This window comes from Tenacibaculum retecalamus (genome assembly GCF_027941755.1).
GTDB classification, from domain to species: Bacteria; Bacteroidota; Bacteroidia; order Flavobacteriales; family Flavobacteriaceae; genus Polaribacter; species Polaribacter haliotis_B.
On sequence record NZ_CP115916.1, the window covers coordinates 2,332,501 to 2,563,186 of the forward strand.

General features: G+C 31.4%; 203 protein-coding genes, 6 tRNA genes, 1 rRNA gene and 10 pseudogenes (1 of these 220 cut by a window edge). 105 read left to right on the forward strand and 115 right to left on the reverse strand.

Annotated features, from left to right (window positions below):
* Positions 1–195: 195 nt before the first annotated feature.
* The 3 genes from PG912_RS11025 to PG912_RS11035 form a co-directional block, all read right to left on the reverse strand.
* Positions 196–272, reverse strand: a tRNA-Ala gene (locus tag PG912_RS11025).
* 85 nt (positions 273–357) lie between these two features.
* Positions 358–431, reverse strand: a tRNA-Ile gene (locus PG912_RS11030).
* Between the two features lie 82 nt (positions 432–513).
* Positions 514–2,031, reverse strand: a 16S ribosomal RNA gene (locus PG912_RS11035).
* Between the two features lie 826 nt (positions 2,032–2,857).
* On the opposite strand from PG912_RS11035, the gene thrS reads away from it, so the two are divergent.
* The 5 genes and pseudogenes from thrS (at position 2,858) to PG912_RS11060 (ending at position 6,780) form a co-directional block, all read left to right on the forward strand.
* The gene (thrS, locus tag PG912_RS11040) at positions 2,858–4,804 is read left to right on the forward strand and encodes a threonine--tRNA ligase (RefSeq protein ID WP_275687568.1); all 1,947 of its coding nucleotides are present in this window, start codon (positions 2,858–2,860) and stop codon (positions 4,802–4,804) included.
* A 72-nt stretch (positions 4,805–4,876) separates the two neighbouring features.
* The gene (gene infC, locus PG912_RS11045) at positions 4,877–5,395 is read left to right on the forward strand and encodes a translation initiation factor IF-3 (RefSeq protein WP_101043545.1); all 519 of its coding nucleotides are present in this window, start codon (positions 4,877–4,879) and stop codon (positions 5,393–5,395) included.
* Between the two features lie 45 nt (positions 5,396–5,440).
* Positions 5,441–5,638 (forward strand): 50S ribosomal protein L35, encoded by a 198-nt coding sequence (gene rpmI / locus PG912_RS11050; protein ID WP_028887164.1) that lies wholly within the window; start codon positions 5,441–5,443, stop codon positions 5,636–5,638.
* A gap of 105 nt (positions 5,639–5,743) precedes the next feature.
* A pseudogene (rplT, locus tag PG912_RS11055) lies at positions 5,744–6,087 on the forward strand (50S ribosomal protein L20).
* A 93-nt stretch (positions 6,088–6,180) separates the two neighbouring features.
* Positions 6,181–6,780 (forward strand): hypothetical protein, encoded by a 600-nt coding sequence (locus tag PG912_RS11060; RefSeq protein WP_260584963.1) that lies wholly within the window; start codon positions 6,181–6,183, stop codon positions 6,778–6,780.
* Between the two features lie 75 nt (positions 6,781–6,855).
* Here PG912_RS11060 and PG912_RS11065 read toward each other — a convergent pair whose 3' ends face one another.
* Complete coding sequence (locus tag PG912_RS11065) at positions 6,856–8,532, reverse strand: formate--tetrahydrofolate ligase (RefSeq protein WP_275687569.1); 1,677 nt, start codon at positions 8,530–8,532, stop codon at positions 6,856–6,858.
* A gap of 205 nt (positions 8,533–8,737) precedes the next feature.
* On the opposite strand from PG912_RS11065, the gene secDF reads away from it, so the two are divergent.
* The 4 genes and pseudogenes from secDF to PG912_RS11085 all read left to right on the forward strand — a co-directional run bounded on the left by secDF (position 8,738) and on the right by PG912_RS11085 (position 14,680).
* Positions 8,738–11,716 (forward strand): protein translocase subunit SecDF, encoded by a 2,979-nt coding sequence (gene secDF / locus PG912_RS11070; RefSeq protein WP_275687570.1) that lies wholly within the window; start codon positions 8,738–8,740, stop codon positions 11,714–11,716.
* 87 nt (positions 11,717–11,803) lie between these two features.
* Positions 11,804–12,921 (forward strand): annotated as a pseudogene (locus tag PG912_RS11075) (adenylate kinase).
* A gap of 47 nt (positions 12,922–12,968) precedes the next feature.
* A complete protein-coding gene (gene obgE / locus PG912_RS11080; protein ID WP_260584959.1) occupies positions 12,969–13,958 on the forward strand; it encodes a GTPase ObgE in 990 nt (329 codons plus the stop codon).
* Positions 13,959–14,374: 416 nt separating this feature from the next.
* Positions 14,375–14,680: a hypothetical protein gene (locus PG912_RS11085; protein ID WP_275687571.1), complete on the forward strand. Its 306-nt coding sequence runs from the start codon at positions 14,375–14,377 to the stop codon at positions 14,678–14,680.
* An 86-nt stretch (positions 14,681–14,766) separates the two neighbouring features.
* Here PG912_RS11085 and PG912_RS11090 read toward each other — a convergent pair whose 3' ends face one another.
* The 12 genes from PG912_RS11090 to PG912_RS13845 form a co-directional block, all read right to left on the reverse strand.
* The gene (locus PG912_RS11090; protein WP_275687572.1) at positions 14,767–15,396 is read right to left on the reverse strand and encodes a M48 family metalloprotease; all 630 of its coding nucleotides are present in this window, start codon (positions 15,394–15,396) and stop codon (positions 14,767–14,769) included.
* Positions 15,397–15,466: 70 nt separating this feature from the next.
* On the reverse strand, positions 15,467–16,480 hold the full coding sequence (locus PG912_RS11095; protein WP_275687573.1) for a hypothetical protein: 1,014 nt from the start codon (positions 16,478–16,480) through the stop codon (positions 15,467–15,469).
* A gap of 74 nt (positions 16,481–16,554) precedes the next feature.
* The gene (locus tag PG912_RS11100; RefSeq protein ID WP_275687574.1) at positions 16,555–17,871 is read right to left on the reverse strand and encodes a RagB/SusD family nutrient uptake outer membrane protein; all 1,317 of its coding nucleotides are present in this window, start codon (positions 17,869–17,871) and stop codon (positions 16,555–16,557) included.
* Positions 17,872–17,886: 15 nt separating this feature from the next.
* Positions 17,887–21,183, reverse strand: coding sequence for a SusC/RagA family TonB-linked outer membrane protein (locus PG912_RS11105; protein ID WP_275687575.1), 3,297 nt, complete (start codon positions 21,181–21,183; stop codon positions 17,887–17,889).
* Between the two features lie 5 nt (positions 21,184–21,188).
* A complete protein-coding gene (locus PG912_RS11110) occupies positions 21,189–23,696 on the reverse strand; it encodes a zinc-dependent metalloprotease (protein ID WP_275687576.1) in 2,508 nt (835 codons plus the stop codon).
* A 114-nt stretch (positions 23,697–23,810) separates the two neighbouring features.
* The gene (locus tag PG912_RS11115) at positions 23,811–25,421 is read right to left on the reverse strand and encodes a sensor histidine kinase (RefSeq protein WP_275687577.1); all 1,611 of its coding nucleotides are present in this window, start codon (positions 25,419–25,421) and stop codon (positions 23,811–23,813) included.
* Between the two features lie 5 nt (positions 25,422–25,426).
* On the reverse strand, positions 25,427–26,203 hold the full coding sequence (locus tag PG912_RS11120) for a LytR/AlgR family response regulator transcription factor (protein ID WP_275687578.1): 777 nt from the start codon (positions 26,201–26,203) through the stop codon (positions 25,427–25,429).
* Between the two features lie 84 nt (positions 26,204–26,287).
* Complete coding sequence (locus PG912_RS11125; protein WP_275687579.1) at positions 26,288–26,785, reverse strand: C40 family peptidase; 498 nt, start codon at positions 26,783–26,785, stop codon at positions 26,288–26,290.
* Positions 26,786–26,788: 3 nt separating this feature from the next.
* Positions 26,789–27,304, reverse strand: a complete 516-nt coding sequence (locus PG912_RS11130; RefSeq protein WP_275687580.1) for a C40 family peptidase — start codon at positions 27,302–27,304, stop codon at positions 26,789–26,791.
* An 80-nt stretch (positions 27,305–27,384) separates the two neighbouring features.
* Positions 27,385–28,494: a lipid-A-disaccharide synthase gene (gene lpxB, locus PG912_RS11135; RefSeq protein ID WP_275687581.1), complete on the reverse strand. Its 1,110-nt coding sequence runs from the start codon at positions 28,492–28,494 to the stop codon at positions 27,385–27,387.
* Positions 28,495–28,504: 10 nt separating this feature from the next.
* A complete protein-coding gene (gene surE / locus PG912_RS13840) occupies positions 28,505–29,308 on the reverse strand; it encodes a 5'/3'-nucleotidase SurE (protein WP_408648391.1) in 804 nt (267 codons plus the stop codon).
* 2 nt (positions 29,309–29,310) lie between these two features.
* Positions 29,311–29,550: a 5'/3'-nucleotidase SurE gene (locus tag PG912_RS13845; RefSeq protein WP_408648392.1), complete on the reverse strand. Its 240-nt coding sequence runs from the start codon at positions 29,548–29,550 to the stop codon at positions 29,311–29,313.
* A 388-nt stretch (positions 29,551–29,938) separates the two neighbouring features.
* Between PG912_RS13845 and PG912_RS11145 the strand changes: the two genes are divergently transcribed.
* Positions 29,939–31,321, forward strand: a complete 1,383-nt coding sequence (locus tag PG912_RS11145) for a S41 family peptidase (protein ID WP_275687582.1) — start codon at positions 29,939–29,941, stop codon at positions 31,319–31,321.
* Positions 31,306–32,058, forward strand: coding sequence for a carboxy terminal-processing peptidase (locus PG912_RS11150; RefSeq protein WP_275687583.1), 753 nt, complete (start codon positions 31,306–31,308; stop codon positions 32,056–32,058). The genes PG912_RS11145 and PG912_RS11150 overlap by 16 nt, the downstream gene beginning before the upstream one ends.
* Before the next feature lie 120 nt (positions 32,059–32,178).
* Here PG912_RS11150 and PG912_RS11155 read toward each other — a convergent pair whose 3' ends face one another.
* Positions 32,179–32,973, reverse strand: coding sequence for a DUF2797 domain-containing protein (locus tag PG912_RS11155; RefSeq protein WP_275687584.1), 795 nt, complete (start codon positions 32,971–32,973; stop codon positions 32,179–32,181).
* Positions 32,974–33,039: 66 nt separating this feature from the next.
* Between PG912_RS11155 and PG912_RS11160 the strand changes: the two are divergent.
* From PG912_RS11160 to PG912_RS11170, 3 genes and pseudogenes are all read left to right on the forward strand, one after another.
* Positions 33,040–34,547 (forward strand): annotated as a pseudogene (locus PG912_RS11160) (GH3 auxin-responsive promoter family protein).
* A 3-nt stretch (positions 34,548–34,550) separates the two neighbouring features.
* Complete coding sequence (locus PG912_RS11165) at positions 34,551–35,111, forward strand: Crp/Fnr family transcriptional regulator (RefSeq protein WP_275687585.1); 561 nt, start codon at positions 34,551–34,553, stop codon at positions 35,109–35,111.
* A gap of 68 nt (positions 35,112–35,179) precedes the next feature.
* The gene (locus tag PG912_RS11170; protein WP_275687586.1) at positions 35,180–35,719 is read left to right on the forward strand and encodes a hypothetical protein; all 540 of its coding nucleotides are present in this window, start codon (positions 35,180–35,182) and stop codon (positions 35,717–35,719) included.
* Here the strand turns inward: PG912_RS11170 and PG912_RS11175 are convergent.
* The 6 genes from PG912_RS11175 to PG912_RS11200 all read right to left on the reverse strand — a co-directional run bounded on the left by PG912_RS11175 (position 35,688) and on the right by PG912_RS11200 (position 40,279).
* On the reverse strand, positions 35,688–36,047 hold the full coding sequence (locus PG912_RS11175) for a hypothetical protein (protein ID WP_275687587.1): 360 nt from the start codon (positions 36,045–36,047) through the stop codon (positions 35,688–35,690). The genes PG912_RS11170 and PG912_RS11175 overlap by 32 nt on opposite strands.
* Positions 36,048–36,200: 153 nt before the next feature.
* Complete coding sequence (locus PG912_RS11180) at positions 36,201–37,454, reverse strand: tetratricopeptide repeat protein (RefSeq protein ID WP_275687588.1); 1,254 nt, start codon at positions 37,452–37,454, stop codon at positions 36,201–36,203.
* Between the two features lie 6 nt (positions 37,455–37,460).
* Entirely contained in the window at positions 37,461–37,643 is a 183-nt protein-coding gene (locus tag PG912_RS11185; protein WP_275687589.1) for an energy transducer TonB, read from the reverse strand.
* Complete coding sequence (locus tag PG912_RS11190) at positions 37,628–38,995, reverse strand: M56 family metallopeptidase (RefSeq protein WP_275687590.1); 1,368 nt, start codon at positions 38,993–38,995, stop codon at positions 37,628–37,630. The genes PG912_RS11185 and PG912_RS11190 overlap by 16 nt, the downstream gene beginning before the upstream one ends.
* Complete coding sequence (locus tag PG912_RS11195; protein WP_275687591.1) at positions 38,992–39,357, reverse strand: BlaI/MecI/CopY family transcriptional regulator; 366 nt, start codon at positions 39,355–39,357, stop codon at positions 38,992–38,994. Before PG912_RS11195 ends, PG912_RS11190 begins: the two co-directional genes overlap by 4 nt.
* A 4-nt stretch (positions 39,358–39,361) precedes the next feature.
* Complete coding sequence (locus PG912_RS11200; RefSeq protein WP_275687592.1) at positions 39,362–40,279, reverse strand: hypothetical protein; 918 nt, start codon at positions 40,277–40,279, stop codon at positions 39,362–39,364.
* Between the two features lie 240 nt (positions 40,280–40,519).
* Between PG912_RS11200 and PG912_RS11205 the strand changes: the two genes are divergently transcribed.
* Together PG912_RS11205 and lysS are read left to right on the forward strand one after the other, a co-directional pair.
* The gene (locus PG912_RS11205; protein ID WP_275687593.1) at positions 40,520–41,020 is read left to right on the forward strand and encodes a DUF456 domain-containing protein; all 501 of its coding nucleotides are present in this window, start codon (positions 40,520–40,522) and stop codon (positions 41,018–41,020) included.
* 368 nt (positions 41,021–41,388) lie between these two features.
* Entirely contained in the window at positions 41,389–43,086 is a 1,698-nt protein-coding gene (gene lysS, locus PG912_RS11210) for a lysine--tRNA ligase (protein ID WP_275687594.1), read from the forward strand.
* A gap of 90 nt (positions 43,087–43,176) precedes the next feature.
* Here lysS and PG912_RS11215 read toward each other — a convergent pair whose 3' ends face one another.
* Positions 43,177–43,974, reverse strand: coding sequence for an energy transducer TonB (locus PG912_RS11215; RefSeq protein WP_275687595.1), 798 nt, complete (start codon positions 43,972–43,974; stop codon positions 43,177–43,179).
* A 120-nt stretch (positions 43,975–44,094) separates the two neighbouring features.
* On the opposite strand from PG912_RS11215, the gene PG912_RS11220 reads away from it, so the two are divergent.
* Complete coding sequence (locus tag PG912_RS11220; RefSeq protein ID WP_275687596.1) at positions 44,095–44,670, forward strand: ComEC/Rec2 family competence protein; 576 nt, start codon at positions 44,095–44,097, stop codon at positions 44,668–44,670.
* Between the two features lie 11 nt (positions 44,671–44,681).
* On the forward strand, positions 44,682–46,127 hold the full coding sequence (locus tag PG912_RS11225; protein WP_275687597.1) for a ComEC/Rec2 family competence protein: 1,446 nt from the start codon (positions 44,682–44,684) through the stop codon (positions 46,125–46,127).
* Here the strand turns inward: PG912_RS11225 and PG912_RS11230 are convergent.
* The 4 genes from PG912_RS11230 to PG912_RS11245 form a co-directional block, all read right to left on the reverse strand.
* On the reverse strand, positions 46,120–46,638 hold the full coding sequence (locus PG912_RS11230; protein WP_275687598.1) for a thioredoxin family protein: 519 nt from the start codon (positions 46,636–46,638) through the stop codon (positions 46,120–46,122). The two genes, PG912_RS11225 and PG912_RS11230, sit on opposite strands and share 8 nt — an antisense overlap.
* 106 nt (positions 46,639–46,744) lie before the next feature.
* Positions 46,745–48,514 (reverse strand): peptide MFS transporter, encoded by a 1,770-nt coding sequence (locus PG912_RS11235; RefSeq protein ID WP_275687599.1) that lies wholly within the window; start codon positions 48,512–48,514, stop codon positions 46,745–46,747.
* Between the two features lie 71 nt (positions 48,515–48,585).
* Positions 48,586–50,145, reverse strand: coding sequence for a peptide MFS transporter (locus PG912_RS11240; RefSeq protein WP_275687600.1), 1,560 nt, complete (start codon positions 50,143–50,145; stop codon positions 48,586–48,588).
* A 10-nt stretch (positions 50,146–50,155) separates the two neighbouring features.
* On the reverse strand, positions 50,156–52,300 hold the full coding sequence (locus PG912_RS11245; RefSeq protein WP_275687601.1) for a S9 family peptidase: 2,145 nt from the start codon (positions 52,298–52,300) through the stop codon (positions 50,156–50,158).
* A gap of 142 nt (positions 52,301–52,442) precedes the next feature.
* Between PG912_RS11245 and PG912_RS11250 the strand changes: the two genes are divergently transcribed.
* The 3 genes from PG912_RS11250 to PG912_RS11260 all read left to right on the forward strand — a co-directional run bounded on the left by PG912_RS11250 (position 52,443) and on the right by PG912_RS11260 (position 56,026).
* Complete coding sequence (locus tag PG912_RS11250) at positions 52,443–53,714, forward strand: hydroxymethylglutaryl-CoA reductase, degradative (protein ID WP_260584927.1); 1,272 nt, start codon at positions 52,443–52,445, stop codon at positions 53,712–53,714.
* An 85-nt stretch (positions 53,715–53,799) separates the two neighbouring features.
* Complete coding sequence (locus PG912_RS11255; protein WP_275687602.1) at positions 53,800–54,732, forward strand: GYDIA family GHMP kinase; 933 nt, start codon at positions 53,800–53,802, stop codon at positions 54,730–54,732.
* 85 nt (positions 54,733–54,817) lie between these two features.
* Positions 54,818–56,026 (forward strand): BaiN/RdsA family NAD(P)/FAD-dependent oxidoreductase, encoded by a 1,209-nt coding sequence (locus PG912_RS11260; RefSeq protein WP_275687603.1) that lies wholly within the window; start codon positions 54,818–54,820, stop codon positions 56,024–56,026.
* A gap of 77 nt (positions 56,027–56,103) precedes the next feature.
* On the opposite strand, the gene PG912_RS11265 is transcribed toward PG912_RS11260, so the two are convergent.
* The 12 genes from PG912_RS11265 to PG912_RS11320 form a co-directional block, all read right to left on the reverse strand.
* Positions 56,104–56,550, reverse strand: a complete 447-nt coding sequence (locus PG912_RS11265) for a KTSC domain-containing protein (protein ID WP_260584924.1) — start codon at positions 56,548–56,550, stop codon at positions 56,104–56,106.
* An 82-nt stretch (positions 56,551–56,632) separates the two neighbouring features.
* A complete protein-coding gene (locus PG912_RS11270; protein ID WP_275687604.1) occupies positions 56,633–57,226 on the reverse strand; it encodes a hypothetical protein in 594 nt (197 codons plus the stop codon).
* 79 nt (positions 57,227–57,305) lie between these two features.
* Positions 57,306–57,590, reverse strand: a complete 285-nt coding sequence (locus tag PG912_RS11275; protein WP_260584922.1) for a hypothetical protein — start codon at positions 57,588–57,590, stop codon at positions 57,306–57,308.
* A gap of 23 nt (positions 57,591–57,613) precedes the next feature.
* Positions 57,614–57,847: a hypothetical protein gene (locus PG912_RS11280; protein WP_275687605.1), complete on the reverse strand. Its 234-nt coding sequence runs from the start codon at positions 57,845–57,847 to the stop codon at positions 57,614–57,616.
* 24 nt (positions 57,848–57,871) lie between these two features.
* On the reverse strand, positions 57,872–58,627 hold the full coding sequence (locus PG912_RS11285) for an OmpA family protein (RefSeq protein ID WP_275687606.1): 756 nt from the start codon (positions 58,625–58,627) through the stop codon (positions 57,872–57,874).
* Between the two features lie 88 nt (positions 58,628–58,715).
* Entirely contained in the window at positions 58,716–59,630 is a 915-nt protein-coding gene (locus PG912_RS11290) for a DUF6624 domain-containing protein (RefSeq protein ID WP_275687607.1), read from the reverse strand.
* Positions 59,631–59,633: 3 nt separating this feature from the next.
* Entirely contained in the window at positions 59,634–59,987 is a 354-nt protein-coding gene (locus PG912_RS11295) for a hypothetical protein (protein ID WP_275687608.1), read from the reverse strand.
* Between the two features lie 24 nt (positions 59,988–60,011).
* The gene (locus tag PG912_RS11300) at positions 60,012–60,647 is read right to left on the reverse strand and encodes a serine hydrolase domain-containing protein (RefSeq protein WP_275687609.1); all 636 of its coding nucleotides are present in this window, start codon (positions 60,645–60,647) and stop codon (positions 60,012–60,014) included.
* Complete coding sequence (locus PG912_RS11305; protein ID WP_275687610.1) at positions 60,569–61,333, reverse strand: serine hydrolase domain-containing protein; 765 nt, start codon at positions 61,331–61,333, stop codon at positions 60,569–60,571. Before PG912_RS11305 ends, PG912_RS11300 begins: the two co-directional genes overlap by 79 nt.
* 64 nt (positions 61,334–61,397) lie before the next feature.
* Positions 61,398–61,805, reverse strand: coding sequence for a tetratricopeptide repeat protein (locus tag PG912_RS11310; RefSeq protein WP_275687611.1), 408 nt, complete (start codon positions 61,803–61,805; stop codon positions 61,398–61,400).
* Between the two features lie 57 nt (positions 61,806–61,862).
* Complete coding sequence (locus PG912_RS11315; protein ID WP_275687612.1) at positions 61,863–62,651, reverse strand: alpha/beta hydrolase; 789 nt, start codon at positions 62,649–62,651, stop codon at positions 61,863–61,865.
* A gap of 24 nt (positions 62,652–62,675) precedes the next feature.
* On the reverse strand, positions 62,676–63,032 hold the full coding sequence (locus tag PG912_RS11320; RefSeq protein ID WP_275687613.1) for a MotA/TolQ/ExbB proton channel family protein: 357 nt from the start codon (positions 63,030–63,032) through the stop codon (positions 62,676–62,678).
* A gap of 211 nt (positions 63,033–63,243) precedes the next feature.
* Between PG912_RS11320 and PG912_RS11325 the strand changes: the two genes are divergently transcribed.
* Genes PG912_RS11325 through PG912_RS11355 form a run of 7 tightly spaced genes read left to right on the forward strand, consistent with a single transcriptional unit; the run spans position 63,244 to position 69,589 of the window.
* On the forward strand, positions 63,244–64,305 hold the full coding sequence (locus tag PG912_RS11325; RefSeq protein ID WP_275687614.1) for a sensor histidine kinase: 1,062 nt from the start codon (positions 63,244–63,246) through the stop codon (positions 64,303–64,305).
* The gene (locus PG912_RS11330) at positions 64,295–65,005 is read left to right on the forward strand and encodes a LytR/AlgR family response regulator transcription factor (protein WP_275687615.1); all 711 of its coding nucleotides are present in this window, start codon (positions 64,295–64,297) and stop codon (positions 65,003–65,005) included. Before PG912_RS11325 ends, PG912_RS11330 begins: the two co-directional genes overlap by 11 nt.
* A 34-nt stretch (positions 65,006–65,039) precedes the next feature.
* The gene (locus tag PG912_RS11335) at positions 65,040–66,125 is read left to right on the forward strand and encodes a diphosphomevalonate/mevalonate 3,5-bisphosphate decarboxylase family protein (RefSeq protein ID WP_275687616.1); all 1,086 of its coding nucleotides are present in this window, start codon (positions 65,040–65,042) and stop codon (positions 66,123–66,125) included.
* A gap of 12 nt (positions 66,126–66,137) precedes the next feature.
* Positions 66,138–66,632 (forward strand): toxin-antitoxin system YwqK family antitoxin, encoded by a 495-nt coding sequence (locus PG912_RS11340; RefSeq protein WP_275687617.1) that lies wholly within the window; start codon positions 66,138–66,140, stop codon positions 66,630–66,632.
* A 52-nt stretch (positions 66,633–66,684) separates the two neighbouring features.
* Entirely contained in the window at positions 66,685–67,611 is a 927-nt protein-coding gene (locus tag PG912_RS11345; protein WP_275687618.1) for a mevalonate kinase family protein, read from the forward strand.
* 9 nt (positions 67,612–67,620) lie between these two features.
* Complete coding sequence (locus PG912_RS11350; protein ID WP_275687619.1) at positions 67,621–68,538, forward strand: geranylgeranylglycerol-phosphate geranylgeranyltransferase; 918 nt, start codon at positions 67,621–67,623, stop codon at positions 68,536–68,538.
* A 46-nt stretch (positions 68,539–68,584) separates the two neighbouring features.
* Entirely contained in the window at positions 68,585–69,589 is a 1,005-nt protein-coding gene (locus PG912_RS11355; RefSeq protein ID WP_408648393.1) for a pseudouridine synthase, read from the forward strand.
* 39 nt (positions 69,590–69,628) lie between these two features.
* Here PG912_RS11355 and PG912_RS11360 read toward each other — a convergent pair whose 3' ends face one another.
* The 3 genes from PG912_RS11360 to PG912_RS11370 form a co-directional block, all read right to left on the reverse strand.
* On the reverse strand, positions 69,629–70,000 hold the full coding sequence (locus PG912_RS11360; RefSeq protein WP_260586902.1) for a heavy-metal-associated domain-containing protein: 372 nt from the start codon (positions 69,998–70,000) through the stop codon (positions 69,629–69,631).
* Position 70,001: 1 nt separating this feature from the next.
* On the reverse strand, positions 70,002–72,173 hold the full coding sequence (locus tag PG912_RS11365; protein ID WP_275687620.1) for a TonB-dependent receptor: 2,172 nt from the start codon (positions 72,171–72,173) through the stop codon (positions 70,002–70,004).
* Positions 72,174–72,306: 133 nt separating this feature from the next.
* A complete protein-coding gene (locus tag PG912_RS11370; RefSeq protein ID WP_275687621.1) occupies positions 72,307–72,717 on the reverse strand; it encodes an HYC_CC_PP family protein in 411 nt (136 codons plus the stop codon).
* Positions 72,718–72,827: 110 nt separating this feature from the next.
* Between PG912_RS11370 and PG912_RS11375 the strand changes: the two genes are divergently transcribed.
* The 7 genes from PG912_RS11375 to rodA all read left to right on the forward strand — a co-directional run bounded on the left by PG912_RS11375 (position 72,828) and on the right by rodA (position 80,801).
* Positions 72,828–73,280, forward strand: a complete 453-nt coding sequence (locus PG912_RS11375; RefSeq protein ID WP_275687622.1) for a GAF domain-containing protein — start codon at positions 72,828–72,830, stop codon at positions 73,278–73,280.
* Positions 73,281–73,626: 346 nt separating this feature from the next.
* The gene (gene purH, locus PG912_RS11380) at positions 73,627–75,153 is read left to right on the forward strand and encodes a bifunctional phosphoribosylaminoimidazolecarboxamide formyltransferase/IMP cyclohydrolase (RefSeq protein WP_275687623.1); all 1,527 of its coding nucleotides are present in this window, start codon (positions 73,627–73,629) and stop codon (positions 75,151–75,153) included.
* An 81-nt stretch (positions 75,154–75,234) separates the two neighbouring features.
* Entirely contained in the window at positions 75,235–76,263 is a 1,029-nt protein-coding gene (locus PG912_RS11385; RefSeq protein WP_260586907.1) for a rod shape-determining protein, read from the forward strand.
* A 17-nt stretch (positions 76,264–76,280) separates the two neighbouring features.
* Positions 76,281–77,102, forward strand: a complete 822-nt coding sequence (gene mreC / locus PG912_RS11390; RefSeq protein WP_275687624.1) for a rod shape-determining protein MreC — start codon at positions 76,281–76,283, stop codon at positions 77,100–77,102.
* Complete coding sequence (gene mreD, locus PG912_RS11395; RefSeq protein WP_275687625.1) at positions 77,095–77,601, forward strand: rod shape-determining protein MreD; 507 nt, start codon at positions 77,095–77,097, stop codon at positions 77,599–77,601. The genes mreC and mreD overlap by 8 nt, the downstream gene beginning before the upstream one ends.
* A gap of 58 nt (positions 77,602–77,659) precedes the next feature.
* On the forward strand, positions 77,660–79,543 hold the full coding sequence (gene mrdA, locus PG912_RS11400) for a penicillin-binding protein 2 (RefSeq protein WP_275687626.1): 1,884 nt from the start codon (positions 77,660–77,662) through the stop codon (positions 79,541–79,543).
* On the forward strand, positions 79,524–80,801 hold the full coding sequence (gene rodA, locus PG912_RS11405; protein WP_275687627.1) for a rod shape-determining protein RodA: 1,278 nt from the start codon (positions 79,524–79,526) through the stop codon (positions 80,799–80,801). Before mrdA ends, rodA begins: the two co-directional genes overlap by 20 nt.
* A gap of 418 nt (positions 80,802–81,219) precedes the next feature.
* Here the strand turns inward: rodA and rpsT are convergent, their stop codons facing one another.
* The 4 genes from rpsT to proS all read right to left on the reverse strand — a co-directional run bounded on the left by rpsT (position 81,220) and on the right by proS (position 83,713).
* Positions 81,220–81,471, reverse strand: a complete 252-nt coding sequence (rpsT, locus tag PG912_RS11410) for a 30S ribosomal protein S20 (protein WP_260586913.1) — start codon at positions 81,469–81,471, stop codon at positions 81,220–81,222.
* 35 nt (positions 81,472–81,506) lie between these two features.
* Positions 81,507–81,578, reverse strand: a tRNA-Glu gene (locus PG912_RS11415).
* Positions 81,579–81,701: 123 nt separating this feature from the next.
* Positions 81,702–81,773: transfer RNA gene (locus tag PG912_RS11420), tRNA-Glu, on the reverse strand.
* 461 nt (positions 81,774–82,234) lie between these two features.
* Complete coding sequence (gene proS, locus PG912_RS11425; RefSeq protein WP_275687628.1) at positions 82,235–83,713, reverse strand: proline--tRNA ligase; 1,479 nt, start codon at positions 83,711–83,713, stop codon at positions 82,235–82,237.
* 146 nt (positions 83,714–83,859) lie between these two features.
* On the opposite strand from proS, the gene PG912_RS11430 reads away from it, so the two are divergent.
* The 5 genes from PG912_RS11430 to porT all read left to right on the forward strand — a co-directional run bounded on the left by PG912_RS11430 (position 83,860) and on the right by porT (position 88,827).
* Positions 83,860–84,999, forward strand: coding sequence for a hypothetical protein (locus PG912_RS11430; RefSeq protein WP_275687629.1), 1,140 nt, complete (start codon positions 83,860–83,862; stop codon positions 84,997–84,999).
* A gap of 33 nt (positions 85,000–85,032) precedes the next feature.
* On the forward strand, positions 85,033–86,385 hold the full coding sequence (locus PG912_RS11435) for an OmpP1/FadL family transporter (RefSeq protein ID WP_275687630.1): 1,353 nt from the start codon (positions 85,033–85,035) through the stop codon (positions 86,383–86,385).
* A 104-nt stretch (positions 86,386–86,489) separates the two neighbouring features.
* A complete protein-coding gene (locus tag PG912_RS11440; protein WP_275687631.1) occupies positions 86,490–87,383 on the forward strand; it encodes a NifU family protein in 894 nt (297 codons plus the stop codon).
* Positions 87,384–87,395: 12 nt separating this feature from the next.
* Positions 87,396–88,124 carry a bifunctional demethylmenaquinone methyltransferase/2-methoxy-6-polyprenyl-1,4-benzoquinol methylase UbiE gene (gene ubiE, locus PG912_RS11445; protein ID WP_275687632.1) on the forward strand — a complete coding sequence of 243 codons (729 nt, stop codon included), beginning with the start codon at positions 87,396–87,398 and terminating at the stop codon, positions 88,122–88,124.
* Between the two features lies 1 nt (position 88,125).
* Positions 88,126–88,827: a type IX secretion/gliding motility protein PorT/SprT gene (gene porT / locus PG912_RS11450; RefSeq protein ID WP_275687633.1), complete on the forward strand. Its 702-nt coding sequence runs from the start codon at positions 88,126–88,128 to the stop codon at positions 88,825–88,827.
* 314 nt (positions 88,828–89,141) lie between these two features.
* On the opposite strand, the gene PG912_RS11455 is transcribed toward porT, so the two are convergent.
* Genes PG912_RS11455 through PG912_RS11465 form a run of 3 tightly spaced genes read right to left on the reverse strand, consistent with a single transcriptional unit; the run spans position 89,142 to position 90,764 of the window.
* Positions 89,142–89,960, reverse strand: coding sequence for a mechanosensitive ion channel family protein (locus tag PG912_RS11455; RefSeq protein ID WP_260586920.1), 819 nt, complete (start codon positions 89,958–89,960; stop codon positions 89,142–89,144).
* 31 nt (positions 89,961–89,991) lie between these two features.
* On the reverse strand, positions 89,992–90,186 hold the full coding sequence (locus tag PG912_RS11460) for a hypothetical protein (protein ID WP_275687634.1): 195 nt from the start codon (positions 90,184–90,186) through the stop codon (positions 89,992–89,994).
* Positions 90,187–90,191: 5 nt separating this feature from the next.
* Entirely contained in the window at positions 90,192–90,764 is a 573-nt protein-coding gene (locus PG912_RS11465; RefSeq protein WP_408648394.1) for an RNA polymerase sigma factor, read from the reverse strand.
* Positions 90,765–90,986: 222 nt separating this feature from the next.
* Here PG912_RS11465 and PG912_RS11470 point away from each other — a divergent pair, with 222 nt between their 5' ends.
* Positions 90,987–91,850, forward strand: a complete 864-nt coding sequence (locus PG912_RS11470; RefSeq protein ID WP_028890199.1) for a sigma-70 family RNA polymerase sigma factor — start codon at positions 90,987–90,989, stop codon at positions 91,848–91,850.
* A gap of 412 nt (positions 91,851–92,262) precedes the next feature.
* Positions 92,263–92,919 (forward strand): ribulose-phosphate 3-epimerase, encoded by a 657-nt coding sequence (rpe, locus tag PG912_RS11475; protein ID WP_275687636.1) that lies wholly within the window; start codon positions 92,263–92,265, stop codon positions 92,917–92,919.
* A gap of 37 nt (positions 92,920–92,956) precedes the next feature.
* On the opposite strand, the gene PG912_RS11480 is transcribed toward rpe, so the two are convergent.
* The gene (locus tag PG912_RS11480) at positions 92,957–93,376 is read right to left on the reverse strand and encodes a CBS domain-containing protein (RefSeq protein WP_275687637.1); all 420 of its coding nucleotides are present in this window, start codon (positions 93,374–93,376) and stop codon (positions 92,957–92,959) included.
* A gap of 126 nt (positions 93,377–93,502) precedes the next feature.
* On the opposite strand from PG912_RS11480, the gene PG912_RS11485 reads away from it, so the two are divergent.
* Entirely contained in the window at positions 93,503–94,135 is a 633-nt protein-coding gene (locus PG912_RS11485) for a Crp/Fnr family transcriptional regulator (RefSeq protein WP_275687638.1), read from the forward strand.
* A gap of 69 nt (positions 94,136–94,204) precedes the next feature.
* Here the strand turns inward: PG912_RS11485 and PG912_RS11490 are convergent.
* The 15 genes from PG912_RS11490 to mraZ form a co-directional block, all read right to left on the reverse strand.
* A tRNA-Arg gene (locus PG912_RS11490) sits at positions 94,205–94,278 on the reverse strand.
* A gap of 8 nt (positions 94,279–94,286) precedes the next feature.
* Positions 94,287–94,733 carry a GatB/YqeY domain-containing protein gene (locus PG912_RS11495; protein ID WP_275687639.1) on the reverse strand — a complete coding sequence of 149 codons (447 nt, stop codon included), beginning with the start codon at positions 94,731–94,733 and terminating at the stop codon, positions 94,287–94,289.
* A gap of 71 nt (positions 94,734–94,804) precedes the next feature.
* The gene (gene ftsZ / locus PG912_RS11500) at positions 94,805–96,673 is read right to left on the reverse strand and encodes a cell division protein FtsZ (RefSeq protein WP_275687640.1); all 1,869 of its coding nucleotides are present in this window, start codon (positions 96,671–96,673) and stop codon (positions 94,805–94,807) included.
* An 83-nt stretch (positions 96,674–96,756) separates the two neighbouring features.
* Positions 96,757–98,100: a cell division protein FtsA gene (gene ftsA, locus PG912_RS11505; protein WP_275687641.1), complete on the reverse strand. Its 1,344-nt coding sequence runs from the start codon at positions 98,098–98,100 to the stop codon at positions 96,757–96,759.
* Positions 98,090–98,827, reverse strand: a complete 738-nt coding sequence (locus PG912_RS11510) for a cell division protein FtsQ/DivIB (RefSeq protein ID WP_275687642.1) — start codon at positions 98,825–98,827, stop codon at positions 98,090–98,092. The genes ftsA and PG912_RS11510 overlap by 11 nt, the downstream gene beginning before the upstream one ends.
* A 2-nt stretch (positions 98,828–98,829) precedes the next feature.
* On the reverse strand, positions 98,830–100,176 hold the full coding sequence (murC, locus tag PG912_RS11515) for a UDP-N-acetylmuramate--L-alanine ligase (protein ID WP_275687643.1): 1,347 nt from the start codon (positions 100,174–100,176) through the stop codon (positions 98,830–98,832).
* Positions 100,176–101,267: an undecaprenyldiphospho-muramoylpentapeptide beta-N-acetylglucosaminyltransferase gene (gene murG, locus PG912_RS11520; protein ID WP_275687644.1), complete on the reverse strand. Its 1,092-nt coding sequence runs from the start codon at positions 101,265–101,267 to the stop codon at positions 100,176–100,178. Before murG ends, murC begins: the two co-directional genes overlap by 1 nt.
* Positions 101,251–102,441 carry an FtsW/RodA/SpoVE family cell cycle protein gene (locus tag PG912_RS11525; RefSeq protein ID WP_275687645.1) on the reverse strand — a complete coding sequence of 397 codons (1,191 nt, stop codon included), beginning with the start codon at positions 102,439–102,441 and terminating at the stop codon, positions 101,251–101,253. The genes murG and PG912_RS11525 overlap by 17 nt, the downstream gene beginning before the upstream one ends.
* Positions 102,442–102,450: 9 nt before the next feature.
* Positions 102,451–103,785 (reverse strand): UDP-N-acetylmuramoyl-L-alanine--D-glutamate ligase, encoded by a 1,335-nt coding sequence (murD, locus tag PG912_RS11530; protein ID WP_275687646.1) that lies wholly within the window; start codon positions 103,783–103,785, stop codon positions 102,451–102,453.
* Between the two features lies 1 nt (position 103,786).
* Positions 103,787–105,013, reverse strand: coding sequence for a phospho-N-acetylmuramoyl-pentapeptide-transferase (gene mraY, locus PG912_RS11535; protein ID WP_275687647.1), 1,227 nt, complete (start codon positions 105,011–105,013; stop codon positions 103,787–103,789).
* Position 105,014: 1 nt separating this feature from the next.
* The gene (locus PG912_RS11540; protein ID WP_275687648.1) at positions 105,015–106,481 is read right to left on the reverse strand and encodes a UDP-N-acetylmuramoyl-L-alanyl-D-glutamate--2,6-diaminopimelate ligase; all 1,467 of its coding nucleotides are present in this window, start codon (positions 106,479–106,481) and stop codon (positions 105,015–105,017) included.
* A complete protein-coding gene (locus PG912_RS11545; RefSeq protein WP_275687649.1) occupies positions 106,482–108,494 on the reverse strand; it encodes a penicillin-binding protein in 2,013 nt (670 codons plus the stop codon).
* Positions 108,495–108,500: 6 nt separating this feature from the next.
* The gene (locus tag PG912_RS11550; protein ID WP_260586950.1) at positions 108,501–108,830 is read right to left on the reverse strand and encodes an FtsL-like putative cell division protein; all 330 of its coding nucleotides are present in this window, start codon (positions 108,828–108,830) and stop codon (positions 108,501–108,503) included.
* Positions 108,830–109,726: a 16S rRNA (cytosine(1402)-N(4))-methyltransferase RsmH gene (gene rsmH / locus PG912_RS11555; protein ID WP_275687650.1), complete on the reverse strand. Its 897-nt coding sequence runs from the start codon at positions 109,724–109,726 to the stop codon at positions 108,830–108,832. The genes PG912_RS11550 and rsmH overlap by 1 nt, the downstream gene beginning before the upstream one ends.
* Positions 109,713–110,180 carry a division/cell wall cluster transcriptional repressor MraZ gene (gene mraZ, locus PG912_RS11560; RefSeq protein ID WP_275687651.1) on the reverse strand — a complete coding sequence of 156 codons (468 nt, stop codon included), beginning with the start codon at positions 110,178–110,180 and terminating at the stop codon, positions 109,713–109,715. The genes rsmH and mraZ overlap by 14 nt, the downstream gene beginning before the upstream one ends.
* Positions 110,181–110,383: 203 nt before the next feature.
* On the opposite strand from mraZ, the gene PG912_RS11565 reads away from it, so the two are divergent.
* The 7 genes from PG912_RS11565 to PG912_RS11595 all read left to right on the forward strand — a co-directional run bounded on the left by PG912_RS11565 (position 110,384) and on the right by PG912_RS11595 (position 116,001).
* Positions 110,384–111,148, forward strand: coding sequence for an alpha/beta fold hydrolase (locus tag PG912_RS11565; RefSeq protein ID WP_275687652.1), 765 nt, complete (start codon positions 110,384–110,386; stop codon positions 111,146–111,148).
* Positions 111,149–111,166: 18 nt separating this feature from the next.
* Positions 111,167–111,778 (forward strand): ribosome biogenesis GTP-binding protein YihA/YsxC, encoded by a 612-nt coding sequence (gene yihA / locus PG912_RS11570; protein ID WP_260586957.1) that lies wholly within the window; start codon positions 111,167–111,169, stop codon positions 111,776–111,778.
* A gap of 33 nt (positions 111,779–111,811) precedes the next feature.
* Positions 111,812–112,498, forward strand: coding sequence for an RluA family pseudouridine synthase (locus PG912_RS11575; protein WP_275687653.1), 687 nt, complete (start codon positions 111,812–111,814; stop codon positions 112,496–112,498).
* Between the two features lie 97 nt (positions 112,499–112,595).
* Entirely contained in the window at positions 112,596–113,555 is a 960-nt protein-coding gene (locus PG912_RS11580) for an alkane 1-monooxygenase (RefSeq protein ID WP_275687654.1), read from the forward strand.
* 4 nt (positions 113,556–113,559) lie between these two features.
* The gene (locus PG912_RS11585; protein ID WP_275687655.1) at positions 113,560–114,933 is read left to right on the forward strand and encodes an aldehyde dehydrogenase; all 1,374 of its coding nucleotides are present in this window, start codon (positions 113,560–113,562) and stop codon (positions 114,931–114,933) included.
* A gap of 35 nt (positions 114,934–114,968) precedes the next feature.
* Entirely contained in the window at positions 114,969–115,706 is a 738-nt protein-coding gene (locus tag PG912_RS11590) for a nitroreductase family protein (RefSeq protein ID WP_275687656.1), read from the forward strand.
* Positions 115,681–116,001, forward strand: a complete 321-nt coding sequence (locus tag PG912_RS11595) for a hypothetical protein (protein WP_260586962.1) — start codon at positions 115,681–115,683, stop codon at positions 115,999–116,001. The genes PG912_RS11590 and PG912_RS11595 overlap by 26 nt, the downstream gene beginning before the upstream one ends.
* Positions 116,002–116,022: 21 nt before the next feature.
* Here PG912_RS11595 and PG912_RS11600 read toward each other — a convergent pair whose 3' ends face one another.
* Positions 116,023–118,404 (reverse strand): penicillin acylase family protein, encoded by a 2,382-nt coding sequence (locus PG912_RS11600; RefSeq protein WP_275687657.1) that lies wholly within the window; start codon positions 118,402–118,404, stop codon positions 116,023–116,025.
* 74 nt (positions 118,405–118,478) lie between these two features.
* Here PG912_RS11600 and PG912_RS11605 point away from each other — a divergent pair, with 74 nt between their 5' ends.
* From PG912_RS11605 to galE, 3 genes are read left to right on the forward strand one after another with little or no spacing between them, the layout of a single operon-like run.
* Positions 118,479–119,606, forward strand: coding sequence for a DegT/DnrJ/EryC1/StrS family aminotransferase (locus PG912_RS11605; RefSeq protein ID WP_275687658.1), 1,128 nt, complete (start codon positions 118,479–118,481; stop codon positions 119,604–119,606).
* Between the two features lie 9 nt (positions 119,607–119,615).
* The gene (locus PG912_RS11610; RefSeq protein WP_275687659.1) at positions 119,616–120,026 is read left to right on the forward strand and encodes an MFS transporter; all 411 of its coding nucleotides are present in this window, start codon (positions 119,616–119,618) and stop codon (positions 120,024–120,026) included.
* Between the two features lie 3 nt (positions 120,027–120,029).
* Positions 120,030–121,040 (forward strand): UDP-glucose 4-epimerase GalE, encoded by a 1,011-nt coding sequence (gene galE, locus PG912_RS11615; protein ID WP_275687660.1) that lies wholly within the window; start codon positions 120,030–120,032, stop codon positions 121,038–121,040.
* Positions 121,041–121,101: 61 nt separating this feature from the next.
* Here galE and fabD read toward each other — a convergent pair.
* Positions 121,102–121,990, reverse strand: a pseudogene (gene fabD, locus PG912_RS11620) (ACP S-malonyltransferase).
* A 381-nt stretch (positions 121,991–122,371) separates the two neighbouring features.
* Here fabD and PG912_RS11625 point away from each other — a divergent pair.
* From PG912_RS11625 to PG912_RS11670, 10 genes are all read left to right on the forward strand, one after another.
* Positions 122,372–123,172 (forward strand): mechanosensitive ion channel family protein, encoded by an 801-nt coding sequence (locus PG912_RS11625; RefSeq protein ID WP_275687661.1) that lies wholly within the window; start codon positions 122,372–122,374, stop codon positions 123,170–123,172.
* The gene (locus PG912_RS11630) at positions 123,145–123,621 is read left to right on the forward strand and encodes a mechanosensitive ion channel domain-containing protein (RefSeq protein ID WP_275687662.1); all 477 of its coding nucleotides are present in this window, start codon (positions 123,145–123,147) and stop codon (positions 123,619–123,621) included. Before PG912_RS11625 ends, PG912_RS11630 begins: the two co-directional genes overlap by 28 nt.
* 3 nt (positions 123,622–123,624) lie before the next feature.
* On the forward strand, positions 123,625–124,707 hold the full coding sequence (locus tag PG912_RS11635) for an ABC transporter permease (protein ID WP_275687663.1): 1,083 nt from the start codon (positions 123,625–123,627) through the stop codon (positions 124,705–124,707).
* A 171-nt stretch (positions 124,708–124,878) separates the two neighbouring features.
* Positions 124,879–125,322 carry an acyl-CoA thioesterase gene (locus PG912_RS11640; RefSeq protein ID WP_275687664.1) on the forward strand — a complete coding sequence of 148 codons (444 nt, stop codon included), beginning with the start codon at positions 124,879–124,881 and terminating at the stop codon, positions 125,320–125,322.
* A 145-nt stretch (positions 125,323–125,467) separates the two neighbouring features.
* Positions 125,468–126,268: a DNA/RNA non-specific endonuclease gene (locus tag PG912_RS11645; RefSeq protein WP_275687665.1), complete on the forward strand. Its 801-nt coding sequence runs from the start codon at positions 125,468–125,470 to the stop codon at positions 126,266–126,268.
* Between the two features lie 261 nt (positions 126,269–126,529).
* Positions 126,530–127,837 (forward strand): phage integrase SAM-like domain-containing protein, encoded by a 1,308-nt coding sequence (locus tag PG912_RS11650; RefSeq protein WP_275687666.1) that lies wholly within the window; start codon positions 126,530–126,532, stop codon positions 127,835–127,837.
* A gap of 11 nt (positions 127,838–127,848) precedes the next feature.
* A complete protein-coding gene (locus tag PG912_RS11655; protein WP_275687667.1) occupies positions 127,849–128,553 on the forward strand; it encodes a hypothetical protein in 705 nt (234 codons plus the stop codon).
* A gap of 334 nt (positions 128,554–128,887) precedes the next feature.
* Positions 128,888–129,193 carry a hypothetical protein gene (locus PG912_RS11660; protein ID WP_275687668.1) on the forward strand — a complete coding sequence of 102 codons (306 nt, stop codon included), beginning with the start codon at positions 128,888–128,890 and terminating at the stop codon, positions 129,191–129,193.
* Positions 129,186–130,403: a primase C-terminal domain-containing protein gene (locus tag PG912_RS11665; RefSeq protein WP_275687669.1), complete on the forward strand. Its 1,218-nt coding sequence runs from the start codon at positions 129,186–129,188 to the stop codon at positions 130,401–130,403. Before PG912_RS11660 ends, PG912_RS11665 begins: the two co-directional genes overlap by 8 nt.
* 60 nt (positions 130,404–130,463) lie before the next feature.
* Positions 130,464–130,844, forward strand: coding sequence for a hypothetical protein (locus PG912_RS11670; RefSeq protein ID WP_275687670.1), 381 nt, complete (start codon positions 130,464–130,466; stop codon positions 130,842–130,844).
* Here the strand turns inward: PG912_RS11670 and PG912_RS11675 are convergent.
* The 7 genes from PG912_RS11675 to PG912_RS11705 form a co-directional block, all read right to left on the reverse strand.
* The gene (locus tag PG912_RS11675) at positions 130,825–131,544 is read right to left on the reverse strand and encodes a recombinase family protein (RefSeq protein WP_275687671.1); all 720 of its coding nucleotides are present in this window, start codon (positions 131,542–131,544) and stop codon (positions 130,825–130,827) included. The two genes, PG912_RS11670 and PG912_RS11675, sit on opposite strands and share 20 nt — an antisense overlap.
* The gene (locus tag PG912_RS11680; protein WP_275687672.1) at positions 131,544–131,858 is read right to left on the reverse strand and encodes a hypothetical protein; all 315 of its coding nucleotides are present in this window, start codon (positions 131,856–131,858) and stop codon (positions 131,544–131,546) included. Before PG912_RS11680 ends, PG912_RS11675 begins: the two co-directional genes overlap by 1 nt.
* 88 nt (positions 131,859–131,946) lie before the next feature.
* Positions 131,947–132,456, reverse strand: coding sequence for a hypothetical protein (locus tag PG912_RS11685; protein WP_275687673.1), 510 nt, complete (start codon positions 132,454–132,456; stop codon positions 131,947–131,949).
* A 10-nt stretch (positions 132,457–132,466) separates the two neighbouring features.
* A complete protein-coding gene (locus PG912_RS11690; RefSeq protein WP_275687674.1) occupies positions 132,467–135,478 on the reverse strand; it encodes a type I restriction endonuclease subunit R in 3,012 nt (1,003 codons plus the stop codon).
* Positions 135,479–138,394 (reverse strand): NACHT domain-containing protein, encoded by a 2,916-nt coding sequence (locus tag PG912_RS11695; RefSeq protein ID WP_275687675.1) that lies wholly within the window; start codon positions 138,392–138,394, stop codon positions 135,479–135,481.
* A gap of 22 nt (positions 138,395–138,416) precedes the next feature.
* Positions 138,417–139,682, reverse strand: a complete 1,266-nt coding sequence (locus tag PG912_RS11700) for a restriction endonuclease subunit S (RefSeq protein ID WP_275687676.1) — start codon at positions 139,680–139,682, stop codon at positions 138,417–138,419.
* 1 nt (position 139,683) lies between these two features.
* Complete coding sequence (locus PG912_RS11705) at positions 139,684–141,432, reverse strand: type I restriction-modification system subunit M (protein WP_275687677.1); 1,749 nt, start codon at positions 141,430–141,432, stop codon at positions 139,684–139,686.
* Between the two features lie 151 nt (positions 141,433–141,583).
* On the opposite strand from PG912_RS11705, the gene PG912_RS11710 reads away from it, so the two are divergent.
* The 3 genes from PG912_RS11710 (at position 141,584) to PG912_RS11720 (ending at position 142,336) form a co-directional block, all read left to right on the forward strand.
* Complete coding sequence (locus PG912_RS11710) at positions 141,584–141,784, forward strand: hypothetical protein (RefSeq protein WP_275687678.1); 201 nt, start codon at positions 141,584–141,586, stop codon at positions 141,782–141,784.
* A 3-nt stretch (positions 141,785–141,787) separates the two neighbouring features.
* The gene (locus PG912_RS11715; protein WP_275687679.1) at positions 141,788–142,003 is read left to right on the forward strand and encodes a hypothetical protein; all 216 of its coding nucleotides are present in this window, start codon (positions 141,788–141,790) and stop codon (positions 142,001–142,003) included.
* A gap of 159 nt (positions 142,004–142,162) precedes the next feature.
* Positions 142,163–142,336: a hypothetical protein gene (locus PG912_RS11720; protein ID WP_275687680.1), complete on the forward strand. Its 174-nt coding sequence runs from the start codon at positions 142,163–142,165 to the stop codon at positions 142,334–142,336.
* A 124-nt stretch (positions 142,337–142,460) separates the two neighbouring features.
* Here the strand turns inward: PG912_RS11720 and PG912_RS11725 are convergent.
* Positions 142,461–142,542 (reverse strand) — tRNA-Leu (locus tag PG912_RS11725).
* A gap of 101 nt (positions 142,543–142,643) precedes the next feature.
* Between PG912_RS11725 and PG912_RS11730 the strand changes: the two genes are divergently transcribed.
* The 5 genes from PG912_RS11730 (at position 142,644) to PG912_RS11750 (ending at position 150,593) form a co-directional block, all read left to right on the forward strand.
* Positions 142,644–144,032: a dipeptidase gene (locus PG912_RS11730; protein ID WP_275687681.1), complete on the forward strand. Its 1,389-nt coding sequence runs from the start codon at positions 142,644–142,646 to the stop codon at positions 144,030–144,032.
* Positions 144,033–144,038: 6 nt separating this feature from the next.
* On the forward strand, positions 144,039–146,372 hold the full coding sequence (locus PG912_RS11735; protein WP_275687682.1) for a S9 family peptidase: 2,334 nt from the start codon (positions 144,039–144,041) through the stop codon (positions 146,370–146,372).
* 127 nt (positions 146,373–146,499) lie between these two features.
* Positions 146,500–146,868, forward strand: coding sequence for a BlaI/MecI/CopY family transcriptional regulator (locus tag PG912_RS11740; protein WP_275689049.1), 369 nt, complete (start codon positions 146,500–146,502; stop codon positions 146,866–146,868).
* Entirely contained in the window at positions 146,868–149,408 is a 2,541-nt protein-coding gene (locus PG912_RS11745; protein WP_275687683.1) for a M56 family metallopeptidase, read from the forward strand. Before PG912_RS11740 ends, PG912_RS11745 begins: the two co-directional genes overlap by 1 nt.
* 84 nt (positions 149,409–149,492) lie before the next feature.
* Positions 149,493–150,593 (forward strand): DUF4407 domain-containing protein, encoded by a 1,101-nt coding sequence (locus tag PG912_RS11750; protein ID WP_275687684.1) that lies wholly within the window; start codon positions 149,493–149,495, stop codon positions 150,591–150,593.
* Here the strand turns inward: PG912_RS11750 and PG912_RS11755 are convergent.
* Positions 150,588–151,046 (reverse strand): Lrp/AsnC family transcriptional regulator, encoded by a 459-nt coding sequence (locus PG912_RS11755; RefSeq protein WP_275687685.1) that lies wholly within the window; start codon positions 151,044–151,046, stop codon positions 150,588–150,590. The genes PG912_RS11750 and PG912_RS11755 overlap by 6 nt on opposite strands.
* Positions 151,047–151,211: 165 nt before the next feature.
* Between PG912_RS11755 and PG912_RS11760 the strand changes: the two genes are divergently transcribed.
* On the forward strand, positions 151,212–152,411 hold the full coding sequence (locus PG912_RS11760) for an aminotransferase class I/II-fold pyridoxal phosphate-dependent enzyme (protein ID WP_275687686.1): 1,200 nt from the start codon (positions 151,212–151,214) through the stop codon (positions 152,409–152,411).
* A gap of 7 nt (positions 152,412–152,418) precedes the next feature.
* Complete coding sequence (locus PG912_RS11765) at positions 152,419–153,057, forward strand: MarC family protein (protein ID WP_275687687.1); 639 nt, start codon at positions 152,419–152,421, stop codon at positions 153,055–153,057.
* Here PG912_RS11765 and PG912_RS11770 read toward each other — a convergent pair.
* Complete coding sequence (locus PG912_RS11770; protein ID WP_275687688.1) at positions 153,054–154,076, reverse strand: metal-dependent hydrolase; 1,023 nt, start codon at positions 154,074–154,076, stop codon at positions 153,054–153,056. The two genes, PG912_RS11765 and PG912_RS11770, sit on opposite strands and share 4 nt — an antisense overlap.
* A gap of 81 nt (positions 154,077–154,157) precedes the next feature.
* Between PG912_RS11770 and nhaC the strand changes: the two genes are divergently transcribed.
* Both nhaC and PG912_RS11780 read left to right on the forward strand, forming a co-directional pair.
* Positions 154,158–155,624, forward strand: coding sequence for a Na+/H+ antiporter NhaC (gene nhaC, locus PG912_RS11775; RefSeq protein ID WP_275687689.1), 1,467 nt, complete (start codon positions 154,158–154,160; stop codon positions 155,622–155,624).
* Positions 155,625–155,659: 35 nt separating this feature from the next.
* A complete protein-coding gene (locus PG912_RS11780; protein ID WP_275687690.1) occupies positions 155,660–156,112 on the forward strand; it encodes a GNAT family N-acetyltransferase in 453 nt (150 codons plus the stop codon).
* Here PG912_RS11780 and PG912_RS11785 read toward each other — a convergent pair.
* Together PG912_RS11785 and PG912_RS11790 are read right to left on the reverse strand one after the other, a co-directional pair.
* Entirely contained in the window at positions 156,063–156,317 is a 255-nt protein-coding gene (locus tag PG912_RS11785; protein ID WP_260586993.1) for a hypothetical protein, read from the reverse strand. The two genes, PG912_RS11780 and PG912_RS11785, sit on opposite strands and share 50 nt — an antisense overlap.
* A 38-nt stretch (positions 156,318–156,355) precedes the next feature.
* Positions 156,356–158,317, reverse strand: coding sequence for a putative porin (locus PG912_RS11790; RefSeq protein WP_275687691.1), 1,962 nt, complete (start codon positions 158,315–158,317; stop codon positions 156,356–156,358).
* A gap of 137 nt (positions 158,318–158,454) precedes the next feature.
* On the opposite strand from PG912_RS11790, the gene PG912_RS11795 reads away from it, so the two are divergent.
* Both PG912_RS11795 and PG912_RS11800 read left to right on the forward strand, forming a co-directional pair.
* The gene (locus tag PG912_RS11795) at positions 158,455–159,054 is read left to right on the forward strand and encodes a ribonuclease HII (protein ID WP_275687692.1); all 600 of its coding nucleotides are present in this window, start codon (positions 158,455–158,457) and stop codon (positions 159,052–159,054) included.
* A 33-nt stretch (positions 159,055–159,087) separates the two neighbouring features.
* Positions 159,088–160,137 (forward strand): nucleoid-associated protein, encoded by a 1,050-nt coding sequence (locus tag PG912_RS11800; RefSeq protein WP_275687693.1) that lies wholly within the window; start codon positions 159,088–159,090, stop codon positions 160,135–160,137.
* Between the two features lie 94 nt (positions 160,138–160,231).
* Here PG912_RS11800 and PG912_RS11805 read toward each other — a convergent pair whose 3' ends face one another.
* The 4 genes from PG912_RS11805 to PG912_RS11820 all read right to left on the reverse strand — a co-directional run bounded on the left by PG912_RS11805 (position 160,232) and on the right by PG912_RS11820 (position 162,412).
* Positions 160,232–160,822 carry a PhnA domain-containing protein gene (locus PG912_RS11805; protein WP_275687694.1) on the reverse strand — a complete coding sequence of 197 codons (591 nt, stop codon included), beginning with the start codon at positions 160,820–160,822 and terminating at the stop codon, positions 160,232–160,234.
* A gap of 158 nt (positions 160,823–160,980) precedes the next feature.
* Complete coding sequence (rimM, locus tag PG912_RS11810) at positions 160,981–161,511, reverse strand: ribosome maturation factor RimM (RefSeq protein ID WP_275689050.1); 531 nt, start codon at positions 161,509–161,511, stop codon at positions 160,981–160,983.
* A 19-nt stretch (positions 161,512–161,530) separates the two neighbouring features.
* Positions 161,531–162,040 carry a 30S ribosomal protein S16 gene (locus tag PG912_RS11815; protein WP_260587000.1) on the reverse strand — a complete coding sequence of 170 codons (510 nt, stop codon included), beginning with the start codon at positions 162,038–162,040 and terminating at the stop codon, positions 161,531–161,533.
* A gap of 180 nt (positions 162,041–162,220) precedes the next feature.
* Positions 162,221–162,412, reverse strand: coding sequence for a cold-shock protein (locus tag PG912_RS11820; protein ID WP_260587001.1), 192 nt, complete (start codon positions 162,410–162,412; stop codon positions 162,221–162,223).
* A gap of 238 nt (positions 162,413–162,650) precedes the next feature.
* Between PG912_RS11820 and dnaE the strand changes: the two genes are divergently transcribed.
* Positions 162,651–167,024, forward strand: a complete 4,374-nt coding sequence (gene dnaE, locus PG912_RS11825) for a DNA polymerase III subunit alpha (protein ID WP_275687695.1) — start codon at positions 162,651–162,653, stop codon at positions 167,022–167,024.
* A gap of 145 nt (positions 167,025–167,169) precedes the next feature.
* Here dnaE and PG912_RS11830 read toward each other — a convergent pair whose 3' ends face one another.
* From PG912_RS11830 to PG912_RS11875, 10 genes and pseudogenes are all read right to left on the reverse strand, one after another.
* Entirely contained in the window at positions 167,170–168,009 is an 840-nt protein-coding gene (locus PG912_RS11830) for an alpha/beta hydrolase family protein (RefSeq protein WP_275687696.1), read from the reverse strand.
* A 13-nt stretch (positions 168,010–168,022) separates the two neighbouring features.
* Positions 168,023–168,915 (reverse strand): annotated as a pseudogene (gene gldA, locus PG912_RS11835) (gliding motility-associated ABC transporter ATP-binding subunit GldA).
* Between the two features lie 77 nt (positions 168,916–168,992).
* A complete protein-coding gene (locus PG912_RS11840) occupies positions 168,993–169,481 on the reverse strand; it encodes a dihydrofolate reductase (protein WP_275687697.1) in 489 nt (162 codons plus the stop codon).
* Positions 169,482–169,501: 20 nt separating this feature from the next.
* Entirely contained in the window at positions 169,502–169,687 is a 186-nt protein-coding gene (locus PG912_RS11845; RefSeq protein WP_260587006.1) for a hypothetical protein, read from the reverse strand.
* A gap of 62 nt (positions 169,688–169,749) precedes the next feature.
* Positions 169,750–170,574 carry a thymidylate synthase gene (locus tag PG912_RS11850; protein ID WP_275687698.1) on the reverse strand — a complete coding sequence of 275 codons (825 nt, stop codon included), beginning with the start codon at positions 170,572–170,574 and terminating at the stop codon, positions 169,750–169,752.
* 35 nt (positions 170,575–170,609) lie between these two features.
* On the reverse strand, positions 170,610–170,969 hold the full coding sequence (locus tag PG912_RS11855; protein WP_275687699.1) for a four helix bundle protein: 360 nt from the start codon (positions 170,967–170,969) through the stop codon (positions 170,610–170,612).
* Positions 170,970–171,003: 34 nt separating this feature from the next.
* Positions 171,004–172,743, reverse strand: a complete 1,740-nt coding sequence (locus PG912_RS11860) for a NupC/NupG family nucleoside CNT transporter (protein ID WP_275687700.1) — start codon at positions 172,741–172,743, stop codon at positions 171,004–171,006.
* Positions 172,744–172,756: 13 nt separating this feature from the next.
* Positions 172,757–173,365, reverse strand: coding sequence for a bifunctional nuclease family protein (locus PG912_RS11865; RefSeq protein ID WP_275687701.1), 609 nt, complete (start codon positions 173,363–173,365; stop codon positions 172,757–172,759).
* Between the two features lie 144 nt (positions 173,366–173,509).
* The gene (locus tag PG912_RS11870) at positions 173,510–174,463 is read right to left on the reverse strand and encodes an electron transfer flavoprotein subunit alpha/FixB family protein (protein WP_275687702.1); all 954 of its coding nucleotides are present in this window, start codon (positions 174,461–174,463) and stop codon (positions 173,510–173,512) included.
* Between the two features lie 70 nt (positions 174,464–174,533).
* Positions 174,534–175,274: an electron transfer flavoprotein subunit beta/FixA family protein gene (locus tag PG912_RS11875; RefSeq protein ID WP_275687703.1), complete on the reverse strand. Its 741-nt coding sequence runs from the start codon at positions 175,272–175,274 to the stop codon at positions 174,534–174,536.
* Between the two features lie 214 nt (positions 175,275–175,488).
* On the opposite strand from PG912_RS11875, the pseudogene PG912_RS11880 reads away from it, so the two are divergent.
* The 12 genes and pseudogenes from PG912_RS11880 (at position 175,489) to PG912_RS11935 (ending at position 191,873) form a co-directional block, all read left to right on the forward strand.
* Positions 175,489–176,473, forward strand: a pseudogene (locus tag PG912_RS11880) (pyruvate dehydrogenase complex E1 component subunit beta).
* A 72-nt stretch (positions 176,474–176,545) separates the two neighbouring features.
* The gene (locus PG912_RS11885) at positions 176,546–179,074 is read left to right on the forward strand and encodes a DUF5686 and carboxypeptidase-like regulatory domain-containing protein (protein WP_275687704.1); all 2,529 of its coding nucleotides are present in this window, start codon (positions 176,546–176,548) and stop codon (positions 179,072–179,074) included.
* Positions 179,075–179,176: 102 nt separating this feature from the next.
* Positions 179,177–179,704, forward strand: a complete 528-nt coding sequence (locus PG912_RS11890) for an inorganic diphosphatase (RefSeq protein WP_275687705.1) — start codon at positions 179,177–179,179, stop codon at positions 179,702–179,704.
* Positions 179,705–179,821: 117 nt separating this feature from the next.
* Complete coding sequence (locus PG912_RS11895; protein WP_275687706.1) at positions 179,822–182,365, forward strand: sodium-translocating pyrophosphatase; 2,544 nt, start codon at positions 179,822–179,824, stop codon at positions 182,363–182,365.
* A gap of 64 nt (positions 182,366–182,429) precedes the next feature.
* Positions 182,430–183,752: an anthranilate synthase component I family protein gene (locus PG912_RS11900; RefSeq protein ID WP_275687707.1), complete on the forward strand. Its 1,323-nt coding sequence runs from the start codon at positions 182,430–182,432 to the stop codon at positions 183,750–183,752.
* A 33-nt stretch (positions 183,753–183,785) separates the two neighbouring features.
* Positions 183,786–184,705 (forward strand): annotated as a pseudogene (locus tag PG912_RS11905) (sterol desaturase family protein).
* Between the two features lie 5 nt (positions 184,706–184,710).
* Positions 184,711–184,944: a hypothetical protein gene (locus PG912_RS11910; protein ID WP_275687708.1), complete on the forward strand. Its 234-nt coding sequence runs from the start codon at positions 184,711–184,713 to the stop codon at positions 184,942–184,944.
* A gap of 4 nt (positions 184,945–184,948) precedes the next feature.
* Positions 184,949–185,770, forward strand: a complete 822-nt coding sequence (locus PG912_RS11915) for an alpha/beta hydrolase (protein ID WP_275687709.1) — start codon at positions 184,949–184,951, stop codon at positions 185,768–185,770.
* Positions 185,771–185,787: 17 nt separating this feature from the next.
* The gene (gene tilS / locus PG912_RS11920) at positions 185,788–187,101 is read left to right on the forward strand and encodes a tRNA lysidine(34) synthetase TilS (protein ID WP_275687710.1); all 1,314 of its coding nucleotides are present in this window, start codon (positions 185,788–185,790) and stop codon (positions 187,099–187,101) included.
* A 26-nt stretch (positions 187,102–187,127) separates the two neighbouring features.
* The gene (locus PG912_RS11925) at positions 187,128–189,095 is read left to right on the forward strand and encodes a protein-disulfide reductase DsbD family protein (RefSeq protein ID WP_275687711.1); all 1,968 of its coding nucleotides are present in this window, start codon (positions 187,128–187,130) and stop codon (positions 189,093–189,095) included.
* 152 nt (positions 189,096–189,247) lie between these two features.
* Positions 189,248–190,786 (forward strand): YifB family Mg chelatase-like AAA ATPase, encoded by a 1,539-nt coding sequence (locus PG912_RS11930; RefSeq protein ID WP_260587023.1) that lies wholly within the window; start codon positions 189,248–189,250, stop codon positions 190,784–190,786.
* Between the two features lie 79 nt (positions 190,787–190,865).
* Entirely contained in the window at positions 190,866–191,873 is a 1,008-nt protein-coding gene (locus tag PG912_RS11935; RefSeq protein ID WP_260587024.1) for a TlpA family protein disulfide reductase, read from the forward strand.
* A gap of 500 nt (positions 191,874–192,373) precedes the next feature.
* On the opposite strand, the gene ahcY is transcribed toward PG912_RS11935, so the two are convergent.
* Complete coding sequence (ahcY, locus tag PG912_RS11940; RefSeq protein ID WP_275687712.1) at positions 192,374–193,690, reverse strand: adenosylhomocysteinase; 1,317 nt, start codon at positions 193,688–193,690, stop codon at positions 192,374–192,376.
* Between the two features lie 63 nt (positions 193,691–193,753).
* Here ahcY and PG912_RS11945 point away from each other — a divergent pair, with 63 nt between their 5' ends.
* The 11 genes from PG912_RS11945 to PG912_RS11995 all read left to right on the forward strand — a co-directional run bounded on the left by PG912_RS11945 (position 193,754) and on the right by PG912_RS11995 (position 203,625).
* Positions 193,754–194,380 carry a 4'-phosphopantetheinyl transferase family protein gene (locus PG912_RS11945; protein WP_275687713.1) on the forward strand — a complete coding sequence of 209 codons (627 nt, stop codon included), beginning with the start codon at positions 193,754–193,756 and terminating at the stop codon, positions 194,378–194,380.
* Positions 194,381–194,463: 83 nt separating this feature from the next.
* Complete coding sequence (locus tag PG912_RS11950; protein ID WP_275687714.1) at positions 194,464–194,724, forward strand: hypothetical protein; 261 nt, start codon at positions 194,464–194,466, stop codon at positions 194,722–194,724.
* Entirely contained in the window at positions 194,708–195,340 is a 633-nt protein-coding gene (gene pnuC / locus PG912_RS11955) for a nicotinamide riboside transporter PnuC (RefSeq protein WP_275687715.1), read from the forward strand. The genes PG912_RS11950 and pnuC overlap by 17 nt, the downstream gene beginning before the upstream one ends.
* A complete protein-coding gene (locus tag PG912_RS11960; protein ID WP_275687716.1) occupies positions 195,301–195,912 on the forward strand; it encodes an ATP-binding protein in 612 nt (203 codons plus the stop codon). The genes pnuC and PG912_RS11960 overlap by 40 nt, the downstream gene beginning before the upstream one ends.
* 2 nt (positions 195,913–195,914) lie before the next feature.
* Positions 195,915–196,319, forward strand: coding sequence for an alternative ribosome rescue aminoacyl-tRNA hydrolase ArfB (arfB, locus tag PG912_RS11965; protein WP_275687717.1), 405 nt, complete (start codon positions 195,915–195,917; stop codon positions 196,317–196,319).
* Positions 196,320–196,775: 456 nt separating this feature from the next.
* Positions 196,776–199,133: a TonB-dependent receptor gene (locus PG912_RS11970; RefSeq protein WP_275687718.1), complete on the forward strand. Its 2,358-nt coding sequence runs from the start codon at positions 196,776–196,778 to the stop codon at positions 199,131–199,133.
* Positions 199,134–199,384: 251 nt separating this feature from the next.
* Entirely contained in the window at positions 199,385–199,810 is a 426-nt protein-coding gene (locus PG912_RS11975; protein ID WP_275687719.1) for an RrF2 family transcriptional regulator, read from the forward strand.
* Positions 199,811–199,859: 49 nt separating this feature from the next.
* Positions 199,860–200,282 carry a hypothetical protein gene (locus tag PG912_RS11980; RefSeq protein WP_260587032.1) on the forward strand — a complete coding sequence of 141 codons (423 nt, stop codon included), beginning with the start codon at positions 199,860–199,862 and terminating at the stop codon, positions 200,280–200,282.
* A gap of 60 nt (positions 200,283–200,342) precedes the next feature.
* Positions 200,343–201,065 (forward strand): iron-sulfur cluster repair di-iron protein, encoded by a 723-nt coding sequence (gene ric / locus PG912_RS11985; RefSeq protein WP_275687720.1) that lies wholly within the window; start codon positions 200,343–200,345, stop codon positions 201,063–201,065.
* 8 nt (positions 201,066–201,073) lie between these two features.
* Positions 201,074–203,302, forward strand: coding sequence for a nitric-oxide reductase large subunit (locus tag PG912_RS11990; protein ID WP_275687721.1), 2,229 nt, complete (start codon positions 201,074–201,076; stop codon positions 203,300–203,302).
* A 122-nt stretch (positions 203,303–203,424) separates the two neighbouring features.
* Positions 203,425–203,625, forward strand: coding sequence for a hypothetical protein (locus PG912_RS11995; protein ID WP_275687722.1), 201 nt, complete (start codon positions 203,425–203,427; stop codon positions 203,623–203,625).
* 45 nt (positions 203,626–203,670) lie between these two features.
* Here PG912_RS11995 and PG912_RS12000 read toward each other — a convergent pair whose 3' ends face one another.
* The 10 genes and pseudogenes from PG912_RS12000 to hutH all read right to left on the reverse strand — a co-directional run bounded on the left by PG912_RS12000 (position 203,671) and on the right by hutH (position 213,938).
* On the reverse strand, positions 203,671–203,937 hold the full coding sequence (locus PG912_RS12000) for a heavy-metal-associated domain-containing protein (protein WP_275687723.1): 267 nt from the start codon (positions 203,935–203,937) through the stop codon (positions 203,671–203,673).
* Between the two features lies 1 nt (position 203,938).
* Complete coding sequence (locus PG912_RS12005; protein ID WP_275687724.1) at positions 203,939–204,316, reverse strand: rhodanese-like domain-containing protein; 378 nt, start codon at positions 204,314–204,316, stop codon at positions 203,939–203,941.
* Between the two features lie 6 nt (positions 204,317–204,322).
* A complete protein-coding gene (locus PG912_RS12010) occupies positions 204,323–205,729 on the reverse strand; it encodes an MBL fold metallo-hydrolase (RefSeq protein WP_275687725.1) in 1,407 nt (468 codons plus the stop codon).
* Positions 205,730–205,946: 217 nt separating this feature from the next.
* A complete protein-coding gene (locus tag PG912_RS12015; protein ID WP_275687726.1) occupies positions 205,947–207,545 on the reverse strand; it encodes a SulP family inorganic anion transporter in 1,599 nt (532 codons plus the stop codon).
* Positions 207,542–208,572: pseudogene (ruvB, locus tag PG912_RS12020) on the reverse strand (Holliday junction branch migration DNA helicase RuvB). The gene PG912_RS12015 and the pseudogene ruvB overlap by 4 nt, the downstream one beginning before the upstream one ends.
* Before the next feature lie 165 nt (positions 208,573–208,737).
* The gene (locus tag PG912_RS12025; RefSeq protein WP_260587041.1) at positions 208,738–209,445 is read right to left on the reverse strand and encodes a DUF4197 domain-containing protein; all 708 of its coding nucleotides are present in this window, start codon (positions 209,443–209,445) and stop codon (positions 208,738–208,740) included.
* 51 nt (positions 209,446–209,496) lie between these two features.
* Positions 209,497–209,661: a DUF5522 domain-containing protein gene (locus tag PG912_RS12030; RefSeq protein WP_275689051.1), complete on the reverse strand. Its 165-nt coding sequence runs from the start codon at positions 209,659–209,661 to the stop codon at positions 209,497–209,499.
* A gap of 81 nt (positions 209,662–209,742) precedes the next feature.
* Complete coding sequence (locus tag PG912_RS12035) at positions 209,743–210,273, reverse strand: DUF4136 domain-containing protein (protein WP_275687727.1); 531 nt, start codon at positions 210,271–210,273, stop codon at positions 209,743–209,745.
* An 11-nt stretch (positions 210,274–210,284) separates the two neighbouring features.
* The gene (locus PG912_RS12040; RefSeq protein ID WP_275689052.1) at positions 210,285–212,279 is read right to left on the reverse strand and encodes a urocanate hydratase; all 1,995 of its coding nucleotides are present in this window, start codon (positions 212,277–212,279) and stop codon (positions 210,285–210,287) included.
* 169 nt (positions 212,280–212,448) lie between these two features.
* A pseudogene (hutH, locus tag PG912_RS12045) lies at positions 212,449–213,938 on the reverse strand (histidine ammonia-lyase).
* 79 nt (positions 213,939–214,017) lie between these two features.
* Between hutH and PG912_RS12050 the strand changes: the two are divergent.
* Entirely contained in the window at positions 214,018–214,908 is an 891-nt protein-coding gene (locus PG912_RS12050; RefSeq protein ID WP_275687728.1) for a LysR substrate-binding domain-containing protein, read from the forward strand.
* Positions 214,909–215,348: 440 nt separating this feature from the next.
* Positions 215,349–218,778 (forward strand): annotated as a pseudogene (locus PG912_RS12060) (methylmalonyl-CoA mutase family protein).
* A gap of 96 nt (positions 218,779–218,874) precedes the next feature.
* On the opposite strand, the gene PG912_RS12065 reads toward PG912_RS12060, so the two are convergent.
* From PG912_RS12065 to PG912_RS12075, 3 genes are all read right to left on the reverse strand, one after another.
* A complete protein-coding gene (locus PG912_RS12065; RefSeq protein ID WP_275687729.1) occupies positions 218,875–219,249 on the reverse strand; it encodes a hypothetical protein in 375 nt (124 codons plus the stop codon).
* A 2-nt stretch (positions 219,250–219,251) separates the two neighbouring features.
* Entirely contained in the window at positions 219,252–219,596 is a 345-nt protein-coding gene (locus tag PG912_RS12070) for a hypothetical protein (RefSeq protein ID WP_275687730.1), read from the reverse strand.
* 413 nt (positions 219,597–220,009) lie between these two features.
* Positions 220,010–220,516 carry a GbsR/MarR family transcriptional regulator gene (locus PG912_RS12075; protein WP_275687731.1) on the reverse strand — a complete coding sequence of 169 codons (507 nt, stop codon included), beginning with the start codon at positions 220,514–220,516 and terminating at the stop codon, positions 220,010–220,012.
* A gap of 120 nt (positions 220,517–220,636) precedes the next feature.
* Here PG912_RS12075 and PG912_RS12080 point away from each other — a divergent pair, with 120 nt between their 5' ends.
* Together PG912_RS12080 and PG912_RS12085 are read left to right on the forward strand one after the other, a co-directional pair.
* Complete coding sequence (locus PG912_RS12080) at positions 220,637–221,119, forward strand: RNA polymerase sigma factor (protein ID WP_275687732.1); 483 nt, start codon at positions 220,637–220,639, stop codon at positions 221,117–221,119.
* Positions 221,103–221,726, forward strand: coding sequence for a hypothetical protein (locus PG912_RS12085; RefSeq protein ID WP_275687733.1), 624 nt, complete (start codon positions 221,103–221,105; stop codon positions 221,724–221,726). The genes PG912_RS12080 and PG912_RS12085 overlap by 17 nt, the downstream gene beginning before the upstream one ends.
* Before the next feature lie 510 nt (positions 221,727–222,236).
* Here PG912_RS12085 and recQ read toward each other — a convergent pair.
* From recQ to nrfD, 7 genes are all read right to left on the reverse strand, one after another.
* Positions 222,237–224,351 carry a DNA helicase RecQ gene (gene recQ / locus PG912_RS12090; protein ID WP_408648395.1) on the reverse strand — a complete coding sequence of 705 codons (2,115 nt, stop codon included), beginning with the start codon at positions 224,349–224,351 and terminating at the stop codon, positions 222,237–222,239.
* Positions 224,352–224,585: 234 nt separating this feature from the next.
* A complete protein-coding gene (locus tag PG912_RS12095) occupies positions 224,586–226,355 on the reverse strand; it encodes a cytochrome c oxidase subunit I (protein WP_275687734.1) in 1,770 nt (589 codons plus the stop codon).
* Positions 226,356–226,384: 29 nt separating this feature from the next.
* A complete protein-coding gene (locus PG912_RS12100; protein WP_275687735.1) occupies positions 226,385–227,392 on the reverse strand; it encodes a cytochrome c oxidase subunit II in 1,008 nt (335 codons plus the stop codon).
* 34 nt (positions 227,393–227,426) lie between these two features.
* Positions 227,427–228,980 carry a quinol:cytochrome C oxidoreductase gene (locus PG912_RS12105; protein ID WP_275687736.1) on the reverse strand — a complete coding sequence of 518 codons (1,554 nt, stop codon included), beginning with the start codon at positions 228,978–228,980 and terminating at the stop codon, positions 227,427–227,429.
* 22 nt (positions 228,981–229,002) lie between these two features.
* Positions 229,003–229,551 (reverse strand): c-type cytochrome, encoded by a 549-nt coding sequence (locus PG912_RS12110; protein ID WP_260587063.1) that lies wholly within the window; start codon positions 229,549–229,551, stop codon positions 229,003–229,005.
* A gap of 9 nt (positions 229,552–229,560) precedes the next feature.
* The gene (locus tag PG912_RS12115; protein ID WP_260587064.1) at positions 229,561–230,091 is read right to left on the reverse strand and encodes a DUF3341 domain-containing protein; all 531 of its coding nucleotides are present in this window, start codon (positions 230,089–230,091) and stop codon (positions 229,561–229,563) included.
* Positions 230,081–230,686, reverse strand: partial view of an NrfD/PsrC family molybdoenzyme membrane anchor subunit gene (gene nrfD / locus PG912_RS12120; protein WP_260587065.1) — the final stretch only. Its footprint extends 795 nt past the window's final position; the window shows 606 of its 1,401 coding nt (coding positions 796–1,401); its start codon lies beyond the right edge, outside the window; the stop codon is at positions 230,081–230,083. The genes PG912_RS12115 and nrfD overlap by 11 nt, the downstream gene beginning before the upstream one ends.

Consider the following 230,686-nt stretch of genomic DNA (forward strand, 5'->3'; position numbering starts at 1 on the left):
AGCTCTTTATAATTATTTATTTTTATAAAAATATTGTTGTTAATCCGAAGATTAACTTCTCTATCTTGATTTCTTTACGATATCATTTTACCAATATGTCAATGAACATTGCGAATCGCAATTGATATGTATTTTATCAAATTGATTCTTATAGCACTCTGAAACAATTTTAATAAATTGCCTCCAGGTGCTACCTGGTGGAGAATATCGGAGTCGAACCGATGACCTCTTGCGTGCAAGGCAAGCGCTCTAGCCAACTGAGCTAATCCCCCATTATAAAACTCTAGATTACTATCCAGATTTGAATGTCGAATCCTCTTGTTTCCAGAATTTCCTTTCTAATAACTTGCCTTTTTGTAGTCTCAGGCAGACTCGAACTGCCGACCTCTACATTATCAGTGTAGCGCTCTAACCAGCTGAGCTATGAGACTATAATAGCTTGTTATTAGTGTTTTTTTAAAATTAACAGCAAAGAGTAAAATTTCCCTTTTGTAACTCACCATCTTTCTCTAGAAAGGAGGTGTTCCAGCCGCACCTTCCGGTACGGCTACCTTGTTACGACTTAGCCCTAGTTACCAGTTTTACCCTAGGTCGCTCCTTGCGGTAACGAACTTCAGGCACCCCCAGCTTCCATGGCTTGACGGGCGGTGTGTACAAGGCTCGGGAACGTATTCACCGGATCATGGCTGATATCCGATTACTAGCGATTCCAGCTTCACGGAGTCGAGTTGCAGACTCCGATCCGAACTGTGATATGGTTTATAGATTCGCTCCTATTCGCATAGTGGCTGCTCATTGTCCATACCATTGTAGCACGTGTGTAGCCCAGGACGTAAGGGCCGTGATGATTTGACGTCATCCCCACCTTCCTCACGGTTTGCACCGGCAGTCTCGCTAGAGTCCTCAGCATGACCTGTTAGCAACTAACAATAGGGGTTGCGCTCGTTATAGGACTTAACCTGACACCTCACGGCACGAGCTGACGACAACCATGCAGCACCTTGTAAAGTGTCCGAAGAAAAAGCTATCTCTAGCCCTGTCACTCTACATTTAAGCCCTGGTAAGGTTCCTCGCGTATCATCGAATTAAACCACATGCTCCACCGCTTGTGCGGGCCCCCGTCAATTCCTTTGAGTTTCAGTCTTGCGACCGTACTCCCCAGGTGGGATACTTATCACTTTCGCTTAGTCACTGAGAATAAACCCAACAACTAGTATCCATCGTTTACGGCGTGGACTACCAGGGTATCTAATCCTGTTCGCTCCCCACGCTTTCGTCCATGAGCGTCAGTATATACGTAGTAGACTGCCTTCGCAATCGGTATTCTAAGTAATATCTATGCATTTCACCGCTACACTACTTATTCTATCTACTTCCGTATAACTCAAGTCAACCAGTATCAAAGGCAGTTCCGTCGTTGAGCGACGGGATTTCACCTCTGACTTAATTGACCGCCTGCGGATCCTTTAAACCCAATGATTCCGGATAACGCTTGAATCCTCCGTATTACCGCGGCTGCTGGCACGGAGTTAGCCGGTCCTTATTCTTACAGTACCGTCAAGTTCCCTCACGAGGGAATGTTTCTTCCTGTATAAAAGCAGTTTACAACCCATAGGGCAGTCATCCTGCACGCGGCATGGCTGGTTCAGAGTTGCCTCCATTGACCAATATTCCTCACTGCTGCCTCCCGTAGGAGTCTGGTCCGTGTCTCAGTACCAGTGTGGGGGATAATCCTCTCAGACCCCCTACCTATCGTTGCCATGGTAAGCCGTTACCTTACCATCTAGCTAATAGGACGCATAGTCATCTTGTACCTATAAATATTTAATATAAAAGAGATGCCTCTTCTATACATTATGGAGTGTTAATCTTCATTTCTAAAGGCTATCCTCCTGTACAAGGCAGATTCTATACGCGTTACGCACCCGTTCGCCGGTCGTCATCTGTGCAAGCACAATGTTACCCCTCGACTTGCATGTGTTAAGCCTGCCGCTAGCGTTCATCCTGAGCCAGGATCAAACTCTTCATTGTATATTTTAAATAATATTAATGAATAAGTTTCAAAAGAATTTGTTCTAACGAATTAGAACGTGGTTATTCTACTCTTTGTTTACGCTGTCAATTTCAATATTTTCAATGAACTTGGCAAGTCGCCAATGACAAGTATTATCTCATCTCTTTAACTCAACCTTCTTGTAGAAATGCTAGATTCGAACTAACTGATTCTTATTACAAAATCATTCCAAAATTTCTCTGATCGCTTCACTCTCTTAAAGCGGTTGCAAATCTATAAACTTTTCTAAAACTGACAAAAATTTTTTGAAGTTTTTTTTAGTTTAATTTTTTGCTGGATTTTAATGAACTCCCGTATTTAAAACGGACTGCAAAGATACTCTCTTTCTTTCGATTTAAACAAGTGAAAATTAACTTATTTTTTACCTTTTTTTGATGATATCTTAACCCTTATCTTAATGAACTTTACTAAATTCTAAACACTCGTTTTTCCCTTAGCGGGTGCAAATATAGGTTCCTTTTTTAACATAACAACTACCTTTTTTTTAAAGTATTTTATTATCGCTGTTATACAACTACTTAACAACTGTTTTAATCTTGTCTTTTATTGTTTTGTCCTTATATTGTTAATGAATTGTGCTCTTCGCGTGAGGGATTGAACCGCTTGTTTGAGCTCTTTTTACCATTTTCTGTAAAAAAGCGAGTAGTGAAAGCCTGACAATTTTAAAGAAATTGACACGCCATGAAAATAGCTCTCATATATATTGTATTAAAAACGCTTTTGCAATATCTTTGTGTTTTGAAAATTCCCACTTGTAAGGGAATTAAACATAACATATATATAATGATTAAAATTACATTACCAGACGGAAGCGTTAAAGAATTTGAAACTGGTGCAACATCAATGGATGTTGCTAAAAGTATAAGTGAAGGTTTTGCTAGAAATGTTATTTCAGCAAGTTTTAACGGCACCACCATTGAAACCAATACCCAGCTTACTACAGACGGCTCTTTAATACTATACACTTTTAATGATGAGGGAGGGAAAAAGGCTTTTTGGCACTCTTCTGCACACGTATTAGCACAAGCTATTTTAGAATTTCACCCAAATGCGAAGTTAACGATAGGACCAGCAATTGATAATGGTTTTTATTATGACATTGATTTGGGAGAAGGAACAATTTCTGATAAGGATTTCTCTGCTATAGAAAAGAAGTTTTTAGAGTTAGCTCGGGGTAAACATGAATTTAAACTCCGTTCGATTTCTAAGGCTGATGCTTTAGCTTATTATAAAGAAGAAGGAAATGAATATAAAGTTGAATTAATTGAAAATTTAACTGATGGGGATATTACTTTTTGCGACCATAGTGATTTCACCGATTTATGTAGAGGTGGACATGTTCCTAATACTGGAATACTAAAAGCTATTAAAGTAATGAGTGTTGCTGGTGCTTATTGGAGAGGTGACGAAAAAAATAAGCAATTAACACGTATATATGGTATCACTTTTCCGAAGCAAAAAATGCTTACTGAGTATTTAGAGTTATTGGAAGAGGCTAAAAAACGTGACCACAGAAAATTAGGTAAAGAGTTAGAGCTTTTTACGTTTTCACAAAAAGTTGGAGCAGGATTACCTTTATGGTTACCTAAAGGAGCTGCCTTAAGAGGAAGACTTGAAGATTTTTTAAAGAAAGCACAAAAGAAAGCTGGCTACGAAATGGTGATGACGCCTCATATCGGACAAAAGGAACTATATGTTACTTCTGGTCATTATGCTAAATATGGTGAAGACAGTTTTCAACCAATAAAAACTCCTAAAATGGATGAAGAGTTTTTATTAAAGCCTATGAACTGTCCGCATCACTGTGAGGTTTATAATTTTAAACCACATTCATATAAAGATTTACCAAAGCGTTTTGCTGAATTTGGAACTGTATATAGATACGAACAAAGCGGTGAATTACATGGATTAACTCGTGTAAGAGGTTTTACGCAAGATGATGCACATATTTTTTGTACACCTGAACAACTAGATCAAGAATTTAAAGAAGTTATCGATTTAGTACTTTATGTATTTAAATCTTTAGGTTTTGAAGACTTTACTGCGCAGGTTTCTATTAGAGATATGGAAAATCCAGACAAATATATAGGTGACGTTAAAACTTGGGAAATTGCTGAACAAGCAATTATAAATGCTGCAACAGATAAAGGTTTAGATTTTGTTATAGAAGAAGGTGAAGCTGCTTTTTATGGCTCTAAATTAGACTTTATGGTTAAGGATGCTTTAGGCAGAAGTTGGCAATTAGGAACCATACAAGTAGACTATAATTTACCTAAAAGATTCGAATTAACCTATAAAGGAGCCGATAATCAGTTGCATCAACCGGTAATGATTCACAGAGCACCCTTTGGTTCTATGGAACGTTTTATCGCTGTGTTATTGGAGCATACAGGCGGAAATTTTCCACTTTGGTTAACTCCAGAGCAAGTTATCTTATTGCCTATCAGTGATAAATATCAAAAATATACTAAAAAAGTTTTAACTTTGTTAGAAAATTCCGAAATTCGCGCCCTGGTAGATAGCCGAAGTGAGAAAACAGGAAGAAAGATTCGTGATGCAGAAGTAAGCAAAATACCATTTATGGTTATTGTAGGTGAAAAGGAAGAACAAGACGGCACGGTATCTGTAAGAAAACACGGTGAAGGAGATATTGGAACATTCACTATAGAAGAGTTCATCTCTTTGATACAAAAAGAAGTTAATAAAACATTGGTTCCTTTTGGAAACTAAAAAAAGAATACTAATTTAAAATCATGAGTCATAGCAATTAGAAGAAGAGGCGGACGTAGACCGCTAAGGGTAATTAAAGAAGATCAACATAGAATTAATGATAAAATTAGATATGTTGATGAAGTTCGTCTTGTAGGCGAAAACATCGAAGTAGGTGTTTATCCTTTAGAAAAAGCCAAAGAAATGGCCATCGAACAAGAGTTAGACTTAGTTGAAATTTCACCGAAAGCTGTACCTCCTGTTTGTAAAATTATTGATTATAAGAAGTTTTTATACGAACAAAAAAAACGTGATAAAGCTTTAAAATCAAAGGCAACAAAAGTTATCGTTAAAGAGATTCGTTTTGGACCTCAAACTGATGAGCATGATTATGAATTTAAAAAGAAACATGCCATTAAGTTTTTACAAGACGGAGCTAAATTAAAAGCTTTTGTATTCTTCAAAGGACGTTCGATTGTATTTAAAGAACAAGGGCAAATTTTATTATTAAAATTAGCGCAAGAATTAGAAGAACACGGTAAGGTAGAACAAATGCCTAAGTTAGAAGGAAAACGTATGATTATGTTTATTGCGCCTAAAAAGGCTAAATAAGTAAATCATTCACAATATATAAGCAAGATAAACTAAAAAACAAAGATGCCTAAAATTAAAACAAAGTCTAGTGCCAAGAAACGTTTCAAGATAACTGGTTCTGGTAAGATCAAAAGAAAGCACGCGTTTAAAAGCCATATCTTAACAAAGAAGTCTAAAAAACGTAAGCTTGCTTTAAGACACGCAACATTAGTACACAAGTCTGATGTAGCAAACATTAAGCAACAATTAGTTTTAAAATAATATTTTAAACTAATCTGTTAGCCAGGGAATTTAATTATTAACCATGGAGTTAGGCTCAATTAAGTATCAATATTCGATCGCCTACTACAAAAAACCATTTGAATTATGCCAAGATCAGTAAATTCAGTAGCCTCAAGAAGAAGAAGAAAAAAATCTTGAAGGCAGCAAAAGGTTACTTTGGAAGACGTAAAAACGTTTACACAGTAGCAAAAAATGCGGTAGAAAAAGCGATGACATATGCTTATCGTGACCGTAAAAACAATAAGAGAAACTTCCGTTCATTATGGATTCAGCGTATTAACGCAGGAGCTCGTCAGTACGGAATGTCTTACTCTCAGTTTATGGGGAAAGTTAAAGCTAATAGTATCGAATTAAACCGTAAGGTTTTAGCCGATTTAGCTATGAACAACCCAGAAGCTTTTAAGGCCATTGTAGAAAAAGTAAAATAAGTTTCATATACTTGCTTATACTAAAAACCCAAACTTAAACGTTTGGGTTTTTTTAAACCCATTAGACTCAATATTTACATAAAATTCTCATCTATGAAAACTTTAAGAATTCTATTCCTAATAATATTAACGCAAAATATTACAGCACAAAATCGTTTATCTAAAGCTCAGGTAGAAGCATTACCTAATACGATAGAGAATCAGTTTACAAAAATTTATCGAATGTCAAATAACTGGCAAGAGTATAAAATGATTAAACGTACTCAGTTTGTAAGCTTTCAGAAAAACATATTAGATAGCATTTCTGTTATCAAAAAAGATGTTGTTACGAAACAACTGAAAATAAATGAACAGTTAAAAAAATCAGAGGCTTTAAAAGAAGAAATTACTACTTTAAAAAGTAATCTATCTGTATCTGTAGAAAAAGAAGATGCTTTTTCTTTCTTTGGGGTATTATTAAACAAAGGCACTTACAATACTATCCTTTGGAGTATTATTGGGGGATTACTAATTGGACTAGCTTTTTTTATTTTTAAATTTAACGGTAGCTACTCTATCACGAAAGAAACAAGAAATTTATTGGCTGATGTTGAAAATGAGTTTGAACAACACAAAAGAAATGCTATTGACAAAGAACAAAAGTTAAGACGCCAACTACAAGACGAAATTAACAAACAACGTGGTGTAAATTAGTTTACATATTTATTATAAAATAACAAGCCCCGAGTTTTTAACTCGGGGCTTGTTATTTTCACGATCTAAATCATTTTAAGACAATCCAGAAATAACACCATTATTATCAATACTCATATGTTCTGAAGCTGGTGTTGCTGGTAAACCAGGCATTCGCATCATTTTACCTAAAATAGGAATTACAAATTGTGCGCCTGCTGCAATCTCTATTTCGCGTACATTTATAGTAAAACCTTCTGGCCTTCCTATCAATTTATCGTCGTCAGAAAAAGATTTTTGTGTTTTTGCCATACAAACGGCAAAATCATTAAACCCTAACCTATCAATCCTTCTTAAATTCAATGCTGCTTTTTTCTCATAAGTAACAGCATCGGCACCATAAATTTCTTTTGCAATCTTTTCTATTTTATCTTTTACAGGACTTTTCCAATCATACAAAGGTTTGAATTGTGTTGCTTTATTTTCAACTACATTAACCACTGCTTTTGCTAAGTTTTTTGTTCCTTCTCCTCCTTTTGCCCAACCTTCTGAAACAACTGCTTCAACACCTAGTTTTTTACAAGCATCAATTACAAAACTTACTTCTTCTTCAGAGTCAGAAATAAATGAGTTGATTGCAACTACTGGTTCTATATTAAATTTTCGAATATTCTCGATATGCTTTTCTAGATTTCTGAATCCGTCTTTAACTTTTTCTAAACTAGGTGTATTGTATTCTTGTTTCTCTGCTCCACCATGGTGACGCAAAGCTCTAATAGTTGCAACCAACACTACACACTTGGGATTTAATCCTGCGTATGCAGATTTAATATTTAAAAACTTCTCTGCTCCTAAATCTGCTCCAAAACCTGCTTCTGTAACCACATAATTAGATAATGACAAGCCCATTTTAGTAGCAATAATCGTATTGGTTCCTTGTGCGATGTTTGCAAAAGGACCTCCATGAATAATTGCAGGGTTTTCTTCTAGCGTTTGTACTAAATTTGGCTTAATGGCATCTTTTAGTAAAATTGCCATCGCATCTTGCGCATTTAAATCAGCCGCAAAAACAGGCTTTTTATCAAAAGTGAATCCGATAAATATGCTTCCTAATCGTTTTTTTAAATCATCAAAATTCATTGCCATACAAAGTATTGCCATTACTTCGGATGCTGGCGTAATATTAAAACCATCTTCACGAGGAATACCGTTTCCTATACCACCTAAACCTATCGTAATTTGACGCAATGCACGATCGTTCATATCGATAACACGTTTCCATAAAATAGTACGCGGATCTATATTTAGATTGTTCGTTTGACTTTGCAAGTTATTATCTATCAAAGCTGCTAATAAATTATTTGCTTTTTCAATAGCGTTGAAATCACCTGTAAAATGCAAATTGATATCCTCCATTGGTACTACCTGAGAGTATCCCCCTCCAGCAGCACCTCCTTTAATTCCGAATACCGATCCCAAAGAAGGCTCCCTTAAAACCACGGTAGCTTGCTTACCTACTTTATTTAAACCTTCGGTTAAACCAATAGAAACGGTTGTTTTACCTTCTCCGGCAGGAGTTGGAGTTAAGGCGGTTACTAAAACTAAATTATTTTCTTTTACTTTATCTTCATCAATTAAGTGCAAAGGTAATTTAGCTTTGTATTTTCCATACATTTCCAAGTCGTCTTCTTGTACATTTAGTTTATTTGCTATATGCTTAATATGTTGTAAATCTTTTGCTTGTGCTATCTCTATATCTGTTAAATGCGCCATCGCGAATTGTATAATTTTAAGTGAATAATTGTGTTAAAAAAACAAGTAAATATACATAATATAATTCCTATAAAAACTGATAATTGTTAGCATAATTTAACTAAACATAGCGTAAACAGATAAATATGGTAAAAGAATTGGCAAATCTTTTTTGAAATACTATATTTGCACGTTTTAAAAAAGAACTCGAATTAAACTATTATAGATGCAGAACAAAGGTCTTATTAAATTATTTGCTGTCCTTTTCGGATTAGTAAGCTTGTACCAACTGTCGTTTACATTTTTTGCTAATAAAGTAGAAGATAGCGCTAAGGTATATGCAAAGGAAAACGTTAAAGATAACAACGGTAGAGAGTTAGCTAGATTTGAAAGAAAATATCTTGATAGTGTTGCTAATGATAAAGTAGTAAATTTAGGCGTTGCTGAGTACACTTATAACGACATCAAGGAGCGTGAAATGAACCTTGGTTTAGACTTAAAAGGTGGTATAAATGCAATTTTACAAGTATCTGTAAAAGATATTTTAGTTGCTTTAGCTAATAACTCAAACAATACTGTTTTTAGAGAAGCTTTAGCAAAAGCTAGCGAAGCTCAAAAAGCAAGTCAAGATAATTACTTAGATTTATTTTTTAGCGAATTCGAAACTTTAAGTAACGGAACCGTTAAATTAAGTGATCCTGCAATATTCGGAACAAAATCTTTACGTGAAAAAATAGACTTTAATAAAACGAATACTGAAGTAAAAGAAGTTCTTCAAGAAGAAATCAATACTTCTATTAATACTTCTTTTGAAGTATTACGTAGCCGTATTGATAAATTTGGTGTAACTCAACCAAGTATTCAACGTATTGGTAACTCTGGTAGAATTCAAATTGAATTAGCAGGAGCTAAAGATATTGAGCGTGTTACTAAATTAATTACAAGTACTGCTGAATTACAGTTTTGGGAAGTATATACAAATGCTGAAGTTCAAAACTTTTTCTTTGCTGCAAATGCAAAGGTTGCTGAATTGTTAAAAGACGATTCTACTACTGAAAAAGTTAAAGATTCTACAAAAACTGATGACATCGATGATCTATTAGGTGCATCTGCTGATTCAACTAAGGTTGAAAATCAAAAAAACTTATTTACTTATTTATATCCTCGTGTAGCTCAAAATCAACAACAAATGAGCTCTTTAGTTGCAGAAGCTAGAGTACAAGATACAGCTAAAGTAAACAGTTTACTTGCTAATAAGAGTGTAAGAGCTTTATTACCTACTAATTTAAAGTACGTTAAATTCTTATGGGATTATAAAGCAAAACCAAGTGCTGATGGAACTTCTGAAATTATTGGTTTATATGCCATAAAATCTAACAGAAACGACAAGCCAACAATTGATGGTGATGTAATTGCTGATGCAAATCAGGATTTCGATCAATTAAGCAAGCCAGTTGTTTCAATGTTAATGAATGCTAGTGGTACCAAAAAATGGGCGAAAATGACTGGCGAAAATGTTGGTAAATTTGTAGCTGTTGTTTTAGATGATTATGTATATACTGCTCCTGTTGTAAACGGAGCAATTACTGGAGGAAGCACTCAGATTTCTGGAGGAACGATGACTGTTGAAGAGGCACAAGATATTGCTACAGTATTAAAAGCTGGTAAATTACCTGCTCCTGCAAGAATTATTCAAATGGAAGTTGTAGAGCCGTCATTAGGTCAAGAATCTATTGATGCAAGTATCTGGTCATTCGGATTAGCAATTTTATTAATCTTAATATGGATGGTTTTATACTACGGTAAAGCGGGTATTTATGCAAATATTGCTTTATTAGTAAATATCTTATTTATCTTCGGATGGTTAGTATCGTTTAATGCAGTATTAACATTACCTGGTATTGCTGGTATTATCTTAACCATAGGTATGTCGGTAGATGCGAACGTAATTATTTTCGAAAGAATTAAAGAAGCCTTAAGAGGTGGTAAAGATTTAAATACAGCCGTTAGTGAAGGATTTAGTTTTAAAGGAGCTTTATCTGCAATTATCGATGCAAACATTACAACGTTCTTAACAGGTCTTATCTTATTTGTTTTTGGTACTGGACCAATTAAAGGTTTTGCTTATACCTTAATGCTAGGTATTGCAACTTCTTTATTTACTGCTATCTTTATTACTCGTTTATTTATAGACGGATCTGTTAATAAAGGTGCAAACTTAACTTTTAACACAAATATTTCTAAAAACTGGTTTAACAGTATTAGCATCGAATTTTTAAAGAAACGTAAGTTAGCTTACATCGTTTCAGGATTCTTTATTCTTACTGGTTTAGTTTCTATCTTTACTTTAGGATTAAAGCAAGGAGTTGACTTTAAAGGAGGTCGTTCTTATGTTGTTCGTTTCGATCAACCAATGAACGCTACTGAAGTTGCTTCCTCTTTACAAGGTGCTTTTGAAGCTGCTCCTGAGGTTAAAACTTACGGTTCAGATAATCAATTAAAAATAACTACAGCTTTTAAAATTGATGAAGAAGGTACTGAAGTTGATGAACAAGTTCAGAATGCTTTATATACCGGATTAAAATCTCATTTAGGTACAACTTCTTACGAAGACTTTAAACCTGGATTTGAAAAAGCTGGTAGCGGAATTATGAGCTACATGAAAGTAGAGCCAACCATTGCTGATGATATTAAAAAATCTGCATTATGGGCGGTAATCGGTTCATTACTTGTAGTATTCTTATACATCTTATTACGTTTTAGAAAAATGTCTTATTCTATTGGTGCAGTAGCAGCAGTATTCCACGATGTATTAGTGGTATTAGGAGTATTTTCTATCTGTTACAAATTTATGCCTTTTGATATGGAAATCGGACAATCATTTATCGCAGCTATCTTAACAGTAGTAGGATACTCATTAAATGATACCGTGGTAATTTTCGATAGAATTAGAGAATATGCAGGCGAAAGCAAAACATTTACTGCTGGTTTAGTAGACAAAGCATTAAGTAGCACTTTAGGAAGAACAATAAATACCTCTTTAACTACATTATTAGTAATGTTAGCTATCTTCTTCTTTGGAGGAGATTCTATTAAAGGATTTATGTTCGCATTAATCGTAGGTGTAGTTGTAGGTACGTATTCATCATTATTCGTAGCAACACCAATTATGTTTGATGCTTCTAAAAAAGAAGACAAAGAATAACATTCTTATATAGATTACAAAAACCGTTTTGAATAATATTCAAAACGGTTTTTTCATTTACAATCAAGCAACTATCTTTGCAGTCTGATGAAAATTACAAAACTCCACGATTTATACTTTAAAGAATTCATTTCTTCAAATGAAATAGCTACTGTTGTTAAAAAATTAGCACAGCAAGTAAAAGCCGATTTACCTAAAAATGAAGTTCCTTTATTTATCGGTATTTTAAACGGATGTTTTGTTTTTACAGCCGATTTTTTACGCGCGTATAAAGGAGATTGTGAAATAAGTTTTGTAAAATTAGCATCTTATGAAGGTACAGCTTCAACAGAAAATGTAAAAAAACTAATTGGTATCAACGAAGATCTAACCAACCGAACGGTAATTATCTTAGAAGACGTTATTGACACAGGTACCACTTTACAGGAAATTTACGAAATTTTCGAAACCAAAAACATAAAAGAACTAAAAATAGTCACTCTTTTTTACAAGCCTGATGTATATCGAAAAGAACTGCCAATAAACTATATCGGAAAGAATATTGAAGATAAATTTATTGTAGGATACGGTTTAGATTACAAAGGCTATGGTAGAAATTTACCTGCTATTTATCAATTAACAACACAACCTAAAATGAAAAACATCGTATTATTTGGCCTCCAGGTGCCGGAAAAGGAACACAAGCCGATTTATTAAAAGAGAAGTATAATTTAGTTCATATTTCTACCGGAGATGTTTTCCGTTTCAATATCAAAAATAAAACGGAATTAGGCTTACTTGCTAAAACGTATATGGATGACGGAAATTTAGTGCCGGATGAAGTAACCATTAATATGTTAAAAGCAGAAGTAGAAAGGAATGCAGATGCAAACGGATTTATTTTTGATGGTTTTCCAAGAACAGAATCGCAAGCAAAAGCTTTAGATGCTTTTTTAGGTGAAAAAAACGAACGTATTAACGGAATGGTTGCTTTAGAAGTATCTGAAGACTTATTAGTTGATCGTTTGTTGGAAAGAGGAAAAACGAGTGGAAGAACTGATGATACTGACGAAAGTAAAATCAGAAATCGTTTTAACGAATACAATACCAAAACAGCAATTTTAAAAGACTTTTACCTAGAACAAGGTAATTATTACGGCGTAAACGGTGTAGGATCTATAGCGGATATTACAAAACGTTTATCAGACGTATTTGATACATTATAATTTACATAAAGAAAAAGAAATTTCTTTTTCTTTAAATATTTGAAACAATGACTGAAGGAAATTTTGTTGACTATATAAAAATCTACGCATCTTCTGGTAAAGGAGGTCGAGGATCAGTACACTTACATCGTGAAAAATTTATTACCAAAGGAGGTCCTGATGGAGGAGATGGTGGTCGAGGTGGTCATATTATTTTACGTGGTGATAAAAGTATGTGGACACTTTTTCATTTAAAATTTAAACGTCATTTTAGAGCAGAACCAGGTGGTGATGGTAGTGCAAGTCGTAGTACTGGCCACGATGCTAAAGATATTATTGTTCCTGTACCATTAGGAACTATTATCCGTAATGCAGATACTGACGAAATTTTACACGAAGTTACGCACCACGAACAAGACATTGTTTTGTTACCAGGTGGTAAAGGTGGCCTTGGAAACTGGCACTTTAAATCGTCAACAAATCAAGCGCCACGTTATGCACAACCAGGTATTGATGGTACTGATGGCTGGTTTCGTATTGAACTTAAATTGTTAGCCGATGTTGGTTTAGTTGGTTTTCCTAATGCAGGTAAATCTACTTTACTCTCTGTATTAACAGCTGCAAAACCAAAGATTGCTGATTATGCATTTACTACTCTAAAACCAAATTTAGGTATTGTAGAACACCGTAATCACAAAAGTTTTGTAATGGCAGATATTCCTGGTATTATAGAAGGTGCTGCTGAAGGAAAAGGATTAGGGCATTATTTTTTACGTCATATTGAGCGTAACTCAACCCTATTATTTTTAATTCCTGCGGATAGTGATGATATTAAAAAAGAGTACGAAATTTTATTAAACGAATTACGTAAGCACAATCCTGAATTGTTAGATAAAGATCGTTTATTAGCTATTTCTAAATCAGATATGTTAGACGACGAATTAAAAGAAGAAATTAAACAAGACTTACCAGAAGGTATCGATGCCTTATTTATCTCGTCTGTAGCCCAATTAGGTTTACAAGAATTGAAAGATAAATTATGGGATGTATTAAATTAATATTCTTTCTACAATAAACTTTATGAAAAGCAACCTCAAATGAGGTTGCTTTTTATTCTTATTTTTTTATTATTAAATAATAAACGTATATCTTTAAGTACTTTACACAAAAGTAGGTTATTTTACTAATTTAAACACTCAAGTAAATGATCGAAAAAATCAGAAAGAATTCGGATTATATTTTGCTTTGTCTATCTCTAATAATTATTACATCAGTAATATTTTACTTATTTTTTAATTGTAAAATTATTGACGGAACAGATAAAATACTTGCTGCTCTGATTCTATTACTTCCCTTAATAGTAGGTATTTTTCAAATCTTATTAAATCAAATTAATTAAAAAAGAAATAAACTTTTTGAGCTTAGATACCAAGAACTTCAAAACCAAATAACATTATTACAAAAAATCACTAATTTGATTAGCGAGAATATAATAAATTATTCAATTACCAATATTGATGAATTAGTAAGTCAACTAATGAATCTTCTTAATGAGTTTATAAATTTCAATCGATTTCAAAAGGAGTTCTTATTCAAAGGGATTACTGAGAAAGAATCCGCAAAAAAACTAAAAGACATTTTACAGAAAATTCTAGAAAGAACTGATGAATTCAAAAAACAAATTGACGATAATAACAAAAACGAGTCTCCAAATATTGAATTTCATCAAATTAAATGGCATATTGATATTAAAGGCTATTTAAAAGAACATCACTTATAGATTACCTCAATGAATTAAAAAGTTTTCTAGAAGTACCATAATAATCTCTTATAAAGCAAAAAACGCCCGATGGGGCGTTTTCTGTTTCAATCCATATTCCATACTTTTTCAAAAATTTCTTTAAAAGCTATGTTTGAATCTTCATTGAAGCTTTTTTCAATATACAAATTCATTACTTCTACTCTATCTACAGCACTTGGGTGTGTAAATATTTCTGGTCCTAATAAAGATTGAACTACTTCTAAATTCTGTTTTAATTCTTCTCCATAAACTCTCTCTTTAGTTAGCATTAAATGTATGGCAATTAAATCTGCCAAATACTCTGCTTTTTTATAATCATTTGTTTCAATCCCAGAAGGTATTTGCGAACCTAATTCAAACTTTCCTGCTTGATTAAGTGTTACAATATGACCTATCTCATGAGATAAAACATAGACCTTTATATACTCTTTATCATAATCTACTAATCCTTGACTTGCTTCAATATAACCGTCTGCTGCTCCAGCATTAATAGAATTATCTTCTTTGTCTATCCTAAAATCATTAGGTATCCTTATATCTCTATACGAACTAAATAGAGGCTTTATTCTTTCTTGATACAATTTATTTAGTTGCTCTTCATTTGTCAACTCTATAATTATATCTTCGTTTTTTGTAGCACTTGTTTTACAGCCAATTAGTAAAATAGTTATTAATAATATGGTTAATTTTTTCATAATAATAAATTTGCATAAAAAAACACCCCTAAAATAAATTTTAAGAGTGCTTAACTAGGGGAAACATCAATTAATTCAAATATGTATATGTTACATTAGTGTTAATGAACCCAAATACTACATATGAAGCAGTTAAAGGATATCCGTCTGTATTATATGTATAAACTACAGGTGTATCAGTTGAAAAACTACCTTGTACAGGGTTATTTATATTAACCTCTGATAGGCCAACTCCTACATTAATTTTAGCATAAGATGAAGGATATAAACCTTTAAATGGATTATTTTTGTTGTCGTAGTTATTCTCTAATGTTTCTGCTCCAATTGTTGTTGTTTTAACATTACCTGAAGCATCATAAGTATAACTTGTATTTGTTACTCTATCATTCTCTTTGTTTATTCTTTCTTTTTTTTCTAATCTTTTATCATCATTATAAGTGTAAGAAAATGTGTAAGACTCGGTTCCTTCATCGGTCTGTTTAGCACTTATTATTAAGCCTTCATCATTATATGTATATATAACGCTTTGTGTATCTGACTCTCTTTTTATTATTTGATTTTTATCATTGTAAACATAGGTATAAGTTGTGGTAGTCCCTCCTGCTTCTTCTGAATAAGATTTCATAAAATTAGAAACATCATCATAAGTATAAGTCGTTTTGCTTTCGCTAAAATCGTCTTTAAAATGATAAGTTGCTATCTGTGAGCCACTACCCACTTCTCCACGAATGTTTATGGTTACGTTATATACTTTATCTGTACCGTTTTCGGCAGTAACAATAAAAGGCATTTCTTGTCCATCTACAAAACTTACAGCTTGCCCTGACGCAGGAACAATTGTAGCATTTTCAGATATCGTGATATTCGTAACCAAATCTGAAATGTTCGTTTTATAAGGAACACTAATAGTAATATTATTTCCTAAGTTATAAATAACATCATCTTCATTTAAGCCTTCAAAATTAATTTTGAAACTTGTAATACTATTTAACGATGATTGAGATACGTTATCTTTATCATCACTAGAACAACCTATTATTATAAGTGCTATAATTAAAGATAAAAAAGGGAAAACTTTTTTCATAATGTATATATTTAATTTGTTAATTTTTGAGTATCAATTATTTTAATCCGTTTGACACTTACCGGAGTTATATTTTAAAAATTGGGATTATTTATTTTAGCATCATTAGGAAATTGTATTACATACCGATCATCATTTTGTTGTAATGTATAATTTGTACCTTCATACCATTTAATTATTTCAGGCTGCAACGTTCTTTTTAAATCATTCCAACGATGTCCTTCAATTGCCAACTCACGCGCTCTTTCTTCTAATAATTCTTTGTAAAAATCTTCTTTATTTAAAGAGTTTATGAATGTTATATATGTAGCCATCTTAGATGGGGTATATCTATTTTCAGCTACTTTTAACAACTCTAATTTTGCTAAAGCTAATTCATTGTTTTGTAGATAGGCTTCTGATAAATTAAAATATAATTCAGCAACTCTAAAAGTTGACTTATACTTTAAATTTGCTGTTTTGGCTGGTCTATAAACGCTTCCGTCTTTCTTAAAGTACAAATTAAACCTTAAGTCATTTGTTCGATCATATTTATTTAATAGTTGATCTGAAACTGCAGCATTACTTGCTATATCAAACGATGATACTTGATCTAATGCTAAAATAGATTCTACAGAACTAAACTCTGATGGCATGATTGAGTCATCTATTTTTAAATCTTGTATTGTATTTTTTATAGCAAGTGCCTCTTTACTTGCGATGACAGCTTTTTGCCATTCTTTTTTATATAAATACACTTTTGATTCTAAGCTTTTTAATGCAATCTTTGAAAATCTATAGTTTAAACCAGTAGCTTGTTGTTCAATATTTAAACGTACTTCAGCATTAGAAAGATCATTTAAAATCTGTACATAAACTTCCTCAATTGATTGAATATCATATTTTTGATCTAAGTTATATTCAGTCACTATAGGAATACCGTTATCACTGTTAGCTGAAGTAGCGCTATATGCTTTTGCATATAAATTAACTAACTGAAAATATTGTAGTGCTCGTAATGCATAAGCCTCTCCTACCAACTGGTTAACAGCTGTTACGTCACCAGTAATTTCAGTTTCTTTTTCAATTACATGATTTGCATGAAAAATTATTTTATAGAAACTAGCATATGAAAAAGGAGTTGTTAATGGTGAAGTATTTGTATCATTCCATAAGTAAATATCTTCATATTGCGATGATCCTGGAGAGCTTTTACTCAACTGTAATTCATCAGCTCTATATGTTGTTAAAATATGATTATTTTTTTTCGTTCCGTAAGCTGTAGTTAAAAAACTTCTATAATCTTCTACTGATTTAGGTATTACTTGACCAACTGGCTCAATATCTAAATAATCATCGCATGAAACTAGCGTAATTATTGTTGCAAATAATATGTATATGTATTTTTTCATCTTTATATGTATTTTTTAAAAAGAAAGATTAAATCCGAAAGAAATAATTTTTGGTATTGGTTGTGAATATGAACTACCAAAAGTTTCTGGGTCAAAATATCCGTCATAATCTGTTCCGAAAACAAATAGATTTCTCCCTTCAAGGTTAAAACTTAACCTTGAAACATTCATACTTTCTAGATATTTACTTGGCACACTATATCCAAACTTTATACTATTAACTCTTATGTATGAAATTTTATCTATCCATATATCTAAGTCTCTGAATGTATTACCTGTATCATATGTGTGATACCAATTATACACTAAATCTGTTTCAAACCCAGGAGTTGTACTACCAATCAATGCAGGGTAATTTCCTGTACCTGCTCTTAAAATTTCTTTATTATAATTATAAGTAGGACTTACTTGTGTAGGATGGTATGTTGGTGTTCTTTTTACAGTTTGATTTATATTAAAATTAGTTGCTATACTTAGACTGAAATCTTTGTATTGAAACTTATTAATAAAACCTCCACTAAATTCAGGATCTGCATTACCTACATAAGTATATAAATTTCTATGCTCTTCTCTTGTTAACTGATTTCCATCAACCCCTTCTGATAAGTTATAAAAATCTACCGCTGTTACTTTATTACCATCTTTCCAAAATAATGGCAACCCATTGCTATCTAAACCTGCTGTTTTTATAGCGAAAACTCCGTTAACTCCATATCCTAATAAAGAAGGTTTAAAATCGTTGTCTTTTATTTGAATTTTCTCTACTCTATTCTTATTGTGTGATATATTAAAACTTGTACTCCACTTAAAATCGTCTTTTACTATATTTTTGGTATTAATAGCCAACTCAACACCTTTATTACTTAATGTTGCCCAATTTGTGTTAATAAAATTGAAACCAGATTCTAGAGGTATTGCTTGTAATCCAATTAAATCAGAACTTTTACGATAATAATAATCTGCTGATACGTATACTCTATTATTAAACAAACCTAAGTCAAACCCTACATTTGATGAGATTGTTTTTTCCCAACGTAAATCTTTGTTAGGAGCAGATATTACATTAATTCCTTGTTCAGAATTTCCTGGTAAAATAGTCTCATCTTTATACTCTCCAACCACAAAAGGAGATGTTGATTTATCTATATTTCCTTGCACTCCATATGAACCTCTTATTTTAAACTCTTTTATTGCCTCTATATCAAAAAAGCTTTCTTTAGCAACATTCCAAGAACCTGCAACTGACCATAAAGGTAAGTATCTAAACTCTGGGTTTACTCCAAATAAGTTTGAACCATCATATCGCAAGCTTCCAAAGATTGTATATTTTCTATCGTAAGTATACGAAGCTGTTCCAAAGAAAGATGCATATGCATTTTCGTTAATTGTTTTTTTGTAAGGGTTAAACAATTCATTTTCTAAAGCTCTTTCATCTGTTACTGGTATGGTTCTTAAAGTATTACTATTAAAACCAAACCCTTTTGTATGAATTTCTGTACGCTTGTCTTCTCTAAACTCGGTACCTAGCATCACATCAACTTCATGAATATTATTTATAGAAGTGTTGTAATTTAAAGTTGTTTTCCAATTGTATTGAAAAGCATCACTATTCCAATTTTGATTTATACCTCCTTGTGGCATAAAAAAAGCATCGTTCCCATCTTCATCTTGATATCTAGACCCAAATCTGTATTTTCTAGTATAGTAACTGTTTTTACCTCCAAACTTTTCAGTTTGATCAAAATCGAACTGCATACCTAACTGCGTGTACAATCTTAAAGTTTTATCAAATTTATATGTAAGGTCAATTATTGGTTTAATAGAATACGATGTAAGCTCTTGATTTGTATTCTGTCTTTCTTCTAAAGGATTGTAATTTAAATTTAAATCTGACCTTTCAATTAAATCTGGATCATAATTATAACTACCATCAGTATTATATGGTGCAAAATAAGGGTTTACTCTTCTTGAATAATTTGCGGGGTTTGTGTATGCATCAATCCCTGTAATGTATGATGTGCTTTTATTTCTACTTGCAAAAACTGATACTCCAATATTTAGCTTATCATTTACATCATAGTCATTTTTAAAAGTAAGGTTATACCTATTTAATCCAGTTCCTTTTGTTGTTCCTTGTTCATCAAAATACCCTAAAGAAAAATAATACCTTGATTTTTCACTTCCTCCTGAAAGTGTTAATCCGTACTGTTGATTTATTGCTGCTTGATACAACTCATTACCCCAATTAGTATTTTTATTTCTTAAATTATTAATAGCATTTTGTGCTAATGGGTTTATACTTAAAAAACCATTGTTTTGAAAGTTATCATATTCTCCGAAAGTTTGTAAAATACGAGACACTCCACCTCTTTCGCTTTGATATACTAAATCTGACCTACTTGCTAAACCTAATTCAAAGTCTACTTTTTCAGAAGCATTCATTAAGTTTAATTTATCAAAATTAGGTCTTAAAGTTAAAAAAGAACTTGCTTTAAAATTAATTCTCATTTCACCTTTTTTACCTTTTTTTGTAGTAATTACAATTACTCCGTTAGCTGCTCTTGCTCCATAAATAGATGTTGCTGAGGCATCTTTTAAGACTGTAATCTCCTCTATATCATCAGGATTTATACCTGCTATAGGGTACGATCTTAAATTATCAATATTATCTTTATCTGTAAAATCTTTAGGTATATCATTTCCCTGTAAAGGAATTCCATCTAAAACCCACAAAGGATCTGAAGAACCATTTAAGGTTGAAGTACCTCTAATTTGAATTTTTGCAGGAGCTCCAGGTGCGCCACTAGTTGGTTGAACAAGTACTCCTGAAATTTCCCCAGAAAGCATTTGATCAATATTAGCTGTACCAGCACGTTTAACATCATCTGTTTTTATTTTAACATAAGAGGAAGTCACTTTTCTTTCTTCAATCTTTTGATATCCTGTTACAATTACTTCTCCTAAAATTTCTTCCTTTTCTTCTAAAGAAATTATGAGATTTTTACTCTTATTCTCAACATTAATTTTTTGAGTTTCAAATCCCATATATGATATTATAATGTATTTTATATCTTTTGATCCTTTAAAGGAAAAATCCCCATCAAAATCAGTTGTCGAACCTATCATTGAAGCTCGAATAATACCATCTATATTGGTTTTACTACCAATCATTTTTGTTGATGCATAAACCGAAACACCTGGTAAAGGTTCCATTCTTGACGCATCTATAATTGTACCACTAATTGTTTTCGTTTTTTGTGCAAAAACAGAAAGTGAGATAAAAAATAGTATGTAAAATATTTTTTTGTTCATAATTATTAGTTATTCAGGTTATATTCAATTCTAGCTATCATATCATTATAATGGTTTTTTGTAGCTACATTTCCTTTCTTTCTTTTCTTTTTTAATAATTTTAAGATTTTTTCTAATTCTGCTCTTTTATTTGAACCTGCATCTGACACTCTGGGGATGTAAGTAAAGTGTACATTTTTAAAGTTCTTATGCTCATTTGTTAATGTTGTTTGTTTTGTTTTCTTCAATAATATGTTTCTATCAACAGTTAATACGTCAACATAATTTTTTTGAGTCATACGATCAAACATATCTAGAATTTCATTCTTAATTGTTTTTTTAAAAACAGCTTTAAAAAGTTTATTAAATAAATATTCTTCTGTAAAAACTTTTTTATTGTCAGGCGTTAACACTTTGTTTTCAGCAATTCTCATTAATCTATCTGTTTCAATAAGACGATAAATCATGTTTGTTTGATAGGCTCGATGCATTGAGACTGGAGAGTAAAATCGTTCACCATCTGGTGCATCTCTTACAGGGTATACTTTATGAATTAAATCTGGGGTAAACAGCCATTTTTGTGGCAAAATTGCTTTAGTTATTATATACTCTAATGATTTTTTTTGGACTTGTACAGGAACTGGCACAAAAGTATTTTTATTATCACCATAAATAGTATTGTTGATATAAATCCCTCCGATATTTGCCATAACGTGATTATTGTATAGTACCCACTGATCTATTACTGCTTTATATAACTTAGATGCTCTATAATAATCTTCTCCTTCCTCCTTTGTCCATGTTAAAATATTAGGAACAATTCTTTGTAAGTTTTTTAATCCGTACTCACTTGCTTTTACTGCATCATCACCTAAATCTTCACTTTGCGACCTTGGGTCTATAACCTTTCTTTGCTGTAGCTCATAAAAATATAATGGATCATTTTCATGTTTTCTTATCCATTGGTTTAGTATTGGTAATTCTTCATGAGGTGTTTTTCCTTCTAACCAACGGTACCCCCAATTAATAGCATACCTGTCATATACTCCTATTTTCGGACTAATTTCGGTTACATTATCACCTGGTTGAGCTACATAATTATAACGAGCGTAATCCATTATAGATGGTGCAGTCCCTCCCATTTTCTTAGTAAAACTGGCTGATCTTAATGAATCTACGGGGTAACTAAATGATGCTCCCATGTTATGTTTTAATCCAAAAGTGTGCCCTACTTCATGAGATGATACAAATTTAATAGACTGCCCCATTATTTCATCTGAAAAAACATTAGCTCTTGCTTTAGGATTTATAGGCTCTGTTTGAACACGAATCCATTGGTGCAGACCTTTCATTAAATTATGCCACCAAATGATATCTGACTCTAAAATTTCTCCACTTCTAGGATCTACTATTGAAGGTCCCATTGCATTTTGTCTTTCTGATGCCACGTAAGTAATTACAGAATAACGAACATCGTCAATGTCAAAATCTTTATCCTGTTTCATAACTTGCTTAACAACTACTGCATTTTTAAAACCAGCCTGTTCAAAAGCTTTATTCCAATCATAAACTCCATTTTCAATATATGATATCCATTTTTTTGGGGTTGCAGGATCTATATAATATACTATTTGTTTTTTAGGAATTACTAATTCTCCTTTTTTATATCTTTCGATATCTTCTTTTTTGGGTTCAAGCCTCCAGCGTGTAATTAATTCACGATGTTCTACTTCATGCTGATTATCAGAATAATAATCCATTGGTTTACTAAAGTAACCTATTCGTTTATCACCAAAACGCGGCTTCATTATATTAGTTGGCAACAAAACTATATTGGTAGTTACACCTACTGATAAAGATAATGCTGCACTTTTCCCTTCAGATACAGAAGTTGTTAAAAGAGATTTTACTACTATATTTTTAGAAAAAGTTTTTACGTTCTCAATCTTTGATAGTTTTGTTTTAACACTACCACCTAAACCTATATTTGACAATAAATCATTAAAACTTTTGTCGTTCCCGTCAAAAACTCTGTTTACTTTAATTAAAGCCGATGTTTTCTTTTCGTTTTCTGACTCAATTTTAAACCCCTCTATAATAGATTCTCCAAAATTATCATGTACTGAAAGTGTAATTGTATTATTTTTTGGAGAAGTTACTCTTGGGTTAATTGTTTTTACCCAAACCTTATTTAATACTGTATCTTTATAAAACCTAATTAATTTAGTTTCATAAGCCATCCCTTTATTTAATCCGTGTCCGTTTAGTGCATAAGGAACTTGAGAAACTTTATTGACAATTAAAAAGTCTTTTGATAATAACGAATCTGGAATCTCAAAATAGATATCTTCTTTTAATCTATAAACGTTAAACAATCCTTCTTTCTTACTTCCTTCTTTTTGTAATTTCTTGTACGAAACCTTGCTAGTACTTTTAATAGTATCTTTTTTCTCTTCTTTATTTTGTGCTGTTACTACTGTAGTAAAAAACACAAAGAATAAACCAAGTACTTTTAAATTATTAATGTTCTTCATTTGAGAATACCTCTTCATAAATTATTTTGATTAACCAGAAACCAAATGTAGAACTGAAGATGCTTTTTAAAAACTAAATGAGAGTGAAATAACTTTTTTAAGGAGTGAGTTTTATTATTTTGACAATAAAGGAAGATAACAATTAAATTTACCCCAAACAATCTCTGTTTTAAATGAATTTACATTATAAAATGCATAAAAATTATTCAAATAACTTAAACCGACACTGTAGCTTGCTTCTTTCTCGCCTTTTCTTGGATTATAATTGTTACTCACTATAATTATATCGTTTTCTATTAAAACTTCAACAAAAAGAGGGTTCTTTTTTGTTATCTCATTATGTTTAATAGCATTTTCTACTAATGTTTCTAATGCTAGAAATGGAATTTTATTGAATAATGCTTTATCTTCTTCGCTATTATCTACAATACTTAAGTTTATACTATTATTAAATCTGATTTTTTGCAAAAAGAAATACTGTTTTAAAAAATCTAGCTCTTCTTTAACAGTAGTAAAATTAGCCTCTCTTTCTTTTAATAAGTACCTATAAACTTCAGATAATTTTAGTACAAACTGCTGAGAGGTTGTTTTATCTAAACCTATTAGAGCATGTAAAGAATTTAACGTGTTGAATAAAAAATGGGGATTTAACTTTTTTCGCAACTGACTTAACTGTAATCGAGCATTTTTTTGTTGATACTGTTCATTACTGATAGCCAATCGTTTTCTTTCTTGCTCGTACTGAAGCGTTTTTAAATACTGACTTCTTAGTTGACTTCGGGAAAAAGCGAGTATTAACAAAAAGGTTAGTAATGCTAATAAACTCATCCATAGTAAATATTGCTTTATATTGTTTACAGACTCTTTAATAAAAATATTTAAAGGAAAACTTGTTATTAAAATCAATTCCGAGTTACCCACCTGTATAACATCATAATAACGCATTACTTCTAAATTCAAATATTCAGAAGTTACAGCTACTTTAACTTGATTTTTCTTTTTAAAATCCTGCTGTTCAAAGTTCTTGACAATCTGGCTCAACGAAACTTTATCAAAAAAAGAAGTTTCATATTTTCCTATATATCCTATTTCAGGATGTAGCATACAAACACCCTCTTTATTCGTTAAAGTAACATACCCTCCTTTACCACTATATTTTTGTGAAAAATAATTCCAGTACTTCAACAGGTTAATATCATAACCAAAAACAACGAAAGTGCCATCTTGCAATTTATGTTTGATAACCTTTCTGTAATATGTTTTACCTCTTAAATTTAAAATTGTATCAAAAACTTGGTTTTTATCTTCAAGAGATTTCGCCTTTTCTAATACACTTTTATTAGCATCCATACTACCAAAAAAGTAAGAATCTAAAACTTCATTATCGTCTAAAAAGTAAACAAAACTAATATCTATATTTTCTTCAGAGAAAGCTAATTCACTATTAAAAAGTAATCTATTTTTTAGCTCACTTCTATCTAAGTCATCACTACTTTCTATAATTTTTTGAGTATCGATAATGAATTTATTAAATTCATTAAAGTCAAATTGCAAAATACTTTCCTTTTCTTTTGCATATTGTTTTATAACAACCTCTATCAAGCTCTCAGCTTCTAAAGCTATTTTATTAGTTATTAATCTATATCCAATAAAAAACAATACGATTAACGATACACTTACTAAGAGATAATACTGATGCTTTCTTTTTTTTAACGGAAACTTCATAAAAACTAGTTATCCAACCACTTTTTAAATTCTTTGATTCTTTGAGCGCTCACTAAAAGCATTTCCTCTACATTTAAGCTTGGTTGTAATTCGATTTTTATACGATTATTACTGTATTTTGATATGTTATTAATCGCTGAATGCTGTAAAATATATTTCCTATTAATCTTAAAAAAGTATTTTTCAGATAGCTCTTCTTCTAAGCTAGAAATTGTCCCGTCATAAAGATAACTTTCATTATCAAAAGTAAATAAGAATAAATACTTTCCTTGTGCCATAAAATAAGCAACGTCTTCTCTTTTTATAGAAATAGATAAACTTCCTTTGGATACTAAAAAACGTTCTTTTTCTTTTTGATGCTGTATTTTGCTATTCATTTGCAATAGTAATTGCTCTAGCTTATCAGTATACCCTTTATTTTCATTAAGGTTTATGTATTTTTCTATCGCTTTGTTAAGTAATTCTTCACTATATGGTTTTAATAAGTAGTCTATAGCAAAAAACTGAAAAGACTTAATTGCGTACTCATCAAAAGCTGTTGTAAAAATAATAGGTGTTGAGATTTTTAAATTCTCAAAAATTTCAAAACTATAGCCATCGCCAAGGTGAATGTCGCTTAAAATTAAATCACAGGTATTTTCTTTAAGCCAAAGAATTGAATCTTCAACACTTTCCAATCGCTTTTTTACAGAAATTGAATGTGGACTTTTAAGCAATAAACTTTCTAAAGAAGAGGCAGCTAAATCTTCATCTTCAATAATAACTACATTCAATGTGTTCATTTCTAAATAAGGTTTTAAGGGATATGTTCAAAAGTATTAAATTATTTTAATACTATTAACGTCACTAATTATTTTATAAATAGATTAAAATATTCGCTTCGCTAGTACAAATTCATTTTTCCAATACGATTCATTCATTGAAGATATAATAACCCCTTTTGAAGTTGTTGAATGAATAAAAAATATTTCACCACTCTCTATTGAAGTTATTAAACCAACATGGTTTATTCCTCCTTTTAAACGAGCAATATCAAAAAAAAGCAAATCTCCTAATCTCACATCAACTAGCGAAATTTCTTTTCCTTTAGCACTCATAGCTTTTGATGAACGCGGTAATTGAATGCCTATTTTTTTAAAAGAAGTATTTACAAGTCCCGAACAATCCATTCCGTTTTTGGTTGTTCCTCCAGCCATATACGAAACACCATTATAAAAATTGGCAATTTCTAATAACTTGCTAATTTTAGTGCCTTCTATTTTTAGTTGATCGTTTGTTTTTTTCGATTCTTCACTCTCTTGATTCACAAATCGAAAAACGATAAAACCAATAATAATTAAAAATAAAATTTTATTCTTATACATTTATTATAAAACTCTTTTCGCTTTTATAAATGCTTTACGCCAATAATTTTCGTGCAACGAAGTAACGATAACTCCGCGAGAACTTGTAGAATGTATAAAACGTATATCTCCTTTTTTTATAGAAGTAACCAAACCAACATGGTTTACTCCGCCACCTTTTCTTGAAGTACTAAAAAACAACAAATCGCCTCTTTGTACTTCTCGTAAAGAAATTCCATACCCCTTAGCATACATTGCACGCGATGTTCTAGGAATTTGAACTTCGCGTTGTTTAAAAGAAGTATGAATTAAACCAGAGCAATCCATGCCTCTTTTACTCATTCCACCATATTTATAAGGCACGCCTTTATAAGTTACCGCTGTCCAAACAATTTTATCTGCTTTGGTAGGTTTTCCTGTTGAGGGAGTTTGCTTATTTTTTATTTTTTTATTTTTTTTATATACGCTTACATTTTTTGATGATCCGCAGGAAACCATTAAAAAAGAAAGAAGTACAATGAAAAGTGATTTTTTTATCATGTTATTGTTAAATCGAACGTAGTCGATATTTAATTCTACTCATTTTTGATGTCTCCCAACTACGCACGAGAAGATATCTATTATTGCAATCCGTTTACAATTAATTTAGCTGTTTTTTCTGATGCTCCTTTGCCTCCTAATTTTTGTTCTAAATCGAAATACGATAAAAACAATTCTTCTCGGTGTACAGGTTTTAAAATACGGTTTAGCTCGTTCGTAAGATTTACTTTCGTAAAATCATTCTGAATCAATTCAGTCACCACCTCTTTATCCATAATTAAATTCACCAACGAAATATACTTTAAAGTAATAATTCGTTTTGCTATTTGATATGAAATATTGCTTCCTTTATAACAAACAACTTGCGGCACTTTAAACAATGCTGTTTCTAAAGTTGCGGTTCCTGATGCTACCAAAGCTACATGTGAAATACTTAATAAATCGTATGTTTTATTATTGATAAATTTCACATTCTTATCGCCAATAAATTCTTGATAAAATTCATAAGGCTGACTCGGAGCTCCTGCAATAACAAATTGATAATTAGAAAAATCGGCCACTAAAGAAAGCATTACTGATAACATTTTTGTTATTTCTTGCTTTCTACTCCCAGGTAACAAAACAATAATTTCTTTACCTCCTAAATCATGCTGTTTCCTAAACGCTATTTCATCTACTTGTTTCCTACCCGCAATTCCGTCTATCAACGGATGCCCTACAAAATGCACATCGTAGTTATATTTTTGATAAAAATCTTTTTCAAACGGAAGGATTACAAACATTGCATCAACATCACGTTTTATATCTTTTACCCTACCTGCTCTACTTGCCCAAACCTGTGGCGATATATAATAATTGGTTTTAAAATTATGTTCTTTAGCCCATTTAGCTATCCGAAGATTAAAACCAGAATTATCAATTAAAATTAACACATCTGGCTTAAATTTAGCGATGTCTTTTTTACAAAAAGATAGCATTCCAACTATCTTTCGCAAATTCATTAACACCTCTATAAAGCCCATAAAAGCACGTTCTTTATAATGCTTTACAAGCGTACCTCCTACTTCTTGCATTAAATCACCACCCCAAAAACGAATTTCTGCGGATGGATCTTCTTTTAATAAAGCTTTCATCAAATTAGCGCCATGCAAATCACCTGAAGCCTCTCCTACAAGAATATAATATTTCATTATAATTTACTTAAATAAATTTTAAAATTAGTGTTACCAGCGCTACAGTTACCGTAGTTATTAAAACACCTCTTGCTCTATAATCTTGATTCTTTTTTAAAAATACCCAAAAAACAAATAAATTAGGAATCGCTGCCAATGCTAAAACCGATCCTAAAACACCACCTTCTATTACTTTTTTAAATGTTTCTGAAATGGTATCCGCAGATATAAATTCTAAATAAATAAAAAGTCCACATGATGTTGCTACTATAGATGCTAAAATGCCTATTACAACTTCTTTATTTATATGTCCCATGAGTTTAATTTTTTGAATTGCATGATGTGCTGTCATATCAAAATGAACAGGAACCATTGAAATGAATCCATTTTCTAACGCCCAAATATCGGTATCTTGTCCTTTATCTTTATTTACAAACTCACCTGATAACCAATAATATTCTTTACCGTACGGACTCTTACGTTTGTCGAAATTCTCTTTCCAATAACCATTTGCTTGACGGCAAACACGTACGCCTTTTATTTCATCTTCTTTTAACTTCGGAATATTTACATTTAACACTACCCCATCTGGTAAACCGTTTAATAAAACATTCAATACTATTTTTTCAATGTATTTTTTAGCTGCTCTAAAATCGGCATGCCAATCAAAATCTAATAACGAAAAACCAATAGCAGGAATCCCTTCAATACCTGCTTCAACAGCAGCACTCATCGTTCCTGAATATAGAACATTTATTGATGAATTTGCACCATGATTAATTCCTGAAACACATAAATCTGGAATTCTATTTAAGATTTCATTTTTTGCCATCTTCACACAATCGGCAGGTGTACCAGAACAACTATACTCAATTTGCGGCCTTCATCAATTGTAATTGGATTACAACGCAACACATTGTCTACCGTAATTGCATGTCCCATTCCGCTTTGCGGACTATCAGGAGCAACAACAACAACGTCACCTATTTTATTCATTATTTCAATAAGCATACGAATACCTGGCGCGGTAATTCCGTCATCATTCGTTACCAAGATTAAGGGTCTTTCTTGCATAGTGTATTAGTTTTACAACAAATATAACATAAAAAAAGCATTATTATTTTAACATTTTGTAAAGACATACTCCTTTATTTTATACGTAAAATTGTAGTAATCAAACACAAACAACATGTTACGATTTATTGTTTATTTATCTATTTTTATTGTGAGTACTTTTTTATCAGTAGTAACTACTTAAGAAAACGTAAATACCTCCTATAACTCTTAGTGAATGTTCTTTTTTAACTTTTAAATTAAGGTTAAAAACTCATTAAATTTAAAAAATAAATTTACGACTTGTAACTACTTACTTATTTAAACGACAAAAAAAACACTACTATTAAAAATTGGCATTATTTTAGTAGCTTAGCAATGTTAGAACACAATTAAAGACAGAAGATACATGAAGACGAAATTTATCATTCCTTTTTTAGCTATAACGCTATTATTTTCAAACACAACTTATTCGAATACTATTTCAAAAGCAGATCCTGAGAAAGATAGGGTTATTATATATGTTTTAAAAAATATTTTAAGTAGATATCATTATGTTCAGAAAGATTTAAATGATGATTTCTCTGAACATGTATATACAACATTTATTAACGACTTAGATCCTAGTAAAAGATATTTTACGCAAGAAGATTTAAAAGAATTTTCTCAATTTAAATATCAAATTGATGATCAATTAAAAAATAGTAAACTTGATTTTTATAAATTAGTTTACAATCGATTTTTAACAAAATTAGGAGTTGCCAAAAATAACTACCGTAGCCTATTAACCGAATCTTTTAATTACAAAAAAGAGGAAGTTATTGATATGGATTATGACAAAGTACCTTTTGCTAAAAACGAAAGTGAATTGGTAGATTATTGGAGAAAACAATTAAAATTATCTATTTTAAGTAGAGTTGAAGACTCGGAAGATTTACAAAAAGAAAAAGTTAAAAAGGATAAAAATTTTAAAAAGAAAACATTTTCTGAATTTGAAGCAGAAGCTAGAAAAGAAGTCTTAAAAAGTATGAACGAATTATACCAACGTATTGATGAACTTGAAAATTCTGATTGGTATTCTACTTTCTTAAATAGTGTCGTTGGTGGTTTCGACCCACATACAACTTATATGTCTCCTCGTTTAAAATCTCGTTTCGATCAAGAAATGTCAGGTAAATTAGAAGGAATTGGCGCTCGTTTACAAAAAAAAGGGATGTACACCCATATTATTGAGCTTATTTCTGGAGGTCCAGCTTGGAAACAAGGTGATTTAGAGCCAGAGGATATTATTTTAAAAGTAGCACAAGGTGATGCAAAACCTTTGGATATTGTTGGAATGCGTTTAGACGATGCTATTAAATTTATCAAAGGAAAAAAAGGAACAGAAGTTCGATTAACTGTTAAGAAAAAATTTGATGGTTCAACTAAAGTTATTTCTATTATTAGAGATGTTGTTGAACTAGAGGAAACGTTTGTGAAATCGAGTATTGTTGAAAAAAATGGTGAAAAATACGGAATTATAGATTTACCAAGATTCTATATCGATTTTAATGACTTAAGTCGTAGAGATGCTGCTAAGGATATGGAAAAAGAAATTGAGCGTTTAAAAAAAGAAAACGTAAAAGGATTAATTGTTGATTTACGTGATAATGGTGGTGGTTCTTTAAAAACAGCTATTGAAATTGGTGGCTTATTTATTGAAAAAGGACCGATTGTACAAGTAAAATACAGAGATGAAGAACCGTTAGTAAAAAATGATACTGATGCTAAAATTCAATGGAAGGGCCTTTAGTAGTAATGGTAAATGAATTTTCTGCCTCTGCTTCTGAAATTTTTGCTGCTGCTATGCAAGATTATAAACGTGGGGTAATTATAGGCGGTAAACAAACCTACGGAAAAGGAACCGTGCAAAATGTGTTACCTATCAATCGTTTTTACGAAAAGTATCCGAGTGATTTAGGAGCTTTAAAAATGACTATCCAAAAATTCTACAGAATAAACGGAGGCTCTACTCAAATTGAAGGTGTATATTCTGATATATCATTACCAAGTAGGTATAGTTATATGAAATTTGGTGAACGCGATTTAGATGGTGCATTACCTTGGGATAAGGTGCAACAAGCTAAATATAATGCTACAAATTCATACAGTAACTTTGGCGATGCTGTTTACAATAGTCAGCAACGTATTTTAAACAATCAAAAATTTAAGAAGATTAATGAATACGCTAAATGGTTAAAGAAAAGCCAAGAAGAAAGAGTCTATTCTTTAAACTATACTACTTTTAAAAAAGAAAGTCATACTAAAATAGAAGAAGCCAAACAATTTAAAGACATTTATAAGTTTGACTCTAACTTAACTTTCAATTCACCAAAATACGAGCTAAACCTATTTACAAAAGATACTGTTTTAAAAGAAAAACGTGTGGTATGGCACAAGAACTTAAAAAAAGACATTTATTTAAACGAAGCGCTAAATGTACTAAGCGAGCTTAAAATGAATAAAAACTATACGATTGTAAAACAATAAAAAAAGCAGCCAGTTGGCTGCTTTTTTTATATCTCTTTAAATTATATTTTTACGCCATTCTAAACTTGATTCAGAATGACGGAAATTTCGCTTTTTAAACGACTTTTTATATAATACCACCTATCCCACTTCTATTTTCACCACCAAACCTTCGTTAGCTCTAATATTAAAAACAGTTTCGTCTTCAAAAATTAAATACTGTCCTTTTACCCCAACTAAAGCACCCGTATAAGTTTGCTCTTTTACAAGATTTAAACTTTTAGGTTTTAATGGATATTTTTCAACCGGAAAATTAATAACAGTCTCTTTATTATTTTCTATAATATACTCTTGCGCTTCTGCAGGTATAAATTCGCGTAATTTTTCTTGCCAAGACACTAAGCTTTCATCTACAACATCATTCTTAAGCATTTTTCGCCAATTAGTTTTATCAGCTACATGCTCTTTTAAAGCAACTTCAGTAATTCCTGCTAAATAACGATTCGGAACCTCAACAATTTCAATTGCCTCATGCGCTCCTTGATCTATCCAACGTGTTGGCACTTGCTGTTTTCTGGTAACACCAACTTTTACATTACTAGAGTTTGCTAAATACACAATATGCGGTTTTAATTGTACTTTTTTCTCATACTCTAAATCGCGATCTTCAATTCCTAAATGCGCTTTACTTAATTCAGGTCGCATAATCCAATCTCCAGCATTTGGTGTATCAAAAAAACAACTTTTACAAAATCCTTGACGGTATACCTCTTTTTCTAAATGACAGTTTAAACATTCATATTTAACGAAACTTAATGTTATATTCTTATTTAGCAACTGATTCATATTTATAAAATCGGTTTTCATATCTAAATAATATTGAACCGTCTCTAAGTTTTCAGTTATCATTTTTTTTAAAACTCCTTGGTATTGCATGTCTTAAATTTTATTACTTTTAGCTTCACAAACTTACAGTAAAAAAATTAAATTAAGAGGTAATATATGTCGTTTCCATTTATAAATTCTATCATTTCTTGGTTTTTAAAAAAGCGTAAACATCAAGTAGAATTGTTTTTAAAATATCCTGTTGATGTGCAAAATGAGCTGTTACAAAAATTACTAAATACCGCTAAGAATACCGAGTTCGGAAAACAACATTCTTTTGCATCAATACATAATTACACTGATTTCTCATCTAGTGTTCCTATTCAAAAATACGAAAGCATAGAACCTCTTATTGAACGCTGTAGAAAAGGGGAACAAAATTTATTTTGGCCACACCAATTCATTGGTTTGCAAAAAGTAGCGGAACCACCAATGCTAAAAGTAAGTTTATACCTGTTAGTGATGAAGCTTTAGAAGACTGTCATTTAAAAGCAGGAAAAGACATGCTGTGTTTATACATTAATAATAATGAAGACACGCAGATGTTTAAAGGTAAAGGACTAAAACTAGGTGGTAGTACGGCTATTTACGAAGATAATAATTCTTATTTTGGGGATTTATCCGCAATTATAACGGAAAACTTGCCTTTTTGGGCAGACTTTAGCTCTGCTCCTAGCCAGGAAGTTTCTTTAATGGCTGAATGGGAAACTAAAATGGAAGCTATTATTGATGAAACTATCAACGAAGATATTACGAGTTTAGTTGGTGTTCCTAGCTGGATGTTGGTTTTATTAAATCGTGTTTTAGAAAAAACAGGAAAAGATAATATTTTAGAAGTGTGGCCTAACTTAGAAGTGTATTTTCATGGTGGCGTAAACTTTAATCCATACCGTGAACAATACAAAAAACTGATTCCGAAAAAGGATTTTAAATACTACGAAACCTACAACGCTTCAGAAGGTTTTTTTGGAATTCAAGACAGAAATAATTCTGATGAAATGCTGCTAATGTTAGATTATGGTATTTTTTATGAGTTTATTCCGATGGATACTTATAACGGAGAAAATTCTGTTACAATTCCTTTATTCGAAGTTAAAAAAGGCGTGAATTATGCCATTGTAATTACTACAAATGGTGGTTTATGGCGTTATTTAATTGGCGACACTGTTAAAATTACTTCAACAGATCCGTATCGTATTAAAATTACCGGTCGAACCAAACATCATATTAACGTTTTTGGCGAGGAACTAATTATAGAAAATGCTGAAAAAGCATTAAAAGCAGCAAGCGAAAAAACCGATGCAAATATTAAAGATTACACTGTTGGACCTATTTTTATGGATGGTAAAAAAAGTGGCGGTCACGAGTGGATTATCGAGTTTAGTAAAGCGCCTAAAAATCTTAAATACTTTACCGAATTATTAGATAATTCTTTAAAAACCATCAATTCAGATTACGAGGCTAAACGCTACAACAATTTAACATTGGCAATGCCGATTATACATGAAGCTCGTGAAAATTTATTTTACGATTGGCTACGAGAAAAAGGAAAACTGGGTGGCCAACATAAAGTACCTCGCTTATCGAATAAACGTGATTTTGTTGACGAATTATTAAAACTGTAAATTATGAATTCGTTCTTAGAGCAAAATGCTTCTTTATTATTAGAAAATCCTGAGTTAGCAGAAGCTTTCCAAAATATAATGGAGTTTGAAAAATACCCGAAGCATCATATTTTACATGAAGCAGGAAGAATTTGTAACCATATGTATATAATTACATCTGGTGCAGCTCGTGTGTTTTATTACAAGGAAGAAAAAGATATTACGGTTCATATTTCTGTAGAACAAGAAAGTATTACCACCATTGATAGTTTTATTCAACGTAAGAAAAGTAAATATAATATTGAAGCCTTAGAAGATTTAGAGGTTTTGAAAATATCACATTCAGATTTAGAAAATTTATTTGAATCGAATCCTAAATTTGAACGTTTTGGACGCTTATTTTTGCAACAAATTTATATAGATCTCGTTGAACGCATTGATAACTTGCAACTACATACTGCACAAGAACGTTATGAAATCTTGTTAAACAAAAAACCATACCTTTTTAACAGAATTTCAGCAAAACATATTGCTTCTTTTTTAGGAATGACTCCTGAAACGTTTTGTAGAATAAGAGCAAAGTAATTTTATTGATAATTATCAAGAATAATTAAGAAAGCATAAAATATCTTTGTCTTATCAATCTACAAACTATGACAATAGCAGATGCTTTACAGCAATTTTATAAAGAAAACAACTTCGCTAAAGATGGTGGTGAAAGTGAAGATACTTTTGAATTAAAATTCAGGTTTTTCTCATTAAAATTTCCCAATTCTCAGTTAAGAAAAGATGTTATTCACATTCATGACATTCAACATGTTTTGTATAGTTGCGATACAACATGGAAAGGTGAAGCTTTTATTGCTGGTTGGGAAATATCAACAGGATTTTGGAAACATCTTCCTATTGGCTTTATGAGCTTATGGGCAATGGGGTTTTCTCTCTTTAATTACCCCAAAGATGTTTTTAAAGGATATAAAGCAGGAATAAAAGTAAATGGAATTATAGACCTAAAACTTAACAAACAAGAATTACTTGCTTTATCAATTAAAGAGTTAAAAACAGTCATTAAAAAGAAAAAGAACATTAAAATGGATATTACTCAATATCTAATTTTCTCTTTTTGGGTATTAATGAGTCTTATCATTTTTTTGTTCCCCTTTAGTCTATTACCTCTTTTGCTACTATTTTAATAGGCAATTGATATTGTGTAATTACCGGAACACCTCTTTTAAAAGCAGGCGTAATTCTTGGTAATTTTTTAATCGCATTTCTTATAGCACTATCTAATTTAGGAAATTGATTTTTAATAGCTATCGATGCTGTAATTTTTTTAAGCCTAAAATTACCTTTGTTATCAATTAATAAATCAATTAAAATAACTTCACTAATATCTTCCTCCGCTACAAAGTTATAAGTTATTAAAGTGGCTTGTATTCTTTTATTTATCTCCTCACTAAAACAAACGCTATTTTTTTTTAATCGATAAATTTTTACAGTTTTTAAAAGTCGGAGAAACATCTACTTTTGTATAATCAATAACAGTATTTAAGTTGTGATTTTTATCATCTTCTGATAAAAAACCACAACTTAAACTCGTGAAAATTACTATAAAAAAAATCACATAAAAAAACCGCATCTCACTGACTTTGAGATGAAAATACAAAAAATGATTTACTCTAGCAGTTCTCCTTTTAAGAAATAATACTTTTTTATTTCTTTAAGCCGCACTTTTACCTGACTCGTCAGTAAAGAATCCTTAGTCTCAAACCTCTTCAGGTAATTTTTATAATGCTTATATCCTATTTTCTTATCCTTATAAAAATTTTCAGAAGTATTAGCTAATTGAAATAACGCTCTGTAATTCTTATAGTTTTCTGTATAAGCATTTCGGTAAGCATTCATTTCTTCTTTTGGCTTGCCTAATTCTTTATAAGTTCTTGCTAACTGATAATATTCGTTATCTCTCCTTTCTTTACCTAAGTACGTTGCAATTCGATAGTGAAGCTGAGCTTTTTTATAGTCTTTTTCAGCAAAATCAATATCCCCTAAATACGTGTATGATTTAAAATCAGCTCTATCTATTCTTAGAGCTTTATTAAAATTGTTTCTTGCTTTTTCGTAGTCTTTCAACTTAAAAAAACTGCGTCCTAACATCTTTTTCGTATAATGTTCGTTCGGTTCTAATGAATCAATCTTAACCAACAAGGCAATTGCATTTTCATACTTTTTGCTTATATATAATTTATTAATCTTTAATTTATTTAAGGCAATATGTTTCGTGTTAACTTTTAAACCTCTATCTATAAAAATATTTGCCGAATCTTTATCTCTTAAAAGCGTGTAAGCAACCGCTAATTGATGAATTGCTTTTATATGTTCGTTGTCGTTTTTATAAGTTGCTAAAAAACTATTAATTTTTAAATCTCTCTTTTTTAATAATGCATATACAATTGCCATTTGGTAATGATAATTAGCATTACTCTCATCCTTTTTTAGAAGTTCCTCAAAAATAAGCTTTGCTTTCTTAGGTTGTTTCGTTTGCAAATACAGTTTACCTAATTGATATTTTATTAATAAATTATCAGAATCTGTATTTGTAATTTCTTCAAAAACTGTAATTGCTTTTTGCAACCTTTTTTCTTTCTGATAACTTTTCCCTAAAGCTACTTTAACCGAATACCCATTATTTAGTGATAATGCTTTTTCGTAATATTTCGACACTTGTTTATAGTTATCAATCGAACTATAAATACTTGCAATTTTTTTGTTTGATTGATAACTCTCTGGCATTTTTTTAAGTTGTACTAATGCTTTTTGATAACGCCCGATATGTACTAAACTATCTACAGAAATAAAAGTCGAGGTTTGCGCCCCGACTTTTAAAAATGAAATAATAAGAACAATAATTAAAATTTTCTTTTTCATATAACTTTATTTAACCTCAAAAGTAATTGGAAGTGTATATCCTACTCTTACCTTTTTACCTCTTTGTTCACCTGGCTTCATTTTGGGTAGCTTCTTAATCATTTCCATTGCAGCTTCTTTTAACTTCGGATGAGGTGCACGTGCATTTACATCTGTAATGCTACCATCTTTATCTATTTTAAACTGCACATAGATTCTTTTTTTCCTGGTTTCATTCCTAAAGTATTTGCTAATTTGGTATCGAAATTATCTACAACAAAACGCTGAAGACTTTTATTCAAACAACTTTTATCTCCTTCTTCACAACCAGGAAACGTTGGTGCTTTTTCTATGATTGCAAACGGAACGTCTTCGCCGTATTCTTTAGTTTCTGTTATTTTCTTAACTTTATATATATCTGTTATATTAACAATTGTTTTTCTTCCTTTTTCGTTGATGAATATTTTCGTTGTTGTTACATCAGAAAATTTACTATCCATATTTTCAATCTTAGATAAATATGCATCGTATTCTTCTTTTTCGTACGATTTTAAATTTTTATATTTCACTTCTTCCCAATTAGGAGTTTCAAAAGCCATCATCATATCAAAATAAGATTCTTTTTCTAAGGTTTTAAACTCTTTTACCCCATCCTTAGACTGTAAATATAAAGTTGATTTTCCTTTGACTATAACTTCCTCTTCAGTAGTCTCATTATCACTGCACGCCGCATACAACAGCATACTTGCCAATAACGGAATTAATAATAAATACTTTACTTGTTTAATTTGTTTTGATTTTCCTTTTGTCATCATAATAACTCTTTTTTTAATTAATGAATGCTTATAAAATTGATTTACGAATGAGATGTTTTCTACCTGAAAAATATCTGATAATAAATTATTAATGTAATTTTCTTTTTCGGTTGATTTCGTTACTACATCGTCTGAAATATATTCGTGTACCAACGATATGCGGTTTTGATACACATACACCATCGGATTAAACCACATGAATATTCTTAAAAACTCGAAAAATAATAAATCGAAGGTGTGTTTTTGTGTACTATGTACTAACTCGTGTTCAATTATTTTTTCTTGTTTCTCTGCCGGAATTCCTTTTCCTAAAAATATATAGTTGAAAAACGAAAATGCTTTGGCATTTTTAGGTAGCAATACCAATTTGTAGTTTTGTTTATTCTCACTTCCGTATTTAAAAACCAAACGGACAATTCGCTGTAGTTTTATAATAAAAATGGTTAAAAACAGTAAACTCCCAACTACAAACAATACATCTAAATAATTTATAGATTGATACCAAGCTGCTTTTTCCAATACACTTTGTGGAGACAAAACTACTTCGGGTAATAAAATGGTGTATTCTAACGGAACTACTTTTTGTATGGTTGGTATTTTAAAAAGCGGTAATAAGAATGAAATAACCGATGTGCTTAATAAATACCACCTGTTTTTAGTAAAAAAGGTTTCTTTACTTAAAAAAAAATCATAAACGGCAACAAACAATGCCTGAAATAAGATGACTTGAATTATATAGTTTATCATGACTTTTTATTTTTATTAGCTTCTTTTAAAATACTCTCAAGCTCGTTAATATTCATCTCATTTTCTTTCATAAAAAACGACACCATACTTTTAAATGAACCTCCAAAATAACCATCCATTAACTTATGTAAACTTTGGTTGCTGTATGACGATTTTTCTATTAACGGATAATACACATAACCTCGTCCTTTTGTTTTATGCCCCACAAATTCTTTAGTTTCTAAAATTCTGATAATTGTTGAAACAGTATTGTATGCCGGTTTCGGAATCGGTAATTCTTCTATCACACTTTTCACGGATGCTTCTTGCAATTGCCATAAAACTTGCATTATCTGTTCTTCTGCTTTTGTTAATTGTTTCATATTTTTAGTTTTTACTGAACCAGAATAATAAATTTCTGATAAATGCTACATTATTGGGTGCGCTTTTAGCATGAAATCCAAACTTATAGATCCCCGAATTATTTGTTATTGTTTGTGCGGTAAACATTGCTGCTTCTCCAAAAACTGCTATTTTTCCTTTTCCATATTTTAAAATTGCTCCTTGATATTTATCTTTTAAATCATGCCTAGGAGTCTCATCATTAAATTGCCAAGCAACTTCAGGTGCTAAACAGTAATCATTTTTTTTGAATTTTAAAATTTCTTTTGCTGCTTTCGGAATTGTAAAAGACGAGCCTGTAAACGTTGTTACCGCATTTATTTTTTTACCTAAATTTCCATTGGTAATTTCTGAGCTGACCAATCGCTCGTTATCTTCCGAAAAAACATCAGGCAAGTTTCTTTTTTCTTTTTGTAGATAAGCAAAACCATCGCAAAAATTAAAACCAAAAGCATTTGCTAAATTATTTGCTGCTCCGGCAAAAGGCATGTGATCTGCAATTAATAATAATTTACCTCCTTTTTTTACCCAATTTTGTATAAAGGCAATTTCCGTTTTAGTAAATGCGCTGTGGATTGGCTGTCTCCAATTCCTAACATTTTTTTGATGTATCGGATTGGAAATTATTAGAATATCATCGATTTTTAAATTTTTTAAATTGATGATGCTATCTACTTTATAACCATCTGCAGCCAATAAATCAGCAAAAGGTTTAAATCGGCCTTCTTTTTGATGAAAATTTTGATGCGATTGATCTATATATATTGTTGGCTCTGTTGATTTTAAAAACCTCGGATTTTTAATTTTTGGTACATCAATGTTAGCAGCTCTTTGTTGTGAAAAACAAAAACTTGTTAAAAAAATTACTACAAAAACGATGTTTCGTTTTTTTATTATGGTCATATTATAAAGTTTAACTCTTCAAATATAACTAAAAAATTAGTTTAAACTAATTTTTTAGTTATAAAAAATGTAACGAAACATGTGTATATTCGTCTAACAGTAGACAATCATTAAGCTTGTAGATGTTTTTATATGAACATTTTTGCGTTATTCTGAATTTATTTCAGAATCTCATACTTATAAGTTTGATATTATAATGTGGAGTATAGTTATTATTTTTAATAAAAATCAATTATTTAAATGGATATATTTTTAGCAGTATTGGGGTTTTGTTTTGTTTGTTTAGGAATTATCGGTTCTTTTTTACCGGTTTTACCTGGTCCAATAACAAGTTGGATTGGCTTGTTGTTATTACATTTAACAAATGCTGTTCCGCAAAACTGGACTTTTCTTGGAATTACCTTAGTAATTGCTATCATTATTTTTATTCTCGATTATTTTATTCCTGCTATGGGAACAAAACGTTTTGGCGGTACTAAATATGGAGTGTACGGTACTACGATCGGGCTTATTATAGGTTTACTCTCTCCTATTCCGTTTGGAATATTAATTGGTGCTTTTTTGGGTGCGCTTATTGGTGAATTAATCTATGATAGTAAAGATACCAACAGAGCTATTAAAGCTTCCTTTGGTGCTTTATTGGGTTTTCTTACCTCTGCCACCATTAAATTTTCGATCGCTATTGTTTATTTTGTATTGTTTTTTACGACACTTTGGGAATACAAAAGTTCATTTATATAATGCGGTATCCTTAATAAATAAGTTTAGCCCCGATTGTAGCAATTGTTTGAGCTCCTCGCAGAGAGCGAGTGCGGAAAGCGGGAAATAGCTTCAAAAAAAAAGTAAAAACTTAAATTTAAGGCAAAAAAAAAGCAACCCATCTCAGGGAAGCTTTCCATTGGTTAACAAAACCATGACACTATTTAAAGTGCCTAACAACACAACTAAATGCTACCTTTAAAAAAAAGCAGCCTGCAAATATACAACCTTTTTTAACTCCACCAAGATTTTATTGTTTTTTTTTTGAAAATTCCAATTTCTTAAGCATTGTTTAATTCTGCAATTGATTGTATCTTTGCGGCTTTATTAAAAATTATAAAAAACAACCCATGCAATTATCAGAACAAGAAGTTGTACGTAGAGAAAAGTTAGGAAAACTACGTGAATTAGGTATTAATCCGTACCCTGCTGATTTATTTCCACTAGATTCAAATTCGAAAGTTATTAAACAGGAATTTGAAGAAGGGAAAAAGGTGGTAATTGCTGGTAGATTAATGAGTCGTCGTATTCAAGGAAAAGCATCGTTTGCTGAATTACAAGATAGCGAAGGTCGTATTCAGGTTTACTTTAATCGAGACGAAATTTGTGCTGGAGAAGACAAAACTTTATACAACGAAGTATATAAAAAATTATTAGATATTGGTGATTTCATTGGTATTGAGGGTGAATTATTTACAACTCAAGTTGGTGAAAAAACAGTAATGGTAAAAGGGTTTAAATTATTAAGTAAATCTTTAAAACCATTGCCTTTACCAAAGGTTGATGCCGAAGGAAATACGTTTGACGGGTTTACAGATCCTGAGATGCGTTACCGTCAGCGTTATGCCGATTTAGTGGTAAACCCACACGTAAAAGAAGTTTTCGTAAAGCGTACCAAGTTATTTACTGCGATGCGTAACTTTTTTAACGATGCTGGTTATTTTGAAGTTGAAACTCCAATTTTACAACCAATTGCTGGTGGTGCTTCTGCAAGACCATTTGTTTCGCATCACAACGCATTAGACATTCCGTTATATATGCGAATTGCTAACGAATTATATCTTAAAAGGTTAATTGTTGGTGGTTTTGATGGTGTGTATGAGTTTTCTAAAAACTTTAGAAATGAAGGAATGGACAGAACTCATAATCCTGAATTTACAGCAATGGAAATTTATGTAGCCTACAAAGACTACAACTGGATGATGGATTTTACTGAAAAATTATTAGAACATTGTGCTATTGCCGTTAACGGAACAACTGAAACAACTTTTGGTGAACATAAAGTTGATTTTAAAGCACCGTATGCTAGAGTTACGATGGCAGATTCTATAAAACATTTTACTGGTTTTGATATTATCGGAAAGTCTGAAAGCGAGCTTTTTGAAGCTGCTAAAGGAATGGGAATTGAGGTGGATGCAACCATGGGTAAAGGAAAATTAATTGATGAAATGTTTGGTGAAAAATGTGAAGGAAATTACATTCAGCCTACTTTTATTACTGATTACCCGAAGGAAATGTCTCCTTTATGTAAAGAACATAGAGACAACCCTGAATTAACAGAACGTTTTGAGTTAATGGTTTGTGGTAAAGAAATTGCCAATGCATATTCTGAATTAAACGACCCAATTGATCAGCGAGAGCGTTTTGAAGCGCAACTTAAATTAGCTGAACGTGGTGATGATGAAGCGAGTGAGTTTATTGATCATGATTTTTTACGTGCTTTAGAATACGGAATGCCTCCAACGTCTGGTTTAGGAATTGGTATGGACCGTTTAATTATGTATTTAACCAACAATGCATCGATACAAGAAGTGTTATTTTTCCCTCAAATGAGACCTGAGAAAAAAGCACCTGCTGTTGAATTAAACGACGATGAAAAAGCAGTTTTAGCTTTGATTGAAAAAGCTGAAAAGATTGCTTTAAATGATTTAAAAACACAATCGGGTTTATCTAATAAAAAATGGGACAAAACGATTAAAGGTTTAACCAAAAATAAATTAGCTAAAGTTGAAAAAAATGACGAAGGTTTATTTGTTGAAATAGCATAATATCCTTTTAAATATATTAAAAAAAGCAACCTAAATAAGGTTGCTTTTTTAGTTTTTGACACTCCTAAATAAGTTAAAATTATATCTCAATTAACAACCTGAATCGCCAATCGTTAATTCAAATTTTTGCTTTACCGGTTTTCCTGCGCTATTTTTTGCTGGTATCCATTTAGGCATTTGCTCTAGTAATTGTTCTATTGATTTATCAATTGATATGATACCTGAAGATTCTACAATATTTATATTAATTGCTGCTCCTTTTTCATCAATCATAAAACTAGCAGTAGCACTTTGTGTTGGATTAAATTTCCAATTCTTAATTTCTGTAGAACTATTGTTTTTTAAATAAGATTCTAGAGCGTTTTCTGCTCCTTCAAAACGAGCCGAAACATCTGGAACAACAGTTAGAATCTTTTTTATTTCACTTGTATTTAAAGAGTTTTGAGCTGCATTTTTAGTTTTATAAACAATTTTAACTCGTAAATCATCTCCAACTTTAGCGTTTCTAAAAAGTGCTTGTTGCTTTGCATTTAAAGCAATACTCTTGCATATTTCTTTAATCTCTTTGTTGTTTGAGACTCGAGTAATTTCTATGGATACGTATTCTTCAATCCAACTCGTTGGGTAATATTCAAATACTTCTTTTAAATTTTTTACGTTACTTAATTCACCTTCTGTAATTGTTTTGTTATTCGCTCCTCTTACATAGTAAGTCAGTTTTCTTACAGGTGTTGATTTTAAAATAGAATTCTCAAAATCTGTAGAAACAACATTAACAGATGTTACTGATGTAATTTCTTTTTTTGTTTCCTTTTTATTTACAAAGCCAAAAACAACAAAACTTACTATCATTACTAAAATTGCGGCAACAGTTATTCTTCCTTTCATTTTTTGTTTTTTTATATTCTGTACTACAAATATACTCTTCAACTGCTAAGTAATTGAAAATGAAATGTAAAAAAAGTGTCAAAAATCTAACTAATTATTTTTTATTAACTTTAATGGGTTATGAAAAAGTTGTTACAGTACTCCCCATTCCATTTTTTATGCTGTTTAATAATCGGAATTATTTTACAGTTTTACACGAATATATGGCGCTATGATTTCAACTTCTTAATCGTTTTTGCTTTCTCTTTTTTGCTTCTGCTATATTTATTAAAGAGAAATAACAAACGTAAATTATTTTCTATTATAACACTTTTGTTTTTTGTAGTTATTGGAGTTTCAACTTCATTTATACACAACCCTAAAAATAATGCAAACTACTATCAACATTGTATTAAAAACAACTCAGGAGTAATTGTAAAAATTCATAAAGTTCTAAAATCAGGAAATTACAATCATAAATTTGTTGCTAATGTAATTCAGGTTGATACTAAAACAACAAGCGGAACTATTCTATTGAATCTAAAAAAAGACAGCACATTAAGAGCTTTAAATGTTGATGATCGTATTTTTTTGAAATCAGAATTTAAAAACTTAACAGATCCTTTAAATCCGCATCAATTTAATTACAAAGATTATTTAGCAAAGCAGTACATCTATCAACAAATTTTTATCAAAAAAAAGAATACAAAAAATTAGAAAAAGGAACTGTGTCTTTTTACGGATTATCAGCTCAGTTTAGAAATAAAATTCAAACTTCTTTAAAAAAATACTCTTTTAATAAAGAGGAACTTTCGGTAATTAATGCTTTGTTATTAGGGCAACGGCAAGATATTTCTAAAAACCTTTTGGAAAGCTATATCAATGCTGGTGCTGTTCATATTTTGGCAATTTCAGGTTTGCATATCGGTATTATCTTACTTGTATTGTCTTCGTTATTTAAACCTTTAGAACGATTAAAACATGGCTTAACTATAAAAACTGTTCTAATCGTTATTTTACTATGGATGTTTGCTTTTATCGCGGGATTATCGGCTTCTGTTGTAAGAGCGGTTACTATGTTTACTTTTATTGCTGTTGGCGCATCATTTAAAAAGAAACGAATCGTAGAATACTCGTTAATCAGTTCGATGTTTTTCTTATTATTAATCAAACCTTTATTTTTATTTGATGTAGGGTTTCAGTTAAGTTACCTCGCTGTTTTCGGAATTATTTGGGTACAACCCTTACTCTACAAATTATGGAAACCCAAACTTTGGTTACTCGATAAAATATGGAGTTTACTTACAGTTTCTGTTGCTGCCCAAGTAGGAATATTACCTATTAGCTTATATTATTTTCATCAGTTTCCTGGACTTTTTATCATATCAAACATATTGATTATTCCGTTTTTAGGTGGAATCTTAATTGGCGGAATCTTAGTAATACTACTTGCGTTGTTAAACTTACTACCACAGTTTTTTGTTGATATTTACGGATTCGTTATTTCTTTAATGAATAAAATAGTCGATTGGGTTTCGAATCAAGAAGGGTTTCTATGGCAAGAAATATCGATGTCTTTTTACGAAATGATTGGTTGGTATTTTTTAATCGCATTTGCTTATCAGTTCATCATTATCAAAAAAACAACACAATTATTATTTTTACTTGCGTCCATAGTGATACTGCAAACTGTTTTCATTTTCGAAAAAAGGAATCGACATCAGAAACAAGAAATTATAGTTTTTAATAAAAGCAGGAAAAATCTAGTAGGCATAAGAAACGGAAAACAATTGCATGTTTTTCACAACATGGATAGTCTTAAAATAATTACTGATAAGGCAATTAAAGATTATCGAATAAATGAAACTGTAAAAAGTTATTCTACTAATAAAACACCTAATTACTTTAAGTTTAATACTGATAAAATTTTAATAGTTGATAGTTTAGGAACTTACAATATTGCTGTTAAAAACCCGATTGTAATATTACAACATTCTCCTAAAATTAATTTAACTCGATTGATAAAAACCTTAAAACCAAAGAAAATAATTGCTGATGGAAGTAATTACAGAAGTTATATAAACAGATGGGAATTGACTTGTAAAAAACAAAAAACTCCGTTTCACCATACTGGGCAAAACGGAGCTTATATTATTAATAAAAAAATTAGATAGACCCTTTAAAGTTTTTTGAAAATTTTGACCATTTGGTGTTCTTATAATTTTCTTTTGTAAAATAGGCTAAAACCATTTCGAATTTCTTTTCATCTAAATATCCAGGAACTGTTTGAATTAATTGTTCTTTAGGATCAAAAAAGGCTGTAGAAGGATAACTCATTTTCCCTTTCATAATTGTTGCTGCCAATTCATGGTACTTACTTCTTCCTTCTTGTACAAACTTATATGTTTTTCCTTTAAAACTAATATCTTCTTTTCCTTCTCCATCCATTTTTACGGCATAATAATGCTCATTAATATACTTAACAATAATGTCATTTGCATAAGTAGTCTTATCCATTTTTTTACACCATCCACACCAATCCGTATATAAATCGACTAAAATAGGTTTCGGGTTTTCTTTGTTTTTTTCTATCGCTTCTTCAAAAGTTAACCAATTAACTTTTTCTTGTGCTTTTACTCCAACTGAAATAAATACAAATACGGCTACTAAAATTAATTTCTTCATATCTCTTAGGTCTCAATAAGTATTCCAAATTTACAAAAAAACCTGTCAATTATTAATAATTGACAGGCTGTAAAGTTTTTTTTAACTTTTTTATAAGATTTTAATGCTACTTAACTCCGTGCATTAATTTTTTAATTACTGGATGTAATACTGCTGATAATACTGCTAATCCGAAAGAAATAATAGTTAACATCCAAAAGAAACTACTTAAACCTTGTTCTTGGGCTATTGCTTCTGATGATTCAGCAAATACACCTGCTAACTTCATTCCTATTGCTACTGCTAAATACCAAACACCAAACATAAAAGCAATCATACGACCCGGTACTAATTTAGACACGTATGATAATGCTACTGGAGAGACGCATAACTCTCCCATTGTATGAAACAAGTACACTAAAACCAACCAAATAACACTTACTGATGCTGTTTTTGCCCCAGGTTCAATACCACCTGCACCAATAGCTATTACTGCCATTCCTAAACCTAAAAGTCCCATTCCAATTGCCCACTTCATATTTGCATTCGGATTGTATTTACTTTCCCACCATTTAGAGAATAATGGCGCTAATGCAATAATATATAATGAGTTTAAAACAGAGAACCAAGAAGCTGGAATTTCAGCGGTATCCTTTTGAAATTCAGCATACAACATTCCAATTGCAATTACCCAAATAATCAAGAAACTCATCCCTAAAAATATATTTGACCACTTATATTTCGCAAATGTTTTTTGGAATAATAAGTATAATACCCATGTAATTATTCCTAACGGAATCAAAGTCATTAATGAGTTTACAATTTTAAAAATTATACCCGCACTTCCTTCTAAAACTCTATCTGTATAATCTCTAGCAAAAATTGTTAGCGAACTAGGAGATTGCTCAAAAATTGCCCAAAAGAATATCGTTACAAAAGCAAAAAACATAACTGCTAACATTCTATCTCTTAAAACAGGAGTATATTTTGGAATTCTAATTATCAACAGTACAACAAATAAGATAAATGCTGCAATTATTGCAATAGTAGAACCCGACAACCCAGCCACTTCAAATGGGAAAAAATTATATTTCCCTTCTGATATTTTTGAAATTGGATCATTAAATATCCATAACAAACCTAATAAAGAAGATACTGCAATTAGCCCTTTTTGAATACCTGTAAACGGGTTTCTTTGTCCATCATCAGTTGAAGTTTTTTCGTCATTAATTAAAGTATCAATAACATCTTCGTCTTTATCTTTAGGAGCTAAACCAATATCCCCAAAAATACCTTGCGCGTACCAAAATTGTAATAATCCGAATAACATAAAAATACCTGCTACACCGAATCCCCAAGACCATCCTATTTTTTCACCTAAATAACCACATAATAAAATTCCTAAGAAAGCTCCTGCATTTACTCCCATATAAAAGATCGTATAAGCACCATCTTTCTTCTCTGGTTTCTCTGCATACATTTCAGAGATTATTGAAGTCATGTTTGGTTTAAAAAAACCACTTCCTATAACTAACAAACCTAATCCTAAATATATAAAAAATGGAGTTTCTACCGCCATACAACCATGACCTAAAGTCATAAATAAAGCACCAATAACCACAGCCTTTCTAATTCCAATCACATTGTCTGCAAAATAACCACCAACCATGGTTGATAGATATACTAAAGAAACATAAGTTCCAAAAATTGCATAAGCCCATTCAATTGGCCAACCCCAACCTTCATCTAAAATAGAAGCTGTAAAGAATAATACTAACAATGCACGCATTCCGTAATACGAAAAACGCTCCCACATTTCTGTAAAAAACAACACAAACAACCCTGCTGGATGTCCTAATACTTTGTCTTTAAAAAGACTTTCAAGATTTGTACTCATATTTTTGTTATATAATTTATGAATGAAAAAAACCTTGTAATAGTAAATATTACAAGGTTTTGTTTTTATTTTTAGTTGTTATCCGCTAATTCAAATCCTTCAGCTTCTTCATTTTTTAAATCTCTTTCTTTCTCTTCTGCTCCGTGAGTTAAACGCTTTAATGGTTTTAACATTAAAATGAATACTCCACCAATTAATACCGTAAAGATTAAAATTCCAGAGAAAATAGTTAATTCTCCAAAATCAGATGCAGATTCACCAATAATACCAGCTACTTTGTTTCCTAAACCTGTAGCCGCAAAATAAACTCCCATCATTAAGGCTGCGTATTTTACTGGCGCTAATTTTGTAATGAATGATAATGCTACTGGTGAAATACATAATTCACCAATTGTATGAAATAAATAAGCTAATACTAACCAAATCATACTTGAAGTTCCTGATTCTTCAAACTGCATTGCTGCAAATACCATGAATAGAAAACCAAACCCCATTATAATAATACCTAAAGCCATTTTCAATAAAGAAGAAGCTTCTTTTCCTTTCAACTTTCTTTTTGCCCAAAAACCTGCAACACCTGTTGCAAACAAAATAATAAATCCTGCATTTAAACTTTGAAACATTACTGTTGGAATTAACCATCCAAATAAGTTTCTATCAGTATTAGTTTCTGTGTATAAGTTCATTAAACCTCCAGCTTGCTCAAATGCTCCCCAAAAGATAATAACCATTATAAAAGATAATAGAAGCACTAAAAAACGATCTTTAAAAACTTGCGTATCTAATTCTTTGTAAATCATCATTAATAAAGCTGTTATTGCAGTTAAAAATAGAAATAACAATCCAAATCCCCATCCTAATTTATACCATCCTAAAAAGGATGCAGCTAATAATAATCCTGTAAAAAGTAATTGTTTAGGTGAACTAAATAATTTAAAATATAATTGTCCGTACGAAATTGAGTTTTCATCATTTTCACTTGGCACGAAATTACCAACTTCTGTTAAGTATTTTTGCCCGTATATATAGTTTATTAATCCTAAAACCATCACGATACCTGCTAAACCAAAACCAGCATGCCATCCCCATTTAGCTACTACTAAACCGATTACCATAGTTGCTAAAAGCGACCCTAAATTTATCCCTATATAAAAGATAGAAAACCCTTTATCTCTTCTAATATCTCCTTCTTTGTATAATCCTCCTACCATTGTAGAAATATTCGGTTTTAATAAACCTACCCCTAAAATAACTAAACCTAAACCTGTATAAAAAGCCCAAGTATCAGTTAATATCAATACTCCATGTCCTAAACATAGAATAATGGCTCCAAGCAACACAGATTTTTTTTGCCCTAACAATTTATCTGCTATCATTCCTCCAGGAATAGACATTACATAAACAAGCATTGTATACCATCCATAAAGAGCAAGAGCTTCCTTACTAGTCCATCCTAAACCAGCACCTCTTGGATCGTCTCCCATAGCTGATGTTGTCATATACAAAACTAATAAAGCTCGCATACCGTAATATGAAAATCGCTCCCACATCTCTGTTAAAAATAAAATATACAAACCTACTGGTTGTCCAAAAAGTTCTTTTTGATGTGCTTGTTTAACTGCTGTGTTCATATTTATTATTTTATAAGTTATTTTTAATAAAATTCGTCATTTTTGTATACAAATGCATACGCGTATTACCACCGTAAATTCCATGATTTCTGTCAGGATACATTCCCCACTCAAATTGCTTATTTGCCTGAATTAAAGCCTCTGCCATTCTGTAAGCATTCTGTACATGTACATTATCATCACCTGTTCCGTGAATTAATAAATACTTACCTTTTAACAATTCTGGATAGTTTAATGGAGAATTATCGTCATATCCTGTCGGATTTTCTTCTGGAGTTCTTAAAAAACGTTCGGTATAAATACTGTCGTAAAAACGCCAAGTGGTAACTGGTGCTACAGCAATTGCTGCAGAAAAAATATCGTTTCCTTTTAACAAACAATTGGTACTCATATGACCACCAAATGACCATCCCCAAATACCGATTCTTTTTGCATCTACATATGGTAATTCTGCTAATTTCTTAGCTACAGAAATCTGATCTTCAGTTTCATGTTTTACCAAATTCATGTAAGTAACTTTCTTAAAGTCTCTTCCTTTAAAACCAGTTCCTCTTCCATCAACACAAACAACCATATATCCGTTTTGTGCTAACATTTGATGCCAATAATCGTTAGAACCGTTCCAGCTATTCTTAACATTTTGTGATCCTGGTCCAGAATATTGATACATTAATACCGGGTATTTTTTATTTACATCAAAATTAGCCGGTTTAATTGTGTACATGTTTAAGTCGTTTCCGTTTACATTAATTGTAGAAAACTCTTTTTTACTTAAATTATATCCTGCAACAACCTCTTTTAAAGCAGCATTGTCTTTTACTGTTTTTAACACATTACCAGCAGCATCTCTTAAAGAGTATACATTTGGAGTATTAGCATCAGAAAAAGTACTGATAAAATAATGCCTGTTTTTACTAAAAGACGCACTATTTGTTCCTGAAGGATTACTAATTATTTTTTTATTTTCGCCTGTTAAAGAGATACTATAAACACCTCTATTGATTGATCCATTTTCTACCGATTGATAATACACCGTGTTTTTATCAGCATCAAAACCATAATAAGAAGTTACCTCCCAGTTACCTTTTGTTACTTGATTAATTAACTCACCTTTATTGTTGTAGTGATAAATATGATTAAAGCCATCTTTTTCACTCGTCCAGATAAAACTATTATCATTTAAAAATGTTAAGTCATCCGTTACATCAACATAAGCAGCATCAGTTTCATTTAAAATTAAGGTAGTATCGTATGTTTTTGCATTAATAAAATACATTTTCAAATCATTTTGATGACGATTTAAAGTACGCACAGCTAAAACATTATCATCTTTTGTCCAATTAATTCTTGGAATGTACTCATAATCTCCAAAAATTATTTTAGCAGTTCCATTAGTTGCTAAAGAGTACACATGCAAAGTAACTTTTGCATTATCCTCTCCTGCTTTCGGATATTTAAACACTTCTTGTGTTGGGTATTTTCCTTTCCCATATACATCCATCGAAAAAGTTTTTACAGCACTTTCATCAAAACGTAAAAAAGCAAGATTACCTCCATTTGCACTCCACTCAAAAGCGCGTACAAATCCAAATTCTTCTTCGTAAACCCAATCGGTAATACCATTTATTATTTTATTTTTTTCTCCGTCACTTGTAACCTGAACAATCGTATTACTAGAAAAATCTCTTATAAATAAGTTATTATCTTTTGCATAAGCTACTCTTTTGCTATCTGGTGAAAAAGTTGGTCGTTGAATATCTTCTCCAATCAATTTTAATGTTTTTGAAGCAATATCATATACATAAAATGTACCTAAGAAAGAACGACGAAATATAGGCTTAAAATTTGTTCCTAAAATTAACTTTGTTTCATCGCTATTAAAACTATATGAGCTAAAGGTTTTTAATCCGTTTAAATCTTTACTATCTACAATTGTAGCTACTTTTTCTAAAGTTTTATAGTCGTATTTATCTACTGATGAACTTCCGTTATTATAATTTAATAATGAATAAAAATCACCATTCATTGAGTTTAATGAATTCATGTAATCGGCTCTAAACGTGCCTTTTTTCCAAATATCTTCTAAAGAAATATCTTTTTTTTGTGCCTGTAACAGTGAAGATATTCCAATAAAAAGTAATAGTATTTTTTTCATCTTAAGTTGTTGTTTATCTAAAAAGTTTGCCAAGTTTACGGAAAAATCATCAAAAAACACATCTAAAAAGTTAGAAATCCTAAATAAGAAGGCTATTTTAACAGGATTCATTTATCTTTGAGCCACCTAAATTTTATAGAGAATGTCTAAAATTATTGCTGGATTTTCTAAACTTACCAAAGAAGAAAAAATAGATTGGTTATCTAAAGCATATTTTAATGACCAACCTGAAATTATACAAACACTAAAACAATATTGGAATGTAGATGATAAATTACAACAACTACATGACGATTTTATAGAAAATACGATTTCTAATTTTTACATGCCATATGGTATTGCTCCTAATTTTATTATAAACGGATGCGATTATGTAATACCAATGGTTGTTGAAGAAAGCTCTGTTGTAGCAGCTGCATCTTTAGTAGCAAAATACTGGAGTACTCGTGGTGGTTTTAAAACCAAAGTTATTGCTACCACCAAAATTGGTCAGGTACATTTTATGTACGAAGGTGATAAAAAGGAATTAGAAAACTATTTTGATAAACAAAAATCTAAATTATACGACGCAACAGCTTCCATTACTAAAAACATGGAAAAACGCGGTGGTGGTATTTTAGATATTCAACTAGTTGATAAAACAGACAAACTTGCCAATTATTACCAACTACATGTTACTTTCGAAACGAAGGATAGTATGGGCGCGAATTTTATTAATTCGTGTTTAGAAGCAATGGCAAATCAGTTTAGACGTGATGATATTGAAATTGTAATGAGCATCCTTTCTAACTACGTTACAGATTGTGTGGTTAAAGCAGAAGTGAGTTGTAAAATTGAAGATTTAGGAGGTAAAGACCCTCATAAATTTGCTCAAAAATTCGAGCAAGCGGTAAAAATAGCCGAAATAGAACCTTACCGAGCCGTTACTCACAATAAAGGAATTATGAATGGTATAGACGCTGTTGTTTTGGCTACAGGTAACGATTTTAGAGCTATTGAAGCTGGTGCACATGCTTACGCATCTAAAGACGGACAATACAAAAGTTTAACACATTGTGAGATTAAAGAAGGTGTTTTTAAATTTTGGATTGAAATTCCTTTAGCACTCGGAACCGTTGGTGGCTTAACAGCCTTACATCCGATGGCAAAATTATCGTTAGATATGATGCAAAAACCATCTGCAAGAGAACTAATGCAAATTATTGCTGCTGCAGGTTTAGCACAAAACTTTGCCGCATTACGTGCTTTAACAACTAAAGGAATTCAGCATGGGCACATGAAAATGCACTTGCAAAATATTTTAAATCAATTAGAAGCAACCGCAGAAGAAAGAAATGCTATAACGGCTTATTTTAATGAAAGAACCGTTTCTCATAGCGCTGTAATTGATAAATTTAAAGAGTTAAGAAAATAATATTAATTATCTCCTCGAGCGCAGTCGAGAGGTCAGATTACAAACATTAAAAGAGGTTTAGACTGCGCTCGACCTGACAATTGTATTGGAAAAATATTATTCTAACGGAAAATTATTATTAACAGGTGAATATGTTGTTCTTGACGGAGCAACCTCATTAGCTGTACCTACTAAGTTTGGACAGGATTTAATTATCGAACCGATAAAAGAATCACAACTTATTTGGGCTAGTTTTACCAATACTGGCGAATGCTGGTTTGAAGCTACTTTCGATTTACCAAAATTGCGTTTAACCTCAGCTACTTTTAATGCTGATAAAGAAGGAAATACAGAAACTATTGCTGAAACTTTATCTGATATTTTACACGAAGCTAAAAAGTTAAACCCTAATTTTTTAAATTCTGATGATGGTTTTATCGTAAAAACAAACTTAACTTTTCCTCAAAATTGGGGATTAGGAAGCTCATCTACCTTAATAAACAACATTGCTAATTGGGCAAATGCGAATCCGTTTACTTTATTATGGAATGCCTTTTCTGGTAGTGGTTATGATATTGCTTGTGCTAGTAACAATTCCCCAATTTTATATCAATTAAAAGAACAACAACAACCTATTGTTAGCGAGGTAAAATTCAACCCTAGTTTTAAAGATGATTTGTTTTTTGTGTATTTAAATCAAAAACAAAATAGTAGAGAGGGAATCGCACAGTATAAAGAACATCGAGAAGAAGCTAAAAAGCTAATTCCGGAAATAAATGAGCTAACTCAAGAGTTTTTAAAGGCTAATTCCTCTATGAATTTAGCGAACATAATAATTGAGCATGAGCAAATAATTAGCTCGATTATCAAACAGATTCCAGTTAAAAAACGCCTTTTTCCTGATTATTTTGGTGAAATAAAAAGCTTAGGTGCTTGGGGTGGCGATTTTGTTTTAGCAACAGGTAATGAAAATACCTCAACATATTTTAAAGAAAAAGGCTACACTACAATCGTTCCTTATAAAGAAATGATTTTATAAATCAAAACAGGTCTCGACTGCGCTCGACCTGACAAGTTAATTTTAAAATGTCTCCTCGAGCGCAGTCGAGAGGTTTTTCTACACAATGAAAAAAGTAATTATAATTGGTGGTGGTGCAGCAGGTTTTTTTACAGCTATAAACGCTAAAGAAAATAATCCTGAATTAGACATTACCATTCTCGAAAAAGGAAAGGAAGTTTTACAAAAAGTAAAAATTTCTGGTGGTGGTCGTTGTAACGTTACTCATGCTTGTTTTGAACCGAAAGAATTGGTGAAGTTTTATCCGAGAGGAGAAAAAGAACTTTTAGGACCTTTTCATCAGTTTATGACTGGTGATACTTTTGAATGGTTTGATGACCGAGGAATTCCTTTAAAAATTGAAAGTGATAATCGTGTGTTTCCTGAAGCAAATACCTCACAAGCCATTATAGATTGTTTTCAAAATGCTGTTGATAACCTTGGCATTAAAGTGTTAAAAAACCATGGTGTAAATTCAGTTTATCAACAAGAAAACAAATGGGTTATCAACACAAAAGAACAACAATTTGAAGCGGATTCTTTAGTTATCGCTGCTGGTAGTTCTAAGAAAGTTTGGGATTTATGTAAAACCTTAGATCATGCTATTATAGAGCCTGTACCTTCTTTGTTTACTTTTAATATAAAAGATAAACGAATTATAGATTTAGGCGGAATATCAGTACCAAATGCCGCAGTAAAATTAGTTGGAACAAATTTAGAAAACTCTGATCCTTTATTAATTACACATTGGGGATTAAGCGGATCCGCAATTTTAAAACTCTCTGCTTTTGGAGCACGAATATTAGCTGATAAAAACTATCAATACAATGTTGAAGTAAATTGGTTAGGACAAGATTTTGATAGTGTTTTAGATGAATTATCTGATCTTAAAAACGCACAAGCTAGAAAACAGGTAAATTTAAAATCACCTTTTACAGACATCCCTCGTCGTTTATGGGAACGTTTTGTTGCCGCTGCAGAAATTAAAACCACTCAGAATTGGGGTGATTTAAGTAATAAACAGTTACATAATTTAGCTACTCAATTAACAAAAGGCTTATTTAACGCAAACGGTCGTACAACTTTTAAAGATGAATTTGTAACAGCTGGCGGTGTAGATTTAAAAGGAATAAACTTTAAACGTTTTGAAAGTAGGCTACATAAAAACCTCTTTTTTGTAGGTGAAGTTTTAAATATTGATGCAGTTACTGGCGGATTTAATTTTCAAAACGCGTGGACAGGCGGATTTATTTGTGCGAAAAGCATTGCCGAATAAAATTATTTTACACATAAAAAAGACCATTTACTATCTTTAGCAAATGGTCTTTTTTAATAATATCGTTTAATTTTATATTAAACTGTAGCTGACGCTTTCATTGATTTTCTATAGGTAAAAGAATTAAAAATGTTTCTTTTCCCGAAATTATTTATCGACTTGGCATTTAAAAACTTCAAGAACATTTTTTTAGTAACTCCAAAATACTCGTAGGTATTTCCGTCAGTAAAAGTAACCTCTAACAACATGCTTTTATGGTGATAATCAGCCACTTTAAACTCAGTAATAGTTGTATGATATGCTGCTGCATGTGCCTCTTTAGTTTCAGGAGCAATACTTACTAAAAAATGATAACCATCAATAATTTTAGTACTTACATCTTCTGCCTCTAATCTCTTTTCTTCTTCCTGAAATTTATCTGGGTGCCATTCTTTTACCAATCCTCGGTACGTTTTTTTCAAGTCCTTTAAATCGATAGCTCCTTCAACACTAAAAAGCTTTTTATATTCTTTAATACGTTTCATTTGTATGAAATAATTTAGCCCGCGAAATTACTTAAAATATCTGAATATGAGACAGAAAGCTATTTAAATTTTAAAAAAACATTTAATAACTCATAACTGTACCAAAATACAATAACTGAAATGTTTTTACATCTAAAAGCAAACAGTTCATTGCCATCATAATTCCGTAATTAGATCTATCATAAAAACGATATGCAAAATAATCTAATTCATTTTCATCAAAATCATAAAAAACATCACTCGTTTTAAAATGTTCGTTCGAAAAATTAGATATTTGAGACAGTTTATGTACATTTATTTTAATAACATAATTATACAAACTATCTATTTTAATTTTTAATTTCTCTCCTTTAAAACTTAAACCGTCACTTTTTTCAAAAAGGATATTTTTATAAAAATCATCGTTTAACATTTCATATAAAACCTGTTCGGTATTTGCTTCATTTTGGAGTGTTTCAATATATTTTGATAAGTTATTTGACAACCTATTAAATTCCGCTATTTTAATTTTAGTTTTTTGAAACATTAATGGTTTTTTCGACGCTTGTTTTTCAAAAAAAGAAGTACGCCCTGCTATCAACTCGTTATTTATCCGAATAGCCTCAGTAATTGATTTATGCGCAGTGTAAGTAGAAAATTTATGCTGTGCAATTGCAGTAAAGCATATTAAAAACACTGTAAAAAAAGAAACCTATCTTTCATTAAAATAATTTTAGTGAAAGATAGGTTATTTTCATGAATCTTATTTACAAAGATTATTCCTCTTCGTAACAATTAAAAACAATGGTGTAACCGTATTCTATTGCTTCATTGTAAAACTCTTTTTGATCTTCATCAACATCATCTGCAGAATCTAACGTAAAATATTCTTCTTCAATTTCAGATACTTTCCAACCTTCATCTTTTATATAATGTTTGGCAAGTTTAAGCGCTCCTTCGATATCTTTATAATCAATATACAAACTTACATAAGCTCCTACAACTTCATCATAATGTTCTGATGATTTTTTTGGTTTTGCTAAGGCATTTATTAAAAACATAATTCTATTTTTTTTAAGTTTAATTAAGCTAATTCTCCTCTGTGAGGTTTTAAAGCATCTCTAAAAATTTTCATAATACTTTCATCAACTATTATAAAGGCAATGGCATGCATTGGATTAAGCGCTGTATGATTTACCTCATCATAAGCCAAACCATCTATTTGGGCAAACTCTTTTAAATGAATGCAATGATGCTTTGCCGTTGCTAATCCATCAGAGCCTTTAAAATCCCATATTAATTTTATTTTTCTATTCATTATGATCATTTGTAAATTGCAAAATTAGCGTATAATTTGCACTTCAACCCTTCTATTATATTTATCTTCCTTTCCTAAAGGTTTTCTATACGCCATCCCTTTATAATAAAGTCTACTTTTACGAATACCTTTATCTATTAAATAGTTAAAAACTTTCTTTGCTCTGGCTTCTGAAAGATTTCTTTTCCCTGTTAATGAATTATAAGCATCTTCTTTAGGATTATCTGTTTTAGGGCAACAAATATGACCTGTTATTTTTATTTTTATTTTAGACTTTTCTATTAAAAACAAATATAGTTCGGCTAATGATTTAGTGCTGCTTTTTTCAAAAGAATCTGTACCAGGTAAAAATAATACGTTTTTTAAAACCAACTCATCTCCTAACCTTAATTTCGTAAAGTTATTTATTCTTTTTTCATCAATCCCCTGAATTACTTCAATTAAAACTTTTCTGTTATTATAAGTAACTCCTTTCAACTCACCTCCTGCTTTACTTTTTAAAATTCGATAACCCTTAAATAGTTTTTTAACAGCATTAACTCTTTTTTTTGAAAGAATTAAATTATAGTTATTACTACCTAATTCATCTGTATATCCAACTAAATTTAGCACTACTTTTTTTGAACTGTATTTATCTTTTATGCTATCTATTCTTTTTATTTGCACTGAATCAATATCAGATTCATTAGAGTCAAAAAATATTTTATAAGTGTTGTTTTTTTGAGAATAAACTGTTGCATTTATAAATACAATTAACAGCAAGATTATTTTTATTTTCATAAGATTATTTCTCTTTAGCAATTTTCATAACAAAAATACCTATTTCAAATGAATGAAATAGGTGTTTTAAAAAACAACGAGTTAAATTTTAATTACTCTTCTTTTGCTTGACCTTAAAATCGTAATTTATTTTCCTTTTTAAGTATTGTTTTAGAGGAACTAAACCTATTATAGCTCTTCGCTCATCTACATATTCAGGCTCGTTAATAGGAAAAGGAACTAAGTTTCTATTTTCATCATATGTAAATTGCATTCCGTAGAGTTGTAATTTATCTGTGTTTACTAAAATTCTATCTTGAATTTTTGCATACTCAAAACAACTTCCCTCTCCTTTTAAACAAGCTCCTTTAATCTTAGATAAATACTTAATTCTTATCTCTTCTTTTTCATGATGATTAATTACCAATAACGGACCATCGGCAGCAAGCTTACCAACTGTACTATAAGTTGGCCAACCATTTTTAGAAATTAATTTTTCCATTTTAACAAAATTATCCTCAATAATTTCTTTTTTCATCTGAGCTATAGGGTAATACCAATGCGGAGCTTTAGAGTTTTTCATAAAATAACGCTTCGCCATATCTAATTGATAATCTAAAGATTGATCTTTCATAATCAACCTCAACAATTGCTTTGTATATATTGGTTTTTGCAAATTCATTTTCTCTTTTTGATATTTTGCCAATTGCTGCTCTTCAATAGTTCTCCATCTTACATCATCAGTTAATGATAATAAATCATTATCAGCCAAAGCCCATAAAGAATTGTTACTTTTTAACGCTTTATTTAAATAATGAAAAGCACTATCTTTTTTATACATTAAAGCATACGCACAAGCTAAATTATATGCATTATTATAATCATCAGGACTCTCTTTTAAATCTAACTTATATGCTACAACTGCTTTCTCTAAATCTCCTTCTTTTCTATAATCATCGCCTTTATTCTGAGAGAATATTGACAATGAGAGTGCGGTAATAACTACAAATAAAAGTTTTTTCATAAATTATTTTTTAGATAATATTGGTGTTGATAATAATTTAATAATCATGGCTATTACAACTCCCAATGTAGGTGTAATTAACATATTTGCTAAACCTCCAAAAAGCAAGTTATTAGCAATTCCTCCTGCTTTAGACACGAAGTAAAAACTATGTAAAAGACCTAATAAAAGTGAAAAAAAACTAATTAACAAACTCCAAGTAACCAATTTTTTGATTTTTAAATTATAGAAGTCTTGATTTTCTTTTTCTTTCATTTTTTTAAAGAAAAAAACAAAAGAGGCTATTAAAAAAATATATAAAACAATCACAAACTTTAAATCTCCGTTTGCTAAAAAATCTAATAAAGGCATTCTCATAAGTATAAATATTTAAGTTATTAATTATTCTTTAGATAAAAGGTGGTTTTTTCCACCGAATTTAACAGATACATTTTCTCCGCCTGAATCGAAAGAAAATACAATTCCCATGGCATCATATTTAAAAACATTTTCTTTAACAGCAATCAATTTAAAAATTGGTTGCCCAGTAGCTTGAGCAAATAAAATATTGCCTTTTTTTGTAAAAGTTACTTTTGCTGGAAATGTTTTTCCGCTGTAAACCCCTAAATACTTATCTAAACTCGATGATGTAAGGTTTATTAAAGATTTACTTTGAAGATTTTTATCATTTTTAAAATAAGTTTCTAAAAGCTGTATTATAGTTCCCGTAGAAGAAACTCTAGATGCATTAAACGTAAAAGCCATTGCTAATTTCTTTGTAGGAATGTAAACCGCCATAGAACGAAATCCATCTATTCCTCCATCGTGCCCGTAAACAAGTAATCCTTTATAATTAATTACAGAAATTCCCATTCCCATTTCATCTTTAGGAGAGGTCATTTTTTGAAGAGATGCTTTTGAAAGTAATTTACCTGTAAATAAATTATTATAGAAAACTGTCAGTTCTTTTGATGTTGATACAATTGCTCCTGCTCCCATTGGCCTTTCAAATTCGTTTCTATAGTTATAGGTATCCATTTTGAATCTGTCCAATAATAAGAAGTTGCTTCATTTTTATTAAGGTTTATTTCTTTTCCAAAATGAGTATTAACAAGACCTAAAGGCTGCAATATTCTTTTCTGCAATATTTCAGCGAAAGCTTTTTTATCTATATTCTCTGCTATATAAGACAATAAAATATAGTTTGTATTTGAATATTCTTTCTTTGCATTTGGATCAAAAACAACTCCATTCTGAATCATTTTTTCTAACATTTCACTCCTACTTCTAGCTTTATTTATCCAAAGATGAAATCCCTCTTCTTTTGTAATATTATACAAACCACTTCTGTGATATAAAAGATGTTCAATTGTTATTTTATTTGCATTTGGAATTTCAGGAAAATACTCTTTTAACAACGTGTTTAATTTAATTTTACCTTCATCGACTAATTGTAAAATAACAGTTGCTGTAAATGTTTTTGTTATAGAACCAATTCTATACTTTGTATATTCATTTGCTTTCTTGTTCAAAGTAAGGCTAGAAAACCCAATAGAATTCTGATATGTTGTAATTCCTTTCTCGGCAATAGAAACCGTCCCCATTGCCTTATATTCAGACTCAAAAGAGTTTAATAAATTATCTAAATTTTCTTTCTGCGGAATTTGAGCTTCAATAAAAATTGAGCATAAGAATACTATTAAAAAAATGGTGTACTTTTTCATCTGTTTATTTTTAATAATTAATAAATGTAGTTCTTTGAGTTTTTAAAAACTTAATTACCTGGCATCAAGGCTTAAGACCCTTTAATTTATCTTTAAACTCCTTCATTCTTTTTAAATGAAATTCACTTTTACTGATTTGATAAGCTTTGGTTACATTTTCTAAAGCCTTTTTGTAATCCTTTTGTCTAATATAATAATCAGCAAGAGAATCAAAAGTATTTGCACTATCTGGATAATACTCTGTTGCAAGTTTAAAAAAGGTTAAGGACTTATCAACCTGTTTCATATCTAAAAACATATATCCAGACATTATCAACAACTCTTCATCAAATGGCGGTGTAAAATATCCGAAGTGTTTTAAATATCTTTCTTCTTGATTTTTAATAATTTTTAGCAAGTCTTCAGTTGAAGTTTCAGGGTTATTAAACTTATGAGTATCTTTTATTTCATACCATTTAAAAAATGAAATCAACCCCTCTTTTATTGAAGGAAACGATATTGTACCATGAAAATCATTTTCATAAAATTTTCATATTGTTTTTAAACCGTTTTTTTTATGCTCTTTTGCAATTTTTGTAAACTCTAAATTAGATCTCCCAAATAACGTGTAATCACTTTTATCATTTACAATATTATCTATCGTAATGTCACTGCGCTGCATGTGCAAAGGACCTCCTAAAGAAATAAATAAAGATTTATTTTTGTAGCTGTTTTTTTTCAATAAAACAGCTGCTTCTTTTACTAATTTTTGATGATCCCAATCTAAACTAGGGTCAATTGCTAAATAGTTCGTAAATAATTCTTGATGATGAATTAACGTATTTATAGCAAAAAGTCCCCCAAAAGAATGCCCAATTAAGGTTCGATAATTTGTAACAGGATATTTTTTTTCGATATATGGAATTAGTTCTTTTTTTATAAATTTAATGAAATTACCAGCTCCTCCGTTTTCTTGAGTATAAGTACTCCCTTGCCTTGTTTTAATTTTTGAAATAGTTAAGTCTCTTGTTCTATACTGTTGATTTGAAATACCAACAAGTATCATTTCTGGAATAAAACCTCCTGAATAGTAATTCTGCACCAAAGAAACTATAGGTAAATGTGTTTCTCCGTCTAAGACATATACAACAGGGTATTTTCTGTTTTCATTAAAATTATCAGGTAACTGAACCCAAAACTTTCGTTTATCTTTTAATGCTTTCGAATAAATACTATCTGTTTTTCCTATTTGGGTTAGATATTGAGCTTGAGAAAAAGCTATAATTGGAAATAATATTAGGTATATGAAAATACCAACAATTAAAATTCTCGTTTTCATTAAATTGCTTTTAAAATTATTTTTCTACTTTTTCTTTAATGTTAAACCGATAAGACCGAGCCTAGAAATTAAGAATACGAACATTCCAAAAACAGGATTTAATAACGCTATTTTTATTCCGTCTGCCAATATACCTGGAGACACATTTCCAAAAGACTCAACACTATCAAAAGTACTTATTATGCCAACCATTTGCCCCAAAAAACCCCAAACTAAAGCAAACAAACTAATGTGTTTAACTAATGATATTAGTTTTTCGTTTTCGTTACTCTTTAAAAATGCTTTAACAAGTAATACAATACAGATAATAAGCATTAGTAAAGTTGGATACATAAATGTTGATCCGCCATCATTTAATAAATTAAAAAATAAGAAGTTCATATCTTTTGTTTTTAAGGTTATTATATCTCAAAAGTACTTTTAAAGGTCATTGCTTTAACTTAATTTCGATGATTGTAAAGAAAAAACCTTAAAACAACTACTTTAAAACTGTTTTCTGTAAAATAGTAAAATTGGTATTCTACCTACAAACATTTGAATTTCAACTCAAAAAAACGTTTTTATTTTTCTAAAAAGCAGATATTGCAGGTAAATGAAAAAAAAACAACAATTATTTAAACTAACTATTAAAATAGCCATCCATTTTCTTTTTTGGGTAGCTGTATACTTTTTTTACAATTATTTTTTAGGCTACGGAAGTCAAAATACAATATATGTAAATCGGTTTTCGCTATTTTTAATGCCTATTACAATAAGTATTAGCTACTTTTTTTTATTTTTCTTAATTCCAAAATACCTATTAGATAACAAACAAAAACTGTTTATTTTATATACTTTTTACACACTTATTGTTTCTTCCTTTTTTATTGTTTTATCAATACTATATGGTCTAGTTTTTTCCAATACTTTTAAAACTGAAGGAACATCTCCTATCACTAAGGGGTTTCTCTTTATAGTTTTAGGCGTATATTTTATTGTTTTTATTGTGATTAGTGTAGGGTTAATTATCAATAACTATAAATCAACTTTAAAAAACGAAGATCTTAAAAATAAATTTCTAAAAACTCAATTACAACTAAAAGAACAAGAATTAAAGTTCTTAAAAATGCAAATACATCCACACTTTCTGTTTAACACATTAAACACTTTGTATGGTTTTGCTTTAAAAAAATCTGATGATGCTCCGGATATGATTTTAAAATTATCTAATTTATTAGACTATATTTTATATCAAGTAGATAAACCTTTGGTATTGCTAAATGATGAAATTAAACATATTGAAGATTATATTTCATTAGAAAAATTGAGGTTTCAAGATAGTTTAAATGTGATTTTTGAAAAAAAAATTCATCAAGAAAATATAGAAATTTCGCCAATGTTATTATTACCTTTTGTTGAAAATGCTTTTAAACACGGAAGCCAAATTAACGGAATTTTAAAAGTAACCATAATATTAAAAACAACTAAAAATAATTTATCTTTTGAGATAACAAACTCAACTAAAAATAATTTAAATAACAAAAAAGGGATAGGGTTAGAAAACATAAAAAAAAGACTAGAAATGCTATATAAAACAATGTTTTATATAAATATTTCTAAAACAGAAAACACCTTTAAAATTGAATTAAAAACGCCTTTAAAAAATGTCGAATAAACTACGTTGTGTAATTGTTGACGATGAACCTATGGCTAGAGAAATAATAGCTTCTTTTGTTGAAAAAACACCAGATTTAGAATTGATAAAAATGTGTAAGAATGCTTCTGAAGTAATTAACTTTATGCAAACTGAAGAAATCGATTTATTCTTTTTAGACATTAATATGCCAGAAATTTCAGGTTTGAGTTTGGCAAAAATAATTGATAAAAAATCAAAAATAATTTTCACAACTGCCTATAGAGATTATGCTGTTGACGGATTCAATTTAAATATAGTTGACTATTTATTAAAACCAATTTCATTTGATCGTTTTTTTCAAGCAGTTCAAAAAGTATTCGATTTACAAATTACTAAAACTACCAAAAAAGTAATAAAACAAGTTTCTAATGATTTTATGTTTGTTAGAGCTGATAGAAAAATGGTAAAAATAAACTTCAACAACATCCTATACATTGAAAGCTTAGGTGACTACGTTAAAATTTTTACTTCTAACCAAACTATTATCACAAGAGAAACCATGAATAATATTGAAAGTAAATTACCTTCAATAAATTTTATTAGAATACATAGATCATTTACGGTTTCTTTAAATGAAATAACGTCATATACAAACGAATTTATTGAAATTGGTAAAAAAGCATTGCCAATAAGTAGAAGCTATAAAGAATCCGTTTTACAAAAATTAGCAAAAGTGTAGTCTAAATTTTATCTTTACACCAAATTTTAAACCTTTGAATACATCAGAATTCGCATTTCAACCTTCAAGTAAAACAATAGTTAATTTATCCGCAACTTGGCAAACACCAAGCAATATTGCATTGGTAAAATATTGGGGAAAAAGCAATCCGCAAATCCCTAAAAATGCATCTATCAGTTTTACACTTAACAATTGTCACACAATTACAACAATCGATTTTGAGAAAAAAACCAATTCTAATAAGGTTGATTTTGAGTTGTTTTTTGAAGGGAAAAAGAAAGATGATTTTAAACCAAAGATCACCAACTTTTTTGAAAGAATTAAACAATACTGTCCTTATATTTTAGAATATAAAATGGTAATTTCTTCTAAAAATTCTTTTCCTCATAGTAGCGGAATTGCTTCTTCAGCAAGTGGAATGAGCGCAATAGCAATGTGTTTATTAAATTTAGAAAAAGAATTAAACCCTGATTTAACAGATGAATTTATTAATAAAAAAGCCTCTTTTTTAGCTCGTTTAGGTTCTGGTAGCGCTAGTAGAAGTGTAGAAGGCTCGTTGGTAGTTTGGGGAGAACACCCTGAAATAAAAGGTAGTTCAGACTTATTTGGAGTGAAATTTCCTAATGAAATTCACCCTATTTTCGAAAACTATTGCGATACTATTCTTTTAGTTGACAAGGGAGAAAAGCAAGTTTCATCCACCGTAGGGCATAATTTAATGCACAATCATCCGTATGCCGAACAACGTTTTAAACAAGCAAATGAAAACTTAGCAAAGCTATCTAAGATTCTTGAAAATGGGGAAATTAAAGAATTCATCAATTTAGTTGAAAGTGAAGCGTTAACACTACATGCAATGATGCTTACAAGCAATCCGTATTTTATTTTAATGAAACCAAATACGCTAGAAGTTATTAATAAAATTTGGGAATACAGAGCGCAAAATAACAGTAATATTTGTTTTACTCTTGATGCTGGAGCAAACGTACATGTACTTTACCCAAACGCTGAAAAGACTGAAATTGAGCTATTTATTAAGAACACGTTAGCAACTTACTGCCAAAAAAATCAGTATATTTGTGATAGTGTGGGTTTTGGAGCAAAATTCTTACAGCCTTAAATTTCTAATCTTATGAAAACTTCAACATTATTAATAGTTATGTTTATTGGGTTTTTATCAACTACAATAAACGCTCAAGATACTATTTGGTTCGACAAAAATTGGCAAGAGACTTCTAAAGAGAATCATGAATACTACAGGCCATCGCCTAAAAAAATAAAAACAGGTTTTTGGATTGTAGATTACTATAAAAACGGGCAAATTCAAATGGAAGGATACAGCACTAATAAAGTTCCCAACAAAGAAGTATTTGATGGTTTAGTAATGTATTATCACGCAAACGGAAAGAACTTTCATAAAGCAAACTACATCAACGGAAAACTAGATGGTGTACGCAAAGTATTTTATGAAACAGGAGAACTTAAAGAACAAGGAAAATACACAGAAGGTGAAAGAAATGGTGTTTGGAAAACCTTTTATAAAAACGGAAAAATAGAAACAAAAGGAAAGTATCGAGACAATGAAAAAGTTGGTGTTTGGAAGACTTTCTACAAAAACGTATACTAGTTTGTAAACTAGCTCTTTTACTTGTACTTTTGCTAAGTAATTAAAAACAACTATGAAAGGACCTTTATTTTACGCTAAAATTTTACTTTTTGGAGAATATGGAATCATAAAAGACTCCAAAGGATTAGCGATTCCTTTTAACTCATATAAAGGAGTGTTAAAATCTGCTAGTAATTTAACTGGCGAAGCTAAAAAATCAAATGATAATTTAATTAAGTTTTATCAATACTTAAGTATTTTAAATACTGATTTAGTTTCTTTTGATTTACTTTCATTTAAAAATGATATTAATAACGGCATGTACTTCGAATCATCTATACCACAAGGGTATGGTGTAGGTAGTTCAGGAGCTTTAGTTGCTGCTATCTATGATCAATATGCAAACAATAAAATTACTGTTTTAGAAAACTTAACACGTGATAAACTGTTAATTTTAAAACAAGTTTTTTCTTTAATGGAATCTTTTTTTCATGGAAAAAGCTCTGGACTAGACCCTTTAAACTCTTATTTAAGCTTACCTATTTTAATCAACTCGAAAGAACATATTGAGCCTGCAGGTATTCCATCTCAAAAAGAAGGAAAAGGTGCTGTTTTCTTATTAGATTCTGAACAAGTTGGTGAAACAGAACCAATGGTAAACATCTTTATGAATAAGATGAAAAACGAAGGATTCCGAAGAATGTTAAGTGAAGAATTTTCTTTACATACCGATGCTTGTATTGATGATTTCTTACAAGGCGATATAAAATCATTATTTGGTAACGTAAAAAAATTATCGAAAGTTGTTTTAACAAATTTTAAACCAATGATTCCTTCTGCTTTTCATAAAGTTTGGGAAAAAGGAATTCAAACCAACGAATACTACTTAAAACTTTGTGGTTCTGGTGGTGGTGGTTATATTTTAGGTTTCACTGAAGATTATGAAAAAGCACAAACAAGCTTAAAAGATTATAAATTAGAATTGGTGTATCGATTTTAAAGTGCGACCATGAATGCATTAAAAATAAATACATTTTTTAAAAAAATATTTAGCCTACTATCAGTCGTTAGGGGTTATAACATTTTAGTACTAATAGCAGCCCAATACTTGGCTGCTATTTTTATTTTCTCTGATCAAAAATCTGTAAAACCAGTACTTTTCGATTGGCATTTACTTTACTTAGTAATTGCTACGGTAGCTACTGTAGCCGCAGGATATATCATTAATAATTTTTACGACAAAAAATCTGATCAAATAAATAGGCCTATAAAGTCGAACTTAGACTCTTACATAAAACAAGAAACTAAACTATCTTTATACTTTGCCTTAAACTTTATAGGTTTTGGTTTTGGCTGGCTAGTATCTTGGAGAGCTGCTTTCTTTTTTGCTATATATATATTCGGAATTTGGTTTTATTCACACAAACTAAAAAAACATCCTTTTATAGGCTTACTAAGTGTTACTGTTTTAACAATACTTCCTTTTTTTGTAGTTTTTGTACATTTTAAAAATTTTTCGAAAGTAATTTTTGTGCATGCAATCTTTCTTTTTCTAATTATAATGATTCGTGAATTAATCAAAAATTTAGAAAACATTAAAGGTGCCATAATAAATAACTACACTACTTTCCCTGTTAAATACGGAGAAAAAAACACCAAAAAGTTAATCATCTTATTAATGATTTTAACCTTAATTCCGATAGGTGTTTTATTTTACTACCCTGCAATCGAGTACATGAAATATTATTTTTACTTAGCAGCTTTTGTTTTGTTATTTATAGGTTTTTACACTTGGAAAGCAACAAAAACGAATCAATATCGCCTATTGCACAACATTTTAAAGATACTATTGTTAATAGGAGTATTTAGTTTACTTTTTATTGATAAGTCTTTAATTCTAGACAAAGTAGTTATCGTTTTAGATTAGAAATCAAATAATTACCGTACATTTGCACCCTTTTTAAAATTTAATTATGAATTCAAAAAACTCGTCGAGAGGACGACAGGCTGACAAGAACAGCAATCCTCGTGAAAAAAAATCATCTGACAGAAATAGAACATCTTCTAGATCTGACAGAAGTTCTTCAGATAGATCTAACAGAAATAGATCAGACAGAACTGAAAAACCTGAGAGAACTGAAAGAACAGATAGACCCGTTAGAAAATCATCGGAAAAACCAAGGTTTGCAACTAGTTCTTCGGATAATAAAAAACAGTTTAGAAGTGATGCTAGAAAACCAGCTGTTAAGCAAGTAAGCAATGATGATACTGCAGGAATTCGTTTAAACAAGTACATTTCTAATTCAGGAATTTGTTCTCGTAGAGAAGCCGATACTTATATTGAACACGGAAGTGTTTTTGTAAACGGAAAATTAATGACACAAATGGGCTACAAGGTACAACCTACCGATGAAGTTCGTTTCGACGGAACATTAATTTCTATCGAACAAAAACGTTACATCTTATTAAACAAGCCAAAAAACTATATTACTACCATGGAGGATGATCGTGGTCGTAAAACAGTTATGGAACTTGTAGATAACGCTACCAAAGAACGTATTTATCCTGTTGGAAGATTAGATAGAAACACTACTGGTTTGTTATTGTTTACAAACGATGGTGAGTTAGCTAAGAAATTAACACACCCAAAACATGATGTACGTAAACTTTATCATGCTTCATTAGATAAGAAATTATCAATATCTGATTTAGATAAATTACGTGGTGATGTTATTATTGAAGGCAAAAAAGTTTTTATTGATGCCGTTTCTTATGTAGAAGGTGAAAGAAAAACAGAAGTTGGTATTGAAATACACTCTGGAAGAAACAGAATTGTTCGTAAAATATTTGAAAACTTCGGATATGCAGTAACAAAACTAGATCGTGTTGTTTTTGCAGGCATGACTAAACGTAATTTACCTCGTGGTAGATGGCGTGAGTTAACCGAATTAGAAGTTAATTCATTAAAAATGTTATAAATAAAAAAATCCCGAGTTTAAAACTCGGGATTTTTTTATTTACTTCTTTTCTTTTTTATGATCATCTTGTATTTCTTCACTTCGATACTTACAACAAGGATGCAAACCATCGTAAGCTTCTTTTGTTGCTTTTATTGCTTTTGTATCATGACCAACATTTGCTACATTTTGCTGAATCGTTTTAACATCCGTTTTACGTTCATCAATAATCAATTTTAACTCATGCGTTTGCACATTCCATTGCGCGTATTTTACACCTTTACTATTTAAAGCTGCCTTTTCAATACGTCCTTTACACATCATACAAACACCATCAACATCCATAGATATTTTGGCATTTTTCTTCTTTTTTTGTGCTGATAAAGAGATACTCATCAACAAAACCGCTATTACTAATACTATTTTTTTCATCTTAATCTATTTTAAATCTTAAACCTGCGTAATAATTACTTCCAAATACGGGCGCATATATAATTGTGGTATCAAAATTTGAACCAAAAGGATTATCGCTTCCTAATATCGGATTTTTTTGTTTATAGTTTGTTATATTTTCTGCTCCCGCATATAATTCAAACTTTTTAGAAAACACTTTTGTTATTTGAGTGTTTAATAAATTATAAATTTTTGAAAATTCTGGTAATCTATATTGAGCTGGATTTGACTGCGTGTTTGGCAAACGTTGTTTTCCTATCCAATTATAAGTAACATCAAATTTCCAATGTGAATCGTTTTCTTTCTTCTCTGTCTCATAAGAAACATTTGCAAAAAATCGATGTTTTGCCTGTAATGCTTTATCTAAATTCCCTGATTTAAAATCCGTGTTTACATCGTAGTATTTATATGAAAAACGGGTATTAAAATACGGCACTATATTTTGATTTACCTCTAACTGAAAACTGTTAGCAACACTTTTTCCGTCTAAATTATAAAAAGATATTTCCTGCGGATTTTCCCAATCTACCACAACTTGATTTTCGAAATCAGTACGATAAAAATCAAAAGTAATATCTCCCTTTTTGCCAAACAATTTATAACCTTGCAAAAACGATATTCCATAATTCCAAGCTGTTTCCGGATTTAAGCCATAAACTTTCCCTCCTACATCATCAATATTAACTTGTCTTGAAGATGCAAAAAATTGTTGGTTTTCAGCAAAAATATTAGCACTTCTTCTTCCTTTTCCTATTGAGGCTCTAAACACTCCTTGCTCCCAAGGCGCATAGCGAATATGTAAACGAGGCGTTACAAAAGTTCCTAATATATTATGTGTATCAATTCTTAATCCCGCAGTTATACTTATATCATCAGCATTATCATAAGCATATTCAAAAAAAGCACCAACAGAATTTTCTTTACGGTCATAATTATTTGCCGTAGTAACGTTTACAAACTCGTCATATTTATCATAAGTAAAACTAAGTCCTGTTTTGAATTTATTTCTAGTATCACCGATAATTGAATTAAAAATAAAGCTACTAAAAAAACTTTGATGCTGAATATTATAATTACTTAATCCAAAATAAGAATCTTGTTTATGATTACTATACGCAGCCTGTATTCCCATACTCTGAAAAGGTAAATCAGGAAAAACATACCCTAATTTAGCAGAAGTATCAAAACGTTTTGTTTTAATTTCGCTTCCCCAAACAGTAGTAGCCCCTTTATCTGTATCAGGGTTAAAATCAACTTCACCTACTTGCTTCTGATCATCTAAATATCTAAAATTAATAAAACTCACCCATCCTTTTTGCGCATCTACATACTGCCAACGATTCATGATATTAATTTGTTTTGCTAGCGGATTATCTAAAAAATTATCTTCATTTTTATCAAACTTTTCACCTCTATAATTACCGTGAACATATAAGCCAGTTTGCCACTTGTCACTTACTTTTTGGTTTAAATGCGTGTTAAATTCCATTCTACCTCCAGCTGAACCGTAGGCGTTTACAAAAAATCGGTGATTCGTATATGGCTTAACTAATTCGGCATTTATTTGTCCAGAAATACTTTCGTAACCATTTACAACACTACCTGCTCCTTTTGTTATTTGAATACTTTCTACCCAAGTACCCGGGGTAAAAGAGAGCCCGAATGCTTGTGATGCACCCCTTATAGATGGAATGTTTTCTTGCGTAATTAACAAATACGGACTCGTTAAACCCAACATTTGAATTTGCTTTGTACCTGTTAATGCATCAGAATAATTAACGTCTATTGACGGATTGGTTTCAAAACTCTCTGCTAAATTACAACAAGCTGCCTTTAACAATTCGGCACTATTAATCATCATTACATTTTGAGCTTGTAAATACGATTTTTGCGTAGCACTTTTTTTAGATTTAACAGTTATCTCTTTTAAAGTATTGCTTTCTGTTAAAAAATGATGGATTGGTTTTAACGAATTAATCATGATTGTATCCGTTTTAAAACCTACAAAACTAATAACTAATTTCTTATTATTTTGCTGATATGGTATTGTAAACCATCCTTTTTCGTTTGTTGTTACGCCTACATTTGTATTCAACCAATGAACACTTGCGCCGTAAACACCTAAATTATCTTTAGGCTCGTTTTTATCCATAATCATCCCTTTAAACTTTTCTTGTGAAAAGGTGACACTAGATATCAGTATTAAAATACTGAATATATTTATTTTCATTATTTTATATCATATTAAGTTTTACAATTCGTTTTTATTAAAAAGAATTATAAAATCATATGATAAACACTTCGTGAAGCACCTGAATATCTAAAACTAAATCAGGCGGAGAATAATATTGGTGAGTTAAAGATTGTTTCTCTAAACTTTGAAACAATAATTTAGAAGAAGCGCAAAAAGATAAAATAAATTTAGCTTCCTTGAAGCTTATTTTTTCTGAAGTAACTTTCTGTAAATCATCCTGCCCATCAATTTGAGAGACTTCATCTTTACAACACTTCTTTTTCTTTATTACAGTTCCGCAATCGTCTTTCTTATCTTTATTACAACTACCTGCTTCTCCAACATACGAAACATCCACTAAAAAGTCGCCACAATAATGCTTAGCCACCGTAAAAGAAAAGGTAGAAAACAACACCAAAAAGGCTAATGTTATGGTTACTATTTTAGTAAATACTTGTTTCATTGAATGCAAAGATACGAAAAATTAAAAATTTGTTTTTTAAAACAATTGTTAAAACTATTTTTGTAAACTCTTAATTCAAATTACGAATAAGATTATAAAACTCATTTACAATGAATTTACAAGAATTAAAAAACAATATAGATAAGATAACTGAAAGTAATGCTGTTAAAGGAGCTAAATTACAGCAAATTTGCGATTACTTAGCTGCTGAAGTTTCATATTACGATTGGGTAGGTTTTTACTTTAAAAATGGCGATAAAGAAGAACTTAAATTAGCAGAGTTTAATGGAGAACCTACTGAGCACACAATTATTCCTTTCGGAAAAGGTATTTGCGGGCAAGTTGCGGTTAGTAATGAAAATTTCGTAGTACAAGATACTAAAGAACAAGATAATTATATTTCTTGTGGTTGGAAGGTGAAATCTGAAATTGTAATACCGATTTTTGTTAACAACGAGAACATTGGTCAAATAGATATTGACTCTCATACTGTTAACCCTTTTACAGCAAATGACGAAGAATTATTAGAGTATGTTTGTAAAAAAGTCGCTTCTTTTATATAAATTTCACGTAAACGTTTGATTATTAGGTTTTTTATCCTTAGGTTTGTATTCTTATTTAACCCCACATAATCCCCTAAATTATGAGCACCAAAGAATATCCCTCTTACGCTGTGTTAGGCAATCCTAACTCTCGTACAAAAAATCAAAAATCTTTATTAGAAAAATTTACATTATGGTTTCATGATTTCTTAGAAAACGCGGAATAATATTGTTACATTTTTCATGAAAAAAACACCACCAAACCTCTTAGGGATTTGGTGGTGTTTTTGTTTAGTAATAAGCCAAAATAATTATTGTGTAACCCTTACTGTTTTAGTAGCTTTGCTTGCTTAACAACACAACAACAATGAGCAATACAAAAACTATTAAATCGGCTCTTATTTCGGTATTTCATAAAGACGGATTAGCCCCTATTGTAAAAAAACTTAACGAGCTAGGTGTTACTATTTATTCTACCGGAGGAACAGAAAAATTCATTCAAGAATTAGGAATTAACGTAGTACCTGTTGAGGAAGTAACTTCATACCCTTCAATTTTAGGAGGACGCGTAAAAACATTACACCCAAAAATATTTGGTGGTATTTTAAATCGTCAAGATCATGAAGGTGATGTTGCAGAAATGCAAGAATATAATATTCCTCAATTAGATTTAGTAATTGTAGATTTATATCCTTTTGAAAAAACAGTAGCTTCTGGAGCTCCTGAACAAGATATTATTGAAAAAATTGATATCGGAGGAATTTCATTAATCCGCGCAGCTGCAAAAAACTTTAAAGATACAGTACTTGTTTCTTCAATGGAGCAGTACAGTGATTTTTTAAGCCTTATTACAAAGAGTAACGGAAATACATCAATTAATGATAGAAAAAAATTAGCAGCGAAAGCTTTTAATATTTCTTCTCATTACGATACGGCTATCTTTAATTATTTTAATGAAGATGAAGTTGTATACAAAGCAAGTGAAACCAATTCTAAAACTTTAAGATATGGTGAAAACCCACATCAAAAAGGGTATTTCTTTGGTGATTTAGAGGCGATGTTTGATAAACTACACGGTAAAGAATTAAGTTACAACAATCTTTTAGATGTTGATGCCGCAGTTAACTTAATAAACGAATTTTCGGGTGAAGCACCAACATTTGCTATTTTAAAGCACAATAACGCTTGTGGATTTGCACAGCGAAAAACAATTCACCAAGCCTATGTAGATGCCTTAGCAGGTGATCCTACTTCTGCTTTTGGAGGCGTTTTAATATCAAATACTAAAATTGATAAAGCTACTGCCGAAGAAATTCATAAATTATTTTGTGAGGTAGTTATTGCACCCTCTTACGATGCAGATGCTTTAGCCATTTTAAAAGGAAAGAAAAACAGGGTTTTATTAATTCAGAAAGAAGTAGCATTACCAACACAAACTGTTAGAACTGCTTTAAACGGAGTTTTAATACAAGATAAAGATAATATTACTGATAAATTAGAAGATTTATCTTACCCAACAAATACAAAACCATCTGAAAGTGAGTTAGATGATTTATTATTTGCTTCAAAACTGTGTAAAAACACAAAATCGAATACGATTATTTTGGTAAAAAACAAACAACTACTTGCTGGTGGAACTGGTCAAACAAGCAGAGTTGATGCGTTAACACAAGCAATCGCAAAGGCAACTAGTTTTAATTTCGATTTAAAAGGCGCGGTTATGGCAAGTGATGCTTTCTTCCCTTTCCCAGACTGTGTAGAAATTGCAAATAACGCAGGAATACAAAGTGTAATTCAGCCAGGAGGTTCTATCAAAGATCAATTAAGTATTGATTATTGTAACAACAACAATGTTTCTATGGTTTTTACAGGAACAAGACATTTTAAACATTAATTAAATTCAATGTAAAATACCACATATTTTTTCATAGATTTGTGAGAATACATTAAAATAAGTAAAAACAACGGCGTTTATATGGGATTTTTCGATTTTATGACAGAAGATATTGCAGTAGATTTAGGAACTGCAAACACACTGATCATCCACAATGGTAAAGTTGTCATCGACAACCCTTCTATTGTTGCTCGTAACCGATTGACTGGTAAAATTATTGCTACTGGTCATGAAGCAAATAGAATGCAAGGAAAAACTCACGAAAACATAAAAACTATTCGTCCGTTAAAAGATGGAGTAATTGCAGATTTTCAGGCATCCGAAGAAATGATTAAAGAATTTGTAAAGCAAATTCCGGCTATCAAAAAGCGTTTTTTCCCACCTTCATTACGAATGGTTATTTGTATCCCTTCTGGAATTACAGAGGTAGAAAAACGTGCGGTTATTGATTCGGGTCGTCATATGAATGCCAAAGAAATTTACTTAATTTTTGAACCAATGGCAGCTGCAATTGGTGTTGGTGTTGATATTATGGAGCCTAAAGGAAACATGATTATTGATATAGGTGGTGGTACTACAGAAATTGCTGTAATTGCACTTGCTGGTATTGTTTGTGATCAATCTGTAAAAGTTGCAGGTGATTTATTTACAAGCGATATTATGTATTACATGCGTACACAACATAATTTACATGTAGGAGAAACTACTGCTGAAAAAATAAAAATACAAATAGGTTCTGCAACTGAAGATTTAGACAATCCACCTGAAGATATGATGGTGCAAGGACGTGATTTATTAAGCGGAAAACCAAAACAAGTGCAAGTATCTTATAGAGAAATTGCAAAAGCATTAGACAAATCGATATTACGTATTGAAGATGCTGTTATGGAAACACTATCTAAAACACCTCCTGAATTAGCGGCAGATATTTATAACACAGGTATATACTTAGCTGGTGGAGGTTCTATGCTTAGAGGTTTAGACAAACGTTTATCTAGAAAAACAGATTTACCTGTTTATATTGCTGAAGATCCTTTACGTGCAGTTGTACGTGGAACAGGTATTGCTTTAAAAAACCTTGAAAAATACAAATCTGTATTGATCAAATAAATTTTGAATGATTTTTTATGCAACAGCTTATTTATTTCTTTCGGAGGTATAAAACCTTTTTGTTTTTTCTCTTTCTCGAAATTATTGCTGTTGCATTAATCTTTAACAATCATGCTTTTCACAAAAGCAAGCTCATCAGTTCTACTAATTTTATTACAGGTGGTTTCTATCAAAAATCTTCTGACCTTTCAGAATACTTTAAATTAAAAGAAAGAAACATAGCCCTTTTTGAAGAAAATACTGCTTTAAAAAATAAATTAGAACAACTTTACACAGCTATTGATACCATAAATACGAGTGCTAATATCACAAGTACTAATCAAAAATTTTTATATATTAATGGTCAAATAATAAACAACTCTTACAATAAGCCTAATAATTTCATCACTATAAATAGAGGCAAAAAACATGGAATTACAACAGAAATGGCTGTTGCTAACAGTAAAGGACTTATTGGAATAACGGATAATGTTGACCAGGAATTTGCAAGAGTCCAGTCTATTTTAAATACAAAAAGCAATATTAATGCTGGATTTAAAAACAGTAATTATTATGGAACGTTAAAATGGAATGGGGAAAATTATAACACTGTTCAATTAACAGACATACCACGTCAAGCAGTTTTAAAAATTGGAGATACTATTATTACTGGAGGTAAATCAACTATTTTTCCTAAAGGAATTTTAATAGGAACCATTAGTGAGATTCCAGAAAAACTATCAGCCTCTAATACAATTGAAGTTAAATTATTTAACGACATGTCTAACCTAAGGAACACTTATATAATCACAAACCTTAATAAAGAGGAAATAAAAAGAGTAGAGAAACAAAATGAATAAGACCGTTTATATCATATTTCTATTTATTTTCTTGTTACTACTACAAGTTCTTGTGCTAAATAACATTTTATTTTTAGGCTATATAAACCCATACTTATACATTGCTTTTATCTTTTTATATCCTTTAAAAACAAATAGAATCCCTTTTTTAAGTGTTGCTTTTTTACTTGGATTATGTGTTGATGCATTTTCAAACTCAGGCGGAATACATGCGTTTTCAATACTATTTATTGCCTATATAAGATTCTTTTTTATTAAAGCTATATTTAAAAAAAACGAAACCGATTTTTTATTATTCAATTTAAGACTCGAATCATTTGGTAAAGTTTTTAATTATGTTGTAATTTTAACACTCATTCACCACTTCATCTTATTTAGTTTGATTAATTTTAGTTTTTACAATTTATCAAAAGTGTTGATAACCACAATTTATTCAAGTGCATTTACATTAATCTTGTATTTTCTAGGAAGTTTTATTTTTAGAAAAAAACTAACCTAAAGTACTCGTTTGGTGATAATTGTTGCTTTTCGACCTTAAAAACGACAAAGAATAATAAATGAAACGAAGTTTCTTACTTATATTTTTAATTACACTTGTTGGATTAATTTACATTGTTAGATTATTTCAGCTACAAATTGTTCGCGGAGGAAACCTAAATCCGATACAAAGTTCTGCTATTAAAATTGAATATGATTATCCTGAACGTGGGTATGTATACGATAGAAACGGAAAGTTACTAGTAGCAAATCAATTATCATACGACGTAATGGTAGTTCCTAAAGACGTAATGCCTTTGGATACTACAGAGTTTTGCTCACTTTTAAAAATAACTAAAGAAGATTTTAAAAAACGTTTTAAAAAAGCTGAAAAATTTGCACGTTGGCTTCCTTCAAAATTCCTTAAGCAATTAGCAAAAGAAGACTTTGCGTATTTGCAAGAAAAGTTACCAAAATACAAGGGGTTTTATATTCAGAAACGTATTATTAGAGATTACCCAATTAAAACTGGTGCTAATATTTTAGGTTTTATTGCTGAAGTAAATGAACGAAAAGCAAGAACAAATAATTACTACGAACAAGGAGAATTAATTGGAAAACTTGGCGTAGAAAAACAATATGAAACAATTCTTAGAGGCGTTAAAGGTAAAAAACGTTTTAAAAGAAATAATTTAAATAAAATTACCGGCTCTTACAAAGAAGGAAAATACGATACACTTGCGGTAACAGGTAAAGATTTAACACTAACTATTGATAGTGAATTACAACAATATGGAGAATTATTAATGAAAGGAAAAAGAGGTGGTATTGTCGCAATCGAACCCAAAACCGGTGAAATTCTTGCACTTATTACCGCGCCCTCTTATGACCCTAACTTATTAGTGGGACGAAAAAGATCACCCAATTCAAGAAAACTTTTTAATGACACCATTAACATGCCAACTTTTGATCGTGGCTTACAAGCAATGTACCCTCCTGGCTCTCCTTTTAAAATCCTCAATGGTTTAATTGGTTTACAGGAAGAAGTTATTGATAAAAATTTTGGAGTGTATTGTCATCATGGATATCGTTACGGAAAACGTAAAAATGAATTCATGAAATGTCATTGTAGAATTACAGGAAGGCGAATCCGTTTAAAAACAGCAATTGCCAAATCGTGTAATAGTTATTTTGCTACCACTTATAAAAAAATTATAGATAAAACAGGTAATCCAAAAGAAGGCATGGATAACTGGAACAAGCACATCGAAAGCTTTGGTTTAGGTAATTATTTAGGCTATGATTTACCTGCAGGAAGAAAAGGAAAAATTCCTGATGCCGAATTTTACAACAAATGGTATAAAAACAGATGGCATTCTACCTATACCATTTCAAACTCAATAGGACAAGGTGAAATATTAACCACCCCAATGCAATTAGCAAATATGACAGCTGCAATTGCAAACAGAGGTTATTTTTACACACCACATATTGTAAAGAAAATTGATAATAAAACAGTTATAGATTCAGTTTATTTAACCCGTAGAAATACAACTATCGATCCGAAGCATTTTCCTATTGCAATTGATGCAATGCACGAGGTTTTTACATACGGAACTGCAAAATGGTATCAAATAAAAGGAATTGACATCTGTGGAAAAACAGGAACTGCCGAAAATAAAATTAAAATTATTGATGGTAAAAAAGTACAAGCACAAGATCACTCCATCTTAATCGCTTTTGCACCAAAAGAAAACCCACAAATAGCCATGGCTGTTTATATTGAAAACGGTGGTTATGGCTCAACAATAGCTGCTCCGATAACAAGCCTAATGATAGAAAAATATATTAAAGGTTCAGTTACTAAAAAATATCTTGAAGAACGCATGATTAATATGAGTCTTCAGAAAGAGTATGACAAATTAATTAAAAAGAAAGATACCCTTGCGCCAGGAACGAAATAACATTTTTGAAGGCATCGACTGGATGCTTGTTTTTATATACATCATACTTGTTGGTTTTGGATGGATGAATATTTACGCATCCTCATCTACAGATGACACTAGAGAAATATTCGATTTTTCTACCAAATACGGAAAGCAATTAATATTTATATGCTTAACAGTACCCGTTATTATTTTAATTTTATTTTTCAATTCTAAGTTTTACGAACAATTTGCAAGTGTTTTATACATATTTTCTTTACTCCTATTAGCAGGAGTTTTTGTTTTCGGAAAAAAAATTAACGGCGCAACATCTTGGTACAACTTTGGAGGCATCGGCTTACAGCCATCAGAATTTGCGAAAGCTTTTACCGCATTAGCACTCGCTAAATTGATGAGTGATCGTAAATACAACTTAAAACTAATTAAAAATCAAGCAAAAACATTTATCGTAATATTTTTACCTGCTTTTTTCATTGCCTTACAGCCAGATATGGGGTCTGTTTTAATTTATTTTGCTTTCTTTTTTGTTTTAAACAGAGAGGGATTAAGTTTAGTATATTTAGTATTTGGGGCAACATCTATAATTCTGTTTATAGCAACCATCTATTTTGGAGCAAATTCGGTTCTTATAATTTGCTTCGCAATTATTACACTAGCAATCATTTACGGATTCTATAAAGACAAACGTTTTATTCGTTTTAATGCCTTTAAAATAATAAGTACATATTTATTAACCAGTTTGTTTATTTTCGCAATTGGATATACTTACGATAACATATTAGAACCTCATCAAAAAGACAGATTTGATATTCTATTAGGAAAAACAACAGATCTTAAGAATAAAGGTTACAACACCTACCAATCAGAATTAACAATTAGCTCAGGAGGTTTATTAGGTAAAGGTTTTTTACAAGGAGACAGAACTCAAGGTAAGTTTGTTCCTGAGCAGGAAACCGATTATATTTATAGTACCGTTGGGGAAGAATGGGGATTTTTAGGAAGTTCTTCTGTAATAATTCTCTTTATGTTTTTACTATACCGAATTATTTATTTATCCGAAAGGCAAACTAATAAGTTTGGAAGAATATATGGCTATGGTATCGCTTCTATTATCTTTTTCCATTTAATAGTAAACATTGGTATGGTTATAGGCTTATTACCTACTATTGGTATTCCTTTGCCTTTTTTTAGTTACGGAGGTTCATCTTTATGGGGATTTACCCTGCTACTATTTATTTTTATTCGCCTAGATGCTCACAGAAAATACGATTGGTAAAGCTGAAATAATAGTTCTTTTTAAGAATCAAAAATGGGGCTTAAAATAGATAATTATTAAATCCTACAACTTTTGGCACTGATCGTATAAATACTTCATCAGCATCATTCAATGTTAAAAGAAAAACCTTTAGAGCACAGTTTAGAGGTGTGAAAAACATAGAATTTTCCCTCTTATATATTAACCCCAGCAATTAGTCTTAATTCTTTTTAAATACAAAAATCGTACTCTTAATTTCAATTCACACACAACTTTTGAGAATGATCCCTTTTTGGAACTGATTCCAAATCTGAGTATAAATAATCATTCATATTACAAACAAAAAAACCTGAACAATAAGTATATTGTTCAGGTCTTAAATTTTAATCCTTTTATAATATATTTCAATTATTTGGGATAATGCAATAGTTTAAAGGTCTTATAAAGCTGCAACGTGTTTAGCTAATTTAGACTTTAAGTTTGCTGCTTTATTCTTATGAATAATGTTGTTCTTTGCTAATTTATCTAACATAGATACAACAGTAGAAAACATACCTTCTGCTTCCTTCTTGTCTTCAGACGCTTTTAATCTCCTAACAGCATTACGAGTTGTTTTATGCTGATATTTGTTTCTTAAACGTTTTGCGTCGTTACTTCTAATTCTTTTTATTGCTGACTTGTGATTTGCCATTATACTAGATTCTTAATTGTTTATAAAAAACTTTGTAGTCCGTACGGGAATCGAACCCGTGTTACATGGATGAAAACCATGCGTCCTAACCCCTAGACGAACGGACCAAAACAATCATTCTGATTGCGGGTGCAAATATACAATACTTTTTGATATTTGCAATAATTTTATTTTTTAATTAGTAGTTTATTAAAACATTTAAACTCTTTAAAAACACTAATTAAAACTTGTAGTCCGTACGGGAATCGAACCCGTGTTACATGGATGAAAACCATGCGTCCTAACCCCTAGACGAACGGACCAGAACAATCAGTTTTTCTGATTGCGGGTGCAAATATAACAACAGTTTTTTATTTGCACAAAGCTTTTTTGTTTTTTTATTTATTTTTTATTTCACATGTTTCATAGCATCCTCTAAACATGAAAATTAACCCTCATATATTTCGGATTAAATTTCATCAGAAACAAAACAATCATAGCAAACAAAAGGTAAATTTACAATAAAAACAATATTCATTGATGCTGTTTTTACCGTAAAAATCTATTATTAAAAAACATCAAAATATAAAAGCACTTCATTTAATCTTAAAAATCTTGTTTAATACAAACTTTCTAATTTAAAATTAATAGCGAATATATTATTCAGAGTTACGCTATAAGTAATAAACTATTATTAAAACCACCGAGAATAACATACTGCTTTTCTTACCTTTTATAAATAAATAAATAAATAACCCTGCAAGAGCAGGGTTATTTATTTATATTAATATGCTTTCGCAAAAAGAACTCTCTTAGAGGATGGATTCCCTGTAAATATACACTTCCCTACTTCCTCCTTAGCGTCATTAGGAATACACCTAATGGTTGCTTTTGTTAATTCCTGAATCTTATCTTCTGTCTCAGTCGTTCCGTCCCAGTGAGCAGACACGAAACCTCCTTTATTCTCTATTACATCTTTAAACTCATCAAAAGTGGTAACTTCAGTAGTATGAGCTGCTCTATAATCTAAAGCTTTTTTAAATAAGCTTTCTTGAATCTCTTCTAATAGATTAGCAACAACATTCACCACTTCATCAATAGCAATCGTTTGTTTCTCGAAAGTATCACGACGTGCAACCTCAACGGTACCGTTTTCTAAATCGCGGTTACCCATTGCAATTCTTACCGGAACACCTTTTAATTCGTATTCTGCAAATTTTGCTCCTGGTCTATAAGTATCTCTATTGTCAAACTTAACAGAAACCCCTTTTTTACGCAACTCTTTAACGATTACATCTACTTTTTCGGTAATAGCATTCAATTGCTCTTCTCCTTTATATATAGGAACAATAACAACTTGAACTGGCGCTAATTTCGGAGGCAATACCAACCCTGCATCATCAGAATGCGTCATAATTAATCCACCGATCAAACGCGTTGAAACTCCCCAAGAAGTTGCCCAAACATGTTCTTTCTTCCCTTCTTTAGAGGTGTATTTAACATCAAAAGCTTTTGCAAAATTCTGACCTAAAAAGTGAGATGTTCCTGCCTGTAAAGCTTTTCCATCTTGCATTAATGCTTCAATAGTTAAGGTATCATCAGCACCTGCAAAACGCTCACTTTCAGATTTAGCTCCTTTTACAACCGGCATCGCCATAAAGTCTTCAGCAAATGTTGCATACACTTCTTGCATTTGTTTTGCTTCAGAAATAGCTTCTGCTTTTGTTGCATGCGCGGTATGCCCTTCTTGCCATAAAAATTCAGCTGTACGTAAAAATAAACGTGTACGCATTTCCCAACGCACAACGTTTGCCCATTGATTTATTAATAAAGGCAAATCGCGGTATGACTGTATCCAACCTTTATAGGTATTCCATATAATTGCTTCAGAAGTAGGACGAACCACTAACTCTTCTTCTAACTTAGCTTCAGGATCTACTCTTAATTTCCCTGGTTTATCAGGATCACCTTGCAAACGATAATGTGTTACAACAGCACATTCTTTCGCAAAACCTTCTGCATTTTTTTCTTCAGCTTCAAATAAACTCTTTGGTACAAAAAGTGGAAAATAGGCGTTTTCATGTCCTGTTTCCTTAAACATCCTATCTAATTCTGCTTGCATTTTTTCCCAAATAGCAAATCCGTAGGGCTTAATTACCATACACCCTCTTACTGCTGAGTTCTCAGCTAAATCGGCTTTTACCACCAATTCGTTATACCATTTCGAGTAATCTTCGTCTCTTTTTGTTAAGTGTTTGCCCATAATCAAAAGTTTGGCATAAATATTGTTATTTTTTATGCGTAAATTGTCTCTGCAAAACTACATTAAAAAGGCTACAAGCCCAACAAAGAAATAGTATTTTGCATTTCAATTTTGGAATTAGTTTTTATAACCCAAAAATTTAAGCGATGAAAACACATTACACTAACATCAAGCTACCTTTTTATATTCTATCATTATTTATGGTAGCAACATTTGTTTCTTGCGGAACAATGCAAACCGTTGCTGGTAGTGATGATGGTATTTATGCTGATGACCAAGAACAGCCTCAACGTAGAGTTATAATAGTTGATGAAGATAAACATCAAGAATATGAAGAAAACTACTTTATAAAAGAAGTTGAACGTTTAGGGAGTTTAAATGGTACAGACATCTTTACAGATATTGAAAATTATGCATCAAATGATGATGATTATAATACTGAAGAGGACGACGTTGTTTATGACGACTACCCTGAAAACAATACAAATTACAATGAACCTTGGGGATACAATAGCAATAATAGTGATGTTGTTATTAATATAAATACCTCACCTCGATGGGGCTATTACAATGAGTGGGATTCTTATTATGGATACAATTACAACAGACCATGGTGGCGTTCTCGTTACAATAATTATCACTGGGGATACAACAACTATTGGCATCCATATAATTACGGACATTATTACAATAATGGATTTCACATAGGTTTTGGTGGTTTTTATAATGCTTATCCTCGTTACTATCGTAACAACTATTACAACAATCGTTATTACCGACCTTATAGAGGAGCAAACTCTTATCGAAAATACAGAACAGCTTCAACTTCTAGAAGAAACGGAACTAATTACAGAAGAGGAACTACTACTAATAACCGAAAATATTCTTCATCAAGAAGATCTTCAAAAACCTATAGAAAAAGCACCAATACAAGAAACAGTACGCGCTCTACTAGAGGCATTAGAACTACAAGAGACTCAAATAGTAGATACACAAGAGGATACAACTCTAACGGAAATAGATCTGTAAAAAATACGAGAGGTAATCGAAGTACTCGTAGTAGCACTTCAAGAAACTACGAACCATCAAGAGGGAGTAGTAAATCAAGAAAATCTACAAGAAGAAGTTCTTCTAGCTATAGTAGCAGAGATAATAAACCCTCTAAAAGCAATAAAAGTTACTCTTCGAATAAAAGCAGTACTAGAAAATCAAAAAGTTATTCAACACCTTCTTCTTCAAGAAGCTCACGCAGTAATGCTAGATCTTCTAGAAGCAGCAGACGTTAAGTCAAATAGATTTTCAACTTAATTAAAGAAAAAATGAAAAAAATTTTAACACTTGCGATATTTATCGCTAGTACGCATACAGCCTTTTCTCAATCACTAAATTATAATGATTTAGGAATTTTATTCTCTAAAGACGACAATTACGGAACAGCCAGATATGAAAGTATGAGTGGAGCGTTTGGTGCTTTAGGAGGCGATATTTCTGCCTTCGGGATTAATCCTGCTGGTGCAGCTGTTAACAAAAAAAGTGTATTTTCTGCGACTTTAAGTAACCGAAACACTGAATACTCTTCTATGTATTACGGAAACACAACAAATTCACAAGATAATTACTTCGACATTAGCCAAGCAGGAGGTATTCTTTCTTTTGATACGGCATATGATTCTGATTGGAACCGTTTTGCTTTGAGTTTTAATTACAGAATTAAAAAAGATTTTAACGGTTTTTATTCCGCTGAAGGAAATAGCAATCGCTTAATTCATAATGAGCATCTTGCCGATAACAAAGTTACAAGAACTCAATTTGATGCCAGTATAGATCAATATGTTTCTAGCAAAACTAAAGGACAATCAAGTGTTTTTAATATGGGGTTCTCTGCCGTACATCAAAACAAATTATTTGTAGGAGCTTCTTTAAATTTTCATGATATAGAATTTTACAGAGAAGGTTATTTTAATGAAGTTAATGATGATGTTGACGGAAACATTTTAGACGTAGAAAGTTATACCGAAACTTATATTCAAGGAAACGGATTTTCACTTGGCTTAGGTTTTATTTACAAGTTCAATCAAAACATACGAGTAGGTTTGGCTTATGAAACACCAACTTGGTATCAAGAAGTTATTGAAGATTACTATGATGAATTAATAATGAATGAAATTCAGGATTTAAGTATTAACGAATATATTAATGTTATTGGCTCAGAAGCTTATGCTTATAAATTTAAATCTCCTAGCAGAATTACAGCAAGTGGTGCTTATGTGTTAGGTAAGCAAGGTTTAATTAGTGTAGATTACACTTACAAAGATTATAAAAACACAAAATTTAGCGATGGTGATTTTAATCAAGAAAACACAAACTTTGCAAATGACTATCGAAATACACAAGCCTTAAATATTGGTACAGAGTGGCGCTTCGACAAAATGAGTGTTCGTGGTGGTTATCATTATGAAAAAGATCCCAACTTACTTTTAGGAGGCAACACTAATAAAGATAACATTAAAGGATACTCTGCTGGTTTAGGTTACAATTTTGGAAATATGAAATTTGATTTAGCATACAGTAACTATGAAAACAAACAGTTTTATCGTATTTACAATACTGATGATTTAAACATAAATAACAATACTTCTAGAATTTCTGCAACCCTTACTTTTAGCTTATAATTCTACTAGTAACAAAATACATAAAAAATCCTGCTTTTGCAGGATTTTTTATATACACATTTCTCAGTTTTTTACCGTAATTTTGCACTTCATTTTCACGACCTATGAGTACACTAAAAATAACATTACAAGAAACCAATAACGAAACCATTCTTAAATTTGTAAGTAACACAATTTTAGTAAACGGTGGTAGTTACGAGTTTAACAATATAGACGACGCTAAAAACTCACCTTTAGCGCAACAACTTTTTTACCTTCCTTTTGTAAAGAAAATACTAATTACTGCAAATTTCATCGCTATTCAGCGTTTTGATATTGTTCAGTGGGAAGATGTTGAAGAAGAAGTTCTCGAACAAATAGAAAACTATTTACAAGAAGGTAATACCCTTGTACAAGAAGAAACAACGAAGAAAGATGCTGTTGAAGTATATGCTGAAGTTACTCCGAATCCGGCAGTAATGAAATTCGGTTCAAACAAAGCACTTACACAAACTGATGTTGAATTTAAAAACATTGAAGAGGCTAGTAAATCTTCACCTTTAGCAAAAGAATTATTCGGTTTCTCATTTGTAAAAGAAATCTTTATTTCTGAAAACTACGTATCTATTACAAAATACGATATGATAGAATGGAATGAAGTTCATCAAGAAATTCGTTCATTTATTAGAACCTACATTCAAGACGGAAAAACAATTATACAAGAACTTCCGAAACAACAAACAAAGCAAAATGTTGAAATTCCGAAGGAAGATTTAACAGAAACTGAAGCTAAAATAGTTGATATTTTAGACGAATACATAAAACCTGCTGTAGCTTCAGATGGAGGAAACATTGCCTTTCAATCTTACGATAAAGAAACAAAAAGAGTTAGCGTAATTTTACAAGGTGCATGTAGCGGATGCCCATCATCAACTGTAACTTTAAAAAACGGTATCGAAACCATGCTAAAGGATATGCTACCAAATCAGATTAACGAAGTAGTTGCTATTAACGGATAATTTTAAAATTACATGTCAAAAACAATCAAGCCCTACAAGGATTCTGAATTAGGAAAAAAAGAACAAGTAGCCAAAATGTTCGATAATATTTCTGAAGATTATGACGGATTAAACCGCGTTATCTCATTAGGAATTGATGTTAGTTGGCGAAAAAAAGTAGTAAAATTAGTTGGTAAGAATAACCCACAACAAATTTTAGACATTGCTACCGGAACAGGTGATTTGGCTTTAATGATGGCAAAATTAAATCCTAAAAAAATTACTGGTTTAGATATTTCTGCAGGAATGCTAGAAGTTGGTAAGCAAAAAATAGCAAAGGCTAACTTAAGTGATAAAATTGAAATGATTGTTGGAGATAGTGAAAACATGCCTTTTGAAGACAATACTTTTGATGCTATTACGGTTTCTTTTGGGGTTCGTAATTTTGAAAACCTTGACAAAGGATTAACTGAAATATTACGTGTTTTAAAACCTGGAGGTAAATTTGTAGTCTTAGAAACTTCTAACCCTACTAAATTTCCTTTTAAACAAGGTTATAAATTTTACACCAATTATATTTTACCAATCATTGGTAAAATATTCTCAAAAGACAAGGTCGCTTATTCTTATTTATCAGAAAGTGCTAATTCTTTTCCGTTTGGAGAAGCCTTTAACAATATTTTACAAAAAAATGGGTTTAAGAGTGCAGAGAATTTACCTGTAACTTTTGGAGTTGCATCAATTTATATCGCTTTAAAATAATATGTTAAAAAAACTGTTGCTTTTCGGATTTTTTGGATTTTTCACAATCACCTTTCAGGCGCAAAGGGAAAAAATTTTAAACTTACCTAGTTTTGATAAACCAATATTTCATTACGGGTTTTATTTAGGACTAAATAATAATGGCTACAAAGTAGCGTATAAACCGAGTACATTTAGCAACGCCGAAATAGAAGTTTCGTCATCTATTGGATTTAATGTTGGGCTAATTGCAGATTTAAAATTACACAACAATGTTAATTTACGTTTTGAGCCAGGTTTAATTTCAAACACCAAAACGTTACGATTTAAGCATATTGCAGGAGCAGAAAATGTAAAAACAAGAGAGGTAGGTGCAACCTATTTACATTTACCTTTAATATTTAAATTAAGTACTAATAGAATCAATAATCTAAGACCTTATGTATTAGGGGGTGTATCTTACGATTATAATTTTTCTAGCAATGAAGATAATAGCAATGATAATTTTGCAGGACAGTTTAGAACTAGCTCTAGCAACTTTATGTATGAGCTTGGTATTGGTGTAGACTTTTATCTTAGTTACTTTAAGTTCTCACCATCTATTAGAGGAATCTTCGCAATTAACAACGAAGCTATAAACGATAACAAACCTTTAAGTCAATGGACAGATCCTATTGACTTTTTAGGAACAAGAGGTGTATTTCTTCACTTATCTTTCGAATAATAAAAAAGCTACTGTTACAGTAGCTTTTTTTATGCCTTACTTTTTGCTTCACTTTTAAAAACAAAAATGGCTTCCGTTTCCGAAAGCCATTTAAAATAACTGATAAATAGATCCCCCCGAATCTATCTTCTTTATTATAGACACTAATAGTTTATATAAGTCACTAATTATTTAAAATAAAAATGACCATCTTTCGATGGTCATAGCAGTAAAGAAATAAATCTTTACCTATAAGATAGAAGTCCCCCGAAATCTATCATTTATTGTTATTTTTATTCATTCTTCACAAATATAAAATAAAAACCCGAAATCTATTAGTTTTTAACAACTATTTTACTGTCTACCACGTCTTTAATAGGAAAAACTACCTTTTCATCAGCTGTTGCAACCGTTAAACAGATATTATCTATTGCAATGACAACTCCCTCAACATCACCTATGATAACTTTTTTTCCTATACTAACGTTTTTTCTTGAATAATACCCATAAAGTAGTCTTGCAACAACTTCTTTAGCTCCTAAACCAAATGCCAATGTAAATGCTAAAAGAACAGAACCTATTAAAAGAGTTAAATTACTTTTTATTACTGATGTATCTACTCCTGCTTGATCTAATGCTGTTATTGATAAAAAGACTACGATTAAATAAAAAGCAATATTTCCTACTAAGTTTCCTCCTGAAATTTCGAGAGATTTAAACATTGTTTGAACCGCTTTTTTAACCATGGTTCCTAAATAAGCACCAGCAACAAAAATTCCTAAGGCAGTTAATAATTTAGGTAAATAAGCAAAGAAACTTTTTATCCCGTCAGAAACAACTTCTAATCCGAATATATTCGAACCAGCCATTACAAACGTTAGTATTAAAAACCATTTTAATACTGCCAGTATTGCATTTGTTAAAACAATATTAATAGTCGAATTTCCAAAAATTTCTGTTTTACTTAATTTTTTAGACCATTCGTCAATCTTCGTTTTACTTAAAGCTTTTCTTACTATAAATAAGAAAAACTTAATAATTAGCCAAGCGAAAACCACAAACCCAATAAACCCAAGGGCAGTTGGTAACGAATCAACAATATCTTGAAAAATATCTTTAAAAGGTTTTAAAATATCAATTTGTAATGCAATCATAACTATTGTGTTGTGTTAGTTTTATATTTGGTTATTCGGTATCTTTAGAATCTTTTTTAGACGCACCGCCTCCTAATAAATCAGCGATTGTACTTGGGTATTTCACCACAAATAAATCAGCCATATCTATCGATAGCTTTATCATTGCCACATCATTTAGTACTTTTCCTTTTAGTACCTCTGGCAACTCTTCATTATGTAATATTTTCTTAAATGGATTCTCCATAATTATTACAGTGCGTTATATGCTTTTATAACTTTTTCTTTTGCTCTTTTTAAACGCATTTTTACTGCGCTATCCCCTATTTCTAATGCTTCTGATATTTCTTTAATGCTCATATCATCTTGATATTTCATTAAAAGAATCATTTTTTCAGAAACAGCAATTACTTCTAAAGCTTTTGCTAATTTATCGGCTTTTAATTCAAATAATGCAGCATCATCAATTTCATCTTCATTACTTTCTTCTTTAATCGTATCAGTTACAACGGTTACTTTTTCTTTTTTCTTCTCTTTATTTCTTTGCACATAATTTACGCAGAAATTATAGGTAAAAGAATACAACCAGGTCGAAAACTTAGACTTTCCTTTAAAAGTTCTCAGCTTTACAAATAAGCGAATAAACACATCATGTGTTAAATCTTGTGCTTCTTCTTTGTTTTTAGAAAAACCATAACACTTATTATATACAATACTAGCGTAACGGTCATATAAAACAGCGAATAAATGAGTATCATTTTTTTCTACTATTTTACTAACCAGCGCTTCATCACTTAGTTTTGTATCCTCAGTACTTTTCAACAACTAATTATAGTTCTTATGTTATAGTTTTGGCTTGCAATTAATTAAGACACCTTTATATAAAAAAGGTCACTTTTTCTTCTTTTACAGGAAACAAATTTAACGTTTCTTTAACAATTATAGAATTTAAATAAAAAAGATTTATTTTTTTTGTAACATAAACAACCTTTCTTACGTATAAGTTAATGTAGACCGATTGATGAATTAAAAATATTACTTAATTAGATGAGACAACTAAAGATTACCAAGCAGGTTACTAATAGAGAAACCGCATCATTAGATAAATATTTACAAGAAATAGGAAAGGTAGATTTAATTACTGCTGATGAAGAAGTTGAATTGGCACAAAGAATTAAAGCTGGTGACCAAAGAGCCTTAGAAAAATTAACGAAGGCCAACTTACGTTTCGTTGTTTCGGTAGCAAAGCAATACCAAAACCAAGGATTAACATTACCCGATTTAATTAACGAAGGTAATTTAGGTTTAATTAAAGCGGCAAAACGTTTTGATGAAACTCGTGGTTTTAAATTTATCTCATACGCTGTATGGTGGATTCGTCAATCTATATTACAAGCATTAGCAGAACAATCTCGTATTGTACGTTTACCGTTAAACAAGATTGGTTCTATCAATAAAATTAACAAAATGTATGCTTTCTTAGAGCAAGAAAACGAAAGACCTCCAAGTCCGGAAGAAATTGCTAAAAAGTTAGACATGACAGTGAACGACGTAAAAGAGTCTATGAAAAACTCTGGTCGTCACGTATCAATGGATGCTCCTTTAATTGAAGGTGAAGATTCTAACCTATATGATGTATTAAATTCAGGAGAATCTCCAAATCCAGACAAAACATTATTACACGAATCTTTACGCATTGAAATTAACCGTGCCTTAGAAACATTAACTCCTCGTGAAGCAGATGTTGTTAAACTTTACTTCGGTTTAGGTGAACACCAACCAATGACTTTAGAAGAAATTGGAGAAACGTTCGATTTAACTCGTGAGCGTGTGCGTCAGATTAAAGAAAAAGCAATCCGTAGATTAAAGCATACATCTCGTAGTAAAATATTAATGACTTACTTAGGCTAGGGATCATAAACCTCTTCTGGTATCTCACTTATAAAAATCTGTTTAAATTTTAAACAAAGTTTTTTTTAGGCTTAAACGTCATGCTGAATTTATTTCAGCATCGCATAAAACTAAGAACTACGGTAAATAAGAATGCAAAACTAAAATAAGTTTAGTTTGATGGATTCGGTTTTTTAACGAAAAAAGATTTTTAAATAAAATTACAAAACTCTCGAATTAATTTTCGGGAGTTTTTTTATCTGAAGCCTTTTCCTGCTTTCACTACTCGCTTTTTTCTCATCCTTCAAAAAAGAGCTCACACAAACCGTTCAATCAGGGCTAAACATATTTATAAATTTTATTACTTTACCATAGTTTCTTGCAAAGTCGAATTAAGTATCTTTGCATAAAATAACAACACAACAACAAACTAATGAGTAATTTAATTGCACCTTCAGTGTTAGCAGCAGATTTTGCTAACCTACAAAGAGACATCGAAATGGTAAACAATAGTGATGCCGATTGGTTTCATATTGATATTATGGATGGTGTATTTGTACCAAATATATCTTTCGGAATGCCAGTTTTAAAAGCGATTACAAAACACGCTAAAAAAACAATCGATGTACATTTAATGATTGTAAATCCAGACCAATACATTGAAACCTTTGCAAATTTAGGAGCAGATATTTTAACAGTACACTACGAAGCTTGTACGCACGTACACAGAACAGTTCAGGCTATAAAAGCAGCAGGAATGAAACCAGGAATAGCTTTAAACCCTCATACACCAATTGCTGTTTTAGAAGATATTATTCAAGATTTAGATTTGGTATGTATTATGAGTGTAAATCCTGGTTTTGGCGGACAATCATTTATTGAAAATACCTACAAGAAAATAAGTCAACTTAAACACCTTATTGAGTTTTCAAAATCTGATTGTCAAATAGAAATTGACGGTGGAGTTACCAATAAAAACGCAAATCAACTTATCGAAGCAGGGGCTGATGTTTTAGTAGCTGGTAGTTATGTTTTTAAAAGTGACAACCCTACAGAAGCGATTAAAAACTTAAAAGAATTAATCAATTAAAAAAAGGAGGAAAACTTAAAAATTTTCCTCCTTTTTTTTAGAATTGAGCTATTAAATAGTTAATCAAATCTGTTGTGGTAACAATACCAACCAACTCGTTATTATCAACCACTGGTAATGCATGAAATTCTTTTTTTGCTAAAATTTCAGCAACTTCTTTTATGGTTGATAAAGAAGTAACGGTTACTAAATTTTTAGCCATTACCTGATCTATGGTAAACATATTATAAACAACAGTATCTACATTAATTTCATCAATATCTACTGCATCAGCAAAACTTATTCTTAACAAATCAGTATAGCTTAACATTCCTTTTATTTCAGAACCACTTACTACAGGAATGTGTCTTATTTTTTCTTTTTTAAATAACTTTTCAGCAAACATTAAATCGTCTGAACTACTTAATGTAATTACGTTTTTACTCATAATAGCTGATACTGGCGTTCTTTTTTTCATCTTACTTTCAATTTATAGTTAATTACTACAACAAATTTCAGGAATAAAAACAATCAAAAATCTGATTAAAATCACACTCTTATCATTATTTTTTTTGTAAATTATCAATTGAAAACGCTTATTAAATTGATACAAAAATTACAAGACCATTACGGATATTTATTTGAAGCTGAACTACTTGATGAAATAGCCTCAATAGCCACTTATAAAGAATTTAAAGAAGACGCTATTATTATTGATGTTGATAGTTATATGGTTGCTATCCCCTTAATAATTAGTGGCGCAATTAAAATTTTAAGAGAAGATAAAGATGGTGACGAATTAGTGTTGTATTATATCGAAAAAGGAGACACTTGCGCCATGACATTGTCTTGTTGTATGGGCAACACTAAAAGTAAGATAAAAGCTGTTGCTGAAACTGATGTTGCTTTATTTATGATTCCGAAAAATAAAATGTCGGAATGGTTAAGTAAGTATAAAAGTTGGCAAGAATATATTTTATTAAGCTATCATTCTAGACTTAACGAATTCATCGAAGCAGTAGATTCTATTGCCTTTTTAAATATGGATGAACGCTTGTATAAATATTTAAAAGATAAAGCTATGGTTATTGGAAACGATGTTTTAAATGTTACGCATTTACAAATAGCCAATGATTTGCACACCTCTAGAGTTGTTATTTCTAGATTACTAAAAGCTTTAGAAAAGAAATCAAAAATAAAATTGAGCAGAAATCAAATAAAAATATTAGAACTATAATTGTATTCAAATTTATACAAAACCTTTCTTAAAACAAAAAAACGATGCTTTAAAAGCATCGTTTTTTTGTGACCGCGAAGGGATTCGAACCCCCAACCCTCAGAGCCGAAATCTGATATTCTATCCAGTTGAACTACGCAGCCTTAATATATTAAGCTAAGTTTTTTTTAACAATCATTGAAATGGTTTTACCATCAGCTTTTCCTGCTAATTGTTTTGAAACCATCCCCATCACTTTTCCCATATCTTTCATTCCTTCTGCTCCAACTTTAACAATAGTTTCCTTTACCACTTTTTCAATTTCATCTTCTGATAAAGCTTCAGGTAAAAACTGTTCTAAAACGGCTGCTTCTGCCAATTCAGGGTCTGCCAAATCTGCCCTACCTTGTTCAGAAAAAACTACAGCACTATCTTTACGTTGTTTTACTTGTTTCTGAATAATTTTCAATTCATCTGCTTCAGAAATTTCACCTGATCCTGTTTCAGTATTTGCCAACATAAAAGCCGATTTTAATGCTCTAAGTGCTGTTAAAGCAACTGTATCTTTCGATTTCATTGCTTCTTTCATCTTATCCATCACTTGTTTTTGTAAACTCATCTTTCTTGTTTTTTTATGATTAAAAAATTCCCGGCAAGGCGGGAATTTTAAAAAAGTATATTCTTATTTTATTAATCTACATTGTCATGTAAAAAAGAATTATTTGAACGTGACAATCCATTATTATCAGCATTTAAGGCAGTATCTGACCTACTAATATCTGCTCCTGCATTTATATCAACTCCCATTCGTTTATACGCTGGCTGACGCTCTATATCATCAATGTTACGATTTACCTGATCGTTAAATTTATGATTAAAGCCCTTCATTTTTTCACGTCTTTCTTGCGTTCTTTTTCTTAATTCAGAAATTGTAATCTCTAATGGAGAAACCTCTTCACTTGTTGTTTCAATATTATTAATTTCTTCTTGAGTTTTAGTTCTTACTTGAAACTGCAACTCTTCTTCAACCTCTTCCTTTATAATCGGTGTAGAACTTTTACCAATAGTCGGCTGCACATTAAAATCATCTAAAACATAACGTTTTTCTATTTGATGGCCTTTCGGCATCACTTCTTCAGCAACTACGTTAATGTTTTTAATTTCATTTGTTGTGGTTACTATCGGTGATTTTGGCTTTATTTCTTCATAAGAATTCACTGGTAAATCAAACAATAAATCTTGTTGAACCGGTTGTTGTCTTACTTCTTTCTCAACATTACCTCCTGTTGCAATATTTGTTATTATAAAATCATCTTCAGAGATTGTTTCAATCGCAATCTCATCACAAACTACATTTATATTTCTTATTGCTTCAGTTGTTGGAATTAAATTAAACTTAGGTGCTACAACTTCTTCTTTTAAAACATGTACAACTTTTGCAGGCGTACTTACTGTAAGAGGTTCGTTAATCGCTGGCACAACCTGAACTTTTTGTTCACCAAAATTATAAGTTGCCTTTTGTTCATCCTCTAAAGTATGAACAATTTTTTTCACTTCTGTATTTGTGATTGTTCCTTGCTGATCAGCAGTAAAACCTGTTGCTACTATTGTTACTACAATACCATCTTCTAACGACTCATCTTCTCCAACTCCCATAATGATATTAGCATCATAACCTGCTTCATCTTGAATGTAGTCATTAATCTCACCTATTTCATCTAAAGTAACTTCGTTAGCACCTGAAACGATTAACAACAATACGTTTTTAGCTCCCGTAATTTTGTTGTCATTTAACAACGGAGAATCTAATGCTTTTACAATAGCATTTTTAGCACGATTATCTCCTGTTTCTTTAGCAGATCCCATAATTGCAGTTCCGCTATTAGAAAGTACTGTTTTAGCATCGTGTAAATCAATATTTTGCTTATAATGATGCGTTATTACTTCTGCAATACCTTTCGCTGCTGTTGCTAAAACTTCATCTGCTTTAGAGAAACCAGCTTTAAAACCTAAGTTTCCATAAACTTCTCGCAGCTTATTATTATTTATGACAATAAGTGAATCTACGTTTTTACGTAACTCATCTATTCCTTTTTGAGCTTGCTTGCTACGCATTCTTCCTTCAAACTGAAATGGCATTGTAACGATACCTACCGTTAAAATATCCATATCTTTTGCTATTTTAGCGATAATAGGTGCTGCACCAGTACCTGTACCACCTCCCATACCTGCGGTAATAAATACCATTTTAGTATGCGTGCTTAACATTTGTTGAATCTCTTGAATACTTTCTGCAGCCGCTTGTGCACCAACATCAGGATTTGCTCCTGCCCCTAAACCAGAAGTTAAATGGGCTCCTAATTGAATTTTATTAGGAATTGGGCTACTTTCAAGCGCTTGTGCATCTGTGTTACAAATCACGAAATCTACTCCGTGAATTTGCTTACTAAACATATGATCTACTGCATTACTTCCTCCCCCACCAACTCCAATCACTTTAATAGCATTTGATTGTGTTTTTGGCATGTCGAATGAAATGTTATTGAATTCTGTGCTCATAATAACTTTTCTTTTTTAATTTTTATTCACTTTTACACTCCTCTCTCAGGGGACAAAAAAGGGGTGACTTATTTAATATTCGTTTATTCTGCGTTGTCTAAAAACTCCGTAAATCTTTCTCTAAACTTATCTAAAAAAGATTTAGACTTACCTTTTTTTATCGTTTCTTTTTCAACAATTTCTGCCACAGGAGTTTCTTCCACAGCAGTATCTTTCGTTTCAGTTATGATTTCTTTTTCATAATTCTCTACGACCACTTCGCATGATTCTTTCTGTAAACCTTCCATTAACAAACCAACTGCGGTTGCGTATGAAGGGCTAGACAAAACATCGTCAGAATCGCCTGCTAAATGTTCATTCGGATATCCAATACGAACGTCCATTCCTGTTATATATTCTACTAACTGACGTAAATGTTTTAACTCAGATCCTCCTCCGGTTAATACAATTCCAGCAATTAATTTTCCTTTCTGAGTTTCGTGCCCATAATTTTTAATTTCTAAATACACATGCTCTATAATTTCTTGTACTCTGGCATGAATTATTTTTGATAAATTCTTAAGCGTAATCTCTTTAGGCTCTCTTCCTCTTAATCCAGGAATAGAAACTATTTCTGTTTCTTTATTTTCTCCTGGCCATGCAGAACCAAACTTTACTTTTAGTAATTCTGCTTGTTTTTCGATTATCGAACAACCTTCTTTTATATCTTCAGTAATTACATTTCCTCCGAAAGGAATTACTGCAGTATGACGAATAATACCATCTTTAAATATTGCTAAATCGGTAGTACCTCCACCAATATCTATCAAAGCAACTCCTGCTTCTTTTTCTTCTTGACTTAAAACTGCGGATGCCGATGCTAACGGTTCTAATGTAATATCAGACAAACCTAAACCTGCACTTTTTACGCATCTTCCAATATTTCTTATTGAAGAAACCTGACCAACAACTACATGAAAATTAGCTTCTAGTCGTCCGCCATACATACCAATTGGCTCTTTTATTTCTGACTGACTGTCTACTTTAAAATCTTGTGGTAAAACATGAATAATTTCTTCACCAGGAAGCATTACTAATTTATGCACCTGACTAACTAAACTTTCAATATCAATCTCATTAATTACCTCGTCAGATTTTTCGCGCGTAATATAATCGCTATGATGCAAACTTCTTATATGTTGCCCCGCAATACCTACAACAACACTTTCAATTTTCTGCCCCGAAACACTTTGTGCCTCATCAACAGCTTCCTGAATAGATTGAATTGTTTGGGTTATGTTATTTACCACTCCACGTTTTACACCTAAACTTTTAGCTTTACCAATACCTAAAATTTCTAATTTGTCGTATTCATTCTTACGACCAATCATCGCAACAATTTTGGTAGTACCAATATCTAAACCAACGGCAATTTTATTATTCTCCATCTTGCTTTTGTTTTGTGCACACAACTTGGTTGTGGTATTTTACATTTATTGTCTTATAATTTTTAATTGTTTTATCAATCAATGCTTTATTATAAAATGCAATTAGCTTTTTAAACTTCACATTTACATTTACTAGCTTCCCAAAAACTATTTTATATTCACCGCTACGAACTGTAAATTCATATTCTTCACGAACATTTTTTTGGATTGCAATAATTTCTTTATTCAAAAAATCATGTGCTCCAATTGTTTTTATTAAACTAATTAACTCCTTTATATCTTTAGCATTATTTATGCCTGAAACTAATGGTACTCTTGCTGAGAAATTTGCTGACAAAGGAATTTCAACACCAAACTTATCAATATAATATGAATCACTTTTATTAACAATACGCGCTATTGGTTTGCGCTGTTTTATAAGTGTTTTTAGCACGCCATTAATTGTTAAAAAAACAGCTGCTTTTTCAACATAAGGATTCTTTGAAACATTTGTTTCTAAAAGGTGTAAATCTACCACTCTTTTTGGTTGATTTTTAACAAAAATTTTATTTTGTATTAACAATTTATCAACCATACTGTGTGTCAAAAAGTTATTATCACCTGCTTCAAATTCAACTACGGTGTTTTCAACCTTTTTTACACCATTTTTACCCGCCGCAAAGCCGTACAAAAAGCCTAAAAACACTAGTAACACGAAAAAAGAAAGATATGTTGTTACTTTTCTCATATTTAAATATTATATTTTTTCTCTAAACTATTCTTTACTTCACCGACCAACAAACCGATATCGCCTGCGCCTAACATTGTTATAATTTTCGCCTCAGATTTCAAGATTTCAGCGCCTAAATTTTCTTTAGAAACCAATGCTTTATTTTCTGAATTTATTTTAGCTAGTAACCACGAAGAAGTAACTCCTTTTATAGGCAACTCTCTTGCTGGATAAATATCTAATAACAATACTTCATCAAACTTAGAAAGTGCTATTGCAAAATCTTCCACAAAATCTTTTGTTCTCGTATATAAATGTGGTTGAAAAACGGCCAACACTTTTTCCTTCGGATACATTTCTCGTATCGAATGCTCCACAGCATCTATTTCTGTTGGATGATGTGCATAATCATCAATCAATACTACATCTTCTGTTTTAATTTTATATGAAAACCTACGCTGAACTCCTTTAAACGTTTTTAATTGTTCTTTAATTTTCGCTAAAGAAACACCATACACATCTGCCATTGCTAAAGCAGCCAAGGCATTCATCATGTTATGTTTTCCTGGTAAATGGAATTCTATATTTTTTATTTCTGATGTTGGTGTTTGCACATCAAAAACATACTTTCCTGTTTCAACTTTTACATTGTACGCCTTATAATCTGCCGATTCATTTACAGCATATGTTAACCCTTTTAAAGGCAAACCTTTTGCTACAATTAACGTATCTGAAACTTTATTTGCAAATTCTCTAAACGACTGTTGTAACATTTCATTTTCTCCGTAAATATCCAAATGATCTGCATCCATAGAAGTAACGCATGCAATATTTGGCGACAATTTTAAAAATGACCGATCAAATTCATCTGCTTCTACAACTGATATTTTATCTTCTCCTAAAATTAAATTTGAATTATAATTTTCTGCAATTCCTCCTAAAAAAGACGTTGCTTTTTCAGGCTGCATTATGTGTCCTAAAATAGAAGAAGTTGTGGTTTTACCATGTGTACCTGCAACCCCTAAACAAAAAGTATTTTTAGTGATTTCTCCTAAAATTTCCGCCCTTTTTAAAATTTCAAATCCGTTGTTTATAAAATAATTTAATTCTTGGTGCGCATTCGGAATCGCAGGCGTATAAACCACCAACGTTTGCTCTTTATCTAAACAAGAAATATCGATGTTTTTAACAGCATCTTCAAAATGAATTTTTACACCAATCTCCTCCAATTTTTTAGTAATCGGACTTGGCGTTTTATCATAGCCAAATACCTTTTTTCCGTTCACAGCAAAATAACGAGCAATAGCGCTCATACCGATTCCTCCGATACCAATAAAATAAACGTTATGTATTGTTTTTAAATTCACTAATTAATTAGTTTTTCTATTTCGTTAACGATATCACTCGTTGCATTGGGTAATGCTAATTCATTAATGTTTTCACTTAAACTCTGCTGCTTGCCTTTATCTTTTAATAATGTTTCGATTACTATCGGAAAAGTATCTAACTCATTTTCTTTCACTAAAATTGCTCCATGTTTATCTACAATCGATTTTGCATTTTTAGTTTGATGATCTTCTGCTACATTTGGCGACGGAATAAAAACAGTTGGTTTACCCACAATACACAATTCTGAAACTGAACTTGCACCCGCTCTTGAAACTATAAAATCAGCTGCCGCATACGCCAAATCCATTCTATTTAAAAACTGATGTACCTGTACGTTTTCTACTTCATTATATTTCTTATATTCTTCAAAATACAACTTACCACATTGCCAAATTAATTGAATATTCTGATTTTTAAAAAAGTCAAGATTTTCTTCTATTAATTGATTTATCTTTCTTGCCCCTAAACTTCCACCTAAAACTAGTATTGTTTTTTTTGAACTATCTAACTCAAAAAATTCTTTTCCTACGTTAACTTTTGTATGAATCTTTAACAAATCTTGACGAACAGGATTTCCTGTTTTTATAATTTTATCCTTCGGAAAAAAACGTTCTAAATTATCATAAGCAACACATATTTTACCTGCTTTTTTACTCAGTAATTTATTTGTAATTCCCGGATATGAATTTTGTTCTTGTACAACTGTAGGAATTCCTTTTTTATTAGCAACCATTAATGTTGGTCCACTTGCAAAACCACCAGTACCGATTACCACATTTGGTTTAAATTTTCTGATAATTTTATGCGCATTCCATAAACTACTTAACAACTTAACAGGAAATAATAAGTTCTTGGCAGTTATTTTTCTTTGAATGCCTGAAATCCACAATCCTTTAATATCATAACCTGCTTGTGGAACTTTTTCCATTTCCATTTTATCTTTTGCACCAACAAATAAAATATTTGCATCCGGATACCGGACTTTTATTTCATTTGCAATGGCAATAGCCGGATATATATGCCCTCCAGTTCCACCGCCGCTTATAATAACATTAATCGATTGTTTCATGTAAAATATCTAAAGGGTTATCATCTAAAATTGTTTCCTCTGTTTCATTTTTATGAGCACTAACACTTAATATCATTCCTAAAGCAAAACACGTCATCCAAATAGAGGTACCACCGCTACTAATTAACGGCAATGTTTGCCCTGTTACAGGTAATATATTTACGGCTACTGCCATATTAATCATCGCCTGAAAAACAATTGGAATCCCTACTCCCAACACCATTAAAGTCGCAAAAATTGTCGTTGCCTTTTTAGCGGTAATTAAAATTCTAAACAGCAATAAAAAATAAATAAATACAACTATTACTGCTCCTACAAGACCATATTCCTCTATAATAATAGCATATATAAAATCGGAAGATGATTGTGGTAAAAAATTTTTCTGCACACTCTTTCCTGGTCCTTTTCCTAGTATTCCGCCTGTGGCGATTGCTATTTTTGCTTTTTCTACTTGATAATTTTCTTTTCTATCTGAATTAGAAAAACCATCTAATCTACTTTGCCAAGTGTTTACCCTGTTTGGCATTGCATCAGGAAAAGCCTTTGCTACTAGAATAAAAAAGAGTAAAGAAAAAAGCCCTATTCCTAAAATATAACCAATGTATTTTAACGGATATCCGCCGATAAACGTTAACACCAAAATCATAAAAAACACAATTGCTGTGGTAGATAAATTTGCAGGAAGTACTAATGCTAATACAAGCCCTATAGGCAGCCACAACTGTAATAAACTATCTCTAAAACTTATTACGTTCTCTTTGTTTTTTGCTAGATACCTCGATACATATACCATTAACACCAAACCTGCTAGTGTAGAGGTTTGAAAACCGATACCCACAAAGGGTATTCGAATCCACCTACTTGCATTGGCTCCTCCGATTGTTGTTCCTTGTGCCAACGTGACTATTAATAGTAATACAACTATTGGTAACATTAAAACAGAGCCTCCACTAAAATAACGATACGGAATTTTATGTACTCCATAAATTACAGCAAAACCTGTAATTAACAACATTACATGCTTTATTAAATGCCCAAAGGTAGAACCATTACCAACTACATATACTAAATTTGTACTAGCACTATAAATTGGCATAAATGAAAATATTGCCAACACAGCAACAATAGCCCAAATAGCCCTGTCTCCTTTTATATGCTGAAAAATAGTTTTCATTAATTTATTTTATAAATTTTTAATAGCTTCCTTAAATTTTCGCCCTCTATCTTCATAGTTTTCGAACAAATCGAAACTAGCACATGCTGGAGATAACAAAACAACATCTCCTGCTTTCGCTACTTTATTTGCAACTTTAACAGCTTCTTCCGCTCCTGCAGTTTCTACTAAAACATCTACAACGTTACCAAAGGTTTCAATGATTTTTTGATTATCTAAACCTAAACAAATAATTGCTTTTACCTTTTCTCTTACTAACGGTAATAAATCAGCATAATCATTTCCTTTATCAACACCACCAACTATCCAAACCGTAGGACTATCCATACACTCCAATGCATAAAAAACAGCATTTATATTGGTAGCTTTACTATCGTTAATAAACTGTACGCCATTAATTTTCTGCACATATTCTAAACGATGCTCTACACCTTCAAAGTCTAACAAACTTTCAGCTATTGTTTCTTTTCTAGCCTGTAACAATTTTGCTGCCATAGCTGATGCCATAGCATTTTTAGTATTGTGTTTTCCTTTTAATGCTAATTCAGAAACGTTCATTAATACCTCTTCTGTTGTTAATTTCATTATTATTTTATTTTGTCTTAAAAAAACTCCGTATTCTAATTCTCTTTCGATAGAAAACGGAATCTTTTTTGCGTTAATTTTATTTTTACTTAACCAATTTTCTATTGCCGTATCATCGGCATCATAAATTAAAAAATCATCGGCTGTTTGATTTTTCGTAATTCGGAATTTTGAAGCTATGTATTTATCAAAATTGCACTCATACCTATCTAAATGATCTGGCGATATATTTGTTATAATTGCAATATGTGGTTTAAAATCTATAATTCCATCTAACTGAAAACTACTTAATTCTAATACATATTCACTGTGTTCACCCTTCGCTACTTGCTCTGCAAAACTATCACCAATATTACCTCCTATTCCAACGTTAAATCCAGCTTTATTAAGCACATGACCAGTTAATAAAGTGGTCGTTGTTTTTCCGTTTGAACCTGTAATACCGATTATTTTTGCATTTGTAAATTCAGCTGCAAATTCTATTTCAGAAATTACTTTTATTCCTTTTGAAATCAATTCTTGAACTAACTTCACGCCATCAGGAATACCTGGACTTTTCATTATAACATCAGCATTAAAAATTTCACTTTCTGTGTGCTGATTTTCTTCAAAATCAATTGAGTTATGTAAAAGAACTTTTTTGTATTTCTCTGCAATACTCCCTTTATCAGAAACAAAAACTTCAAATCCTTTTTGTTTTCCTAATAACGCTGTACCAACACCACTTTCTCCTCCACCAAGAATTACCAACCTTTTCATTTTATCTTAATTTCAAGGTTACAATTGTTAATACCGCCAATAGGATTCCTACAATCCAAAAACGGGTAACTATTTTACTTTCGTGATAGTTTAATTTTTGATAATGATGATGTAATGGTGCCATTTTAAAAATTCTCTTTCCTACGCCAAATCGTTTTTTGGTGTACTTAAAGTAGAATACCTGAAGTATTACTGACAAATTTTCAATCACAAAAATTCCTGCTAAAATTGGCAACAATAATTCTTTACGAATAGCAATAGCAATAACCGCAATGATTCCTCCGATTGTTAAACTACCCGTATCACCCATAAATACCTGAGCAGGAAATGTATTATACCACAAAAACCCAATTAAAGCTCCTGCAAAAGCGAATATAAATACTGTCATTTCTCCCGAATTTGGGATATACATTACGTTGAGATAATCTGCAAAAATGATATTTCCTGATACCCATGCAAATATTGCCAATGCGATTACCATAATTGCGGACGTACCGGCTGCTAAGCCGTCAATACCATCCGTTAAATTTGCACCATTTGATATTCCGGTTACAATAAAAACAACTACAAAAATGAAAACAATCCATCCGTATTTTTCGTAACCATCCCCTAAAAAGTTAAATGCTTTTGCATAATCTAATTCATTGTCCTTTAAAAACGGAACGGTTGTTTTTGTTGATTTATGTGCCTCGCCAAAAACCTTCACTTTTCCGTTTACCTGAACTACTTGCTCAGCTTTTGGCAACTGTTCTTTTATAGTTACATCTGGATGAAAATACAACATCGACCCAACAATAATACCCAAACCAACCTGACCTAAAACTTTGAATTTCCCTTTTAAACCTGCTTTATCTTTTTTAAATACTTTTATGTAATCATCTGTAAAACCAATCAACCCCATCCAAACAGTTGTTATCAACAAGATAACAATGTAAATGTTTTCTAATTTCGCTAATAAAAGCACAGGAACTAAGGTGGCAAGGATTATAATAAGTCCTCCCATTGTAGGCGTACCTGCTTTTTGCACTTGTCCTACTAAACCTAAATCTCTTACCGTTTCTCCTATTTGCTGTTTTCTTAAAAAATTAATTATTTTCTTTCCGAAGATTGTTGATATCAACAAAGACATAATAAACGCGATGGCTGCACGGAACGTAATAAACTGAAACACACTTGCTCCTGTTAAATTAAATTCACTTTCTAAATATTGAAATATATAATACAGCATGCTATGATTTTTTTAATTGATTAAAACAGTTTTCTACCTCTTCCAAATCATCAAAATGATGTTTTACACCATTTATTTCTTGATAATCTTCATGTCCTTTTCCTGCAATTAATATTATATCTCCAGTTGTCGCTATTTTACAGGCCGTTTTAATTGCTTGTTTTCTATTTAAAATCGACAATGTTTTTTTATAATTTTCTACCGATACACCTGCTTCCATCTCATCGATAATCACCTGAGCATCTTCCGTTCTTGGGTTATCTGAAGTGAAAATCACCTGACCACTTAATTGAGAAGCAATCATTGCCATTTTTGGACGCTTGGTTTTATCTCTATCGCCACCACAACCAACAACTGTAATTACATTTTCATTACCGTTTCGGATATCATTTATGGTTTGCAATACGTTTTTAAGTGCATCTGGTGTGTGCGCATAATCAACAACAGCAGTTACTCCGCTATCTGAAACAGTATATTGAAAACGCCCATCTACACTTTCTAACTCACTTATAAGCCTTAATATTTCTAATTTTTCTAAACCTAATAGATCTGCAACTCCGAAAATAGCCAACAAGTTAGATGCATTAAATTCACCGATTAACTTAGTCCAAACCTCAATATTATTGATCGCTAGTAAACTGCCTGAAAAACTTTTCTCTAACACTTTAGCCTTAAAATCGCCAAGTGTTTTTAAGGCATATGTTTGCTTGTTTGCTTTGGTATTCTGTAGCATTATCTGCCCGTTCTTATCATCAATATTTACCAATGCAAATGCTGATTTTGGCAACGAGTCAAAAAATGATTTTTTTACATCTCTATACTCAGCAAAGGTTTCATGATAATCCAAATGATCGTGAGATAAATTGGTAAAAACACCGCCCGTAAAAACCAATCCTTCAGTTCTTTTTTGATGAATCCCGTGAGAACTAACTTCCATAAAACAGTAGTCTACACCTGCATCAATCATTAACGATAAGTACTTATTTATAGCTAAAGAATCTGGCGTTGTATGCGTTGCTTTATGCGTTTCATCAGCAACCATTACTTTAACTGTTGATAACAAACCTACTTTATACCCTGCTTTTTTAAACAATTGATACAATAATGTAGCAATCGTTGTTTTACCGTTTGTACCTGTAACACCTACTAGCTGCAATTTACTTGACGGATTATCATAAAAATTAGCCGCCATAATTGCCAACGCAACATTAGAGTCCTCTACCTCAACATAGGTTACTCCTTCTTTTTTATCCGCAGGAATACTTTTACAAACAATAACAATAACACCTAAATTCAATACCTTTTCTATAAACTGATGTCCATCTACAGTACCACCCTTTTGCGCCACAAACAGGTCGTTTTTTTGCACTAATCGACTATCAAACTGAATATTGTTAATTACAACATCAGTGCTTCCGTAAATTTCATTTACAGCTACTTTATATAATATGTCTTTTAATTTTTTCAATTATGATAACTTTAAATAAACTGTTGCTCCTTTTGCTACTTTTAGTCCTTTATTTATAGATTGTTCTGTTACTTTTCCCATTCCAGAAAACTCAACTTTTAAACCCATATTTTCTAACAAAGCAACTGCATCCATTCCACTCATACCTAAAACCTTAGGCATAATCGTTTTATATTTTCTTAATTTTTTATAATAATCTTGATATTCTTTATCAATACTTACTGATGAAATTTCATCAGACACTAATTGATTATTTATTGGTGTTGTTGTGTAAATTTTCTGAGCAATATCTTTAAATACTGGCGCTGCGGCAATAGCTCCGTAATATCCTTTTTCTTTCTTAGGACTATGAATAACTACAATGCATGAATATTTAGGATTATCTGCAGGAAAAAAACCAGCAAAAGAAGCCACATATTTTTTACTTGAATAATGACCGTAAACTGTTTTACCATCTTTATCTTTATGCTTCGGAATCCATTTTTTAGCAGTTCCTGTTTTTCCAGCCATAGAAAAATTAGAGGAATATATGTTTTTTGCAGTTCCTTTTTCTACCGTATTCTCCATAACTTTCCTTACTTTATTTAAGGTGTTTTGAGAAGCTATTTTTTCTTTTAAAACCTCTGTATCGAAACGTTTTTCTACTTTTCCTCCAATACGCAACTCCTTAACAAAATATGGTTTTACTAATCGCCCATTATTTGCTACCGCATTATAAAAAGCCAATGTTTGTAATGGCGTAAGAGAAACTCCGTATCCCCAAGCCATCCATTCTAATGAAATCGGACTCCAACTTTTTTCTGAAGGATTTGGAATATAAGGCTTTCCTTCTCCCTTTATTTTAACTCCCGTTAACTGATCTAAGCCAAAAGATTTAATTCTTTTTATAAATTTCTTCGGCTTTTTATCGTAATGTTTTCGAATCGTTTTTACAATTCCAACATTAGAGGAAACTTCAAAAACCCGTGCTAAAGAGATTTTACCATGTCCGCCAGCTTTACTATCTTCTACTTTTCTGTTATTTATAAAAATCTTTCCTTTTTCACAATCAACAACATCAGACGTGTCTGCCACTTTATCTTCTAAAGCAGCCATTAAACTAGCCAACTTAAAAGTAGACCCAGGCTCATGACTTTCCCAAACCGCGTAGTTTCTTTTTTCGTAATACTTTCCTTTAGATGTTCTTCCTAAATTAGCGATCGCTTTTACCTCTCCAGTCTCTACCTCCATAACAACGGCACAACCATGATCTGCCTCAAGATCTTCTAGCTGCCTTAACAAGGCATGATGCGTTATATCCTGAATATTCACATCAATAGTCGTTATTACATCACTACCATCTATCGGCTCTTTTTCATTTACATCATTAATAGGTCTCCACTGCCCTTTTGCTATTTTCTGTTTTAAGCGCCAACCATTTTCTCCTTGCATATAATCAGCAAATGCACCTTCAATACCAGCACCACCTCTTATATTATCATACCCAATTGTTCTTGCCGCTATCTTACCTATCGGGTGCACTCTAACCGTACTTTGCTCTGCAATGAAACCACCGCGATACATACCCTCTCTAAAAATAGGAAACGTTCTCATTTTCATACAGTCATTATAACCTATGTTACGAGCAATTAATAAATAACGGTTTTTTTGTTTTTTTGCCTGCCTTATTCTCTTTTGATAATAACTTGCTGGCTTACCCAACATCGCAGACAACGCCTCTGAAAGAGCACGGATATTTTTTTCAAACACTGACGATTTCACCACATCTACATCCATTCGAATGGTGTATTTAGACATTGAAGTCGCTAATAAATTTCCATCCGCAGCATACACATTACCTCGGTTTGCAAATATTGTGTCGTTTTTTTCGGTTTTCTCAAGAGAAAGTTTTCTGTATTTATCTCCATCTATATACTGAAGATTAAAAACTCTAAAAACAATAACCACAAAGAAAAGCGTCATTAAAACCACCACTATATAGAGCTTATTTAATATACTTTTCTTTATTACCATTTTTATTTATTCTTTTTTAGTTGTTACTTTTATTTTTTGAGGAGGTTTTTTTGCTGGAAACAACCCTTTATCTTTAACTTTTTTCCTGACACTACTTTCTAGCCTCATTTTTGTTAATGTTGTACTCGTATCAAAATCTTCAGCTCGCAACTCTCTTTTCTTACCGTTCAACTCCGCCAACTTTACAACTTTTGCATCTAAGCTATGTGAACTTGAAATCATTATTAGAAGCAGCACAACCACAAAAATCAATATCCGCCAATTATTAAAAGAGCTATCATCTGTTAAAAAACGCCCTCGCAAAACACCGTAAATACCTTCTTTTACCTTAGACATTATTTTAGTGTTGCTGCACGTAACTTCGCACTTCGCGCTCTATTATTAACCTTAATTTCTTCTCTTGTTGGTATAATCATCTTCCCAACTTTTTTCAAAGGAACACTAATGTTTCCGTAAAAATCTTTTTCCGGCTCACCGCTAAACAAACCGGTTCTTATAAATCTTTTCACCAATCGATCCTCTAACGAATGATAAGAAATTACACTCAACCTTCCTTCTTCACTCAACAAACCAGGCATTTGCTCTAAAAACTCTTTCAACACCTCTAACTCCTGATTAACCTCTATCCTAACCGCTTGAAATATTTGCGCTAATATTTTATGTTCTTTTGCTTGTGGAAGAAACTCCTTCAACACTTCTTTTAACTGAAAACTTGTTTCAATCTCCTCTTCCTGCCTAGCTTCAACTATTTTTTTAGACAGTGCTCGAGCATTTCGCAATTCACCGTACAAAAACAACACATCCGCTAATCTTTCCTCACTATATTTATTAATAATTTTTTTTGCTGATAAATCTGATTTTTGATCCATTCTCATATCCAAATCAGCATCAAACCGCGTTGAAAATCCTCTTTCCGCTTCATCAAATTGATGAGAAGAAACCCCTAAATCGGCTAAAACACCATCCACTTTTCTAACTCCGTAAAAACGAAGAAACCTAGAAATAAACCTAAAATTCTCTCCAATCAAAACAAAACGCTCATCTTCAATTGTATTTTGTTGCGCATCAGGATCCTGATCAAAAGCAAACAACTTTCCGTTCGCACCCAACCTACTTAAGATCTCTCTAGAATGACCTCCGCCACCAAAAGTTACATCTACATACACTCCATCCTCTTTTATATTAAGAGCATCTATACTTTCCTTTAATAAAACCGGATTATGATAGTTCATCTACATCTGTATTACCCATTACCTCTTCTGCTAATTCAGCAAAGTCAACAACAGCATCATCAATTACTTTTTCGTACTCTTCTTTATCCCAAATTTCAATAATATTCACAACCGAAGAAAGCACCACTTGCTTCCCTATACCTGCAAATTGACATAAATCTTTAGGTATTAATATTCTACCTGAAGCATCTATTTCTACTGTTTTCACACCAGCCGTAAACCTTCTAATAAAATCATTATTCTTCTTTACAAATCGATTTAATTTATTAATCTTTTGCATCATTAAATTCCACTCCGCAATTGGATACAACTCCAAACAAGACTGAAAAACAGACCGCTTAACTACAAAACCATCTTGTAATACAGCAGACAATTGCTTCTTAAAAGCTGATGAAATCATCAACCTCCCCTTAGCATCTGCCTTACATTCGTATGTTCCTGTTAAATTTATCACGTTAAGCACTCGTAGTTTGCATCAAAAATAAAGAATATTTACCACTTTTTACCACTTTTAACCACTTTGTTGATAAATTTTGATTTTTACGTTAAAAAACTGAGCCTAAGTGCATTTAACAGCGCGAATGGTCACTAAATAATAAAAATGAAGATTTAACAAAAAAGGACTACATTTGTGGTTGAGTCAAATCCGATACATTAATGACTGATTTTTTAAAAAAAGAAGGCGATTTTACATATGCAGAAGCAGGAGAAGGAAGAACGTTAATCGTACTACATGGCTTAATGGGAGCTCTTAGTAATTTTGATGAAACTTTTAAACATTTTTCAAAAAAAGGCTATCACGTTTTAATTCCCGAATTGCCCTTATACACGTTACCACTACTAAAAACAAATGTAAAAAGCTTAGCTAGTTTTTTACATGACTTCATTGAATACAAAAATCTTAAAGACGTTGTTCTTTTAGGAAATTCTCTAGGTGGCCATATTGCTTTATATTACACAAAACACTATCCTAAAGATGTTGGTGCCTTAGTTTTAACAGGAAGCTCTGGTTTGTACGAAAAATCAATGGGAGATAGCTATCCTAAAAGAGGTAATTACGAGTACATTGAAACAAAAGCACAAGAAGTTTTTTACGACCCAAAAGTTGCTACAAAAGAACTAGTAGATGATATTTACGAAATTGTAAATGACAGAGTTAAAGCTTTAAAAACACTCTCTATCGCTAAAAGTGCCATTCGTCATAATATGGCAAATGACTTGCCCAACATGCACCAACCTACGTGTCTTATTTGGGGAAAACAAGATGGTGTAACTCCGCCAGAAGTAGCTGATGATTTTCATAAGTTACTACCAGATTCTGATTTATTTTGGATTGATAAATGTGGACACGCAGCAATGATGGAGACTCCTAAAGAATTTAATGAAATATTAGAGAGCTGGCTTTCTAAACGAAATATATAATAGCACAACTTAGTATTTATGAAAATAAGATCTGCCGATTTTGTGATGAGTAACAGTAATGTTATGAAAGCACCTAAGGATAGAATACCTGAATATGCTTTTATAGGTCGTTCTAATGTTGGAAAATCTTCGTTAATCAACATGTTGATGGAGCGTAAAGACTTAGCAAAAACATCAGGAAAACCTGGGAAAACACAATTGATTAATCATTTTAAAATAAATCAAGAATGGTTTTTAGTTGATTTACCTGGTTATGGTTACGCTCGAATTTCAAAGAAGAAAAGAACTATTTTTCAGTACTTTATTGAAAACTATTTTAAGGAAAGAGAACAACTTGTTTTTACTTTCGTTTTAATAGATTCTCGCCATGATCCACAAAAAATAGATTTAGAATTCATGCAGTTTTTAGGCGAAAATCAAATTCCTTTTGGAATTGTTTTCACAAAAGCCGATAAACTAGGAAGCTCTAAAATAAATCAACAAATAGCTTCTTATAAAAAGAAATTATTACAACACTGGGAAACACTTCCAACATCGTTTCTTACCTCTTCTGAAACCGGATTAGGTCGTGATGAATTTTTAAAATTCATTGAAGAAACCAATGAAACTATAGTTAAAGATTTTAAATAATTTCTCGATTATCCTCGAAGTGACACTTTAAAAATGCATTCTAACAAAGACAATTTACAGGTTTTACACGAAGACAACCATTTGGTAGTTATCAACAAAAGAGCTGGCGATATTGTTCAGGGTGATAAAACAGGTGACAAACCACTTTCTGACGTTGTTAAAGAATATATTAAAGACAAATACAATAAGCCTGGTGCTGTTTATTTAGGAACAGTTCATCGACTAGACAGACCAACTTCTGGCGTTGTAATTTACGCACGTACTTCAAAAGCTTTAGAGCGTCTAAACAAAATGCTACGTGAAAAAACGATCAAAAAAACATATTGGGCTGTTGTAAAAAACGAACCTAAGAAAAGTGAAGATACCCTTATTAATTTCTTAAAGAAAAACCCAAGAAATAATAAATCTACTGCATATTCGAAAGAAATTGACGGTAGTAAAAAGGCTATTCTTCATTATAAAACTCTTAAAAAATTAGACAATTATTCTTTACTTGAAATTGATTTAGAAACGGGTCGTCATCACCAAATTCGTGTACAGCTATCAAATATTGGTGCTACCATAAAAGGTGATTTAAAATACGGTGCTAAAAGAAGCAATAAAGACGGTAGTATTCATTTACATGCTCGTAAAATTGAATTCATTCACCCAGTAAGCAAAGAGTTAGTTAAAATTACCGCCCCAACCCCAAAAGAAGCTATTTGGGATGTTTGTTTGTAAGTTGTATCTTTAGGGAAATTTCAAATATGAAACCCCTTAAATATTTATCAATATTAATTTTACCAATTACGGTATTTTTAGCTTTTACCAATAAAGGGTGGATTACTTTCTTACCTATACTCACTTTTTTTGTTGCAGTTCCTTTTGCCGAACTTTTTTTAAAACAGATAAAAAAAACCTAAACAAAGAAGAAGCGCTAATTGAAAAAGAGAATAAATTATATACACTAATTTTATACGCAATAATACCTATTCAATTACTATTTGTTGGGTGGTTTTTTTATGTAATTCAAGAAATAAATTTAACAACTACAGAAATTACAGGTCGTATTCTTGCCTTAGGAGTTATGTGCGGAGTTATAGGCATAAATGTTGGTCATGAATTAGGCCATCGCAATAATCGCTTGGATGAATTTTTAGGAGAACTCTTACTATTAACGTCTTTAAACACACATTTTTTACCTTACCATAATGCTGGGCATCACTTAAATGTAGCCACACCTAAAGATGCTGCAACTGCTAGAAAAAATGAAGTTTTGTATTTATTTTGGATGCGCTCACACATTACAAGTTATTACCAAGCTTGGCAAAGCGAAAACCAACGTTTAAAAGCTAGTGATAGGAATTGGTTTCATTACCAAAACAGAATGGTTATCTATACTATTTGCAACCTATTATTTCTCGGATTGATATACTTACTCTTTAATCCGTTTGTATTTTTTTCTTTCATAGGGGCTGCCGTTTTCGGAATAATATTACTAGAAACAATAAATTATATTGAACATTATGGTTTATTAAGGAAACAACTTGAAAACGGAAGATACGAGCGTGTAAAAAGAATACACTCTTGGAACTCTGATCATGTAATCGGGCAAGTATTATTATTTAATTTATCGCGTCATTCAGACCATCATTACAACGGATCTAAACATTATCAATTACTAAAAACAGTTCCTGAAAGTCCGCAAATGCCAACTGGTTATCCTGGTATGATGCTACTTTCTTTGATTCCGCCTTTATGGTTTTTAGTAATGAATAAAAAACTACAAGAAATTTAATTTTATGGATATATCACAATTGGTTAAATCCCAAAAAAACTTTTTTAAAACGCAACAAACTAAAGACATTTCCTTTAGAAAGAAAGCCTTAGTAAAGCTTCAGAAAGAACTCATCAAAAGAGAAAAAGACATCGTTTCGGCACTTTATAATGATTTTAAAAAATCAGAATACGAGGCGTTAATGACAGAAACATCTATTGTTTTAGCCGAGCTAAAAATGACTATAAAAAACATTCATTCTTGGAGCAAACCAAAACGTGTTTTACCCTCTTTATTAAACTTTCCTTCTTCTGCAAAAATTTATAGCGAACCTTACGGAACAGTATTAATTATTGCACCATGGAATTATCCATATCAATTAGCTTTCGCACCTCTTTTAGGAGCAATTGCAGCAGGAAACAATGTTGTTTTAAAACCATCTGAATTAACACCTAATGTAAGTAAAATAACCAAAGAAATTATTGAAGCTGTTTTTGATAACAATCATGTTGCAATAGTAGAAGGCGGCGTTGCTGTTTCTCAAAAATTATTAGCACAACGTTGGGATTATATATTTTTTACAGGAAGTGTACCTGTAGGTAAAATTGTAGCTAAAGCTGCCGCAGAATACCTTACGCCTGTTACATTAGAATTAGGAGGAAAAAGCCCCTGTATTATAGATGAAACCGCTAATGTAAAATTGGCCGCTAAACGTTTAGTTTGGGGTAAATTTATTAACGGAGGGCAAACTTGTATTGCTCCTGATTATTTATTGATTCATACATCTGTAAAAGAAAAATTTATAAATTATTTTAAACAGGAAATCATAAATGCTTATGGTGAAAATCCAGAAGCTTCGACAGATTATCCTAGAATTGTAAACACCAAAAATTTCGACAGGCTAGCTTTAATGCTTCAAAACGAAAATTGTGTTATCGGTGGACAAACTAACAGAACCGAAAATTATATTGCTCCTACTTTAATTGATGAACCTAGCTTAGATAGTGAAGTAATGAAGGGTGAAATTTTTGGCTCTATACTTCCTTTAATTTCTTACGAAACAGAAGAAGAATTCGATGCTATTATCGCAAAATACGACAAACCGTTAGCTTTATATGTTTTTACCACTCGAAATAATTTCGCTAAAAAAATGATTGCTAAATATTCTTTTGGTGGCGGAACAATTAACGACACCACTGTTCACTTTGCAAACCATCGTTTACCGTTTGGAGGTGTTGGTGAAAGCGGAATTGGAGGTTATCATGGTAAAAAAACATTTGATACGTTTTCTCATAAAAAAGGGGTAGTTACAAGAGGTAACTGGCTAGATGTTCCTACCCGTTATGCACCTTACAAAGGAAAATTAAAACAACTAAAATTCTTGATGAAGATAAGTTAACTACCCGCTATTTAAAATAAGAAACAACATAAAAAATGACAGAAAAAACAGTTTCAGAAGCGATAAATTATCGTCGTTCTGTAAGAATATTTGATGCAGAAAAAGCGATTGATACCAATATCGTAAAAAAATGTATTGAACAAGCAAGTTTAGCTCCAACCAGTAGTAATATGCAGCTGTGGGAGTTTTATCATATCACCTCTAAAGAAACAATTGCTAAAATTAGCCCAATGTGTTTTAATCAAAATGCCGCAAAAACAGCGCAACAATTAGTTGTTTTTGTGACCAGAAAAGATTTATGGCGCAAACGTGCAAAAGCAAATTTATCTTATATGGATACAACTTTTGGCAAAGACAATCCAAATTCCAAGCAAACTAGCAGAGAAAAATTTGCCCGTAATTATTATCAAAAAATCATCCCTTTTGCTTATTTCGATTTTTTAGGTATTGTTGGTTTTTTTAAATATCTAATAACTTTAATAACAGGATTATTTAGACCTATTTACAGAGAAGTTCGTAGTAGTGATATGCGAATCGTAGCGCAAAAAACTACAGGATTAGCAGCACAAACATTTATGTTATCAATGGCGGCAGAAGGTTATGATACTTGCCCAATGGAAGGTTCTGATACTTGGCGCGTAAAACGCTTATTAAACATTCCGAGAAGTGCAGAAATAAACATGATTGTTAGTTGCGGAATTAGAGACGAAAAAGGAGTTTATGGTGACCGTTTTAGAATTCCTTTTGATGAAGTTTATAAAGAAGTTAACTAAAATGAACCGTAATAAAACAAAACTTATACTTAGCATAATTACAGTTGCCATAATTGTATTCTCGGTGGTTTCTTATAAAGTTTTATCTAGCTTTAAAGAAGTTACATTTAACAAAACCGAAAATATTATAGAGCAACAAAAAAAGTGGGTAAATGGAGTTATTCAATTATCAGATACCATTGCTATTAAAACCCGTAAACGAAGAGATTCTCTTATTAAAATAGAATTACAACTTTTAAAAAAACAAGATAGTTTACTTCAATTAACACAAAATAAAGATAAGAAGCTGAATTAAATTCAGCTTCTTATCTTTATTTTACTTCGGCAAAAACACTAATTTATTTTTACTCTTTTTAATTTCTGACGGATTCAGTTTCATTTTCACAAACTTACCGTCTATATATTTCTGAGCTTGATCTTTATAATGCTCACTAAACACATTTCCTGATTGCCCCGTTGGTAAAATTGCAATACTATTTTCTACATCCGAAAAATCAACAATTCTACGTGTAGAAGGCCCAGCGGTAATTTTGTACACCCCAGTACTATCAAGACTATAAATTTGATTGTTAATTACCTGATCTCCACCTCGGGTTTTAAATGGTCCAACATTAAATAATTTACGTAATAATCCTCCTGCTTTTCCTATCGGATGCTCATATTCTACCGAAGCAACTCTATACCACTTCCAATCATCAACATTTTCTCCTAACTGATTTTGTAAAAAAGAAAAAGTGCTTTTAAACGATTTAGTAATAATATCTTCTCTAGTTTCAACTTTCTCTTTTGTTGAAATATCATCCCACCAAACTGATTTTTCTCTTTTAGCCTGAACTGGTAACACTTTTTCTATGAATGGTGTATTTTCAAATTGAGCATAGACTTTTCCCATTTCATCCTCGAAAGTATTTTTTTGAAATTCATAAATCACTCGATTATAAATTACAGGCTCAACTTTATTTTCTCCATAAAACCCATTCCAATCTTCAAGAATTTTAATTGCTTTTTTTTCGCTTGCCGAAAAATCAGAAATCGTTAATGATTTAATTAAGTCTTTAGCAATTTCTGGAGCTGTTGGTGAAGTTACATCATAAATCATTGCTGCTACATCTTCTTTTGTCCAATCATTTTTAGGTGCTATTAAATCAACAATTCTACGCCCTCTATCTTCTGATAAATAATATCCAGGATATAAAATTCCTGCAATAGAATCTGGTTGATTATTTGCTGAATACACATAATTCCAACTCGGATTTATCGCTTGCGGATTCTCTTTAAAATCGATCCATTCTTTAATTTCATCATTACCAGAAGCTCCGTCTAAAATCAATTTTGTATTTAAACTATCTCGGTACTTATACAACTTTCCAGAAGCAAACCAAGCAATATTATCTTTTGCATCACCATACATAATATTTAATCCTGGTGCGTGTAATTTACTAGCACCTTTTTTAAATTCTGATAATGATTTTGCGTGCGACATTTCGTAACCAACTTCTAATAACTGATTGTTTAATTTGGTATAAATCCACTGCATTGCAATTGGTCGCTCATCATCAATAAAATCAATTAAACCATTCATTACAGGCTCGTGCTTAGAAACTTTTACTTGAAAAATAGTATCAACATCACCTTTAATTTTTATTTTTTTATCGATTAACTTATACTTCTGATATCCAGTTGGAGTTTTATATTCCATCGGATTATTCGGGTTATTTTTTTCGTGATAAAAATCAATATCATCATTCTCAAACATTGTTAATCCGTAGGCATACTCTTTATTATGACCTAATAAAGGAAATGGTGTTAATGCTAAATTGAACCCGTAAATTTCATAATCTGGCGTTTTAATATACGATTGATACCAAACTGAAGGTTGTGAAAACCCAATATGTGGATCGTTTGCAAAAATTACTTTTCCGTTTTTCGTTTTTTCTGATCCTAAAACCCATGCGTTACTTCCTATAAATGGAGAAATCGGTAATTTTTCTAGCAACGTACTCATTGCTTGCGCAAACTCCCCTTTAATTTCAGCGTTTTTCTCATTCTTAATCAAAGTAAGATTTTTAAAATTAGCTCCGTTTAATTCCTCAAAATAAGTGTCTCCTAATTTTTCTTTTATCTCTGTTAATAATGGATCTGTTTTATGTGCAACCGCAAAACTAAAAGCCATATATCCGAATACATTATATACATCTTTTACGGTATATTTTTCTTTATCAAGTCCCACCAAATAAAATTCTAACGGAGTTGCTCCCTCATCAATAAATTGATTGATTCCGTTTAAATACGCTTCGGTTAGTTTATAAGCTTCCGAATTCTTATCTAAATTTTGTATCGTTTTCTCAGCAGCTTCCTCAATTCCTAAGCCCGAGAAAAACTTATCTGTTCTTACCAAATCTTTCCCAAAAACCTCCGCTAACCTTCCTGCCGAAATTCGCCGAATCAATTCCATTTGCCATAATCTATCTTGCGCGTGCACATACCCCAAAGCAGTATAGGCATCCTGTTGATTTTGTGCGTTAATATGCGGCACACCAACCTCATCATAATACACCGTTACTTTACCTGATATAGCCGTTAATTCTAGTTCTCCGTTATATGTTGGATGTAATGTTTTCGTAAACATCCAAATACCAATAACTGATAATAAAAGGACAACAAAAATTATTTTTAACAGCTTTTTAAATAGTTTCATTTGGGATTGATTTTGCTCAAAGATAACAGAAATATAATTCGTATTTTTGGAGTTCAAAAAAATTCATTTATCTGATGAAAAAAATTCAAATGGTTGACTTGCAAGGTCAATATGCAAAAATAAAACCTCAAGTAAATAAAGCTTTCGAAAGCGTTTTAGACACCGCTTATTACATCGGAGGTCCGGAAGTTAAAGGCTTCGGAAGTGATTTAGAAAATTATTTAGATGTAAAACACGTAATACCCTGCGCTAACGGAACCGACGCGTTGCAAATTGCAATGATGGGCTTAGGTTTAGAGCAAGGTGATGAAGTTATTACTGCTGATTTTACTTTTGCAGCAACTGTAGAAGTAATTGCTTTACTAAAATTAACGCCTGTTTTAGTTGATGTTGAACCAGATACATTTAATATTGATATTGAAGCTTTAAAAGAAGCTATTACACCAAAAACCAAAGCGATTGTTCCCGTTCATTTATTTGGTCAATGTGCCAATATGGAAGCAATTATGAAAGTTGCTAAAGAACATAACTTATTTGTTATTGAAGACAATGCACAAGCAATTGGTGCAGACTACACCTTTTCTGACGGAACAAAAAAGAAATCAGGAACGATTGGAAATATAGGAACAACTTCATTTTTTCCGTCTAAAAACTTAGGTTGTTATGGTGATGGTGGCGCAATTTTTACCAATGATGATGATTTAGCACATACCATTAGAGGAATTGTAAATCACGGAATGTACAAACGTTACTACCACGATGTTGTAGGTGTAAATTCTCGTTTAGATAGTTTGCAAGCTGCGGTTTTACAAATAAAACTACCTTTATTAGATGGTTTTTGTGATGCTCGTAGAGAAGCTGCCATGAATTATACAGAAGCTTTTTCAAGTAATCCTAATATTATTACTCCTGCAATTAGTGTTTTTTCTACACATGTTTTTCATCAATATACTTTAAGAATTACGAATGGAAAACGAGATGAGTTACATCAACATTTATTAGACAACAATATTCCGAATGCAATTTATTATCCCGTTCCTTTGCATGCCCAAAAAGCATATAAAGATGAGCGTTACAACGAAGGTGATTTTAAAATTACCAATCAGTTAATTGACGAAGTAATTTCATTACCAATGCATACCGAGTTAGACGAAGATCAATTAGCTTTTATTACCAAAACAATTTTAGAATTTGTGCAATAATAAATAGTTATGAATCAAAAAATTAAAACACTTAAAATAATTCACCTAGCATTAGTAGCAGGGGTAACTCTTGCTTATTTTTTAATCGGTGATTTTAAAAACATCTTGAATTTAGAAATAGACAATGCATCCCTTGTTTATTCTTTTATTCCTGCGGTAGCGTATGTCTTGAGTAATTTTGTTTTCAAAAACACTTTAAACAAAATAAAAGAAGGTGATAGCGACGATGAAAAATTTGCTATTTATCAAACCGCTTCAATTATTAAGTGGGCAATATTAGAAGGCGCTTGTTTTTTAATTCTCTTTTTAAAACCAGACTTTCTTCTTTTTGGTGTTATTCTTTTATTCTATATGATTCTTTTAGCCCCTAAAGACGATAAAATAATGCAACTTTTAGGAATAAGGAATTCGAATTTATAAACTATGAAAAAAATAGTAGTTACCGGTGGCTTAGGTTTTATAGGTTCACACACCGTAGTTGAGTTACAAAACAAAGGTTTTGAAGTGCTTATTATTGATGATTTATCAAATTCTAAAATAGAAGTTTTAGATAAGATAACTTCTATCACAGGAATAAAACCAGCTTTTCATCAACTAGATTTACGTATAAAATCTAATGTTATAAATTTCTTTAAAAACAATACAGTTGACGGAATTATACATTTCGCAGCCTTTAAAGCTGTTGGAGAAAGTGTTACAAATCCGCTAGATTATTACGAAAATAACATTGGAAGCTTAGTATATTTATTACAAGAAATACGAAACAGAAAAATTGATAATTTTATCTTTAGCTCATCATGTACAGTATATGGCCAAGCAGATGAATTACCAATTACAGAAAATGCACCAACAAAACCAGCAGAGTCTCCTTACGGAAACACCAAACAAATTGGCGAAGAAATTATAAAAGAAAGTTGTAACGCTCATAATTTAAACGCAATAGCATTACGCTATTTTAACCCTGTAGGAGCTCACGATAGTATTAAAATTGGCGAATTACCACTAGGAGTTCCACAAAATTTAATTCCGTTTGTAACTCAAACAGCAGCAGGAATAAGAGAACAACTTTCTGTTTTTGGTAACGATTATAATACTCACGACGGAACTGCTATTCGTGATTATATTCACGTTGTTGATTTAGCAAAAGCACATATTGCAGCCTTAAATCGTTTATTAGAAAAAAAGAACACTACTAATTTTGAGTTTTACAATGTAGGTACAGGAACAGGGAGTTCTGTTTTAGATGTCGTTAATTCTTTTGAAAAAGTAACAGGCAAAAAATTAAATTATAAAATTGTAGATCGTCGCGCTGGTGACATTACTGCCGCTTACGCTGACACTACGATAGCTAACAAAGAGTTAAACTGGAAAACAGAAAGAAGTTTAGAAGACGCTTTGCTTTCTGCTTGGAAATGGCAAGAAAGTCAGAAATAAACTTTACAAAAAAAATCCCGCTAAAATTTAGCGGGATTTTAATTTTATACTAAAAATACTTCTAAGCCTCAATACTAGCACCACTCGCTGCTACACTTCTATCAATCTTACGCATTAACCCTTGTAAAACTTTACCTGGCTACAACCTCAATAAATTCAGCTCCACCATCAGCAATCATTGCTTGAATACACTGCGTCCATTTTACAGGAGCTGTTAATTGTGCTATTAAATTTTCTTTAATTTCATCGGGACTTGTAACAGCTTTTGCAACTACATTTTGGTATACTGGGCATGTTGGCTCACTAAACGTAGTTTCTGCTATTGCTTTTGCTAACTCCTCACGAGCCGGCTCCATCATTGGTGAATGAAACGCGCCTCCAACTGGTAAAACCAATGCTCTACGTGCTCCTTTTTCAGTTAATACTTCACAAGCCTTTTCAATAGCCTCAATTTCTCCTGAAATTACTAATTGCCCTGGGCAGTTATAATTTGCAGCAACTACTACGCCGTTTATTTCAGCGCAAGTATCTTCCACTATTTTATCTTCTAAACCTAAAACCGCTGCCATTGTAGACGGCTTAATTTCACAAGCCTTTTGCATTGCCAAAGCTCTCTTTGAAACCAATGTTAATCCGTCTTCAAAAGACAAAACTCCGTTTGCAACCAAAGCCGACAATTCTCCTAATGAATGTCCCGCAACCATTTCAGGTTTAAAATCATCACCCAATACTTTTGCTAAAATTACTGAATGTAAAAATATTGCTGGCTGCGTTACTTTTGTTTCTTTTAATGCTTCTGACGTACCTTCAAACATTATATCTGTAATACTAAAACCTAATATTTCATTTGCTTTTTCAAAAAGTTCTTGAGCTAAAGGTGATTTTTCATATAAATCTAATCCCATTCCTGTAAACTGCGCTCCCTGACCTGGAAAAATATATGCTTTCATGCTAAATTATTTAATTGTTAATTTGTTTAACGATGTAATATGTTGCGAAAATAATCATTTTTATTAGAAGCTCTTTCCTGCTTTTCGCTATATCTTTTTTGCTAGTGCCTTTACAATCTTTATGTCGTAACTAATTATCGTAGTAGCATATTCCTTTGTTAAAAAGCTTATTTATAACAAAAAAGGATGCCGCTACAATCAGGGCTAAGTCTATCTTCCAAAATCAGGTAAAACCTAAAAATATAGTACAATCCTTTATATGTAGCACAAACTACATTGTTTATAGGCAACTCTATTTTACAGATTGGCTGCTGGAATTTAGAAAAATTCGACTTAAAAGTTGACGATAAAACACCTATTTTTACCTTTTAAACAAAATTTATGGCTACTAAGTTTTTTTATCACATCTTCAAAAACCAATTTTCTTTATCAGATCAAACAGCAATCTATCTTAATTTGATAGTAAACCTACTTGTAATTGCTATTTTAGGATATATTTTTTTTAAAACATTTCGTTATTTTGGTAGTAACTTTATAAAGAAAGTAGCTGCAAAAACAAAAACCGACTTTGATGATTTACTAATTAAGAACCGCGTATTTTTAAATATCTCGAGAATTGTAATCTTTGTAATTCTTTACGCGCTCTTATCTTTAATTTTAATAGATTTTCCTGAGTTTTTAAAATACGCAGATCGAATTATTAATATTGCTATTTTATTTTCAATCATCTGGTTTATTAAAAGTATTCTATTAACCATAAAAGATTTCTTAAAGAACTTCACTGCTTTTAAAGACAAGCCTTTAGACAGTTATGTGCAAACTTTTATGATGATTTTGTGGATTATTAGCTTTATAATTTCATTCTCAATACTTACCGGTAAGCCACTTATCCGATTTCTTACAGCTTTGGGAGCTTTTTCTGCCGTGTTACTACTTATTTTTAAAGACACCATATTAGGTTTTGTTGCTAGTATTCAAATATCTGTAAACGATACAGTACGTTTAAATGATTGGATTACGATGGATAAATACAATGCCGATGGAAACATAACTGCAATTAATTTAGCCTCGGTAATTGTAAAAAACTTCGACAATACAGTAACTAGCATTCCTACTTATTCATTGATTTCTGATTCGTTTAAAAATTGGAGGCCATGGATAATTCTGGCGGACGTAGAATAAAACGATCAATCTTAATTAAAATAAATAGTATTGACTTTTTAACAGATAAAGATATTGAGCATTATAAAAAAATAGCGTTACTTACCAATTATGTTACAAATGCTTACAACGATGTAAAACAGCATAATTCAGAACACAATATTGATAAATCGCTTTTAATTAACGGAAGAAATTTGACTAATTTTGGATTGTTTAGAAAATATTTAGATGAATATTTAAAACAACATCCTAAAATAAATCAAGAATTATTGTTTATGTCTCGCCAATTACAACCAACTGCAAACGGAATTCCATTAGAAGTGTATGCTTTTTGCAAAAACAAATCTTGGTTGGCATACGAAAAAGACATGGCTGATATTTTTGATCATATTTTAGCGAGCATAAAATATTTTAACTTAGAGGTTTTCGAAAACCCTACTGGAACAGATATTTTAACCATTAAAAAATAAGCATTGACAACGATAAAATCAACTTCTTTATGGCAATTAGCTATCCAAAAATTTAAGCAAAGTAAAATTGGTGTTTTTAGCTTTTTGTTTATTGTTTTTTGCGGATTAACCGCTATTTTTTGTTATACCATTGCTCCAGATAATACCAATTCTGCTAATCAAATGCATTTAGAAATTCATTCTAAATCACCAGGATTTTCTGTGATGATGCTTAGTATTCCGTCAAAATCCACAGCACATCAATCTTGGTTTTCTGTTTTTATGGATGGAAAACAAAATTCGCCTACCGAAATACCTATAAAATCATATAAAATAATCGATAACCAATTAGAGGTTTTAAAATATTCAGATGGGCTGGCAAAGACCTATTCACTATCATTATTTAAAAATCAACCTAAAGCATATATTCAACAAAAAACTTTTTGGTTTGGAACCGATAAATATGGACGCGATTTATTAAGTAGGTTATTAATCGGAGCAAGAATTTCATTTTTTATCGGATTTATAGCTGTGTTTATTTCACTTTTAATCGGAATTCCGATTGGAGCAATCGCGGGTTATTTTGGTGGAAAGGTTGATATTATCATTATGTGGATTATTAATATCACCTGGTCTATACCTACGTTATTATTAGTAATCGCCATTACTTTAGCATTAGGAAAAGGCTTTTGGCAAGTGTTTATAGCTGTTGGTTTAACCATGTGGGTAGAAGTTGCACGTGTGGTACGCGGGCAGGTAATTACCACCAAACAGCAACAATATGTTGAAGCAGCAAAAGCGTTAGGTTTTTCTGATTTCAGAATTATTTTTAAACATATTTTACCGAATATTTTGGCACCTATAATTGTAATATCTGCAGCTAATTTTGCTGCAGCAATTTTAATAGAAAGTGGCTTGAGCTTTTTAGGAATCGGCGCGCAACCTCCTACTCCGTCTTGGGGCGCAATGATTAAAAATCATTATAACTATATTATTTTAGGCAAACCGTTTTTAGCATTAATTCCGGGATTGGCAATTATGAGTTTAGTTATGGCTTTTATGTTGATTGGAAATACGCTGCGTGATGCTTTAGATGTGAAATCATAATTTTATACACTTCACTAAAGGTTAATAACGGTACCCGCGTTAGGGATTGTAGCATTTGTTTGAGCTCTTTTGTGAGGCACGAACGAAAAGCGAGTGCGAAAAGCCCGACCCTTGTGGTAACGCTAAAAAAAGGAAAATTTGTACCTTCGCTTTTCAAAAAAAAATACAAAAATGAGTTTTAGTGTAGATTTTAAAACAAGATGGTCAGATTTTGATGCCAATATACATATGCGACACACAGCATACAACGATTATGCTGCAGAGGTAAGATTGCGTTTTTTTAAAGAACATAATATTACGATTCAGGATTTTACAAAAGAAAAAACAGATCCGATTTTATTTGAGGAAAACACCAAGTTTTTACGTGAGGTTCATATGGGAACCGATATTTCGGTAAACCTAAAGGTAATTGGATTATCAAACAAAGGGGAACGTTGGAAAATTCAACATGAAGTTTTTAATGAAGCAGGGAAATTATCAGCAGTAATTACCGTGTACGGAGCTTGGTTAGATTTGGTAAAGAGAAAACTATCGGTGCCTCCAACCAAATTTCAAACAATTTTTGATCAAGTTGAAAAAACGGATGATTTTAAGGAGATTCTGCTAAAAAATTAATTACGCTATCTGTAATAAATTGATTTCGTCAATCTGAACTTGTTTCAGATTCTCATAACAAATGACTAGCTTTCTCTTAAAATGAGATTCCGAAATAAATTCGGAATGACGTAATAGAAGACTCAAACAAAAAAGTATTTAATTAATGAGTAACGCTAAAAAAATACAATTAGTTATTGCAATTATTGTTTTAATTGTTGGCTATTATTTAAAACCTCAAGAAAATACTATTGATTTTCCTGCGGATATTGTAATTGAAGATGCAAATGGTTTTAATTATTTACCAAGCTCAACAACGGGTGTTATTATAAAACACGATGGGTATCAATTATCTTATAATGAACAACACGAACAAGCGGAATGGGTTGCTTACTCACTAAGTAAAAGTGATATTGTTTATAATAATTTTAAGCGTCCTTATTTTATTAACGATCCAAAAGTAAAAACAAAGTCTGCCAATTGGAGAAGTTACAAAAAATCTGGTTATGATAGAGGTCATTTATGTCCTGCTGGAGATAAGAGATATTCTAAAGAAGCACATGATGAAACTTTTTACACGTCTAACATTACACCACAAAAGCATGATTTTAATGCTGGTGTTTGGAATAAATTAGAGCAAAAAACTCGTTATTGGGCTAAAAAACACAATCAATTATATATTGTTACTGGGGGAGTTTTAAAACCAAACTTAAAAACCATTGGAAAAGACAAGGTTAGTGTACCTAATCAGTTTTATAAAATAATATTAGACTATACACAACCTGAAATAAAGGCTATTGCTTTTTTATTTCCTCATGAAGAGAGTAAAAAACCTTTATATGAGTTTGTAGTTTCTATTGATGCTTTAGAAGAAAAAACAGGAATCGATTTTTTTCCTGAATTACCAGATGCTATCGAAACAAAACTAGAAGCTTCTAGTAATTATAAAAATTGGAGTTTTAGGTAATTACAACAAACTTTTAAAACAACAAAAAAGCTTCTCGTAAATGAGAAGCTTTTTTTAATCTGTACGGGCAAAGAGACTCGAACTACTGTTTTCTATTGAACTTTAAAAAACGAATAAAAAGACTTCAAACACTTATAAAACCTAACAAAAAACTAATTTTAATTTATTTATAGTTTTTTGAATTCATTAAAATTCATAAAAACACACTAAATTCAGGGGTAAAAACAGGGGTAAAATTTATATATTTACAAAAAAACAAGTATGCCATCTGCTAGCTATCGATTAAAAACTAATAGTAACTCCAATTCTATATATTTTAGATTCAAACAAGGACAGCTCTTTGATGTTGAAACCTCAACAGGAATAAAAGTTCCTAAAGGAAAATGGAGTGCTAAACTTCAAAAAATTAATCTCACAGATGAAATAGATTATAAAGTAATTAATCTAAAACTCAAAAATTTAAAAGTACATATAGAAAATCAATATAGTACAGATTCTCTTGAAGGCGTCCTCATAAATAATAAATGGCTCAAAAATAATATTAATAACTTTTTAAATAAAGCTAGTAATAACGGTAAGTTAGATGAAAAGTTATTTTTTAATACTTTTTTTCAATCATTCATAGACCATGCAATGAAACGAATCAATAACCCAAATAATCCTATCAAGTATAAGACAATTCAACATTACAACACCACTAAAAATAAGGTATTAGCTTTTGAAAGCCACTATGGAAAACACTTGAAACTAAAAGACATTAATTTAAAATTTCATATTAGTTTTATTGAGTACTTAGAAGTAGAACAACAACTAAACCCTAATACAATTGGTGGCTATATTGATGTCATAAAGCAAGTTTGTGGTAAAGCTCTACTTAAAGGATACGATATTAATAATGACTTTAAAAGCTCTGAGTTTTATACTCCTTCAAATAAAACTCTAGACACTTACCTAACCTTAGAAGAAATCCACCTAATTAACAAACATAAATACTCCCAAGACTACCTAAATAACGCTAGGGATTGGTTAATAATATCTGTATGGACTGGACTTAGAGTTTCTGATTTATTAACTCTTACAGAGGTTAATTTGGAAGATGACTTCATTAAGAAGGATACACTTAAAACTAAATTCCCAGTAATTATTCCGCTTCATAAACAAGTAAAAAATATCCTAAACAAAAGAAATGGCAAATTTCCAAGAAAAATAAGTGACCAAAAATACAATGACTACATAAAGGAAGTTTGCAAAGAAGCTGGTTTAACTGATATTATCAAAGGTGGTAAAATGAGTCCAATTACAACAAGTAAGAATGGTATTAAAGAAACGATACACAGAAAAAAAATTGGTAAATTCCCAAAACATGAATTAATTACAAGTCATATCGGAAGAAGAAGTTTCGCTACAAATCACTATGGTAAACTAGATACATTGACATTAATGAAAATCACTGGGCATAAAACCGAAAAACAGTTCCTAGACTACATTAAGATAACTCCTAAAGAATATGCAGTGAAATTAAGAACATACTGGGATAATATTAATTTTGACGAATTTGTAAATAGTTAGTAATATATATAATGGAAGAAAATAAACCACAAGACAAGTTTAGCAAACTATTTAAAAAGTATGATGATTCAAATTATGTTAGATATTTGTATGCTAATCGTAGAGATAATGTTGATGAAGATTTACTAATACATCCCTTTTCTTTTATCAAAAAAAAATTCATTGAAAACATTAACTGTAGTGAATTAAATTCATTTGACTCCTTATTACACTTTAAAAAAGAAATTGATTCTAAGTTTAGAAATGCTTATAACTGTTTTGAACTAGAGTACAGTATTTTAACTACAGGCAAAAGTACATATTTAAACAAGATTATAAATTATTTATTTGAATACATTCAAGCAATACCTAATAACCAAAATAAGGAAACTGAACATCATAGCTCAATAATTACCTATGCAATTATGGAAGTTTTAAAAAATATTTCCATTTCTCACATTCATCTTCATATCAATAGAACTAATCGTAAAAGACTATCTAAATGGTATAACGTTAATGAACCTATTATTTCTTTTGAATCAGTAATTATGCAAAGTGACAAAAGGTTTCAATCACTATATTATAAACACATGAATTCTTTTATTAACCAATCTCATTCTGATTGGCATACTTTTAAAGCTCTGTTTTTAGGAAAGCCTTTAGAAAAAAAATTGACTGGAAAGATGGCAAAGCTTCTCTATATTATTTCATTAAACTACTTATTAGCTCTAATGTAATTGTTAATCCAAAAAACAAACATTGGCAAATCACAGCTGAATTCTTCCTTGTCAAAAACGAAACTATCGTTGCAAGTGATATGCTTAATCAAAAAGCAACTACCGACAAGAGAAAAAGAGCAAAACTTGAAAAATTTGTCGATTTACTAAAATGGTAAACTCATAGTTTCAAACCATAAGTTGTTTTTGTTTAATATCTTCTAATAAACTTACTTAATAACAACACTTTAACTTTTCGAAAGCAACTAAATACTCTTAGGCATAACTAAAAGTATCGACAAAACATGCACTTAAATCTATCTTTGTCAGAGTATTAACGACAAAAATTTAACGCATGGAAAAAATAATCTTATCAACTTTAAGTATTGAAGAGCTAACAGAAAAGCTCACTCAGAAAATTTACGCATTAATTAGAAGCGAATCGAAATCTAATCTCATTCCTATTAAAAAAGAGGAAAAAGAAATTCTAACCAGAGAAGAAACAGCAAAACTCTGCAACATTAAATCCCTAACCACGCTATGGAATTGGGAACAAGATGGCAGACTAATCCCAACTATGAGAGCTGGTAAAAAGCCATTATACCTTAGACAGGATATAATGAATTTCTTAAATAAAAAAGAAGATAGCTCTCATGATTAACTACTACAAAAGCATTACTAAGTCTAGCAAGGTTTTGGGCTCAGTTGGAATAGATAAGTTTCTTTATACTATTAAGAATGGTGATGAACATTTAGAGCAAATAAAAAAAGCAAGAATAGCTTATACTATAGATAAGAATGAATACAAATTCATTAAGTTAAATAATTTACCATGTTATACATTAAATTTTAAATTTAATAAAACAAGGAAGAATGCTAATATATTAGACAGTACAGGTTTTATTTATTTAGATGTAGATGGTTATACTGATATTAATTTATCAAATCCATTAATATTTGCATCATGGTTTTCACTTTCTGGTAATGGTAGAGGTATTCTTGTTAAAGTTGAAAATTTAGATAGTACGAACTTTAAAGTTCAATATAATAAAATAGCTAAAGCTTTAAATATCAATGCAGATGAAGGAGCCAGAAAAACAACTCAACCCAATGTTTTATCCTATGACCCTAATTTGTATGTTAATTATGACTCTGAAAAATGGGAAATAGACTTTAAAGAGCTTACTGAATCTAAAAAAGACCAGTACAGTGGTACTAATAAAGCAACAGATATTATAAGTACTGTAGTGGGCTATAATGATAAACCTTTGAGGTTTGATAATCTCCAAGACCTAATAGAAAACGTTGAATTTAACGGTGATGTTATTCATGATTTTAAGATTAAAATAGAATATTCGTGCACAACAATTCCATTTAAAGGAATCCAAAAAGGTAGGCGAAATACTATTATTACAGCAATAGCTTATCAGATTAAAGCTCTTAACGAGCATATGAATCATGAACGTCTATTAAGGCTTATGCTAGCGATAAACAAAGATAGGTGTCATGAACCTCTACCAATGAATGAGGTTAAAGCTATAATAGATTATGTCATGAGGCTAGAAGAAATTACCCCTAACCTTAATGCGGATAGACGATTCATTTTCAATTCTGACTATGATTTAACTACAAAACAGAAAAGGCAAGAAGTGATAAAAGTTATAAACGGAGATAGAGTTAAGAAAAGTAAATTAAAAGTTGAAGCTGCTATTCATGATTGGGACTTTATAGCAGATGGAATAATTACTCAAAAAGGTTTAGCAAGAAAAGCCAAGATGAATATAAAAACGATAAAAAAGTATTATCCATTATATAAATCTGAAATACAAAGCTTAAACAAAGAGTACAGAACCAGTAACAAGAGTCCATGATAATTTAAAACGAACTCCAATTAAAAATTTTTAAAAATATTATTAATTTAAACTAAATTTATGTTAGAATCTGTAAAACAAGAAATTGAAAGAATTGAAAGCTATAAAAAAGAAGAAGGAGATAATCTGTTTAACTCTAAATACACCAAAAATAGAGAAGCCATCGAAGTGAAACTAAAAATATTTTTTTTTGATAAATCTGGACGAATTCCTTTAAAGTCTATTAAAATTAAACCCAATAAGTACACTATAACTTACAAAGTATCACCAAAATTCCACTTTGAAGAAGACACAATAACACATTACTTATATAGTAATTATACAATTGAAGAGGACTATGTGGATTTAGGTTGGTGTGAAAAAAAGGAAATAAAGAGGAAATTAATATTGGAGGCAATAAATAAAAAGAATCAAATTTATTCTAATCCTCACACTTCTTAAAAAGTCGTTGGACTTGAATAGGATTGAACTGTTTACCTCTCCTAGTAGTGTATTGTAGTTTGTTTAGTTTGTCTGCTATAGCTTGGAAGGTCATTCCTTCTTTACGAGCTGAACAAATTACATCCATTGCTTGAATGTTAGATTTATCATTACGAGCGTTCTCCTTTATTTTTTCAACTCCTAATTTTTGATATTGACCAAATCCGTTTGGATTACCTAAACGTACTTTCCCGTCTACAGGAGTCATAGAAGAACCATCTTTATTAATAAAAATACCTTTATCAATTTTAGCTTTCTTAACAGCAAGAGCATCTTTAATACGTCTAGAAATCACCTCAGCTTCATGCTCTGCAATTACTGAAAGCAATTGGATGGTTAACTTGTTTGCATTTGGATTATCACAGCAAATGAATTCAACTCCACCATTAAAAAGTGCTGAGGTAAATTCTACGTCACGAGCTAAACGGTCTAATTTCGCAACTATTAATATTGCTTTATTAGCTTTAGCCAACTCAATAGCTTTGTAAATTTCAACACGTTTCTTTTTTCGTGTTCCTGTTTCTACTTCTGTAAACTCACCAAGAAGATTCCCTTTGTCACTAATATGGTTAGCTACAGCATTTTTCTGAGCTTGTAAACCAAGCCCAGAATTACCTTGTTTTTGAGTTGACACTCTGTAATATGATACATACTTTTTCATTATGCAGCGTGTTTTCCTTCTATATAATCAATAATATTTACTAACATATCACAGTAAACATCTTCACAAGTTTTTACAATATCACGATTTTCATTTGTGAATATCACTCTGTAAGTATCTAACCAATCTAATTCAATTGTTACCCAACCTTGATGCGTTAAGCCATTTACTTTGAAGCTTAATCCTCCAACTCTATTTTTGTTTTTAGATAAAGAACAAAAAGAATTTGCTCCCCATGCCATTAAGGCACTTCCATCTAAATTTTTAATTTGATTTAAAATTGTTCTTGCGATTTGTACAGACGTATTTTCCATGACTAAGTTTTTAAGTTAATCAAAGATAATATATTTATAACAAATAGCAAACTAATGTCAGCGATTTGTTATAAAATAATTATAGATATTAATTACCCCATTTATTTTGTAAAACAGCCCAACCATCATTCCAATCATCAATAAAAGAAACCGATGGTTTTCCAGCTTTTATTTGTTCCAATATTCTTGATGTTTCAAATTTCACTCCTATATATTCTTTATCCTTTCCAAAATCACCAAGAATATGTTTTTTATTAATCTTATGAGTTACGTCAATGATTTTTCCATTGATAACATTGAATCCATGTAGTATGGGTAATGTTGGAATTGATGAGGTTGTGTAGCCTTCCCAGTATTCAATTTTTTTTGTTGAATCTGATAATGCAAGTAATTGAGCGTTATAGAAACACTCGCCTCCTTTAGAGCTTTTGCTTATACCTAGAGCATCTTTAACAATTTTTGTTTCTTCTTCTGTTAGCTCATTACACGTAAATTCTATCCCTTCTTTAAAAACAAAATCTTCAAAACTTTTATAATAAAAGTCATCATGAATCACATGTCTAGCTCTTGTCTCTAGCACTAATTTTAATTCCTTCATATAGATAGTTTTACTTATTTAATCGTTCATAAACTTTTTTCAACATATAATCTTTCACTAATCCACCAAAGTTTTTATCATCCATCATCTTGGTAAAAATATCTTGATTCTGCTCCATTCGTGCAATAAGCTTATCCATAAAAGCATCTTCAAATCCAAATTTAAAATTAGATAACGTATTATTTTTCGCTTGTTCTGATAATTTATCATCTAAAACTAACTCAGCTTCTATCTGGTCGAAAAACAACTTATCAGCATCGTTAAACTCAGTTCCGAATCTATTATTCAATACGTTTATAATTTCAGATAAAGCTTCTTGCTCTTCTTTACTCATACGAATTCCAGCACCATCAATACCTTCTAATCCGTATTCGCCTTGACTTTCCATCGCTATATTTTGTTCTGCTACTCGCTGTAATCGGTAATACTCTAGAGATACTTCATCGCCAAGTTGAAATCTGTCATTTCCGTTTTTACGTGGCAACTTCTTTAGTAAAAATCTAGCATACGTAAACAACTTTTCTAATTCAACATCGCTAAACGGCATAATTTGCGTTAAAAACGAATACAATCTTGTAAATGTTTGTAGTGCATGCTTAAAATTATCTTGTGTAATTTCAGTACCAATTACATCGTCTTTAGTATTTTCTTCTGGTAGTTGTTTAAAACGGTCAACTGCTGGGTCTATAAACGCATTTAGTTTTCCTTGCTGTTTTACAGATAACGTTTTTGCCGACTTGAAAAACACATTACAAAAATTATCAACTTCTGATTCCCAGATAACTTGTCCTTTTTCTATTTCTGATTTTAAATCATATAACTGGTTTGGGTCTGTAGTATCTTGAATCGTTGTTAGCTCGTAATACGGTTGAAAAGAATTTAGTATCTCTTCGGTATCGTTCGTGAAATCTAAAATAAAAGTATCTTCTTTACCAGCGTGCATTCTGTTTAATCTGGATAAAGTTTGTACGCATTTTACACCCGATAATTTTTTATCTACATACATGGTATGCAATAACGGCTGGTCGAACCCTGTCTGGTATTTATCGGCTACCAATAACAATTGGTATTCAGCTGAACCAAACTTTTTCGGTAATTCTTTTTCTTTAAATCCGTTTAGCTCTACTTCGGTTACTCCTTCTGGATAAGCATCATAAATTACTTTACCCGAAAATGCTACTACCGTTTTAATATCGTTGTAGCCTTTATCTTTTATGTATTTATCAAATTCTTCTTTATAACGAACCGCATGTAATCGAGAACCTGTTACTAGCATAGCTTTAGCTTTACCACCAATTTTTTTAGACACTACTTGTCTAAAATGCTCTATAATTACTTCTGTTTTTTGCGCCAAGTTATGCGGATGCAATGACATAAAACGCCCTATTGCTCTGGCTGCTTGTTTTTTATTAACCTTTGGGTCTTCTTCAATTTCTTTAGATAGCTTGAAATATGTTTTATACGTTGTATAATTCTTTAGTACATCCAGAATAAAACCTTCTTCAATCGCTTGCTTCATACTATATAAATGAAACGGTTTCGGAATACCTTGTGCATCTGGTGTACCGAAAACCTCAACTGTTTTAGATTTTGGTGTTGCTGTAAATGCGAAAAAGCTGAGGTTATCTTGTTTTCCTCTGGCTTCCATCGATTTTCGTATCTGGTCTTCGGCATCTTCATCTAATCCAGAATGTACTTCTTCTAAAATAGCATCTTCTAATGTTTTAGCCGATAGTACTTCTTTTAATTTCTTTGTTCCTTCACCTCCTTGGCTAGAATGCGCTTCATCTATAATAACCGCATATTTTTTAGCTTCTAGCTCACCAATTTTTTCTATGATAAACGGAAACTTCTGTAATGTGGTAATGATAATATTAGAACCAGCAGTAATGGCATCGGCTAACTGTTGTGAGTTCTTATCTATTTTTTGAACCACGCCTTGCTTATGCTCAAACTGATAAATAGTATTTTGTAACTGACTATCTAATACTTTTCTATCAGTAATAACAATTACAGAATCGAAAACACGTTCGTTTTTAACATTGTGTAAACTAGATAATCGGTAAGATAACCACGCTATAGAATTAGATTTACCAGAACCAGCCGAATGCTGTATTAAGTAATTTTGACCAGCACCTTTTGCCTTAGCATCTTTCGTTAATTTACGAACCACATCCATTTGGTGAAATCTAGGAAATATCATGGTTTCCTTTTTCTTCTTTATGCCATTTAACTCGTAAACCTCAACATCTAAATGCAGAAACTTACCAATAATGTCCATAAAGCTATCTTTAGCCCAAACATATTCCCATAAATAAGCGGTACGATAACCGTTTTTATTCAACGGATTTCCAGCACCGTTATTATGACCTAAATTAAATGGTAAGTATCGTGTTTTCTTACCAGCCAACCTCGTAGTCATATAGCATTCATCTGCATCTACAGCAAAATGAACCAACGAACGTTTTTTAAAGTGAAATATCGGTTCACTCGGTTCTCTATCGAAAACATATTGCTTTTTAGCATTGCTAACATCTTGACCCGAAAACTGATTCTTTAGCTCAATTGTTGAAACTGGCAAACCATTTATACTTAGCACCATATCTAGCGAATTATTACCATTACGCTCGTAATATAATTGCCTTGTAACCGCTAAATGATTGCTACGATACAATACCTCAGCTTCTGGGTTTAAGCTGCTCTCTGGACGAAAATACGTCATATTGAACTTAACACCATAATCGGTAAAACCATTACGTAAAACCTCTAGCGTACCTTTTGAATCTAGTTCTTTTAGTAAACGCTGCATTACTTTTATTTCTACCTCATCTTTATGAATATTAGATAGTTTTTCCCATTGCCTTGGTTGTGAGTTTTTAAGAAACTCGATAACGTATTTTGGGAAAACACCTAAATCAGCATCAAAATCTATAGAATGCCCTTTTATGTAACCACCATCTTCTAGCAATGATAATTCAATAGCTAGTTCAAAAGTTAATTCTGTATGTATTCCTTTTGCCATTTAATTAATATAATTAATAACTTTATTACATATTTTATCTAATTCTTCAAAAAGAGTTATAAATCCACAATACAAATCTGGATTAACCTCATTAAGAATATGCTTATTAAATTTTGTTTTACCACCTGTTACTTCATATACACCTCCAATTGCTGTTTCAGTTATCATATTTTGTTCTTCAAGAAAAGTTTTAGAAAAATAATGTTCAATTTCAAAAAACTTAAATGCTTGTTTTTCCTGATTAAATACAATTAGGTCTTCTGGTATTGGTAATAGAATAGCGTATATATTAAATGCTTTGTGCTTTTTGATTATACCATTAATTAAAACGAAGTTTTTATCTAATCCCCCATTAAACTCTTGAAAACCTTTTGCGTCATTATCAAAAATCCCTATTACTGTTTTACTTTTGTCTGCTTCTGTTTGAATTTCTTTAGAAAGCATTACTAAATGTTTTGCTAGTTGTTGAGCTCCACCTGCTTTTGTAGAGCTAATATCTTCTGTAGATGTTATATTCCAATAAGGCTCTTCATTCATTGTGCATACACGAAATGCATGACTTATAATTGAAGCATCTGTTTTGCCCTCTGTAAAAAGTTCTACGTTTTTTATTGGTTGCAGTTTTTCAAAAGTTGTGTGCCTAAGGTCAGATGCTTTATTATCTAATAAGAATCGTATTCCGTTGTAATGTTTTCGTTTTTTGTTTTCAAGTTTATAATCCTTTCTTATTTGTGATTGATTACTGTATTCAAGAAGTTCAATTGCTTCATTAAATAAGAAAACAAAAAGGGGTATTGACAAAATTTTATCTTCATTAAATAATACATCTAATCTTGTGTTATCGGCTACTCTTCCTGTATTTAACGTTGATGCAATACAAAATAATTTATAGTATTCTGTGGATAAATCACTTCCAAAGATAGAACCTCTTAATAACTTAGTTTTATTATGAAGTTCATCAAATGCTAGAGTTAAAGGGTCTCTTAGTGTAATTGAGTTATAATGGAGAAAGAACCATCCAAGGTTAGATAATGCAATATCTGTATCTCTTATGCCGCTGAAAAAAGGGAAGCCTTGTTCAGCCATTTGCTTGACGCCTGTATCAACTTTTATTAAAATATCAAGAGCTTTAAGTACTCCTTTTTTTCTATCTTTAGAATCAGTCATCCATAAAGATTGAAGCACATAGCCTAAGCCTGATATTGAAAGTAACTGGTCTGGGAGTTTTTTATACTCATCTATTCTTTCAACTAACTTGTCTAAGAATTTTGACATGTTTTTTGTCCTACCTGTATAAAATACAGCAGTATTTTGCCAATTATACTCTGTGAATTTTTTGATTACCTCATCTTCTAATTCCGCTCTATCTTCACTGTTAAAAATTTCACGAGAGGCGTAATACTCTAAGAAATGGTCGTGTTGATAGGTTACAAACCCTTGCTCATCAACATTAAGGATTCCAGTACCATCTGTCATTCCTTTAATTAGCTCGGGAATTACTCCTTCTTCTATAGTAATGGATTGAGCTTTAAAGTAATCAATAAGATAATTAATGAAATCTTTCTTTTTCTTACGACTTCTATTAGGTGTTTGTATAATATCTAAAGCATACATTTCAAGAATCTTCTCTTTTAAACTAATTTTTAAAAAACCAAGATTAGAATTAACGTTTAACCTTCCAAGAAGAAATGTATTAAAATTATCATAAACATCTGTTATGGTTGCTGGAACTTCATAACCATTTTCTTCATAAAGGATAGATAATAATGAAATAGTTAAAGGAGTAGCTGGTATTTTGTCTAGTATTTTATTTTCTAATAAACTATCCCAAAGCTCATCAGATTTTTTTAAATCTTGCTTAAAAAATGTAGTCAAGTATTGTTTAACCTGCCTTAAATCAAAATTTGAAATATAAGTAAGTATATGATTAGGAACATTACACTCTTTAGATAAAGATTCGTGATTTCTAGTAGCTAATATAAAGTTTGTATTTTCATTTATAGTCAGATTCGTTAGTTCTTTCAAAATACTGTTCTGCTTTTCAACTTCGAACTCGTCTATAGAATCTAAAAGAATGAGTACCCTGTAATCATCAAAAACTTTGTTATAATTCTCTTTTCCTACAAAATCTGTAATTTCACTAACAATGGCATCTCCAATACTGTAATTAGAAGAAACAATTAAGTTTGTTTTTAATCTAATAGGTAGAATCTTTTCCTCTTTTATATCATTTAATTTGACAGCTAATCGACCTATTTCTTTTAATAATGTGGTCTTTCCTGTTCCTGCATCGCCAGTAATTATATAATTACCTCTTGTTAAATAATTTTCTACCTTAAATTTAACTCTAATCTGTCTCTGAGTTTCTTTACTTTCTTTAAGATAGTAAATTTTAGGTTCAATAAAAAAGTTAAGTAGTTTCTCAAATTTTCCATCTAATTTTAGAACTTGATTTAATTCTGAATTCCCATTGGTTGAAATAATAAAGGCATCCTCAAAAGCTTTTAAGAATACATCATTATGTCCCCAATATTCTGGCAAATACTTATCTATTGCTTCTGACGCTGCATTTGCACTCCAAAAATCAACTTTATCTGTGGCTAGGCTTTTCTTAAGCCAGTTTATAAAATATTGAGCTATTTTTTTTCTATTACTAGATATAATGATAACGTTATCATCTTCTTTATAGTTTTTTTGAATTGTTTCTAGCACGAAAGGAACTTTACCGTTTAACTCACTTAAAAAACAAAAAATTTTGAAAGGTCTATTGTCAACTATCCCTTCTTCAATAGCAGAAATACTATACTGGTCAACAATTTTGACATCTTTAAATCCTATTTTTTCTAAAAGCTTAGCTATTAGCGTTATTAAGCTTTCCGTGTTTTCTATATGTTCTAATCTGTATTTTTCTCCCATCCTATTTTACTGTAATTATACTCTAATTTAACACTTCTTCTCTTATATCTACTTTACCAGTAACAACTTCGCTAATTAATGCGGTTTTATATTCTTTTAAAAGATTGATTTCTTCAAAATACTTATTTATTAGCTTATCAGTATTTATTTCATAATCATTTATAAAATCAACAATTTTCAATTGCTCTTCAAAATTAAGACTTGGAATCTTTAAATTTTTAATCAAGCCAATAGCCAACCCTGGTTGTGCAGCAGATTGATTATACTGGTTTAAATCCATCGCTTCTAAAAGCTTCCCAAACCAAATCCAGTTATAATTATTATGCAGATAACATACTATAGCATGTTCAGATGCCCAAAACTTTCCAGAAGCATATTTTATATTTCCACATAAAGCACCTTGCCTCCCTATCAAAATATAATTTCCTTCATTCGTATATTCCGAATAGTAACCACGTATTCCATTACCACCATACACAGCAAAACACCCTTTCGTTTTTATTTTTTCAGAAGTGATATTTTCTCCACTTTTTAAAACGGTTACATATTTCATACTTTTCGCCTCCCAATGCGCTGGAATCTCACCCAACCACTCAATACCAGAATATTTCATAGGTACATTTGGGTCAAGACCTTTGGTAACTGCTTTGTTAATCATTGCAGTACGTTCTTCTTGTAATAAACTAATTAACTGCTCTTTTTTAGCAATTAATGTATCTAATTGTGCTGTTTTGTGGTTTAGGTAATTGGCTATTTGGGTTTGTTCTTTTAGTGAAGGAATACTAAGGTAATAGTTATTTATAACTGATTGCGAAAGGGTTGGTATTACTCCACCTACTAAATCTCTTTTAATTTGAAAATTCATCAACTCAGAAACTAGCACGAAATAAAGAAACTTATTATTACATTTAATCTCTTTAAAAACAATCAATTGCGGATTAAGGGTTGCTTCTTCTAATAGATTTTCAACAAAACAAACTTTCCCTACTGATGCTGTTTTTACGAAAATCACATCTTCATTAAATATTTTTATCTCTGGTGACTCTTCGTATTTTTCTAAAGAAATATATGTCCCTTTTTCCACATCTAGTTTTTGATTTTTAATATTTGAAGGACTTAAAGAAATCACACCTTTATCTTTCTCTACAATATCTTGTACCGTATAACCTCGAAAACCTATTCTACCATATATTTTAGAAATGTTTTTAATCTTTGTCAGTGTCCAATGTTCTGGTATTTCCCCAATCCATTCCTCTCCAGAATCTTTGTATGTTTCGTATTGCTTCATACTAATTTAGTACCGTTTTAATTAAACCATCGGTTTCTTCTTCTAAAGCTAAAATATCTACTTTAATATCAGATAACGACCTTAGTGGCTTGTATTTGTAGAAGTATTTAGTAAAGTTAATCTCGTAACCAATTTTAGTCTTCTTATCATCTACCCAAGCATCTGGCACGTGTGGTAATACTTCACGCTTCATATAACTTGCAACATCTTCTTTTAACGGTATGTTTTCAGTATCACGTAATTTAGCATCTGGTTTCGGGTTTCCTTTGCTGTCTTTAACAACTTTACCGTTTTTTAAAACTGGACGTTCTACAGTTACTTTAGCATAGCCAAAATCGGTATTGTCAAATAACTTACAATGTTCATTTTCTTCAAAATCACCATATAATTTGGTAATATCTTGTATATGCTGGTCAGATAATTCATTACGTTTATCACCAAGCGATTTACTCATTTTTTTAAAGTAATCTACAGCATTTATCAATTGCACTTTTCCTTTGCGTTCTGCAGCTTTGTGGTTGCTAATTATCCATACGTAGGTACTAATACCTGTATTGTAAAACAATTGGTTTGGTAAGGCTATAACCGATTCTAATAAATCATTTTCAATTATCCATTGACGAATACTACTCTCATTTTTCTTACTACTTGGTGAACCAGAAAACAACGGTGAACCATTGAATACAATGGCTAAACGTGAGCCACCTTCTTCTTTTGGTTTCATTTTAGACATCAAATTCATCAAGAATAAAAACGAGCCATCACTTACCGAAGGCAATCCAGCTCCATAACGACCACCATGCCCAAGTAACTCGTGTTCTTCGGCTACTTCTTTTTGAACTTTTTTCCATTTCACCCCAAATGGCGGATTCGTAATCAGATAATCGAACTTATGATTTATAAACTGGTCACCTTTTAACTTTGCTCCATCTTTACTATTTAAACTGTTTCCTCTTGCAATATTGTCGGGCTTTTGTCCTTTTATCAACATATCTGATTTACAGATAGCATACGACTCTGGATTCAACTCTTGTCCGAATACTTCTAATCTAGCATCTGGATTTAGCTCGTTGAGGTATTCCTCAGCTACAGATAACATTCCGCCAGTTCCCGCACAGCAATCGAAAATAGTTTTTACGATTCCTTTTTGCGTTAAAATTTCTCTATCGTTCATAAACAATAGATTTACCATTAAACGAATTACCTCACGAGGAGTAAAGTGTTCCCCAGCAGTTTCGTTCGATATTTCGGCAAATTTTCTAATAAGTTCTTCAAACATATAGCCCATTTCCATACTAGAAATTTGCGCTGGATGTAAATCTATTTCTTGAAAACGTTTTAAAACCATAAACAGTAAGTTCGATTCTTCGAGCTTTGTAATCTGGTTTTCGAATTCAAATTGTTCTATAATTTCTCTGGCTTCTTCTGAAAAACCGTTTATATAGTTACGTAAATTGGAAGCTATGTTATTTGGGTCGGCAATTAATTTATCGAAATCGAATAAACTCGCATTATGAAAATTATAACCAGCTACTTTATTTAGAATCGGGTCTAGATTCTGAATATTCATACTCTTAACTTGCTCATGTTTCTTTAAAACCTCAGCTTTAGTAGCTTGTAACACGCAGTCTAATCGCCTTAAAACTGTAAATGGTAATATTACTTTTCCGTAGTCACTTTGTCTGTAATCACCACGTAATAAGTCTGCTATCGACCAAATAAAATTGGCAGATTCTTTAACGTTTGTCATAGGAAGTTTTTCTAGTATTTTTTTATAAAAAAGTGAAGATACTTAAATCTGTTGAATTATCAATATTGCTTTTTAGCACTCTTTCTATAATAAAAAAAAATAAAATTTAGTCGTTTTACTTGCAGCTGCATATTTATAATAAACGAATACAATGAAACAGAAAACACATTTAAAATTTGGTGAGATAATAGAAATCACTGGCATTAGCGAACGCACTTTTCGCTACCGAATTGCCGAACTTAAAGAAAAGTACAAAGATTCTCCAGAGTTACTATATAAGAAAAGACATAGCTGGAGGATTCACGTTTCACTAATAAATGAATTTAATAACAAATACACTAGCAAAAATTAAACTATGGAAATGACTATCGAAAACATCGAACTATTATACACGCCACTAACAAAAAAATTATTAATTAATTACGTAAAAGCACAATATGAAGAAAATGCTGATATAAGTGAAGAATCATTAAGAACAGAACTTATCTGGTTACATGAAAATAATGAATTAGACCAATTGTTTTTAGGGGAGTACCTCCTTAGCAAAGCTAAATTAACACAAGGATTATGAGAACCCTCTTACATGATTGGTCACAATTCTTAAATAGTACCCATATTATGTCTTTCATATACCTAGGTAATTCATTCAAGCACCTATATACTAACATGCAAATCTTAATAATACCTATCTATCACTTTATTTAGGCGGTTTTTGATTAAAACAAACAATATGGTTAACAAACAGGATATCCAAGACCAGATAAAACTTAAAAAACATGCAATTACTTTAGAAAACGATTCTAATAAATTAGCTAGTTTACAAAATGATTTAAAAATTTTAGAATTGAGATTACAAATTGAATCTTATAAAGAACGTATTGAATTATTGAAAACCAAAAATTGAATTCAATAAGTTTCAATATGAATTATTGAGGAACATCATACGTTTTTAGGGGTAAAAACAGGGACATAAAACAAATAAAAAAGCCTTAATTCGTTATGAATCAAGGCTTTTTAATAAAAATCTGTACGGGCAAAGAGACTCGAACTCTCACACCTTGCGGCACCAGATCCTAAGTCTGGCGTGTCTACCAATTCCACCACACCCGCATACATATTGAATTGTGGCTGCAAATATAAACAATACTTGTAAACTACAAAGGAGAAGCATATATTTTTTATTATTTTTGATGCTCATTAATATACAACACATGAAAAACGTACAAGAATATATTGCCCAACATAAAGATAGATTTATAAACGAGCTTATCGAATTATTAAAAATACCTTCAGTAAGTGCAGATCCTGCCTTTAGCAAAGATGTTTTAAATACTGCCGATGCTGTTAAAAATAGTTTAGAAAAAGCGGGATGCGACAAAGTAGAAATCTGTGAAACTCCTGGCTATCCTATTATTTATGGTGAAAAAATAATTGACCCAAATTTACCAACTGTTTTGGTATATGGTCATTACGATGTACAACCTGCCGACCCTATTGAGTTATGGATCTCGCCTCCTTTTGAGCCTGTAATTAAAAAAACAGACATTCATCCTGAAGGTGCCATTTTTGCACGTGGTGCTTGTGATGATAAAGGGCAAATGTATATGCATGTAAAAGCTATGGAGTATATGACATCTACAGGAAACTTACCTTGTAATGTTAAATTTATGATTGAAGGTGAAGAAGAAGTTGGATCTGAAAGTTTAAGTTGGTTTGTTCCTCGAAACAGAGAAAAATTAGCCAATGATGTTATTTTAATTTCTGATACAGGAATGATTGCAAACGACATTCCGTCTATTACAACAGGCTTACGTGGTTTAAGTTATGTTGAAGTTGAAGTTACTGGACCAAACAGAGATTTACATTCTGGTTTATACGGAGGTGCAGTTGCAAACCCTATTAACGTATTAACAAAAATGATTGCTTCATTACATGATGAGAATAATCATATTACCATTCCTGGTTTTTACGACAACGTTGAAGAATTATCGTTAGAAGAAAGAGCTGAAATGGCAAAAGCACCATTTTCTTTAGAAAACTATGAAAAAGCATTAGCTATTAACTCAGTTTATGGTGAAGAAGGCTATACCACTAACGAACGTAATTCTATCAGACCAACGTTAGATGTAAACGGAATTTGGGGCGGTTATACTGGCGAAGGCGCTAAAACTGTAATTGCCTCTAAAGCAAATGCAAAAATTTCTATGCGTTTGGTGCCTAATCAAGATTGGAATGATATTACTGAGCTATTTAAAAACCACTTCGAAAGCATTGCTCCAAAAGGTGTTACCGTAAAAGTAACTCCACACCACGGTGGCCAAGGCTATGTAACACCAATAGATAACATAGGATACAAAGCGGCAAGTAAAGCATACCAAGATACTTTTGGTAAAACACCAATTCCACAAAGAAGTGGAGGAAGTATTCCTATTGTTGCCTTATTTGAAAAAGAATTAGAAAGTAAAATTATTTTAATGGGCTTTGGGTTAGATTCTGACGCTATTCACTCACCAAACGAACATTTTGGAGTTTGGAATTACTTGAAAGGAATTGAAACAATTCCTCATTTTTATAAATATTTTACTGAAATGTCTAAATAAGAAAAAATGAAAGCATTTATTAACAAAATAGTACTTAACCTATTCTTAGCAACACTTTTTATTGGATGCTCTAAAACTGAAAGCAAAAAACAACTTACTGCCGATCAGTACAAAACAGCCGCTAGCCATATGAACAGAAGTTTATATGGTTTAGTGTACAATAAAGTTTCTGGAAGTACATTTAGTGCGCAAAACTACCTAGTGTATTCTACTAAAGATAAAAGTGGAAAAAAATTTATTTTAGTTGATGTTAACGCTAAAACTAAAATAGCCGCTTTTGATCACAGTAAACTTGCTGAAAGTTTATCAAAAGAATTAAATGAAGAGGTCGACAAAAATAAGTTACCTATTTATAACGTTTCTTTATCTGAAGATGTAAAAACACTAAACTTTACTTTAAAGAGACAAAAGTATTCTTGTAATTTAGACGACTATTCTATTTCAAAAATCACTTCTGAAAGAAAAAAAGCTAAAAGAACAGAACATGTTTCACCAAATGGAAAATTAGCAGCATATATAGATAATTACAATCTTTGGATTAAAGATTTAGACACTGGCAAAAAAACACAACTTACTTTTGATGGTGAAAAAGATTATGGATATGCAACTAACAATGCAGGATGGATTAAAAGTGATGGAGCCGTTTTAAAATGGTCTCCAAACTCTGATAAAATAGCTACTTTTCAACAAGATTCAAGAGAAGTTGGAATGATGTACTTAACCTCTACAAATGTTGGGCATCCTAAACTTGAAGCATGGAAACATCCACTACCTGGCGATAAAACTATTTTTACAATAGAACGTGTAATTATTCATTTAGGAGCAAAACCTAAAACTGTACGTTTAAAAATGAATAAAGATTTTCAAAGAGGAACTACTACAGATCATATTGCCGGATGGGATAATGAATTGTTAGATGCTCAGTGGAAAAAAGACGGCTCGCAGTTTGCTTTTGTTTCTGGTTCTAGAGATCATAAAATAGCACATTTACAAATAGCTAATTCAAACACAGGTGAAGTTACATCTATACATAAAGAAGAAGTAGCAACCTTTTACGAATCTGGTGTAAATGCTGAAAACTGGAAAGTTTTATTTGATTCAAATGAATTTATTTGGTACTCAGAAAAAAGTAATTGGGGACATCTTTATTTATACGATATAGCTACAAAACAATTAAAAAACCAAATTACTACTGGAAATTGGATTGTAAAACAAGTTAAAAATATAGATTCAAAAAGCAAGAAAATCTATTTCTTAGCAGCAGGAAAAGAAGAAGGAAATCCGTATCATAATTATTATTACAGTGTTAATTTTGATGGTTCTGAGCTGACAAACATAACGCCAGAAAAAGGAACACATACTGCTAAATTCTCTGATGATTATTCTTATTTTGTTGATACATATTCATCAACAACCAATCCTCCTATTTCAGTTTTAAGAAATAATAAAGGAGAAAAAGTTCTAGATCTAGAAACTGCGGATATCACTGCTTTAAAAGAAAAAAATTGGCAACAACCAATAGAGTTCTCAGTAAAAGCCCGTGATAATAAAACAGACATTTATGGTATAATGTGTATTCCTAGTCATTATGATGAACGCAAAAAATATCCGATCCTAAATTATATTTATCCTGATCCACAATCTGGTAGTGTTGGTAATTATAAGTTTAAACCTGTTTGGAGAGATTTTCAAGCAATGGCAGAATTAGGTTTTGTAGTTGTAGCTGTTGATGCAATGGGAACTCCAATGCGATCTAAATCATTTCATGATGCGTATTATGGTAACATGGGAGATAATGGTTTACCTGATAATATTACAGCAATAAAACAGTTAGCTCAAAAATACAAAGGAATGGATATTGAACGTGTAGGTATTTGGGGACACTCTGGTGGAGGATTCGCTTCAACACGTGCTGTTTTTGCATATCCTGATTTTTATGATGTAGCAGTTTCTGGTGCAGGTAATCATGATAATAGAAATTACGAAGCTGATTGGGGTGAAAAGTGGCAAGGACTCTTAGAAAACGGAAAAATGGAAGAGAAAGGAGACGGAACCACAAATTACGACAATCAAGCAAATCAATTAATAGCTCAAGATTTAAAAGGGAAACTACTAATAACACACGGAAGTATGGATAACAATGTTCCACCTTCTAACACGATGTTGGTTGTTGAAGCTTTAATTAAAGCTAATAAAGATTTTGATATGATTTTACTTCCTAACAAAAGACATGGTTATGGAAATATGACAAAATACATGACCCGAAAAAAATGGGATTATTTTGTAACTCATTTACGAAATGAAATACCGCCTAAAGAATTTAACCTTTCAGATCTTTAATAAAAAAAACGCTCATTTTGAGCGTTTTTTTTATTTCTAAGAAATGCTTTCTTAATGAAAAGCATCTCTACATTTGTAGAATTAAAATATTTACTCTATGTTTGTAGAGCAACAAAATTCAATTACCATGCAATTATCAAAAACCGAAGAACAAGTAATGCAATTATTATGGAAGCTAGAAAAAGCTTTTATGAAAGATTTATTAGCGGAGTTCCCAGAACCTAAGCCAGCAACAACAACAGTAGCTACTTTATTAAAAAGGATGAACGATAAAGGTTTTATTGCTTATAATTTATTCGGAAAGTCAAGAGAATATTTTCCATTAGTAAAGAAGTCTGATTATTTCTCGAAACATGTAAACGGGTTGATAAAAAATTTCTTTAATGATTCCGCAAGTCAGTTTGCTTCTTTCTTTACCAAAGAAACTGATTTATCAGTTTCTGAATTAGAAAATTTAAAAAAAATTATTGATAATCAAATTAAAAAGCAACGATAATGATTAGTTATTTCATAAAATCTGGAATTTGCTTAACGCTACTGCTACTTTTTTATCATTTAGTGTTAGAGCGTGAAAAAATGCACAAATTCAATCGTTTTTATTTGTTAGGTAGTGTGTTATTTTCATTTTTAGCGCCATTATTTATAATTTACACTAACGTTGCTCCTTTTCAAATTATAGAAACTACGCAACTAACAACACAAGAACCTATTGTTTATGAAACTGCTCTCGTTACTGAAACATCTGTTAATTATTTTAATCACTTCATATATTTCTCCATTTTTATATCGACTATTTTATTAATTCGGTTTATAAAAAATGTAGTTGCTATTTATCAGAAAACAAGAAAAAACACAACGACAAAGCATCAAAAAGCAACGTTGGTTTTAGTTGATGACAAAATAAGTCCGCATACATTTTGGAATTATATCTTTATTAATAAAGATGAGTATTATTCTCAGAAAATTGAAGAAGAATTATTTACGCACGAACTTACACACGCTACACAAAAACACACTTTTGATGTGTTGCTTATTGAGATTTTAAAAATCGTGTTTTGGTTTAATCCTATTTTTTACTTCTTAAAAAAGACAATACAATTAAATCACGAGTTTTTAGCAGACTCAAAAGTGATTTCTAATCATAAAAATATTTCTGAGTATCAACATTTATTATTGAATAAAACTGCTTGGAACAACGAATATTACTTGGCCAGTAATTTGAATTATTTATTAACTAAAAAAAGATTACTAATGATGACAAAACAAAGTTCACCAACCAAAATCTTGCTTAAAAAACTGGCAGTAATACCGGTTATGGTAGGATTCGTATTCTTGTTTGCTGAAAGAGTGGAAGCAGAAACAAAAACCAATGATTATTTAGATTCTGAAATAATAACAAAACGAACAACTAAGATAAATTTTCTTCCTCCAACCCCTTCTTTATCCGAAGACATAAATAAAAAATTTAAAGATATTAATTCTTTAAAATTAAGTATTATAAATCAAGACACATTAACTAAAAAGCTTCCAAATGGAGAAGAAATAAAAATTTGGGAAGATAAAGTTGGAGATTACCTTGAACTGTATAAAACATATGAAATATTAAGAAATCTAAACCCTCATTTTATAAAAAGCTCAGAAAAAAGGCAAAGTGAAATAAAAAATTTATTTTCTGAACTAGGTAGTATATATTTTAAACTTTCAAGTCTAGATAAAAAGAAAGTTAAAAAACCTATTTTTCCTCAACACCCTTATATTAGGTTAAAGAAAAACAATAAAGTTTTTTATAAATTAAAAAATGAATTAACAACAGAAGATAAATTATTACTACCACCTCCGCCACCTATTCCTAACGCGAGTAAAGAAGAAATTTTAAAAGCAAAAAAAGCCTATAATGCATGGAAAGTAAGAACCGGAAATATTCCACCACCGCCGCAAAAACCTTCAACCGCAAAAATCGTCAAAAAGGGTGAAAAATCTAATATTCCTCCTCCATCTTCTTCAAGTAACCAAAAAAATGATAGAAAAACTGGTTGGGTTTATATAAATAATGGAACTTTATATTACGTAAAAAAAGACGGTAAAACACAATATTATAATCGTTGGGGAAAGCAAGTTGATAAGAACGGAAAAGAAAAAGAAATTAAAGAAGGTGATACAAAAATTATCGGAACTAGTACGAGTAAAAACGGTGTTGAAAAAGGTTGGAAACAGGTAGGTGATAAAACCTTATACTATGTAAAAGAAAATGGAAAAACACTATACTTTAACCGTTATGGAAAATCTGTCGATAGCAAAGGAAAAGAGATAAAACAAACAATTACCATTGATAAAATAAAAAACTTAAGTAATAGAGAAATCTCTGAATTAAAATACGAAACAAATAATAAAAACGTAACTTATTACTTAAATAAAAAAATAATAAGTAAAAAAGAGATATATAAACTTGATCCAAAAAAAATTGATAAAATGAGTATCAAAAAAAATAAAGATGGTTCAGGATCAATTTATATAACTACTAAAAATAATTCTAAAAAAGAAACATTTAAGACTGAAAGCTCTAGTACTCAGAAACCCTCTCAATCAAAAACAAAAAATAAATGGGTTGTAGAAAACGAAGTACATGTTATAGAAGATGTAAATATGGAAACATTGTCGACTAATAAGAAAGGTGGGAATTCAAATACAGATGTACCTTCTAATGAGAAAGCAAAAAACAAATGGGTTGTAGGAAATGAAGTACATATTATAGAAGATGTAAATATGGAAACTGGCACCATTTACAAAAGAAAAGATGCAAAAGAAAAACCAACATCTAACGAGTCAATTGAATTTATAAAACTAGATGAAACGCTTAAAAAAAACTATTTCATAGAGGATAAAAAAACATCTAAAAAAGAATTCTACAATCATCTTAAAAACAATAAAGACTATCATTTTACCTCAGCCTACACTGATAAAGAAAAAAGTGCTATGAATATGTATATTTCGAAAAGTGAAGATAAAATTAAAAAACTAATGTTAAACCAAAATTAAAAAAATCTGTTAAAAGCCTCTTAATTGAGGCTTTTTTTGTAACATTTTTAAAATAATATCGTTCTTATGGTATAAGCTTATTTTATGTTAAAACAATTTTTTCTTATTTGTTCGGGAGTAGATTTAAAATTAATTAAAGACTGCTCTAATGGAGAACAAAATAAATATGCAGGTATTGGTGCTACTGTTTTTTTTACAGCATTGATGGCAACCATTGCTTGTAGCTATGCTTTATTTACAGTTTTTGACAACTTATACTCAGCTATCTTTTTTGGCTTTGTTTGGGGATTGTTAATATTTAATCTCGATAGATTTATTGTTTCAACTATCAAAAAAAGAGAGTCAAAACGTCAAGAAATAGCACAGGTAATTCCGCGTTTACTTTTAGCTTTTATTATTGCCGTTGTAATTTCTAAACCTTTAGAATTAAAGATTTTTGAAAAAGAAATCAATCAAGTTTTGCTAACTGAGAAGAATCAAATGACGTTAGATAATAAAACACAAATTGCACAACAATTTACACCTGAAATAAACAATATCAGTTCAGAAATTGAAGTTTTAAAAAACGAAATTCTTGTAAAAGAGAACGAAACAAATACTTTGTACGAAACTTATATTGCAGAAGCTGAAGGTACAAAAGGGACCAAACGCTTAGGAAAAGGCTCAGTTTATAAAGAAAAAAGAGCCAAACACGATGCAGCTTTAAAAGAGTTAAGTGAATTAAAAAACAACAATACAGATAAAATTAAAGTGAAAGAGGATGCTATTGTCAGCTTAATAAAGCTACAAAAAAAATCAGAATCTGAAACACACCCCATAATTTCTAATTTCGATGGATTAATGGCTCGCATAGAAGCCTTGAACAAACTTCCTTGGCTACCATCTTTTTTTATTTTCTTATTATTTTTAGCTATTGAAACTGCTCCTATTTTCTCTAAACTTATCAGTTCGAAAGGAGAGTATGACTTTAAATTAGAAAATGAAGAGTCTAAAATTAAAACATGGATTCAACAACAAGTGCATCAACGAGAGGCTATTTTAAAAACAGATATTGAAATCAATAACAAAATATATTCCAATTTAAAAACTGAAGAAGAATTGTATAATTACAAACAAAAAATGGCTCGAAATCTGATGAAACTACAAGCCGATACTTTTTATAAAAACCAACAAGATATTTTATAAAACTATTGTACTCGAATTCTTAACTTTTCCGATAGCAAAAGTACTGTGAGTACTTGTTATGTGTTTTAATGTAGTTAATTTATTTACCATAAAATCACGATACTCATCCATATCTTTTACATAAATTTTTAAAATATAATCATAATCTCCACTTACGTGAAAACACTCGGTTACTTCCGCTAATTTTGTAATTTCTTTCTCAAAAACTACAATATGTTCTTTAGTGTGTTTTTCTAATTTTAGATGACAAAATACTAAAAACGATTTTTCAATCTTATTTTTATCTAACAACGCCACATAATTGGTAATTACGCCTGTTTTTTCTAGCTTTTTAACGCGTTCGTAAACAGCAGTTACAGATAGGTTTAAATGTAACGAAAGTTGCTTACTAGTTTGTTTGCTGTCTTTTTGTAGTAATCCTAAAAGTTTTTTATCAATTGCATCTAATTTCATCTGAAAAATTTACATCAATTTAACCGAAAAACCGATTAAATAATTATTTTAAAACTAAAATAATCAAAATATAAAGAATAATAATCTGTTTTTCATTTTAAATATTGATTTATAATCTTAATTAGTAGTGATTTGCAGCCATACAAACTGTTAAAAACTTATGCTATGGATTTTAAACCTGCTGATAACATTCAAGACCTACAATATTTTGGAGAATTTGGGGGAATAAACCCTTCTATTTCTGATTCTTCTACTTATACATTTCTAGAAGCAAAAACTATGCTCGATACTTTTGAAGGCAATACTGATGGATGCTACTTATATTCCCGTCATACTTCACCTTCAAATTTATACCTAAGTGAAGCTTTGGCTGCTATGGAAGGAACGGAAACTGCCAATGTAGCTGGTTCGGGAATGGGAGCGATTACTCCTACCATTTTACAAATTTGCGGCGCTGGAGATCATATTGTTTCAAGCCGGACTATTTACGGCGGAACGTACGCATTTTTAAAGAATTTTACACCACGGATGAATATTAAAACTTCATTTATCGATATTACAGATTTAGCAATGGTAGAAGCCGCCATTACCGAAAAAACAAAAATGATTTATTGTGAATCTGTAAGCAATCCTTTATTAGAGGTTGCTGATATTAAAGGCTTATCCGCTTTAGCAAAAAAACACCATTTAAAATTAATTATCGATAATACTTTTTCGCCTTTATCACTTTCACCTGCGCAATTAGGAGCCGATGTGGTAATACATAGTTTAACAAAATTCATTAACGGATCTTCCGATACCATGGGTGGCGTTGTTTGTGCTTCAGCAGATTTTATCAACGCTCAAAAAAGTGTGATTGATGGCGCAAGTATGCTACTTGGTTCTTCGATGGATTCGTTACGCTCCTCATCAATTTTAAAAAATATGAGAACCTTACATATTCGTATGAAACAACACAGTAAGAATGCTTTATTTTTAGCTGAAAAATTTGAGGCTGATGGGTTAAAAACTGTGTATCCGGGTTTAAAATCACATCCGTCACACGAAATTTTTAAATCGATGATGAATGCCGAATACGGCTTTGGTGGAATGCTAACTATTGACACTGGATCATTAGAAAAAGCAAATAATTTAATGGAATTAATGCAAGAAAAAAATGTTGGTTACTTAGCAGTTAGTTTAGGGTTTTATAAAACACTTTTTTCTGCTCCCGGAACCTCAACATCATCTGAAATACCTGAAAACGAACAAAAAGAAATGGGTTTATCTGATGGTTTAATTCGGTTTTCTATCGGATTGGATAATGATATTGAACGCACGTATCAAATCATTAAAAATTGTATGTTAAAAACAGCTATTTTATAACTAAATTATGAATGAAGTAATCGCTTTTGGAATTTTATCTTTTACGTCTTTTTTTACGTTGATAAATCCTTTTGGAACCATGCCTATTTTTATGACGATGACTGCTGATTTAGATCAAAGTCACAGAACAAAAACGGCACAAAAAGCATCGATAGTTAGTTTTATTACTATTTTAATTTTTGCTTTTTCTGGTCAATTGTTATTTAACTTTTTTGGAATATCCGTTAATAGTTTTAGAATTGTAGGTGGTGTGATTTTCTTTTTAATGGGGATGGATATGCTACATGCAAGATTAGGTAAAGTAAAATTGAAAGATCCTGAAGTAAAAAATTATGTAAATGACATTTCCGTAACACCTTTAGCAATCCCTATGATTTGTGGCACAGGGGCTTTAACAAATGCAATTGTGATGATGGAGGATGCAGATTCAATAGAGAAAAAAGCAGTTTTAATTTTTACGGCTTTCTTAGTAATTTTACTCACCTATATAATACTATATAGCTCATCAAAAATTATAAAAATTATTGGTCAAACTGGTATTAATGTTATGATGCGTTTAATGGGATTAATTGTAATGGTTATTGCTGTAGAATTTTTCTTTAGCGGATTAAAACCAATACTTATTGATATTTTTAACGCTCTTTAAATTCCCCAGAAACGTTTTGCAAACTCTTTTAAATCTTTTTTAGAAGGTGGTTTCCCTGAAAACGGAACCATATCCCAACGATTTCCTTCTTCTTTTAATTCAAAACGAAAGACAGATGTGCTAACATCGTTTGGATTTAATAAAGGATATCGCAAATCTAAATATTGCACATTCTTGGTAGAATCAATCGGAACTAGATTGTAATAATTATTACTAAACCAAGTTAGCGTTTTTATATCAGGATGATTTACATTTAATAAATCACGCGTTTTAGGTATTGTTAAAATAGTATCTATTGCTGCTTTAGAATCGAGTAAAGAGTAGAATCCTACTTTATAATCGGTATCTGTTTCTGCAATTCCATACCATAAAACATTATTAAAAATTGTTGGCTGTACAGAGTATCTACTATAAGATGTTTCCATCTTATCAAAAGATTCTTTAAAAACAGAATCTACATAAATCTTATTACCAAGAGTAAATAACATATAAGCAGAACTAATATAAATTCCTGCTTTCACCCAAGATTTTCTTCTTGTTCGTTCTCTATTGTAAAACATCGCTACAATTAAACACACTAAAAACGGAAGTGTATATATAGGATCAACAACCGAGATATTATTAAACGCAACTCGATAATCAGAAAATGGTAAAAATAATTGTGTCCCGTAAGGCGTAAAACTATCTAAAATAGGATGCGTAAAAATCGATAAAAAGTATAACCAAATCCAGTTTTTAAATGTTGTAGTTCCTACCCTTTTTTTGGTGTCATATAATTTATAGGTAATCCATCCGAAGAGAAAAGATCCTAAAATAGCGAATAAAATAGAATGCATAAATCCACGGTGAAAAGCCATTGCATCAATTTCATTTCCGTATAGCCAACCACCAATAAACACGTCTAAATCTGGTATTGTACCACCAATAGCACCGAACAATAATGCTTTGTTTCCAATCTTTTTTCCGAGTACTAATTCACCGCAAGCAGCACCTAAAACAATTTGAGTTAATGAATCCATAGTTGGCAAAAGTACTAAACGAATTCTACTTGTATAATTCTATACAAAATCGTAACATTACAAACCGAAAAACACTACAGAATGCAAGACGATAAAAACTTATCTGAAATTAATATTGAAGATCAAAAAATCATCGAGAATAAAGAATTAAATATATGGGAAGCACTGATTCCTGTAATTATTTTAATGGGGATGCTTTATTATAATATCAGATATGAAGATGGGGCTTGGTTAGGAGATTACTCTAATCAATATATTTTATTGATGGGTGGTTTAGCTGCTGCCGGAGTTGGCTTTTTTAACAAGGTTTCTATCCAAAGAATGATTGCCGAAGTTTTAGAAAACTGGAAAAGTGTTTTTGTACCTATTATGATTTTATTTTTAGTCGGTGCTTTAGCAGGAACTTGGTTGGTAAGTGGTATAATACCTGCCATGGTGTATTACGGATTACAAGTGTTAAGCCCTGCTATATTTTTGCCAGCATCTGTAATAATTGCAGCCATTATATCAATTGCCACTGGTAGTTCTTGGACCACTTCAGCAACTGTTGGTATTGCATTGGTAGGAATTGGTAGTGCATTAGGAATTCCGACAGGAATGATTGCTGGTGCTGTAATTTCTGGAGCCTATTTCGGAGATAAAATGTCGCCACTTTCTGACACTACAAATTTAGCCCCTGCCATGGCTGGTACCGATTTATTTACACATATAAAATATATGGCGTATACCACAGTACCAACAATTGTAATTACACTTATTGTTTTTAGCATTTTAAGTGCTACAATTAATACTACTGGTAGTGCAGATATCAGTAACTTATTAACTAGTATTCAAAACACTTTTCATATTTCACCTATATTATTTATAGTTCCTGCAGTTGTTATTGCAATGATTTTATTAAAAACAAAACCTTTAATAGCTCTAGGTACTGGTGTGATACTTGCTGCAATCTTTGCCTTTCTTTTTCAAGGAAACATATTAGATACACTTACAGAATCTAGATTTCAATCTGTTTTAAATGCAATTTTAACTGATACGCAAGTACAAACTGATAATGAAAAATTAACAGAATTGTTTAGCTCTGGCGGAATTATAGGAATGCTATGGACAATCTTATTAATTATATGCGCTATGGTTTTTGGAGGTATTATGGATGCTATTGGTGCTTTAGCAAAACTTACAAAAGCTTTATTAACCGTTGCCTCTTCTGTATTCGGATTATTTGCAAGTACTGTTATTAGCTGCTTAGGATTAAATATTATTGCTTCTGACCAATATCTAGCCTTAGTAATTCCCGGAAAAATGTTTAAACAAGCTTACGAAGATAAAGGCTTAGCACCAGAAAATTTAAGTAGAACGCTAGAAGATTCAGGAACTGTAACCTCGGTATTAATTCCGTGGAATACTTGTGGAGCCTATCAATCTGGTGTGTTAGGCGTAGGTGTTGGCGAATACGCTTTATATGCAATTTTTAATTACTTAAGTCCGTTTATGACTTTGTTATTTGCTGCTTTCAGAATTAAAATTAGAGAAATTTCAAAAAAATAATAGCAAGCCTCACTTTAATAGTGAGGCTTTTTTATATGATACAAATAGCCTCCACAAAAGATATTGAATTACTAACCAACATTGCTTTGCTTTCTAAAGCATATTGGGGCTATCCTAACGAGTTAATAGAAAGTTGGCGAAGTGATTTAACTGTTACTCCTAAAATGATTGAAGATGCATTTGTTTATAAATTCGTTCAAAACAATAAAATTGCAGGATTTTACATTCTAAATCAACCAATAAAAAATAATATTGAACTAGAGATGTTATTTATTCTTCCTGAATTTATAGGAAAAGGGATTGGTAAAAGATTATTATTACATGCTTTTGAAAAGGCTCGTAAACTAAACATTAACAAACTAACTTTGTTAGCGGATCCGAATGCGGTAGATTTCTATAAAAGTCAAGGGTTTATAATCATTGATAAAAAAGAAAGTACTATTCCGAATCGGTTTTTACCAATAATGCAGGCAGATTTAACAGTGTAGATAGTACTAAAAGCAACCAAGGTAATCCGTGTAATAAAACATCAAACCAATCTTTAAATTGCATTGCTTGTTCACCTGAAAAAGCATTTCCACCTAAAATCCATTTTAGTTTACCAACAATATGTGGCGGATTAAAAGGAGCCAACCCTAAGGTTAAACTTGCTATTAAAAATAGTTTCCAATTACTTTTTAATTGACTTTTCATACTCATATATCAATTATAACTTATCTGCCATATTATGGCTAAATAAACCAGTTCCAAACAACTCCAAAACGAATAACAAAATCACGATACGGATTACCTGAAGTCGATAAGTAATTCTTTTTTAAGAAAAAAGAACTCACATTATCTGCTTTAAAATAAATACGCGTTCTACGCACTCTGGCGTTAAAAAACACATCAACCGTAGGATAACCTATTTCAGTATCATTTTGTAACCTGAATTCAGCTAATAACGGATTATAAGCATTGGCTTTGTATTCTGAAAAATAATTTAACGTGGTTCCTATTTGCACGTATAAAGGATCTCCTTTAAACCAACTATCAGAATAATACAAAGTGTTTCTTGTTACCATTTCTGGCACTCTAAATACATCGCTACCGTTTGCTACTTTCTGGTACATTACCGTATTATCTAACGCAAATTTCCCGAAAGTAAATTCTTTTGATACTTTTGCTTTTAAATAATTAACACTTCCCGAAAATTGTTTTGGAGAACTCGTTTCATCAAAATAAGTGTAATTATTAATATTGGTAATATCTACGGATGCATTTCCCCATTTAGACTCAAATACCCCACCTAATGTTCTGGTTCCTACGGACGCAAAATCATTTTCCCAATTGTAATCGTTATAACTACTTTGGTGCAGTAAAAAATTAAAGTTTGGTAATTTGTTACTTATTTCTAAATGCGCTTTTACCGTAAATAAACTATCTTTTTTATAAAAAGCTTCAGCTTTTATATTGTTTCCTGAAAGACGCCCGCTACCTGGTGTTAAATTACCAGATGCATTTATATAGAAGTTTTTTATTTTTCCGTTCCAATTTGCTCCGAAGGAAACGGCATCTCCCTTTAATTTATTCTTAGTGATTCCTACTAAATTGTTTTGCAAGTTTTCATATCCGTAATTATATGTACTATATCCTGTTTTCACTCTAAAATTCCCTAATACATATTTAGAATTAAAATCTAAAAATACCTCGTTATTATACACTAAAAAATTAGCCTTATCACTTACTTTTCCTGTTGTGTTTGCAACTCCAAAAACATCTGGAGTTGCCGCCGATTGATTGAAACGATAATATTTAGAATTTCTAGTAAAAGAATGTCCTATTTTTAAATTTGAAAAATCATTTTCATGCAAACTATCTTTTGCTGATAACAGCTTAAATGTCTGTTCAAAATGTAATCGTTTTCCTTCTAGTGTGTTTTCTGCATCATTTAAATTGATGTCTAACCTACCTCTATTACCACTAAAATTAGGGTCATCTCGAAGAAAAGCAGCTAATGACTCCGCTGTTAAACCGCCGTTTTCTTGATTGAAAAAATCTTGATTAACTGCTTGCCCTTTTATAGCATATTGCCCTTTTGAACTTTCATACTTAAAACTCATTCTAAAATTACCAGAACTAGCCAATGATTGCCTATAAGCGCCCAATGATCGGAGCCCCTTATACGAGATTCCTACATTAAATCGTTTCGAAAAATTGGTCGTAAATAAGAAATCTAAAACCTGTCCTTGCTCTAACCCTGTTCTATATAAAACTTCGGTTGTTGGCGTTGGCACATGGTAATAATCAACATCTTCAATTTCGAAAAAACCAAATTGCTTGGCACGAAAACCAATATCAGGAAACTGAGAAATATCTTTAAAATTATATCCTAAGTTATTAAATGTTTGCCCTTGATTATGAAATGGCAATAACTCGAAATTGTCCTTTCTTAAGAAATTAAACTTATAATGTTTTTTTAACGTAAGTGTAGTATCTACAATGGTAGTATCGTTTTTAAAAGAGATTATTTTATAATCTGTATACTTCGTTTTTCCACTAAGTTTTACATTAATTTCATTATTAGATATTGAATCTGAATTTTGATTTAACCCTCCGTTAAAACCTCCTAATCCACCATCTAATTGCCTAATTTGAGAAAAAAGCAACTGTACACTTATCAAACAAAAAAACACTAAAAAACTTTTCTTCATAGCTACAAAAGTAAAATAATTAAACGAAACCGATACGACCAAAACGGTATAAACCTATGTTAAAGTATATTACTTCATGTATTCTCTTTTTTTATAAAATATTATTTTAATTTCTTTGAAAACTGTTAATTTGCAATATGTTAGAATTAAATTATAGTGGTCATGTTTTAGAGGCAGGTACTGATGAAGCTGGTAGAGGCTGTTTATCTGGACCAGTAGTTGCGGCGGCAGTTATTTTACCTGAAAATTTTCATCATGATTTACTGAATGATTCTAAGCAAATTTCAGAAAAAAAACGTCAAGAACTACGTCCGTATATAGAAGAACACGCATTGGCCTTTGGCGTTGCTTTTATTGATCATAAAGAAGTAGACGAAATAAATGTTTTACAAGCATCTATAACTGGTATGCAACGCTCTATAGAACAACTTTCTCCGCAACCTGCATTTATTATTGTTGATGGCAATAAGTTTAAACCTTACAAGGAAATTCCGCATGAAACTATTATAAAAGGAGATGCTAAATTCATGAGTATTGCAGCAGCATCTGTATTAGCAAAAACATATAGAGATGAGTATATGGAAAAAATTCATCAAGAATACCCGCAATATAATTGGAAAAAAAACAAAGGCTACCCTACAAAAGAACATCGAAACGCTATTCGTGAATTTGAGCCAACTCCTTATCACCGAATGACTTTTAAATTACTTCCCGAACAATTTAAATTAAAACTTTAGTTTCTCTATTTTTGTCTTCCAATATTTTAGAAGATGATTAAAAGAACGCGTGCAGAAATTAGCAAATGTATTATTCATAAAGTTGCTAATAAATACAATAGTGGTCAAAATTCTTTCTCAGAAAGCTTAGTTCGTTTCGATGAAGAAAGCTACGAATTACTGATGCCTTTTTTATTAAAAAACTTTGGTACAGTAACACAAAGTTATCGTTTTAACCATCATGCAGATGTTCGTTTGAACGAGATTAACAAATACACTTCTGATATTTTTGAAGATGAAAACACCTTTATCGAGCATTCTAAAAACATTGTAAATCACTTATACGAACAATCAAATTCTGCCAATATAAAAACTGGTGATGTTTTGGTGGTTTATTTTGAAGGCATTGAATATAAAGACATATTGACCGAAGCTGTTGGGGTTTTTAAAATTGAAAGTAAAGTAGATTTTTTACAAACCTATTTAGATGATGATAGTTTTGATGTAGTTGTTCAGAAAGGAATTTCAACAAAAAAACTAGACAAAGGATGTTTAATCATAAATTCTTCAGATACTGAAGGAACCGTAATCTTATCAGTAGATAACAATAACTATGATGCGCAATATTGGATTAAAAATTTCTTAAACGCGAAATTTGCGGATGATCGTAATTTACATACTCAGAATTATTTAGAGATGTGTAAAGATTTTTCTGAAGAAATCATTAAACCTGAATTTGGTAAGCAAGAACAAAGTAATTTCTTGGCAAGTACAGTTGATTATTTTAAAGAACATGAAAATGTAGATTACCACGGTTTTAAAGAAGAAATTTTTGAGGATGAAAAACATAAAGGTATGTTTGAAGACTACAAAAAACACTTTGAAGGCTTAAATGATGTTTTAATCCGTAATAACTTTGAAGTTTCAGATGCAGTATTAAAAAAAGAAAAAAGTAAGTTTAAAACTGAATTTAAACTCGACACTAACATTCTAATTAAAATTGATGTAGACGCACCTGATGCTTCTTCAGAATATCTAGAACAAGGTTATGATGAAGAGAAAAAAATGAAATATTATAAAGTATTTTACAATACAGAAAAATAAGAATTAAAAAAGGGAACGTTTAAAACGTTCCCTTTTTTAATTCTTATTTTTTAATGTCATTCTGAACTTGTTTCAGAATCTCATCGTTAGATTCTTACTCCTTCTCAGCCATTTTCTTAACGTAATCGGTAATAATAACAATTTGAGTAGGCTCTACTTTACCTTCAATATAATTTGCATTTTCATGATCTAAAGAAATTCTACGAACAGCCGTACCTTGCTTAGCCACCATGCTAGAACCTTTTACTTTTAAATCTTTAATCAATACTACAGAATCTCCAGCTTGTAAAATAGCTCCGTTTGCATCTCTATGAATTATTTTTTCGCTTTCATCTAAGTGATCTCCACTTTCTTTAGCATAACGTAAATCATCATCTTCTAAATACAACATATCTAACAAATCTTGAGGCCATCCTTCTTTACGAAGTCTAGATAACATTCTCCAAGCAACAACCTTTACAGCTCTATGCTCACTCCACATACTATCATTTAAACAACGCCAGTGATTTGCTTCTGTTTTTTCAGCATCTTCAATTTGTTCAGTACAAGTATCACAAGCTAACAAGCTTCCATCAACTCCTCCAATAGACATTGGCTTAACTTCATAAATTGATAAATTATCTTTTGAAGCACATAACTCACATTGATTTCCACTTCTATCTTGTAATTCTTTTAATAAACTCATTTTTTTAATCTATAAATTAAGATCTGTAAAAATACATTTTTATTTTTCTTCAAGCTTTTATAATAGTTAAAAAGTGATTTTACCCTTCAGTAAAACAAAAAAAGCTTGGAAGATTAAATCTTCCAAGCTTTTTTTAATATATTTCTTAAAATAAAAGGTTAATCTTCTAAATACAATTCGATTAATCCTTTTGGCGTTTCTACTTCAATTGTTTTATGCTCTCGATCTACTTTTTTAATAAAGTCATCAATCATAGGAATAAAAATTTCGGTATCTCCGTTTTCAATTTCAAAAAGAGGTTGCGCTGCTTTATCATTTATATATGCTAAAGTACCTACCTCCCCGTAGTTTTTATCAATAATCGTAAAACCTATAACTTCGTGGTAATAAAATTTATTTCCAGTAAGTTTTGGCAGTAAATTTAAAGGCAAATAGATTCCTGCTCGCATAATAGCATCAGCATCTTGTTCGGTATCTACATCTTCAAATTTTACACGAAACATAGTGCTTTTACTTAACGAAGATTTTTCAATAAAAAAAGGAACCAGATTATTGCCTAAATCGACAAAAACTGATTCCAAATTTTCGTAAAGATCGGGTTCATCAGTGTCTAACTTAATAACCACTTCACCCTTAAAACTATGTTTTTTAACGATTTTGCCAAGATAAAAACAATCTTCTTTTTGCATCATCATTATAGTACAGTTTTTATTCTTCGCTATCTGCTCCGTTATCTGCAGCTACTTCTTCACTATCTGCAACAGGTGCAGCAGGAGTATTAGCAGCAATACGTGCAGCGTTTACAGCTTTTTCAGCTTCTAAAGCTTTTGCTTTTGCATCAGCATCTGCCTTTGCTAAACCATCAACTTTACCAGCTACTAAACCAGTTTTTTCCTCTAACCAAGCTGCAAATTTAGCATCTGCTTGTTCTTGTGTTAAAGCTCCTTTTTTAACTCCACCAGCTAAATGATTCTTTAATAAAACACCTTTATAAGATAAAATGTTTCTTGCAGTATCAGTTGGTTGAGCACCTTTTTGTAACCACTCTACAGCTGTATCAACATCTAAGTCGATTATTGCAGGGTTAGTGTTAGGATTGTACGTTCCGATTTTTTCTAAATAACGACCATCTCTTTTTGATCTTGAATCAGCAGCTACTACCCAGTAAAAAGGTTTTCCTTTTTTACCGTGTCTTTGTAATCTAATTTTTACAGGCATAATTTTTAATTTTTAATTTTTAAGGTACGCGACCTTGATTATTAACAAATCTTATCATCTCGTGATAAGTGGGCGCAAATGTATAGTTTTTTTTTCACTAAAAACTAAAAACGTAACATTATTACAATAAAAAAGAGCCTGAAAAACAAGCTCTTAAGAAAATTTAGGTGAGTTTATATATTATAATACTCTAACATCAACTGCGTTTAAACCTTTTTTTCCTTCTTTAAGATCAAATTCTACTGTATCACCTTCTCTAATCTCATCGATTAAACCTGATACATGTACAAAATACTCTGTGTTTGATCCTGACTCAGTAACAAATCCAAAACCTTTAGATTCGTTAAAGAACTTTACTGTTCCTTCTTTCATTGTAAAAAATATTATATTTAATAAAGTGCAAAGATACTTCTATAATTCGACTCTTAAATAATTTAATTTCAATAATGCTAAAACTTAACATCTACGTAACAATAGATTATGTGTTTTTATTGACTATAAAACTCAATATCACGTTACAAACTCGTTAATAACTTCTACTAAAAACAACACAAATTCTTCGTATTTTTACACTTTACTTATACCTAAACGCTTCAATAAAACACTCTAGATGTATTTAATTTTTGATACTGAAACTACCGGACTACCTAAAAGTTGGAATGCGCCTATTACTGACACTAATAATTGGCCTAGAGCAACACAAATTGCTTGGCAATTACATGATGAATTAGGTAATTTAATTGAGCATAATGATTTCCTTATCAAACCTAACGGATTTAATATTCCGTATGATGCAGAAAGAATTCATGGTATTTCTACCGACTTAGCACAAGAACAAGGGATTGAGCTTTCTGAAGGTTTAGCTTTATTTAATGAAGCTTTAAGTAAAACAAAATTTATTGTTGGTCAAAACCTTGCTTTCGACATCAATATTATGGGATGTGAATTCCATCGTTTAGGTGTTGATAATAATTTAACAGAACTACCAATATTAGATACTTGTACCGAGCATACAGCAAAAATGTGTCAGATTCCTGGTGGTCGTGGTGGTAAATTTAAATTACCAACATTAACCGAATTACACCAACATTTATTTGGAGATGGTTTTGGAGATGCTCACAACGCAACTGCCGATGTAGAAGCGACAACTAGATGTTTTTTAGAGTTAATTCGTTTACGTCAGTTTACCAAAGAGCAACTTCAGGTTACAGACGACTTTTTTGATCGTTATACCCAAAACAATCCTAGCGTTACTCAAATCATAGGCTTAAATCACTTAAATCTTAAAAGAGAAAGTGAAAAAATTCGCGCTAGAAAAGAAAAAGCAAAAGGGGAAACAACAACAATAAGCACTAATGAAGGTTTAGCTGAATTAAAAAATAGTCAGTTTGCACACCTTCATAACCATACACAATACTCGGTTTTACAATCTACCATACAAATTGGCAACATTGTAAAAGCTGCTGCAAAAGACAACATGTCGGCAGTTGCAATGACCGACACCGGTAATATGATGGCTGCTTTTCATTTTGTGCAAGCAGTTTTAAACCACAACAAAGCTGTTGATTCGGCTAATATTGAAGCAATAGAAAAAGGGGAAGAACCTACACAAAAACCTTTAAAACCAATTGTTGGCTGTGAGTTTAATATATGTACCGATCATACTAATAAAAGTCAAAAAGACAACGGTTACCAAGTTGTTTTATTAGCTAAAAATAAAAAAGGATATCACAACTTAGCAAAAATGTCGTCTATTGCTTTTGTTGATGGTTTTTATTACATCCCAAGAATTGATAAAAAAGTAGTTGAACAATACAAAGAAGACATTATTGTACTTACAGGTAGTTTGTACGGTGAAGTACCTAGTAAAATATTAAATGTTGGTGAAGCCCAAGCTGAAGAAGCATTGCTTTGGTGGAAAGAACAATTTGGCGATGATTTATATATTGAATTAATGCGCCACAATCAAGAAGATGAAAAAGTTGTTAATGAAACACTTTTAAAATTTTCAAAAAAACACAACGTAAAAACAGTTGCATCAAACAACACTTTTTATTTAAGTAAAGAAGATGCAAATGCACACGATATTTTATTGTGTGTAAAAGATGGAGAAAAACAGGCAACTCCAAAAGGAAGAGGTCGTGGCTATCGTTATGGTTTACCAAACGACGAATATTACTTTAAATCATCCGATGAGATGAAAACTTTATTTGCCGATCTTCCTGAAGCAATCATTAATATTCAAGAAATCGTTGATAAAATTGAGCCATACACGTTAGCTCGTGATGTACTATTACCTGCTTTTGATATTGCTGATGAGTTTAAAGATGAAAAAGATAATGAAGATGGTGGTAAAAGAGGTGAAAACAATTTTCTAAGACATTTAACCTATGTAGGTGCCAAAAAACGATACGGCGAAATAACCGATAGTATTCGCGAACGTTTAGATTTTGAGCTAGAAGTAATTGAAAAAACTGGATATCCTGGATACTTCTTAATCGTTGAAGATTTTATCCGCGAAGCGAGAAACATGGATGTTTCTGTAGGATCTGGGCGTGGTTCTGCAGCTGGATCGGTAGTTGCTTATTGTTTATGGATTACCAATATAGACCCGATTAAATACGATTTACTTTTTGAGCGTTTCTTAAATCCCGAACGTGTATCAATGCCCGATATTGATATTGATTTTGATGATGAAGGGCGTGGTCGTGTAATGGATTATGTAATTAATAAATACGGTGCCAATCAAGTAGCACAAATTATTACTTACGGAACCATGGCGGCAAAATCTTCTATTAGAGACACTGCTCGTGTATTAGATTTACCACTTTTTGAAGCTGATAGAATTGCCAAGTTGATTCCTGGAATGAAGCTAAAGAAAATATTTTCTTTGGATGAAAAAACCTTAAAGGAAAAACTTCGTGCTGAAGAAATAGAATTAGTAAACGAACTAAAAAGACTTTCTAACGGAAATGATTTAATGGCTGAAACCATTAATAAGGCTAGAATTTTAGAAGGTTCTGTTCGTAACACTGGTATTCATGCCTGTGGTGTAATTATTACTCCCGACGATATTACCAAATTCGTACCTGTTGCGCTTGCCAAAGATTCCGACATGTATGTAACTCAGTTCGACAACTCAGTCGTTGAAGATGCTGGTTTACTAAAAATGGATTTCTTAGGATTAAAAACGCTAACCTTAATTAAGGATACCGTTAAAATTGTAAAAGCACGACACGATGTACTTTTAGATCCTGAAACTTTTCCGTTAGATGATGTAAAAACCTATGAGCTTTTCCAAAGAGGAGAAACTGTTGGTATTTTTCAATATGAATCTCCCGGAATGCAAAAACACATGAGATCTTTAAAACCTACCGTTTTTGAAGATTTAATTGCCATGAATGCCTTGTATCGTCCGGGACCGATGGAATATATCCCTTCTTTTATCCGAAGAAAACACGGAGATGAAGAAATAGAGTACGATTTACCTGCAATGGAAGAATATCTTGCTGAAACCTACGGAATTACCGTATACCAAGAGCAGGTAATGTTATTGTCGCAAAAATTAGCTGATTTTACCAAAGGTGAAGCCGATGTACTTCGTAAAGCCATGGGTAAAAAACAAATTGCGGTTCTTGATAAAATGAAACCAAAGTTTGTAAAACAAGCAATTGCAAATGGTCATGATGAAAAAAAGCTAGAAAAAATTTGGACGGATTGGGAAGCCTTTGCTTCTTATGCTTTTAACAAATCGCACTCTACTTGCTATGCTTGGATTGCTTATCAAACTGCGTATTTAAAAGCTCATTATCCTGCTGAATATATGGCGGCAGTTCTTTCTAATAATATGAACGACATTAAATCGGTTTCATTTTTTATGGAAGAATGTAAACGTGCCGGAATTACCGTTTTAGATCCTGATGTAAATGAATCTTTTTCTAAATTTTCTGTAAATAAAGAAGGAGCAATTCGTTTTGGAATGGCAGCAATTAAAGGTGTTGGTGGTCTTGCCGTAAAAGCAATTATTAATGAACGTGAAGAGAATGGTCACTTTTCTTCTGTTTTTGATCTTGCTAAACGAGTTGATTTACGGGTAGCTAATAAAAAAGCATTTGAAGGCTTAATTTTAGCCGGTGGTTTCGATTCTTTTACAAATACACACAGAGCACAATATTTTGTAGAGGATGAAAAGAATCAAAAATTTATAGAAAAAGCATTGCGTTTTGGTAACAAATACCAAGAAAATCAGAATTCTTCTCAGGTTTCTTTATTTGGTGGTGGTTCTGAAGAAGAAATGCCTGAACCAATTATTCCTACTTGTGATACTTGGGGAACCATGGAGCTATTAGGAAGAGAAAAAGAAGTGGTGGGAATTTATATTTCTGCGCATCCGTTAGATGATTTTAAAAACGAACTGAAGTTTTGTAACGCTGCACTATCTCATTATAACGACCTTCCTAAATACGAAGGCATGGCATTGTCTTTTGGTGGTATTGTAACCGATGTACAACATCGTATATCTAAAGCAGGAAAAGGATGGGCTACTTTTTTTATTGAAGATTATAGTGAGAATTTTGAGTTTAGAATTTTCGGAGAGGAATACCTTAGGTTTAAACACTTTTTGGTACCTAACTCTTTCTTGTTTGTAAAAACAATGGTAAAACCAGGATGGACAAATAAAGAAGGTCTAAAAGGTGAACCTAGAGTAAGCTTTAATGAGTTCTTATTACTTCATGATATTATGGATAAAATGTGTAAAAAAATAACCATAAAGATGCCTTTACAAGAAGTAAAAGAAAACAGGATTAAAGATTTACAGCATTTATTTGCAACTAATAGAGGTACTCAAAACTTACATTTTACCATTTGGGATACCGAAGAAAAAATAGAACTGAATTTACCCAGTAGAAATACTAAAATTAAAATTTCTAACGAGTTTTTAAAATTATTAGACGAGCAACATATTAATTATAAATTGAATTAATTTTTTTGATTATTCGTAACCATCGACCTGAATTCATTTCAGGTTTACATCGCAAATCATTACTTAATCGTATAATGAGATTCCGAAATAAATTCGGAATGACGTTAAAATTATAATTATGGCTTGAAATGGATATTCAAAATTCTTATTTCAAAAAAATCAAAATAATCTTAACTGCTTTTTCTAATTCAGCAGATAACTGAGTTTCATCCCAAGGATGTTTTACATTAAAAACATGATCTGCTCCTTCAATAACTTGTAGTTTACTATTAATATTCCATTTATTGAGTTCTTTTGCTTCATTAATAGAGATTGAAGTGTCATTATCTCCATGGATGATTAAATGTGGAATCTTTAATTTCTCTTCAGCAGATTTAATATTTAAACGAGTTTCATTAGCTTTAAAATCTTTATAAAACTGATAATAATGAGGCATTTGTTGCTTCGTTCTTCCGTTTACAACATACTTAACACCAGATTCTTTCCATTCTTTTAAATCTCCAACAGTAGCAGTACGTTTAGCTAAATCACTTACACTTGCTAATGTAACCAGTTTTGTAATTCTAGCATCTTCTGATGCTTTTATTATTGAAATACCTCCTCCTCTGCTATGACCAATTACACTGATAGTACTTGTGTTAACATTTTCACTCTCTTTAAAATAAGAAGATACCCAATCTAACACATCGTTTAAATCATCCAATTCTTTGGTGTAGTTATTATTCCCGAAAGCTTCTAAATCTGGAAAATCAATGGGGTTTTCTATAGTTCCTCCGTTATGAGAAAAGTTAAATTTAACGAAACAAAATCCTGCATTAGCAAAATATTCAGCCATTAAATTCCAAGCTCCCCAATCTTTAAAACCTTTATAACCATGACAAAAAATAACAATCGTTTGATTACTCTTTTCTTTTGAAGAAAATACATCAATTAAAATAGGTTTTTTATCAACTCTATCTAGAATTATATTCTTTTTGATTTCCATAATGAGAATTATTTTAACTAGTCAACTCTCTAAACAGACTTTCTAAGTTTTTATTCTCGGTGTTTAAACCAAGTATTTTCAATCCGTTTTCTTGGGCGAAGTCGAAAATTACTGGGCGCATATCTTCTGATGTTTCAAAAGTAAGTATCCAGTTATTTTCTACCGTATTTTTATAATAAACAATATTTGGTAAACGCTGTATAAATTGTTCTTCTAACTTATAATCAAACGTAACTTTTATTGTTTGTTCTTTGCTTGTTTTAAGTTCAGAAATTGGTTTATCAACAACCAACTCTCCTTTATTTATAATAATTACGCGATCGCAAACCGCCTCTACCTCTTGCATAATATGTGTAGATAATAAAACTGTTTTATTCTTCCCAAGCTCTTTTATCAACTCACGAATTTCAACCAATTGATTCGGATCTAAACCTGTAGTTGGCTCATCTAAAATTAATACTTCTGGGTCGTGTAAAATAGCAGCTGCTAATCCCACTCTTTGACGATATCCTTTTGATAATTGATTGATTTTCTTATGTGCTTCTACTGATAATCCAACTTGTTGAATAATAGTTTCTAGTTTTTCTTTTTTAACTTGATGTAAAGATGCTTGAAACTGTAAATACTCTCGCACATACATATCTAAATATAACGGATTGTGTTCAGGTAAGTATCCTATTTTTTTCTGTGCTTCAATAGGGTTTTTAACAACATCTATTTCGCTTACAAAAACAGCTCCTTCACTTGGCTGAATAAATCCGGTTAAGATTTTCATCGTGGTAGATTTCCCTGCTCCGTTTGGCCTAAAAAACCAACAATCTCTCCTTTTTTTGCTTCAAAAGAAATATCATTCACTGCTTTTTGCGTTCCGTAAATTTTAGATATAGAAGTAAGTTGTATCGACATATTTTTATCAAGTGAGGTTCTGAAATAAAATCAGAATAAGGTAAATTATCGTACTTCTTCGAGCGCAGTCGAGAAGTTTATTTTCTTTTATAAGAAACGAAACTGTAATCGTATTTATTTTTTTCATCAGCTTTACAATCTTCTCTAGATATTTCTTTCCAAACATCTAAATCAATTGTTGGAAAAAAAACATCTGCTTCAAAATCGTGATGAACAATAGTAACATCTAACTGATCAACCAATCCCTTTTCGATCGCTTGTTTATAAATTTGGGCACCTCCAATTATAAAAACATCTGAGTCTTTTTTCGACAATTCTATCGCTTCTTCAATTGAGTTTGCTACCAAACATCCATCTTTAAAATAATCATTATTCCTGGTTATAATAATCGATGTTCTATTAGGTAATGGCTTTCCAATACTTTCGAAAGTATTACGCCCCATTAAAATATGATGCCCCGAAGTAACTTTCTTAAACCGTTTTAAATCCGCAGGCAAATGCCAAATTAAATCGTTATCTTTTCCTAAAGCATTATTTTTTGCTATTGCAGCAATTATTGTAATCATAAATTGTATTTAATGAACGGCTATATGCTTTTTGCCCATTCTTTAATATAACTTGTTAAATCTCTTTTTCTTGTAATAGCTTCATCCAAAACATCCGTTTTTATATTATCAACTAAGGTTTTAATTGCTTCTAAAACTTTTTCGTCATTAATATCAGCTATTTTATCGTAAAGGGAATCTTTTAAAACATCAACATTTGTAGTCATCTTATATATTTTTTAGTTCCTCTTACAAAGTTAGTAAAGAAATTATAAAAAATAAAGTTAAATTACACTGCCACAGCTCCTTTAATATGGGCGTGTGGATTGTAATCTATTAATTCGAAATCTTCAAAAGTAAAGTCTTCAATGTTTTTGATTTCAGGATTCATTTTCATTCTTGGTAATGCTCTCGTTTCTCGAGACAATTGCAATTCTAATTGTTCGATATGATTGCTATAAATATGTGCATCACCGAAAGTATGAATAAACTCACCTGCTTCATAACCACAAACCTGAGCAATCATCATTGTAAACAATGCATATGAAGCAATGTTAAACGGAACTCCTAAAAAGATATCGGCACTTCGTTGGTATAATTGACAAGATAATTTTCCGTCTGCCACATAAAACTGAAAAAATGCATGACATGGTGGTAACGCAGCTTTATCGTTAGCAACATTTTCTGAAAACGATTTTGAAGTATCAGGCATTACAGAAGGATTCCACGCTGAAACTAACATTCTACGACTATTCGGGTTCGTTTTTAGCGTTTCAATAACATCTTTTAATTGATCAATCTCATCACTATTCCAATTACGCCATTGATGCCCATAAACAGGTCCTAAATCTCCATTCTTATCAGCCCAAGAATTCCAAATTTTAACGCCGTTTTCTTGTAAGTATTTAATATTCGTATCGCCTTTTATAAACCAAAGCAACTCATATATAATCGATTTTAAGTGCAACTTCTTAGTGGTTACCATCGGAAAACCTTCGCTTAAATCAAATCTCATTTGATGACCAAAAACACTTTTTGTTCCTGTTCCTGTTCTATCACCTTTCTCGTTTCCGTTTTCTAAAACGTGCTTTACTAAATCTAAATATTGCTTCATTATAAGGTAAAAGGTTTTAGGTTAATGGTTAATGGTTAAAGTTTAGATTGGTTATATTTTTTTAATGCTGATATTCTTCTTTGTAAAACCTGGAGTTTTTTAATCGTTATATTTAATTCTTTTTCACTTAAAAAATTCAAGTCACCACAAAGAATTAAATGAGATTCTAATTCATATGCCGAGCCTAAACTAATTTGCAAAAAACGAATAAAATCTTTTTGTGAATCTTTTGCCGATCCTTCAGCTATATTTGCTGCTATAGATATTGAACATCTGTTAATTTGGGAAGTTAATCCGAATTTTTCTTCTAAGGGTAATTTTGAAGTAATTAGGTAAATTTCTTTAACTAGCAATCTGGCTTCATTCCAAACTTCTAATTTTCTAAAATTTCTCATCGTTTACCTTTTTACTTTTACCTTTTACCAAGAACTATCCGATAATCATACCTGCAATTGTTGCCGACATTAAAGAAGCTATTGTACCTCCAATTAATGCTTTCATTCCAAATTCTGATAATGTTTTACGTTGCCCTGGTGCTAATGAACCAATACCACCAATTTGAATACCTATTGAAGCAAAATTTGCAAAACCACACAACATATAAGTTGCCATAATAATAGATTTATTATATGTTAAATGCGTTGCGCTTGCTACATTTTTAAGTTCAGCTAATTGAATATACCCAACAAATTCACTTGCCGCTAATTTAATACCTAACAACTGTCCCATTAAAGCCATATCTTCTTTTGCTACACCAATTAACCACATTAATGGCGCAAAAATGTATCCTAAAATAAACTCTAACTTCAATCCATTATAAGATGTATTTACAGAAATCACTTCATTTAACGAAGTGAAATTCCAACCAAAATACTCAACCCCATTAAAACTCCCAAGCCCTCCTAAAATACCGTTAATCATCGCTATAAAAGCAACAAAAACTAATAACATTGCTCCTACATTCATTGCCAAGTTCAACCCTTCTGTTGTTCCATTTGCAATAGCATCTAAAATATTAGATCCTATTTTATCAGATGAAACTTTTACATCTGTATTTACCTTTTCTGTTTGTGGGTATAACATTTTAGAAATCACTATAGCACCAGGCGCCGCCATAACTGAAGCCGCTAATAAATGCTTTGCATAAAACAACTTCATAATTTCATCATCTCCTCCTAAGAAACCTATGTAAGCTGCTAAAACTGCTCCTGCAACAGTAGCCATTCCACCAATCATTACTAATAACATTTCTGATCGGTTCATTTTTTCTAAATATGCCTTAATCAGTAATGGTGCTTCTGTTTGTCCTAAGAAAATATTTCCTGCAACCGATAAACTTTCCGCCCCTGAAATTTTCAAGATTTTACTTAATGATAATGCCATTACTTTCACTAATTTCTGTATCCACCCTAAATAAAACAACACAGAGGTTAAAGCTGAAAAGAAAATAATGGTTGGTAGTATTTGAAAAGCAAATATAAATCCAAAAGTACTCATATCCGAAATTAACCCTTTAAACAAGAATTCACTTCCGGCTTTTGTAAATTCTAAAATCTGTACAAACCCTTTTCCAATAAATTCAAATATAGCCTGTACAAAAGGGACTTTTAAAACTCCTATTGCAATCACTAATTGAAACGCTAATCCAATACCTACGGTTTTCCAGTCAATTCCTTTTCTGTTTGCGCTAAATAAAAAAGCGATAACTAATAAAGAAAGCATTCCTAAAATACCACGCCATAGACTCTGCATAGAGAATCCTTGACTTGGCACAATTGCATTTGTATCTAATACAACTTCTTCAGCCACAGCAATTACATTTGCTGGTTTTGAAGTAAAATTATACACTACATTTTTTTCAGATAAGGTTAATGTATTATCTGTTAATTCAACCACATTATAATAACGAACCGTGTCTTTTGGTTGTTTGTGGTTAAAAATTAATAAGTTATTTTGATGTATGTAATTTCCTACTGCTTGTAAACTATCTTTCGCTAGTAAAGAATAATTAAAATTGCCTTTAGCTAGTTTTAAAACATCTGATGGATTTATAGAAACTACCGAGCTACCATCGGTGGTAATCGATGAAAAATTCCACTTTTTCTCTATACTTTGACCAAAAGTTAATATGGATGCACAAAGCATTATGAAAGTAAATAATTTCTTCATTTTATCTAATATATTAAGAACGTTTGCTTATTTCGTCGCGAATTTCTGCTGCTAATTCGTAATCTTCATTCGCAACAGCTTCGTTTAATTTTTCGTGTAATTCCTCTAATTGTAAATGCGCATAACCTTTAGCTTCTTCAAACTCTTCCTCTAAAGAAAATTCTATATCATCCGATTCTAAATCTTCTTCTATAATTAATTCTTCATCCATTTTAAGATAAACACCTGCTTTGTCTAAAATATTTTCATATGTAAAAATAGGTGCTTGAAAACGAACAGCTAAAGCAATTGCATCCGAAGTACGTGTATCTATAATTTCTTCAACGCCGTCTCGCTCGCAAATTAAACTCGAATGAAAAACACCATCAACCAATTTATGAATAATAACTTGACTTACTTTGATAGAAAATCTATCAGAAAATGTTTTAAATAAATCGTGTGTAAGAGGTCTTGGTGGGCGAATTTCTTTCTCTAAAGCGATTGCAATAGATTGTGCCTCAAAAGCTCCAATAATAATAGGAAGCGTTCTTGTACCTTCCATTTCACTTAACACCAATGCATAAGCTCCACTTTGAGTTTGGCTATATGAAATCCCCTTAATAGTCAGTTTAATTAAACTCATGTACAATTATCATAAATAACAAAAAAGCTGTCTAATTTTAGGCACTACGCTTCAAATTTAGACAGCCTTCTTAAGTGGGCACAATTTACTAAAAATTATGAGTTCACCTCTAATTTCTATAAAAAGAAAATTTACCCAATTAAATTATGCTTGTTTAAACGCTTTTAGTTTTTCTACTAATTGAGGTACAACCTCAAAAGCATCACCAACAATACCATAATCTGCAGCCTTAAAGAAAGGTGCTTCAGGATCTGTATTGATAACTACTTTTACTTTTGATGCATTAATACCTGCTAAATGCTGAATTGCACCAGAAATACCAATGGCAATATATAAGTTTGAAGCTACTGGCTTACCAGTTTGCCCTACGTGTTCACTATGAGGACGCCATCCTAAATCAGATACTGGTTTAGAACATGCAGTTGCTGCTCCTAAAACAGTCGCCAATTCTTCGATCATCCCCCAGTTTTCTGGCCCCTTCATACCACGACCAGCAGAAACAACGATATCAGCATCAGCAATAGTTACTGTACCACTAGCTTTGTTAATACTTTCTGATTTCACTCCTAACTCCGGTAAAGCCGCATCAAAACTCTCTGTCGATCCGCTTACTGCGTTTTCATGAGCTCCGTACGAATTCTTTGCTACTCCAACTACTTTTTTCTCTGTTGAAATCTCCGTATTGTTAAATCCTTTATTTGAAAAAGCTTTTCTTTTTACAACAAACGGACTCACACTAGTTGGCAAAGCAACAACGTTAGATGCATATCCTGCCTCTAAAGCTACCGCTACTAAAGGCGCTACTGTAAAACCATCAATACTAGAATCTATAATTACTGTATTTGCTGATTTTAATTCAGCTACTTGTTTTATTATTGAAGCATAAGCTTTTGCGTTAAACGACATTAAATCATTTTTAACCTCAACTACTTTTTCTGCTCCGTAAGCATACAATTCAGAAGCATCTCCTCCGTTGATAGTTAATACTACCATATCGCTACCTGATTGTTCAGCTACTTTTTTTCCGTACGAAACTACTTCAAAAGCAGTTTTTTTAAATTTTCCTTCCGATGCATCGGCAAAAACTAATACAGACATATTTTTATATTTTTTTAATGTTATTAGCAAAAAAACTCTTTTTGTAACAACGTGATTTTAAATCTTACTCTTAAATTGCTTTTGCTTCGTTGTGTAACAAGTCGATTAATTCATCAACAGTATCAACTAACTTCACAGCTCCTTTTTCGGCAGGCTTCTCGAAATTTTGAGTCGCAGTACTTGCAACAACACCTGTAGGCTCTACTAAAGCTAAAGGTTTTTTACGTGCCATCATAATTCCACGCATATTTGGTATACGTAAATCTTTTTCTTCTACCAGTCCTTTTTGACCCGCAATTACCATTGGTAAAGTTGAAAATACTTTTTCTTCTCCTCCATCAATCTCTCTACTTAATGTTACATTTGTACCATCTACTTCAGCACCTACACAAGCATTTACAAAGTTAAAATCTACCAAAGAAGCTAACATCCCAGGTACCATTTGACCGTTATAATCTGCAGACTCTTTTCCTGCTAAAACTAAATCATACCCTCCGTTTTTAACAACTTCAGCTAATTCTTTAGCAACCATAAAACCATCAGTAGGTTCTGCATTTATACGAATTGCATCATCTGCTCCAATAGCTAAAGCTTTACGTAAAGTTGGCTCTGTTGAAGCCCCTCCAACATTTACAACTGTTACACTAGCACCTTGTTTTTCTTTAAACCACATTGCGCGAGTTAAACTAAACTCATCATAAGGATTTATAACATACTGAACTCCATTAGTATCAAACTTTGTATCGTTTTCAGTAAAGTTAATCTTTGAAGTAGTATCAGGTACATGGCTAATACAAACTAATATTTTCATATATTGTTATTTTTAAGAAACTTAATTTTGAGCGACGAAGTTACGTCTTTTTTTTAAAATTTACTATGCATGCATAGTAAATTTTTTACCCTTCTTATATTTTAGTAGCTATACGTAGTAATTCTGACTACCGATTTGTTTAAGTTAAAAACCTATTTGTTATTTGTATTTTTATTATTTTTGCTGTCTTGATAAACAACTACTAATATAACGTATGAAAACAATACAATTTAGAGAGGCTATTTGCGAAGCTATGAGTGAAGAAATGCGAAGAGATGAAAGCATATACTTAATGGGTGAAGAAGTAGCTGAATATAACGGAGCTTATAAGGCTTCAAAAGGAATGTTAGACGAGTTCGGTGAAAAAAGAGTTATTGATACTCCTATTGCTGAATTAGGTTTTGGTGGTATTGCAGTTGGATCTGCAATGAACGGAAATCGCCCTATTGTTGAATACATGACCTTTAATTTCTCTTTAGTTGGTATTGATCAAATTATCAATAACGCTGCTAAAATTCGCCAAATGAGTGGTGGTCAATTTAATTGTCCTATTGTTTTTCGTGGCTTCAACAGGTTCTGCTGGTCAATTAGGAGCAACTCACTCGCAAGCTTTTGAAAACTGGTTTGCAAACACTCCTGGTTTAAAAGTAATTGTACCTTCAAATCCATACGATGCAAAAGGTTTATTAAAAGCAGCTATTCGTGATGATGATCCAGTAATTTTTATGGAATCAGAACAAATGTATGGTGATAAAATGGAGGTTCCTGAAGGTGAATATATTATACCTATTGGTGTTGCCGATATTAAAAGAGAAGGAACAGATGTAACCGTTGTTTCTTTTGGTAAGATTATTAAAGAAGCTTACAAAGCTGCTGATGAATTAGCTAAAGAAGGAATTTCTATTGAAGTTATTGATTTACGTACAGTTCGCCCGATGGATCATAAAACAATCCTAGAATCAGTAAAGAAAACAAATAGATTGGTGATTTTAGAAGAAGCATGGCCTTTTGGAAGTGTCTCTTCAGAAATTACTTTTAGAATACAAGATGAAGCTTTTGATTATTTAGATGCCCCTATTAAAAGAATTACCACTGCAGATACACCAGCACCATATTCTCCTGTGTTATTAGAAGAATGGTTACCAAATGCAAGTGATGTTGTTAAAGCTGTAAAAGATGTTTTATACATTAATAAGTAATAGAAAATAGAAATTGAATAGAAATTAAAATCCTTTTGACACATGTCAAAGGGATTTTCTAGTAATAAAAAAATGAAAAATACGCTATCAATATTACTAATACTCATTACCAGTTCTTTATGTGCTCAGCTCACTTTAAAAGGTAAAGTTGTTGACGAATTTAACAACCCAATGCCTTTTGTTAATGTTTTTTTAAAAAACACCACACACGGAACAACAACCAATGATGATGGTTCTTTTTTTTTAAAAACAAAAAAATATAGAGGTACACTAGAAGTCTCTTTTATCGGTTTTCAAACACAAACTGTAAAAGTAAATCAGAAAACTAAATACCTAAACATTTCTCTTAAAGAAGGCACTAACGAACTAGAAGAAGTAATAATTGTTTCGAAACCTAAAAAAAGGTTGAAGAAAAAAGAAAATCCAGCGTATCGAATTTTAAAAGAAATTTGGAAGAGAAAGAGGAAAAACGGACTTGACTTAGTTAATCATTATCAATATAAAAAGCATACAACCATTGAAATTGGTCTTAATAATTTAGATACCCTTTTCTTAAAAAGAATTTTCAAAGATGATTACCAGAAGACTATTGAAAAAGTAAAATATGATAGTGATGGAATTAATTACTACATCCCTATTTTTTTAAACGAACAAATTGCAAGCATATACGGAGATAACAAAAACAACAATATTAGGGAAGATATAGAAGCAGAAAAGGCAGACGGGCTAGGTGCTCAAGGCTTTGTTTTTGACCGCATGTCAAATACTTTTCAAAATATAGATGTCTTTAAAAACAACATCACTTTATTAAGAAAATCTTTCGTTAGTCCATTATCTACAGATGGTTTTGCAACTTATGATTACGTACTTTATGATAGCATTGTTAAAAACGACAAAAAGCTATACAATATTTATTTTTTCCCTATTAGAGATGGTGATTTAGCCTTTCAAGGAAATTTTTGGGTAGCAGACAAAACGTTTTCTATTAAGAAATTAAAAATGAAGGTTCATAAAAGCATCAACTTAAACTTTGTTAGAGGCTTATCTTTTGAAAAAGAATTTGATGTAAGAAATGACAGTATATATCTTCCTATTAAAAATGCATATGAAGGAGATTTTACATTTCTTGACAAGAACGAAAGTAATAAAGGACTAACAATTAAGAAAACGATTCTTTTTGACAAATATATATTAGACAAACCTCTCCCTTCTGATTTTTACACTCAAAAAGTTGTAAAAATAAGACCAGACCAATATAAAAAGGAAGCTGCCTACTGGGAATCAAAAGAAAATAACGATATTAATTCAACATATAAACTTATAGAAGAGGTAAAGGAGAAAAAACAAATAAAGAACATTACTGGTTTAATAAACACCCTTGCAAGCGGATATGTAAATACTAAATGGGGAGTTCAATTTGGATCTTTATGGACCATTTTTGCAAACAATCAAGTAGAAGGCTTTAGAACTAAAGCTGGTTTTAAAACCTTTAAATCAAAAGATGATCGTTTTCGTTTAGGCGGACATTTAGCTTATGGATTTAAAGACAAAAAATTAAAATACGGTATTGAAGGGCGTTATCTTTTATCTTATCAACCAAGAATAGCTATTGGATTGGCATATCAAAAAGACATAGAACAACTTGGAAGTTCTTTACTAAACACCACACAACTTTTAGGAACTACTTTTGGTACCGATGCTTTATTTTCTAGAGGAGATAATTTTTTCTTATCCAAGGTAGAAAAAGTGGCTACAAATTTTGATTATCAAATCAAAAACAATTTACATGCCGGAATAAATTTTTCGCATGCAAAAATACAATCTGCTTCTCCCAAGAATTTCTCTATGGACTATCTTGACAAAGCTAGAAATGTCCAATCACAAGTAACTGATGTCGCTTCTGATATTTATGTTTCTTATACTCCAGGTAGATTTGTATACGGATTAGGGGTTGAAAGACGTTTTGGTCGTAACATATTCCCTACGATAGTACTAAATTATCGCAGAGGTTACAAAGGACTTTTTAACGGAACTCATACCTACGACAAATTACAATTCAAATATAACCAGCCTATTCTTTTAAGTAAGTTCGGAATTTTAGACGCGACTTTAGAAGCAGGAAAAACTTTTGGAACAGTACCTGTTTCTTTATTAGATGTAATACCTGCCAACCAAACATTGTCTTTAACGAAAAATACATTTGCTTTATTAAATTATTATGATTTTGTAACTGATGCTTATTTAGCAACACATTTCGAGCAGCATTTTAACGGATTCATCTTAAACCGAATCCCTTTATTAAAGAAATTAAAACTACGTAGCTTAGTTACTTTTAGAGCTGCATACGGAACAATATCAAAAGAAAATAGAGCTATTAATGATGGCTTAATAAATAGTAGTGGTGCTGCAAATATTAACTACAACACACCTAACAAGGTGTATTATGAATATAGTGTTGGTCTTGAAAATATAGGTTATGGTAACTTACGTTTTTTACGTATTGATGCTATTTGGAGAAGTAATTATAAACCACCTGCAGGCTCAATAGTTCCGCCCTCTCCAAAATTTGCAATACGTATCGGAATTAAACCAGGCTTATAATCATTGATTTAACAATAAAATAATAATTCTTTTTAAGGATAAAACACTAATAAATTACTATTTTTGCAATCCGAATTTTAGAAACGAAGAAAAGAAAGATATATGACTTCAAAAGAAAGAAAAACAGTAGATGTTTTAATTGAAATACCTAAAGGGAGTAGAAATAAATACGAATACGATTTTGACTTAGGAAAAATTCGTTTCGACAGAATGTTATTCTCATCAATGATGTACCCTGGAGATTACGGTTTCATTCCAGAAACTTTAGCTTTAGATGACGATCCATTAGATGTATTAGTTTTAGGTGCTGAACCAACTTTTCCTATGTGTGTTATGGAAGTAAAACCTATCGGTGTTTTCCATATGGCAGATGAAAAAGGGCAAGATGAAAAAATCATCTGTGTTCCTGTTTCTGATCCTATCTGGAGTCAATTAAACGACTTAAAAGATATGAACCCTCACCAAGTAAAAGAAATTACTCACTTTTTTCAAGTTTATAAAGATTTAGAAAAGAAAAAAGTAGATGTTGGTGGCTGGGGAGACGCAAACGAAGCTTATGAAATCTTAGATAAGTGTATCGAACGTTACGAAAACAGCGAGCATAAAACAAACGGAGATTTTACTATTTAATCAGTAAAATTCTATATAAATTACCAAAACCTCTCAGAACATTCTGAGAGGTTTTTTGTTTAGTCGCTGATTTCGTTATATTTACGAACATCAATTAACTAATAAAACATAAAATATATGGAATCAATAATGATTTGGATGCCAATTGTAGCTGCTGTAACAGGACTACTTTACATGCTTGTTAAGAAAAAATGGGTAATGACACAGGATGCTGGTGATGGGAAAATGAAAGAAATTTCTGACCATATTTACGAAGGTGCCTTAGCTTTCTTAAATGCAGAATATAAACTATTAACAATTTTTGTAATTATCGTTAGTGTTTTACTCACAATTGTAGCCTACTTTGTTCCAACAACAAGTTATTTAATTGTAATCGCATTTATCTGTGGTGCTATTTTTTCTGCTTTCGCAGGAAACATGGGAATGAAAATAGCAACCAAAACAAATGTAAGAACTACACAAGCTGCAAAAACAAGCCTACCTAATGCCCTTAAAATTTCTTTTGGAGGCGGAACTGTAATGGGACTCGGCGTTGCCGGATTAGCCGTTTTGGGATTAACCACATTCTTTATTGCTTTCTTCTACTTCTTTATGGGAGGTGTTTGGACAAACACTATGGATATGACGATTGTTCTTGAAACTTTAGCTGGTTTCTCTTTAGGTGCAGAAAGCATTGCGCTATTTGCTCGTGTCGGTGGAGGGATTTATACAAAAGCTGCCGATGTTGGTGCCGATTTAGTAGGTAAAGTTGAGGCTGGTATTCCAGAAGATGACCCACGTAACCCTGCTACTATTGCCGATAATGTAGGTGATAATGTAGGTGACGTTGCGGGTATGGGAGCCGATTTATTCGGCTCGTATGTTGCAACGGTTTTAGCTGCAATGGTTTTAGGTAATTATGTTATCAAAGATATGGGCGGAAGTATTTCTGATGCCTTTGGCGGAATTGGCTATATATTATTACCAATGGCAATTGCGGGTATCGGAATTATAATTTCGATGATAGGAACCATGTTGGTGAAAATTAAAAGTAATGATGCTAAAGAATCTCAAGTAATGAGCGCCTTAAACTTAGGTAACTGGGTTTCTATTGGTTTAGTAGCAATCGCTTGTTTTGTTTTATGTAAATGGATGCTTCCAGAAAACATGCAAATGGAATTCTTTGGTGAAGGTTTACAAGAGATCTCATCAATGAGAGTATTTTACGCAACATTGGTTGGTTTAGTTGTTGGTGCTGTTATTTCTTCAGTAACCGAATATTATACAGGTTTAGGAAAATCACCTATTTTAAAAATAGTACAACAATCATCTACAGGAGCCGGAACAAATATTATTGCTGGTTTAGCAACAGGTATGATTTCTACATTCCCTTCTGTTATATTATTTGCTGCCGCAATTTGGTCATCTTATGCTTTCGCAGGATTTTACGGAGTAGCATTAGCTGCTTCTGCAATGATGGCAACTACTGCGATGCAGTTAGCAATTGATGCTTTCGGACCAATTGCAGACAATGCTGGTGGAATTGCAGAAATGAGCGAACAAGAACCAATTGTACGTGAACGTACAGATATTTTAGATGCCGTAGGTAATACAACTGCCGCAACAGGTAAAGGTTTCGCAATTGCTTCTGCCGCATTAACATCGTTAGCTTTATTTGCTGCTTATGTAACCTTTACAGGAATAGACGGAATTAATATTTTTAAAGCACCTGTTTTAGCAATGTTATTTGTTGGTGGGATGGTTCCCGTTGTTTTTTCCGCTTTAGCGATGAATGCCGTTGGTAAAGCTGCCATGGAAATGGTACAAGAAGTAAGACGTCAGTTTAAAGATATTCCAGGAATAATGGAAGGTACAGGGAAACCAGAATACGATAAATGTGTCGCAATTTCTACGGAAGCTTCTTTAAGAGAAATGATGTTACCAGGATTATTAACAATCGGATTCCCTTTAATTATTGCCTTTGTTCCAATGCTATTCGGAATGAATAATTTAGCGATTGCCGAAATGTTAGGTGGTTACATGGCTGGTGTTACAGTTTCGGGGGTGCTTTGGGCAATATTTCAGAACAATGCTGGTGGCGCCTGGGATAATGCTAAAAAATCTTTTGAAGCTGGAGTAGAAATCAATGGAAAAATGACTTATAAAGGTTCGGATGCTCACAAGGCAGCCGTTACTGGTGACACGGTGGGTGACCCTTTTAAAGACACTTCTGGTCCGTCAATGAATATTTTAATTAAACTTACCTGCTTAATTGGTTTGGTAATTGCTCCTATTTTAGGTGGACACAATATTGATACAAATTCTCATTCCGAAGATATTACTATCACAAAAGATGGTAAAACGGTTAAAGTTGAACTCAAAAATGTTACCTATACTGATGATGACGGTAAAACAACCGTAATTAAAAATGAAATCAGTAAAATTATAAAAGTGGATATTAGCAAAAATGATGACGGAACCGCAAAGGCTATAATCACAACAGCTACAAACGAGAACGGAGAAGAAATTACAAAAGAAGAAGTTATAGAAGGAACTTTAGAGGAAGTGAAAAAGAAAATAAAAACTTTTGAAAACAGCGGAGAGAAAATTAATATTAATGTTACGAAGGAAGCTAATAAAATCGTTAAAGAAATAACGGTAGATGCTGAAGAAGTAAAATAATTTAACAACTATATTTTATAGAAACCCGATAGTTATATTCTATCGGGTTTCTTATTTTTGTAAGATGTCTAAAAGAACCCAATCTGATTTTAAAATAGATAACCCAAAAGAATTTAAGCAAAAACTATTTGCTTGGTCTAAACAGTTTGAAACTGCTATTTGGTTGGATTCTAATAATTACGAGCAAAAATATTCTTCGTTTGATTGTTGTTTGGCTGCAGATGAGTTTACATCAATAAAAACGGATGCTCATAATGCTTTTGACAAACTAAAAGAATATCAATCATATACTAAAGATTATCTTTTTGGCTATATTTCTTATGATGTAAAAAATGACGTTGAAAAACTACGATCCACTAATTTTGATGGACTTCACTTTCCTGATTTATATTTTTTTCAACCTCAAAAATTAATTTTCATTAAAGGAAATACAGTGGAATTTCATTATTTACAAATGATAGATGATGAGTTAGAAGAGGATTTTAATGACATCTTAGAAACGAACCTTTATATTAATTCTGCTGAAATCGAAAAACCATCAGAAGAAGAAAAAATCAAAATAAAACTTCGTATTCACAAAGATGAGTACCATCAAAAAGTATCAAAAGTTTTAAACCATATTCATAGAGGCGATATTTATGAAGCTAATTTCTGTCAAGAATTTTATGCTGAAAATACCAATATCAATCCTTATAAAATATACACGCATTTAAACGACATATCTGAACCACCTTTTGCTACTTTTTTCAGACACGAAAACTTGTATTTATTATCTGCAACACCCGAAAGGTATTTAAAAAAAGAAGGAACAAAAATTATATCACAACCTATTAAAGGTACCGCAAAACGATTAATCGATGTTATTGAAGATGATAAAATAGCTTTCGATTTGTCGCGCGACGAAAAAGAACGAGCAGAAAATGTGATGATTGTAGATTTGGTTCGCAATGATTTATCAAAAACTGCAAAAAAAGGAAGTGTTATTGTTGAAGAGCTTTGCAAAGTGCATTCTTTTAAACAAGTGCATCAAATGATATCTACCATAGTATCAGAAATAGCAACAACCACACATCCTGTTGATGTTATTAAAGATACGTTTCCGATGGGTAGCATGACGGGAGCTCCGAAAGTATCAGCCATGAAAATCATTGAAGAATTAGAAGAAACAAAACGCGGATTATATTCGGGAACCATCGGTTATTTTACGCCAAACAATGATTTCGATTTTAATGTTATCATCCGAAGTATTTTATATAATGCTGACGAAAAATACGTTTCATATTCAGTTGGTGGCGCAATTACAGCCAAGTCAACTCCCGAAAAAGAATATGAAGAATGCTTATTAAAGGCGAAAGCAATGAAATATGTGCTATTAAACTCAAAGTAGTTCACTATATTGAGCCCTAATATCAAAAAATAAATGAATTTTACAAATCCATTAGTTTATGGTGTTCCTTGTTTTTTAGGGCTTATTTTACTAGAACTTACCTATAGCAAAACACATAATAAAAAAGACCTTTATAATTGGAAAGATTTTGCTGCTAGCTTAACAATGGGAATTGGCTCTGCTATTATTGCACCTTTAATCAAAACAATTTCAGCAATTATTATCTTTAATTATGTATTTGAAGTTTTTAATCCTTTAGTAAACGGAGTTCGCACCAATATTATGGGCTGGGAATCATTTGACTACGCTTGGTATGTTTGGATTATTTGCCAACTATTAGATGATTTTAGTTACTACTGGTTTCACAGACAAAATCATATGGTTCGTTTTTTATGGGCAGCACATATTGTACATCACTCTTCGGATAACTTTAACTTAGGAACCGCTGTTCGTAACGGTTGGTTTACCATTTTATACAAACCTTTTTTTTATATGTGGCTTCCTGCAATTGGTTTTCCGCCAGAGATGGTTGTTGTTTGTTTAGGTATTGAAGCTTTATGGCAATTTCAATTACATTCGGTTTATATATCAAAAATTAAATATATTGATGTAATTTTTAACACGCATACAATGCACCAAGTACACCACGCAAAGAATATTGAATACATGGATAAAAATCATGGTGGGTTTTTAAACATTTTTGATAGAATATTTGGTACGTGGAAAGAATTAGATGAAGAAATTGATATTGAATATGGTGTAACACATGCGCCTAACTCATATAACCCTTGGGTAATTTTAACCCATGAATACAAAGATATTTTTAACGACACCAAAAAATCTAGTAATTGGATTCATAAATTTATGTATATTTTTGGCCTCCGGGATGGAGTCATGACGGAAGTACGATTAGTGTTAAAGAGATGCGAAAACTTATCGCTCAAAAAAAATAGGAGTAATGATAATAGATCAAGAAGAAAAATTTAAAGAAGTACTTCCTAAAATAGAAGGAAACTTAAACGAACAAAGTTTTTTCAATAAATTTTTAGAATTGTATCCTGAAGCTTGGAAACAACATAAAATTACATTTTCTAAATTTAAGAGAGGTAAGCAATTTGGAAAAACAATTCCGTTACCAAAACCCGAAGTTTCTTTGCGAAAAGAAATAAGAATATGGTTACAAAAACAATAAAACTATGACACATCAAGAATTTAATTTCGATTACCATAAAACTACTTTTTTTGGTCAGTTTTGGCAACCCGAAACCGTAAAAGCTGTGGTGGTTATTATTCACGGAATGGGAGAACACTCTGGTCGTTACCAACATGTTGCTAAAAAACTAACAGATAATAACTTTGGTGTTATTGCTTTTGATCATTTTGGTCACGGAAAAACTACCGGCAAAAGAGGTCATAATCCTGGTTTTGATACTGTTTTAGAAAGTATATCAAAATTAATTATAAAAGCAAAAGAAGTCTTCGGAGATAAACCAATCTTTTTATACGGACATTCTATGGGCGGAAACGCAGTTATAAACTATACCCTTCGTAAAGAAAATGACTTAACAGGAATCATTGCCACTAGCCCAATGCTTAAATTAGCTTTTGATCCGCCAGCATGGAAACTTTCTTTAGGTAAAATGATGCAAAAAATTGCTCCTTCAATTACTTTAGGAAACGAATTAGATGCAAATGATGTTTCGAGAGATAAAACTGAAGTAGCAAAATACATTAACGATCCGTTAGTGCATGATAAAATTAGTCCAAATTTTTCTTTATCATTTATTGATTCAGGTGAATGGGCTATTGAAAACGCATCAACTTTAAAAAAGCCAATGTTATTATTACATGGTACTGGCGATAAAATTATCGACTATAAAGGAACCGAAGCTTTTGCCAATGCAACAAAAAAAGCAAGCTTAAAACTTTATGAAGGCGGTTACCACGAGCTACAACATGATTTGTGTAAAGAAGAAATGATGCAAGACATTGTTAACTGGTTAAATAATCAACTATAAAAAATATAGGTTCTAAAATGCTGCAACAATTAGCGGAACATATTGATACTCATTTTTCGTTTTTAAAAGAAAAAAAACTCTTAATTGCAATCTCTGGAGGAATTGACAGCGTTGTTTTAACACATTTATTACATCAATTAAACTTTACTATTTCTTTAGCACATTGTAATTTTCAGCTAAGAGATGAAGATAGTAATTTAGATGAACTGTCTGTTAAAGAACTAGCAAATAAACTAAACATTCCTTTTTTCTCAGTACTATTTGAAACATCTAAATACGCTAAAGAAAATAAATTATCGACCCAAATAGCTGCTAGAAAACTTCGATATAACTGGTTTGATGAATTGATTAAAGAAAATAATTTCGATTATATTTTAACAGGCCATCATGCTGATGACAATCTAGAAACTTTTTTAATCAATTTAACCCGAGGAACAGGTTTAGATGGTTTGACAGGTATCCCAGCTGTAAACGGAAAAATCGTGCGACCTTTATTAAATTTTTCACGAGAACAAATAGAAATATACGCCACAGACAATAACATTCAATGGAGAGAAGACGCTAGTAATTCTGAAGTAAAATACATCAGAAATAAGATAAGACATCAAATTGTGCCGCTTTTAAAAGAATTAAACCCTAGCTTATTAAAAACACATCATAAAACAACTGAATTTCTTAAGCAATCTCAGCAAATTGTTACTGACCGAATAGCAGAAGTATCTTCTAAAATACTTAGTAAAAAAGGTGATCTATTAAAGGTAAATATTCTAGAACTTCTCAAATTATCCGATCCTAAACCTTATTTATTTCAACTTTTAAAAGCGTATAAATTTACAGAATGGAACGATGTTTACAATTTAATTTATGCCCAGTCAGGTAAGAAAATAACAACAAATTCATATACTTTATTAAAAGATAGAGATTTTTTACTACTTTTACCAACGAATAAAGAAGATACCACTGAAAATGAAAGAGTTATCATCTGTAATGATGAAAAAAGGATAACAAAACCGATTCATTTATTATTCGAAAATGCCCTCAAAAACACAATTATTGACATAAATTGTATTTTTGTTGATAAAAATTTGTTAAATTACCCCCTCGTCATTAGAAAACGAAAAGCAGGCGATTACTTTTATCCCACAGGAATGTTAGGAAAAAAGAAAGTCAGCAAGTATTTTAAAGACGAAAAATTATCACTTTTTGATAAAAACAACACGTGGTTGCTTTGCTCAAAAGATGATGAAATTATTTGGATTATAGGAAAACGTCAAGACAAACGCTTTTTACCTTCAAATAAAACAACACAATTATTAAGAATAACTAATTAAAAACAACCCCTTATAAACTAACTCGAATGAAAAAACTCTATACTCTTTTTTTGTTATTCATCGGTTTAACGGTTTTCTCTCAATCGGATGATAATCCTATTGTAGTAACACCTACCGTTGAAAAAATTTCGGATACAGAATACGATTTAATTTTCGATATAGAAATCGCAGAAGACTGGCATCTATACTCACAGTACAATCCTGAAGACGCCTCTTTACCAATGACAATTTCTCCTGCAGAAGGACAAACTGGCTATACACTTAACGGAAAAGCTAAAGAAGCTGAAACAGAAACTGAATATAGTGAGATATGGGGAAAAGACGAGATTTTTTTCGTAGATGAAGGAAGATTAGTACAACGAATTACAATTTCAGACACTAGTTTAACTCAAATAACACTTAATTTAGACGCACAAGCTTGTAAAGAATATTGTCAACCTTTTGACGAAGATTTTACTTTCTCATTAACTGGTGGAGAAGTTGTACAAACTGTTGTTGAAGTTGATGACAAGAGTCAATCATTATCACAGTCGTTAAATTTAAACTTAAAAAACACAGCTTTACTAAAGAGCACTACAGAGAAATCTTCTGAAGAAGGAGAAGGAGATACTTTATTAAACATTTTCTTATTAGGATTTGTAGGTGGTTTATTAGCTTTCTTAACTCCTTGTGTTTTTCCAATGGTACCTTTAACTGTATCTTTCTTTACAAAACACAGTGAAAAAAGAGGTAAAGGAATTGGAAGCGCTTTATTATATGGTTTCTTTATCGTGTTAATTTACGGATTATTGAGCTTACCTTTTCATTATTTAGACACTTTAGATCCTGAAATTTTAAATAGTATTTCTACAAACATGTGGTTAAACTTATTTTTCTTTACAGTATTAATTTTCTTTGCTGGGTCTTTCTTCGGATTTTATGAATTAACTTTACCTAGTTCATGGAGTAACAAAGCGGATAGCGCTTCAAACATCGGTGGTATCATAGGGGTATTCTTTATGGCATTAACGTTAGCTATTGTTTCTTTCTCTTGTACTGGTCCTATTTTAGGTTCGCTACTAGCAGGTTCGTTAGGTAGCGATGGAGGCGCAATGCAATTATCAGCAGGTATGATTGGTTTTGGTTTGGCATTAGCATTACCTTTTGCTTTATTTGCAATGTTCCCAAGATGGTTAAACTCTTTACCTAAATCTGGTGGATGGTTAAACACTGTAAAAGTATTTTTAGGATTCTTAGAATTAGCATTTGCTTTTAAATTCTTATCTAATGCAGATTTAGTAGGTCATTGGGACTTATTAAAAAGAGAGATTTTTATTGGTATTTGGGTGTTAATATCATTTTTAACAGCTTTATACTTATTCGGATTTATCGGAAAGAAATATGGTAAACTTACTTTCTTTAGAGTATTACTTGGTATTGGTTCTTTAGCTTTAGCTATATATTTAGCTCCAGGAGTTATGCAAAAACCAACATGGGATCAAAATGCTTTATTAAGTGGATTTGCACCACCTCAATTTCATAGTATTTATAAAAAAGACAACAAATGTCCGTTAGGATTAAATTGTTTTAAGGATTTTGAAGAAGGAATTGCTTATGCAAAGTCTGTTAACAAACCAGTTTTATTAGACTTTACAGGATGGGCATGTGTTAACTGTCGTAAAATGGAAGAAACCATTTGGGTTAAACCAGACATCTATTCTATAATTAACGATGATTATGTATTAATATCATTATATGTAGATGATCATGAAAGACAATTACCTGAAGAAGAGCAATTCGATTTTATTAAGCCAAATGGTAAAGTAAAAAGAATTAGAACTTATGGTGATAAATGGGCTACGTTACAAGTTGCTAATTTTAAAACAGCATCGCAACCATTTTATATTTTAATGAGTCCAGATTTAGAACTTCTAAATTCGCCTCAACAGTATTCTGGTCATGCAGCCTATTATGATTGGTTGAAAACTGGATTAGACACCTTTAATAAAAAATAAACAATCACACATATTTAAAAAACCTCTTTTAGTAAGAGGTTTTTTTTTGCGTTAATTTCAAAAAAATGGCAGGAGCTTAAAACAATAAGTTTCAATATATCAGTTAATAGAAAGACATTAATTTTAGCTATCTTTAACATAAAGAGAAAGTTATGCTAATAAAAACTTATGGATCTGCTGTTTTTGGCATTGAAGCCACAACAATTACGGTAGAAGTAAATATAGACAAAGGCATCGGTTACCATTTAGTAGGACTACCTGATAATGCAGTTCGTGAAAGTTCTTATCGCATTTCTGCTGCATTAAATAATAATGGATTTAAACTTCCCGGAAAAAAGATAATTATAAATATGGCTCCCGCAGATATTCGTAAAGAAGGAGCTTCGTACGATTTAACGATAGCTTTAGGCATTCTTGCTGCATCAAAACAAATTAAGTCTGCAAATATTAATGAGTATATAATTATGGGAGAACTTTCTTTAGACGGAAGTTTACAACCTATTAAAGGAGCGCTACCAATTGCTATAAAAGCCAGAGAAGAAGGTTATAAAAACTTTATACTCCCAAAAGAAAATGCCAAAGAAGCTGCTATTGTTAATGATTTAAATATATTGGCAGTAGATAATATTATGGAGGTTATTAATCATTTTGAAAACAAGAAATTGATAGCACCAACTATTATTGATACCCGTGCTGAATTTTACAAACACGTAGATTTTCCAGAATTTGACTTTAGTGATGTAAAAGGACAGGAAAGCATAAAACGTTGTATGGAAATAGCCGCTGCTGGCGGACATAACATTATTTTAATTGGCCCACCAGGTGCAGGTAAAACAATGTTAGCCAAACGGCTTCCATCAATACTACCACCAATGACTTTACAAGAAGCCTTGGAAACTACCAAAATACACTCCGTTGTAGGTAAAGTAAAAAACTCAGGATTGCAGTACAGCCGTCCATTTAGATCGCCACATCACACATGCTCGGACATTTCGCTCATTGGCGGGGGAAATAACCTACCACAACCAGGAGAAATATCTCTAGCCCACAATGGCGTTCTGTTTTTAGATGAATTGCCAGAATTTAAACGCGGAGTTTTAGAAGTAATGCGACAGCCGCTTGAAGATAGAGAAGTAACAATATCGAGAGCAAAATTCACGGTAAATTACCCCAGTAGTTTTATGTTAGTTGCTAGCATGAACCCGAGTCCTTCAGGTTTTTTTAACGACCCAAACTCTCCAATGACCTCTTCTCCTGCTGAAATGCAACGTTATTTAAGCAAAATATCGGGTCCCTTGTTAGATCGAATTGACATACACATAGAAGTAACTCCGGTTCCGTTTGATAAACTTTCGGAAGAAAGAAAAGGAGAATCAAGTGTAGCAATAAGAAAGCGAGTAACAAAGGCACGTGAAATACAAACAACTAGGTTTAATGATTCTGATACTGTTCATTACAATGCACAAATGAATGTAAAGCAAATTCGTGAATTTTGTAAATTATCTAACGAAAGTAAAGCTTTACTAAAAATGGCGATGGAAAAACTCAACCTATCGGCACGGGCTTACGACAGAATACTAAAAGTATCACGAACAATTGCCGATTTATCTTCTACAGAAGATATACAATCAGCACATTTAACAGAAGCCATTCAATACCGAAGTTTAGACAGAGAAGGTTGGCTAGGATAAAAAGTTAAAATTATTATATTTCATAGAAAAATCATTAATTTAGTACATTCTAAAACACTAATTAAACGATATCAACCCAATGAAAAAAATAGTTTATTTAATAGCAATAGCCATTACTGTGGTTTCTTGTAAAACAGCACCAAATAACTTTGTTACTTTATCAGGAAAAATTACAAACCAAAGCTCAGATTCTATCGTTATCTCTAATCCTCAATTAAAATTCAGTAGAGTTATTAAGCTTGATGAAAACGGTATGTTTAAAGATACTATGAATCTTAAAGATGGATTTTATCGTGTTTTTGACGGAAAAGAATCTACTTCTTTATATTTAAAAAACGGTGCAAATGTTAACATGACACTTGACACTAAAGAGTTTGACGAAACAGTTACTTTTACAGGTGAAGGATCTGGTGAAAGTAGTTTCTTAGCAAAATCGTCATTATTACAAGAAAATCTTCTTGATGATAAAGACCTATTTACATTGCCAAAAGAAAAATTTGACACCAAAGTAAATGAATATGTTGCCGATTTTAATAAAAGAATGACCGCAACTAAATTAGACTCTGCCTTTGTTTCTTTTCAAAAACAAAACATAAAAGGCTTAACAAATTATTTAAATAAAACGCATGCCGACAAATTATATTTAGCTACCAAATTAGCTACAGGAAGTGAATCTCCTAAATTTGTTGACTACGAAAACTTTAAAGGTGGAACAACATCTTTAGATGATTTAAAAGGAAAATATGTGTACATAGATATGTGGGCAACTTGGTGTAACCCTTGTAAACAAGAAATTCCTTTTTTACAAAAAGTTGAAAAACAATACCACGGTAAAAACATCGAATTTGTAAGTATTTCTGTTGATAGTGAAAGAGATTATGGTACTTGGAAAACAATGGTAGCTGACAAAAACTTAACCGGAATTCAATTATATTCTAAAAGAGATAAAAATTTCGCAGGTGCATATAGAGTAAATAGTATCCCTCGTTTTATCTTAATCGATCCACAAGGAAATATTGTAGATGCAAACGCACCTAGACCTTCTAGTCCAAAATTAATTGAATTATTTACCTCTTTAAATATCTAATTCAAGTTTAAAACTTATATAAAAAATCCTGCAACTTAGTTGCGGGATTTTTTTTTGAAGCTATTTCCCGCTTTCCGCACTCGCTCTCTGCGAGGAGCTCAAACAAATGCTTCAATCGGGGCTAAGTATTTTAATGTGTTTAGTTTTAAAACAATTAATTACTGTAGTTTATTAATAATGAGTTAACTTATTAGATGTGATTCTGAAATAAATTCAGAATGACGCAAAAAATAGAGTTAGAACAAATTATTGTTATGAATCGAAGATCGCGTTAAGGATAGCAGCGGCATCCTTTTTTAATGTATGTTCGAGTGATTTTTTGAAGAATGAAAAAAATTGTAGCGAGAACAACATTAAAAAAGATATAGCGGATAGCCTGTTAAAACGCCCAAATAAAAAAACTCCTTCAAATTAATGAAAGAGTTTTAGGTTTATGTATGATAAAATTCTGAAACAACCTTTCGTCTGCGCTCAAGGTGACAATTTCAGAATGATAAAATTTAGTATCTGTAGTGTTCTGGCTTATAAGGTCCATCAACAGTTACACCAATATAGCTAGCTTGCTCTTCGCGTAATTCTGTTAATTCAACACCAATCTTAGCCAAGTGTAATTTTGCTACTTTTTCATCTAAATGTTTTGGTAACATGTACACATCGTTTCCGTAAGCATCTTTGTTTTTCCAAAGTTCGATTTGTGCTAAAGTTTGGTTTGTAAATGAGTTACTCATTACAAAACTTGGGTGACCTGTTGCACATCCTAAGTTTACTAAACGACCTTCAGCTAAAATGATAATATCGTTTCCTGCGATGTTATATTTATCTACTTGCGGCTTAATAGTATCCTTTGTGTTTCCGTGGTTTTTGTTTAACCAAGCCATGTCAATTTCATTATCGAAGTGACCAATGTTACATACGATAACTTTGTCTTTCATTGCTTCGAAATGACGTCCTTGAATAATATCTTTGTTACCAGTTGTTGTAATAATAATATCAGAATTACCAACAACAGTTTCTAATTTCTTTACTTCAAAACCGTCCATTGCAGCTTGTAAAGCACAAATAGGATCAATTTCAGTAACCGTAACGATAGAACCTGCACCTTTAAAAGAAGCAGCTGTACCTTTACCTACATCACCATAACCACAAACTGTAACACGTTTACCAGCTAACATAATATCAGTTGCACGACGAATTGCATCAACTGCAGATTCTTTACATCCGTATTTATTATCAAATTTAGATTTAGTTACCGAATCGTTTACGTTAATTGCTGGCATTGGTAAAGTTCCTGCCTTTACTCTGTCATACAATCTGTGAACTCCTGTTGTAGTTTCTTCAGATAATCCGTTAATTCCTGCAGCTAATTCAGGATAACGATCTAATACCATATTTGTTAAATCTCCACCATCATCTAAAATTAAGTTCAATGGTTTTTTATCCTCTCCAAAGAATAAAGTTTGTTCGATACACCAGTCAAATTCTTCTTCTGTCATATCTTTCCAAGCATATACAGGTGTTCCTGTAGCAGCAATTGCAGCAGCAGCCTGATCTTGTGTAGAAAAAATATTACAAGAACTCCAAGTTACCTCAGCACCTAAAGCTTGTAAAGTTTCTATTAAAACAGCCGTTTGAATTGTCATGTGTAAACACCCTGCAATTCTAGCGCCTTTTAATGGTTGTTCATCTTTATATTCTTCACGTAAACTCATTAATCCTGGCATTTCAGCTTCTGCCAATAAAATTTCTTTCCTTCCCCAATCAGCTAAAGAGATATCTTTAACTTTAAAAGGAACGTATGTAGCGTTTTTTGTGCTCATATTTATGTATATTTATATATCTAAATTTCTAAGTCGCAAAATTACGAAATAACTTTCTAAAATATGCCTGTTCACAAAACATTAACGGTAAACGAAACCACTAAAGTATTGATTTGGAAGATTGAAGAATCTTTTGAAAATTTATCTGAAGGCATTGAACTTACTCAAAGTAGTAAAGACCGAGTTAACAACATGAAATCGGATTTACACCGTAGGGGTTTTTTAAGCGTTCGTCACTTACTAAATAAGTTTGGCTATACTGATGCAGACTTAATATATGATGAATACGGAAAACCGCATTTAAAAGACGGTAAATTTATTTCGATAACACATTCTTTTACTTTTTCGGGTATTATAATTTCTGATGACAAACCCGTAGGTATCGATATTGAAAAACAACGAGATAAAATCTTAAAAATAGCCCATAAATTTACGCCGATTGAAGAATATAAATCGATTGCAAACCACGAAGCTTTAGTAAGTAAACTAACCATTGTTTGGGGAGCCAAAGAGAGTTTGTATAAAATTTACGGAAAGAAAAAATTACTCTTTTTAGATAATATTTACATTGAAGATTTCTCTTTTGAAACAAACGAAACTTCTGGTAAAATTTTATACGAAGGTGTTACCGATGAATACAAAATTTACTTTTTAGAAACGGAAGGTTTTACTTGTGTGTATGCTAGTTAGAAAAGACAAATCCTAAAAGTTTACACTCTTCATAAAGATGCCAGTTACAAACTTTGTAACTTTGCCACTTTGAAACATATTGTATGAAAATATCTGTAGAACTTACCTTAACACCGCTTCAAAATGAATTTGAAGCACCAATTATTAATTTCATAAAAAAACTGAGGGCTTCTGGCTTAACAGTTCTTGAAAATCCGTTAAGCACACAAGTGTATGGAGATTACGATATCGTAATGCAAGTCGTTACTGCAGAACTAAAAAATTCCTTCGAATTAATCGATAAAGGAATATTATTTATGAAAATTGTAAAATCTGATCGTAGTAATTATGAGCCAAGTTTTTGATTTTCTTTTTAATCAGTACGCAACCTACTCGACTTTAGATATTTGGTTAGAAATTATTGCCGTAATTTTTGGTTTTTTATCGGTTTGGTTTTCTAAACAAAATAAAATTTGGGTGTTCCCTACTGGAATGATTAGCACCGCTATTTTTGTGTATCTTTTATTAAAATGGCAACTATTAGGCGATATGATGATAAATGGTTACTATTTTATCATGAGTATTTACGGTTGGTATATTTGGACTAGAAATGTAGATGCAACTCATGTTACCCCTATTTCAAGCACAACTTTAAAAGAAAAGAAAACAAGTGCTTTTATCTTTTTTGCAACTCTAATTTTTGTATTTGCTGTATATACTTATTTTGATAAATGGAACAATTGGACAGCTTATGTAGATACTTTTACTACCGCTATTTTCTTTGTAGGAATGTGGTTGATGGCGAAACGTAAAATTGAAAATTGGATTTATTGGATTATTGGAGATATTATTTCTGTGCCTCTTTATTTTTACAAAGGCTTTACGTTTACAAGTTTTCAATATTTAATTTTTACCTTTATTGCCGTTAGCGGTTATTTAGCATGGAAAAAAAGCTTAAACAAAAAAACAGCAACCTTGTAAAGGTTGTTTTATTCGGACCCGAAAGCACTGGTAAAACTACACTTTCTGGACAATTAGCACGTTATTACAATACTGTTTGGGCTCCAGAATTTGCCCGTGAATATTTACAAGACAAATGGAATAACGAACGTAAAATTTGTGAACAAAAAGACATAATACCTATTGCCGAAGGACAAATAAAACTAGAAAATGATTTATCGCTAAAAGCGGATAAAGTTTTAATTTGCGATACCGATTTACTAGAAACAAAAGTATATTCAGAAGAATATTATGGCGGTTTTGTAGATCCTATACTCGATGAAGCAGCTATTGAAAACTCGTACGATATTTATTTTTTAACGTATATTGATACTCCGTGGGAAGCTGACGATTTACGTGATAAGCCAGGCGAACGTTTAGAAATGTTTACTGCTTTTGAAAACACCTTAAAAAAACACAATCGCCCATACGTTTTATTAAAAGGAGATAAAGAAACGCGATTGAAAAAAGCAATTGAAATTATTGATGGATTACTTTCTAAAAAAGAAAATCTGTATTCTTTTTCTACTACTTTAAACAAACCTTCTTTATAATTATGAATCCGCACGAACTTGTTAAAGAATTAAAATTTAAAGCCATAAGAAGTTCTGGTGCTGGCGGGCAACATGTAAATAAAGTATCGTCTAAAATAGAATTAACTTTTGACCTTGCTAATTCTAATCAATTATCTGAAAGACAAAAAGAAATACTCTTTAAAAAACTAGCTTCTCGACTTACCAAAGAATATGTTTTAATATTATTTTCTGATGAAACTCGTTCTCAACACAGAAATAAAGACCTTGCTATAAAACGGTTTTTAGAGTTAATTACTCAAGGTTTAAAAAGACCTAAAATAAGAAGAGCCACCAAACCTAGTAGAGGATCTGTTTTAAGAAAAGCTGAAAACAAAAAAAGAACTTCCATTAAAAAAACATTGAGAAAGAAACCAAAACTCGATTAAACAGCTAAATACTTCGCAAAAATCTTAGCCCTGATTGAACGGTTTGTTTGAGCTCTTTTGAGGTACGAAAAAAGCGAGTAGTGAAAGCAGGAAATGGCTTCAAAATAAAATTCTTACATTTTTTATGTTAACAACTTTTCGCTAGCCTAACATTACACTTAAAATTATCTATTCTTTTGTTTTCAATTATAAAATTCGCTTTACCTTTGTCGCGTTCTCGTAAAGGGGTGCCTATATCGGCTGAGATCATACCCAATGAACCTAGAACAGGTAATGCTGTTTAGGGAGGCGATAATCGCCATTTTGTAAAACAAACTTTTGTGAACAAGGTAACGTATCTTTATGTAAAAGATATTTTCGCTACCCTCACAATAACGTAAGCAATCAATTATTCAACAATAACAAGGAATAATTACCTCTTTTTATTCGATTTTATTTTATAAAAAAATGAGACCGATGTCTTTTAATAAACAACTAAAAGCTGTAGCTTTTTTAATCGTATTATTTACTGCTATAACAGTAAATGCACAAAACTTTATTATAACGGGTAAAGTAGTTAACAATAATCAAGAAGCACTTGTAGGTGCTACCATTGCTGTAAAAGAATTAAAAAAAGGAACCGCTACTGATTTTGACGGAAACTTTAAATTAAAACTAGAAAAAGGAATATACGATATTGAAATTTCTTTTGTAGGTTTTAAAACTTTAGTTAAAAACATAGCTGTTTTAAAAGATCAAAATATTACCATTCAATTAACTTCTGACGCTACTGTTTTAGAAGAAGTATTAGTTGCTGCAGTGCGTGTACAAGCTGACGCACCTGTAACACACTCTAACTTATCTAAAAAAGAAATTGCGAAACGTAATTTAGGTCAAGATATTCCAATGTTACTAAATTACTTACCTTCAGTTGTTACGACGTCTGATGCTGGTGCTGGTGTTGGATATACTGGTATTCGTGTTCGTGGTTCAGATGCTACACGTGTAAACATTACCATTAACGGTATTCCTTATAACGATAGCGAAAGTCAAGGAACTTACTGGGTAAATATGCCTGATTTTTCTTCTTCAACTCAAAGTATTCAATTGCAACGAGGTGTAGGAACATCTACAAATGGTGCTGGTGCTTTTGGTGCTAGTTTAAATGTATTAACCGATAGTGGTTCTGATGAAGCCTTTGGTGAAATTGCTACTTCTTTTGGTTCTTTTAACACCCAAAAATATACTGCAAAAGCAGGAACAGGAAAGTTAAATGATCATGTTAAATTTTCTGGTCGTATTTCAAGAATTACTTCTGATGGATACATAGACAGAGCTTCATCAAACTTAAAATCGTACTTCTTACAAGGTAGTTATGTTGATGATAATACACTAATTAAAGGACTTGTTTTTGGTGGTCATGAAATTACATATCAATCATGGAATGGAGTTGATGCTGCTACTTTAAAAACTGATAGAACTTTTAATTCTGCTGGTGCTTTGTATGATGTTAATGGAAATGTAAAAGGTTTTTATGGTAATGAAGTAGATAACTACAAACAAGACCATGCACAATTACATTGGAATCAAAAGTATTCTGATAATTTATCATCTAACATTGCTTTACATTATACTTTCGGAAGAGGTTTTTACGAACAATATAAGCAAGCTTTAAACTATGATGTAAATTGGAATGTAATAGGAGCTTTACCAATCGCTAATCAAGATGAAAATAATACGGATTATATTAGAAGAAAGTGGTTGCGTAATAATTTTTATGGTGTTACTTATAATGTAAACTACAAAAAAGACAACTTAAATCTTCTTATAGGTGGTGCTTGGAACAAATATGAAGGTGATCATTTTGGAGAAGCTATATGGTCTCGTTTTTCTGGCAATGGAGAAATAAGAAATAACCTTTATGATAATTATGGAAACAAAGAAGACTTTAATCTTTTTGTAAAAGCAACTTATAAAGTAAACGAACAACTTTCTTTATTTGCTGATTTACAAAACAGAAATGTTAATTATACAGCAAACGGAGTTCAAACAAATTTAGTGGACGATACTTTTAACTTTTTTAATCCAAAAGCTGGTTTAAACTACAAGTTCAACACCAACAACAGTGTTTATTTCTCATATGCGCGTGCACAAAGAGAGCCTAATAGAACTGATTACGAAAACGGAAATCCGAAACCAGAAAAATTAAATGATTTTGAATTAGGTTGGCGTTTGAATACTGGTAATATTAAAATTAACACCAACGTATATTATATGGCGTACCAGGATCAGTTAGCTTTAACTGGTGAGATTGACAATGTAGGATCGCCTATAAGAGCTAATATTGGCGAAAGCTATCGCTTAGGTTTAGAAATTGACGCCTCTATAAACATTACCGATTATTTAAATGTAACTCCTAACCTTACTATTAGTAAGAACAAAAACATTTCTTTTAAAGAAACTAACGGAAACACAGTTACTGTATTAGGTGATACTGATATTTCTTATTCTCCTAATTTTATTGCCGCTAATACAATTAACATTCGTCCTACTGACAATTTTAATATTGCATTATTATCAAAATATGTTAGCTCACAGTTTATGAGTAATAACGAATTGAGTGCATCAAAATTAGATGGTTATTTTGTTAATGACCTAAATCTTAATTATACAATTAAAACAAAGTCGATATTTAAAAGTATTATTTTTTCTGGATTGATAAATAATATTTTTAATAAAGAATATAGCTCTAACGGATATATGTGGGGTACAACTCCTTATTATTTCCCACAAGCAGGAACAAACTTTTTACTTGGAGCTACTTTAAAGTTTTAAATTAATTATCGACTCTGTTCGAATGAATATCTCTAAAATCCTAAGCTTTTGCTTGGGATTTTTTTGTGTAAAAACACATCATTTTATCTTTAATTTCTGATAAACAAACTTCATTAGCCTTCTTTTAAATAAATTAAAATTACAAACCAATTTCCTTGTTAATTTTAAAAATAAAAACAATTAAAATTTAAAGCGGACATTTTTATCTTCTGTAAAATAATAACTATATTTGTACTATTAAAATAATATTTATGTTTTCAAAATCATGTGAATACGGTCTTCGAGCAATCATATATATTGCACAACAAAGTGCGCAAGATGTTAAAGTGAGTCTAGCTACCATATCTGAAGCCATAAATTCACCACAAGCTTTTACCGCAAAAGTATTACAACAGCTCACACGTAATAATATTATAAAATCTATAAAAGGACCTTACGGAGGTTTTGTTATAGAAGATAATAAAATGGAACTTATTAAACTTAGTGATGTTGTAAAAATACTAGATGGTGATGCTATTTATACAGGCTGTGGTTTAGGTTTAAGTAAATGTAATGAAAAATCACCTTGTCCGCTACATTTTCAATTTGTTGAAGTTCGTGACAAACTTAAAGCAATGTTAAATAACACTACTTTATTAATGCTTGTTAACGATATGAATTCAGATACTTTTTTTTAAAAAGATAAAATTTAATTTTATAACGGACAAAAAGATCCATATATATCTTATGAAGAAAATAATTATAATAACATTTATTTGGATTGGTTTTATAGGCGCTATTAGTTTTATGGAATCTTGGCTTAAATTTCAAGCACCTAACATAACAACCAAGCTTGGTTTAGGTATTGGCAAACTCGTTTTTGGAGCTTTAAACATATTGGAAGTAGCTTTTACTTTAATAATTACCAGTATTATACTACTCTCTAAAAAACAACAAATATCTTATGTGTTTCTCATTGTAGTATTTGTTGTAGCACTCCAAACATTTTGGATGTTACCTACTCTAAACGAACGAGCAGAATTAATTATTAAAGACATACAAGTCCCTAAAAGCAAACTACACTTTTTATATGTTTTAGCAGAAGTAATAAAAGTGAGTTGCCTTTTCTTTTTCGGAATTAATCAATTTAAAAAGTTAACAATAAAATGAAAACACAAACATTAAAGTCAATTAAAAATTACACCTCTTTTAAAATGATAATTAAACACAATGGATATAAATAACCAAACTCTAGTAAGCAATATTGTTGCGAAAAATTACAAAGCAGCCAACATTTTTAAATCTTATGGAATAGATTTTTGCTGTAATGGAAACAGAAGTATAGAAACGGTATGTGACGTAAATAATGTTAACAAAAACACCTTAATTAAGCAAATAGTAAATTGTTTTAAAACGGAGACCGATACCAATGATTATAAATCTTGGGACATCGATTTTCTTTCTGATTATATTTATAACAAACATCATAAATACATCGAAAATAAAACACCTGAGATTAAACAATACCTAGATAAACTGTGTAGCGTACATGGAAAAAAACATCCTGAATTGTTTGAAATAAATACGTTGTTTTCTGAAAGTGCAAACGATTTAACAATCCACATGAAAAAAGAAGAATTAATATTATTTCCGTATTTCAAAAAACTTGCAATGGCTAATAGAAATAACAGCACTATTTCCAATCCACAATTCGATAGCGTAAAAAGCCCCATCAAAATGATGCATAAAGAGCATGATAATGAAGGGCTACGATTTAGAAAAATAGCCGCTTTAAGCACTAATTACACTCCGCCAAAAGATGGCTGTAGTACATACAAAGTAACTTTTTCTTTATTACAAGAATTTGAAGAAGACTTACATAAACATATTCATTTAGAGAATAATATTTTATTTAAAAAAGGAATTGATTTAGAACAAACTTTACAAAACTAGAAGGAAACATGAAAAAAACTTGGATAGCATTTATTAGCGTTGTAGCACTTTCATTTATAGCACTAATTTGGGTAGGTACCGAAGTGTATCAAACACAACCTCCCATACCAGAAAAAGTGATTGTAAAAAACTCTGGAGAGGTTGTTTACACCAAAGAAGACATTCAAATAGGTCAAAATGTATGGGAGTCTATTGGAGGAATGGAGGTTGGCTCTATTTGGGGACATGGTAGCTATGTTGCACCAGATTGGACGGCTGACTGGATACATAAAGAAGCTGTATATTTACTAGAAAACTGGTCAGAAACTGATTTTCAAAAACCATATAACAACTTAGATCTAGAAAATAAGGCTGCTATTAAAGCTCGTTTGATTAACGATATTAAAACCAATACGTATAATAGTAATACAAAAACTGTTACAATATCAAAAGAACGATTGGCTGCAATTAAAGCAAATGTAAAGCATTATACTTCTATTTTTTCTGAAGGAAAAGAGCAATACGCAATCCCTAAAGGAGCATTAACAGACCCTATTAAATTAGAGCAATTAAATGCTTTTCTATTTTGGACTTCTTGGGCCGCAAGTACCAACAGACCAAATAAAGATTATACCTATACTTCAAACTGGCCACACGAACCTTTAATTGATAATGTTATTACCAAAGACTCAATTATATGGTCAGGATTATCAATTGTATTATTACTGTTGTTTATTGGAGTTTTAACATTTTATTATTTAAGAAATCACGAAAAAGGAGATTTGATAACAAAACCTGATAGCGACCCCTTAACGGGAATGACGCTAGTTCGTTCACAAAAATCTGTCTTAAAATATTTCATTGTCATATCTCTTTTAATAGGACTACAAGTCGTACTAGGTATTATAACAGTGCATTATACCGTAGAAGGGCAAGCATTTTTTGGCTTTGATTTAGCAAATATTTTGCCATATTCTATCACCAGAACCTGGCATACGCAATTAGCCGTATTTTGGATTGCTGCTACATGGCTAGCTACTGGTTTATTTTTAGCTCCAATGATTTCGGGAAAAGAATTTAAATATCAAGTTTTTGGTATAAATTTTTTATTCGTAGCATTAATTATCATTGTCTTAGGTTCAATGTTAGGAGAATGGTTAGGTGTACATCAATTTCTAGACTTAACAACTAATTTCTTCTTTGGTCATCAGGGTTATGAGTATATGGATCTAGGAAGGTTCTGGCAAATATTCCTTGGTATTGGTTTAATTCTATGGGTTTTTATGGTTGGAAGACATATTTTACATGCCATACGTAAAAACGATGCTTCAAAAAATTTACTGATTATTTTGTTAGTATCTGTTGTTGCTATTGGTATGTTCTTTTTCTCTGGATTAATGTATGGTGAAAATAGTAGTTTACCTGTAATCAATTATTGGAGATGGTGGTTAGTGCATTTATGGGTTGAAGGCTTCTTTGAAGTTTTTGCAACAGTAGTTATTGCCTTTATTTTCTCTAAAATGGAAGTAATTTCGACAAGAACTGCAGGTAGAGTTTCTGTCGCTTCTGCAACCATATTTTTAGCAGGTGGTATTATCGGAACCTTACATCATTTATACTATTCAGGCACTCCAATTCAAGCCATTGCTTTAGGAGCCACTTTTAGTGCTTTAGAGGTCGTACCACTAACCCTAATGGGGTTTGAAATTAAAGAAAGCTGGAGTCTTTTAAAAAGTAAACCTTGGATGCTAAAATACAAATGGCCTATCTTTTTCTTTATAGCGGTTTCTTTTTGGAATTTTATAGGTGCTGGTGTATTCGGTTTCCTTATAAATCCACCAATTGCCTTATATTACATACAAGGATTAAATACTACTGCTGTGCATGCACATACCGCTTTATTTGGTGTATATGGAATGCTAGGAATGGGGTTCATTCTAATATGCCTACGATTTTATTCTGATAGAATTTGGGAAAGTAAAAAATTAAAAAGAGCCTTTTGGTTATTAAATATAGGATTAATAGCCATGGTATTATTTAGTTTACTTCCTATTGGTATAATTCAAGCATACACCTCTATTACAAAAGGATACTCTTTTGCTAGAGATGCTGAATTACTATACTCACCAGTAGTACAAACCTTAAAATGGCTTCGAATGATTGGAGATATTATTTTCTCTGTTGGAATATATTACTTCTGTTGGTTTACTATTTCTGAAACTATTTATAATTACAAAAGGAAAAACAGTACGAATTAATTTTTTAGCTCTTGTTATTTTAAACTTTTGAGAATATCTTTTTTCTAAAAATAAAAAACCTAAACAAAATGTTTAGGTTTTTTATTTCGCTTATATTAGATTTCTTTTTAATTTTAAAAACAATGAAATCAATAAAAAAAATTATAAAAATTTTATCTTTAATAATTACGCTAACTTTACTGTTTAGCTGTGAAGACGATTGCACAAAAACGGTTAACATACCAAAATACGATCATAACCAAATGGAGTTTATTGATAATTATGAGGAAGTTCCGTGTGATTTTGAAGAACCAGTAGTTGACCCTGTAAATGATCCTATTTAATATTATCAAAGTATAAAAAAACCGAGTTTAAAACTCGGTTTTTTATTATGAATCTATTCTACCAACAGCACAACTAACAAATGATTTTGCTTTGTGTACTATGGTATTTTTGTTACCTACTTCTGGATAGCCTAGTTTTGATAACTTTTCTTTTACTTGCTCTATATTATCCTTTTCTGAGTTAACGGTAACAATAGATTTTTCTACATCGATTTCAACATTTGAAATTGCATCTATAGCTAACAACCCTTTTTTAATGGTAGCTGCACAACCTCCACATTTTAAATTCTCAATATATATTTCTTGTTTCATTTTACTCATTTTTTTGTTTCCATTCGTTATAACCTCCTAAAACATTATAGGTTTCAAAACCTTTTTTTAATAGTAATTCTGATGCAATTTTAGATCGACCTCCAGATCGACAATAAATATATACCGGTTTTGTTTTATCTAACTTCTCTAAAGCAATATTTTCAAAGTTATTAGCTGTTACATTTATCTCAATGGCTTTTTTAATAACGCCTTCTGCCCATTCGCTAGGAGTACGAACGTCTAGTAATTGAATATTTTCATTCGTTTTTAGTACAAGTTGCAAATCATCGACAGAAATATCTTTTACCCCATTTACTTTTGATGTACAAGACAATAGTACTGTAAAAATCATCCCTATAAAAAGAATCTTTGTCTTCATGCTAGTTTATTTTAATGTTGACGGACAAACGGTTACTGTTCTGGCAATATTCGTTGCTTTTATCGCTGCATAACCACCTGCTACATCAATTACATTGTGGTACCCTCTTGCTTTTAAAATTGAAGCTGCTATTACCGAACGATATCCGCCGGCACAATGGATATAAAAATCTTCGTTTTTAGGAAATTCTTCAATATGATCATTTAAAAAATCTAACGGAGTACTTGGTACATCAACAATGTGTTCGTTTGAGTATTCTCCTGGTTTACGAGCATCAAAAACTTTTGCATTATTGTTTATAGCTTCCTCTAAATCATCCGCAGAAACAGATCGTAAAGTATCAATTTCTTTACCTGATGCTTTCCAAGTTTCGAAGCTTCCGTCTAAATAACCTAAAACGTTATCAAAACCGACACGTGATAAACGCTTAATCGTTGTTTCTTCTTCTCCAACAGGGGTTATTAATAAAATTGGTTGCGTTACATCTTTTATTAAAGCGCCTACCCACGGAGCAAACGTTCCGCCTAAACCAATAAATATTGATTGCGGTATAAATCCTTTTATGAAGTCAAATTGATGACGAACATCTAAAATTATTGCATCTGTATTATTTGCTACATTCTCAAAATCAGTTACCGATAACGATATTGCACCTTTTTTTATAACCTCATCAATAGATTCGTATCCTTCCTTGTTCATTTTTACATTTAAAGGAAAATAAGCTGGTGGCGGCAATAATCCATCAGTTACTTCTTTTACAAATTCTTCTTTGGTCATATCAGCTCTCAAAGCATAATTGGTTTTCTTTTGATCACCAATTGTTCCAATAGTTTCTTTGCTTAAATTTTTTCCGCAAGCAGAACCTGCTCCATGTGCTGGATACACAATAACCTCATCTTCTAAAGTCATTATTTTAGTACGTAAACTATCGTATAAAAAACCTGCTAAATCATCTTGAGTGAGCGCTCCTTTTTGAGCTAAATCTGGGCGACCTACATCTCCTAAGAATAAGGTATCTCCACTAAAAATAGCATGATTTCTTCCGTTTTCATCTTTTAACAAATAAGAAGTACTCTCCATTGTATGCCCAGGAGTATGTAATACTGTAATTGTAATATTACCTATTTTAAAAACCTCACCGTCTGTTGCTACATGAGATTTATAACTTGTTTGAGCGGTTGATCCATACACTATTGTTGCTCCTGTTTTTTCTGCTAACGTTACATGTCCGCTCACAAAATCGGCATGAAAGTGCGTTTCAAAAATATATTTAATTTTTGCATTGGCCTTACTCGCTTTATCGATATAATTTTCGACTTCACGTAGTGGATCTATAATGGCAACTTCTCCGTTACTTTCAATATAATAAGCTCCCTGAGCCAAACAACCTGTATAAATTTGTTCTATTATCATTACTCTTAGTATCTCTATATTTAAATATTAAAATAACAGTTTATATGCTGTATATAAAATGATATTTATCATTTTGATTATTAATTAATCGTACGCCTGATGTATATATTGTGCGTATTTTTTTTGATTTTGATTATCGCCTGTTTTAAAAAAATTAACTGCGCCATTGGCACGCATAAAAAAGTGGTTTAAACTTACCTCTTCTAATACGCCTCCTCTAAAAAAAGCATCTCTTACAGGTGCCTTTTACTCCTGCAAAATAAAATGCTATGTTTCTTTTGTTGTAATATCTAATACGTTCCTTTAGCATTTCTATACCAGTACTATCAACACGGTTGATACTTTCTGCATCTAGTACAATTAGCTTCAATGATTTTCCTTTTTCTGCCGTCATTTCATCTAACTTCTCACGAAAGTAATTTGAATTTGCATAAAATAATTGCGCATCAAAACGAAAAACTAATATTTCCTTATCTGTAATTACTTCTTTAAATCTGTTTTTATTTCGATAAAAATCAGAGCTAGGTACTTTTCCTAATTCGACTACATAAGGCCTAGATGTTCTAAAAATCAATACAATTAAAGACAAACCAACACCGATTAATATTCCGGGTTCAATTCCGAAGAATATAGTCGATAAAAACGTTGCAACTAACAACCAGAAATCTAAATTATTTGCTGTCCATAATCTTTTAGCTTCTTTTACATTTATTAAATTAAATACCGCTACTATAATTATTGCTGCTAAAACTGTTTTAGGTAAATGATAAAATACTGGTGTTAAAAACAGCAATGTTAGTACCACCATAATTACAGCTACAATTGCTGAAACACCTGTTTTACCACCTGCTTCTTCATTAATCGCTGAGCGAGAAAAACTAGAAGTTGACGGGTATGATTGAAATAAAGAACCTACAATATTACTTAAACCTAAGGCTACTAATTCTTGATTAGGTCTTATTCTGTATTCATCTTGTTTTGCTTCTAATGTTTTTCCTATGGATATAATTTCCAAATATCCTACCATTACCAATGTTGCTGCTATTGGTGTCAACTCTCTAATTAAAGCAATATCAATAACTGGAATCGTGAATTTTGGTAAACCCGACGGAATTTCTTTTACAATTGCGACATCTGTTAAATAGCTTCCAAAAAAACGAAGCGTCACTATTCCTAAAACCACAACAATTAAAGCATTTGGTATTTTCTTGTTTATTTTTCTACAAATCATAATCACAACACATGCTGTAATTCCGATAATAGTTGCATTTGTGTTGAAATGTCCTATTCTATTAATAATATCTTCTATAAGAATATGTACTTGATCACTTTGTAAAAAATCTACTCCAAGTAAATTTCGAAACTGATTTAATCCAATAATAAGTGCTACAGCAGATGTAAACCCTATAATTACAGGTCTTGATAAAAAATTTACAATAAATCCTAAACGAAACAACCCCATTAAAAGCTGAATACTCCCTACCATTAATGCTAATAAAATGGCAATAGCAATATAACTTTCAGATCCTATTAATGCCAATGTCGAAACTCCTGTTGCTACAATTAAAGAATCCATTGCCACAGGATCAATTGCTACTTGACGAGATGATCCAAAAACTGCATACATTAATTGCGGTACCAAAGCTGCATACAAACCATAAATAGGTGGTAATCCTGCAATTAATGCATACGCAATTCCTTGTGGAATTAAAACAGTTGCTACAGTTATACCCGCTACAACATCACCTCTAAACTGTGATTTCTTGTAGTTTGGTAACCATTCTAATATAGGGATGAGTTTTTTTAGTAATTTCATTTTAAAAAAAGACCTCCTTGAGTTGATTCCTTTATTCTTCCTAAGTGTTTATATGCCAAGTCGGTTACTTCTCTACCTCTTGGAGTACGCATTATAAAGCCTTGTTGAATTAAAAACGGTTCATATACTTCTTCAATCGTTTCAGTATTTTCACTAACTGCAGTTGCAATGGTACTAATTCCTACTGGTAGCCTCCTTTAAATTTATCAATAATAGTTACTAAAATTTTATTATCCATTTCATCTAAACCATGCGCATCAACATTCAATGCTTTTAATGCATAAACAGCTATTTCAATTGTAATACTTCCATTCCCTTTTATCTGAGCGAAATCTCGTACTCTTCTCAATAATGCATTAGCAATACGAGGTGTTCCTCTACTCCTACCTGCAATTTCTATTGCTGCTTCCATAGAAATTGGTACTCCTAAAATATGTGAACTACGTTGAATAATAGTAGTCAGTAATTCTGTTGAATAATAATGCAAACGACTACTGATTCCGAAACGAGCTCGCATGGGTGCTGTTAACAACCCCGATCGTGTTGTGGCTCCTACTAAAGTAAAAGGTTCTAAATTTATTTGAACTGTACGTGCATTGGATCCTGACTCAATCATAATATCGATTTTATAGTCTTCCATTGCTGAATATAAATACTCTTCTACAATGGGACTTAGTCGATGAATCTCATCAATAAACAACACATCTCGTTCATCAAGGTTTGTTAATAACCCTGCTAAATCTCCGGGTTTATCTAAAACTGGTCCTGAGGTTACTTTAATTCCAACTCCTAACTCATTTGCTAGAATATGAGCCAAGGTAGTTTTTCCTAACCCTGGAGAGCCATGAAACAACGTATGATCTAATGCTTCATCACGTTGATTAGCGGCTTCTACAAATATTTTTAAGTTATCAATTGCTTGATCTTGTCCTGAAAAATCATCAAAAGAAAGCGGACGTAGTTTTTTTTCTACATCTAAATCTTCGTTTGATAAATTGGTGTTTTCAGGGTTTAAGTTTTCGTTCATATGGGCACAAATATACTTGAAATAGACTGTTTGGTTTGTAATAATTGTTACGTAACAATGTTAGCAATGCTAAGATACATATAACTAGATAAAGTTATAAAGTAAAAAACCTGAAACAATATTTATTGTTTCAGGTTTAATTTACTTAAGGTTAAAACCTCACACTTATTTTCTATCCTGTAATGCGAATACTTGACGTAATAAAGCAGTATCTCGTAAACCAACTTTTTCACGAATTCCTTTTTCTTCAACTTCAATCATCGTAAAAACTCCTTTTAAAGCTTCCCCCGTAACATAATCCGTTAAATCAGCATTCACTTTCTTTACAAATGGAATTTTATTATATTTATTAATTAAGTTTGCCCAAATTTTATCTGCTCCTACTTTACTAAAAGATTTTTTTATTACGGGGTTAAACTGACTGTACAATGCCGTATTTGTTTTTCCTTTTAAATAAGATGTTGCTGCGTTTTTATCTCCTAATAGAATATTTTTTGCATCATTAAAACTTATTTCTTTTACCGCGTTTACAAAAATTGGTGTTGCTGTTTTTACAGCGTCTTCTGCAGTTCTATTAATAGCCTTTAAGCCTTCATCAGCTAAACTACTTAACCCTATTTTTCGTAAACCTTTATCTACTGCTTGTAATTCTTTTGGCAAAATAATTTTCACTAACTCATTTCGGTAAAATCCATCTTTTGCTGTTAATTTAGATACCTGATGTTGAATCCCTTTATCTAATGCTTGGCGTAAACCATTTCCGATTTGTTCTTGTGACAAAACACCTCCTGTTGGCAATTGATTTACTACTTTTTGTAATTCTGCACATCCTGTAAGTAAAACTACAAATGCTACTGCTATAACTTTTTTCATCTTTGTTTGTTTATCTATTTTATTAGAAACAATTATTTTATAATTGTCACATTATTTAAAGCTATCTGTTTTTTTATCATAACCATACGGACAGTGCTTACAACCACTTTTACAGCAATACCCTCTTTTTAAATGAAATTTTTCGGTAAATACTTTATAACCATCTTCATTTAAATAGTAATCCTCTTCGGTTAACTCTATTCGTTTATTATACATTTTAACAAAAGTATTCATTTTAAACACAAAAAAAGCATCAAATAAGTACTTATTTGATGCTTTTTATTTTATGAAATTACACTATTTTTTATGTTTCTCAGGCGGATATTTAGCCATTATCTCATTCACAAACTCTTTAACACGAGCTTCTTTTCTTTCAACATCATTCATTCTTAACGCTCCTGTACCTATACCTTGCCAAACTAATTCTTTCTTTTTTGCATCTAACAAATCTATAAACAAGGTTCCTTCTGTATGCTGAGAAACACTCATTCGATTCATACCGTAATAATATGGGTAATAAAATCCGCCGTACATATTATCGTTTATGTTGATTTTTTCACGCGATTTTGTAAACAGACTTACTAAAATATCTGGTGTCGCAGATTTTGTCATTCCTTTAGCCATCAATTCTAATTCAACAGCACGCATAATTCGTTTTTTATCTAAATCTGAAATAGCTGCTTTATCAATTCCTTTTTTATAAAAAGCAAAGGTTTTATATTGATTAAAATCTACTTTCGTATCATAATCTGTTGTTACTTTAACAGCACTACATGAAGTAATAATTAAAGCGATAATTGGCAAAAAAAGTAATTTTGATATCTTCATTTTCTTAGGATTTATAAATTATCTAACAATGCATCATCAACTAAATTAGGTACTGTAACCTGCAAATCTTTTTCGGCTTTCATTGCTCGTTTTATCGCAAATACTGCTTCCTCATTTCTAGCCCAACTTCTTCTTGCTATTCCGTTATTAACATCCCAGAAAAGCATTGATTTTAAGCGTCTTGATGCACTCTTAGAACCATCAAGAAGCATGCCAAATCCACCATTAATAACTTCACCCCAGCCAACACCACCTCCATTGTGGATAGAAACCCAAGTAGCACCTCTAAAGCTATCGCCAATTACGTTTTGTATGGCCATATCGGCCGTATAACGAGAACCATCATAAATGTTAGAAGTTTCTCTGTAAGGTGAATCGGTACCTGAAACATCATGATGATCACGCCCCAACACTACATTACCTATTTCACCTTTCTTAATTGCCTTGTTAAAAGCTTCGGCAATTTTTGTACGTCCTTCAGCATCCGCATATAAAATACGTGCTTGTGAACCCACCACTAATTTATTTTCTTGTGCTCCTTTAATCCACTGAATATTATCCGTCATTTGTTGTTGGATTTCAATAGGCGAATTCTTTTTTATTTTTTCTAAAACTTTACAAGCAATCGCATCTGTTTTTGCCAAATCTTCTGGATTCCCGCTTGCACATACCCAACGGAATGGTCCAAAACCATAATCAAAACACATTGGCCCCATAATATCTTGCACATAACTCGGATATTTAAACTCACGGCCTAAAGTCGGATTCGGGTTCATAACATCGGCTCCTGCTCTACTAGCTTCTAATAAAAAAGCATTTCCATAATCGAAAAAATAGGTTCCTTTTTCGGTGTGTTTATTGATTGCTTTTGCGTGTCTTCTTAATGTTTTCTGAACTTCTTCTTTAAATTTCTTCGGATGCTCAGCCATCATCACATTAGCGTCTTCAAAAGAAATATCAACTGGATAATATCCACCTGCCCAAGGATTGTGTAATGATGTTTGATCTGACCCTAAATCGATATGAATATTGGCTTCATCAAATTTTTCCCAAACGGCAACTATATTCCCTAAATAAGCGATAGAAACTGTTTCTTTATTTTCTTTTGCCGATTTTACTCGTGCTACTAATTCATCTAAATCAGTAATTTTTTCATCAATCCAGCCTTGTTCTAACCGTACTTGTGTAATCTTCGGATTCACCTCAGCACACACCGTAATACAACCTGCAATATTACCTGCTTTTGGTTGCGCTCCGCTCATTCCTCCTAAACCAGCAGTAACAAACAAACCTCCTTTTGGCGTTTTTTTAATTTTTCTGAATCCGTTTAAAACAGTAATTGTTGTTCCGTGAACAATTCCCTGAGAATCGATATACATATAACTTCCTGCCGTCATTTGCCCATATTGCGAAACTCCCAACGCATTCATTTTTTCCCAATCGTCAGGCTGTGAATAGTTCGGAATTACCATTCCGTTCGTTACCACAACTCTTGGTGCGTTTTTGTTTGATGGAAATAATCCCATTGGATGCCCCGAATACATCGTTAAAGTTTGCTTATCTGTCATTTTAGACAAATACTGCATGGTTAATAAATACTGTGCCCAGTTTTGAAAAACCGCTCCGTTTCCTCCATAAGTTATCAATTCATGAGGATGTTGTGCCACGGCATAATCTAAATTATTCTGAATCATTAACATGATTGCTTTTGCCTGTGTACTTTTACCCGGATATTCTTTAATATCTCTAGCTTTCATCTTATAGGTAGGACGAAAACGATACATATATATACGTCCGTATTTTTCTAATTCTTCTGAAAATTCAGGTAATAAAACTTCGTGATGTTTTTTATCAAAATATCGCAAAGCATTTTTTAATGCTAACTTTTTTTCTTCAGCCGTTAAAATATCTTTACGTTTCGGAGCTCTGTTTATTGACGAATCATAAACTGGCATTTCTGGTAATTCATTCGGAATACCTTGTTTGATTTGTTTTTTAAATGACATCATAATTTATTTTTTTATTGTCCGTAATTTATAATAACTCCTTTTACGTCAACCTGAACTCGTTTCAGGTTCACATCATAACATACTCTTTATTATAAAGGTGTGATTCTGAAATAAATTCAGAATGACGCTCCTATATTTGGTTATGAATTAAAACGAATATTATTTTTTAACGAACTGTGAATTCCTGATTTTTAACCATATTTACCAATGTTTTAATATCATCTTTTAACACACGATCTTCTTCTAATTTGTCAACTTTATTTCTGATAATTTTAAAATTTTCTTCAATGATATCAGAAAATGTATTTGGTCTTCTAAACTCCATTGCTTGTGCTGCGTACATAAATTCTATAGCCAAAATTTTATCGATATTTCCTAAAATTTGATTGAATTTTCGTCCAGAAATACTTCCCATAGAAACATGATCTTCTTGCCCTAATGAAGTTGGAACACTATCTGCCGAAGGCGGAAAACACAACGATTTATTTTCAGTTACCAAAGCTGCGGTAGTATATTGCGGAATCATAAACCCCGAATTTAAGCCTCCTGCCTCGGTTAATAATCTTGGTAAACCGTATTTTCCTTCCAGTAACAAATAACAACGTCTGTCTGCTATATTTCCTAATTCTGATGCTGCTATAGATGCGTAATCTAAAGCCATTGCTAAAGGTTGTCCGTGAAAATTACCACCCGAAATTGCTTCAGTTTCACTCAATACAATTGGGTTATCGGTAACAGCATTCATTTCTATTTCTGCCAGCTCATTTAAATGCTCAAAAGCATTTCTTGATGCCCCGTGAACTTGTGGCATACAGCGAATTGAATACGGATCTTGCACACGATCGCATTCCAAATGATTTTCTACATTTTGAGAACCTTGTAATAACATTCGTATACGTTCGGCTACTTTTATATTGCCTTTAAACGGGCGAATTGCATGTAATTCTTTTCTAAAAGGAGAAGCACTTCCTTGAAAACCTTCTAAAGTCATCGCGCCAGCAACATCAGCAACATCTAAAATATATTCCATTTTTTGAAGTCCTAAAATAGCATGTGCTAAAATAAATTGCGTTCCGTTAATTAATCCTAAACCTTCTTTAGCCATTAAAGTTAACGGTGCTAAATTGTGCTTTTTTAATATTTCTTTTGAACTGACAATCTCATTTTCAATCCAAAATTCTCCCTCACCTAATAACGGTAAAAACAAATGTGAAAGTGGCGCTAAATCTCCCGATGCTCCTACCGATCCTTGCTCAGGAACAATTGGTAACAAATCGTTTTCAATAAAATAGATAATGCGTTCTATTAATTTTAATCGCACGCCCGAAAAACCTTGACAAAGCGCATGCACTTTACAAATCATCATGATTTTAGATAATTTTTTATCAATCGGGTTTCCAACACCAACTGCATGTGTAATCAATAAATTCTCTTGCAACTTACTGGTTTCTTCAGGTGTAATTTGCACATCACATAAAGGCCAAAACCCGTATTGATTCCGTAAACAGCGGCTTTTGAATTTGCCATTACCTCCACCTTTCTTCTACATTCAATTATACTGTTTTCAGCTTCTTTTGTAATGGTTGCTTTTAAAGCTCCTTCAGCAATTGCAATTACCTTATTTACAGTTAATTTATCTATTCCGTACTTAAACATTCTGTTCTATTTTATTTTTATCAAAGTTATTTCTATTTTTGATACTTAACAATATCAATAAAATCAATATTTAATAACTATGGGTTATCAAATTGAGTTTCGTCATTTTAGATATTTTTTAGCGGTTGCCGAAGATTTACACTTCAGAAAAGCAGCCGAACGCTTGTTTATTTCACAACCAGGATTAAGTAGGCAGATAAAACAAATGGAAGAGGATTTAGGAATTCAACTTTTTATAAGACATAACAGAAAAGTACAATTAACAACGGCTGGCTTGCATTTAAAAACCGAATTATCACGTACCTTAAAAGATATTGATAACATTTTAGATTCCGCTAAATTGTTGCAAGAAGGGAAACAAGGAAAATTAAATTTTGGATATGTAGGTTCAGCAATGCTAGAAATTATTCCTGATGTATTGCTACGTTTTAAAAAAAAATACCCGAATGTACAGTTTGGATTGAAAGAGATGGATAATCAAAAACAGATAGCTCATTTACTTTCTCAAAAAATAGATATTGGTTTTGTGCGCTTAAACCGTGCGCCAAGAGGATTAATCATCAAACCAATTTTAGAAGAAACTTTTTGTTTGGTATTGCCTAAAAATCATCCTATAAACAGTACTAATTTTAAAGATTTATCACAACTTAAAAACGAGTCATTTATTTTATTTGACCCGTCTTACAGTCCGTCATATTACGAAAAAGTGATGCAAATTTTTGATGATAGTCATTTCTCGCCCATCGTGTCTCATAATACTATTCATGCTGCTTCTATCTATAAATTAGTAGAAAACAATTTTGGTTTATCTATCGTACCGAAATCACTTTTACAAGGCTATACCATGAATATCAAGTTTATTGAACTTAATAACATTCCGCAACGAACTACCTTATCAGTAATTTGGAACACCAATAACCGAAATCCGATTTTAAAAGCATTGCTTGAAAAGATAAACCCACAAAATTAAAACTACATTTAATTAAAAAATCTTATTTTTATCAAAAGAAAAAGCTGTGATATTCATCTCAAAACATATGGTGCCTAAAGGATTTGTTGGTGTAACACTGTATCCTTTTATCTTTTTAAAAAGAGAAGATTTAAAACATAATGCAGAACTTGTAAATCACGAAAAAATACATTTAAAGCAACAGCGAGAGCTTTTTATCATCTTCTTTTTTCTATTCTATTTTATAGAATGGTTTATTAAATTTTTAAAATATAAAGACAAATTAAAAGCCTACAAAAATTTAAGCTTTGAACGCGAAGCTTATCTAAACGAAAATAATTTGTACTACATCGAAAAAAGAAAACATTGGGCTTTTCTTAACTATTTATAATCCTTAAACAATTCTTATATCTTTTAAGAAATTCGTAAATTGCCCCATCAATTTTTTATAAAATTTACGAATGGAACAAATAGCACCCTATAAACCTATACATAAAGTACGAATTGTAACTGCTGCTGCATTATTTGATGGTCATGATGCTGCCATAAATATTATGCGTCGAATTATTCAATCTACAGGAGTAGAAGTAATTCATCTTGGACATGATAGAAGTGTTGAAGAAGTAGTTAATTGTGCAATTCAGGAAGATGCAAATGCCATTGCGATTACATCTTACCAAGGAGGACACAATGAGTATTTTAAATACATGTATGATTTATTAAAAGAAAAAGGAGCTAGCCATATCAGAATTTTTGGTGGTGGTGGTGGTGTAATTCTTCCTGAAGAAATCAAAGAATTGATGGATTATGGAATTACTCGTATTTATTCTCCTGATGATGGTCGTGAACTTGGTTTGCAAGGAATGATTAACGATTTAGTTAAAACTTCTGATTTTGCAATTGGTGATGTTTTAAACGATGAAATTGATCATTTAGCGAATAAAGAAATCGGAAGCATTGCGCGTATTATTTCTTCGGCAGAAAACTTCCCTGAAGTAGCCAAAGAAACTTTAGCAGCAATTCATGAAAAAAATAAAAATTCTAAAACGCCGGTTTTAGGAATTACCGGAACTGGTGGAGCAGGAAAATCATCTTTAGTTGACGAGCTAGTTCGTCGATTTTTAATTGATTTCCCTGAAAAAACAATTGGATTAATTTCTGTTGATCCATCAAAAAGAAAAACAGGAGGTGCTTTATTAGGAGACCGTATTCGTATGAATGCGATTAATAACGAACGTGTTTATATGCGTTCTTTAGCTACGCGTCAATCTAATTTAGCATTATCTAAATATGTAAACGAAGCTGTGCAAGTTTTAAAAGCTGCTGAGTTTGATTTAATCATTTTAGAAACTTCAGGTATCGGACAATCAGATACTGAAATTATAGAACATTCTGATACATCATTATATGTAATGACTCCTGAATTTGGAGCAGCAACGCAGTTAGAAAAAATCGACATGCTTGATTTTGCTGATTTGGTTGCTCTTAACAAATTTGATAAGCGTGGTGCTTTAGATGCCATCCGTGATGTGAAGAAACAATACATGCGTAACAACAACCTTTGGGATGTTCATATGGATGATATGCCGGTTTTCGGAACCATTGCTTCTCAATTTAATGATCCAGGAATGAATACGTTGTACAAACGTATTATGGATAAATTAATTGAAAAAACTGGAGTTGATTTAAAATCGAAGATGGAAATTACCAAAGAAATGTCTGAAAAGATATTTGTAATTCCGCCAAGTAGAGTTCGTTATTTATCTGAAATATCAGAAAGCAATAGAGCTTATGATAAAAAAGTGGATAGCCAAGTTATCGTTGCTCAAAAATTATATGGTATTTATAAAACTATCGAATCTATTACAAATTCGAATGTTGCCATTTCTAAAATTGGATTAGATTCTGATGCGATTCTGAAACAAGTTCAGAATGACGAGCAAGATTTCATTAAATTATTAATAGCTCAATTCGACAAAGTAAAATTAAATCTCGATCCTCATAACTGGGAGATTATTTTAAATTGGGCTGATAAAGTAAAAAAATATAAAGACCCTGTTTATAGCTTTAAAGTAAGAGATAAGGTTATAAATATAGATACTCACAGTGAAACTTTATCACATACACAAGTTCCGAAAGTAGCCTTGCCAAAATACCAAGCCTGGGGAGATTTATTACGTTGGAATTTACAAGAAAATGTTCCGGGAGAGTTTCCTTATACCGCAGGATTGTATCCATTTAAAAGAACCGGTGAAGATCCAACAAGAATGTTTGCTGGTGAAGGAGGACCAGAACGTACGAACAGACGTTTTCATTACGTAAGTTTAGGAATGCCTGCAAAGCGTTTATCGACTGCTTTCGATTCGGTTACTTTATATGGTAATGACCCAGGAGTAAGACCTGATATTTATGGTAAAATAGGTAATGCAGGAGTTTCTATATGTTGTTTAGATGATGCCAAGAAATTATTTTCTGGTTTCGAATTAACGCATGCTTTAACATCTGTAAGTTTAACAATTAATGGTCTGCACCAATGTTGTTAGGTTTTTTCATGAATGCTGCTATCGATCAGAATTGTGAGAAATACATCAAAGAAAACAAGTTAGAAAAACAAGTTGAAGCGAAGTTCAAAGAAATTTACGATTCAAAAGATTTAGAAAGACCTGTTTATCAAGGTAAATTACCTGAAGGAAATGATGGTTTAGGATTGATGCTTTTAGGTTTAACAGGTGATATGATTTTACCTGCGGATGTATATGCTGAAATTAAAAAAACAACCTTAGCACAAGTTCGTGGTACGGTACAAGCTGATATTTTAAAAGAAGATCAGGCACAAAATACGTGTATTTTTTCTACAGAATTCGCCTTGCGTTTAATGGGAGATGTACAAGAATATTTTATTAAAGAACAAGTTCGTAATTTTTATTCAGTATCAATTTCTGGGTATCATATTGCTGAAGCTGGTGCCAACCCAATTACACAATTAGCGTTGACATTATCTAACGGGTTTACCTATGTTGAATACTACTTATCTCGTGGTATGGACATCAACAAATTCGGCCAAATTTATCGTTCTTTTTCTCTAACGGAATCGATGCGGAATATTCAGTAATTGGTCGTGTAGCTCGTAAAATTTGGGCTAAAGCATTAAAGCATAAATATGGTGCTAACTCAAGAGCACAAATGTTAAAATATCATATTCAAACTTCTGGTCGTTCTTTACATGCACAGGAAATTGATTTTAACGATATCCGTACAACATTACAAGCTTTATATGCTATTAACGACAACTGTAATTCATTACACACCAATGCGTATGATGAAGCGATTACAACACCTACAGAAGAATCGGTACGTAGAGCAATGGCAATTCAGTTAATTATCAATAAAGAATTAGGTTTAACTAAAAATGAAAATCCAATTCAAGGTGCTTTTATTATTGAAGAGTTAACCGATTTAGTTGAAGAAGCAGTATTGTTAGAGTTTGATAGAATTACCGAACGTGGTGGTGTTTTAGGAGCGATGGAAACCATGTATCAGCGTAGTAAAATACAAGAAGAAAGTTTGTATTATGAAACTTTAAAACATACAGGAGAATTCCCAATTATTGGAGTAAATACCTTCTTAAGTTCTAAAGGTTCTCCAACAGTACAACCTGCGGAAGTTATCCGTGCAACGGAAGAAGAAAAGCAATATCAAATAAAAACTAAAAGCATTTTAAACAAAGCTAACGACGGAAAAGTACAAGAACAACTAGCAATTTTACAGGAAGCTGCTGTGCAGAATGAAAACTTATTTGATAAGTTAATGGAAGCTACAAAATTTTGTTCTTTAGGTCAAATTACCGAAGCTTTATTTAAAGTTGGTGGACAGTATAGACGTAATATGTAAAAGGCAATGCCTTCTGATAAATATTAAAAACCTCACATTAATTTGTGAGGTTTTTTTATGCTCTTTTCTTCCTGTAATTTGTAATGTTTTCAGTTGTTATTTATTTTCAACTTCTAAAGTAGTTTGTTTACTTGCTTTCCTTCCTTTTAAAAAGAAGAGGATAAAAAATATCATTACAACTCCCAAGTAAATAGAGAACCCTCCTATTTTAGCACTTAAAGTTTCTACCAAATCTTTATAACTAGATAAACTATATATTTCTAAAATACGTAGCGCAAAACCAACGTTTAATAAATAAAAACCGATTTTAAAAAGTTTATTTGTAGCCATTGCAATTTCTACCTTTTGATGAAAAATATCTAACATAAATATTTTACTGTTTTTAAAAAGGTGATATGATACAAACGTTGTTAATCCTATTGCTATTGGTAAATAAATAATGTAGGCGATTAATTCTAATGAAGTGTTCATAGTTATTGATTTTTAAAATGTTTGTGAATTAAATAAACTGTATAAATATTGATAAAATGTAGTGAGGCAATTATAAGAATCATATAACTCAACCTCTTTGTTATTTCTAGTATTACTTCTTCTAAACTATTTATAGGATTCATTGTATTTAAACTCCAAACGATTAAACCAATGTTTAATAAATAATAAGCTATTCTTAAAAGATTATTTATGCCGTTTCCAAAATTGATTCTATCAGGAAAATAATTTATAATATATATTTGTCCGTTTTTATAACAAGCCTCTCCTACCCAAAGAACAATTGTACTTGATAATAGTAGGTATATTATGTATGTAAACTGACTCATATTTCTTTTTTTATCATTTCTAAAATATAAGTCCAAAACAATGATAGAGATATAGGTGTTGAAACATAAAGAATAATAAGAAAATTATTTTGAGCATCATTACTATAAGTCTTGGCTATTAAATAAAAAAACAGGAAAAATAGAGTAACAAAAAAGATATAAATAATTAACCCCTTCCTTTTTGTATTATTTAGCTTATTCCAAGAAAAAAGTAAAATAAAAAATGACAAAAATTGATAAAACCCCAACAAGAAAGCTATACACATTGAGTAGATAAAAAAATCAGTTTTCAAAATTGAAATGCATAATGTAATCAGAAACGGAACCATTAAAACTCTATTAATCCATGTCATTATTGAGATATTTATTTTCATAGTTTCAGAAATATTTGAAAATTTTATTTTAAATTTTTTTTACTTTTTTATCATTTTGGTAAAACTTGATAGTAACCAATGCTCATCAGCTTTAATTGTATTATCAAGAATAGTATTAACTGTATTTGTTACGGTAGCTAAATCTTTCATTACTTTTTTAAACTGCATCGCTTCTTCAGAATTATCATTTACATCGTTTTGTAATTCATCTAAAACTTTTAAAACTGGTTCAATCTCTCTTTTCTTTCGTTCTTTGGTAACTTGCTTAAACAACTCCCAAATATCTTTATCAGCAACAAAAAACTCCTTACGCTCTCCTATTACAAACTCTTTACTTACAATTCCCCAATCAATTAATGCTCTTACATTCATATTTACGTTTCCTCTAGATATTTTTAGAGTTTCCATAATAGCATCTGCAGACATTGGTTTGGTTGACACCAACAACAACGCGTGTACTTGCGCCATTGTTTTATTAATTCCCCAACTTGTAGCTAAACTTCCCCAAGTATGAATGTATTTTAATTTTGCGTCATCTAAGTTCATACGGCAAATATACAACTAATTATTAAACTTTCAATAATTATTGAAAATAAAATATTTAAATTTTATCGATTATCTTGTAATACTTTTAATCAAGCGAATACTAATTAATAAAACACAATTTTGAGTAACGATTTTTACACAATATCTATTGTACCTCATAAAGGTATTATAATTAAAATATGTAGAGCTTACACGGATTCTCAAGAGGATTTTGAAGATTTTTATCAAGAAGCCTGTTTACAAATCTGGAAAAGCAGAGATGCTTTTCAAGAAAAATCTAAATGGAGTACTTGGATTTATCGAATTACCTTAAATATTTGCTTAACGCTTTCTAAAAGGAATAAACGCAAGCACAATACTATTGAAATTCTTCATGAAGAATCTGAGAAAAATACTGCTTTTAAAAACGAAAGTTTAAACTTGTTGTACGATGCTATTAAAAAATTATCTGAGGTTGACAGAGCGGTAATTTTATTGCATTTAGAGGAAAACCCGCACAAAGAAATTGCTAAAATTATTGGAACGAGCCCAAATAACATTGCCGTTCGTATTAACAGAATTAAAAAACAATTAAAAGTAATATTAGATGGAAAAATCAATTGAAAAAATATGGAATGAAGCCTTCATTAAAGAAGAAGCTTTAATTGCACCAAAAATAAATAATTTATACAATCAGAAATCAAAATCAATAATTGCAAAAATTAAAAGAACTTACGAAATTGATAACAAAGGATTAATTCCTATGGCTATAATAGTTGCTATTGGTATGACACTATTTTCTGAAGCAATTATTGGGTTTTACGGTGCTTTCTTAATTGTATGTCTCTATTTTTTCAACAATAATTTATTGAAAAAATTTAAAGCTATTGATGTTACATCTGACAACTTAACTTATTTAAAAAAATACAAAAACATTATAAATATTATAATGAAAGCCACTAAAAAACTATTTGTATTTGCAATACCGCTAGCTGTTTTGTCAATTTTCGCACTTTCTTTTAGTATTAAAGAGAATAGTTTTTTATCTAAATTTATTTCTTCGGATACTTCATTCTTAAAAATTATAGCCGTCGGGTTGCTAGTTGCTGTTGTCGTTTCAATTATTGGAAGAGTCGTTTATACTATTTCAACTAAAATCTTATATGCCGGATTAATTTCAAAATTAGATGCAGTTATTATAGAAATGGAGACCTTAAAAAAAGAAGAATAGCTAAAGTGTTTTGTGTAAACAGTTATTAGAATATAAAACAATATTGTATCGAGAAGTTATTCATTAGTTCTCGATACATTTCAATTCCGTTTCACTACATTAAAATTACTCGAACTGACATAAAATAATCTAACTATTTTATAGTAAAAAACAACTGATAAACACCCGTCACTTCGAGTGAAATTGTTGGAATGCAAATGGAAGATAATCTTGTATCGAGAAGTTATTCATTAGTTCTCGATACAATTTTCATTCCGTTTCACTACATTAAAATTACTCGAACTGACATAAAATAATCTAACTATTTTATAGCAAAAAACAACTGATAAACACCCGTCACTTCGAGTAAAATTATTGGAATGCAAATGGAAAATAATTTTGTATCGAGAAGCTATTCATTAGTTCTCGATACATTTCAATTCCGTTTCACTACATTAAAATTACTCGAACTGACATTTTAATTGCAGGATATATTCACAATTACTTTACACAAAACACAACTAAAAAGACTTATCGCTTCTTCTGTAAAATCGTCAAACCAATACGTATTTGTTCATACGGAATTTTCTCTCCTAAAAACTCGAAATAAGGTTTTAAAGTTGGTTCGTTTTTTAATATTTTTTTTGCGTTCGCTATTAACTTAATAGTTGCCGCATCAATAAACTCATCTAAACTCACATCTTTTCCTTCTAAATATAGTTTAGATAAGTGCGAAAATATTGTTTGTGCTTTTAAATTTCTTTTATCTGCTATTTCATCAATCGAAAAACCTTCTTTGTATAAATTATAGGTTTCGAGCGTTGTATCTTTTTTACCTTTCTTTTTCTCTTTTACAAAAGTTTTAATCTCTTCCATAAATTCTCCACCATACACTTCTAATTTACGTTGCCCTACTCCGCTAATCGCTAAAAAAGCATTATCTGTTTGCGGACGCTCGTTTTCTAACTCACGTAAAGTAGCATCACTAAAAACTAAATACGCTGCAATATTTTCTTCTTTTCCAATTCTGTATCGTAATTTACGTAAACGTTCAAATAAAGTATCTTTTACGGCTGATTTCGATGTTTTTTTACCTTTTGCTTTGATAGCTTTTTCCGTAGATTTAATTTCAACTGGAGTTGTTAATTGAATTTTTTCTTTATCAAAAAGTACTTTTTTAGAAAAATCTGTTAAATGTAACGTATTGTTTAAGTGAAACGCTATCTGGCAATATCCTTGATTTATCAATTGAATAATATAATGTTGCCAATGTTGCCAAGAAATATCATTTCCTATTCCGTAAGTTTTTAAATTTTGATAATTTTTATCTAAAACTGCCGCATTTTTTGCGCCACGTAAAACATCAATCACCGTACCCATGGCTTCTTTTTCTTGCAGTCGATAAATTGCAGAAAGTGCTTTTTGCGCTATAATTGTTCCGTCGAAAAACTGCACAGGATTTTTACAAGCATCACAATTACCACAATTTTTCTCAATAAGTTCTCCAAAATAACTCAACAATATTTTCCGTCTACACACAGTTGCTTCTGCAAACTGCTTCATTCTATCTAACTTTGCTTCCTGAACTTCTTTGTTACTTGTATTTGCTATAAACTGACGTAGCTGAATTACATCAGCATAACTATGAAAAAGTAATGCTTGTGCTGGCAATCCGTCACGCCCAGAACGACCAATTTCCTGATAATATCCTTCGATATTTTTAGGCATATTATAATGAATTACCCAACGCACGTTAGATTTATCGATTCCCATTCCAAATGCAACGGTAGCACAAATAATTTGAACTTCGTCTTTAATAAAGTCTTCTTGATTCTTGGCGCGTTCTTCAAAATTTAATCCTGCATGATATGCCTTCGCATTTATATTTTGCTGCTTTAATTTACTTGCTAATTGTTCCGTAGCTTTTCTACTTAAACAATATACAATACCAGCTTCATTCGGTTTTTTATTGATAAATTTAATAATCTGCTGAACTCTATCGTTTGCAGGTCGAACTTCTAAACTGATGTTTTCTCTATTAAAAGAACTTACATATTTAGTAGCATTCGGAACCGCTAATTGCTCTAAGATATCTTCTTGTGTAGCTTTATCTGCCGTTGCTGTTAACGCCACAATAGGAACATTTGGTAATGTTCTTTTTAAGAATGATAATTGTTTATACGACGGTCTAAAATCATGACCCCAAGCAGAAATACAGTGTGCTTCATCAATCGCAATACAACTAACGTAATTAGGATTTAAAATATTTTGAAGTAACGATAAACTTTCTGGAGCCACATACAACAGCTTTACTGTTTTATTTATAACCGAATCAAAAACTTGTTGTTGTTCTTCGGATGATTGACTACTGTTATAATAAGTGGCTGCAATACCATTTGCTTTTAAACTATCTACCTGATCTTTCATTAAGGCTATTAACGGAGAAACAACTACGGTGATACCTTCAAAAAATAATGCTGGTAATTGAAAACATATCGATTTCCCTCCACCAGTTGGCATTATTACCAAGGTATCTTTATTATTTAAAACATTTTCGATAATTGCTTGTTGCTGTAACCGAAAGCTATCGTAACCAAAATTTGCTTTTAATTTTACAAGTAAGTCTTTTTCTGTAAGCTGCATCATATTGCAAAAATAATGATAAAATATACGCTATAAATTATATATAATGGCTTTCAGCAAAATAATAGGTTAGGCTTATAATCGATTCTAATAACACATACCTGTTCTAATGCACCTTTTATCAATCTTAAACCAAACAAATATGTATTATTAATATTTAGATATAAAAAAAGCTGAACAATAATTATTGTTCAGCTTTTTTAAAACGTAATCTATCTTGATTACTTATTCTTTATCTTAAGATGGCTCTTCTCCGTCTAATAATGGGGTGGTTTGTAATACGAAATCTTTTCCGTGTACATACTCATCATTTTCATCAGTTTTACTATAATCATATGCCCATCTGTGAACTTCAGGAATTGCTCCTGGCCAGTTTCCGTGAATATGTTCTACTGGAGTAGTCCATTCTAAAGTATTCGACTTCCAAGGGTTTTGTGTCGCTTTCTGACCTCTGTACATAGAGATAAAGAAGTTTGCTAAGAAAATTAACTGAGCAGCTCCTCCAACAAATGCCATCAATGTCATGAATACGTTGATTTCTACTAAATCGTCAAACATTGGAAAGTTAGAGTTGGTATAATAACGACGTGGTAAACCAGCTAAACCAACAAAGTGCATCGGGAAGAATACTCCGTAAGCTGCAATAATGGTTAACCAAAAGTGCCAATAACCTAATGCCTTATTCATCATTCTACCATACATTTTAGGGAACCAGTGATATACACCAGCAAACATTCCTAATAAAGCAGATACCCCCATTACTAAGTGGAAATGCGCTACTACGAAATACGTATCATGTACGTTAATATCTAAAGCTGAATCTCCTAAAACTAATCCTGTTAAACCTCCTGTTACGAATGTAGAAACTAATCCGATAGAGAATAACATGGCAGGGTTTAATTGTAAGTTACCTTTCCATAAAGTTGTTACATAATTAAATGCTTTTACAGCAGATGGAATTGCAATTAATACCGTTGTAAATGTAAATACAGATCCTAAGAAAGGATTCATTCCCGTAATAAACATATGGTGACCCCATACAATTGTTGATAAGAAAGCAATCGCGATGATTGATCCGATCATTGCACGGTATCCAAAAATTGGTTTGCGAGCATTTGTTGAAATTACTTCAGAAGTAAGTCCTAATGCTGGTAATAAAATAATATATACTTCAGGGTGCCCTAAGAACCAGAATAAGTGTTCAAATAATACAGGCGATCCTCCTTGATAATGTAATACTTCTCCTGAGATAAAAATATCTGATAAGAAAAATGAAGTTCCAAAACCTCTATCCATTATTAATAATAATGCTGCAGATAATAATACAGGGAAAGAAATAACACCAATAATAGCAGTGATAAAGAAAGCCCACATTGTTAGCGGCAATCTTGTCATTTTCATTCCTTTTGTACGTAAATTTAAAATCGTAACAATATAGTTTAACGATCCCATTAATGAAGATGCAACGAAAATAGCCATAGAAACTAACCATAACGTCATTCCCATTCCTGAACCTGGTATTGCTTGTGGCAATGCAGATAAAGGTGGATAAATTGTCCATCCAGCTGATGCAGGTCCTGCTTCAACAAATAATGAAATAATCATGATTACTGATGATAAGAAAAATAACCAGTAAGATATCATGTTTAAGAAACCAGAAGCCATATCACGAGCACCGATTTGTAATGGAATTAATAAGTTTGAAAATGTACCACTTAAACCAGCAGTTAATACAAAAAACACCATTATTGTACCGTGAATTGTAACCAATGCTAAGTACATATCAGGATTCATGATTCCATCTGTTTGATGGTCTCCTAAAAATGCTTCAATGATTGAAAATGATGTTTCTGGCCATGCAATTTGCAAACGAAATAACATAGACATAAAACCTCCTATAACTCCCATAAATATACCCGTAACAAGAAATTGTTTCGAGATCATTTTATGATCTTGACTGAAGATGTATTTGGTTACAAATGTTTCTTTGTGATGGTGATCTGACATAATCTATATATATACTTTTAAAAAATATCTTATTTAATAACTTGAGCTAACGTTTTTTGTTCTGATAACCACTTGTTGTATTCAGCTTCTTCAACAACAGTAATTTTCATTTGCATATTGTAGTGAGATGCACCACAAATTTTATTACACAATAACAAGTAATCAAACTCATAAGGATCTTCTCCTTTTACTTTTCTGATTTTATTAATTCCATCAGTTTTTGCAATAACTTCAGAACTTTGACGCATTTCTTCGGTCGTAAACTTAGGTGTAAATGCAAATTGAGTAACCATACCAGGTACACAGTTCATTTGCGCTCTAAAGTGAGGCATATAAGCTGAGTGTAATACGTCTTGAGAACGGAACTTAAATAAGATCTTTTTCCCTTTTGGTAAAACTAATTCTGTTACTTTTTTATCATCTTGAGAACTAGGGTCAGACATATCAACTCCCATAGAATTGATCCCTTTAATAAAGTTTACATTTCCTAAACCTAATTCATTATCTGCTCCTGCGTAACGTGCTTGCCAGTCGAATTGTCTTGAATATACTTCAATTTCAATCGGATTTTCATCATCACCAACATACATAATATTGTTCCATGCCCATAAACCATAACCAATTAAGATTACAATTGTAATTGCTGGTATAATCGTCCATATTAATTCTAACTTATGGCTATCTGCATAAAACAATGCTTTGTTTTCTTTTTTTCCTCTATACTTATAAGTAAAAAAGAAAATTAAGAATTGCATTGCAAATTGTACAATACCAATTAGCCAAAACGTAATATTAAATAAGTTGTCATCGTGTTCTCCTTCAATTGAAGCAGATTCAGGTAACATAATTACATTCATTGCTATTAAACAGTAAACCATCATTGCGTATAGGAAAACTAAGAATCCTATGGCTAATTTACCTTGTGTTTCGTTGTCCTTATCTGTAGCAAGTACAGAACGAAGATTCATGATACGAGTAATTTGCCAGAAACTAACTCCTATTGCAACTGCTATGAAAATATAAAATAAAGCGAGCATATTATCTAAACTATTTGTTTATTAATTATAATTATTAATGGTCGTTACTATCTTCACCTCTGTGTTCGATGTTATAGTAATGGTGTGTTTCACTCTCGTGTAAGAATGGATTTCCTTTTGCTAGTGGATTTGCTTTTGCGAATGCGCTAAAAGTAGCGTATATAAACAATCCTAAGAAGAATAAAATACCACTTATTTCTCCTATTCCGAACCCGTATTGAGCTCCAACTGTTCCTGGCATAATCATTACGAATAAATCTAAATAATGACCAGCTAAGATTACAACTCCTCCTATTGTTACAAACCAAGGAACGCTTTTAAAATCGCTATTGATTAATAATAATATTGGAAAGATGAAATTCATAACTACCATTGCTAAAAATGGCACTTTGTATTCATTAAAACGTAATAAGAAATAGGTAGTTTCTTCAGGAATATCCGCATACCAGATTAACATAAACTGTGCAAACCATAAGTATGTCCAGAATACTGAAAAACCAAACATGTATTTTGCTAAATCATGAATATGACTATCGTTTACAAATGGTAAATGACCTTTAGCTCTTAAATAAATTGTTACAAAAGCAATTACTGTTAAAGCTGATACTAAGAAAGTTGCTAATACATACCAACCGAATAATGTAGAGAACCAGTGTGGGTCGATACCCATAATCCAATCCCAAGACATCATAGATTCAGTAATCATAAAAAGGAATAAGAAAATTACAGAAATATTATAATTTCTTTTGTGTAATTTTAAATCTCCGTTTTCTTGTGCTATAGATCCTTTTCTAATTACAAAACGATATACATTCCATACCGTTAAATAAAAGATACTTCTCATTAACCATCCTGGTGTATTTAAAAACCATTTTTTACCATCTACTACAGCATCGTAGTTTGGACTTTGTGGATCAAAAACACCTTCACCCATCCAAGGGAATAAATGATTCATATGCATAAATGTAGCGATTAAAAACACTAACATTATAGCACTTACATAGTGTAAGTTTGCTGTAATAGCTTCCATTACTCTAAATAATACGATAGACCAACCTGCTTGTGCTACTCTTTGTATTGCGTAAAAAGCTAACACTAATAATGTAACTCCTAAGAAAAACATTAAAGCTACAAAGAATGCTGCCCAAGGGCGATTTTGCATTTGGTGAAAAGCATGTTCTGCATGAGCATCATGATTCTCTTCGTGCGATTTAACAGCATCAGTATGCGCAACTTCAGTTTCAGTATGATGTTCTTTTACTGCTGCTTTATGTGTTGAATCTCCTACTTGTTTTGTCTCAGTACCTGTTGTATGAACAGCTGTACTATCGCTAGCATGCTCTTCAGTTACTTTTTCTTCATTATTTTCTTCTTCACCATGCGCTTCTTCAACATGTGCTACTGCTGTTGTTTCATGAGAGTCAGCAACACTGTGGTCTGCTCCATGAGCATCGTGTTGTTTTGCTAAAATCTCTTTTGCTTCTTTTAATGTTTTAGGTGCACTATAAAAACTCCAAACAGTTCCTATAAGTCCCAAAGCCATTAAAATAATAGCTAGCATTTTTAATTTTCCTGAAAACTTGTACATATCTTAACTATCTATTATATACTTATTTTAATTCGCTTCTTAACTTCTCTACATACTGTACAACTTGCCAACGCTCCTTGTACTGTAATTGTGTAGCATGAGATCCCATTAAATTTTTACCATACATAATAACGTGGTAAATATTTCCTGAATTTAAATCTCTGTCTTTATAATTTGGTATACCATTAAATTTATCTCTTTGAGATAAAACTCCGTTACCATCACCTTTTGTTCCGTGACAAGTAGCACAGTAAATTCCGTATAACTCTTTACCTTTTGATAAATTCTTTTCAGTAACAGCTAATGGATTTTTCAATTCAGCTTTTGCTTTCTCATATCCTTCTTGAGTATTCGGAATATCATATGCTACAATACCTTTTCTGCTTACAGTTCCTGCAACTGGTAATCTATTAACCATTTTAGCATTTAAACCATCAGCACCATTTACGTCATAAGGAACAGATACATACATATCTGGCATATATTGTAATTGAGGTGTACGTTTATCACCACATGAAATAACACTTGTTATTACAACTAAAGCGACGATTATTTTTACAAAACTTTTCATATCTCTTTATTAGTGCTTTTCTACTATGTTAATCTCTACAGCTCCAGTCGATTCAACCAATGCTTTTAACTCGTCTTCATTACCATGAACAGGGATCTCCATTAAGAAATGATCATCTGTAGTTCTTGGATCTGGATTTTCTGCTTCTTTAAATGGCCATATTCTACTTCTCATATAAAAAGTAATAACCATTAAGTGGGCTGCAAAAAACACTGTTAATTCAAACATAATTGGTACAAATGCTGGCATATTTGTAAACCAACTAAAGTTAGGCTTACCACCAATATCTTGTGGCCAATCTTGAATCATCATGTAATTAGTCATCCAAATAGCAAAGCATAATCCTGTAATTCCGTAAAAGAATGCAGTAATTGCTAAACGTGTTGGCGCTAATCCCAATGCTTTGTCTAGTCCGTGAACTGGAAATGGACAAAATACTTCTTCGATATGGTGATGATTTTCTCCTTTGATTTTCTTAACGGCATCCATTAAGATATCATCATCATTGTAAAATGCGTGAATTACTTTATTAGTGCTCATTGTTCTCCTCTCTTAGTTTTTTAAAATTCTCTCCTGAAGATTTCAAGATTGTCTTAACTTCTGCCTGTGCTATTACTGGGAATGTTCTTGCATACAATAAGAATAATACAAAGAAGAATCCGATAGTTCCTACAAAAATACCTACATCAACAAATGTTGGTTCAAAACGCCACCATGTAGATGGTAAGTGCCCTTTACTTAATACAATTGCGATAATATCAAAACGCTCAAACCACATACCAATGTTTATTATGATTGAGATGATAAAAGAAAAGATAAAACTTCTTCTTAATTTCTTAATCCATAAAAACTGTGGTAAAATGATGTTACACCATAATAATGACCAAAATGCCCATCCGTATGCTCCTGCTTCGGCTCCAAATGATAAGTATGTATAGTTTTCATAAGGTGAACCTGTATACCATGCGATAAAGAATTCTGTTGCATATGCTACAGCTACAATACCACCTGTTAAAAGTATCACGATATTCATATATTCTACGTGCAAACGTGTAATATAAGCTTCCATATTAGTAACCTTACGCATAATACCTAATAATGTTTGTACCATTGCAAATCCTGAAAAGATTGCTCC

Coding starts and splice junctions, on each gene's coding strand:
- mrdA (WP_275687626.1), top strand. CDS start 77,660: ATGAAACGAAGTTTCTTACTTATATTTTTAATTACACTTGTTGGATTA.
- PG912_RS11675 (WP_275687671.1), bottom strand. CDS start 131,544: ATGAAAAAGTATGTATCATATTACAGAGTGTCAACTCAAAAACAAGGT.
- PG912_RS12035 (WP_275687727.1), bottom strand. CDS start 210,273: ATGAAGATATCAAAATTACTTTTTTTGCCAATTATCGCTTTAATTATT.
- PG912_RS11690 (WP_275687674.1), bottom strand. CDS start 135,478: ATGGCAAAAGGAATACATACAGAATTAACTTTTGAACTAGCTATTGAA.
- PG912_RS11205 (WP_275687593.1), top strand. CDS start 40,520: ATGGATATATTTTTAGCAGTATTGGGGTTTTGTTTTGTTTGTTTAGGA.
- PG912_RS11655 (WP_275687667.1), top strand. CDS start 127,849: ATGGAAGAAAATAAACCACAAGACAAGTTTAGCAAACTATTTAAAAAG.
- PG912_RS11575 (WP_275687653.1), top strand. CDS start 111,812: ATGCATTCTAACAAAGACAATTTACAGGTTTTACACGAAGACAACCAT.
- PG912_RS11765 (WP_275687687.1), top strand. CDS start 152,419: ATGAATGAAGTAATCGCTTTTGGAATTTTATCTTTTACGTCTTTTTTT.
- PG912_RS11440 (WP_275687631.1), top strand. CDS start 86,490: ATGAGTACACTAAAAATAACATTACAAGAAACCAATAACGAAACCATT.
- PG912_RS11670 (WP_275687670.1), top strand. CDS start 130,464: ATGTTAGAATCTGTAAAACAAGAAATTGAAAGAATTGAAAGCTATAAA.
- PG912_RS11950 (WP_275687714.1), top strand. CDS start 194,464: ATGAAAATATCTGTAGAACTTACCTTAACACCGCTTCAAAATGAATTT.
- PG912_RS11640 (WP_275687664.1), top strand. CDS start 124,879: ATGAGTTTTAGTGTAGATTTTAAAACAAGATGGTCAGATTTTGATGCC.
- PG912_RS11795 (WP_275687692.1), top strand. CDS start 158,455: ATGTTAGAATTAAATTATAGTGGTCATGTTTTAGAGGCAGGTACTGAT.
- PG912_RS11120 (WP_275687578.1), bottom strand. CDS start 26,203: ATGAACACATTGAATGTAGTTATTATTGAAGATGAAGATTTAGCTGCC.
- PG912_RS11785 (WP_260586993.1), bottom strand. CDS start 156,317: ATGAAAAGTCAATTAAAAAGTAATTGGAAACTATTTTTAATAGCAAGT.
- PG912_RS12005 (WP_275687724.1), bottom strand. CDS start 204,316: ATGAAGACAAAGATTCTTTTTATAGGGATGATTTTTACAGTACTATTG.
- PG912_RS12050 (WP_275687728.1), top strand. CDS start 214,018: ATGGGTTATCAAATTGAGTTTCGTCATTTTAGATATTTTTTAGCGGTT.
- PG912_RS11695 (WP_275687675.1), bottom strand. CDS start 138,394: ATGGGAGAAAAATACAGATTAGAACATATAGAAAACACGGAAAGCTTA.
- PG912_RS11455 (WP_260586920.1), bottom strand. CDS start 89,960: ATGATTGCATTACAAATTGATATTTTAAAACCTTTTAAAGATATTTTT.
- PG912_RS12105 (WP_275687736.1), bottom strand. CDS start 228,980: ATGTACAAGTTTTCAGGAAAATTAAAAATGCTAGCTATTATTTTAATG.
- PG912_RS11525 (WP_275687645.1), bottom strand. CDS start 102,441: ATGAAAACTATTTTTCAGCATATAAAAGGAGACAGGGCTATTTGGGCT.
- PG912_RS11975 (WP_275687719.1), top strand. CDS start 199,385: ATGTTTTCAAAATCATGTGAATACGGTCTTCGAGCAATCATATATATT.
- PG912_RS12015 (WP_275687726.1), bottom strand. CDS start 207,545: ATGAAATTACTAAAAAAACTCATCCCTATATTAGAATGGTTACCAAAC.
- PG912_RS11745 (WP_275687683.1), top strand. CDS start 146,868: ATGATTAGTTATTTCATAAAATCTGGAATTTGCTTAACGCTACTGCTA.
- PG912_RS11705 (WP_275687677.1), bottom strand. CDS start 141,432: ATGACAAACGTTAAAGAATCTGCCAATTTTATTTGGTCGATAGCAGAC.
- PG912_RS11155 (WP_275687584.1), bottom strand. CDS start 32,973: ATGCAATACCAAGGAGTTTTAAAAAAAATGATAACTGAAAACTTAGAG.
- PG912_RS11105 (WP_275687575.1), bottom strand. CDS start 21,183: ATGAACAAAAAAATATTTTACATACTATTTTTTATCTCACTTTCTGTT.
- PG912_RS11930 (WP_260587023.1), top strand. CDS start 189,248: ATGCTAATAAAAACTTATGGATCTGCTGTTTTTGGCATTGAAGCCACA.
- PG912_RS11145 (WP_275687582.1), top strand. CDS start 29,939: ATGAAGACGAAATTTATCATTCCTTTTTTAGCTATAACGCTATTATTT.
- recQ (WP_408648395.1), bottom strand. CDS start 224,351: ATGATGCAGCTTACAGAAAAAGACTTACTTGTAAAATTAAAAGCAAAT.
- PG912_RS11230 (WP_275687598.1), bottom strand. CDS start 46,638: ATGAAGAAATTAATTTTAGTAGCCGTATTTGTATTTATTTCAGTTGGA.
- mraY (WP_275687647.1), bottom strand. CDS start 105,013: ATGCTGTATTATATATTTCAATATTTAGAAAGTGAATTTAATTTAACA.
- PG912_RS11125 (WP_275687579.1), bottom strand. CDS start 26,785: ATGTATAAGAATAAAATTTTATTTTTAATTATTATTGGTTTTATCGTT.
- PG912_RS11970 (WP_275687718.1), top strand. CDS start 196,776: ATGTCTTTTAATAAACAACTAAAAGCTGTAGCTTTTTTAATCGTATTA.
- PG912_RS11855 (WP_275687699.1), bottom strand. CDS start 170,969: ATGAGAAATTTTAGAAAATTAGAAGTTTGGAATGAAGCCAGATTGCTA.
- PG912_RS11195 (WP_275687591.1), bottom strand. CDS start 39,357: ATGAAACAATTAACAAAAGCAGAAGAACAGATAATGCAAGTTTTATGG.
- purH (WP_275687623.1), top strand. CDS start 73,627: ATGAGCAATACAAAAACTATTAAATCGGCTCTTATTTCGGTATTTCAT.
- PG912_RS11320 (WP_275687613.1), bottom strand. CDS start 63,032: ATGAACTTCTTATTTTTTAATTTATTAAATGATGGCGGATCAACATTT.
- PG912_RS11250 (WP_260584927.1), top strand. CDS start 52,443: ATGTCTAAAATTATTGCTGGATTTTCTAAACTTACCAAAGAAGAAAAA.
- PG912_RS11165 (WP_275687585.1), top strand. CDS start 34,551: ATGAATTCGTTCTTAGAGCAAAATGCTTCTTTATTATTAGAAAATCCT.
- galE (WP_275687660.1), top strand. CDS start 120,030: ATGAAAAAAATAGTAGTTACCGGTGGCTTAGGTTTTATAGGTTCACAC.
- rpmI (WP_028887164.1), top strand. CDS start 5,441: ATGCCTAAAATTAAAACAAAGTCTAGTGCCAAGAAACGTTTCAAGATA.
- lysS (WP_275687594.1), top strand. CDS start 41,389: ATGCAATTATCAGAACAAGAAGTTGTACGTAGAGAAAAGTTAGGAAAA.
- PG912_RS11980 (WP_260587032.1), top strand. CDS start 199,860: ATGAAGAAAATAATTATAATAACATTTATTTGGATTGGTTTTATAGGC.
- PG912_RS11345 (WP_275687618.1), top strand. CDS start 66,685: ATGAAAGGACCTTTATTTTACGCTAAAATTTTACTTTTTGGAGAATAT.
- secDF (WP_275687570.1), top strand. CDS start 8,738: ATGCAGAACAAAGGTCTTATTAAATTATTTGCTGTCCTTTTCGGATTA.
- PG912_RS11260 (WP_275687603.1), top strand. CDS start 54,818: ATGAAAAAAGTAATTATAATTGGTGGTGGTGCAGCAGGTTTTTTTACA.
- PG912_RS11315 (WP_275687612.1), bottom strand. CDS start 62,651: ATGAAAACGAGAATTTTAATTGTTGGTATTTTCATATACCTAATATTA.
- PG912_RS12110 (WP_260587063.1), bottom strand. CDS start 229,551: ATGAAAAGTTTTGTAAAAATAATCGTCGCTTTAGTTGTAATAACAAGT.
- murD (WP_275687646.1), bottom strand. CDS start 103,785: ATGAAAAGGTTGGTAATTCTTGGTGGAGGAGAAAGTGGTGTTGGTACA.
- tilS (WP_275687710.1), top strand. CDS start 185,788: ATGCTGCAACAATTAGCGGAACATATTGATACTCATTTTTCGTTTTTA.
- PG912_RS11665 (WP_275687669.1), top strand. CDS start 129,186: ATGATTAACTACTACAAAAGCATTACTAAGTCTAGCAAGGTTTTGGGC.
- PG912_RS11545 (WP_275687649.1), bottom strand. CDS start 108,494: ATGGTAATAAAGAAAAGTATATTAAATAAGCTCTATATAGTGGTGGTT.
- PG912_RS12065 (WP_275687729.1), bottom strand. CDS start 219,249: ATGAACACTTCATTAGAATTAATCGCCTACATTATTTATTTACCAATA.
- mreC (WP_275687624.1), top strand. CDS start 76,281: ATGCAACAGCTTATTTATTTCTTTCGGAGGTATAAAACCTTTTTGTTT.
- PG912_RS11130 (WP_275687580.1), bottom strand. CDS start 27,304: ATGATAAAAAAATCACTTTTCATTGTACTTCTTTCTTTTTTAATGGTT.
- PG912_RS12030 (WP_275689051.1), bottom strand. CDS start 209,661: ATGTATAATAAACGAATAGAGTTAACCGAAGAGGATTACTATTTAAAT.
- PG912_RS11865 (WP_275687701.1), bottom strand. CDS start 173,365: ATGAGTTTAATTAAACTGACTATTAAGGGGATTTCATATAGCCAAACT.
- PG912_RS11875 (WP_275687703.1), bottom strand. CDS start 175,274: ATGAAAATATTAGTTTGTATTAGCCATGTACCTGATACTACTTCAAAG.
- PG912_RS11625 (WP_275687661.1), top strand. CDS start 122,372: ATGGCTACTAAGTTTTTTTATCACATCTTCAAAAACCAATTTTCTTTA.
- PG912_RS11355 (WP_408648393.1), top strand. CDS start 68,585: ATGAATTCAAAAAACTCGTCGAGAGGACGACAGGCTGACAAGAACAGC.
- PG912_RS11100 (WP_275687574.1), bottom strand. CDS start 17,871: ATGAAAAAATACATATACATATTATTTGCAACAATAATTACGCTAGTT.
- PG912_RS11115 (WP_275687577.1), bottom strand. CDS start 25,421: ATGAAGTTTCCGTTAAAAAAAAGAAAGCATCAGTATTATCTCTTAGTA.
- PG912_RS11895 (WP_275687706.1), top strand. CDS start 179,822: ATGGAATCAATAATGATTTGGATGCCAATTGTAGCTGCTGTAACAGGA.
- PG912_RS11840 (WP_275687697.1), bottom strand. CDS start 169,481: ATGATTACAATAATTGCTGCAATAGCAAAAAATAATGCTTTAGGAAAA.
- PG912_RS11845 (WP_260587006.1), bottom strand. CDS start 169,687: ATGACTACAAATGTTGATGTTTTAAAAGATTCCCTTTACGATAAAATA.
- PG912_RS11990 (WP_275687721.1), top strand. CDS start 201,074: ATGAAAAAAACTTGGATAGCATTTATTAGCGTTGTAGCACTTTCATTT.
- PG912_RS12070 (WP_275687730.1), bottom strand. CDS start 219,596: ATGAGTCAGTTTACATACATAATATACCTACTATTATCAAGTACAATT.
- rsmH (WP_275687650.1), bottom strand. CDS start 109,726: ATGAACTATCATAATCCGGTTTTATTAAAGGAAAGTATAGATGCTCTT.
- pnuC (WP_275687715.1), top strand. CDS start 194,708: ATGAGCCAAGTTTTTGATTTTCTTTTTAATCAGTACGCAACCTACTCG.
- PG912_RS11750 (WP_275687684.1), top strand. CDS start 149,493: ATGTTAAAACAATTTTTTCTTATTTGTTCGGGAGTAGATTTAAAATTA.
- PG912_RS11860 (WP_275687700.1), bottom strand. CDS start 172,743: ATGAAGAAATTATTTACTTTCATAATGCTTTGTGCATCCATATTAACT.
- PG912_RS12010 (WP_275687725.1), bottom strand. CDS start 205,729: ATGATAATAGAACAAATTTATACAGGTTGTTTGGCTCAGGGAGCTTAT.
- PG912_RS11740 (WP_275689049.1), top strand. CDS start 146,500: ATGCAATTATCAAAAACCGAAGAACAAGTAATGCAATTATTATGGAAG.
- PG912_RS11910 (WP_275687708.1), top strand. CDS start 184,711: ATGATAATAGATCAAGAAGAAAAATTTAAAGAAGTACTTCCTAAAATA.
- ftsZ (WP_275687640.1), bottom strand. CDS start 96,673: ATGAGCACAGAATTCAATAACATTTCATTCGACATGCCAAAAACACAA.
- PG912_RS11770 (WP_275687688.1), bottom strand. CDS start 154,076: ATGGATTCATTAACTCAAATTGTTTTAGGTGCTGCTTGCGGTGAATTA.
- murG (WP_275687644.1), bottom strand. CDS start 101,267: ATGAAACAATCGATTAATGTTATTATAAGCGGCGGTGGAACTGGAGGG.
- PG912_RS11190 (WP_275687590.1), bottom strand. CDS start 38,995: ATGATAAACTATATAATTCAAGTCATCTTATTTCAGGCATTGTTTGTT.
- obgE (WP_260584959.1), top strand. CDS start 12,969: ATGACTGAAGGAAATTTTGTTGACTATATAAAAATCTACGCATCTTCT.
- PG912_RS11090 (WP_275687572.1), bottom strand. CDS start 15,396: ATGAAAAAATTAACCATATTATTAATAACTATTTTACTAATTGGCTGT.
- PG912_RS11275 (WP_260584922.1), bottom strand. CDS start 57,590: ATGTTTTTAATAAATGCCTTAGCAAAACCAAAAAAATCATCAGAACAT.
- lpxB (WP_275687581.1), bottom strand. CDS start 28,494: ATGAAATATTATATTCTTGTAGGAGAGGCTTCAGGTGATTTGCATGGC.
- PG912_RS11870 (WP_275687702.1), bottom strand. CDS start 174,463: ATGTCTGTATTAGTTTTTGCCGATGCATCGGAAGGAAAATTTAAAAAA.
- PG912_RS11720 (WP_275687680.1), top strand. CDS start 142,163: ATGGTTAACAAACAGGATATCCAAGACCAGATAAAACTTAAAAAACAT.
- PG912_RS11595 (WP_260586962.1), top strand. CDS start 115,681: ATGAAGTTTATAAAGAAGTTAACTAAAATGAACCGTAATAAAACAAAA.
- PG912_RS11645 (WP_275687665.1), top strand. CDS start 125,468: ATGAGTAACGCTAAAAAAATACAATTAGTTATTGCAATTATTGTTTTA.
- PG912_RS11890 (WP_275687705.1), top strand. CDS start 179,177: ATGACTTCAAAAGAAAGAAAAACAGTAGATGTTTTAATTGAAATACCT.
- PG912_RS11295 (WP_275687608.1), bottom strand. CDS start 59,987: ATGAGAATGCCTTTATTAGATTTTTTAGCAAACGGAGATTTAAAGTTT.
- PG912_RS11175 (WP_275687587.1), bottom strand. CDS start 36,047: ATGTTTCTCCGACTTTTAAAAACTGTAAAAATTTATCGATTAAAAAAA.
- PG912_RS11935 (WP_260587024.1), top strand. CDS start 190,866: ATGAAAAAAATAGTTTATTTAATAGCAATAGCCATTACTGTGGTTTCT.
- PG912_RS11470 (WP_028890199.1), top strand. CDS start 90,987: ATGAGACAACTAAAGATTACCAAGCAGGTTACTAATAGAGAAACCGCA.
- PG912_RS11375 (WP_275687622.1), top strand. CDS start 72,828: ATGAATTTACAAGAATTAAAAAACAATATAGATAAGATAACTGAAAGT.
- PG912_RS11065 (WP_275687569.1), bottom strand. CDS start 8,532: ATGGCGCATTTAACAGATATAGAGATAGCACAAGCAAAAGATTTACAA.
- PG912_RS11780 (WP_275687690.1), top strand. CDS start 155,660: ATGATACAAATAGCCTCCACAAAAGATATTGAATTACTAACCAACATT.
- ubiE (WP_275687632.1), top strand. CDS start 87,396: ATGTCAAAAACAATCAAGCCCTACAAGGATTCTGAATTAGGAAAAAAA.
- PG912_RS11495 (WP_275687639.1), bottom strand. CDS start 94,733: ATGAGTTTACAAAAACAAGTGATGGATAAGATGAAAGAAGCAATGAAA.
- ahcY (WP_275687712.1), bottom strand. CDS start 193,690: ATGAGCACAAAAAACGCTACATACGTTCCTTTTAAAGTTAAAGATATC.
- yihA (WP_260586957.1), top strand. CDS start 111,167: ATGAAAATAAGATCTGCCGATTTTGTGATGAGTAACAGTAATGTTATG.
- PG912_RS11385 (WP_260586907.1), top strand. CDS start 75,235: ATGGGATTTTTCGATTTTATGACAGAAGATATTGCAGTAGATTTAGGA.
- PG912_RS11730 (WP_275687681.1), top strand. CDS start 142,644: ATGAAAAACGTACAAGAATATATTGCCCAACATAAAGATAGATTTATA.
- PG912_RS11820 (WP_260587001.1), bottom strand. CDS start 162,412: ATGAAAGAAGGAACAGTAAAGTTCTTTAACGAATCTAAAGGTTTTGGA.
- PG912_RS11915 (WP_275687709.1), top strand. CDS start 184,949: ATGACACATCAAGAATTTAATTTCGATTACCATAAAACTACTTTTTTT.
- PG912_RS11805 (WP_275687694.1), bottom strand. CDS start 160,822: ATGAGTTTATTAAAAGAATTACAAGATAGAAGTGGAAATCAATGTGAG.
- PG912_RS11200 (WP_275687592.1), bottom strand. CDS start 40,279: ATGACCATAATAAAAAAACGAAACATCGTTTTTGTAGTAATTTTTTTA.
- rpe (WP_275687636.1), top strand. CDS start 92,263: ATGAGTAATTTAATTGCACCTTCAGTGTTAGCAGCAGATTTTGCTAAC.
- PG912_RS11430 (WP_275687629.1), top strand. CDS start 83,860: ATGAAAACACATTACACTAACATCAAGCTACCTTTTTATATTCTATCA.
- PG912_RS11330 (WP_275687615.1), top strand. CDS start 64,295: ATGTCGAATAAACTACGTTGTGTAATTGTTGACGATGAACCTATGGCT.
- PG912_RS13845 (WP_408648392.1), bottom strand. CDS start 29,550: ATGCAAGAAAGACCCTTAATCTTGGTAACGAATGATGACGGAATTACC.
- PG912_RS12100 (WP_275687735.1), bottom strand. CDS start 227,392: ATGCTCGCTTTATTTTATATTTTCATAGCAGTTGCAATAGGAGTTAGT.
- PG912_RS11800 (WP_275687693.1), top strand. CDS start 159,088: ATGATTAAAAGAACGCGTGCAGAAATTAGCAAATGTATTATTCATAAA.
- PG912_RS11885 (WP_275687704.1), top strand. CDS start 176,546: ATGAAAAATACGCTATCAATATTACTAATACTCATTACCAGTTCTTTA.
- PG912_RS11235 (WP_275687599.1), bottom strand. CDS start 48,514: ATGAGTACAAATCTTGAAAGTCTTTTTAAAGACAAAGTATTAGGACAT.
- PG912_RS12000 (WP_275687723.1), bottom strand. CDS start 203,937: ATGAAACAAGAAATATATATTGAGAATTTAAAATGTGGAGGTTGTGCA.
- PG912_RS11815 (WP_260587000.1), bottom strand. CDS start 162,040: ATGCCTGTAAAAATTAGATTACAAAGACACGGTAAAAAAGGAAAACCT.
- surE (WP_408648391.1), bottom strand. CDS start 29,308: ATGGCAAAAAATGAAATCTTAAATAGAATTCCAGATTTATGTGTTTCA.
- PG912_RS11245 (WP_275687601.1), bottom strand. CDS start 52,300: ATGAAAAAAATACTATTACTTTTTATTGGAATATCTTCACTGTTACAG.
- PG912_RS11340 (WP_275687617.1), top strand. CDS start 66,138: ATGAAAACTTCAACATTATTAATAGTTATGTTTATTGGGTTTTTATCA.
- PG912_RS11830 (WP_275687696.1), bottom strand. CDS start 168,009: ATGGAAATCAAAAAGAATATAATTCTAGATAGAGTTGATAAAAAACCT.
- proS (WP_275687628.1), bottom strand. CDS start 83,713: ATGGGCAAACACTTAACAAAAAGAGACGAAGATTACTCGAAATGGTAT.
- PG912_RS11585 (WP_275687655.1), top strand. CDS start 113,560: ATGGATATATCACAATTGGTTAAATCCCAAAAAAACTTTTTTAAAACG.
- PG912_RS11610 (WP_275687659.1), top strand. CDS start 119,616: ATGAATCAAAAAATTAAAACACTTAAAATAATTCACCTAGCATTAGTA.
- PG912_RS11300 (WP_275687609.1), bottom strand. CDS start 60,647: ATGGATACCTATAACTATAGAAACGAATTTGAAAGGCCAATGGGAGCA.
- PG912_RS11565 (WP_275687652.1), top strand. CDS start 110,384: ATGACTGATTTTTTAAAAAAAGAAGGCGATTTTACATATGCAGAAGCA.
- PG912_RS11900 (WP_275687707.1), top strand. CDS start 182,430: ATGTCTAAAAGAACCCAATCTGATTTTAAAATAGATAACCCAAAAGAA.
- PG912_RS11285 (WP_275687606.1), bottom strand. CDS start 58,627: ATGAAAATAAAAATAATCTTGCTGTTAATTGTATTTATAAATGCAACA.
- PG912_RS11715 (WP_275687679.1), top strand. CDS start 141,788: ATGGAAATGACTATCGAAAACATCGAACTATTATACACGCCACTAACA.
- PG912_RS11180 (WP_275687588.1), bottom strand. CDS start 37,454: ATGAAAAAGAAAATTTTAATTATTGTTCTTATTATTTCATTTTTAAAA.
- PG912_RS11700 (WP_275687676.1), bottom strand. CDS start 139,682: ATGAAGCAATACGAAACATACAAAGATTCTGGAGAGGAATGGATTGGG.
- PG912_RS11510 (WP_275687642.1), bottom strand. CDS start 98,827: ATGAGAAAAGTAACAACATATCTTTCTTTTTTCGTGTTACTAGTGTTT.
- PG912_RS11240 (WP_275687600.1), bottom strand. CDS start 50,145: ATGAACACAGCAGTTAAACAAGCACATCAAAAAGAACTTTTTGGACAA.
- PG912_RS11850 (WP_275687698.1), bottom strand. CDS start 170,574: ATGAAGCAATATTTAGATTTAGTAAAGCACGTTTTAGAAAACGGAAAC.
- PG912_RS11215 (WP_275687595.1), bottom strand. CDS start 43,974: ATGAAAGGAAGAATAACTGTTGCCGCAATTTTAGTAATGATAGTAAGT.
- PG912_RS11460 (WP_275687634.1), bottom strand. CDS start 90,186: ATGGAGAATCCATTTAAGAAAATATTACATAATGAAGAGTTGCCAGAG.
- PG912_RS11360 (WP_260586902.1), bottom strand. CDS start 70,000: ATGAAAAAAATAGTATTAGTAATAGCGGTTTTGTTGATGAGTATCTCT.
- PG912_RS12085 (WP_275687733.1), top strand. CDS start 221,103: ATGGAAAAATCAATTGAAAAAATATGGAATGAAGCCTTCATTAAAGAA.
- PG912_RS11280 (WP_275687605.1), bottom strand. CDS start 57,847: ATGAATAGAAAAATAAAATTAATATGGGATTTTAAAGGCTCTGATGGA.
- nhaC (WP_275687689.1), top strand. CDS start 154,158: ATGCAAGACGATAAAAACTTATCTGAAATTAATATTGAAGATCAAAAA.
- PG912_RS11710 (WP_275687678.1), top strand. CDS start 141,584: ATGAAACAGAAAACACATTTAAAATTTGGTGAGATAATAGAAATCACT.
- PG912_RS11995 (WP_275687722.1), top strand. CDS start 203,425: ATGAAATCAATAAAAAAAATTATAAAAATTTTATCTTTAATAATTACG.
- dnaE (WP_275687695.1), top strand. CDS start 162,651: ATGTATTTAATTTTTGATACTGAAACTACCGGACTACCTAAAAGTTGG.
- PG912_RS11650 (WP_275687666.1), top strand. CDS start 126,530: ATGCCATCTGCTAGCTATCGATTAAAAACTAATAGTAACTCCAATTCT.
- PG912_RS11755 (WP_275687685.1), bottom strand. CDS start 151,046: ATGAAATTAGATGCAATTGATAAAAAACTTTTAGGATTACTACAAAAA.
- PG912_RS11600 (WP_275687657.1), bottom strand. CDS start 118,404: ATGAAACTATTTAAAAAGCTGTTAAAAATAATTTTTGTTGTCCTTTTA.
- PG912_RS11685 (WP_275687673.1), bottom strand. CDS start 132,456: ATGAAGGAATTAAAATTAGTGCTAGAGACAAGAGCTAGACATGTGATT.
- PG912_RS11350 (WP_275687619.1), top strand. CDS start 67,621: ATGAATGCATTAAAAATAAATACATTTTTTAAAAAAATATTTAGCCTA.
- PG912_RS11605 (WP_275687658.1), top strand. CDS start 118,479: ATGAAAAAAATTCAAATGGTTGACTTGCAAGGTCAATATGCAAAAATA.
- PG912_RS11290 (WP_275687607.1), bottom strand. CDS start 59,630: ATGAAAAAACTTTTATTTGTAGTTATTACCGCACTCTCATTGTCAATA.
- mreD (WP_275687625.1), top strand. CDS start 77,095: ATGAATAAGACCGTTTATATCATATTTCTATTTATTTTCTTGTTACTA.
- PG912_RS11660 (WP_275687668.1), top strand. CDS start 128,888: ATGGAAAAAATAATCTTATCAACTTTAAGTATTGAAGAGCTAACAGAA.
- PG912_RS11925 (WP_275687711.1), top strand. CDS start 187,128: ATGAAAAAACTCTATACTCTTTTTTTGTTATTCATCGGTTTAACGGTT.
- PG912_RS11325 (WP_275687614.1), top strand. CDS start 63,244: ATGAAAAAAAAACAACAATTATTTAAACTAACTATTAAAATAGCCATC.
- thrS (WP_275687568.1), top strand. CDS start 2,858: ATGATTAAAATTACATTACCAGACGGAAGCGTTAAAGAATTTGAAACT.
- PG912_RS11110 (WP_275687576.1), bottom strand. CDS start 23,696: ATGAAGAACATTAATAATTTAAAAGTACTTGGTTTATTCTTTGTGTTT.
- PG912_RS11550 (WP_260586950.1), bottom strand. CDS start 108,830: ATGTCTAAGGTAAAAGAAGGTATTTACGGTGTTTTGCGAGGGCGTTTT.
- PG912_RS11790 (WP_275687691.1), bottom strand. CDS start 158,317: ATGAAGAAAAGTTTTTTAGTGTTTTTTTGTTTGATAAGTGTACAGTTG.
- arfB (WP_275687717.1), top strand. CDS start 195,915: ATGAATCCGCACGAACTTGTTAAAGAATTAAAATTTAAAGCCATAAGA.
- PG912_RS11590 (WP_275687656.1), top strand. CDS start 114,969: ATGACAGAAAAAACAGTTTCAGAAGCGATAAATTATCGTCGTTCTGTA.
- PG912_RS11960 (WP_275687716.1), top strand. CDS start 195,301: ATGGAAAAAAAGCTTAAACAAAAAAACAGCAACCTTGTAAAGGTTGTT.
- PG912_RS11680 (WP_275687672.1), bottom strand. CDS start 131,858: ATGGAAAATACGTCTGTACAAATCGCAAGAACAATTTTAAATCAAATT.
- PG912_RS12040 (WP_275689052.1), bottom strand. CDS start 212,279: ATGTCATTTAAAAAACAAATCAAACAAGGTATTCCGAATGAATTACCA.
- PG912_RS12075 (WP_275687731.1), bottom strand. CDS start 220,516: ATGAACTTAGATGACGCAAAATTAAAATACATTCATACTTGGGGAAGT.
- PG912_RS11170 (WP_275687586.1), top strand. CDS start 35,180: ATGACAATAGCAGATGCTTTACAGCAATTTTATAAAGAAAACAACTTC.
- ric (WP_275687720.1), top strand. CDS start 200,343: ATGGATATAAATAACCAAACTCTAGTAAGCAATATTGTTGCGAAAAAT.
- PG912_RS11220 (WP_275687596.1), top strand. CDS start 44,095: ATGAAAAAGTTGTTACAGTACTCCCCATTCCATTTTTTATGCTGTTTA.
- PG912_RS11060 (WP_260584963.1), top strand. CDS start 6,181: ATGAAAACTTTAAGAATTCTATTCCTAATAATATTAACGCAAAATATT.
- PG912_RS11630 (WP_275687662.1), top strand. CDS start 123,145: ATGGATAATTCTGGCGGACGTAGAATAAAACGATCAATCTTAATTAAA.
- PG912_RS12025 (WP_260587041.1), bottom strand. CDS start 209,445: ATGAAAAAAGTTATAGCAGTAGCATTTGTAGTTTTACTTACAGGATGT.
- PG912_RS11370 (WP_275687621.1), bottom strand. CDS start 72,717: ATGAAACAAGTATTTACTAAAATAGTAACCATAACATTAGCCTTTTTG.
- PG912_RS11150 (WP_275687583.1), top strand. CDS start 31,306: ATGGAAGGGCCTTTAGTAGTAATGGTAAATGAATTTTCTGCCTCTGCT.
- PG912_RS11735 (WP_275687682.1), top strand. CDS start 144,039: ATGAAAGCATTTATTAACAAAATAGTACTTAACCTATTCTTAGCAACA.
- porT (WP_275687633.1), top strand. CDS start 88,126: ATGTTAAAAAAACTGTTGCTTTTCGGATTTTTTGGATTTTTCACAATC.
- PG912_RS11265 (WP_260584924.1), bottom strand. CDS start 56,550: ATGAAACGTATTAAAGAATATAAAAAGCTTTTTAGTGTTGAAGGAGCT.
- PG912_RS11305 (WP_275687610.1), bottom strand. CDS start 61,333: ATGAAAAAGTACACCATTTTTTTAATAGTATTCTTATGCTCAATTTTT.
- rpsT (WP_260586913.1), bottom strand. CDS start 81,471: ATGGCAAATCACAAGTCAGCAATAAAAAGAATTAGAAGTAACGACGCA.
- PG912_RS11760 (WP_275687686.1), top strand. CDS start 151,212: ATGGATTTTAAACCTGCTGATAACATTCAAGACCTACAATATTTTGGA.
- PG912_RS11945 (WP_275687713.1), top strand. CDS start 193,754: ATGCCTGTTCACAAAACATTAACGGTAAACGAAACCACTAAAGTATTG.
- PG912_RS11095 (WP_275687573.1), bottom strand. CDS start 16,480: ATGAAAAAAGTTTTCCCTTTTTTATCTTTAATTATAGCACTTATAATA.
- rimM (WP_275689050.1), bottom strand. CDS start 161,511: ATGCAAAAAGAAGATTGTTTTTATCTTGGCAAAATCGTTAAAAAACAT.
- PG912_RS12115 (WP_260587064.1), bottom strand. CDS start 230,091: ATGAGCACTAATAAAGTAATTCACGCATTTTACAATGATGATGATATC.
- PG912_RS11435 (WP_275687630.1), top strand. CDS start 85,033: ATGAAAAAAATTTTAACACTTGCGATATTTATCGCTAGTACGCATACA.
- ftsA (WP_275687641.1), bottom strand. CDS start 98,100: ATGGAGAATAATAAAATTGCCGTTGGTTTAGATATTGGTACTACCAAA.
- PG912_RS12095 (WP_275687734.1), bottom strand. CDS start 226,355: ATGTCAGATCACCATCACAAAGAAACATTTGTAACCAAATACATCTTC.
- PG912_RS11365 (WP_275687620.1), bottom strand. CDS start 72,173: ATGGATAAAAACGAGCCTAAAGATAATTTAGGTGTTTACGGCGCAAGT.
- PG912_RS11480 (WP_275687637.1), bottom strand. CDS start 93,376: ATGAAAAAAAGAACGCCAGTATCAGCTATTATGAGTAAAAACGTAATT.